207 protein-coding genes, 3 tRNA genes, 1 other RNA gene and 9 pseudogenes (2 of these 220 running past the window's edge) are annotated in these 225292 nt (G+C 68.6%); 123 read left to right on the forward strand and 97 right to left on the reverse strand.

The window, feature by feature from the left end; translation table 11 throughout:
• Positions 1–765: the final stretch of an endopeptidase La gene (lon, locus tag ACWDV4_RS04245; protein WP_449974764.1), read on the forward strand. The gene continues 1587 nt to the left of window position 1, outside the view; 765 of the gene's 2352 nt are visible here — the last part of the coding sequence; the start codon falls outside the window, past its left edge; it ends in the stop codon at positions 763–765.
• Between the two features lie 93 nt (positions 766–858).
• On the opposite strand, the gene ACWDV4_RS04250 is transcribed toward lon, so the two are convergent.
• From ACWDV4_RS04250 to ACWDV4_RS04260, 3 genes are all read right to left on the reverse strand, one after another.
• A complete protein-coding gene (locus ACWDV4_RS04250) occupies positions 859–3132 on the reverse strand; it encodes an ATP-binding cassette domain-containing protein (protein ID WP_449974765.1) in 2274 nt (757 codons plus the stop codon).
• 109 nt (positions 3133–3241) lie between these two features.
• Positions 3242–4069 (reverse strand): ABC transporter permease, encoded by an 828-nt coding sequence (locus ACWDV4_RS04255; RefSeq protein ID WP_449974767.1) that lies wholly within the window; start codon positions 4067–4069, stop codon positions 3242–3244.
• On the reverse strand, positions 4066–5052 hold the full coding sequence (locus ACWDV4_RS04260) for an ATP-binding cassette domain-containing protein (protein ID WP_449974769.1): 987 nt from the start codon (positions 5050–5052) through the stop codon (positions 4066–4068). The genes ACWDV4_RS04255 and ACWDV4_RS04260 overlap by 4 nt, the downstream gene beginning before the upstream one ends.
• A gap of 89 nt (positions 5053–5141) precedes the next feature.
• Between ACWDV4_RS04260 and ACWDV4_RS04265 the strand changes: the two genes are divergently transcribed.
• Both ACWDV4_RS04265 and ACWDV4_RS04270 read left to right on the forward strand, forming a co-directional pair.
• On the forward strand, positions 5142–5906 hold the full coding sequence (locus ACWDV4_RS04265; protein WP_449974771.1) for a TetR/AcrR family transcriptional regulator: 765 nt from the start codon (positions 5142–5144) through the stop codon (positions 5904–5906).
• Positions 5907–6441: 535 nt separating this feature from the next.
• Positions 6442–7722: a hypothetical protein gene (locus ACWDV4_RS04270; protein ID WP_449974772.1), complete on the forward strand. Its 1281-nt coding sequence runs from the start codon at positions 6442–6444 to the stop codon at positions 7720–7722.
• 84 nt (positions 7723–7806) lie between these two features.
• Here the strand turns inward: ACWDV4_RS04270 and ACWDV4_RS04275 are convergent, their stop codons facing one another.
• Entirely contained in the window at positions 7807–8451 is a 645-nt protein-coding gene (locus ACWDV4_RS04275) for a GNAT family N-acetyltransferase (RefSeq protein ID WP_449974774.1), read from the reverse strand.
• 216 nt (positions 8452–8667) lie between these two features.
• Between ACWDV4_RS04275 and ACWDV4_RS04280 the strand changes: the two genes are divergently transcribed.
• Entirely contained in the window at positions 8668–9753 is a 1086-nt protein-coding gene (locus ACWDV4_RS04280) for a helix-turn-helix domain-containing protein (RefSeq protein ID WP_449974776.1), read from the forward strand.
• A 128-nt stretch (positions 9754–9881) separates the two neighbouring features.
• Positions 9882–10088, forward strand: a complete 207-nt coding sequence (locus ACWDV4_RS04285) for a DUF397 domain-containing protein (protein WP_449974777.1) — start codon at positions 9882–9884, stop codon at positions 10086–10088.
• A 179-nt stretch (positions 10089–10267) separates the two neighbouring features.
• Here the strand turns inward: ACWDV4_RS04285 and ACWDV4_RS04290 are convergent, their stop codons facing one another.
• Positions 10268–10711 (reverse strand): Dabb family protein, encoded by a 444-nt coding sequence (locus ACWDV4_RS04290; protein WP_449974779.1) that lies wholly within the window; start codon positions 10709–10711, stop codon positions 10268–10270.
• A gap of 75 nt (positions 10712–10786) precedes the next feature.
• On the opposite strand from ACWDV4_RS04290, the gene ACWDV4_RS04295 reads away from it, so the two are divergent.
• Complete coding sequence (locus ACWDV4_RS04295; RefSeq protein WP_449974781.1) at positions 10787–11422, forward strand: TetR/AcrR family transcriptional regulator; 636 nt, start codon at positions 10787–10789, stop codon at positions 11420–11422.
• 85 nt (positions 11423–11507) lie between these two features.
• Here the strand turns inward: ACWDV4_RS04295 and bla are convergent, their stop codons facing one another.
• The gene (bla, locus tag ACWDV4_RS04300) at positions 11508–12404 is read right to left on the reverse strand and encodes a class A beta-lactamase (RefSeq protein ID WP_449974782.1); all 897 of its coding nucleotides are present in this window, start codon (positions 12402–12404) and stop codon (positions 11508–11510) included.
• Between the two features lie 219 nt (positions 12405–12623).
• Here bla and ACWDV4_RS04305 point away from each other — a divergent pair, with 219 nt between their 5' ends.
• Complete coding sequence (locus ACWDV4_RS04305) at positions 12624–13541, forward strand: LysR family transcriptional regulator (protein ID WP_449974783.1); 918 nt, start codon at positions 12624–12626, stop codon at positions 13539–13541.
• Between the two features lie 2 nt (positions 13542–13543).
• On the forward strand, positions 13544–14446 hold the full coding sequence (locus ACWDV4_RS04310) for a serine hydrolase (protein WP_449974785.1): 903 nt from the start codon (positions 13544–13546) through the stop codon (positions 14444–14446).
• A 31-nt stretch (positions 14447–14477) separates the two neighbouring features.
• Here ACWDV4_RS04310 and ACWDV4_RS04315 read toward each other — a convergent pair whose 3' ends face one another.
• A complete protein-coding gene (locus ACWDV4_RS04315) occupies positions 14478–15698 on the reverse strand; it encodes an FAD-dependent monooxygenase (RefSeq protein ID WP_449974786.1) in 1221 nt (406 codons plus the stop codon).
• 166 nt (positions 15699–15864) lie between these two features.
• Here ACWDV4_RS04315 and ACWDV4_RS04320 point away from each other — a divergent pair, with 166 nt between their 5' ends.
• On the forward strand, positions 15865–16785 hold the full coding sequence (locus tag ACWDV4_RS04320; RefSeq protein WP_449974788.1) for a TetR/AcrR family transcriptional regulator C-terminal domain-containing protein: 921 nt from the start codon (positions 15865–15867) through the stop codon (positions 16783–16785).
• A gap of 148 nt (positions 16786–16933) precedes the next feature.
• Here the strand turns inward: ACWDV4_RS04320 and ACWDV4_RS04325 are convergent, their stop codons facing one another.
• Positions 16934–18343, reverse strand: coding sequence for a cation:dicarboxylate symporter family transporter (locus tag ACWDV4_RS04325; protein WP_449974789.1), 1410 nt, complete (start codon positions 18341–18343; stop codon positions 16934–16936).
• Positions 18344–18489: 146 nt separating this feature from the next.
• Here ACWDV4_RS04325 and ACWDV4_RS04330 point away from each other — a divergent pair, with 146 nt between their 5' ends.
• Positions 18490–20133, forward strand: a complete 1644-nt coding sequence (locus tag ACWDV4_RS04330; RefSeq protein ID WP_449974791.1) for an ATP-binding protein — start codon at positions 18490–18492, stop codon at positions 20131–20133.
• Positions 20134–20151: 18 nt separating this feature from the next.
• Positions 20152–20838 carry a response regulator gene (locus ACWDV4_RS04335; protein WP_449974793.1) on the forward strand — a complete coding sequence of 229 codons (687 nt, stop codon included), beginning with the start codon at positions 20152–20154 and terminating at the stop codon, positions 20836–20838.
• A gap of 34 nt (positions 20839–20872) precedes the next feature.
• On the opposite strand, the gene ACWDV4_RS04340 is transcribed toward ACWDV4_RS04335, so the two are convergent.
• Complete coding sequence (locus ACWDV4_RS04340) at positions 20873–21187, reverse strand: nuclear transport factor 2 family protein (RefSeq protein WP_449974795.1); 315 nt, start codon at positions 21185–21187, stop codon at positions 20873–20875.
• On the opposite strand from ACWDV4_RS04340, the gene ACWDV4_RS04345 reads away from it, so the two are divergent.
• A complete protein-coding gene (locus tag ACWDV4_RS04345) occupies positions 21152–21688 on the forward strand; it encodes a TetR/AcrR family transcriptional regulator (protein ID WP_449974796.1) in 537 nt (178 codons plus the stop codon). The two genes, ACWDV4_RS04340 and ACWDV4_RS04345, sit on opposite strands and share 36 nt — an antisense overlap.
• Positions 21689–21717: 29 nt before the next feature.
• Here the strand turns inward: ACWDV4_RS04345 and ACWDV4_RS04350 are convergent, their stop codons facing one another.
• Genes ACWDV4_RS04350 through ACWDV4_RS04360 form a run of 3 tightly spaced genes read right to left on the reverse strand, consistent with a single transcriptional unit; the run spans position 21718 to position 25261 of the window.
• Positions 21718–22383, reverse strand: coding sequence for a lysophospholipid acyltransferase family protein (locus ACWDV4_RS04350; protein WP_449974797.1), 666 nt, complete (start codon positions 22381–22383; stop codon positions 21718–21720).
• Positions 22377–22985 (reverse strand): TetR/AcrR family transcriptional regulator, encoded by a 609-nt coding sequence (locus tag ACWDV4_RS04355; RefSeq protein WP_449974798.1) that lies wholly within the window; start codon positions 22983–22985, stop codon positions 22377–22379. Before ACWDV4_RS04355 ends, ACWDV4_RS04350 begins: the two co-directional genes overlap by 7 nt.
• A 32-nt stretch (positions 22986–23017) precedes the next feature.
• Entirely contained in the window at positions 23018–25261 is a 2244-nt protein-coding gene (locus ACWDV4_RS04360) for an ATP-binding protein (RefSeq protein ID WP_449974799.1), read from the reverse strand.
• Between the two features lie 183 nt (positions 25262–25444).
• Here ACWDV4_RS04360 and ACWDV4_RS04365 point away from each other — a divergent pair, with 183 nt between their 5' ends.
• Positions 25445–25900, forward strand: a complete 456-nt coding sequence (locus ACWDV4_RS04365; protein WP_449974801.1) for a carboxymuconolactone decarboxylase family protein — start codon at positions 25445–25447, stop codon at positions 25898–25900.
• 56 nt (positions 25901–25956) lie between these two features.
• Positions 25957–26448 carry an iron chaperone gene (locus tag ACWDV4_RS04370; RefSeq protein ID WP_449974802.1) on the forward strand — a complete coding sequence of 164 codons (492 nt, stop codon included), beginning with the start codon at positions 25957–25959 and terminating at the stop codon, positions 26446–26448.
• Positions 26449–26588: 140 nt separating this feature from the next.
• Here the strand turns inward: ACWDV4_RS04370 and ACWDV4_RS04375 are convergent, their stop codons facing one another.
• A complete protein-coding gene (locus tag ACWDV4_RS04375) occupies positions 26589–27314 on the reverse strand; it encodes a TetR/AcrR family transcriptional regulator (RefSeq protein WP_449974804.1) in 726 nt (241 codons plus the stop codon).
• 18 nt (positions 27315–27332) lie between these two features.
• On the opposite strand from ACWDV4_RS04375, the gene ACWDV4_RS04380 reads away from it, so the two are divergent.
• On the forward strand, positions 27333–28484 hold the full coding sequence (locus ACWDV4_RS04380; RefSeq protein WP_449974805.1) for an FAD-dependent oxidoreductase: 1152 nt from the start codon (positions 27333–27335) through the stop codon (positions 28482–28484).
• 206 nt (positions 28485–28690) lie between these two features.
• On the opposite strand, the gene ACWDV4_RS04385 is transcribed toward ACWDV4_RS04380, so the two are convergent.
• Together ACWDV4_RS04385 and ACWDV4_RS04390 are read right to left on the reverse strand one after the other, a co-directional pair.
• On the reverse strand, positions 28691–29164 hold the full coding sequence (locus ACWDV4_RS04385) for a helix-turn-helix domain-containing protein (protein WP_449974807.1): 474 nt from the start codon (positions 29162–29164) through the stop codon (positions 28691–28693).
• 156 nt (positions 29165–29320) lie between these two features.
• Entirely contained in the window at positions 29321–30262 is a 942-nt protein-coding gene (locus ACWDV4_RS04390; RefSeq protein WP_449974808.1) for an aldo/keto reductase, read from the reverse strand.
• Between the two features lie 103 nt (positions 30263–30365).
• Between ACWDV4_RS04390 and ACWDV4_RS04395 the strand changes: the two genes are divergently transcribed.
• On the forward strand, positions 30366–30776 hold the full coding sequence (locus tag ACWDV4_RS04395) for a MerR family transcriptional regulator (RefSeq protein ID WP_449974809.1): 411 nt from the start codon (positions 30366–30368) through the stop codon (positions 30774–30776).
• On the opposite strand, the gene ACWDV4_RS04400 is transcribed toward ACWDV4_RS04395, so the two are convergent.
• On the reverse strand, positions 30768–32039 hold the full coding sequence (locus ACWDV4_RS04400) for a DUF418 domain-containing protein (protein ID WP_449974810.1): 1272 nt from the start codon (positions 32037–32039) through the stop codon (positions 30768–30770). The two genes, ACWDV4_RS04395 and ACWDV4_RS04400, sit on opposite strands and share 9 nt — an antisense overlap.
• Positions 32040–32161: 122 nt before the next feature.
• Between ACWDV4_RS04400 and ACWDV4_RS04405 the strand changes: the two genes are divergently transcribed.
• Positions 32162–32926, forward strand: coding sequence for a TetR/AcrR family transcriptional regulator (locus ACWDV4_RS04405; RefSeq protein WP_449974812.1), 765 nt, complete (start codon positions 32162–32164; stop codon positions 32924–32926).
• On the opposite strand, the gene ACWDV4_RS04410 is transcribed toward ACWDV4_RS04405, so the two are convergent.
• Both ACWDV4_RS04410 and ACWDV4_RS04415 read right to left on the reverse strand, forming a co-directional pair.
• Positions 32916–33671: a hypothetical protein gene (locus tag ACWDV4_RS04410; RefSeq protein ID WP_449974813.1), complete on the reverse strand. Its 756-nt coding sequence runs from the start codon at positions 33669–33671 to the stop codon at positions 32916–32918. The genes ACWDV4_RS04405 and ACWDV4_RS04410 overlap by 11 nt on opposite strands.
• 170 nt (positions 33672–33841) lie before the next feature.
• Positions 33842–35572, reverse strand: coding sequence for a hypothetical protein (locus ACWDV4_RS04415; RefSeq protein ID WP_449974815.1), 1731 nt, complete (start codon positions 35570–35572; stop codon positions 33842–33844).
• 209 nt (positions 35573–35781) lie between these two features.
• On the opposite strand from ACWDV4_RS04415, the gene ACWDV4_RS04420 reads away from it, so the two are divergent.
• Entirely contained in the window at positions 35782–36540 is a 759-nt protein-coding gene (locus tag ACWDV4_RS04420; protein ID WP_449974817.1) for an ABC transporter permease, read from the forward strand.
• Here ACWDV4_RS04420 and ACWDV4_RS04425 read toward each other — a convergent pair.
• The gene (locus ACWDV4_RS04425) at positions 36537–38384 is read right to left on the reverse strand and encodes a VanW family protein (protein WP_449974818.1); all 1848 of its coding nucleotides are present in this window, start codon (positions 38382–38384) and stop codon (positions 36537–36539) included. The two genes, ACWDV4_RS04420 and ACWDV4_RS04425, sit on opposite strands and share 4 nt — an antisense overlap.
• 264 nt (positions 38385–38648) lie before the next feature.
• On the opposite strand from ACWDV4_RS04425, the gene nudC reads away from it, so the two are divergent.
• Positions 38649–39578, forward strand: coding sequence for an NAD(+) diphosphatase (gene nudC / locus ACWDV4_RS04430; RefSeq protein ID WP_449974819.1), 930 nt, complete (start codon positions 38649–38651; stop codon positions 39576–39578).
• A gap of 65 nt (positions 39579–39643) precedes the next feature.
• Here the strand turns inward: nudC and ACWDV4_RS04435 are convergent, their stop codons facing one another.
• On the reverse strand, positions 39644–40903 hold the full coding sequence (locus tag ACWDV4_RS04435; RefSeq protein WP_449974820.1) for a polysaccharide biosynthesis protein: 1260 nt from the start codon (positions 40901–40903) through the stop codon (positions 39644–39646).
• 127 nt (positions 40904–41030) lie between these two features.
• On the opposite strand from ACWDV4_RS04435, the gene ACWDV4_RS04440 reads away from it, so the two are divergent.
• From ACWDV4_RS04440 to ACWDV4_RS04450, 3 genes are read left to right on the forward strand one after another with little or no spacing between them, the layout of a single operon-like run.
• Complete coding sequence (locus ACWDV4_RS04440; protein ID WP_449974821.1) at positions 41031–41786, forward strand: FkbM family methyltransferase; 756 nt, start codon at positions 41031–41033, stop codon at positions 41784–41786.
• A gap of 58 nt (positions 41787–41844) precedes the next feature.
• Positions 41845–42612: a class I SAM-dependent methyltransferase gene (locus ACWDV4_RS04445; RefSeq protein ID WP_449974823.1), complete on the forward strand. Its 768-nt coding sequence runs from the start codon at positions 41845–41847 to the stop codon at positions 42610–42612.
• Positions 42612–44348, forward strand: coding sequence for a hypothetical protein (locus ACWDV4_RS04450; RefSeq protein ID WP_449974824.1), 1737 nt, complete (start codon positions 42612–42614; stop codon positions 44346–44348). The genes ACWDV4_RS04445 and ACWDV4_RS04450 overlap by 1 nt, the downstream gene beginning before the upstream one ends.
• A gap of 241 nt (positions 44349–44589) precedes the next feature.
• Here ACWDV4_RS04450 and ACWDV4_RS04455 read toward each other — a convergent pair.
• Positions 44590–45720, reverse strand: a pseudogene (locus tag ACWDV4_RS04455) (glycosyltransferase family 4 protein); the annotation flags it as partial.
• A 110-nt stretch (positions 45721–45830) separates the two neighbouring features.
• Here ACWDV4_RS04455 and ACWDV4_RS04460 point away from each other — a divergent pair.
• Positions 45831–48344 (forward strand): annotated as a pseudogene (locus ACWDV4_RS04460) (alpha-(1->3)-arabinofuranosyltransferase); the annotation flags it as partial.
• A gap of 1670 nt (positions 48345–50014) precedes the next feature.
• On the opposite strand, the gene ACWDV4_RS04465 reads toward ACWDV4_RS04460, so the two are convergent.
• On the reverse strand, positions 50015–51235 hold the full coding sequence (locus ACWDV4_RS04465; protein WP_449974826.1) for an acyltransferase family protein: 1221 nt from the start codon (positions 51233–51235) through the stop codon (positions 50015–50017).
• Positions 51236–51371: 136 nt separating this feature from the next.
• On the opposite strand from ACWDV4_RS04465, the gene ACWDV4_RS04470 reads away from it, so the two are divergent.
• Positions 51372–52373 carry a DUF3068 domain-containing protein gene (locus ACWDV4_RS04470; RefSeq protein ID WP_449974828.1) on the forward strand — a complete coding sequence of 334 codons (1002 nt, stop codon included), beginning with the start codon at positions 51372–51374 and terminating at the stop codon, positions 52371–52373.
• Between the two features lie 129 nt (positions 52374–52502).
• Here ACWDV4_RS04470 and ACWDV4_RS04475 read toward each other — a convergent pair whose 3' ends face one another.
• Together ACWDV4_RS04475 and ACWDV4_RS04480 are read right to left on the reverse strand one after the other, a co-directional pair.
• Positions 52503–53246 (reverse strand): class I SAM-dependent methyltransferase, encoded by a 744-nt coding sequence (locus tag ACWDV4_RS04475; RefSeq protein ID WP_449974829.1) that lies wholly within the window; start codon positions 53244–53246, stop codon positions 52503–52505.
• Positions 53247–53362: 116 nt separating this feature from the next.
• Complete coding sequence (locus ACWDV4_RS04480; RefSeq protein ID WP_449974830.1) at positions 53363–55033, reverse strand: DUF885 domain-containing protein; 1671 nt, start codon at positions 55031–55033, stop codon at positions 53363–53365.
• 97 nt (positions 55034–55130) lie between these two features.
• Between ACWDV4_RS04480 and ACWDV4_RS04485 the strand changes: the two genes are divergently transcribed.
• Positions 55131–56141, forward strand: a complete 1011-nt coding sequence (locus ACWDV4_RS04485; protein WP_449974832.1) for a DMT family transporter — start codon at positions 55131–55133, stop codon at positions 56139–56141.
• On the opposite strand, the gene ACWDV4_RS04490 is transcribed toward ACWDV4_RS04485, so the two are convergent.
• Both ACWDV4_RS04490 and ACWDV4_RS04495 read right to left on the reverse strand, forming a co-directional pair.
• The gene (locus tag ACWDV4_RS04490) at positions 56138–57211 is read right to left on the reverse strand and encodes a PHP domain-containing protein (RefSeq protein WP_449974834.1); all 1074 of its coding nucleotides are present in this window, start codon (positions 57209–57211) and stop codon (positions 56138–56140) included. The two genes, ACWDV4_RS04485 and ACWDV4_RS04490, sit on opposite strands and share 4 nt — an antisense overlap.
• Positions 57212–57249: 38 nt before the next feature.
• Complete coding sequence (locus tag ACWDV4_RS04495) at positions 57250–57528, reverse strand: hypothetical protein (protein WP_449974835.1); 279 nt, start codon at positions 57526–57528, stop codon at positions 57250–57252.
• 90 nt (positions 57529–57618) lie between these two features.
• Between ACWDV4_RS04495 and ACWDV4_RS04500 the strand changes: the two genes are divergently transcribed.
• Positions 57619–59562 carry a M48 family metallopeptidase gene (locus ACWDV4_RS04500; RefSeq protein WP_449974836.1) on the forward strand — a complete coding sequence of 648 codons (1944 nt, stop codon included), beginning with the start codon at positions 57619–57621 and terminating at the stop codon, positions 59560–59562.
• A 65-nt stretch (positions 59563–59627) separates the two neighbouring features.
• Here ACWDV4_RS04500 and ACWDV4_RS04505 read toward each other — a convergent pair whose 3' ends face one another.
• Positions 59628–60356: a M23 family metallopeptidase gene (locus ACWDV4_RS04505; RefSeq protein ID WP_449975136.1), complete on the reverse strand. Its 729-nt coding sequence runs from the start codon at positions 60354–60356 to the stop codon at positions 59628–59630.
• Between the two features lie 179 nt (positions 60357–60535).
• Here ACWDV4_RS04505 and ACWDV4_RS04510 point away from each other — a divergent pair, with 179 nt between their 5' ends.
• The 4 genes from ACWDV4_RS04510 to ACWDV4_RS04525 all read left to right on the forward strand — a co-directional run bounded on the left by ACWDV4_RS04510 (position 60536) and on the right by ACWDV4_RS04525 (position 62448).
• Positions 60536–60961 (forward strand): hypothetical protein, encoded by a 426-nt coding sequence (locus ACWDV4_RS04510; protein WP_449974837.1) that lies wholly within the window; start codon positions 60536–60538, stop codon positions 60959–60961.
• Between the two features lie 97 nt (positions 60962–61058).
• Entirely contained in the window at positions 61059–61226 is a 168-nt protein-coding gene (locus ACWDV4_RS04515; RefSeq protein WP_449974838.1) for a hypothetical protein, read from the forward strand.
• 137 nt (positions 61227–61363) lie between these two features.
• The gene (locus ACWDV4_RS04520) at positions 61364–61909 is read left to right on the forward strand and encodes a tRNA adenosine deaminase-associated protein (protein WP_449974839.1); all 546 of its coding nucleotides are present in this window, start codon (positions 61364–61366) and stop codon (positions 61907–61909) included.
• Between the two features lie 74 nt (positions 61910–61983).
• Positions 61984–62448, forward strand: coding sequence for a nucleoside deaminase (locus ACWDV4_RS04525; protein WP_449975137.1), 465 nt, complete (start codon positions 61984–61986; stop codon positions 62446–62448).
• Between the two features lie 108 nt (positions 62449–62556).
• Here the strand turns inward: ACWDV4_RS04525 and deoD are convergent, their stop codons facing one another.
• Complete coding sequence (deoD, locus tag ACWDV4_RS04530; RefSeq protein ID WP_449974840.1) at positions 62557–63264, reverse strand: purine-nucleoside phosphorylase; 708 nt, start codon at positions 63262–63264, stop codon at positions 62557–62559.
• Positions 63265–63340: 76 nt separating this feature from the next.
• Here deoD and ACWDV4_RS04535 point away from each other — a divergent pair.
• A tRNA-Ser gene (locus ACWDV4_RS04535) sits at positions 63341–63427 on the forward strand.
• Between the two features lie 113 nt (positions 63428–63540).
• On the opposite strand, the gene ACWDV4_RS04540 is transcribed toward ACWDV4_RS04535, so the two are convergent.
• From ACWDV4_RS04540 to ACWDV4_RS04555, 4 genes are all read right to left on the reverse strand, one after another.
• On the reverse strand, positions 63541–64419 hold the full coding sequence (locus ACWDV4_RS04540) for a DUF4231 domain-containing protein (RefSeq protein WP_246446557.1): 879 nt from the start codon (positions 64417–64419) through the stop codon (positions 63541–63543).
• 157 nt (positions 64420–64576) lie between these two features.
• Positions 64577–65797 (reverse strand): tyrosine-type recombinase/integrase, encoded by a 1221-nt coding sequence (locus tag ACWDV4_RS04545; RefSeq protein WP_449974842.1) that lies wholly within the window; start codon positions 65795–65797, stop codon positions 64577–64579.
• A gap of 17 nt (positions 65798–65814) precedes the next feature.
• On the reverse strand, positions 65815–66024 hold the full coding sequence (locus tag ACWDV4_RS04550; RefSeq protein WP_184535315.1) for a helix-turn-helix domain-containing protein: 210 nt from the start codon (positions 66022–66024) through the stop codon (positions 65815–65817).
• 344 nt (positions 66025–66368) lie between these two features.
• Positions 66369–67805 (reverse strand): hypothetical protein, encoded by a 1437-nt coding sequence (locus ACWDV4_RS04555; protein ID WP_449974843.1) that lies wholly within the window; start codon positions 67803–67805, stop codon positions 66369–66371.
• Here ACWDV4_RS04555 and ACWDV4_RS04560 point away from each other — a divergent pair.
• Positions 67782–67982 (forward strand): annotated as a pseudogene (locus ACWDV4_RS04560) (HAD family hydrolase); the annotation flags it as partial. The gene ACWDV4_RS04555 and the pseudogene ACWDV4_RS04560 overlap by 24 nt on opposite strands.
• Before the next feature lie 53 nt (positions 67983–68035).
• On the opposite strand, the gene ACWDV4_RS04565 reads toward ACWDV4_RS04560, so the two are convergent.
• The 4 genes from ACWDV4_RS04565 to ACWDV4_RS04580 all read right to left on the reverse strand — a co-directional run bounded on the left by ACWDV4_RS04565 (position 68036) and on the right by ACWDV4_RS04580 (position 72782).
• Complete coding sequence (locus ACWDV4_RS04565; protein ID WP_449974845.1) at positions 68036–69532, reverse strand: hypothetical protein; 1497 nt, start codon at positions 69530–69532, stop codon at positions 68036–68038.
• Between the two features lie 328 nt (positions 69533–69860).
• A complete protein-coding gene (locus ACWDV4_RS04570) occupies positions 69861–70628 on the reverse strand; it encodes a hypothetical protein (RefSeq protein WP_449974847.1) in 768 nt (255 codons plus the stop codon).
• Positions 70629–71119: 491 nt separating this feature from the next.
• A complete protein-coding gene (locus ACWDV4_RS04575; protein ID WP_449974848.1) occupies positions 71120–71638 on the reverse strand; it encodes a hypothetical protein in 519 nt (172 codons plus the stop codon).
• A gap of 676 nt (positions 71639–72314) precedes the next feature.
• The gene (locus tag ACWDV4_RS04580) at positions 72315–72782 is read right to left on the reverse strand and encodes a MarR family transcriptional regulator (protein WP_449974849.1); all 468 of its coding nucleotides are present in this window, start codon (positions 72780–72782) and stop codon (positions 72315–72317) included.
• A 181-nt stretch (positions 72783–72963) separates the two neighbouring features.
• On the opposite strand from ACWDV4_RS04580, the gene ACWDV4_RS04585 reads away from it, so the two are divergent.
• Together ACWDV4_RS04585 and ACWDV4_RS04590 are read left to right on the forward strand one after the other, a co-directional pair.
• Positions 72964–73542, forward strand: coding sequence for a hypothetical protein (locus ACWDV4_RS04585; protein WP_449974850.1), 579 nt, complete (start codon positions 72964–72966; stop codon positions 73540–73542).
• Positions 73543–73635: 93 nt separating this feature from the next.
• Positions 73636–74751, forward strand: a complete 1116-nt coding sequence (locus tag ACWDV4_RS04590) for a serine hydrolase domain-containing protein (protein ID WP_449974851.1) — start codon at positions 73636–73638, stop codon at positions 74749–74751.
• Between the two features lie 20 nt (positions 74752–74771).
• Here the strand turns inward: ACWDV4_RS04590 and ACWDV4_RS04595 are convergent, their stop codons facing one another.
• The 3 genes from ACWDV4_RS04595 to ACWDV4_RS04605 form a co-directional block, all read right to left on the reverse strand.
• Positions 74772–75335 (reverse strand): hypothetical protein, encoded by a 564-nt coding sequence (locus ACWDV4_RS04595; RefSeq protein ID WP_449974852.1) that lies wholly within the window; start codon positions 75333–75335, stop codon positions 74772–74774.
• Positions 75336–75510: 175 nt separating this feature from the next.
• Positions 75511–76101 (reverse strand): isochorismatase family protein, encoded by a 591-nt coding sequence (locus tag ACWDV4_RS04600; RefSeq protein ID WP_449974854.1) that lies wholly within the window; start codon positions 76099–76101, stop codon positions 75511–75513.
• Between the two features lie 40 nt (positions 76102–76141).
• Positions 76142–77395 carry an MFS transporter gene (locus ACWDV4_RS04605; protein ID WP_449974856.1) on the reverse strand — a complete coding sequence of 418 codons (1254 nt, stop codon included), beginning with the start codon at positions 77393–77395 and terminating at the stop codon, positions 76142–76144.
• 130 nt (positions 77396–77525) lie between these two features.
• On the opposite strand from ACWDV4_RS04605, the gene ACWDV4_RS04610 reads away from it, so the two are divergent.
• Positions 77526–78476 carry a LysR family transcriptional regulator gene (locus tag ACWDV4_RS04610; protein ID WP_449974857.1) on the forward strand — a complete coding sequence of 317 codons (951 nt, stop codon included), beginning with the start codon at positions 77526–77528 and terminating at the stop codon, positions 78474–78476.
• A gap of 111 nt (positions 78477–78587) precedes the next feature.
• Here the strand turns inward: ACWDV4_RS04610 and ACWDV4_RS04615 are convergent, their stop codons facing one another.
• Entirely contained in the window at positions 78588–79136 is a 549-nt protein-coding gene (locus ACWDV4_RS04615; protein WP_449974858.1) for an ArsR/SmtB family transcription factor, read from the reverse strand.
• 127 nt (positions 79137–79263) lie between these two features.
• Between ACWDV4_RS04615 and ACWDV4_RS04620 the strand changes: the two genes are divergently transcribed.
• On the forward strand, positions 79264–80532 hold the full coding sequence (locus ACWDV4_RS04620) for an MFS transporter (protein ID WP_449974859.1): 1269 nt from the start codon (positions 79264–79266) through the stop codon (positions 80530–80532).
• 103 nt (positions 80533–80635) lie between these two features.
• Here the strand turns inward: ACWDV4_RS04620 and ACWDV4_RS04625 are convergent, their stop codons facing one another.
• Entirely contained in the window at positions 80636–80920 is a 285-nt protein-coding gene (locus ACWDV4_RS04625) for a hypothetical protein (RefSeq protein WP_449974860.1), read from the reverse strand.
• 694 nt (positions 80921–81614) lie between these two features.
• Between ACWDV4_RS04625 and ACWDV4_RS04630 the strand changes: the two genes are divergently transcribed.
• The 3 genes and pseudogenes from ACWDV4_RS04630 to ACWDV4_RS04640 all read left to right on the forward strand — a co-directional run bounded on the left by ACWDV4_RS04630 (position 81615) and on the right by ACWDV4_RS04640 (position 83974).
• On the forward strand, positions 81615–82355 hold the full coding sequence (locus ACWDV4_RS04630; RefSeq protein WP_449974861.1) for a GntR family transcriptional regulator: 741 nt from the start codon (positions 81615–81617) through the stop codon (positions 82353–82355).
• A 144-nt stretch (positions 82356–82499) separates the two neighbouring features.
• Positions 82500–83204, forward strand: a pseudogene (locus tag ACWDV4_RS04635) (ABC transporter ATP-binding protein); the annotation flags it as partial.
• Positions 83205–83230: 26 nt separating this feature from the next.
• A complete protein-coding gene (locus ACWDV4_RS04640; RefSeq protein WP_449974863.1) occupies positions 83231–83974 on the forward strand; it encodes an ABC transporter permease in 744 nt (247 codons plus the stop codon).
• Between the two features lie 117 nt (positions 83975–84091).
• On the opposite strand, the gene ACWDV4_RS04645 is transcribed toward ACWDV4_RS04640, so the two are convergent.
• Positions 84092–85051 (reverse strand): helix-turn-helix transcriptional regulator, encoded by a 960-nt coding sequence (locus tag ACWDV4_RS04645; RefSeq protein WP_449974864.1) that lies wholly within the window; start codon positions 85049–85051, stop codon positions 84092–84094.
• Between the two features lie 98 nt (positions 85052–85149).
• Between ACWDV4_RS04645 and ACWDV4_RS04650 the strand changes: the two genes are divergently transcribed.
• Together ACWDV4_RS04650 and ACWDV4_RS04655 are read left to right on the forward strand one after the other, a co-directional pair.
• Positions 85150–85515 carry a VOC family protein gene (locus ACWDV4_RS04650; protein ID WP_449974866.1) on the forward strand — a complete coding sequence of 122 codons (366 nt, stop codon included), beginning with the start codon at positions 85150–85152 and terminating at the stop codon, positions 85513–85515.
• 231 nt (positions 85516–85746) lie between these two features.
• Complete coding sequence (locus tag ACWDV4_RS04655) at positions 85747–86019, forward strand: hypothetical protein (RefSeq protein ID WP_449974868.1); 273 nt, start codon at positions 85747–85749, stop codon at positions 86017–86019.
• On the opposite strand, the gene ACWDV4_RS04660 is transcribed toward ACWDV4_RS04655, so the two are convergent.
• The 4 genes from ACWDV4_RS04660 to ACWDV4_RS04675 form a co-directional block, all read right to left on the reverse strand.
• Complete coding sequence (locus tag ACWDV4_RS04660; protein WP_449974870.1) at positions 86016–86423, reverse strand: VOC family protein; 408 nt, start codon at positions 86421–86423, stop codon at positions 86016–86018. The two genes, ACWDV4_RS04655 and ACWDV4_RS04660, sit on opposite strands and share 4 nt — an antisense overlap.
• Before the next feature lie 44 nt (positions 86424–86467).
• Positions 86468–86950, reverse strand: a complete 483-nt coding sequence (locus tag ACWDV4_RS04665) for a GNAT family N-acetyltransferase (protein ID WP_449974872.1) — start codon at positions 86948–86950, stop codon at positions 86468–86470.
• Positions 86951–87243: 293 nt separating this feature from the next.
• Positions 87244–87576: a hypothetical protein gene (locus ACWDV4_RS04670; protein WP_449974873.1), complete on the reverse strand. Its 333-nt coding sequence runs from the start codon at positions 87574–87576 to the stop codon at positions 87244–87246.
• 395 nt (positions 87577–87971) lie between these two features.
• Positions 87972–88056: transfer RNA gene (locus ACWDV4_RS04675), tRNA-Ser, on the reverse strand.
• 81 nt (positions 88057–88137) lie between these two features.
• On the opposite strand from ACWDV4_RS04675, the gene ffs reads away from it, so the two are divergent.
• From ffs to ACWDV4_RS04720, 9 genes are all read left to right on the forward strand, one after another.
• An RNA gene (gene ffs, locus ACWDV4_RS04680) (signal recognition particle sRNA small type) lies at positions 88138–88228 on the forward strand.
• A gap of 179 nt (positions 88229–88407) precedes the next feature.
• The gene (locus tag ACWDV4_RS04685) at positions 88408–90804 is read left to right on the forward strand and encodes a DNA polymerase III subunit gamma and tau (protein ID WP_449974875.1); all 2397 of its coding nucleotides are present in this window, start codon (positions 88408–88410) and stop codon (positions 90802–90804) included.
• Positions 90805–90973: 169 nt separating this feature from the next.
• Positions 90974–91282, forward strand: a complete 309-nt coding sequence (locus ACWDV4_RS04690; RefSeq protein ID WP_449975139.1) for a YbaB/EbfC family nucleoid-associated protein — start codon at positions 90974–90976, stop codon at positions 91280–91282.
• A 10-nt stretch (positions 91283–91292) separates the two neighbouring features.
• Positions 91293–91886 (forward strand): recombination mediator RecR, encoded by a 594-nt coding sequence (gene recR / locus ACWDV4_RS04695; RefSeq protein WP_449974876.1) that lies wholly within the window; start codon positions 91293–91295, stop codon positions 91884–91886.
• A gap of 360 nt (positions 91887–92246) precedes the next feature.
• Complete coding sequence (locus ACWDV4_RS04700; protein ID WP_449974877.1) at positions 92247–93923, forward strand: ABC transporter substrate-binding protein; 1677 nt, start codon at positions 92247–92249, stop codon at positions 93921–93923.
• A 95-nt stretch (positions 93924–94018) separates the two neighbouring features.
• Positions 94019–95026, forward strand: a complete 1008-nt coding sequence (locus ACWDV4_RS04705) for an ABC transporter permease (protein ID WP_449974878.1) — start codon at positions 94019–94021, stop codon at positions 95024–95026.
• Positions 95023–96009 (forward strand): ABC transporter permease, encoded by a 987-nt coding sequence (locus tag ACWDV4_RS04710; protein WP_449974879.1) that lies wholly within the window; start codon positions 95023–95025, stop codon positions 96007–96009. Before ACWDV4_RS04705 ends, ACWDV4_RS04710 begins: the two co-directional genes overlap by 4 nt.
• Positions 96010–96066: 57 nt before the next feature.
• Positions 96067–97050, forward strand: a complete 984-nt coding sequence (locus tag ACWDV4_RS04715; protein ID WP_449974880.1) for an ABC transporter ATP-binding protein — start codon at positions 96067–96069, stop codon at positions 97048–97050.
• Positions 97047–98150: an ABC transporter ATP-binding protein gene (locus ACWDV4_RS04720; protein WP_449974882.1), complete on the forward strand. Its 1104-nt coding sequence runs from the start codon at positions 97047–97049 to the stop codon at positions 98148–98150. Before ACWDV4_RS04715 ends, ACWDV4_RS04720 begins: the two co-directional genes overlap by 4 nt.
• Positions 98151–98217: 67 nt before the next feature.
• Here the strand turns inward: ACWDV4_RS04720 and ACWDV4_RS04725 are convergent, their stop codons facing one another.
• Complete coding sequence (locus ACWDV4_RS04725) at positions 98218–98613, reverse strand: hypothetical protein (RefSeq protein WP_449975140.1); 396 nt, start codon at positions 98611–98613, stop codon at positions 98218–98220.
• A complete protein-coding gene (locus ACWDV4_RS04730) occupies positions 98505–99116 on the reverse strand; it encodes an HNH endonuclease family protein (RefSeq protein WP_449974884.1) in 612 nt (203 codons plus the stop codon). The genes ACWDV4_RS04725 and ACWDV4_RS04730 overlap by 109 nt, the downstream gene beginning before the upstream one ends.
• 154 nt (positions 99117–99270) lie before the next feature.
• Between ACWDV4_RS04730 and ACWDV4_RS04735 the strand changes: the two genes are divergently transcribed.
• Positions 99271–100773: an MFS transporter gene (locus ACWDV4_RS04735; protein WP_449974885.1), complete on the forward strand. Its 1503-nt coding sequence runs from the start codon at positions 99271–99273 to the stop codon at positions 100771–100773.
• A 61-nt stretch (positions 100774–100834) separates the two neighbouring features.
• Here the strand turns inward: ACWDV4_RS04735 and leuA are convergent, their stop codons facing one another.
• The gene (leuA, locus tag ACWDV4_RS04740; RefSeq protein ID WP_449974887.1) at positions 100835–102631 is read right to left on the reverse strand and encodes a 2-isopropylmalate synthase; all 1797 of its coding nucleotides are present in this window, start codon (positions 102629–102631) and stop codon (positions 100835–100837) included.
• A gap of 320 nt (positions 102632–102951) precedes the next feature.
• Positions 102952–103806, reverse strand: a complete 855-nt coding sequence (locus tag ACWDV4_RS04745) for a hypothetical protein (RefSeq protein WP_449974888.1) — start codon at positions 103804–103806, stop codon at positions 102952–102954.
• Between the two features lie 209 nt (positions 103807–104015).
• On the opposite strand from ACWDV4_RS04745, the gene ACWDV4_RS04750 reads away from it, so the two are divergent.
• Together ACWDV4_RS04750 and ACWDV4_RS04755 are read left to right on the forward strand one after the other, a co-directional pair.
• Positions 104016–105296: an aspartate kinase gene (locus ACWDV4_RS04750; RefSeq protein WP_449974890.1), complete on the forward strand. Its 1281-nt coding sequence runs from the start codon at positions 104016–104018 to the stop codon at positions 105294–105296.
• 6 nt (positions 105297–105302) lie between these two features.
• Positions 105303–106361 carry an aspartate-semialdehyde dehydrogenase gene (locus tag ACWDV4_RS04755; protein WP_449974891.1) on the forward strand — a complete coding sequence of 353 codons (1059 nt, stop codon included), beginning with the start codon at positions 105303–105305 and terminating at the stop codon, positions 106359–106361.
• 128 nt (positions 106362–106489) lie between these two features.
• Here ACWDV4_RS04755 and ACWDV4_RS04760 read toward each other — a convergent pair whose 3' ends face one another.
• The 3 genes from ACWDV4_RS04760 to ACWDV4_RS04770 all read right to left on the reverse strand — a co-directional run bounded on the left by ACWDV4_RS04760 (position 106490) and on the right by ACWDV4_RS04770 (position 108653).
• Positions 106490–107956 (reverse strand): diguanylate cyclase, encoded by a 1467-nt coding sequence (locus ACWDV4_RS04760; RefSeq protein ID WP_449974892.1) that lies wholly within the window; start codon positions 107954–107956, stop codon positions 106490–106492.
• Positions 107957–108081: 125 nt separating this feature from the next.
• A complete protein-coding gene (locus ACWDV4_RS04765) occupies positions 108082–108384 on the reverse strand; it encodes a TraR/DksA C4-type zinc finger protein (RefSeq protein ID WP_449974893.1) in 303 nt (100 codons plus the stop codon).
• 95 nt (positions 108385–108479) lie between these two features.
• The gene (locus tag ACWDV4_RS04770; RefSeq protein WP_449974894.1) at positions 108480–108653 is read right to left on the reverse strand and encodes a hypothetical protein; all 174 of its coding nucleotides are present in this window, start codon (positions 108651–108653) and stop codon (positions 108480–108482) included.
• Between the two features lie 231 nt (positions 108654–108884).
• Between ACWDV4_RS04770 and ACWDV4_RS04775 the strand changes: the two genes are divergently transcribed.
• A complete protein-coding gene (locus tag ACWDV4_RS04775; protein ID WP_449974896.1) occupies positions 108885–109157 on the forward strand; it encodes a hypothetical protein in 273 nt (90 codons plus the stop codon).
• Between the two features lie 64 nt (positions 109158–109221).
• Positions 109222–109545, forward strand: a complete 324-nt coding sequence (locus ACWDV4_RS04780; RefSeq protein WP_449974897.1) for a TraR/DksA family transcriptional regulator — start codon at positions 109222–109224, stop codon at positions 109543–109545.
• 62 nt (positions 109546–109607) lie between these two features.
• Here ACWDV4_RS04780 and ACWDV4_RS04785 read toward each other — a convergent pair whose 3' ends face one another.
• Entirely contained in the window at positions 109608–110381 is a 774-nt protein-coding gene (locus ACWDV4_RS04785) for a rod shape-determining protein (RefSeq protein ID WP_449974899.1), read from the reverse strand.
• Between the two features lie 316 nt (positions 110382–110697).
• Between ACWDV4_RS04785 and ACWDV4_RS04790 the strand changes: the two genes are divergently transcribed.
• Positions 110698–111546, forward strand: a complete 849-nt coding sequence (locus tag ACWDV4_RS04790; RefSeq protein WP_449974900.1) for a rod shape-determining protein — start codon at positions 110698–110700, stop codon at positions 111544–111546.
• 77 nt (positions 111547–111623) lie between these two features.
• On the forward strand, positions 111624–111944 hold the full coding sequence (locus ACWDV4_RS04795) for a TraR/DksA family transcriptional regulator (RefSeq protein WP_449974901.1): 321 nt from the start codon (positions 111624–111626) through the stop codon (positions 111942–111944).
• A gap of 78 nt (positions 111945–112022) precedes the next feature.
• Here ACWDV4_RS04795 and ACWDV4_RS04800 read toward each other — a convergent pair whose 3' ends face one another.
• Positions 112023–112649 carry a response regulator gene (locus ACWDV4_RS04800; RefSeq protein WP_449974903.1) on the reverse strand — a complete coding sequence of 209 codons (627 nt, stop codon included), beginning with the start codon at positions 112647–112649 and terminating at the stop codon, positions 112023–112025.
• The gene (locus ACWDV4_RS04805; RefSeq protein ID WP_449974904.1) at positions 112646–113866 is read right to left on the reverse strand and encodes a sensor histidine kinase; all 1221 of its coding nucleotides are present in this window, start codon (positions 113864–113866) and stop codon (positions 112646–112648) included. The genes ACWDV4_RS04800 and ACWDV4_RS04805 overlap by 4 nt, the downstream gene beginning before the upstream one ends.
• Before the next feature lie 135 nt (positions 113867–114001).
• Between ACWDV4_RS04805 and ACWDV4_RS04810 the strand changes: the two genes are divergently transcribed.
• Together ACWDV4_RS04810 and ACWDV4_RS04815 are read left to right on the forward strand one after the other, a co-directional pair.
• Positions 114002–115084: an ABC transporter permease gene (locus ACWDV4_RS04810; protein WP_449974906.1), complete on the forward strand. Its 1083-nt coding sequence runs from the start codon at positions 114002–114004 to the stop codon at positions 115082–115084.
• A complete protein-coding gene (locus tag ACWDV4_RS04815) occupies positions 115081–115842 on the forward strand; it encodes an ABC transporter ATP-binding protein (protein WP_449974907.1) in 762 nt (253 codons plus the stop codon). Before ACWDV4_RS04810 ends, ACWDV4_RS04815 begins: the two co-directional genes overlap by 4 nt.
• Positions 115843–116082: 240 nt before the next feature.
• On the opposite strand, the gene ACWDV4_RS04820 is transcribed toward ACWDV4_RS04815, so the two are convergent.
• Positions 116083–116442, reverse strand: coding sequence for a VOC family protein (locus ACWDV4_RS04820; protein WP_449974909.1), 360 nt, complete (start codon positions 116440–116442; stop codon positions 116083–116085).
• Between the two features lie 118 nt (positions 116443–116560).
• Here ACWDV4_RS04820 and ACWDV4_RS04825 point away from each other — a divergent pair, with 118 nt between their 5' ends.
• Positions 116561–116776, forward strand: a complete 216-nt coding sequence (locus ACWDV4_RS04825; protein ID WP_449975141.1) for a tyrosine-type recombinase/integrase — start codon at positions 116561–116563, stop codon at positions 116774–116776.
• An 86-nt stretch (positions 116777–116862) separates the two neighbouring features.
• Here ACWDV4_RS04825 and ACWDV4_RS04830 read toward each other — a convergent pair.
• Positions 116863–116936, reverse strand: a tRNA-Pro gene (locus ACWDV4_RS04830).
• A gap of 69 nt (positions 116937–117005) precedes the next feature.
• Entirely contained in the window at positions 117006–117899 is an 894-nt protein-coding gene (locus ACWDV4_RS04835) for a metallophosphoesterase (protein WP_449974910.1), read from the reverse strand.
• A 25-nt stretch (positions 117900–117924) separates the two neighbouring features.
• Here ACWDV4_RS04835 and ACWDV4_RS04840 point away from each other — a divergent pair, with 25 nt between their 5' ends.
• Entirely contained in the window at positions 117925–118380 is a 456-nt protein-coding gene (locus ACWDV4_RS04840) for a GatB/YqeY domain-containing protein (protein ID WP_449974911.1), read from the forward strand.
• 128 nt (positions 118381–118508) lie between these two features.
• On the opposite strand, the gene ACWDV4_RS04845 is transcribed toward ACWDV4_RS04840, so the two are convergent.
• Entirely contained in the window at positions 118509–120920 is a 2412-nt protein-coding gene (locus ACWDV4_RS04845; RefSeq protein ID WP_449975143.1) for a transglycosylase domain-containing protein, read from the reverse strand.
• Between the two features lie 408 nt (positions 120921–121328).
• Here ACWDV4_RS04845 and ACWDV4_RS04850 point away from each other — a divergent pair, with 408 nt between their 5' ends.
• On the forward strand, positions 121329–121625 hold the full coding sequence (locus ACWDV4_RS04850) for a WhiB family transcriptional regulator (protein WP_184535375.1): 297 nt from the start codon (positions 121329–121331) through the stop codon (positions 121623–121625).
• On the opposite strand, the gene ACWDV4_RS04855 is transcribed toward ACWDV4_RS04850, so the two are convergent.
• Genes ACWDV4_RS04855 through ACWDV4_RS04865 form a run of 3 tightly spaced genes read right to left on the reverse strand, consistent with a single transcriptional unit; the run spans position 121612 to position 124351 of the window.
• A complete protein-coding gene (locus tag ACWDV4_RS04855) occupies positions 121612–122763 on the reverse strand; it encodes an ArsA family ATPase (RefSeq protein WP_449974913.1) in 1152 nt (383 codons plus the stop codon). The genes ACWDV4_RS04850 and ACWDV4_RS04855 overlap by 14 nt on opposite strands.
• A gap of 54 nt (positions 122764–122817) precedes the next feature.
• Positions 122818–123792 (reverse strand): ArsA family ATPase, encoded by a 975-nt coding sequence (locus tag ACWDV4_RS04860; RefSeq protein WP_449974914.1) that lies wholly within the window; start codon positions 123790–123792, stop codon positions 122818–122820.
• 25 nt (positions 123793–123817) lie between these two features.
• A complete protein-coding gene (locus ACWDV4_RS04865; protein ID WP_449974916.1) occupies positions 123818–124351 on the reverse strand; it encodes an Rv0361 family membrane protein in 534 nt (177 codons plus the stop codon).
• Positions 124352–124459: 108 nt separating this feature from the next.
• Here ACWDV4_RS04865 and ACWDV4_RS04870 point away from each other — a divergent pair, with 108 nt between their 5' ends.
• A complete protein-coding gene (locus ACWDV4_RS04870) occupies positions 124460–124870 on the forward strand; it encodes a hypothetical protein (RefSeq protein ID WP_449974917.1) in 411 nt (136 codons plus the stop codon).
• Between the two features lie 47 nt (positions 124871–124917).
• Here ACWDV4_RS04870 and ACWDV4_RS04875 read toward each other — a convergent pair whose 3' ends face one another.
• Positions 124918–125322, reverse strand: a complete 405-nt coding sequence (locus ACWDV4_RS04875; RefSeq protein ID WP_449974919.1) for a GntR family transcriptional regulator — start codon at positions 125320–125322, stop codon at positions 124918–124920.
• A 191-nt stretch (positions 125323–125513) separates the two neighbouring features.
• Here ACWDV4_RS04875 and ACWDV4_RS04880 point away from each other — a divergent pair, with 191 nt between their 5' ends.
• The 7 genes and pseudogenes from ACWDV4_RS04880 (at position 125514) to ACWDV4_RS04910 (ending at position 133746) form a co-directional block, all read left to right on the forward strand.
• Complete coding sequence (locus ACWDV4_RS04880) at positions 125514–126155, forward strand: hypothetical protein (protein WP_449974921.1); 642 nt, start codon at positions 125514–125516, stop codon at positions 126153–126155.
• Positions 126156–126191: 36 nt separating this feature from the next.
• Positions 126192–126347: a hypothetical protein gene (locus ACWDV4_RS04885; RefSeq protein ID WP_449974923.1), complete on the forward strand. Its 156-nt coding sequence runs from the start codon at positions 126192–126194 to the stop codon at positions 126345–126347.
• Positions 126344–126805, forward strand: coding sequence for a RidA family protein (locus ACWDV4_RS04890; RefSeq protein WP_449974924.1), 462 nt, complete (start codon positions 126344–126346; stop codon positions 126803–126805). The genes ACWDV4_RS04885 and ACWDV4_RS04890 overlap by 4 nt, the downstream gene beginning before the upstream one ends.
• Before the next feature lie 138 nt (positions 126806–126943).
• Positions 126944–127810, forward strand: a complete 867-nt coding sequence (locus tag ACWDV4_RS04895) for an MBL fold metallo-hydrolase (RefSeq protein WP_449974925.1) — start codon at positions 126944–126946, stop codon at positions 127808–127810.
• Positions 127807–131433 (forward strand): annotated as a pseudogene (locus ACWDV4_RS04900) (adenylate/guanylate cyclase domain-containing protein); the annotation flags it as partial. The gene ACWDV4_RS04895 and the pseudogene ACWDV4_RS04900, both read left to right, overlap by 4 nt.
• A 242-nt stretch (positions 131434–131675) precedes the next feature.
• Positions 131676–132104 carry a hypothetical protein gene (locus ACWDV4_RS04905; RefSeq protein WP_449974927.1) on the forward strand — a complete coding sequence of 143 codons (429 nt, stop codon included), beginning with the start codon at positions 131676–131678 and terminating at the stop codon, positions 132102–132104.
• Positions 132105–132135: 31 nt separating this feature from the next.
• Complete coding sequence (locus ACWDV4_RS04910) at positions 132136–133746, forward strand: protein kinase domain-containing protein (protein ID WP_449974930.1); 1611 nt, start codon at positions 132136–132138, stop codon at positions 133744–133746.
• Between the two features lie 22 nt (positions 133747–133768).
• Here the strand turns inward: ACWDV4_RS04910 and ACWDV4_RS04915 are convergent, their stop codons facing one another.
• Complete coding sequence (locus ACWDV4_RS04915) at positions 133769–134482, reverse strand: hypothetical protein (protein ID WP_449974931.1); 714 nt, start codon at positions 134480–134482, stop codon at positions 133769–133771.
• A 156-nt stretch (positions 134483–134638) separates the two neighbouring features.
• Positions 134639–135262 carry a hypothetical protein gene (locus ACWDV4_RS04920; protein ID WP_449974932.1) on the reverse strand — a complete coding sequence of 208 codons (624 nt, stop codon included), beginning with the start codon at positions 135260–135262 and terminating at the stop codon, positions 134639–134641.
• 367 nt (positions 135263–135629) lie between these two features.
• On the opposite strand from ACWDV4_RS04920, the gene ACWDV4_RS04925 reads away from it, so the two are divergent.
• Both ACWDV4_RS04925 and ACWDV4_RS04930 read left to right on the forward strand, forming a co-directional pair.
• Complete coding sequence (locus ACWDV4_RS04925) at positions 135630–136193, forward strand: hypothetical protein (protein WP_449974934.1); 564 nt, start codon at positions 135630–135632, stop codon at positions 136191–136193.
• Between the two features lie 68 nt (positions 136194–136261).
• On the forward strand, positions 136262–136840 hold the full coding sequence (locus ACWDV4_RS04930; RefSeq protein WP_449974936.1) for an RICIN domain-containing protein: 579 nt from the start codon (positions 136262–136264) through the stop codon (positions 136838–136840).
• Positions 136841–136906: 66 nt separating this feature from the next.
• Here ACWDV4_RS04930 and ACWDV4_RS04935 read toward each other — a convergent pair whose 3' ends face one another.
• Positions 136907–137584, reverse strand: a complete 678-nt coding sequence (locus tag ACWDV4_RS04935) for a Crp/Fnr family transcriptional regulator (protein WP_089003062.1) — start codon at positions 137582–137584, stop codon at positions 136907–136909.
• Positions 137585–137811: 227 nt separating this feature from the next.
• Here ACWDV4_RS04935 and ACWDV4_RS04940 point away from each other — a divergent pair, with 227 nt between their 5' ends.
• The 6 genes and pseudogenes from ACWDV4_RS04940 (at position 137812) to ACWDV4_RS04965 (ending at position 143555) form a co-directional block, all read left to right on the forward strand.
• Entirely contained in the window at positions 137812–138534 is a 723-nt protein-coding gene (locus tag ACWDV4_RS04940) for an adenosylcobinamide amidohydrolase (protein WP_449974937.1), read from the forward strand.
• A gap of 11 nt (positions 138535–138545) precedes the next feature.
• Positions 138546–139736, forward strand: a complete 1191-nt coding sequence (locus ACWDV4_RS04945) for a CapA family protein (RefSeq protein ID WP_449974938.1) — start codon at positions 138546–138548, stop codon at positions 139734–139736.
• A gap of 149 nt (positions 139737–139885) precedes the next feature.
• Positions 139886–140584: pseudogene (nth, locus tag ACWDV4_RS04950) on the forward strand (endonuclease III); the annotation flags it as partial.
• Positions 140585–140847: 263 nt separating this feature from the next.
• On the forward strand, positions 140848–141471 hold the full coding sequence (locus ACWDV4_RS04955; RefSeq protein WP_449974939.1) for a TlpA family protein disulfide reductase: 624 nt from the start codon (positions 140848–140850) through the stop codon (positions 141469–141471).
• Positions 141468–142160: pseudogene (locus ACWDV4_RS04960) on the forward strand (NUDIX hydrolase); the annotation flags it as partial. The gene ACWDV4_RS04955 and the pseudogene ACWDV4_RS04960, both read left to right, overlap by 4 nt.
• Before the next feature lie 216 nt (positions 142161–142376).
• Positions 142377–143555 carry a MarP family serine protease gene (locus tag ACWDV4_RS04965; RefSeq protein WP_449974940.1) on the forward strand — a complete coding sequence of 393 codons (1179 nt, stop codon included), beginning with the start codon at positions 142377–142379 and terminating at the stop codon, positions 143553–143555.
• A gap of 7 nt (positions 143556–143562) precedes the next feature.
• Here the strand turns inward: ACWDV4_RS04965 and mycP are convergent, their stop codons facing one another.
• The 3 genes and pseudogenes from mycP to eccCa all read right to left on the reverse strand — a co-directional run.
• Positions 143563–144945 carry a type VII secretion-associated serine protease mycosin gene (gene mycP / locus ACWDV4_RS04970; protein ID WP_449974942.1) on the reverse strand — a complete coding sequence of 461 codons (1383 nt, stop codon included), beginning with the start codon at positions 144943–144945 and terminating at the stop codon, positions 143563–143565.
• Between the two features lie 87 nt (positions 144946–145032).
• Positions 145033–146823, reverse strand: a pseudogene (gene eccCb, locus ACWDV4_RS04975) (type VII secretion protein EccCb); the annotation flags it as partial.
• Between the two features lie 71 nt (positions 146824–146894).
• A pseudogene (eccCa, locus tag ACWDV4_RS04980) lies at positions 146895–149064 on the reverse strand (type VII secretion protein EccCa); the annotation flags it as partial.
• Positions 149065–149259: 195 nt separating this feature from the next.
• Here eccCa and eccD point away from each other — a divergent pair.
• Entirely contained in the window at positions 149260–150690 is a 1431-nt protein-coding gene (eccD, locus tag ACWDV4_RS04985; RefSeq protein WP_449974943.1) for a type VII secretion integral membrane protein EccD, read from the forward strand.
• 81 nt (positions 150691–150771) lie between these two features.
• Here eccD and ACWDV4_RS04990 read toward each other — a convergent pair whose 3' ends face one another.
• Positions 150772–151278 (reverse strand): inorganic diphosphatase, encoded by a 507-nt coding sequence (locus tag ACWDV4_RS04990; protein ID WP_449974944.1) that lies wholly within the window; start codon positions 151276–151278, stop codon positions 150772–150774.
• A gap of 851 nt (positions 151279–152129) precedes the next feature.
• Between ACWDV4_RS04990 and dacB the strand changes: the two genes are divergently transcribed.
• The 6 genes from dacB to folE all read left to right on the forward strand — a co-directional run bounded on the left by dacB (position 152130) and on the right by folE (position 159859).
• Positions 152130–153767 carry a D-alanyl-D-alanine carboxypeptidase/D-alanyl-D-alanine endopeptidase gene (gene dacB, locus ACWDV4_RS04995; protein ID WP_449975145.1) on the forward strand — a complete coding sequence of 546 codons (1638 nt, stop codon included), beginning with the start codon at positions 152130–152132 and terminating at the stop codon, positions 153765–153767.
• A gap of 58 nt (positions 153768–153825) precedes the next feature.
• A complete protein-coding gene (locus ACWDV4_RS05000) occupies positions 153826–154896 on the forward strand; it encodes a zinc-dependent metalloprotease (protein ID WP_449974946.1) in 1071 nt (356 codons plus the stop codon).
• 10 nt (positions 154897–154906) lie between these two features.
• Complete coding sequence (tilS, locus tag ACWDV4_RS05005; RefSeq protein WP_449974947.1) at positions 154907–155914, forward strand: tRNA lysidine(34) synthetase TilS; 1008 nt, start codon at positions 154907–154909, stop codon at positions 155912–155914.
• Positions 155915–156097: 183 nt separating this feature from the next.
• Positions 156098–156673 (forward strand): hypoxanthine phosphoribosyltransferase, encoded by a 576-nt coding sequence (gene hpt / locus ACWDV4_RS05010; protein WP_449974948.1) that lies wholly within the window; start codon positions 156098–156100, stop codon positions 156671–156673.
• Positions 156674–157142: 469 nt separating this feature from the next.
• A complete protein-coding gene (gene ftsH / locus ACWDV4_RS05015) occupies positions 157143–159155 on the forward strand; it encodes an ATP-dependent zinc metalloprotease FtsH (RefSeq protein WP_449974950.1) in 2013 nt (670 codons plus the stop codon).
• Between the two features lie 38 nt (positions 159156–159193).
• Positions 159194–159859, forward strand: coding sequence for a GTP cyclohydrolase I FolE (folE, locus tag ACWDV4_RS05020; protein WP_449975146.1), 666 nt, complete (start codon positions 159194–159196; stop codon positions 159857–159859).
• 38 nt (positions 159860–159897) lie between these two features.
• Here folE and ACWDV4_RS05025 read toward each other — a convergent pair whose 3' ends face one another.
• Positions 159898–160644, reverse strand: coding sequence for a hypothetical protein (locus ACWDV4_RS05025; protein WP_449974951.1), 747 nt, complete (start codon positions 160642–160644; stop codon positions 159898–159900).
• Positions 160641–163370 carry an FtsK/SpoIIIE domain-containing protein gene (locus ACWDV4_RS05030; protein ID WP_449974953.1) on the reverse strand — a complete coding sequence of 910 codons (2730 nt, stop codon included), beginning with the start codon at positions 163368–163370 and terminating at the stop codon, positions 160641–160643. Before ACWDV4_RS05030 ends, ACWDV4_RS05025 begins: the two co-directional genes overlap by 4 nt.
• A 256-nt stretch (positions 163371–163626) precedes the next feature.
• Between ACWDV4_RS05030 and ACWDV4_RS05035 the strand changes: the two genes are divergently transcribed.
• Positions 163627–164184, forward strand: coding sequence for a hypothetical protein (locus tag ACWDV4_RS05035; protein WP_449975148.1), 558 nt, complete (start codon positions 163627–163629; stop codon positions 164182–164184).
• 17 nt (positions 164185–164201) lie between these two features.
• Here the strand turns inward: ACWDV4_RS05035 and ACWDV4_RS05040 are convergent, their stop codons facing one another.
• From ACWDV4_RS05040 to ACWDV4_RS05070, 7 genes are all read right to left on the reverse strand, one after another.
• Positions 164202–164816: a hypothetical protein gene (locus ACWDV4_RS05040; protein WP_449974954.1), complete on the reverse strand. Its 615-nt coding sequence runs from the start codon at positions 164814–164816 to the stop codon at positions 164202–164204.
• Positions 164813–165985 (reverse strand): M23 family metallopeptidase, encoded by a 1173-nt coding sequence (locus tag ACWDV4_RS05045; RefSeq protein ID WP_449974956.1) that lies wholly within the window; start codon positions 165983–165985, stop codon positions 164813–164815. The genes ACWDV4_RS05040 and ACWDV4_RS05045 overlap by 4 nt, the downstream gene beginning before the upstream one ends.
• Positions 165982–166527: a hypothetical protein gene (locus ACWDV4_RS05050; RefSeq protein WP_449974957.1), complete on the reverse strand. Its 546-nt coding sequence runs from the start codon at positions 166525–166527 to the stop codon at positions 165982–165984. Before ACWDV4_RS05050 ends, ACWDV4_RS05045 begins: the two co-directional genes overlap by 4 nt.
• 3 nt (positions 166528–166530) lie before the next feature.
• Complete coding sequence (locus ACWDV4_RS05055) at positions 166531–168468, reverse strand: MFS transporter (protein ID WP_449974958.1); 1938 nt, start codon at positions 168466–168468, stop codon at positions 166531–166533.
• Position 168469: 1 nt separating this feature from the next.
• Positions 168470–171904 carry an ATP-binding protein gene (locus ACWDV4_RS05060; protein ID WP_449974959.1) on the reverse strand — a complete coding sequence of 1145 codons (3435 nt, stop codon included), beginning with the start codon at positions 171902–171904 and terminating at the stop codon, positions 168470–168472.
• A 133-nt stretch (positions 171905–172037) separates the two neighbouring features.
• Complete coding sequence (locus tag ACWDV4_RS05065; RefSeq protein WP_449974960.1) at positions 172038–172403, reverse strand: hypothetical protein; 366 nt, start codon at positions 172401–172403, stop codon at positions 172038–172040.
• Between the two features lie 14 nt (positions 172404–172417).
• Positions 172418–172732, reverse strand: coding sequence for a hypothetical protein (locus ACWDV4_RS05070; protein WP_449974961.1), 315 nt, complete (start codon positions 172730–172732; stop codon positions 172418–172420).
• A 367-nt stretch (positions 172733–173099) separates the two neighbouring features.
• Here ACWDV4_RS05070 and folP point away from each other — a divergent pair, with 367 nt between their 5' ends.
• From folP to ACWDV4_RS05105, 7 genes are all read left to right on the forward strand, one after another.
• Positions 173100–173999, forward strand: a complete 900-nt coding sequence (gene folP / locus ACWDV4_RS05075; protein WP_449975150.1) for a dihydropteroate synthase — start codon at positions 173100–173102, stop codon at positions 173997–173999.
• Positions 173996–174355 carry a dihydroneopterin aldolase gene (folB, locus tag ACWDV4_RS05080; protein WP_449974962.1) on the forward strand — a complete coding sequence of 120 codons (360 nt, stop codon included), beginning with the start codon at positions 173996–173998 and terminating at the stop codon, positions 174353–174355. The genes folP and folB overlap by 4 nt, the downstream gene beginning before the upstream one ends.
• Before the next feature lie 4 nt (positions 174356–174359).
• A complete protein-coding gene (folK, locus tag ACWDV4_RS05085) occupies positions 174360–174887 on the forward strand; it encodes a 2-amino-4-hydroxy-6-hydroxymethyldihydropteridine diphosphokinase (protein ID WP_449974963.1) in 528 nt (175 codons plus the stop codon).
• Between the two features lie 47 nt (positions 174888–174934).
• The gene (locus ACWDV4_RS05090) at positions 174935–175402 is read left to right on the forward strand and encodes a DUF3180 domain-containing protein (RefSeq protein ID WP_449975152.1); all 468 of its coding nucleotides are present in this window, start codon (positions 174935–174937) and stop codon (positions 175400–175402) included.
• A gap of 183 nt (positions 175403–175585) precedes the next feature.
• Positions 175586–176833, forward strand: a complete 1248-nt coding sequence (locus ACWDV4_RS05095; RefSeq protein ID WP_449974965.1) for an ABC transporter permease — start codon at positions 175586–175588, stop codon at positions 176831–176833.
• Between the two features lie 139 nt (positions 176834–176972).
• Positions 176973–177281 (forward strand): hypothetical protein, encoded by a 309-nt coding sequence (locus tag ACWDV4_RS05100; RefSeq protein WP_449974966.1) that lies wholly within the window; start codon positions 176973–176975, stop codon positions 177279–177281.
• Between the two features lie 148 nt (positions 177282–177429).
• Complete coding sequence (locus ACWDV4_RS05105) at positions 177430–177921, forward strand: hypothetical protein (protein ID WP_449974968.1); 492 nt, start codon at positions 177430–177432, stop codon at positions 177919–177921.
• Between the two features lie 159 nt (positions 177922–178080).
• On the opposite strand, the gene ACWDV4_RS05110 is transcribed toward ACWDV4_RS05105, so the two are convergent.
• Positions 178081–179109, reverse strand: a complete 1029-nt coding sequence (locus ACWDV4_RS05110) for an ABC transporter ATP-binding protein (RefSeq protein ID WP_449974969.1) — start codon at positions 179107–179109, stop codon at positions 178081–178083.
• 2 nt (positions 179110–179111) lie between these two features.
• On the opposite strand from ACWDV4_RS05110, the gene ACWDV4_RS05115 reads away from it, so the two are divergent.
• The 4 genes from ACWDV4_RS05115 (at position 179112) to ACWDV4_RS05130 (ending at position 183025) form a co-directional block, all read left to right on the forward strand.
• On the forward strand, positions 179112–179804 hold the full coding sequence (locus ACWDV4_RS05115; protein WP_449974970.1) for an ABC transporter permease: 693 nt from the start codon (positions 179112–179114) through the stop codon (positions 179802–179804).
• A 73-nt stretch (positions 179805–179877) separates the two neighbouring features.
• Complete coding sequence (locus tag ACWDV4_RS05120) at positions 179878–180606, forward strand: ABC transporter permease (RefSeq protein WP_449974972.1); 729 nt, start codon at positions 179878–179880, stop codon at positions 180604–180606.
• 269 nt (positions 180607–180875) lie between these two features.
• A complete protein-coding gene (locus tag ACWDV4_RS05125) occupies positions 180876–181880 on the forward strand; it encodes a glycine betaine ABC transporter substrate-binding protein (RefSeq protein WP_449974973.1) in 1005 nt (334 codons plus the stop codon).
• Positions 181881–182002: 122 nt separating this feature from the next.
• Positions 182003–183025, forward strand: a complete 1023-nt coding sequence (locus ACWDV4_RS05130) for a hypothetical protein (protein WP_449974974.1) — start codon at positions 182003–182005, stop codon at positions 183023–183025.
• A 52-nt stretch (positions 183026–183077) separates the two neighbouring features.
• Here ACWDV4_RS05130 and ACWDV4_RS05135 read toward each other — a convergent pair whose 3' ends face one another.
• The gene (locus ACWDV4_RS05135) at positions 183078–184271 is read right to left on the reverse strand and encodes an NADH-quinone oxidoreductase subunit D (protein WP_449974976.1); all 1194 of its coding nucleotides are present in this window, start codon (positions 184269–184271) and stop codon (positions 183078–183080) included.
• Complete coding sequence (locus ACWDV4_RS05140) at positions 184259–185359, reverse strand: SAM-dependent methyltransferase (protein WP_449974978.1); 1101 nt, start codon at positions 185357–185359, stop codon at positions 184259–184261. The genes ACWDV4_RS05135 and ACWDV4_RS05140 overlap by 13 nt, the downstream gene beginning before the upstream one ends.
• 269 nt (positions 185360–185628) lie before the next feature.
• Here ACWDV4_RS05140 and ACWDV4_RS05145 point away from each other — a divergent pair, with 269 nt between their 5' ends.
• The 10 genes from ACWDV4_RS05145 to ACWDV4_RS05190 all read left to right on the forward strand — a co-directional run bounded on the left by ACWDV4_RS05145 (position 185629) and on the right by ACWDV4_RS05190 (position 197581).
• Positions 185629–186495 carry a Rossmann-like and DUF2520 domain-containing protein gene (locus tag ACWDV4_RS05145; protein ID WP_449975153.1) on the forward strand — a complete coding sequence of 289 codons (867 nt, stop codon included), beginning with the start codon at positions 185629–185631 and terminating at the stop codon, positions 186493–186495.
• A gap of 65 nt (positions 186496–186560) precedes the next feature.
• On the forward strand, positions 186561–187427 hold the full coding sequence (panC, locus tag ACWDV4_RS05150) for a pantoate--beta-alanine ligase (protein ID WP_449975155.1): 867 nt from the start codon (positions 186561–186563) through the stop codon (positions 187425–187427).
• 19 nt (positions 187428–187446) lie between these two features.
• On the forward strand, positions 187447–187872 hold the full coding sequence (gene panD, locus ACWDV4_RS05155; RefSeq protein ID WP_449974980.1) for an aspartate 1-decarboxylase: 426 nt from the start codon (positions 187447–187449) through the stop codon (positions 187870–187872).
• 137 nt (positions 187873–188009) lie between these two features.
• Positions 188010–188900 carry a septum formation family protein gene (locus tag ACWDV4_RS05160; RefSeq protein ID WP_449974982.1) on the forward strand — a complete coding sequence of 297 codons (891 nt, stop codon included), beginning with the start codon at positions 188010–188012 and terminating at the stop codon, positions 188898–188900.
• 65 nt (positions 188901–188965) lie between these two features.
• Entirely contained in the window at positions 188966–190666 is a 1701-nt protein-coding gene (locus ACWDV4_RS05165) for an L-aspartate oxidase (protein WP_449974984.1), read from the forward strand.
• 11 nt (positions 190667–190677) lie between these two features.
• On the forward strand, positions 190678–191628 hold the full coding sequence (gene nadC / locus ACWDV4_RS05170; RefSeq protein ID WP_449975157.1) for a carboxylating nicotinate-nucleotide diphosphorylase: 951 nt from the start codon (positions 190678–190680) through the stop codon (positions 191626–191628).
• Positions 191629–191631: 3 nt separating this feature from the next.
• Positions 191632–192393, forward strand: a complete 762-nt coding sequence (locus tag ACWDV4_RS05175) for a type III pantothenate kinase (RefSeq protein ID WP_449974986.1) — start codon at positions 191632–191634, stop codon at positions 192391–192393.
• Between the two features lie 203 nt (positions 192394–192596).
• Positions 192597–194105: a lysine--tRNA ligase gene (lysS, locus tag ACWDV4_RS05180; RefSeq protein ID WP_449974988.1), complete on the forward strand. Its 1509-nt coding sequence runs from the start codon at positions 192597–192599 to the stop codon at positions 194103–194105.
• A 108-nt stretch (positions 194106–194213) separates the two neighbouring features.
• On the forward strand, positions 194214–194564 hold the full coding sequence (locus ACWDV4_RS05185; protein ID WP_449974990.1) for a histone-like nucleoid-structuring protein Lsr2: 351 nt from the start codon (positions 194214–194216) through the stop codon (positions 194562–194564).
• Between the two features lie 491 nt (positions 194565–195055).
• The gene (locus ACWDV4_RS05190; protein ID WP_449974992.1) at positions 195056–197581 is read left to right on the forward strand and encodes an ATP-dependent Clp protease ATP-binding subunit; all 2526 of its coding nucleotides are present in this window, start codon (positions 195056–195058) and stop codon (positions 197579–197581) included.
• A gap of 137 nt (positions 197582–197718) precedes the next feature.
• On the opposite strand, the gene ACWDV4_RS05195 is transcribed toward ACWDV4_RS05190, so the two are convergent.
• A complete protein-coding gene (locus tag ACWDV4_RS05195; RefSeq protein WP_449974993.1) occupies positions 197719–198624 on the reverse strand; it encodes an A/G-specific adenine glycosylase in 906 nt (301 codons plus the stop codon).
• A gap of 109 nt (positions 198625–198733) precedes the next feature.
• Between ACWDV4_RS05195 and ACWDV4_RS05200 the strand changes: the two genes are divergently transcribed.
• The 3 genes from ACWDV4_RS05200 (at position 198734) to ACWDV4_RS05210 (ending at position 200581) form a co-directional block, all read left to right on the forward strand.
• A complete protein-coding gene (locus ACWDV4_RS05200) occupies positions 198734–199246 on the forward strand; it encodes a glycine cleavage system protein R (RefSeq protein ID WP_449974995.1) in 513 nt (170 codons plus the stop codon).
• Positions 199243–199803, forward strand: coding sequence for a peptide deformylase (def, locus tag ACWDV4_RS05205; protein ID WP_449974997.1), 561 nt, complete (start codon positions 199243–199245; stop codon positions 199801–199803). Before ACWDV4_RS05200 ends, def begins: the two co-directional genes overlap by 4 nt.
• A gap of 304 nt (positions 199804–200107) precedes the next feature.
• On the forward strand, positions 200108–200581 hold the full coding sequence (locus ACWDV4_RS05210) for a hypothetical protein (protein ID WP_449974998.1): 474 nt from the start codon (positions 200108–200110) through the stop codon (positions 200579–200581).
• 127 nt (positions 200582–200708) lie between these two features.
• On the opposite strand, the gene disA is transcribed toward ACWDV4_RS05210, so the two are convergent.
• The 4 genes from disA to ACWDV4_RS05230 all read right to left on the reverse strand — a co-directional run bounded on the left by disA (position 200709) and on the right by ACWDV4_RS05230 (position 205282).
• A complete protein-coding gene (gene disA / locus ACWDV4_RS05215; protein WP_449975000.1) occupies positions 200709–201893 on the reverse strand; it encodes a DNA integrity scanning diadenylate cyclase DisA in 1185 nt (394 codons plus the stop codon).
• 150 nt (positions 201894–202043) lie between these two features.
• Positions 202044–203486 (reverse strand): DNA repair protein RadA, encoded by a 1443-nt coding sequence (gene radA, locus ACWDV4_RS05220; RefSeq protein WP_449975001.1) that lies wholly within the window; start codon positions 203484–203486, stop codon positions 202044–202046.
• Positions 203487–203612: 126 nt separating this feature from the next.
• Positions 203613–204308: a hypothetical protein gene (locus ACWDV4_RS05225; RefSeq protein ID WP_449975003.1), complete on the reverse strand. Its 696-nt coding sequence runs from the start codon at positions 204306–204308 to the stop codon at positions 203613–203615.
• Positions 204309–204442: 134 nt separating this feature from the next.
• A complete protein-coding gene (locus tag ACWDV4_RS05230) occupies positions 204443–205282 on the reverse strand; it encodes a UbiA family prenyltransferase (protein WP_449975004.1) in 840 nt (279 codons plus the stop codon).
• Between the two features lie 46 nt (positions 205283–205328).
• Here ACWDV4_RS05230 and ACWDV4_RS05235 point away from each other — a divergent pair, with 46 nt between their 5' ends.
• The 4 genes from ACWDV4_RS05235 (at position 205329) to ACWDV4_RS05250 (ending at position 209367) form a co-directional block, all read left to right on the forward strand.
• On the forward strand, positions 205329–206099 hold the full coding sequence (locus ACWDV4_RS05235; RefSeq protein ID WP_449975005.1) for a methyltransferase domain-containing protein: 771 nt from the start codon (positions 205329–205331) through the stop codon (positions 206097–206099).
• Positions 206100–206132: 33 nt separating this feature from the next.
• Positions 206133–207302 carry an acyl-CoA dehydrogenase family protein gene (locus ACWDV4_RS05240; protein WP_449975007.1) on the forward strand — a complete coding sequence of 390 codons (1170 nt, stop codon included), beginning with the start codon at positions 206133–206135 and terminating at the stop codon, positions 207300–207302.
• Between the two features lie 309 nt (positions 207303–207611).
• A complete protein-coding gene (locus tag ACWDV4_RS05245) occupies positions 207612–208700 on the forward strand; it encodes a type III polyketide synthase (protein ID WP_449975159.1) in 1089 nt (362 codons plus the stop codon).
• A gap of 25 nt (positions 208701–208725) precedes the next feature.
• Positions 208726–209367 carry a DUF6023 family protein gene (locus ACWDV4_RS05250; RefSeq protein WP_449975009.1) on the forward strand — a complete coding sequence of 214 codons (642 nt, stop codon included), beginning with the start codon at positions 208726–208728 and terminating at the stop codon, positions 209365–209367.
• Here the strand turns inward: ACWDV4_RS05250 and ACWDV4_RS05255 are convergent.
• Positions 209364–210131 carry a hypothetical protein gene (locus ACWDV4_RS05255; protein WP_449975010.1) on the reverse strand — a complete coding sequence of 256 codons (768 nt, stop codon included), beginning with the start codon at positions 210129–210131 and terminating at the stop codon, positions 209364–209366. The two genes, ACWDV4_RS05250 and ACWDV4_RS05255, sit on opposite strands and share 4 nt — an antisense overlap.
• A 325-nt stretch (positions 210132–210456) precedes the next feature.
• Between ACWDV4_RS05255 and ACWDV4_RS05260 the strand changes: the two genes are divergently transcribed.
• The 4 genes from ACWDV4_RS05260 (at position 210457) to ACWDV4_RS05275 (ending at position 213260) form a co-directional block, all read left to right on the forward strand.
• On the forward strand, positions 210457–210942 hold the full coding sequence (locus ACWDV4_RS05260) for a CarD family transcriptional regulator (RefSeq protein WP_184535443.1): 486 nt from the start codon (positions 210457–210459) through the stop codon (positions 210940–210942).
• 68 nt (positions 210943–211010) lie between these two features.
• Complete coding sequence (ispD, locus tag ACWDV4_RS05265; protein ID WP_449975011.1) at positions 211011–211721, forward strand: 2-C-methyl-D-erythritol 4-phosphate cytidylyltransferase; 711 nt, start codon at positions 211011–211013, stop codon at positions 211719–211721.
• Between the two features lie 13 nt (positions 211722–211734).
• Entirely contained in the window at positions 211735–212220 is a 486-nt protein-coding gene (gene ispF, locus ACWDV4_RS05270) for a 2-C-methyl-D-erythritol 2,4-cyclodiphosphate synthase (protein ID WP_449975012.1), read from the forward strand.
• Between the two features lie 8 nt (positions 212221–212228).
• Complete coding sequence (locus ACWDV4_RS05275) at positions 212229–213260, forward strand: tetratricopeptide repeat protein (RefSeq protein ID WP_449975014.1); 1032 nt, start codon at positions 212229–212231, stop codon at positions 213258–213260.
• A gap of 65 nt (positions 213261–213325) precedes the next feature.
• On the opposite strand, the gene ACWDV4_RS05280 is transcribed toward ACWDV4_RS05275, so the two are convergent.
• On the reverse strand, positions 213326–214498 hold the full coding sequence (locus ACWDV4_RS05280; RefSeq protein WP_449975161.1) for a homogentisate 1,2-dioxygenase domain-containing protein: 1173 nt from the start codon (positions 214496–214498) through the stop codon (positions 213326–213328).
• A 95-nt stretch (positions 214499–214593) separates the two neighbouring features.
• Here ACWDV4_RS05280 and ACWDV4_RS05285 point away from each other — a divergent pair, with 95 nt between their 5' ends.
• The gene (locus tag ACWDV4_RS05285) at positions 214594–215451 is read left to right on the forward strand and encodes a hypothetical protein (RefSeq protein ID WP_449975015.1); all 858 of its coding nucleotides are present in this window, start codon (positions 214594–214596) and stop codon (positions 215449–215451) included.
• Complete coding sequence (fahA, locus tag ACWDV4_RS05290; protein WP_449975016.1) at positions 215448–216671, forward strand: fumarylacetoacetase; 1224 nt, start codon at positions 215448–215450, stop codon at positions 216669–216671. The genes ACWDV4_RS05285 and fahA overlap by 4 nt, the downstream gene beginning before the upstream one ends.
• Before the next feature lie 44 nt (positions 216672–216715).
• Here the strand turns inward: fahA and ACWDV4_RS05295 are convergent, their stop codons facing one another.
• A complete protein-coding gene (locus ACWDV4_RS05295) occupies positions 216716–217165 on the reverse strand; it encodes a hypothetical protein (protein WP_449975017.1) in 450 nt (149 codons plus the stop codon).
• 446 nt (positions 217166–217611) lie between these two features.
• Between ACWDV4_RS05295 and ACWDV4_RS05300 the strand changes: the two genes are divergently transcribed.
• The gene (locus tag ACWDV4_RS05300) at positions 217612–217812 is read left to right on the forward strand and encodes a DUF397 domain-containing protein (RefSeq protein WP_449975019.1); all 201 of its coding nucleotides are present in this window, start codon (positions 217612–217614) and stop codon (positions 217810–217812) included.
• A 161-nt stretch (positions 217813–217973) separates the two neighbouring features.
• Positions 217974–219245 carry an outer membrane protein assembly factor BamB family protein gene (locus ACWDV4_RS05305; protein ID WP_449975021.1) on the forward strand — a complete coding sequence of 424 codons (1272 nt, stop codon included), beginning with the start codon at positions 217974–217976 and terminating at the stop codon, positions 219243–219245.
• Positions 219246–219306: 61 nt separating this feature from the next.
• On the opposite strand, the gene ACWDV4_RS05310 is transcribed toward ACWDV4_RS05305, so the two are convergent.
• From ACWDV4_RS05310 to hppD, 6 genes are all read right to left on the reverse strand, one after another.
• Positions 219307–220077: a hypothetical protein gene (locus tag ACWDV4_RS05310; protein ID WP_449975022.1), complete on the reverse strand. Its 771-nt coding sequence runs from the start codon at positions 220075–220077 to the stop codon at positions 219307–219309.
• A gap of 294 nt (positions 220078–220371) precedes the next feature.
• The gene (locus ACWDV4_RS05315) at positions 220372–220530 is read right to left on the reverse strand and encodes a hypothetical protein (RefSeq protein WP_449975023.1); all 159 of its coding nucleotides are present in this window, start codon (positions 220528–220530) and stop codon (positions 220372–220374) included.
• 31 nt (positions 220531–220561) lie between these two features.
• On the reverse strand, positions 220562–221659 hold the full coding sequence (gene hisC, locus ACWDV4_RS05320; RefSeq protein ID WP_449975025.1) for a histidinol-phosphate transaminase: 1098 nt from the start codon (positions 221657–221659) through the stop codon (positions 220562–220564).
• Positions 221656–222684 (reverse strand): RDD family protein, encoded by a 1029-nt coding sequence (locus ACWDV4_RS05325; RefSeq protein WP_449975026.1) that lies wholly within the window; start codon positions 222682–222684, stop codon positions 221656–221658. Before ACWDV4_RS05325 ends, hisC begins: the two co-directional genes overlap by 4 nt.
• Before the next feature lie 37 nt (positions 222685–222721).
• Positions 222722–223396, reverse strand: a complete 675-nt coding sequence (locus tag ACWDV4_RS05330; RefSeq protein WP_449975028.1) for an RDD family protein — start codon at positions 223394–223396, stop codon at positions 222722–222724.
• Between the two features lie 10 nt (positions 223397–223406).
• Positions 223407–224612, reverse strand: coding sequence for a 4-hydroxyphenylpyruvate dioxygenase (gene hppD, locus ACWDV4_RS05335; RefSeq protein WP_449975030.1), 1206 nt, complete (start codon positions 224610–224612; stop codon positions 223407–223409).
• Between the two features lie 143 nt (positions 224613–224755).
• Here hppD and ACWDV4_RS05340 point away from each other — a divergent pair, with 143 nt between their 5' ends.
• A protein-coding gene (locus ACWDV4_RS05340; RefSeq protein WP_449975032.1) for an Lrp/AsnC family transcriptional regulator crosses the window boundary here: on the forward strand, positions 224756–225292 show its 5' portion. The gene runs 6 nt beyond the window's last position; only the first 537 of its 543 coding nucleotides appear in the window; the start codon lies at positions 224756–224758; the stop codon falls past the right edge of the window.

The raw sequence follows: 225292 nt of genomic DNA on the forward strand, positions 1-225292 counted from the left end.
GCCGGCGTACGCCAGCTCGAACGCGCCCTGGCCCGGATCCTGCGCAAGGTCGCGGTCGGGCTGGCCACCTCCGACGAGCCGGTACGCGTCGACGTCGACGACCTCGCCGGCTACCTCGGACGGCCCAAGTTCACGCCCGAATCGGCCGAGCGGACCGCCGTACCCGGGGTGGCGACCGGGCTGGCGGTGACCGGTGCCGGTGGCGACGTGCTCTTCATCGAGGCGACCAGCATGGACGGCGAGCCGGGGTTGACCCTGACCGGTCAACTCGGCGACGTCATGAAGGAGTCGGCGCAGATCGCCCTCTCCTACCTGCGCTCGAATGGCCGCAAGCTGGGCTTGGACCCGAACGCGCTGGCCGGACGGCGGATCCACCTGCACGTGCCAGCGGGTGCGGTCCCCAAGGACGGGCCGAGCGCGGGCATCACCATGGTCACCGCGCTCGCCTCGCTGGTCACCGGCCGGGCGGTACGCCCCGAGTTCGGCATGACCGGCGAGGTGACCCTGGCTGGTCGGGTGCTGCCGATCGGTGGGGTGAAGCAGAAGCTGCTCGCCGCACACCGGGCTGGCCTGACCGAGGTCATCATTCCGGCGCGCAACGAGCCGGACCTGGACGACTTGCCGGCCGAGGTACGCGAGGCGTTGACCATCCACACCCTGGCCGACGTGGCCGACGTACTGGCCCTGGCCCTGCGTCCCGCCGAACCTCTCGGCACGGCCGAGCCGGCCAGCCCAGCCGACGCCCCCACCCTCACCGCCGCCTGAGGTGTAAGGCTGAGGTGTAAGGAAGGGCCCCTTCCTATCGTTTTTTGTATAGGAAGGGGCCCTTCCTAACACCGAACCCCGCCCGGCGCTCGGTCAGGCGAGGTGTTCCAGGTCGCGGCGCAGGAACTCGGCGGTGTACGAGCCGGAAGCGGTCAACAGGTCGCGGGGAGTGCCCTGGAAGACGATGTTGCCGCCCTGGCTGCCACCCTCCGGGCCGAGATCGATGATCCAGTCGGCGTTCTTGATGACGTCGAGGTTGTGCTCGATGAGGACGACCGAGTTGCCCTGATCCACCAGCCGCTCAATGATGCCGAGCAGGTGGCCGATGTCGGACATGTGCAGCCCGGTGGTCGGCTCGTCCATGACGTACACGCTGCCGGCCTTGTGCAGCTCGGTGGCGAGCTTGACCCGCTGACACTCTCCGCCGGAGAGGGTGCTCAGCGGCTGGCCGAGCTTCAGATAGCCCAGCCCCACGTCGTTCACCGCCCGGAGTACGTCCCGCAGCTTCTTCTCGGTGAAGAACTCCACCGCCTCGGCGGCCGGCAGGTCCAGCACCTCGCTGATCGACTTGCCCCGGAGTTTGTGCTCCAGCACCTCCGGCTTGAACCGCTGTCCCTGGCACACCTCGCAGGGTGACTTGATCCCCTCCATGAAGGCCAGGTCGGTGTAGATGATGCCGAGCCCCTGGCAGTTGGGGCAGGCCCCGGTGGAGTTGAAGCTGAACAGTCCGGCGTTGACCCCGTTGGCTTTGGCGAAGAGCCGGCGGATGCCGTCCATCATCCCGGTGTAGGTGGCGGTGTTGGACCGGGTCGAGGTGCTCACCGACGACTGGTCGATGACGATCGCGTCCGGGTGCTGGCCGAGGAACACGTCGTTGATCAGGGTGCTCTTGCCCGAGCCCGCCACCCCGGTTACCACGGTTAGTACGCCGGTCGGGATGTCCACCGTGACGTTCTTCAGGTTGTGCAGGTTGGCGTCGACGATCGGCATCGCGCCGGTGGGCGTACGGGACTCGCTCTTCAGGGGCAGTTTGTGCCCCAGGTGACGGCCGGTCAGGGTGTCCACGTCACCGAGCTGCTTCACGCCTCCCTGGTAGACCACCTGCCCGCCGTACACCCCGGCACGGGGGCCGATGTCGACCACGTGGTCGGCGATCTCGATGACGTCGCGGTCGTGTTCGACCACGAGTACGGTGTTGCCCTTGTCGCGCAGCTTGACCAGCAGTTCGTTGAGTCGGTGCACGTCTCGGGCGTGCAGCCCGACGCTCGGCTCGTCGAAGACGTACATCATGTCGATGAGGCTGCTGCTCAGGTGCCGGACCATCTTGATGCGTTGCGACTCGCCACCGGAGAGGGTCGACGTCTCCCGGTTGAGGCTGAGGTAGCCGAGCCCGATGGTGACCAGGTTCTGCAAGCGGTCCCGCAGGCTCTCCAGGACCGGGGCGACGGTCGGGGCGGTGAAGCCGGCCAGCACGTCGACCAGCTTCGACACCTCTAGTGCGGCGAGTTGGGCGATGCCGTATCCGTCGATCTTGCAGCTCAATATGGTCGGGTTGAGCCGGGCACCCTGACATACCGGGCAGGTGGTGGTGGAGACGAAGCGCTGGAAGACCTCACGGTTGCGGTCGGACATCTCGTTGATGTCCTTCTTGAGGTAGAGCCGAGTGAACCGGTCCGCCAGTCCTTCGTACTTGGACGGGATCTGGCCGCCCTGCCACTCCAGGGCCACCTTGATGCCGCCCCCGTCGCCGTGCAGCAGCATCTGCCAGCGGGCCTCGTCATAGTCCGACAGCGGCTGGTCGTTGTTGAAGAGTCCCGAATTGGCATAGATCTTCCAGTACCAGGTGCCGACGGCGAAGTCAGGGTGCTGGATCGCGCCCTCGTTCAACGATTTCGATCGGTCGAGGAACCTGTCCAGGTCGAGGGTGACGGTACGGCCGATTCCGTCGCACTCCGGGCACATACCCTGCGGATCGTTGAAGGAGAAGACGTTGGAATAGCCGACGTACGGCTCACCGATGCGGGAGAAGAGCAGTCGCAGCAGCGGTGAGATGTCGGTGATCGTGCCCACCGTCGAGCGGGAGTTTCCGCCGATCCGCTTCTGGTCGACGATGACCGCGGCGGAGAGGTTGTCGATCGAGTCGACATCGGGCTGCCCGTACCGGGGGAGGCGGCTGCGGGCGAAGGCGGTGAACGTCTCGTTGAGTTGCCGCTGTGCCTCGGCGGCGATGGTGTCGAAGACCAGGGACGACTTGCCGGAGCCGGAGACTCCGGTGAAGACGGTGATCTGCCGTTTCGGGACGCGTAGTGAGACGTCCTTCAGGTTGTTCTCGCGGGCACCGATGATTTCGATGTGGTCGGTCGGCAATAGCGCTCCTCGACTCGAATGACGGCTGAAGTTTCGATCGGTGGGCCGGTCAGCGACGGGTTGTGCCGGTCAGCGGATCGGTGGGCCGGTCAGCGACTGGTTGTGCCGGTCAGCGACTGAGCCGGCGGTAGCGGCGTACGGAGAGCGGGAAGAAGATGGCGGTGAGCAGCGTCGGCCACACCACGGCCATCAGGACCGCGTGTTGGGCGATCCAGGAATCGCCTCCCCAGCCGGGGTTGCCGAAAAGCTCCCGGGCTGCGGAAATGGTGGCGGACAGCGGGTTCCACTCGGTGACGAGGGCCAGCCATCCGGGCATGGTCTCGGGTGCCACGAAGGCGTTGGACAGGAAGCCAAGCGGCCAAACCAGGAACTGTAACACCGCCACGGCCTCGGGGTTGCGGATGACCAGCCCCAGATAGATGCCGATCCAGAGCAGGGCGACTCGAAGCAGTAGCACCAGGCCGAGGGCGAGCAGAGCCCGGCCGATGCCGTCCCGCCACTGCCAACCCACCGCCAGGCCACACAGGAGCATGACTGCCAACCCGAGGAGTGAGTTGAGCATGTCCGCGGCGGTGCGGCCGGCGACGACGGCCGACCCGGCCATGGGCATGGAACGGAATCGGTCGGTGATCCCTCGGGAGGCGTCGGTGGCGATCCCGGCGAAGGTGGTCTCGATGCCGAAGACCATGGTCATCGCGAACATGCCGGGTATCAGAAACTCGCGATATCCACCGCCACCCGGCACGGTCATCCCGCCGCCGAAGAGGTAGGCGAACATCAGCAGCACCATGACCGGAAACACCCATCCGACGGCGATCTGGAGGGGATGGTTGGCCCAGTGCGCCAGCTCACGGCGGGTGATGGTCCAGGTGTCGAAGATCGCCCAGCGCAGCCGGTCGAAAGGCGTTCGGGATCCTTCGGAAACCAGTACGGTCATGCCGTCACCTTCTGTCCGCTCGTCGCTTCGGCGAGCCTGGTGGGTTCACCGGTGAGGTGCAGGAACACCTCGTCGAGGGTCGGGCGGCGCAGTGCGATGTCCTCGACGGTGATCTCCTGGGCATGCAGCTGCCGGACCAGTTCGATCAGCGTGCCGACCCGGTCGCGTGCGGGCACGCTGATGCGGCGGGTGTCGGAATCGATCTCCGGCTCCCGGTCGGCGATTCTGCCGATCAGTCCGGCGGCGGCGGGTAGGTCGATGACCCGGCGCAGGACCACGTCGATCCGGTCTCCGCCGAGTCGTGACTTGAGTTGGTCCGGGCTGCCGGTGGCCACCACCCGTCCGTGGTCGATTACCGAGATCTCGTCGGCCAACTGGTCGGCTTCGTCCAGGTACTGCGTGGTGAGCAGTACGGTCGTGCCCGCCTTCACCAGGGCGCGGACCGCGTCCCACACCTCGGTCCGGCTGCGCGGGTCGAGGCCGGTGGTCGGCTCGTCGAGAAAGAGGACCGGCGGTGCCAGGATCAGGCTGGCAGCAAGGTCGAGCCGGCGGCGCATGCCGCCGGAGTAGCGTCCGACCGGTTTGCGGCCCGTGTCAGCCAGTCCGAACCGGCTCAGTAGCTCGTCGGCGCGCTGGCGTGCGGCTCGGGCACCGAGGTGGTGGAGCCGGCCGAACAGCTCCAGGTTCTGTCGTCCGCTGAGGCTTTCGTCCACCGCCGCGTGTTGGCCCACCAGCCCGATGCGTTGACGTACCTGGTTGGCCTGATCGACCACGTCGAAGCCGGCGACCCGGGCTCGGCCGCCATCGGGACGCAGCAGGGTCGTGAGGATTCGTACGGCAGTGGTCTTGCCGGCTCCGTTCGGTCCGAGTAGTCCGTGCACCGAGCCGGTGGGCACGGTCAGGTTGAAGCCGTCGAGGGCAGGTGCCTTGCCGAAACTTTTCCGTAGCTCCTCGGCGACGACGGCCTGGTCGATCGAATTCATCAGACCCCTAAATTATACGGCGTATAGAGTTGAGGGGTGGAAGAGTAGCATACGATGTACGGAGTTTCGATGCGAGGAGAATGGTCGAGGTGACGACGGAACATACCGGGGGCGGCGACCCGAAACGCAGCATCGAACTGCTCTGGGGGGTTCAGGATCGCCCCCGCCGAGGCCCCAAACCACGTTTCACCGTGGCGCAGATCGCCCAGGCCGCGATCGACCTCGCCGACCGGGAAGGACTTACGGCGCTGTCCATGCGCCGCGTCGCCGACCAGCTCGGCGTCACCGCGATGTCCCTCTACACGTACGTGCCGAGCAAGGCGGAACTGCTCGACCTGATGCTCGACACCGCGTACCGGGGGATGGTTCGCCACGAGCCGGCCGACGACTCGTGGCGGGCACGACTGACCGCCGTCGCCCACGACAACCGGATCCTCTACGAACGCCATCCGTGGCTCGCCGACATCTCCACCGGCCGTCCACCGCTCGGCCCCGGTGTCATGGCCAAGTACGAGCATGAACTCCGGGCACTGGACGGGCTGGGCCTGGACGACGTGGAGATGGACGCCGCGTTGACCTTCCTGCTCGGTTTCGTACAGACCTGCGCCCGCGCGGCGGCCGACGCCCGAGCCGCCGAGCACGAACGCGCGATGAGCGACCAGCAGTGGTGGGAGGCGAACGCGCCACTGCTGGAGAAGGTCTTCGACACCACGAAATATCCGACCGCCGCGCGGGTCGGTGCCGCCGCGGGCGAAGCGCATGGTGCGGCGTACAGCCCAACCCACGCGTACGACTTCGGCCTGCACCGGATCCTGGACAGCCTGGCGGTCCTGATCGAGGCACGTAGCAGCTGAATCTCGTCAGGTGTCACCAGCCGGGGTGACCGTTGACCGCGGCGACCCCCGCACGGCTCGGCGCCCTCGATGGTGCCGAGCCATGGTGGTCCTTATCGGACGGTGCTCAGGTCACGGTCGGCCACGCCGATGCCGATGCCGGGGGCGGGGTCGGCCCGCCGGCCGCCGGTGCTCAATCGACCGCCAGGTACGGCTGGGCAGGCCGGACCGCTTTGCCCGGACGGGACGGCAGCCGAGCCACAGTACGGGTGCTACCGCAGCGGCGAGCGCCAGCAGAAGTAAGCGGGGTTCGCAAAACTTGCCCCGATCGGGCATCCTGTCACTGTCCTCTCACAAAGAGTGATCATGGATGGGCCCCTCACGTCGAACTGAGTTCCAGGTCAGTCGGACGACGCGAAGGACCCTGACCCGCCCGCCGCTCGCGACGGGATGGCTGAAGGAACCTTCGCCGATTACGGATATGTCGGGGAAGGCCCAGACGCACTGTCCCGACAAACACCGTTGTTGTCGGGTCCAATGACCAAGGACAACCAGCATGCCCACGGGCCCAGACCCGACACCGAAGCCACGAAAGCCCCGGCCACATACGCTTGCCGACGACACCGTGCGCAAGCGCTGCGCTACCCCGGAGGCTGCCGCCTACACCCTGTACGTCCGTCAGCTCATCGAGGAGCACTACCAGCTCGATGGTCAGGCCACGCTTCTGCGCGTGGCAAAGGATCGAGGAGTCCTGGTCGTCGGCTTCGACCGGCGGTCACTGTCCGAGCAGATCAGCGGCAAGTACAAACGCGGGCCGAACTGGCCCACCACCGAGATGGTGGTCCGGGCACTGCCGAAAGGATGTGACACCGAGGCTCTGTTGGCGCACGCGGCAGGGCTTTACCAACGGGCCCGCAAGGAAGCTCCGCCCGGCTACAAGGGGGCGATCAGTCGCCTCGACGATGACCCGGTGCTGCCCGAGGTGCCGGAGAGTGGGCCGCCGACTGTCGAAAAACTCCAAGCCACAATCGCCCGGATGCGTCGCCGACACCATGAGGAGACCACAAGGCAGTTGGAGTCGATCCGCATCGCGCAGCGGCAGCGACGGGACGCCGACATGCGGGCAGACCAACTCGAAACGGAGCTTCTGAAGGTACGGGAGCTGTATCTCGGCGCACGGACCGAAGCGGCCCAGTTGGCGACCCTGCGTGAGGAGTGCGCCCGGCTGTCGGTCGAACAGGAACTCCTGGTCACGCCCCAGCTACGGTCCCGGCGCATCCTCGACCTGCCGGAGTTGACCCACGCCCGACAGCGCGTCCGAGTGGGTCATCTGGCCCAGTCGATCGACTCGACCGCACCGCGCTGGCGTCGCGCGTTGGCCAGATACCTCTGCACGTACGCGGAGATGCTGGGAGTCACCATGGCCGAGTTGTCGGTACGGGCCGGGATCAGCCCCGCCGTCGTACAGGACACCCTGACCGGCCGGCGGTCACCTGCCGATTCCGACCTGCGGGACATCGGCGAGGTGCTCCAGGTGCACCTGGGTACCGCGCTGCACCTCGCGACCCTGGCCCGGAAGCCGGAACCGGTGACCTCCTTCGAGGAGATCGCCAACGCTCTTCCAGAACTCGCCCGGTTGTCGACCACACATCCCGACGCTCAGGAGGTTGTCGGAACCGGTCCCGACAACCGCGCACCTGATTCCGACACCGCTCCGACAGCCGAAAAACGTCCTGATCCAGCGAAATTGGACGACGGAACTGCTCCCCACCGCGCCTACTGGTGGCAGCGGTCATCCGTACGTCGGTTTTGGTTTCTGCGGCGGGGCCGCCGCTGAAGGGTTGGATGTTGCGGCGGCCCCGCCGTCTTGGGTGCCCGTCGGGTTGCGTTGCCGCGCAGGTCGACGGGGTCTTCGGGGTGGTCAGGTGTCGGCTTCGGGCGGACGGCCGGGTCGCCACATGGGGTGGATCGTGTGGTGGCGGGTGAGGTGTAGTGGCGGCCGAACCTGGTAGCCGTGGTGGGTGAGCAGGTCACAGTGCTCGGTGCTGAAGGCTTCGGTGTAGGCAGCGGTGCCGTAGCGGTCGAGTCGACTGTGGTGGTGGTTGAGCAACTGGGTGGCGATGCCAGTGCCGCGATGGTCGGGTGCGATGGCGAGTAGAGCGAGGTGTTCGTGGCCTTTCTCGGGGCGCTGGGCGTCGAGGAGTTGGCCGAGGGTGGTGAATCGTTTGGTGTGCTCATTGCAGGCGGCGGCGAGGCGGGCTTCGTACGCGGCCGGTGGCGGGATCTGTCGGTATCGGTGGAACCAGACAGCGGCTCCGATCGGGCCGTCGGCGTCGGTGAGGACGTCGACTTCGCCGAAGAAGAGGGCGTGTTCGATCCAGATGTGGACGGCTTCGGTGAGCACACCGAGGCGCTGGTCATGGTCGGGGACGAGCCATTCGGCCAGGGGCAGATCGTGGGCGGCGTCGGTGGCGAGCGCGGTGTGGTGGCTACCTCGGCATAGCGGGCCCGTCGTACGACGGGTGCGTGGGCGCTGACCATCAGGCATCACCAGCGGTTTCGTCATCGTCTGACGCAGGTGGCTTTTCCTCGTTCGGTTCGGAGTTCGGCGGTGGTGCGGGTTTCGTGGGTGGATTCGGGACCGGCTCATAGTCACCGCTGTACATGACGAACCACCTTTCAAGTGGACGACCAAGGCGAATGCTCTCTCTTAGTAGCGTTACGCTGACAGTGAGAGATCAATAGGGCGCCACGGTTTTCAACCCTTTTCAAAGGTGACTCGATGGACGATCTTGGTAGCCAGCTGAGGCATGCTCGTCTTGAGGCCGGTGTGACGCTGACCTACGTCGCAGCCCGCTCGTGCTACTCGTTGACTCACCTGAGCAACGTCGAGGCCGGACGCCGGACAGCGACGCCTGACATCGTGCTCGCGTATGCGCGGGCACTCGGGGAGGCTGACGTGGATAGACGTCGAATGCTCGGCATCGCGGCTGGCGTTGTCAGCTCCGCGGTAGCTGGCGAACTCATTCAGGCTGGCTTTAATGCGGTACTTGCTGGGCAGCCTGCGGAGGAAGAATGGCGGGAACGGGTGGCCCAGTATGGTCGTGACTACATGGCCATCGGGGCGAATGTCCTGCAAACACGGCTGGCGAGTGATCTCGTTGTCATGCAGCAGCAGCTTGAGACGCCCGCCATGTGGGCGAACGCCGCGCGAACACTCGCGATCTACGGCAAGACGACAGCTGGGCCCGCCGAGGCGATCCGTTGGTACGACCTGGCGGCGACGGCAGCGGACCGGTCCGGCGATCTCGACACCCGAATCTGGGTACGCGGTCGCGCCGCTATCGCCTTGGCCTACGAGGGGGCCGAGTTACCGACGGCTCAGGGCTATGCCGACGCAGCGATTGGGCTGTCCGAGCGGCCATCCATTGGGCGGTTGAACGCCCTGATGGCGCGGGCGCATGTGGCTGCCGGCCGAGGTGACGTTGCCGGGGCAGTTTCTGCTGATCAGGATGCCCGGCGGGTGTTCGATCGGGTGGCTTCACCGGATGCTGAGGTGTCGGATACGGCAGTGCCGCCATGGCGGATGGCGACGTTCCGAAGCATGCTGTACGCGAGGTTGGGCGTTGTGGATGCTGGTGATGAGGCCCAGGCCGAGGCTGATCGGCTCCGACCGGCGTCGCTGGCACGCTTCGCTACGCATATCGAGCTGCATCGCGGCCTCATGTTGACGAAGGCCGGTGACCTGGCTGGTGGAGTCGCCTACGCCAGACAGGCCATGGCCGCCCTGCCAGCCGACCGACGGTCGCAGACCCTCGGACTGCTGCTACGAGAAGTGGAGCGAGCCGGTGGTAGTCGCAAACTATGAGGACTACGCATCGTGCACCTGTTGGCGTCGAATGGCTGCACCTAGCGTCGGGATGGATGGGAGTGCATCGGGAGCCTGGGCGCTGCCTAGCCCTGCGTCACCCGCTCGATCAAGGAGGCGACAGCATCATGGATGACCTGACCGGCGCCACTTGGCGCAAGAGCACCCGCAGCGGCAACAACGGCGGGGCCTGCGTCGAGGTTGCCGACAACCTTCTCGGCGTCGTATTTGTTCGGGACACCAAGGACCGTGACGGCGGCACTCTGACCTTTGGCCCGGCCGCGTGGGCAGGCTTTGTTGCTTCAGCCAAGTCTGGCGCGTTCGAGGTCCGCTAGCCACGACAAACATCGAACCCAGGCTCTCCGTTGGGAGGGCCCAGGTTCGATCTCTCAGCTGTCCAGCTTCGCGGGGCGAGCCAGCGCCGGCAGTGGCGGTCGCAAACTATGGCTGTAGGACTGGCTGGCCGTGGTGCCAGTTATGCCAGATCGCTGCCAGGAGTCACGAACCCCTGGGATTACTGGTCAACGTCCTTGAGGGCGGCTTCGCCCTTGGGCGTGGGTTTCGTCCCGGCAGCGGCGAAGAGCGCCTCCACCTCGCGGCCCCAGGCGGGATCGCTCTCAACTCTCTGCGCGTAGATCGCATAGATCTTTCGTGGCAGCTCAGGGTCCGGATCGTCGGACAGCCGCACGGCGGACTGCTTAACCAATCTCGGCAGGATGTATTCGTCACCCTTCACGTGCACCGGATCATGCATGTACCGCTCGAGCGCGTCCAGGTCGGGGATCGCCGTCACCGAGGCATGAGTGAAACCCTCCGCCGGGTCCCCGAGATCACGGCCGACCACAGAGAAAACGGTCGACTCCACCGACGCGGTGCGCCGCATCGCGGCCAACGCCTCCGCCCTCTCCTCCTCGGTGACGTCCGGCTTGAAGCTGAACCGCAGCAGGCTGATGATCATCGAGTCTCCCTTGTTCAGACTGCACTGGTGAGTGCAATCTAACGCACTGGGTGGTGTGAACGCTATTGTTGCCCCGTGCGTGGAGCGAAGTCGGACAGCAGCACGGGGCGGATCGACAAGCGGCAAGCGATCTTGGACGCCTCGTTCACCATTTTCGCCAGGGACGGGTATCACCTGGCAGGCGTCGACGCGATCGCCGCCGAGGCTAAGGTCGCCAAGCACACGATCTACAACCACTTCGGCGACAAGGAGAATCTCTTCCGAGAAGTGATCGCCGCCCTGTCCGACCAGGCGCTGACGCGCAACCTCGCTGCGGTCGAACTGCTCGGCGGCAGCGGTGATCTCGCTGCGATGCTGACCGAGACCGGGCTGAGGCTTGCCGAGTGCTACTGCGATGAGCAAACCGTGGCACTGCGGCGACTGCTACGCGCAGCGAGCAGGCCGGAACTGCTCGACATCGTCCGAGACAGGGCCACGGACCGCGTCAACGACGCGTTGGCCGCACGTCTGGCCAGACTGGCGCTGGCTGGCCAGCTGTCGCTCGGTGGCGACCCCGCGATCGCTGCCGAGCACTTCGGTGCCCTGCTCACCGGTCCGCTGGAAAACCGCTCTCGTCTGGGAACGAGGAAAATCCCCCAATCCGAGCTGCGTGAAGTCACCGAGAACGCGATCACGACCTTCCTGCGAGCGTTCGGCACGACCGGTAAGTAAGGTCGATCGGCCTCGGGATATGGGTTCCGACCTGGACGTAGTCGGCGTCTAGTAGCCCGGTGTGTACGGCTTCGCTGGGCGCGCTCTACTCCTCTCCCACGAGGCGGGCTACCACGTACGCGGCGGCCTCGGCGAGGAGAGCCTGGTCGTACCTGGCGTCCTTGGTGGCCTTACTAGACATGATCGAGATGACGAGCGGCGCGGAATTCGGCGGCCACACCACAGCTATGTCATTGAGGGTGCCGTAGTCACCTGTCCCGGTCTTGTCCGCCACGGTCCATCCCTGCGGCACGCCGGCTCGGATACGTTGCGCGCCGGCAGCGGTCGCGTTGCGTTCCAACAGGTCGCGGAGGAAAGCACCCTTGTCCGCAGACAGAACATCCCCCAGCAGGATTTTCTGATAGTCGCTACCGATCGCCCGGGGTGAGGTGGTGTCCCGGGGATCTCCCGGAGTGGCCTCGGTGATCGTCGGCTCGATCCGATCCATCCGGGTGACCGTGTCGCCGAGGCTACGCAGATAGGCCGTGAACTGGACCGGACCGCCGAGTTCGCGGAGCAGGAGGTTGCCGGCGGTTCCGTCGCTGTACCGGACTGCGGCATCGCACAACTGTCGGACCGTCATTCCCGCAGCCACATGTCGCCTGGTGATGGCCGCGCTCTTCATCAGGTCGGCCTCCGTGTACTTGATGACCCGGTCCAGGTACGACACCGGATTGCGGTGCAGGACTGCCGCTGCCGCCAACCCCTTGAACGTCGAGCAGAATGCGAACCGTTCGTCCGCCCGGTGGGAGATGGTGGCCCCGGTGCCGGTAGCGAGGGCGTACACCCCCAGGCGTGCGTCGAACTTCCGCTCCAACCCGGCCAGTTGACCGTGGTGACCAGTCGATGCGATGGGGGAAGACGAGGACGCACCAGTGGACGGCTGCGCCGCTGTCCTCCTGCCCTCTTCCGCGCATGCGGTCATCGGCAAGAGCGCCGCCATCCCTAGAAGTGCACGGCGTGTGACAGTCGGATGTTGTGACGTCAATGTCTTCCTCCTCCAGGCGAGCTGTGCCTTTCTCGTAGCTCATTAACGGCAAAAGGGAGCTACCTGACGAGACGGCCCAGGTGAACAGGGGGAGCCTGACATTCGGCGATAGATGCTGTCCAAGACAGAAAAGTGCGGATCAATGTCAATTCGGCATGGCTATAGGCTGCCGTCGTGGACATGGTCAGGGCCTGCAAGGCGTTCGTGGCGGTGAGTCGGTACGGCAGCTTCACCGTCGGTGCCGCTGCGGCAGGCATGCCACAGTCAGTCGCCAGTCGGCGGATCTCCGCTCTGGAGGAGCACCTGGGCGCCAAGCTGTTCGACCGGTCGTCGCGGACCGTCACGCTGACCCAGTTCGGCCGGGACATGCTTCCCTCAGCTCGACGGCTGGTCGAACTCGCCGAGACCATGGAACACGACGCCGAGCGCGCCAAGCGACGCCCGTTCCGGCTGGCCGTACCGGCAGTCGCCGCCCCGCGCCGGCTCGCCGGCCTTGTGGCCGAGGCGCGTCGGCACGACCTGAATCTCGCCCTACACCCAGCCGACCCGGGTGAACGGGCGGAACTCGCCCGGACGCTGGAGGTACGCGCGGCGATCATTTCCGTGCCCGTGGACGGAGCGCTCTGGCGGGTACCGTTGGGGCTGGCCGGCACCGCTGAGCCGGCCGAGCAGATGATCTACGTTGACATGCTGCGCGCGGGGCGGACCGGTCGTACGACCCGTCGGCGGCGCATCTGGATCCAGCCGGAGGACGACGTACCGCACATCAGAGACCAGATGATGCGGCTACGGGACCGACTTGGCCTCCAACCTGCCCAGGTCGTGGTCTCGGCTTCATTTGTCGACGCCGGAGCTGAGGTGCTCGGCTCGGCAGACCTGTTGCTCTGCTCCGCCGCCCAGGCCAGCGAACTGGGCCTGCACTGGCGGCCGATCGGCGAGTTGAAGCTGGTACGCGGCTACGACGTCACGGCCGGGTCGGGCGAGGACGCCCAGCGGATCCGAAACCTCCCGCTCGCGATGATCGGGCTCTGCCTCGGCGCGCCGCACCCCGGCAACCGCAGCGGCGACGTACCGGGTGATGGTGAGGAGTAGCAGTGGGGACAACCAGGGTTCTGCGCGATGCGCGGGAGGCTCTGCACGACGGCGGTCTGCGCGGCTCGTTTCTGGTGCGTGACCTCGACACCGGCGATGAACTCGGGATCGACGCCGAGGTGGATTATCCGATCGCTTCCCTGGTCAAGGTGCCGCTCGCGCTCGCCACGCTGGAACGTGTCGAGCGCGGTGAACTCGACCTGGCCACACCGATCGTGGTGCAGCCCGGCCGCGTCACCGTCCCAGGACCGACCGGCCTGACGAAGTTCCAGCACCCGGCCACGGTCGCGCTCGAGGACCTGATCTATCTCAGTACGTCGATCAGCGACGGCACCGCCGCCGACGCGCTGTTCGCACTCACCCCGCCCGCCGCGGTCACCGCGGAGCTGCGGCGGCTCGGCCACGACGGCATCGTGGTCCGCCACCTCATGGGAGACCTCACCGAGACGCCAGCCGAACGGTTCGCCCCGACGGAGGTGCACCTTGCCCACTCCCTCGCCATCGGCGCGGCGACAGCGGGACAGGGACATCCCGTACCCCAGCTCGACATCAGTCGCGCAAACGTCGGGTCCGCCCGGAACTTCGTCGACCTGCTGGCGGGACTGTGGCGGCCCACGACGATCCAGCCCGCCACTGCGGCACGCGTCCGCGAGCTGATGAAGAACAACATGATCCGGCACCGAATGGCTCCCGACTTCAGCTCCGACGCCTCCCGGTGGTCGTCGAAGACCGGCACGTTGCTCAACCTCCGACACGAGGTCGGGGTCGTCGAGCACGCCGACGGGCAGGCGTTCGCCGTCGCGGCCCTCACCGAATCCCGCGTACCGGCGGTGCTGCAACCAGAGGCGGAGGCACTGATGGCACAGGTCGCCCGGATGCTCCGCGACCAGTTGCGAATGGCCTAGCGTCGGGTCATCGGGTCGAGACATTCATGCGTTACACAACGCGGTCCGGTTGGTGCAATCGGGCGGTGTAGTCCTTGAGCACGATCGCGTCGGACTTCTGAAACTGTTTGGCCAGGATCTGACGCATCGGCCACCGGTTCATCATCCGCATCGACAGAGCACGTAGCGAGATCATCAGCTGGGACTGTGGCGCGTACCCGTTGATTCCGCCGGGTGGCAGCTCCATCGCGGCGGCGACGTAGTCGCGCATCTCGTCCTGGTAGCGGGCAAACGCCGCCTCGTGATCGTCCGGCGAGGACGCCAGCTCCCCGGCGAGGACGTACGCACCGACAAGGGACATGCTGGTGCCGAGCCCGACCAGCGGCGAACCGCAGTAACCGGCGTCGCCCACCAGCGCCACCCGCCCCCGCCACCAGCGGTCGACGCGTACCTGGCAGATGGCGTCGAAGTAGAAGTCCGGTGCGTCCGGCATCGCCGCCAGCAGCTCGGGCACCCGCCAGCCGGCCCCGGCCAGCCGGTCGGCCAGAATCCGCTGCTGGTCGTGGGCGTTTCGCCGGTCGTAGTCGAGCGGTGGCGAGGTGAAACTGAGCGACGCCTTCGCCGTACCGCCGCGCTCGGGGCGGAGCATGGCCACCCGCCCGCCGGGCGCGTTGTACATCAGGAACCAGTTGTCCAGATCGCCGGGATCGGGCACGGTGAAATACGCGGTGTACGCACCGAGGTGGTGTACGTAGTCGGATTCGGGGCCGAAGGCGAGACCGCGTACGCCGGAGTGCACCCCGTCGGCACCCACGACGAGGTCGAACCGGCGAGCCGCCCCACTGGCGAAAACCACATCGACTCCACCGTCGCCCTGGTCGAGCCGCACGATCCGGTCATTAAAGAGGTATTCGACATCGTTTCTGGTCGCGTCATAGAGGATCCGGGACAGGTCGCCCCGCATGATCTCGATGTCCGCGACGATTCCCTCGCCGTCGAACGCCTCCACGGACATCGTCGCGGTGCGCCGGCCGTTCCGGCCGACGAGCGCGGCACCGCGCTCGTCGACACAGTTTTGCCGTACCCGGGGCATGATCCCCATTTGCTCGACCACGTCGCGGGCGACTCCGCGTACGTCGATCGCATGGCCGCCCGGCCGTAGCGCCGGGGACCTCTCCACCACGGTGACGTCGAAGCCGTAGCGGCGCAGCCAGTAGGCCAGCGCAGGGCCGGCAATGCTGGCACCCGAGATGAGTACGGTCCTGTCGTTCATCGCAGCGCTCCCGAAGTTTCTGCGTACGCCGTCAACCCGGCCTGCGTCGGGTCCGCGATGGACGGTAGGTCCATGCTGGAACGTGGGCGAGCTGCGACCTAGTACGCTCGCCCCGACGAGGGCTCCTGGCCTATCTCGTACTAGTACGCTGCACCGGAGGTGGGCCGTGGCCGGTTCGGAGCCGCCGTACCGGCGGATCGCGGCGGAGATCCGCCGCCGGATCACCCTCGGGGAGCTGGGGCCCGGCGACCCGGTGCCCTCGGCCCGACAACTCACCCGCGAGCACGGGGTGGCCATTGCCACCGCCACCAAGGTGCTTGCCCTGCTCCGCGACGAAGGGCTGGTGCTGACCCGGCCCGGGGCGGGAACCGTGGTGGCCGCGCCCCGTCCGGCGGTGCCGCACGCCCGTCGCGGCTCCCTCGGCACGGATCCGGAGCTGAGTCGGGAACTGTTGGTGCGTACTGCGATTGCCTTGGCCGATGCGGGCGGCCTAGCCGCCGTCTCCATGCGGCAGCTCGCCGCCGAGCTGGGCGCCGCCACCATGGCGTTGTATCGGCACGTCCGCAGTCGGGACGACCTGATCCTGGCGATGGTCGACGCGGTGTTGGCTGCCGCGCCGCTGCCTGCCGTGCCACCGGCCGGCTGGCGGGCCCGCCTCGAACTGCTTGCTCGGGCGCAGTGGGCGGTCTACCGGCGGCATCGCTGGCTGCCGCACCTCATCTCGATGCCGCGCCCGCAGCCATTGCCCAACGGTATGGCGCACACGGAGTGGGCGTTACGGGCCACTGCGGGCCTCGGCCTCGACACCCAACTGCGCTGGCACGTGGCGGTGACGCTGATGGCGTACGTCCGGGGCATCGCCACGAACCTGGAGGCGCAGGCGCAGGCGGTGCAGGACACCGGGCTCACCGATGAGCAGTGGGTGGAGACGCATGAGGCGACGTTCCACCAGCTGATAACCGGCCGGTATCCCACGTTGGCGGCCTTGACCGAGACGGTCGACCTGGAGTTGGACACCGTTTTCGAGTTCGGCCTGCATCGGCTGTTGGACGGCTACGCCGCGCTCATCGAGGGCCCGGCGTACTGAGTCCGGGGGCCAGCGCAGTGCTTCCGGCCTGCGTGGTGCTTCGGGCGGGTGCGGTGCTCCTGGCCACCCGGGCCTGCGTGGTGCTTCGGGCCGCCCGGCCCCGCGCCGGACGACGGTCCGGCCCCGGCCCGGGCGGCGGGCGGTTGGGTCAGGCGGACGTGTCAACCAGCGGGGCGGGGCGCGGTGCTGCGACCGGCTCGTTTGTCCCGTCCGGCTCGTCCGGCCCGCCGTGCGCGTCGTCCTCGTCGAGCATGGTGGCCTCGTCGAACGGGCGTTGGCCGGCGAGTACGGCCCGAGCCTGGTCCCGGTCGAACTGTCCGGTCCAGATGCCGACCAGTACGGTGGCGACCGCGTTGCCGGCGAAATTGGTCAGCGCCCGGGCCTCGGACATGAACCGGTCGATGCCGACGATCAGGCCGACGCCGTCGACCAGGTCCGGCCGGTGCGACTGCAACCCGCCGGCCAGGGTGGCCAGGCCCGCGCCGGTCACCCCGGCCGCACCCTTGGACGCAATGATCATGAATACCAGGAGTGAGATCTGCTCTCCAATCGACAGCGGCTTGCCCAGCGCATCGGCGACGAACAGCGAGGCCATGGTCAGGTAGATAGCGGTGCCATCGAGGTTGAAGGAGTATCCAGTGGGCACGGTGATCCCGACGACCGGCTTGCTCACCCCGACGTGCTCCATTTTGGCGATCAGCCGGGGCAGCGCCGACTCCGACGACGAGGTCGACAGGATCAGCAGGAACTCCCGACCCAGGTAGCCGAGCAGCTTGAAGATCGAGATACGGGCGACGAACCAGAGCAGCGCCCCCAGCACCAGGAACACGAAGAGCGCGCAGGTGATGTAGAAGCCGACCATGATCTGCGCCAGGCTCTTCAGCGCGTCCATCCCTGTCGCACCGACCACCGCAGCTATCGCGCCGAACGCTCCGATCGGCGCCACCCACATGATCATCGCCAGGACCTTGAAGATCAGGCGCTGGATCACGCCCACCGCCCGTAGCACTGGCTCGCCCCGCGTGCCGAGGGCCTGCACGCCAAAGCCGACCAACAGTGCGACCAGCAGTGTTTGCAGTACCTCGCCCTCGGTCAACGCGGAGAGCAACGAGGTCGGGATGATGCCCAGCAGAAAGTCGACCGTGTCGCCGCTCTCGCCATTGGCGGCGGCCTTGCCCGCCTCGGCCACCTCAGGGCCGAGGTTCAGGCCGGCACCGGGGTTGACGATGTTGCCGACCACCAGACCGATGGCCAGCGCCACGGTTGACATGAGCAGGAAGTAGCCGAGGGCGAGGCCACCGACCTTGCCGACCTTGGCAGCCTGGCGAACCGATCCGACACCCAGCACGATCGTGCAGAAGATGACCGGGCTGATCATCATTTTGATCAGGTTCACGAAGCCGGTGCCGAGAGGCTTCAACGCCTTGCCAACCTCGGGTGCGGCGAAGCCGACCACGATGCCAGCGACCACGGCGAGGATCACCGCGAGGTAGAGGTACCGGGTCGGATCGCGGCGAGCCGGCCGGGCGGACGCGGGGGTGGTTGTGGAGGTATCCATGCCCACAATGTGAGGCGCATCTCACCACAGGGCATGCTTGCGTTCATTCTGTTCGCCACGGTGATCCGCAGTGAGCTGCGGCGGGAATGGGCCGGCGGCCGGTGCGTCACACCTGCCGGAGGTGTGCAGCATGGAAGGAGGGAGATGTGGCCCGACGACAGTGGAGCATCGCGGGGCAGCTGTTCGCCCTCCAGGCGCTGGTCGTGACGCTGCTGGTGCTGGCCGGTGAGGCGGGCATCGTGTGGCTGGCCCGCAGCGACTCTCGCCATGCCGCCGAGGAGGAGGTCCTGGCGGTGGCGCAGACGGTCGCCCGGTCTCCCGACGTCCGCGCGGCCCTCACTGCCGTCGACCCGGCGGCCCGCCTTCAGCCGTACGCCGAGGCCACCCGACTGGCCACCGGAACGGACTTCGTGGTGGTGATGACCCCGGACCGGACCCGGTACTCCCACCCGAACCCCAGCCTGATCGGGCAGCCGTTCATCGGCGAGATCGATCCTGCCCTGGCTGGTACGCCGTTCACCACAGTCAACGTCGGCACCCTCGGTGAGTCGGTGCGTGCGGTGGTCCCGGTGCTCGGCGAAAGCAATCAGGTCATCGGGCTGGTCTCGGTCGGCATCACCACCGAGGCGATCAACCGCAAGCTGCTCGCCCAGGTGCCCGTGCTGCTCGGCATAGCCCTACCGGCGTTGGCCCTCGCGGCCACCGGATCCTGGCTGCTCAGCCGGCGGCTCCGCAGGCAGACCCACGGCCTTGGCCCCAACCAGATGACCCGGATGTACGAGTACTACGACGCCGTTCTGCACTCCGCACGTGAAGGGCTCGTGCTGTTGACCCGGGACCGCCGAATCGCGCTGATCAACGACGAGGGTCGCCGGCTACTCGGGCTGGCCGAAGACACAGTGGTCACCGACCGGCCGGTGACCGAACTCGACCTGCCACCCGCGGTGGCCGACCTGATTGCCGCCGGGCGGGACGCGAACGACGAGCCGATCCTCGCCGGGGTCCGGGTGTTGGTGGCCAACCAGCGAACCACCCGCTTCGAGGGGACCGTGCTCGGCACGGTGCTGACCCTGCGCGACCAGACCGAGCTGCGTAACCTGGCCCGCGAGTTGGACTCGGTACGCGCGCTCACCGAGGCGTTGCAGGCCCAGACCCACGAGTCGGCCAACCGGCTGCATACCGTGCTGACCCTGGTGGATCTGGGCCGCACCGACGAGGCTGTCCAGCTCGCCACCCGCGATCTGGCGTTGGCCCAGCAGCTCACCGACCGGGTAGTCGGGGCGGTGACCGAGCCGGCGCTGGCCGCCCTGCTGCTCGGCAAGTCGGCTCAGGCCAGTGAGCGTGGTGTGGACCTGGTGATCGAGCCGGACTGCCGGCTCGACGACAGCCCGCTGCCCAGCACCGACCTGCTTACCGTCGTCGGCAACCTGGTCGACAACGCCCTTGAGGCGGTGGCCGGTATGCCGCCGCCGCGCCGGGTCCGGGTATTCGTCGGCAATGACAACGGCGAAATCGTGATCCGGGTCGGGGACAGCGGCCCCGGTCTGGACCCGGACCGCGTGGCGGACGCCTTCCGGCGCGGCTGGTCGACCAAGAGTGCCGGCCGGGGGCTCGGCCTGGCGTTGGTCGGGCAGGTGGTCCGCCAGCACGGCGGCCGGACCGACGTGACCCGTGGTGAGGATGGCGGCACCCTGTTCAGCGTCCGCCTGCCGATTCTGGGCGAGCGCCGTTCGCCTGCCGATTTCAGCGAGCATCGTCCGGGCCAACGACCGCAGGAGGCCCATGAGTGAGCTAAGTGGAGCGGCGGCATGAGCGACATTCGGGTGCTGGTGGTGGAGGACGAGCCGCTGTTGGCCGAGGCGCACAAGGCGTACACCGAGCGGGTGTCCGGCTTCGTGGTGGCCGGGGTGGCGCATACCGCGCGGGAGGCGATGGCGGCACTACGGCCGCAGGGTGGTGCGGGCATAGACCTGGTGTTGCTCGACTTCCGCCTGCCCGACCTGCATGGCCTGGACGTGTGCCGGGCGCTGCGGGCGGCGGGTAGCAGCGTGGACGTGCTGGCGGTGACCTCGGCGCGAGACTTGGCGGTGGTGCGTACCGCTGTTTCCCTGGGGGTGACCCACTACCTGCTCAAGCCGTTCACCTTCGCCGCCTTCCGCGACAAGCTGGAGCGGTACGCAGAGTACCGGCGGCAGGCCCTCGCCGAGGGCGAGGTGGTCGCGCAGCACGAGGTGGACCGGATGCTCGCCATTTTGCGCGGCGCGGCCCGGGACACGTTGCCCAAGGGACTGGACGAGCAGACCCTGCACCGGGTACTGGCGGCGCTCTCCTCGCAGGTGGGGGGCCGGTCAGCGAGCGAGGTGAGCCAGCAGACCGGCATCTCGCGGGTGACCGCCCGCCGCTACCTGGAGTATCTGGTCATGGCCGAGCGTGTGGTGCGCGTGCCCCGCTACGGCACACCCGGCCGCCCGGAGGTCGAATACCGACCGGTGTGATGGTTGGCCGAGCCCGCGTCACTGTGCTCCCGGCCTACTGACCGAGGGCTTGCAGGATGGCCAGCATGTTCTGGTATTCGCGCCACCGGGCCACCTTGCCGTCGCGAACTGTCAACACCCCGATGAATGCCGCAGTGGGTTGCTGGCCTGTCGTGGTCAGAGTGCCGGTCAGTTCGTACTCAACGATGATCGTGTTCGGGTCGGTGGTGTCGTGGACGGCAGTGGTATGGCATTCGTCGAAGTGCACCGGAAGTGCGGCGCGTTGCGGATTGGCGAACGCCAGGAACTCTTGCTTGCCGACGATGCGCGACGGATGCCCGGGGCGGGCGAACGGGATCTCGACGATCACATCGTCGGTCAGTTCGTCACCGGTCAACGCACCCGGTCGGCCGAGGAGGTGGCGCGGCGGGCCGGCGTGGCGATCGGCACGGTGTTCCGGCACTTCCCGACAAAGGCCGACCTGCTGCGGGCGTTGATGAAGCGGCTTCTGCAACAGCTCACCGACGACATCGCGGAGCTCGTCGGGCACGGCGACCCGACAACCGCGCTGTTCGACTTCTTCGAGCGGCTCGTGGAGCGGACGACGGTGAACCGGACCGTCGTGAGCCTGCTCTCCGCCGAAGGGGTCGACGTGCCCGTCGCCAGTCCCCTCGGCACGCTCGCCGATGCCGTGGGTGAGTTGCTGGTACGCGGACAGCAGGCGGGTGCGGTCCGCCGTGAGGTACGCCTCGACGAGGTTATGGCCCTGCTGGAGAGCACCTGCCAGGGTGCCCTGCTGGGCGACTGGGATTCTGACCTGCGTCAACGGACCCTGAACATCGTCTTCGCCGGGCTGAAGCGACGACCGTGAGAGCTAGGTTTCCGGAAAGACCGTGAGGGCTAGGTTCCGGACAGGTCGGCGTGGCCGGGTGCCTGTTCCTGGCCGGAGAGCTGCTGGATCGCCGCCATGATTTCGTCCGTCACCACTCGTCGGGCCCGGTTGGCGTTAGCGTCCGGCGGCTGGGTGAAGTGCATTGGTTGCCCGAAGCGGACCGTGATCCGGCCGAAGCGGGGCAGCCGTGCGCCGACCGGCTGGACCCGATCGGTGCCGAGGACAGCGACGGGCACCACCGGCGCGCCGGTGGCGAGCGCCAGCCAGGCGACGCCGGTACGACCACGGTAGAGCCGCCCGTCGCGGGACCGGCTGCCCTCGGGATGGATGCCGAAGGCGCGGCCGGCGGCGAGGACCTCGCGGGCTGCCTCCAGCGACGCCTGTGCGGCGCGATGGTCGGTGCGGTGCACCGGTATGGCGGCTATTCCGGTGAAGAAGGCCCGGGTCAGTCCACCCATGATCCCGGGTCGACGGAAGTATTCCTCCTTCGCGAGGAAGGCGACCGGTCGCGGTGCCACCAGCGGAATCAGGAAGCTGTCGAGAACGGAGAGGTGATTGGCGGCCAGGATGACCGCCCCGGTTTTGGGAACGTGGTGTCGTCCCTCGACCTTGGGGCGGTAGGTCAGGCGTAGCAGGCCAGTGAGGGCCGGTCGTACGCCAGCTTGGATCAGCATGTTGTCAGCTCAGTGTGGACTGGGGTAGGGAGGTGGGCCTCGACCGCCGTCCGCAGCACGAGGTCGACGTCCTCGGTTTGCGCGGCGAGTTGAAGACTGCCCCACAGGTGTAGTTGGGCGATGCCTTGCAGGTTTGCCCACAGCGCGCCGGCGATCACGGTCGGCGGCCGGTTCGCTGTGGCCGGGGTGACTGCGCGTGCGACGAGCTGGACGAGGACCTCGAAGAGCTGCAGGCTGTCTTCCCGTAGGCCGATCTGGTTGCCGCGCAGCAGGTCGTGCCGGAACATCAGCTCGAACATGCCGCGGTTGGTCCGGGCGAAGGCCAGGTATTCCCGGCCCAACTCGTAGACCTGAGCGCGCGGGTCGGCGTCTTCGTCGAGTAGCGGGTCGATCCGCCGGGCGAGAGCGCGGTAACCCTGCTGCGCGATCGCTGCGAGCAGGCTCTGGTGGGTGGGGAAGTAGCGGCGCGGTGCGCCGTGCGACACCCCGGCGCCGCGCGCGATCTCCCGAAGGGAGAGCGCCTCGACGCCGTTCCGGGCCACCAGGTCGACGCCGACTTCGACGAGACGAGTACGGAGGCCACCTTCCGACTGCGGTTGCATAGACACTGTCTACCAAACGCGATAGACAGTGTCTACTTCCGCCCAAGGAGTTGGGCCGCCGAACAGGCGAGCTTCTCGTCGTATGGTCGGCCCAGCTCACGCGCGAGCGCGATGGTGCGGTCCAGCAGTGTCAGCGCCTCGTCATGGTGTCCCGCCGCACGGCATGTCTCGGCGTAAGCGTGTAGGCAGTCGATCTCCAGCTGCACCTCGGCCAGCGGTTCCAGCAGCTCGAAGGCGCGCCGATGGTGCTCAAGCGCCTTCTCGGGGGAACCCATGACCCGCAGCGCGACACCGAGATAGTTGTGACACCACGCCTGGTTGTGTGGAAGATCGTGCTGCTCGGCCAGCCGCAACGCGTCATGCAGCGTGCGCAGCGACTCCACCGGATCGCGCGATGCCAATGCGACACCGAGGGTGACCAGCCCGGTGATCTGCGCAGGCCCGTCGGCCAGCGCGACGGATGCCCGGGCGAGTTCGACGGCTTCGCTGTGCCGACCGAGGTGCAGCGTCACCCAACCGTCGAAGGCCAGCGCCTGGGACTGCCCGGCGCGGCGACCGATCTTCTCGAACAACTCGCGGGCCTGCCGGAAGCGCGCCTGTGCCGCTTCAAGCTCGCCGAGATCCCGGCGTACGAAACCGATGCGCAGCGCTAGAGCAGCTGCGAGATCGTCGTCCGGCTCGGACTGCTCGGCCAGTTCGTAGGCGGAGAGCGCCTTGGCGAGACGTCCGGCAGCGGCATGGACAAAACCGAGGTCCGCGAGCAGCGAAGCCTGCTGCTGGTCGCGGCCGAGCCGTGCTGCGGCGGCCGCGGCGGCTTCGAGTAGGCGTGCCTGGTCGTCGGTGCCGCGGTGCCGGAAGAACCAGACCCGCATGGCCTGCGAGAGTTCGACCACCACCTCGTCCGCACCGAGTCGTACGGCGGCGTCGAAACAGGAGACCAGGTTGACGTACTCAAGCTCGAACCAGGCCATGGCCTTCGTCGGATCGCCCGGCTCGGGTTCCCGCCGGTACGGCGAGGGCAGCGTCCGATCGTGGACGACCGCCTGCGCCAGGTAGTGCCCCAGGACGCGGCGCAGGGCAGCTTCGGCCTGCGGCTCCTCGTCGTCGGCGAGGTCTGTTGCGTACCGCCGGATCAGGTCGTGCATCCGGTACCGCCCGGGTGAGAGCTCCTGGACCAGGTGGGCGTCGACCAGCTCCTCCAGCACCGCACCGACCCGGCCGGGCGGCAGATCGGCGAGCGCGCCGGCCACCTCCGCGTCGAAGTCGGCGCCTGGCAGCACGCCGAGCAGGCGGAACATGCGGCGCTGGACCGGGTCGAGCTGCTGGAGCGACATGCCGAACACGGAGTCGAATCGGCTGCTGCTGTCGCGCAGCCGCTCGGCCAGCACCGCCACCGTCCAGCCAGGACGGTGGCGCAGCCGTGCGCCCGCCATCCGGAGCGCCAGTGGGAGCCCACCGCACTGTCCCAGCACCTGGCTGACCGCTTCCTCTTCGCCGAGCGTGAGCCCGGCCGCCCGGCCAAACAGGTGCGCCGCGTCGGCGTCGGCCAATGGCTCCAGGGACACCGGTGGCACCCCGTCCAAGGTGACCAGCCGATGCCGACTGGTGATCAGGACCCGGGACTTTCCCGCGCCGGGGAGCAGTGGACGCACCTGCTCCGCGTCGACCGCGTTGTCGAGTACGACGAGTGCCCGTCGGCGAGACAGCTCCGACCGCCAGAGCGCAGCGCGTTCGGCGGCGCCGGGCGGCGGGTGCGTGATGTCCAACGCGCCCAGCAGCCGGCCCAGCGCGGTCTGCGGCTCCAGGGGCTCCTGGCCCGGGGTGAAGCCGTGCAGGTCGAGGTAGAGCCCACCGTCCGGATACGAGGGGGCGAGCCGATGGGCCACGTGCACGGCCAGGCTGGTCTTGCCCACACCTGCCATGCCGTCGATCGCGACCGCGCCAGCGGTGCGCAGCAGCTCTTCGACCAGTGCGGACTCTGCCTCCCGGCCGGTGAAGTCGAACAGGTCGGCCGGCAGGTCGTTGCGGCGCGGGGCGGGCGCGGCGCCGGCCTTGGCAGCCTCGGCCCACACCGCGCGCAGTGGCCGGGGGTCGCGGCCCACGGCCCGGCACAGCGCCACGACGGACTCCCACGGCGGTACGAGCCGACCGGTCAGGTATCGGGACAGCGACGAACTGCTCAGCCCCGCCTGGCTGGCGAGGGCGCGCAGGCTGAGGCCGCTCAGTTCCTTGATTCGGGCGAGCTGAGCCACCAGTCGTTCCTGGGGGCTGGACACGTGCCATACCGTACCCGGCCCGCTGCGCAGGAACGGATCGGCGTTGCGTTTGCGCTGCTCAACTGGGTTCTAGGTGTCCCACGGTGTCCCACGGACCGCGCGGGTGCCGGCGCGCCGATGGTCGGATGACTCCGGTCAGAAACACCCATGACCGTCAGCAACACCCACAACCAAGGAGCAGCGATGTCGACCGAGCGCATGCCGAACCCGGCGGTTCTGATCCCGGAGGCGATGCCGGCCCTGATGGCCGTCAACAAGGCCATCGCGGGTGCGGGGATGGACGGCAAGGTGTTGGCGCTGAGCCATCTGCGGGCCAGTCAGATCAACGGCTGCGGCCCGTGTGTGGCCGGTGGGGCTCATCAGGCCCGCCAGCATGGCGCGACTGCGGACCAGGTGCACGCCGTGGCCGCGTGGCGGGAGACGCCCTGGTTCAGCGACGAGGAACGCGCCGCGCTGGCCCTGACCGAAGCCGTGACCCGGCTCGCCGACCAGCCGGATGCGGTGCCGGACCAGGTGTGGGACCTGGCCGCCAAGCACTTCGACCAGAAGGAGCTGGCCGCACTGCTGCTCAACATCGCGATCACCAACGCCTTCAACCGGCTCAACCTGCCCACCCGCCAGCAGGCGGGCAACTGGTGATCTGTTCCTGATCGAGACCGAAAAGCTAGTTCCCCACCATAGAGAGGAACGCTGCCATGGCGACCACGACGAAGACCACTACCGCGAAGACCACTACCGCGAAGACCACTACCGCTTCCGGCGGCGAGAAGTACGACGGGTTCACCGGCGAGGAGCGCGCGGCGATGAAGGAGCGCGCCAAGGAGTTGAAGACGAGGGCGCGGCGCGGTGCCAAGGCCGACACGGAAAGAGAGGTGCTCGCGAAAATCGCCGAAATGTCGGAGTCCGACCGTGTGATCGCCGAGCGGCTGCACGACGTGATCAAGGCCAACGCACCGGTCCTCACACCCAAGCTCTGGTACGGAATGCCCGCGTACGCCCGTGACGGCAAGGTGGTCTGCTTCTTCCAGAGCGCGGCGAAGTTCAAGACGCGGTACGCGGTGCTCGGCTTCAGCGACGAGGCGAACCTCGACGACGGCACCATGTGGCCAACCTATTTCGCGCTGCCCGAGCTGGCCGCCGACTACGAGGACAGGATCGCCGCGCTCGTGAAGCAGGCGGTGAGCTGAGCTGAGGATCGAGCACTTCTCAGCGGAATGTCGAGGGTGCCTACCCGACATTCCGCTGAGGGCCGTTCGGTCGGTGGCAGATCCGGATGCCTGATCGAGGCGCATCGGTGTCCAGCCGGTACCGGCCTGCGAGCAGTAGGTCAGGTGTGGGGATGGTTGGTGATGCCGTCCAGGACGGTGATCAGGTTGTGGCGGAAGGTTTCCTCGGCGTTGAGGTGAGCGCCGTCGATGACGAGCCGGGCGACGGTGGGGTAGCGGCCGGTTTCGAGCATGCGGGTCAGGTAGGGCCCGAGGGCGGCTTGCCAGGCGGACACGTCAGTGCCGGTTGAACGGGCGGTGCGTCGCTCGGTGATTTCCCTGCGGAGCGCTCCGACGATGAACGCGTTGAGGGCGCCCACAGCCCGCTGGAGATCGTCGAGGCTGTGCACGCCGGGGGCCTGGTTGAGCGCCGCCGCGGTCGCTTCGCCCACGGCGAGCGCGTGCGGTCCCAGGTGCGGCCGTGCGCCGAGTAGATCGGCGAACCACTCATGATCAAGAGCGGCATCGCGGGTCGCGTGGGCGATGGCCAGTGCCGTGGCGCGCCACTCGGAGTGTTGGTCAGCCTCGGCGATCTGGGCGTACACGGCGTCGACCATCAGATCAAGCAGTTCCGATCTGTTGATCACGTAGTCGTAGAGCCGCATCGGACCGACGCCGAGTTCTTTGGCGATCTTGCGTACCGACAGGCCGTCAAGGCCGTGGGCGTCGGCGATCCGGATCGCCGTGGCGGCGATCTTCGCGCGACTCAGTGGCACCGGTGCCGCTCGCGGCTGAGGTTCGGGCCGTTCCCAGATGGGCAACGGTGCGCTACCGTACGGCGTATCCATAAGGTACAGCGTACGGTAATGGAGATGATGATGCGAATTGCGATCGCAGGTGGCGGCCTTGGTGGGCTGACACTGGCCCGGATCCTGCACCGGCACGGCATCGATGCGGTGGTGTACGAGCGCGAGGCAAGCCGATCCGCCCGGCCGCAGGGCGGAATGCTCGACCTGCATCCGGAGTCCGGACAACAGGCCCTGGCCGATGCGGGCCTCACCGGCCGATTCCGGTCCGAGGCGCGGCCGGAGGGCGAGGAACATCGCATCCTCGACCCGGCCGGACGCACCCTCGTGCACCACAAGCCACAACCCGGCTCATTCTCCGGACGCCCCGAGATCGACCGCAGCGTACTGCGTGATCTTCTGCTCGATTCCCTCCCCGGCGCCACGGTCGCGTGGCAGCACCGGCTCGTCGCGGCGGCCCCGCAACCTGGCGGGGGCTGGGAACTGACGTTCTACGGCGGCCACCGGGCCAGCTGCGACATCCTCATCGGCGCGGACGGCGCACGCTCAGTCGTCCGGTCGCTGCTGACCGACGTTCAACTGTCCTATGTGGCCACTTTGGTAGAGCTGAACATCGAAGACGTCGACTTGCACTATCCCGATCTCGCCGAGCTGGTTGGCCCCGGGAACCTGTGGTGCGTCGGCGTAAACCAGATCCTGGCAGCGCAACGCCTCGGCGACGGCAGCCTACGGGTCGGGATCTCGCTGCGCGCAGGCGATCGCCCCATCGACGCATACCGTAGTAAGCGCGCTCTGCTGGACACGTTCGATGGCTGGGACCCCCGCCTCACCGCACTCATCGAGGCCGGCGACAGCGCGCCGACGCCGCGCCAGATCGAGGCGATGCCCATCGGTACACGCTGGGCCCACCAGCCGGGCCTCACCCTCATCGGCGACGCCGCGCACCTCATGCCGCCGGTCGGCGAGGGCGCCAATCAAGCCATGCTCGACGCCGCCGAACTCGCCGCCGAACTCGTCACCAACCCCGTCGAGCCCGACTTGGCGATCCAGGCGTACGAGGAGGCAATGTTCACCAGAATCCACCCGATCGCCGAAATGTCCGCACGAGTCCAGGCAATGATGCTGTCTCCCACCGCAGCCGACGACATCATTCGCTTCTTCGCGCCCCGGCCCACCGAGCCGGCAGCCGAGAAGATCGCTACCGAGTCCTAGCGGCGGCCGGGGTGCTGGCTTCAGCCAGAATGGCCTCGCTCCACCGAAGGTCATAGGCGGTGCGGTGGCTGTCGAGAGCCATCAGCACCAACCAATCACGTAGGCATCGCGAGTATAGGACGTTGGCGTCTACGAACACCGTGAGCGGCACCGGCAGCACGCGTTCAGGCTACCGATGCCGCACACCCAAAGCGACGATGGGAAGATTACTCGTATATCCCTAAATCGTCCTGTTCAGCCATCAAAGCTTCATATGCCTCGCGCTGCTCTTGGATCCGTCGTCGACGGTAGGCGAGGACATCTCGCAGCGCTATTCGCCGATGAGTGCCCACCTTGTGCGACCTGATCGAGCCTTTGTCGAGCAAACTGATCAGCGTCGGTCTCGACACGCCCAGAACTCGCGCGGCCTGACTGGTGGTGAGCTCTCGCGCAACTTCACTTACGACCAAGCCGTCTCCGCGATCCAGAACGGCGCTTACTTGCCTTAAAAGGTCGACCACGAGGGTGGGCAAGGTGGCAGATCCGGCGCTGCCGGCTGCTATGCGTACGTCACTGTGTGGGTCGATTTGAGCGAGGAGGGTGAAGAGGGACTTCAGTGCGTCGTGTTCCGGGTTGTCCTTCCGGTGGGCTGCCTCGGAAAGTTGGAGCGCCGTTGTTTCGAGCGTCGTCGCCGCTGCCATGATCCACTCCTCGCTGCGAGCCTGCTTTGCGGGGCGGGATTCGTGCGCTTAGTTTGCACTCCAATTGCAGTATCTGCAACCAGCTTTGACTTATTTCACCTGACTGTAGCCAGGCTGACAACCAGTGTCCTCGCTGCCCGGTCGGTAGGTTCGGCGTCAGGCTGGCTCGTCCAGGCGGCGGCGCTGCTTGTCGGTCAGCACCAACTCGCGGGCACCCAGCGCCTCATCCAACTGCGCGATGCTGCTCACCCCGACGATCGGCGTCGCGCTGGGATCGCCCCCGGTGAGCCAGCTCAGCACCACCTGGTTCCGGGTGGCCCCGACCTCATCGGCGATCTCACCCAGCACCGCCAGCCGCCGGGTCGTCCCAGGGTGGTCGTACGCCTCAGAAAATGGCCGGTCGGGTCGGGTGTAGCCACCGTGCAGCAGCGGCGTGTACGTCCACAGGATCAACTCCGGCTCGCTGCGTAGGTAGTCCAGCGCCTCCGGGGAGACGAGTTGGTGCCCGGCTTCGGGCAGCACCGCACCCGGCCGGGGCTGCACGTACGAATACCGCAGCTGCACCGCGGTGTAGCCGGCGACGCCCTGCTCGCGGGCGACCTGACGGGCCCGTTCGATCCGCCAGATCGCGTGGTTGGACGCCCCGAGTCGGTCTACGACTCCGGCGTCAACCAGCCGGCCGAACGCTTCGACGGTCTCGGCCAACGGCACCGCGCGATCGTCGGCGTGTGCCCAGTAGAGGTCGATCCGGTCGAGGCCCAGCCGCTTCAGGCTGAGCCGTACGGCGTCCTCGATCGCGGCAGCCGACAACCCCTCGGCCGACTCCGGCCAGTTGCCCGGCACCGTCGGCTGCTGACGTACCTTGGTGCTGATCCGGACCCGTTTGCGCATCCCTGGACGCTGGGCCAGCCAACGCCCAATCACCGTCTCGCTCTGCCCGCCGACGCCGCTCGGATCGGACCAGAACGAGTAACAGTTTGCCGTGTCGATCCAGACGCCGCCGTGCTCGACGTAGTGGTCCAGTAGGGCCATCGAGGTGGTCTCGTCCACCCTGGTGCCGAAGTCCATCGCGCCGAGGACAAAGTCACGCCCGCTCATTTTCGTACTCTCCTCCGTGGTCGGTCGGAGATCCCACCGTGCCTGCTGGAGCGCGCTCCAGGTCAAGTCGTCCGGGCGAAGTGCGGGTGGCAGGCTTGGTGGGATGCGGCACTACTCCCCGGGCGAGACGGTCGAGCGGACCGGCTTCAGCATCGACACTCTGCGCTACTACGAGCGGATCGGGCTGCTCGACGACGTCGCGCGCAACGCCAGTGGGCAGCGGATCTTCACCGAGGACCATCTCGCCTGGCTCGGTATTCTGCGGTGCCTTCGGGACACCGGAATGCCGATCGCCCAGATGATCCAGTACGTGGAGTGTGCCCGGGGCGGGGATGAGTCGTTCGATATCCGTATCGCTCTGCTGGAGGCGCACGATCGGCAGGTCGAGCAGAAGATCGCCGAGATGCGGGAGCAGCAGGAACACATCCGAGGCAAGATCCAGTGGTATCGCCTGGCCCGACAGGGCGCCGGAGAGTCACCAGCCGAGGCGGGCCAGGCAACGCCTCTAGCGTGATTCGGCCCGGTGTTCGGCGACGGTGTTGGGGCTGGCAGCGCTGTCGTGATCGGTGCGGGCCGGGCCGGTGGGCTTGACCGAGGGCTGGTGTCGAGGCGACGCGACGAGCGCCGGACGCTGGGCGTTGGTGAGCCAGCGCAGCGCCCACTCGACGGGACCGTAGCGGAACCAGCGTAGCCACAGCGTGCTTACGGCCAACTGGACCGCGAACACGACCGCGACGAAACCGAAGAGCGCCAGCGGGGAGAACGTGCCCGCGAGGCCGAAGCCGATGCCGGTGAAGGCGATCAGGCCGAGAGCCGACTGGGCCAGGTAGTTGGACAGGGCCATCCGGCCGGCCGGGGCGAGCGCGGACCGTACGAATGCGGTGCGTGGGTTGTGCATGATCCGCAGCAGGGTCGCCACGTAGGCGGCGGCCAGTAGGGGTGCGGTGGCGACGCTGGCCGCAACTGCGAGGGTGTTGCCGTTGCCGCCGCCAGCGGTGTAGGCGATCGATCCGAGCAGTCCGACGGGGAAGCCGATCCACTGGATGCGGCGCAGGGTGGGCTCGTTGCCCGACACCCGTGCCAGCCACTGCCGGCGACCGGCGACCATGCCGAGCAGGAACAGGCCCAGCGCGGTCGGGCCCTGCATGCTGACCGCCTGGAGGACCAGCAGCGGTAGGCCGGCGAGGTGCGCGTCGATGTTCGACCCCCACCCGCCGAGCAGCGCCTGGGTCGCCTGCTCGCCGTTGGCGAGTGCTTCGGCCGGTCCGGGCATGAACGCCGACCGGTCGACGACGAGGGCACCGGCCACCGCACTGAGCAGCACGACGGTGTAGAGACCGGCCGCGATCCGGATCGCGGTGCGGTCGGTCACTTTGCGTAGCAGGAACAGGACGAGGCAGGCCACGGCGTACGTGGTGAGGACGTCACCGCCGTACAGGAAGACGGTGTGCAGGGCACCGATGACGAAGAGGCCGACGATCCGACGGAGCATCCGCGACGAGAAGGCGGCCCCGGCTCTCCTCGCGGAGTCCATCTGCAGGGTGAAGCTGTATCCGAAGAGGAACGAGAAGAGCACGTAGAACTTCATGTCGATGAAGACGGACGACAACGCGCGTACGACGTTGTCCAGTCCCGAGTCGAAATCGGGATCGATTGTCAGGTTTCCGGGATAGCCGGAGGCCATGAACGTGACGTTGACGGCGAAGATCCCGAGAAGTGCGAATCCCCTGACCGCATCGACGTCGAGTACGCGTCGGCCGACTGTCTGCGCAGTCACGTGCGGCTCCAATCACTGCGTATGATGTACACCGTAGTAGATACAGAGTATGGCATACACAATGAGAGGGCGGGAGGGCGCGACTACAGTTGACGCGAACTAGGTGAGATAGGGGGCAATGTATGGCTAACCGGGCGCTTCCCCTGGTGGTGGCCCGGATGTGGGGTCGCGAAACGGCCTCCCGGCACGGTCCCCGGCCGAGCCTCGACCTGCCCAGGATTCTCGAAGCGGCGATCGGGATCGCCGACCGGGAGGGCCTGGAAAGCGTGCGGATGAGTAGCGTCGCCGCCGAGGTCGGCATGGCGACGATGTCCCTCTACCGGTACGTCGGCAGCAAGGACGAGTTGCTGACCCTGATGGCCGACAATGCCGCCCCGGAACCGCCCGCCCACGACGGGCGACCCTGGCGTGACTACCTTGCCGCCTGGACCCGCGCCAACCGGGACTTCCTCCTCGACCGGCCCTGGCTGTTACAGATCTCCCGTAGCGCCCCACCGGTCGGACCGCGAAACCTGCGCTGGCTCGATCGGGCGCTCGCCGCGCTCGCCGAAACCGGGCTCGGCCTCGGCGAGCGGATCAACATCGCGAGTACGCTCACCGGCTACGCCGCCAGCCAAGCCGCCCTCGTCCTGAGCATGGGCACCGGCCGAACCACGGGCGGCGGCGACGATGCGATCAGCGGGATGGCGGGCTACAGCGATCTCCTCGGTCAGGTCCTCGACCCAACGGACTACCCGGAACTCGCTGTCGCCGTACGCTCCGGCGCGTTCGGTGCCGCCGAGGAGTTGATCGACGAGGGCGATTTCACCTTCGGACTCGACCTGCTCCTCGACGGCATCCAGGCTCTGGTGACCCGCCGGGCCGGCGGTCCGCCGACTAGGGGATGACCGCCACGTGCACGTGGTCGTAGTGGCAGGCCGTGGCGGCCGGCCTCTTACCGCCGCAGTTTGACTGGGCGTAGCCCTTCCAGTTGTTCCTGGGAGAGTAGACCTTGCCCCGCCACATCACGTGGTCGATCTTGTACTTCTTGTGGTTCTTGACCAGCCAGGTGCGCATCTGGTTGCCATCGGACAGGTTCGAGCCCGTCGCGGCGGTGCCACCCGGGCCGTACATCAGATCGCACGCCCGGCCACCCGGGTGGTACGGGTAGGCATCGTTAGCCCGGTAGCAGCCGATTCGGTCCCACTTGAAGCCGCCTGCCTTCGCCTTGGGCAGCATGGCCCGATACAGCGTGCACATCTTCTTGGTGATGTTCTTCGGGCAGTTGACCTTCTTGGCGGCAGTCGTCGTCTCGGTGCTCGCCGTCGTCTTCGCCTCGGTCTTCTCGGTGGCTTCGGTCTTTGTCGAGTCGCTCGCATCGACTTTGGTCGTCGCCGAGTCGTCCGTATCGATCACTTCCACGCCGTTCGGCTGGACGGTGCCTCCGATGCCACCGCCGAGGGTGCCCGGAGTGAAGTCCCAGGTGTTCGATCCGTTCCCGGATACCGGCTGGGCATTGGTAGTTGCGATCGACACGGTGGGCTGGCTGGACGACTTGGCGGAGACCAGGCTCGACGTGCCGACGATCGCTGCGGCGATCGCCAGAATCGCGAGCAGGAGAGGCAGGGCCTTTGCCCTGAATGTTGTCACCATGATTGGCTCCCAAAGGAAGGTAGCGGTCCATCAATCGCGCCCGGCCGACAGCGCTTGATGGCCAATCCACCTGTTCCGTTGCCCGCTCACAAGGCGGAGACGGAGTCCCGGACTGATCCGGACGATCGAGGGTACGGGCGTCCTGTGCTGAACAGCCCTACCGTCGCTGCTCAGCGACGTGTGAAGGTGAACACCTCGTGCTTGCCGCCTTCACAGCCGACCTGGATGAGCTGGGTCCCGGAGCCCTGACCCGCAGCGAAAGCCCCGATGCAGATGCCGCTGGTGCTGGCCGCCGAACGGATGCGGAAGCCGACAGCCGGCTTTGTCACCGGTTCGATGACAAACTTCTGATCGGTCCGGCTGCCGTCGCAGTTATCCGGAGCGATAAGAAGCTTTTCGGCCGTTCCGCCATTGTCGACAGTGGCGCAGCCGACGCCGAACTCGGGATGGTTGGTCTTGATCCGGTAGACGTTGCCGCTGACCCGTTCGAGCGTCATTGGCGGTGAGGCGGTGGCACAGGAGTACTGGCCAAAGACGATTTTGCCCGGGTTGCCTGGTTCGGGCCCTTCACCGATGCAGAGACCGCTGTGCGCTAGGCCGATCTGGACCGGTCCGACCGGTGGTCCGGACGGCTTCGGGGCGGCCGGTGTGGTGGTGGCCAGTGTGGGCTTGGGGCTCGGCGTCCTGGTCGGCTGAGCGGAGGCGGTCTCGTCCGGCCCGGGTGTCTCCAGTTCCGGATCGAGGTCCATGGTTGTTTCGGCGGCGACGTCTGGCTCACCGGTCGGGTCGACACCGTCGTCGCGTAGGAACCTCGCCGTCGCCCCGACGGCGATGAGCGTCAGTATGAACACCAACACCCCGGAAAGCACACGGGTTGACCAGCCGGTGCGATACATGATCGGCGGAATCAGCCACCGGAGTCCCACCGGACGGGGCACCTCGATCGCCGGGTCGTATCGGTGCAGGCCCACCCACTGATCGTCCTTCTTGCTGGCCACTGTCGAGGCCAGCTTCCCGTCGGAGAACGCTGGTACGGGCTTGTCCGGTACGGGACTGTCCCGATCGGTGGCTTCGGCAACTGCTTCGGCGACGTCCATCGGTGGTGGCGTTGACGGTGGAGCTGACGGTGGCGCTGCTGCCGTGGGGGGCGGTTCTGCATCGTCCGGGGCAGCTGCCTGGTCGGCGTCGAGCGGGGCAAGCGGCTGAGACGAATCGGTGTTCGGCTGATCTTCTGTCGCTGGGTCGGTTGAGGGCTGATCCCGCTTTGCCGGGTCGATTGAGGGCTGGTCGAAGGTAGGGGTGGCCGCCCCAGGGTCGGTGAGGTCGGCCCAGGAAGCGGTCAGCGGGTCCAGATGGTCGATCCCAGCGAGCGCAGCTGGCTGCTCCGTCAGCCACGATTCAGGCTCTGCGGTCGTGGGCTCTACGGCCGTGGGCTCTACGGACGGAGGCGATGCGCTTGGCGGTGGCGATGCGCTTGGCGTCGCGGGCATTGACGCTGGCACGCCCGGGGCTGCTGGCGCAGGCGCGTCAGTCGCTGATGTGATGGTAGTGATCGGAACTGTCGCCGCTGGCTGGGCGGTGGCAACAGCGATGCGTCTGCGGTCGGCCAGCCAGACTGCGACGGTGGCCTCGTCGCTGCCACAGGCCCGGACGAATGCGGCGACCACGTTCTCCCGGGGGAGGGTGGCCCGGCCCAGAGCGGCAGCGGTGGTGCTGTGGGGCAGTACGTCCCCGGCGGCTTCGGCTCGGCGTTGCAGTTGTCGATAGGTGAACCCCGACCACTGTTTGAGAGCCCGCATCGCCGCGACGAACTCCGGTGGTGAGGTCGCGCCCTGAGGTCCCGGAGCCGCCCCGACCTGCTCGATCGGTTCTGCCTCCTCGCCGTCGTCGTGCCCCGGCACGTCCCGCCTCTCCCTGTCGATACGGTGCGGGGACGAAACATCGTGACTCGACACGACGCTTGACTTCGATGCCGTCCCCCGGGTCGAATCAGGTCAATATTCCATCGCTGCCCGAGTATGTAAAGGGTCTTTGCGGTAGGTGTGCCGGGCCGTCGTGACCTGCGCGACAACGAGGCGTACCGGCTCGTCCCGTCGGTCAATATTCCACGATGGGCAGTGGTACTTCCATCGACGTCAGTCCGACCCTTCTCGTCGTACTGGCCATGCTCGCCGCTGTCGGCGCGATGGTCGTCCGGTGGGCCGGCCTCGGACCCGGTCGGGCGGTACTGACCGCCACGCTCCGGGCCACCCTGCAACTCGCCGCCGTCTCGCTGATCATTGTGGCGGTGCTCCGGGCCTGGTCGACGACGATCGCCTTCGTCCTGGTGATGTACGTCGTCGCGTCGGTCACCTCCGCCCGCCGGATCAGCGACCTGCGCGGCGGTTGGCTCGCGGCCCTGCCCATCGCACTCGGTGTGGCACCCACGCTTGCTCTCCTGCTCGGCACCGGCACCCTTCCCGGTACGCCCCTGGTGGTGCTGCCCACCGCCGGCATCCTGATCGGCGGCGCGATGACGGCGACCAGCCTGGCCGGCCGGCGTGCCCTGGACGAGCTGCGGCAACGCCACGGCGAGTACGAGGCCGGCCTGGCCCTGGGCCTACGCGAGCGCGCTGCCGCGTTGGAGATCTGCCGCCAGGCCGCCGGTCAGGCGCTCGTCCCCGCCTTGGACCAGACCCGGACGGTCGGGCTGGTCACCCTGCCCGGCGCGTTCGTCGGCGTACTCCTCGGCGGGGCCAGCCCGGTGCAGGCCGGTGTGACGCAGCTCGTCATCCTGGTCGCGCTGCTCGCCGTGGAGGCGATCGCCATCGGCGTGGTGGTGGAGCTGGTTGCCCGGGGAGCCGTACGGGGTGCGGACACCCCGACCTAGTTGGGCTTCTTCTCGCAGCGGTAGCGCGGCTCGGCCTCGTACCGCCAGGTGAACTTCTCCCGCCGGAGTTCCTTGCCGTCCTTACGGAAGATGCGCCAGGCGTCCTGGGTGAAGCCGTCGATGCCGCTCGTGGGAATGCAGCTCGGTCCGGGGTCGAGGTAGACCGTTTCCGGATTGGTGATGTTTCGGCGCGGACTCCACTGGGTGGTCACACTGTCGTAGACCTTGGTGCTCCAGATCGACACGGTGATCGAGCTGTTGGTCACCGCCGTGTCGATGATCAGCCCGTGTGGGGTGTCGTTGCGGAACTTGAAGTCCAGGTGCGGGTAGATGATGGTCGACTCGATCACCGACGGGTACGAGCTGAAGTAGTAGGAGTGCGGCTTGTGCTGAACGTCCTCCAGCCCGGCGTAGTAGGTGGCGTTGAACAGCGTGGTGGTGAACTGCGAGATACCGCCACCCACCCCGGGTACGAGCTTGCCGTCGGAGATGACCGCCGCGTCCTTGTAGCCCTCCGCGTAGCCCCGAGGGCCGGTGTGGGTGTTCAGCGAGAAGGTCTCACCCGACTTGACCAGCGCGCCGTCCACCTCCTCGGCCGCCAGGCGGATGTTGTGACTCCGGGGGTGGGAGAGCCCGCCGGTGAAGTAGGTGGTGAAGCTGGAGACCTTCTCCTTGATGCCGAGAGTGGGCAGTTCCTCGTCGGTGACCTTGGGCCCGACCGACTTGAGCGTGCCCTTGACCTCCCGGCCGGTGCTGTTGGGCAGTACGCCCAGCAGGTCCTGGCTGAGCACGGCGGTGTCCAACTGTCGGCCGCTCTTGCTGGCCACCGGGTGCAGCTTGCCGCCCTTGACGGAGTAGGTGGCGTCCTTCGGGTCCACCTCCACCTTGTCGAGCTGTCCGCTGATCGCGGCGCGGAGCTTCTTTTCGTCCACCCGGGGCGTGATTTTTCCGTTCTTGTCCCCGGTGAGTACGAGGCTCTTGGCGATCGCGGCGGGGGAGATGGTGAGCTTGCCCTGGTCGGTGTCGACCGTCACGGGTGCGGCCACCGCCGGGGTGGCGAGCTGAGCGATGAGGCGGTCTACCTCTTCCGTGCTGGTAGTGGGCTGGACGTCGACCACGGGTATGGTCACCGGCTCACCGCTGAGCCAACCGGCCTGCAGCGCCTGCGCTGATTGTTCGGAGTTGAGCCCCTTGCCCGGCTTCGGATAGACAGCCGTTGGCTTGGTGCCGGTGAAGGTGATGCGCGGGATGGTCATCTCCGGGCCGAGCTTCCCAGCGACCTTGCGCAGTTCCGTGTCGAGCCGTTCGGCGTCCACGGTCACCACCGGCTCGACCTCGCGGGAACCGAAGAGGCGGCTGACCGCGTTCGCCTCGGCCGCGACGCTCGCCGCCACGGTGGCGTCCACGTCCACGGTGAGGCCGACATCGGCCGGGTTGATCTGGGCGGTCTTCTCCCCGATCCGTACTGTCACCGGCGCGGTGAGGGTCTGTGCCCGGCGGTCCAGGTCGGCGCGGAGCGCCGCGGCGGCCTCGGCCCGGCTCTTGCCGCCCATGTCGACCCCGAGCACGACGGTGCCCCGGGGCACCTCACCGGAGTACGCGTAGGCGGCGGTTACCCCGACGGTGGCGAGTACGGCGGCGGCGACCCCGCCGGCGATCAGTGCCTGACGGGTACGGCGACGCGGTGTCCGGTCCTCCGGGGCGGTGCCCGCTGGCCCGGCCGGTGTGGCACCGCCGCCACTCGGCCCGGTGGCCGGGACATCAGCAAACGAGATGGCCTTGACCTGGATGGTTGGCGCCTCGGTGGCTGGGACTTGCTTGTCGCCGTACTGACTCACTCGCAACCTCGTTCGGGGCTACGACCGGCGTCCGGATGACCCATCCTTCCGCGCCGGCCCACGACACTGAATGACTACGGTAGCCAAAGATCCGAACGGCACTGAGTACGAGTCCCGGCCCACCGCATTGACCTGGTCACTTGATGAGTCGGCCAGTCGGATTGTCGGGCATTGTCCCGGACAAAGCACGCGTTGTAATCGCCGAGCCGGCAGAAGAATCTCGGCACCCTATTGTTCGGAGCACGGCGACGATGTGCGAGCGTGGCGCACATGATGACGCGGCAGCAGTCCCTCACCTATGGCGGCGGCTGGCTGGACCGGGCGAGCGGGTCGCGTACCGACCCAGCCTGGCTGGCGTCGAAGCTGGCCAGTCCCGGCGCGCGGATCATCCCGATGTGGCGGGACCAGTGCCTGGTGATGGGGGAGCCCCCCGTTCCGGTGCGGCTGTCGGCCACCGCAGCGGCCGAGGTGCTGGCCGTCGCCACCGAAGAACCGGTGTTCTTGGGGCTCGACGGCGTGGATGGCGTGTTCGCGGTGGACCTGTCGGCGCTGGCCGTGACCAGGGCGATCGAGGTGACCGGTGCCGACCAGGTGTTGGACGTACGGGCCCTGGTCGGTGTGCTCAGCCCGAGCGAGGCGGCCAGCCACGCGTACGCCCGGGGCCTGCTCTACTGGCATCGGCAGCAGCGGTTCTGCGGCAGTTGTGGCGTCCGGACCGATAGTCGCAATGGTGGACACCTGCGGGTCTGCCCGAGCGCGGACTGCGCCCGACTGTTCTTCCCCCGCATCGAACCCGCCGTCATCGTCCTGATCGAGGCACCGAACGCGCCGGATCGGTGCCTGTTGGCGCAGCACCGGGGCGCACCCGAGGGGGCGTACTCGCTGTTGGCTGGGTTTCTGGAGATCGGTGAGAGCCTGGCGGACGCGGTCCGACGGGAGGTTGCCGAGGAGGCGGGCGTACGACTGGCCACGGTGACGTACCAGGACTCGCAGGCCTGGCCGTTCCCGGCGGGGCTGATGGTCGGGTTCCGGGCGGTCGCCGCCACCGAGGAGTTCTCGGTCGACGAGGACGAGTTGGTGACGGCCCGCTGGTTCACCCGGGCGGAGCTGCGTGCACGGGTCGCCGCTGGGCACCAGCTCGACCGGCCGGACGCGATCGGCCGGCAGCTGTTGCAGACCTGGCTCGACGCGGGCGACTGAGCGGGGACGCGGGCCAGACAGCAGGGATGCAGGCCACACAACAGGGACGCGGGCGACTGGGCAGGTCAGTTGGTCTCGGCTGCTTCCCGGCCGGAGTTGGCGGGCCGGGAACGTCGTGGCCGATGCACGATCCAGCCCAGCACCAGCGCGGTCACTGCCGCAGTGGCCAACGCGGCGCCCAGGATCCCCGAGAGGCTACGCGGAGCGACCAGCACCGCGACGACAGTCAGCCCGCCCAACGCTACCCACAGTGGACCGGACGGCCAGGGTGCACCGGCCGCTACCTGAGCGTTGACCAGCACGAACACCAGAGCGTAAAGCGCACCGACGGCGGCGAAGAGCGGTGCGTAGTCGGCCAGCCACAGATAGTCGGAGCCGCCGGCCAACCGGATCGCGAACTCCCCGGCGACTGAAGAGGCGGCGACGAGCACCGCCCCGCAGACGGCGGTGACGACCAACGCCACGCTCCGGGTACGCCGGTCGCCCCGGGCCAGCCGGGGCAGGGCGAGCACGGTGACCACCTGCGGGGCCCAGAGCGCACCCTTGGTCAGCACGCTGCCCACCGCGTACCCGCCGGACTCCGCGACCGGCAGCAACTGCCGGGCCAGGAGCAGGTCCGCGTACGACACAGCGAGCATCGCCAGAGTGGCACCGCCGGCGGTGAGCACCGAGCGGCCCCTCAGGACACTGTCCAGGCCTGCCACCGGATCCAGCCCGGCGTCCGCCCGCTGGTCGCGAGCCGCGAGCCACGCCAGGATGGGCAGAGCCAAATAGCTGGTCACCACCCCGACCAGCAGGGACCGGGGCAGCCCGGCACCCGTCGCCAGGCCGACGATCAGCCCGCCGTACCGGCCGGCGGCCAGGGCACCCATGCCGGCGGCGAGCCGCAGAAACCGTTGGTCACCCTGGAGTTCCCCGAGCCACCGGCCGGCGAGTACGACCGGGATGGCCATCGGGGCCAGCAGCACCGCTACCGAAACCGGCAGATGCAGGTACGACGTGAGCAGCGGCGTCGCCGCGAGCAGGGCACCGCCGGTGATGGCGGCGGTGGCCACGGTGACCCGGGTGGTCGGGATCCGGCCGTACCGGGCCCGACGGACCGCGACCGCGATCTGGAGACCGAGGCCGGGAACCCCGGCGAGGCCACCGAGCGCCAACACGGTGGCCAGTGCGCCCAGGTCACCGGCGCTGAGTCGCCGGGCACCGAGCATCGGCACCAGGAACGCCAGCCCGTTGGTCAACATCGCCGCACCCGTGACCGCCGCGCCGGCCAACCCCAGGCGGCTGCTGCCGGCCCCGGTGTCCCGTTCCGTGCCCTGTGTCATGCCGTCCCATGTCCCTTATCGGTCCGGGTGGATTCTCCGGATACGTTCCGGCCTGCGGCCAGCGTAGTGAAACCGGTCACCAACACACCCCCCCGATCCTGTCCGGAAACCGATAACGTCTCGCGTCATGACCCAGTCGAACGGTCTGTTGACGAAGGTGAGTTCCGGACTCGCCGCGATGCTGCCCGAACGGTTCGTCGCCGCAGCGATCCGCGGGGTCTATCCCCGGGTCGAGCCGGAACTCGCCAGGATCGCCGATTTCGTACCCTCCGGCGGCACCGCGATCGACGTCGGCGCCTGGTACGGGCCGTGGACGGCCCGGCTGCGGCGACGCGCGGAGTCGGTGGTGGCGGTGGAACCCAACGCGACCCTCGCGCGCTGCGTCCGGGCAGCCTTCCCACAGGTACGGGTGGTCGAGGCGGTCGCCTCCGACCATGCCGGCGAGGCGCAGCTCTTCCTGCCCCCGGCCGGCCCGGCGGTCGGAACGTCGTCACTTGAGTACGGCGACGGCGAGCCGGTGACCGTACCCCGGGTGACCATCGACGGGCTCGGCCTCACCCAGGTGCGGTTCATCAAGCTGGACGTGGAGGGGCACGAGCTGCCGGCGTTGCGGGGCGCGGCCGAGACGATCCAGCGGGACGGCCCGGTGCTGCTGGTCGAGGTCGAGGAACGGATCCAGCCGATCGAACCGATCGTCGAGCTACTCCAGGGCTGGGGTTATCGCGGCTTCGTCATGCCGGAGCGGGACTGGGTGCCGTTGGACGGCTTCGACCTGGTCGCACACCAACGGGCGACGATCGCCCGGGTACGGCAGAGCTTCGCCCGCCGGGTGCTGGTGCCGAAGCCGCGTTACGTCAACTCGGTGCTGTTCCGTCGGGACTGAGCCGAGACACCGCTCGCCGAGCAGGTATCTTCCGTCGATGGCGCAGGAGTTGCCCGTGATGTCCGCTGGCCCAGTGTCCCCCGATCGCGCACCGGCCGTCGCCCATCGTGCCGACCTCGCCCGGTCGGTACGGCTGTTCCGGGCGTTCCGCAAGGAACAGACCGACCCCGACTTCTTCTACGGGATGCTCGCCGAGGACACCGTGGGTCAGCTCCGGGCGTACACCGATCTGGCGGGGACGACCCTGGTCGACGTCGGTGGCGGGGCCGGCTACTTCGCCGACGCGCTACGTCGGGCGGGTGCCCGGATCGTCTGTGTGGACTGCGACGCCGGGGAGATGTCGGCCCGGGACGGTGTCATGCCGGCCGGCGGCGTGCTGGGCAGCGCACTGGAGTTGCCGGTGCGTACCGGCTCGGTGGACGTCTGCTTCTCCTCCAACGTCCTGGAACACGTGCCGCAGCCGTTCACCATGGCCGAGGAGATGGTGCGGGTGACCAAACCCGGCGGCATCGTCTACCTCTCGTTCACCAACTGGCTCTCCCCGTGGGGCGGGCACGAGACCTCTCCCTGGCACTACCTCGGCGGGCACCGGGCCGCCCGACGCTACGAGCGCAAGTACGGCCGGCGGCCGAAGAACGTCTTCGGCGAGAGCATGTACGCCGTCTCCATCGCCGAGACCCTGCGCTGGGCTCGGCGCCAGCAGGAGGCGGAGATCGTCGAGGTCATGCCGCGTTACCTGCCCTGGTGGGCCAAGTCGATCGTGCGGGTGCCGGGGCTGCGTGAGGTGGTCACCTGGAACCTGGTGCTCGTCCTGCGCAAACGCTGATGACCACCGGCTGCCCGCATGGCACCCGGGGCGAGCGGGCCGTCGACGTGGCCGCCCCGGCGCTGGGCGGTTCCCGACGGGACCGGCTGATCCTGCACGTTACGGCGGCGGTGGTGACCGTCGTCGTACTCGCCCCGCTGCTGCGCCCCGGCTACGTCCTCCAGTACGACATGGTCTTCGTACCCCGGCAGCCGCTGCGCTGGGACCTGATCGTCTCCCTGGACACGCTGCCCCGGGCCGTGCCGCAGGACCTGGTGGTCTCGCTGCTCAGTCAGGTCGTACCCGGGTGGCTGCTGCAGCGGATCGCGCTGGTGGCGGTGGTCTGGCTGGCCACGGTGGGTGCGGGTCGACTGGTGCCGGCGCAGCGTCGGCTGACCCGGATCGTCGCGGCGGTCGGCTACGCGTGGAGCCCGTTCCTGGCGGAACGACTGCTGCTCGGCCAGTGGGGGCTGCTGCTGGCGTACGCTGCCCTGCCCTGGCTGGTCGCGGCGGCGCTCGACCTGCGGGCTGGCCGACGCGGCGCACTGTCGAAGTTGGTGCTCGCCGCCGCTTTGGCGGCGATCACCCCGACCGGCGGGGCGCTGGCGCTGCTGACTACGGCGGTGCTGGTGACGGGCCGGCGTGGCGTGGCCGCGCTCGGGGCGGTGGTCGCCCTGAACGCCCCCTGGTTGACGGCGGCGGCGGTGACCACCGCCGGGGGCCGGTCGGCTGCCGAGGGGGTGGCGGCGTTCGCCGCTCGGGCGGAGAACTGGGCCGGTCCGCTGGTCGCGCTCGCCGGCACCGGGGGCATCTGGAACGCGCAGACCACTCCGGACAGTCGATCCTCGGTGCTGGTGCCCGTGGTCACCGTCGGGCTGCTGGTGCTGGCCGCGATCGGCTTTCCGGTGCTGCGTCGCCGCTGGCCGGCGGGGCTGGCGGTCCGGCTCGGTGCCCTGGCGCTGCTGACCTACGGTCTCGCCGCGCTGGCCACTCTGCCCGGCGGGGCCGCCGTGCTGGGTTGGCTGGTCAGTGAGGTGCCCGGGGCCGGTCTGCTGCGCGACGGGCAGAAACTGCTCATCCCGTACGCGATGTGTTTGTTTCTCTGCGCGGCGCTCGGCGCGGAGCTGCTCGCCGATCGGCTCGCCACTCGCCTGGCCGCCCCCGCCGACCGGCTGGCCCTGGTCGGGCTGGTCCTGCTGCCGGTCGTGGTCCTGCCGGACCTGGCCTTCGGGGCTGGCGGTCGGCTCCGGCCGGCCCGCTATCCGGCTGACTGGACGACGGTGTCCCGGATCGTCGCGGACCAGCCGGGGCCGGTGCTGTCCCTGCCGTTGAGCATGTACCGGGCCTATCCGTGGAACCACGGGACCGTAATGATCGACCCGCTGCCCCGGTATCTGCCGGCCGAGGTGCTCACCGACGACACCCTCTATGTCGGCGACCTGGCGGTGCCGGGGGAGAACCCCCGGATGCGGCGGATCCGGCAGGCGATCGCCGAGGGCGGTTCGGTGGCCGGCACCGACGTCCGCTGGGTGGTGGTGCAGCCCGGATCTGGTGGTCAACTGCCGGAGACCGCGCTGGCCGGCCTCACCCTCGTGCACAGTGGCCCGACCCTGGCCCTGTACGAGAATCCCAGCGCATCGGATGAGGGGTCGCCGCCGAATCAGCGACGGTGGATCGCTCTCGGTGGTGCTGTGCTGGCCCTGACGGTGCTGCTCGCTGCCCTCGTGAACCTTTTGCGGCGAGCTACTGCGTGGTAACGTGCCGCGACGCGCATCGATGAAGGAGCGTGCGAGATGCCAAAGCCGATAACCATGTTGATGGCCGGCGTCATTGGAGCGGTGCTGGCCGTGTTGGGCCTGGCGGCGGTCACCCCGAAGCTGGCGGTGTCGAGCGAAACCGCAGTCGCCAATGAAACCAAGACCGGGCAGGAACAGCCTCAGGTCTACGGGAGCCGATAGCCGGGGCCGTAGCCGTCGCGGCAGCGGGCAGCACGGCCGCGACGACCTCGGCGAACCGCTTTCCTGACGCCGCCCAGGTGAACTGGGCGGCGTGCTTCCGTGCGGCCGTACCCATCGCCCGACGGCGGTCGGAGTCGGCGAGCAGTTCCTCCACCCGGGCGGTGAAGTCCGCCTCGTCGTGGGCGAGCAGTCCGGTTTCGCCGTCGACCACCGACTCGGTCACCCCACCCGCGTCACGGAACGCCACCGTCGGTGTGCCCACCGCGCCGGCCTCCACGATGGTCAGCCCCCAGCCCTCCTTGAGGGAGGGGGTCAGCGCCAGCCACGCCCAGGACAGGAGTTCCTGCTTCTCCTGATGACTGACAAAACCGGCGAACCGCACCCGGTCCGCGATGTTCAACTCGGTGGCCAACTGGCGCAGCTGCGACTCCCACCAGCCCTGGCCCGCGACCACCAGTTGCAACCCGGGAAACCGGCCGACCAGCGCGGCAACGGTGTGCAACGCGATCTCCACCCGCTTGTGTGGCACCAGGCGACCGAGAACCACCAGCGACGGTTCCGGCGAGCGCTCCGCCGACCGGGCCAGCTCCGGCGTGCCGTTGTGGACGACGGTGACCCGTTCCGGGGTGATGCCGAGTTGGGCCAGCTCGTCCCGGGTGGCTGCGGAAACGGTGACATATCGGCAGTTCCGGTAGATCCACACCGACAGGCGCGACTCGATCCACCAGCCGAACCGGGCGCCCCGAGAACCGAGCACCACCGGCCACTGCTCCCGGTGCACGTGGTGGACGAGGGCGATGACCGGCCGTCGGGCGTACCAGGGGGTGAAGAACGGCATGCCGTTGCAGACGTCGACCAGCAGGTCGACCCGGCCGCTGTGCCGGCGGGCCAGCGGGCCGAGCCCCAGCCAGCCAGCGAGGTACGTCAACGCCGCGAACAGGTAGACCGTGCGGCGACCACCACGCCGGACGACCCGTACGCCGGCAGCGGTCACCTCCTCCGCCGGGGCACCCGGGTAGGAGGCGCAGAGCAGCGTGGCGCGGTGACCACGGGCGACCAACTCGCCGGCGATGCGCTCCACGTAGACCTCGGAACCGCCGCCCTCCGGGTTGTCGGAGTCGCGCCAGTTGAGGAAGAGGACGTGACGAACGGGGGTGTCGAGGGTGTCCACGAAAGCTCCTACTGCCGAGTAGTCTTCGCGATCGCGCCACACTATGGGCTCGTTGACGACCTGGCAATGGTTCGAGTGTCGTCACTGCCACCCTCGGTGAAGGGAGCACGATGCAGGTGACGGTCCGCCGCGAGAAAGTCGCGGAGGTCGATAACGGGTCAAAGCTGACCTGGCGGTTGCGCACCGTCGCACTGTGCACTGTGCTCACCGGGCTGGCGTTTTTGCAGGCCCCAGGGCTGACCGTGGCGGATTCCAAGACCGACCTGGTGGTCGATCCGCTGGGTTGGCTCATCCGGGCAGCGCAGGTCTGGTATCCCGAGGGCACCTTCGGCCAGATGCAGAATCAGGCCTACGGATATCTCTGGCCGATCGGCCCGTTCTTCGTTGCCGGAGACTGGTTGGGGCTGCCGCCGTGGGTGGTCCAGCGCCTCTGGTGGGCCCTGCTGATGTGCGTCGCCGCCACCGGGGTGATCGCCCTCGCCGGCCGGCTTCGCATCGGCACCCCGACCAGCCGCCTGATCGCCGGAGCCGCCTTCGCGCTCTCGCCCCGGATCCTCACCGAACTCGGCCCGATCTCCATCGAAGCCTGGCCCAGCGCCGTGGCACCGTGGGTGCTCGTACCGCTGGCCGGGCTGCGCGCCGGGCAGTCGAGACGTACGGCGATCTTCCGGTCCGCCATCGCGGTCGCCTGCGCGGGTGGCGCCAACGCCACTGCCGTACTGGCCGTGGTCCCGCTGGCCCTGCTGCTGCTCGCCAGCACCCAACCGGCCGGACGCCGCTGGTCCACCCTCTGCGCCTGGTGCCTGGCCGTCGGGGCCGCCACCGCGTGGTGGCTGGTGCCGCTGCTGATCCTGGGCCGGTACAGCCCGCCGTTCCTGGACTACATCGAGACCGCCGATGTGACCACCCGGGTCACCGACCTGACCACGGTGCTGCGCGGTGCCTCGCACTGGCTCGGCTACTACAGCGACGTGACCGGACCGGCCTGGCCGGCCGGCTGGCGGATCGCCACCGAACAGCTGCCCGTCGTCGCCACCCTGGTCGTGGTCGCCTTCGGCATCGCCGGGCTGGCCCGACGCGGCATGCCGCACCGCCGCTGGCTGGTCACCGGCCTGCTGGTCGGCCTGGTCCTGGTCTGTCTCGGCCACGTCGGCACGGTGGACGGGCTCGCCGCCGACCTGCAACGACAGTTCCTCGACGGGGCCGGTGCGCCACTGCGCAACGTACACAAATTCGATGTGGTGCTGAGGCTGCCGCTGATCCTGGGCCTGGCCCACCTGCTCGGCACCCTCGGAAGGTCTGCCGTCGCCGCCGGCCCCGGCTGGCACTCGGCGCGCAAACGCGCCACTGTGGTCACCGCCGCCGCGCTCGCCGCAATCATCGGGGTGGCCAGCCCCGCCCTGACCGGCGGGCTGGCCCAGAAGGAGGGCTACACCGAGATCCCCGGCTACTGGCGGGAGGCGGCCGGGTGGCTCGACGAACGGTTGGAGCAGGACCACGTACTGGTGGTGCCGGCCGCCCGCGCCCCCCGCTACCTCTGGGGCACCCCCACCGACGAGATCGCCCAGTCGCTGCTGAGTTCGAGCTGGGGGGTCCGCAACTCCATCCCGCTCACCCCACCGATGACCATCCGGCTGCTCGACACGATCGAGTCGACGCTGGCCAGCGGCGCCGGATCGGCCGGGCTGGCCGACCTGCTGGCCCGCTCGGGAGTCAAGTACCTGCTGGTGCGTTCGGACCTCAACTACGGTGCGTCCGGGGCGGCCCGCCCGATCACGGTGCACCAGGCGCTTGACCGGTCCCCGGGGATCCGTTCGGTGAAGGGCTTCGGGCCGATCGTCGGCAACAACAAGTTGTTCGGCGGCTTCGTCGACGAGGGCTTGGACGTCCCGGTCCGGGCGCTGGAGGTCTTCGAGGTCGAACGCGCGGTCGACCGGATCGTCGCCTACGACGCCAGCGCGGTTACCACCGTCGTCGGCGGACCCGAGTCGCTGCTGCACCTCGCGGCAGCCGACCAGCTCACCTCCGCGCCGACGGTGCTGGCCGGGGACCACCCGACCGGGCTGCCCCTGGGCGAGGTCGCCATCACCGACGGGTTGCGTCGCCGGGAGGTGACCTTCGGACTGCCGTACGACGCGGTGTCGGGCACCCTGACCAAGGACGAGCCGGCCCGACTCGGCATGGCCAGCCGGGACTTTCTGCCCAGCTGGGGCGATGGCAAGACGACTGTGGTGCACTACGAGGGCATCCGGGGGGTGACCGCGGCCAGCTCGTGGGCGCAGGCCAACCCGTTGGCCGGGTCCCGGCCGGCGTACCAGCCGTACGCCGCGCTCGACGGCGACCCGGGCACCTCCTGGCGCTCCGCGCCCGGCAGCATCGCCCAGCAGCAGTGGCTGGAGGTCGAGCTGGCCCGACCGCAGGTCGTCTCGCAGGTACGGCTCCGCTTCGACCTCAGTGCCGACCTGTGGCCCACGCGGATCAGCGTCGTGACCGGCGCGGAGACGGTACGCGCCGATGTGGTGGACGGGGTCGCCGAGGTACGCCTCGGCGGAGTACACGCGACCGGTCGGCTCCGGATCGACATCGACCAGGTGGCTGTCCAGCGGGTCGAGTACGGCCAGGTCGGCATCGCCGAACTGGAGATCCCCGAGGTGGCCGCCGAACGAACCATGGTGGTGCCCGAGCCGCCCGCCACGCACCAGCCAGCGTCGATGGTGTTCGCCGCCGCAACGAGTGTCCCGTCCTGCTTCTTCCTCGCCGACCAGCCGCGCTGCGCCGACGGGGTGGCCCGCGCCTCCGAGGACGGCGACCGCATCGACCGTACGGTGCACCTGCCCACCGGTGGGGCGTACCGGCCCGAGTTGTGGGTACGGGCGAAACCCGGGTCGGCCCTCGATGCGCTCCTCGACCGGGAGGTCGCCCGAGCCGGAGCCGGTGACGACGCCCCCTCGGTCGTCGCCTCCTCCACCCGTCTGCCTGAGCCGGCCACCCGAGCCGGCGCGGTGCTCGACGGCGATCCGGCGACGGCCTGGTCGCCGGCGGTCGGCGACTCCGGACCCTGGCTACGGATGACCTGGCCGTCGCGCCGGACCATCACCGGCCTGAAGGTGACGGCACATCCGGAGGTCGCCGCCTCCCGACCTAGCCGGGTGCAGGTGATCGGCGACCAGGACACCCGCAGCGGCACCATCGGTCCTGACGGGACGGTCACCTTCGACCAGCCGATGGAGTCCCGGGCGATCACCGTCCTGTTCCGGGCGGACGCGGTGGCCAGCTCGTACGACCCGTACACCAACCGGACCGAGTCGCTGCCGATCGCCGTCGGCGAACTCTCCGTACTGCCCGGTCCGGCCAATCCGCTGCCCGAACTGTCGCGACAGGTGACCCTGCCGTGTGGGTCCGGCCCCAAGCTGATGGTCGGTGGGGTGCCGGTCCAGACCGCGCTCACCACCACGGTGCGGGAGTTGCTGGAAACCCGGGATGTGCGGGCCCGGATCTGCGTGTGGGGCGACGGGACCATCCCGGTCGAGGCCGGGCAGAACCGGATCGTGGCGACCGCGAGCGAGGTGGCCACCCCGGTCCGGTTGGCGCTGACCGCCGGCGAGGAATCCGCGCGGCCGACACCCCGTCCGGTACGCGTCGACGACTGGTCGGCCACCGACCGGGTGGTGCGGCTGGAGTCGCTTCCCGTGAACCGGGTGCTGGCGATGCGGGAGAACAACAACCCGGGCTGGCGGGCCACCGCTGGCGGCCAGACGCTCACCCCGATCGTGGTGGACGGTTGGCAGCAGGGCTGGTTGGTCCCGGCCGGGGTGGGCGGCGAGGTGCGGATCTCGATGGAGCCGGCCAAGCCGTACCAGGTGGGGTTGACCGCCGGGGCGGGACTAATGCTGGGTGTGGTGTTGCTGGCCGTGCTGCCGACGCGTCGTCGCAACGACGATGGCGAGTACGACGACGGCAAGTACAACGATGGTGAGTACGACGACGGCACGCGGGACGGCGGCGAGCGGAACGCTGACGACGAGCCGGCCGGCGGACGGGACTGGCTCCTGCCAGCGACGGTCGGTGGGATCGCGCTGCTGCTGGTCGGCGGGGTGGCGGCCGGAGCGTTGGCCCTGGCCGGGATCGGTGCGATCGTTCTGCGGTCGAAGCTGGTCGCCCGGGCACCGGCCATCGAACAGCGTCGGCTGCGCCGGCTCTGGCGGCAGACGGCCTGGCTACTGCCGGTGGCCTGCTTCGGGCTGGCCGGCTGGCAGTCGACCGTCAGCCTCGACCCGCACCGGGCCGCACTGCCTCAGTTGGCGGCACTGGCGGCGGTAGCCGGGCTCTGGGTCTCGGTCGTGGTGGCGGACTTCCGACGCGATGCCCGGGCGAGGAACAGCCGGGGTCGCCAGGCGGCGAGCCGCAACGCCGGACGCTCCAGCGCGTAGTAGCTGATCGTGGCGAGCAGCAGGCCACCGCCGAGGGTCAGGGCGAACGTGCCGAGTAGGTCGCCACTGAACATCGGACGATCGGTGACCCGGTAGACCGTCTGCAACACGAAGGGATGCCAGAGGAAGAGGCCGTAGGAGACCGTACCGAGCCAGCGGGCGGTGGCGGTGCCGAGCACCGCCTTCGTCCGGGTCTGCGGCCCGAACGCGATCGGCAGTACGACCAGCACGGCGACGACCAGGTAGAGCACCAGTCGGGTGGCCATCTGTGCGGTGCTCGGCGTGCTCAGGTCGTGCCGTCCGGCGACCGGGGTGGTGGCGACGGCGAGGACGCCGAGGGCGATCGCCCAACAGGCCAGCGGGCTGCGCCCCAGCGCGTCAAGGAACCGCCAGGCCCGTGGGGCGGTGCCGGTGGCCAGGGCCACGTGTACGGCGGCGAGCGCGATGCCCGCCCCGAACCAGGTGGCGTACGACGGCAGCCACATGCCGTACGGCCAACCGTCGACCAGGCCGGTGGCCATGGCGACCAGCCAGCCGACGGTCACCGGGATGGTCGCTGCGGCTACGGCCACGGCCCGCCATGGTCGCCACCTGCGGCCGGTTGCCGCCATTGCGATCAAGGGCAGGACCAGGTAGAACGCAACCTCCGTTGCCAGGCTCCAGGTCTGTCCGACGCTCTGCCGCAGGGCGCTGTCGTCGTAGATCTGGGTCAACGTCAGGTAGTGCAACCAGTCCGAGGTGGTCAGTGCCGGGCTGCCGGGCAGCAGGAGCAGGCAGACGACGACCGTGAGCCAGTACGCGGGCAGGATGCGCAGCGCCCGGCGCCACAGGTACCGCCGGCTACTCGGAGCGGGTGCCCCGGTGGCCGAGGCGTACGCCCAGGGCCGGAACAGCAGGAACCCGGAGAGTACGAAGAACAGCGCCACGCCGACGTCGAGCACGCCCAGCCAACCACCCCAGGACGCGGTCAGCGTGACCCCGGTGTAGAAGCCGACATGTTGGGCGAGGACCGCGATCGCGCCGATCACCCGTACGGCATCCAGCGCCGGTAGGCGGGTCAGCACATGAGGGGTATCGGTGGACATCAGCCTTCCAGGGGGTCGCGCTCGAAGTGACTGGGGAGTAACCTGCCGCCATGTTAAGGGCGTGTCACCGATACGTCAGCTACACGTTCGGCCCTAGGTCGAGCGGCGCCACTAGCCGTAACATTCGGGAGGATCAGTGAAACGACTTGTCGGCGCCGCCCTGTTCGGGGTGGGCGTCCTATCGGCCATTTTCGCTATTGGTCTGCCAGCGTACGTCGCGCCGGCAGTCACCCAACTGCCGTACGACCTGGAAAAGTCGACTTCGGTGGCCGAAGCATCCGGCGCCCAGTTCCTGCAGATCAAGGCAGGCAAGGCCACTGTGGAGAGCGGGGCCCTGCGGACCACCGTCGAGGTCCTGCCCCGAGCCCGTCAGACCAAGGACAAGATGACGGGCAAGCTGGAGGGCAACGCCGTGGTCTGGGAGGTCTACCAGGCGGTACGGCGTATCGACAACGAAGAGTTGATCAACGCCTACAGCACCGAACTCGCCCTGGATCGACGTAGCGGTGCCGCTGCACCCTGGAACGACGCGTGGCTCAAGGACGGCACGGACCTGGCCCCCGACTACTCCGGTCAGATCTACAAGTTCCCGTTCAACACCGAGAAGAAGACCTACCAGGTCTACGACCGGGATCTGCGCCGCTCCTTGCCGGCGGAGTTCAAGGAAGAGACCACCATCGACGGCGTAAAGGTGTACCGGTTCGAGCAGGTCGTGCCCGAGCAGCAGGTGCATGTGGCCGAGTCGAGCGTCAATCTGCTGCTGAGCCAGTTCGCCCCGGGAGCGACCAGCGGGCAGGTCTTCTACCGCACCACCCGTACCTTCTGGGTCGAGCCGGTCACCGGCTCCTACCTGGACCTACGCGACCAGCCGCACAAGGAGCTGCGGCCGAATGTGGGCTCGCCGACGGTGCTGCTGGACGCCGACTTCCGCTACACCAAGGACACGGTGACCTCAAGCGCCGACCGGGCCGCCGACAACGCCCAGAAGATTTCGCTGGTCACCTTCTGGCTACCGGTCATCCTCGGCGTGTTCGGCCTGATCGCCATCGTCGTCGGAGCGGTGCTGGTGCTGCGTGGCCCTCGCGACGAAGCGGCCCGGCACCGTCAGCCCGAGCCGGATCAGACCCTGGTCGGCTGACCGTTTCCCGTCCCGCTGACCTGACCTGACCCAAAGAAGAGCGAACCAAACCAAACCCTGACCGTACGGCGGGGACCGGCCGGCACCGTCGGTCCCCGCCGTACCTCTTACTTCCCACTGACGTATCCGTCAGCGTTTGACGGCCAGTACGACGAGAATCGAAGCCATCGACGGCCGGTGGCACATCAGCGAATCCAGCCAGGTCATCGCCCGGGGGACGTCGTGGAACCGGGCACCCCGGAGCCGGACCGGCTCGAAGCCTTCTCGGCGTAGCAGGTCGACCAGCGCAGCACGGTGGAACAGCCGCAGGTGCCCGACGGGCAGAGTTTGGTCCTTGAACCGGCACAGTGGGCCGGCACCGACCTCCGTCGAGCGGCTCGAAGTTTCGTAGAAGATCGGCTGGATGCCGAGCGGAAAGAGCACCCGGTTGTACCAGGCGTGCAGGTTCGGCGTGGTGATCACGAGATGGCCGCCCGGCCGCAGCACCCGGGCACACTCCTCCACCAACAGGTCGGGGTCGTAGAGGTGCTCGATGACCTCCGCCGCGTGCACGATGTCCACCGTGGCGTCCGGCAGCGGAATACCCTCGCCCAGGTCACACCGGTGGAATTCGTACGGCAACCGGGCGGCTCGGGCCAGTTGGTGCTCCGAGTAGTCCACACCGATCCAGCGGACCGGGCGGTCGCCCACCTGCCCGGCGAGGTGGTCGAGGTAGCCGCCGTCGCCACAGCCCACGTCCAACACGCTCACCGGAGCGTCGGCTCGCTCTGCGAGCGCGGCCAGGACGATATCGCGCGCGACGACCTGACGGTGATACAGGTCCGGCGCCTGGGTGTCCCAGCCCTGTGCGCCGTAGTAATCGATGATCGGCACGATGGTGAGCTTAGTTCGCGCTGGCCGGCCGCGTGGTCCCGCGTACTGCCTGCTGACGGTCGTCGTCGGCGGGCGATACGCGGGACCGATCCGCGAGTGGCCGTACCCGTGGGTGGTTAGAGCCGGGCGAGGGCGGCGCGCAGTGGGTCGAGACCCAGCGAGCCGAGGTCGAGCGCGGCGCGGTGGAACTCCTTCAGGTTGAAGTCGGCACCCTTGCGCGCCTTCGCATCCTCGCGGGCCTGTAGCCAGATCCGCTCACCCACCTTGTACGACGGTGCCTGCCCCGGCCAGCCCAGGTAGCGGTTCAGCTCGAAACGCAGGTTCTCGTCCGGCACCCGGCAGTGCGCCCGCATGAACTCCCAGCCGAGTTCCGGCGTCCACCGCTCGCCCGGGTGGAAGCCGAACGGGTTGTCCTTGGGGATCTCCAGCTCCAGGTGCATGCCGATGTCGACGATGACCCGGGCGGCCCGCATCGCCTGCCCGTCGAGCATGCCGAGCTTGTCGCCCGGGTCCTGGAGGTAGCCCAGGTCGTCCATCAGCCGCTCCGAGTAGAGCGCCCAACCCTCACCGTGCCCCGAGCACCAGCAGAGCAGTCGCTGCCAGCGGTTGAGCAGTTCGGCGCGGACGGCGGTCTGGGCGACCTGGAGGTGGTGTCCCGGTACGCCCTCGTGGTAGACCGTGGTGACCTCACGCCAGGTGGAGAACTCGGTGATGCCCTGCGGCACCGCCCACCACATCCGCCCCGGGCGGGAGAAGTCCTCGCTCGGGCCGGTGTAGTAGATCGCGCCGTCGCTGGTCGGGGCGAGGCAGCACTCGATCCGGCGTACCTGCTCCGGGATGTCGAAGTGGGTGCCATGCAGTTCGCTGATCGCCTTGTCGGCGAGCGCCTGCATCCAGTCGCGGAACGCCTCCTTGCCGTGGATGCTGCGGGCCGGGTCGGCGTCCAGCGCGGCGACCGCCTCATCGATGCTGGCCCCGGGGCCGACGATCCGGGCGGCCACCGCCCGCATCTCGCCCTCCAGCCGGGCCAGCTCCTCGAACCCCCAGGCGTACGTCTCGTCCAGGTCGACCTTCGCGCCGAGGAAGTACTGCGAGGCGAGTTGGTAACGCTCCCGCCCGGCCGCCTGCTTCTCCCGCCCGAGCGGGGCGAGTTCCTCGCGCAGGAACTGGCCGAACTGGGCCGTCGCGGCGGTGGCGGAGGCGGCACCCCGCCGGAGGTCGGCGGCGAGTGCGCCCTCGGCGGTCAGCCGGTCGACCAGGCCGTGGAAGAAGTTGTCCCCGTTCGGGTCGGTCCAGATGTCGCACTGCTTGGCGACCTCGACCATCTGCACCCGGGAACCGACGTGTCCCTGCTGCGCGGCGGTCCGCAGGGTGGTCCGCAGGTCGTCGAGAGCACCACCGAACTGGTTGAGCCGGGCGGCGATGTTGGTGACCGCCTCTTCGCCCTCGGTAGGCATCAGGTCGAAGACCTGGCGGATGTCGTGCAGACCGCTGGCGATCACGTTGATTTCGCTGGTCGTCTCACCGGCGTCGTAGCGGGCCAGTTCCAGACCCAGCCGCTCCTGCATCGCCTCCTTGGCGGTCCGCTCGGCCTCCGTCTCCGGCTCGGTGACGTCGAGCTTGGCGAGCGTACGCCGGGTCAGGTCGGCCTGCGCCGCGTAGCCGGCCGGTGACAGGTCGCCGAGCTGGTCGTCGTAGCCACTGATGCCCGAGTAGGTGGCACCGGTCGGGTTGAGCGGTGCCCACTCGGCGACGTAGTGGTTCGCGAGGTCATCGATTTGTCCCACGTCACGACCCTACGTGATCCACAAAGCCCGCTGCACCGCCATTACGCTGACCGAAAACCGCGCGCAAGCGAATTGGCCACCGGGCAGGATGTCAGGAGTGACTGTCGGAATCGCCCCTGACAAAGCCGGCCTGCGTAGCTGGTTGCCTGGTTTCCTGTTCCTCGCCGTCATCTGGGGATCGAGCTTCCTGTTCATCAAGATCGGCGTTCGGGAACTTCACCCGCTCTACGTCACCCTCGCCCGGGTCGGCATCGGTTCGCTCACCCTGCTCGTGGTGCTCGCCATTGTCCGGGACCGGTTGCCCCGCGACCCGAGGTTGTGGCTGCACCTGGCCGTGATCGCCGCCATCGGCACCGCCGTGCCGTTCACCCTCTTCGGCTACGGCGAGCAGCGGGTCTCCTCCATGCTCGCCGGGATCTGGAACGCCACCACGCCCCTGGTGGTGCTGCCGATGGCGGTGCTGGTGTTCCGTACCGAGCGGATGAACATGCGCCGGGCGATCGGCATGACACTCGGCTTCATCGGCGTGCTGGTGGTGCTCGGCGTGTGGCAGGGCGTTGGTGGCGCCCAGTTCACTGGGCAGATGATGTGCCTCGGGGCAGCGGTCTGTTACGGCCTTTCCATCCCGTACCAGAAGCGGTTCATCGCCGACCGGACCGAGTCGGGCCTGGCGCTGTCGGCGGGGCAGTTGCTGATGGCGACCGCGCAGCTCGCGGTCGTCACGCCCCTGGTCGCCGGGGCCCCGCCCGCGCCGACCAGCCTGTCGTTCGACGTGGTCGCCGCCATCCTGGCGCTGGGCGCGCTCGGCACCGGGCTGGCCTTCGTCATCAACATGCGGAACATTCGGCTCATCGGGGCGAGCACCGCGTCCACGGTGACCTACCTGATGCCGGTCGTCTCGGTGTTGATCGGTGTGTTCCTGCTCGACGAGCAGCTCGCCTGGTACCAGCCGGTCGGTGCGCTGGTCGTGCTGCTCGGGGTCGCCTACTCCCAGGGTCTGTTCCGCCGTACGGCAAAACCGGACCGGTCGCAAGCTGGCACGATTCAGCCGGACCGGGTGCCAGCCGGCTCGCTTCAACAGGTCGGCTCAGCGGGCAGCAGGCCCTAACCGGCGTGGCTGGCGGTCCACTCCACTAGTTGCTCGGCCGGCCAGGTGTTGACCACATGGTCAGCCGGCACTCCGCACAGCGCCGCCCGCTGACAACCGAACCGCTGCCAGTCGAGCTGGCCCGGGGCGTGCGCGTCGGTGTCGATCGCGAACCGGCAGCCCGCCTCCAGCGCCACCCGGATCAGCCGCTTCGGCGGGTCCTGCCGTTCCGGCCGAGAGTTGATCTCGACAGCCTTGTCGTACTCGACGCAGGCGGCGAAGACCGCCGCCGCGTCGAAGTCGCTCGGCGGCCGGGTACGGGCCCGATGCCCCCGGTCGCCCGGACCGGTCACCCCCGCTGGTCGGGCCGCGACCATCCGGCCGGTGCAGTGTCCCAGGATGTCCAGGTGCGGGTTGGCGATCGCGGTCAGCATCCGTCGCGTCATCCGGGCGCTGTTGTCCCGGAGCCCGCTGTGCACCGAACCGACCACCACGTCCAGCCGGGCGAGCAGTTCGTCGTCCTGGTCGAGCGACCCGTCAGCGAGGATGTCGACCTCGATGCCGGTCAGGATGCGGAAACCCTCCGGCAGCGCGTCGTTGACGGCGGCGATGTGGTCGAGCTGGCGGCGCAGTCGGGCGGCGGTCAGGCCCTTGGCCACCGTCAACCTGGGCGAATGGTCGGTGACGACGAGATATTCGTGGCCGAGTTCGACCGCGGCCAGGGCCATCTCCTCGATCGGCGAACCCCCGTCGGACCAGTCCGAGTGGGTGTGGCAGTCGCCCCGCAGCGCCGTACGCAGGTCCGTGGCGGCGGCGTCCAGGTCGGTGCCCTCGGTGGCCTCCAGCCGCCGCAGGTAGACCGGCTCCTCCCCGTTCAGCGACTCGGTGACCGTCCGTGCGGTGACCTCGCCGACGCCGGAGAGCTCGGTCAGCGTGCCCGCCTTTGCGCGCGCCGCCAACTCGCTCGCCGGCAGGCCGGCCAGCGTCGTCGCCGCCGACCGGAAGGCCCGGACCCGATAGGTCGCCTCGTTGGCCCGTTCCAGCAGAAAGGCGATGCGGCGCAGATCGGCGATCGCATCCCGGGTGGCCATCCCGCCACTTTATGTGATGTCAGGTCCGGGTGGCACGGTCATGTCCTGATGCCGGCGTAGGACCGGTGTTGGCTGAACATGCTTCCCGAGTCACCGAGGTAGGACCAGGGAGACCGGGTCGCGAGATCACCCAGCACCTCGAACGGTTCGGCGGCGACCCACTCGCCAATCCAGTCCTGTACCACGGGGACCTCGGCGACCACCGACAAACAGAACGCGTGGTCGTCGGGATTGGTGATCGACGTCAGCAGGTTCCGGGCGCGGGGCCAGTTTTGTTGCGCCAGCGCGTTGTAGACCAGCCGCGCCGCCGGAATCACCCATCGCGGGATCGATGGGCAGTTCTGCTGGCCTACGCCTAAACAGTCCCATGTAGACACTCTCCTTGATCGATCGAGAGCGTACGGGCAGTGGTCGCTGACCGTAAGGGGGTTGCCGCTCAGAGATCGACGCCGTACGGTCCCCTGCGCCGCCGCCCAGAACGGGTGGCCGTACGAGAAGGGAACGACGTGGTCGCGACCTACCGGGCGTTGGCGTCCGTGGTCATGCTCGCCGGTTTCTATCTGGTGGCGCTCGCGCAATTCGGTGCCGCCGTAGCTTTGGTGTTGTGGCTGAGCACAGTGATCGCTGGTGCGGTCGCGGTGAAACTGGCCCTGCCGCTGTTCATCGCCCTCGGGGGCGCGGTGGTCGCCCTCTGGCGGGCGATCCGTACCAAGTCGGAACCCGCTCACGGTCTGGTCGTCCAGCCCGACCAGGCACCGCAGCTCTGGCAGCTCGTGCACGAGCTGGCCGACCAGGTCGGCACCCGAATGCCGGACGAGATCCGAATCGTGCCCGAGGTCAACGCGGCGGTCAGCGAGGAGTCCAAACTGCTCGGGCTGATCGGTGGCCGGCGCACCCTCTACCTGGGACTACCGCTGGTGCAGGCGTTCAGCGTCGACCAGCTCCGCTCGGTACTCGCCCACGAACTCGGGCACTACTCCGGCCAGCACACCCGGTTCGGCGCCATGGCGTACCGGGGGCGGCTGGCGATCGGCGGCACGATCGACCGGATCGGACCGTGGAACCCGGTGGGCTGGGTCTTCAAGGGGTACGCCCGGCTCTACCTGATGGTCGACAACGCCGCGTCGCAGCGGCAGGAACTGGAGGCCGACCGGGCCTCGGTCCAGGTCGCCGGTCGGGCGTCGGCCGTCTCCGCACTGCGGGAACTGCCCGCGCTCGACGCGGCCTGGGGTTTCTACTTCAGCCGGTACGTCGAGTCGGGCTGGGAAGCCGGGTTCGCCCCCGACGACCTCTTCGGCGGGTTCGCCAAGCTGATCGCCGCCCGGGAGGACGAACTGACCGCACTGCGCGAACAGGAGCCGTCCAGCGAGCGGTCCCGATGGGAGACCCATCCGCCGATCGGTGAGCGGATCGCCACCATGGCCGAGCTGCCCGAGGGCACTGTCACTCCGGACGGACGCCGGGCCACCGAGCTGCTGCCCGACGTCGCGCTGATCAGCCGCCAACTCCAGGAGCTGATGCTCGATGTGGGGCAGCGGACCGTACTGCCCTGGCCGGAGTTCACCGCCGCGACGATCGCCGCTGGTGTGCAGCGGCAGGTGGACACGATCTTCCGGGCGGCGGCTCGGTTGACCGGCGCTACCGACGATGTCGGCCTGCCCACCATCTTCGAGCTGGTACGGGCGAACCGCCTCGGGGAACTCGCCGAGCAGTTCTTTCCCGACGCCACCCGCCGGGAGGCGGCCCAGCGGTTCGTCGGCCCGATGGAGCTGTTGTTGCGTAACGCCGCAGTCTCCTCCGGGGTCGCCCACTGGCAGCACTCGTGGTCCAGCCCGGCCCGCCTGGTCGACAAGACCGGCGAGCCGTTGCCGCTCGACGAGATCGCCAAGCTGGCCGTCGACAACGAGACCCTCGACGAGGCAGAGCAGCGCCTGACCGAGCTGGGCATCGACTCGGCCCAGTCGACGCTGGTCCAGCGCCAGGCCACCGCGACGGGGGCGGACCTGATCGGCGGGCTGGCGAACATCAAGGTGGACGGGGTCGACCATGACCTGCTGATCCTCGACCGGGGGTTCATCTTCATCGGTGACCCGGGCAAGGTCGACAAGGGGGAGAAGCGGCTGCGGGAGCTGGTCGCCGGAATGCCGGTCGCCAAGCTAGCCGAGATTCACCGGTTCCTGCCGTTCGAGGAGGTCGCCTCGGTGACCATCGCCAAGCGGACGCCGGCCAAGGCGGAGCTTCGGCTGCACGACGGAGGCACGATCACCATCCAGGAGACCTGGAGTGGTGAGCTGCTGGAGAAGAAGAGCCGGGAGACGCTGCTGCGGGTGCTCGACTCGTTCGACCAGTGATGTTAGGAAGGGCCCCTTCCTAGCGCTTTTTGCATAGGAAGGGGCCCTTCCTAACATCCCCTCGGTCAGGGGGCGGTGGGGCAGCCCCGGGTGCGCTGCCAGTCGGCAACGGTCTTGGCCGGCGAGGTGTCGGTTTTGCGCCGCCACGCGTCGAGGTACTTCGCCGGCCAGACCACACCCCGCCGGACCCACCAGTCACCGGTACGGGCACACACTGGCGAGATGCCAAAGTGCAGGTGGCAGACGTTGTTGGCGTTGCCGGTCTTGCCGACGGTGCCGACCTTCTGCCCGGCGCGCACCCGTACTCCGGCCTCAACGCCGACCGTGACGTCGGTCAGGTGCGAGCCGTAGTAGCGCACCCCGTCATCGCCGAGCAACGACACTGCCTTGCCGCCGTTCAGCGGCCCCTTCGGGCCCCGCTTGTCGAACTTGTCGACCCGGCTCACCTCAAGGATCACGCCGTCGGTCACCGCCACCACCGGTGCCCCGCAGGCGGCAAAGAGGTCAGCCGCCGGGTAGGCCGAGTGGGTCGAATGGTAGGAGACGTCGGTGGTCTGCACCGGGAAGACGTACTGGGGTCTGGTCGTGGTCGCCGACGGTCCGGCACCGCTCGGCGAACCGGTGGGGGTTGCGTTCGTCGGCGCGGAACCGGCGCTGGCCGGCGTGCCGGAACCCGAGGTGTGGAACGACGGCCGGTCCGCTGCTGGTTGCGCATTGCCGCAGCCGGCGGCGAGCGCCGCGAGCAACACCACCATCGGGTACGCAAGGCCGCGGCGCAACGGTACGACAGGCACCTTTTCTCCCCGTGACATCCGGACATCCTGACAGACGGATTCGTGGGCTTCCTCCCGAACCGTCGGTGTCCGATGGTGACCGTCGCCGAAGCAGGTGGCCCGGTCAGCCTCGGCGGGTACGCTGCGCCGGGAGAGCGGTCGTCGGGAGAGTGGTGGCCGCTGGCGAAGGAGCGACGGTGATGACGCAGCAACCGGCGTTTCCCCCGCGACCGGGGAGCGGTGCCCCGCCCAGCTGGTACTACGGCCCCGGTGGCCGTGCGCCCTCTGGGCTGTTCCCGTCCGGTCCGAGGCTGTTCCCGGTCCGCCCGCAACGACCGACCTACCGGGAGCCACACCCGGTACGCGGTGGCGCGCTGGCCGCCGGCGCTGGTGCCACGGCGGCCTGGCTGCTGTTCTTCGGGCTGCTCGGTAGGGACCTGACCAGCTACGTGTGGTGGACGCTGTTCGCGGGCACAGTGGCCTGGCTGGTCGCCCTGGTGTTGATGCGGATAGGTGATCGGGGTGTCGCCGCCGGGATCGCGATGGTCACGGCGGTCGGCTGGAGCATTGCCACAGTGGTGGTGGCCGTACGGTGGACAGCCGACGGCTACTGGCCGCTGTGGTGATTGGTTCGGGAGACCCGTTCGATACGGTGTGTGGTGAAACCGATGCCGAATTGTCACCAGGCTTGACGAATTCTTCATAACTCGGCACGCTCGCCTCATGGCCTGGACAGAGCAGCGGTCCGATGCTGAGCGCAGCCGCCGTCGGTTGCAGCTCCTTGCCGAGCTGGCCGGGGCTAAAGCGCAACGCGAACGCGAGCGCCCGCTGCGCCACCGTGCCGATCGGCTGCGCGAGTTGATCGACACCCGCCGTCGCCTGGCCGGCTAGCCGGTTCACCGCTCTGGCGAATCCCCGCCCCGTCCTTCGGGGAGTTGTCCGACCTGTCGCCGAGGCGACCAGTTACCGTCACGCGGTAACGACAAGTCAGCGGTGGTGTGCCGCAGGGCAATTGGGGGGACGGGACCGTGCCGTACTTCGCTGGGGCCGCCGTACGTGGTGCGGCCGGCTGGACGGCCGCCGAGATCGACCTGGGCGGTGTCGCCGATCTGGACGAGGTGGCCGACCGGCTGCGTGACGTCGACCTGGATGCGGAGGTCTCGCTGCTCTTCGTCGAGGTCGACGACGTCTATCTGACGATTCTGCGACTGGACGAGGGCGAGAATCTGCGCGTCTTCAGCTGTGACTCGGCGTTCGCCGACGAGTCCCGACTTGGCGCGCTACTGGTCGGCGATCTCCAGGCACCCGTCCTGGACGCCGACGAGCCCGCCGACTCGGACGACGAGGACGAATCGTCAGACTCGGGGAACGCGGATGACGAGGATGAGGAGCCGGCGGCCGACCCGGACGCCGACCCGATCGGCGACGCCGACCTGCTCACCGACTTCGGCATCTCCGCGTCGCGGCTGCTCGCGCTCTGCGCGCACGACGGGATGATGCCCGCCGACGTGACGGCCGAGGTGTGCCAGATCATCGGCTGCGGCGACGAGGTCGAGGAGTTGCGCGAGGCGTGACCGGACCGGCAGACGTGGGTGACTTCGCGGGCGAGCCGGTTTTGGTCGGCCGGCGACAGCGCCACGAAGCCTGGATGCGGCGGGCGCTCGACGTCGCCGCTGCGGAAGAAGGCTTCGTCGACACCGGAGAGGCCACCCGGTCGGCCCCCGTACCGGTCGGTGACGTACCGGTCGGTGCGGTGCTCTACGGTCCCGACGGTGCGGAACTCGCGGCGGGTCGCAACGAGCGGGAGTTGACCGGTGATCCGACCGCCCACGCGGAGATCCTGGCGCTGCGCCGGGCGGCGGCGAAACTCGGGGCCTGGCGACTGGACGGCTGCACCCTGGTGGTGACGCTCGAACCGTGCACCATGTGCGCGGGGGCACTGGTGTTGGCCCGGGTGTCCACCCTGGTGTTCGGCGCATGGGAGCCGAAGACGGGCGCGGTGGGCTCGCTCTGGGACGTCGTACGCGACCGCCGGCTCAACCATCGTCCGGAGGTCTACAGCGGCGTCCTCGAAGCCGAGTGCGCCGCCCTGCTCCGCGCGTTCTTTCGCTGACCGGAGACGGAACTCTTCCGCTGACCGGCGGCGGGGCTCTTTCGCTGACCCGGGGACGGGGCGGTGTGCCGCCGTCCCCGAATCAGCGGGTGGTTCACAGGCGCAGAGTCAGGCGATGGCGGTGTCGAGGGCGATCTCGACCATCTGGCCGAAGGTCTGCTGACGCTCCTCGGCGGTGGTCTTCTCACCGGTCTTGATGTGGTCGCTGACGGTGAGCACGGTCAACGCCCGGGCCCGGAACCGCGCCGCGATGGTGTACAGCGCCGCCGACTCCATCTCCACCGCGAGTACGCCGTAGTCGGCCAGCGTGTCGTACAGGTCCGGGCGGTCGGTGTAGAAGGCGTCCGCGGCCAGGACCGGGCCGACCCGCATGGTGATGCCGCGCCGCTCGGCCACCTCGACCGAGGTACGCAGCAGCCCGAAGTCGGCGACCGGGGCGTAGTCGATCAGCCCGTCGAAGCGGACCCGGTTCATGTTCGAGTCGGTGGCCGACCCGTTCGCCGCGATCACGTCACGCAGTTGCAGGTCGGGGCTGAGTGCCCCGCAGGAGCCGACCCGGATCAGGGTCTTCACGCCGTACTCGTTGATCAGTTCGTGGGCGTAGATCGAGGCGGACGGCATACCCATGCCGGAGCCCTGGACCGACACCTCGACGCCGGACCACCGGCCGGTGAAGCCGTACATGCCCCGGACCGTCGAGTAGCACTTGGCATCCTCGAGGTAGGTCTCCGCGATCCACTTGGCCCGCAGCGGGTCGCCCGGCATCAGGACCCGCTCGGCGATCTCGCCCGGCTTCGCGCCGATGTGCGTACTCATGACATGTGATCCTGCCAGGTTGGCGCAGGCGATACCGCCGCGACGTCCGCCTACGCGATCAGGTACCCTTCTCGGCGGTGGCGTGTCCGAGCGGCCTAAGGAGCACGCCTCGAAAGCGTGTGAGGGTTTACGCCCTCCGAGGGTTCAAATCCCTCCGCCACCGCTCATGAAGTGCGAAAACGCCCGGCCGGTCCTGACGGACCAGCCGGGCGTTCAGCTTTCGGGCTCAGTCGTCGTCAACCACGACGTGCTCGGAGCGGAACCGATGAGTGCCTGTCACTCCTCGCGTTTGACCTCGGCGGGCTGATCAAGTTGCTGCTGCCGCTTGTTCTGCTCGTCGCGCAGCCTCTCGACGCAGTCTGCGAAGAGGGCGTATGCCGCCTCCTCGTCTAGCCCTGCATACTTGCCCACGCGGAGCTCGACAGCTTCGTATTCCCGTTCAATCGCGTCGGCCGTCTGTTGGGAGTTAAAGCTGCGCTCGTGATATTTGAAGTACCCGGTAAAGCCTGCCGATAGTCCCACAGCGGCGCTGGCTGCCACGGTTAGCCACCTTGCTTGACTGAAGGCGACTGACGCTGTAGCAATCGCGGAGGTGGCTACCGAGCCGATAATAATTACGCTTTGGAATCTGTTATGAATCCCCCGGGTTCTCCCGGCATCTTCACGGAACTGTGAGATCAGGTCGGGAACGTCATCCCTGTAGCGCTTTTGTGCGAGCAGTGCCCCGTCGTCTCCACTGCTCATGCTCGTGTCTAGGTCGGCCTGGGTGCGTCGACGGACGACATGGAGCTTCTTAATGATGATGCGGGTTTTCCTCATGCGCTTGTATTGCCAGTATGCCAGCGCTGGTGAGGCAAGCAGTGATACGGCGCATGCAATGTATAGCTGTGTAGAGAAGCGGGTTAGTTGTCCGAAATCGGAGAAAGTGGCGACTGTAGCTATGGCCACGAGGGCGACATTGCCTACGAAGATCCAGGCGATTCCAACCTTGCGCCATAATCCCTGAAGATGGAGCTTTTCTTCGGCGTCGAGGATTAAGCTGCGGACATGGTCGGGGTGCCAGCTCTTGGAGCCATCACTGATGACCTGGTTCCAGTTTTCCTCGTTTGTGGTTCCACTCTTCTTTTTCCAAAGCTGCGACATTTTCGACCACATGGCGTAACGCTATGATTACCCGTCTGGTGAGACAAGGTGAGGCTTAGTCGTCTTATCGACACTTGCCTGTGGACTCCCAGTGTGCTTCAAGGAGCAGCCGGAAGGGGCCGGTTCATCTCGCAGTCCCTTCCGGCTCCTGGGCGGCAGGTAGGCCCGGCTAACTGGTGCTGCCGCTATCTTTTTTCCATAGCAGCCCGTCAACTTTTCGGGCGATATCGCGGCGCACCTGCCCAGTGAGGTGCTGGTAGCGGGTCGCCATAGCCGAGTTCGACCAACCCATGATGCCCATCACCGCACGCTCCGCCACGCCGAGAATTAGTAGCACGGTGGCGGCGGTGTGCCGAGCATCGTGTAGGCGGCCGTCCCGCAGCCCGGCCAGCTTGAGCAGGCGCTTCCACTCGTCGTAGTCGGTGCGAGGGTTGACCGGTTCGCCGGTCGGGGTGGCGAATAGCCAGCCGCCATCGGCCCAGAGTTGTGCGGCGGTTGCGCGTTCCTGTGTCTGTTCCTGATGGTGCTCCCGCAACAGGTTCACCAACTCGGCGGGCAGGCCGATGGTCCGGCGGCCGGCGCGCGACTTCGTCTCTGCTGTCTCGGCGCGTGTCGGTTGCCGGTCGGGGCAGTGCCCGCCGAACTTCCGGCCGCAGGGCTTGTCGCACCCGTGCCGCCACCGCGGGCGTTGCCGGCCGCGCCGGACTACCAGCGTTCCGGCGTCCAGGTCGACATCCGACCAGCGCAGGCCGAGCGCTTCCCCTTGGCGCAGGCCGAGGGCGAGCGCGACCGCCCACCGGGCGCTGTTGCGGCGCCCGCGGGTCGCGGCCATGAGTCGTTGCACCTCCGTGACTGAGTACGGCTCGATCTCGCTCTCCGCCAGGCGTGGGGCCTTGGCGAGAGCGGCAGGGTTCTTTGCCAGGTGCCCCCGGCGTACTGACTCGTTGAGCGCGGTCCGGATCGTGCGGTGAGCCTGGTGGGCGGTTGCCGGGGCACTGCCGTTCTCCTGCATTCGACGGTAGAAGCGCTCCAGGTGCTCGGGTTCCAGGCGCTCAAGCCGGTGCCCGCCGAGCCCGGGGATGAGGTGCCGGTAGACGGCCACCCGGTAGCCGGCGATGGTGTTCTCTCGTACGGCCGGGGCGGCGATGTTCTCCACCCAGTGGATTAGCCAGGTCTTCACCGTCCAGCGCTGGCCAGCCTTACGGACCGTCCCACTGTCCCGTTCCCGTTCAAGGAGCCGTACCTTCTTGATGACTGCTGCTTCCGTCTTTCCCCGGACGTGCCGGCGGTCTGGCGATCCGTCGTCCTTCACACCGACGGTCACCCGTCCATGCCAAGAACCGTCGGCACCGAGGTAGGTGCTCGACGCCCCGTTGGGTCGACGTCCCATCTGTCAGGCTCCTTCCGTCAGGCGACGCGGTTGAGGGGTGCCGGGTTTGTCAGGAGGCTTCGCACGTACTCGTCGATGCAGAAGGTGGGCACGCGGCGGAGACGGCCGATGGTGACGGTGCGAATCTGCCCGGCCTTGATGAGGGCGTACATAGTGGTTCGGCCGATGCCGAGTCGTAGGGCGGCTTCTTCGATGGTCAGGACGACGCGGTTTTCGGCGGTGGGCACGGTTTCTCCCGGTGATTCGTGGCCTGTGAACACTTATGGGGTGGGTTGTTGGGGCGGTTGGCCGAGTGGCTGGCTGTGTTGTTACTTGCGGGGAGGGCTGAAACATCGCCGCATCGCCGCATCTCCGCAAACGTGCCTGTGAGCTGGGCAAATGCTTGCGGATATCTTGAGGAGTTGACCCGGTTCATCTCCGCAAACGCGGTGTCATCTCCGCAGATGTTGCGGAGATGCGGAGATTGATATCTGTCGACTCTGGGATCTCCGTAGGTTCTCCGCAGGGTGTTTGTGCTGGTCACCGTGGCTTTGCTGCGGAGATGCGGAGATGTTTCAGCCGACTTTTGTCCCTACTGGTTGTGGTGGTCGACCCAGAACACGTTCCGGTCTCCTCGGTCGCTCTTGCCGGCGCGTAGGACGTGGTCGCCTCGCCACCGTCCGGCCTGCCCGGTGAGGAGCCTGCCGAGTTGCAGCGGGTTAGGCAGCTTGCCGGACGGGGTGGTGATGAACTGGCCATCCCACGGGTCGTGCACGTCCGAACCGAGGTGTACGGGTTCGGCGTCGCGGCGTAGCTCAGCCGAGGTCATCTGTTTGCCGCCGTGCCGGTCGTGCCAGCAGGCGAGGAATCCGCGCCACCGGGTTTCGTCTTCGTCTACCCCGCGTACCGCTTCGGCGTTGGCCAGGAATCCGGGGATGTTGTGGTGGGCGAGGAACCCACCCAATGCCTGTGCCCAGGGGGTGAACTGCCGCATGGATACCCCGGTGGCTTTGGGTGCCCTGTTGCGGGTCCAGTCGAGCACGAGGACCAGGAGGTGACGCATGACGGTGAGTTGGTTGGCCGGTTGCGTGATCCACTGGTCAAGGTGCGGGATGCCGAACTGGCTTTGGTCGCGCTGTTCGGGTCGGGGCATGTTCGGGTCGAGGTGTACCCGCACGGTCCGGGAGGCCATGTCTCCGCCGACCTGGAGTTTGTTTCCGGTGGCCATCCATAGCCGGTCGTTGACGCTGGCGAGGTTGCGGGATGAACCTAGCTGCCGGTCGGACCAGACTCCGGCGGTGACCAGCAGGGCGAGGTTGGCGGAGTCGATGACGGTGCCTTCTGCGAGGTTGTCCCAGATGACCACGCCGACCTGCTCAGCGAATACGGCAGTGATGGACTTGCGTAGCTCTTCTTCGGTGTAGGCCCAGGGCATGACGCGCTGCCCGTAGAGCATTCCGGGTCCGGCGGTCAGGATCGATTTGCCGGAGGCGGGCATGGTCGCGTCGATCAGCCCGAACGGCGTCAGGGACCGGGTGTAGTTGCGCAGGATCGGCGTAGCCAGAAGTGCGATGTAGTTGGCCCGGTCCGCCGGGGACGACCAGGGGAAGTCGCGTAGGAACCGGTTGAGTAGGAAGTTCCGGGCGTCGCGTACCTGCTCGGCGGTGGGCTGGTCGGGCACCGGGGGCAGGGCGACCTTGGAGGCCAGGTAAAGGCCGGTGGCCGGGTCGTAGCCGGGCCGCTGCAACAACGTGCCGTCACGGCGCAGCACGGGTGCTCCGATGATGCCGCGTAGCGGGGCGGTTTTCGGCCAGGTCTTGCCGGCCAGCACCGACGCGAGGATGTCCCGGGGTGGGGTGACCTCGTCTTCGTACACCTCGGGTTGGCCGTCGTCGCCCTTGCGGGTCTTGAGCCGGTACACGTAGGCGTGCTCAGCCAGCAGTCCAGCGAGCCCGGCCGGGGTGAGGTGGCTGGCCGACACCGGTAGGGGCGAGTCCTCGTCAACCTCGGTGGCCAGCCCACCAGACAAGTTCTCGTCGGCGATTCGCTGTCGGACATCGAGGGAGCGCGGGCCGCAGGGGTACGCGTGATCGGTTATGCAAACCGGCCGCCCAAGGTCAGGACGTTCCGAGCGGCCGGGGCAGACTTAGTGGTCAACAGCATGGGGGCGATAGCCGGGGCATTGATTGACCTAGTGGGTGGTTGAGATCCGTCTTCCTCATGAGCCGCCACCACTGGCCAGCGTTGCGGCCGTCGTTATTAAACCCAAGGAACCGGATCAACTGCACCCGCCCAGCGATTGAGCGACAAGGCGGATTTATGCTGGCCCGTATAGCCCAACATGTTAAGGATGCCGAGCCTGAGAAAGTGACACGCTACCATGCTAGCTTCGGCCCAGGCATATGCATTCCACCTGTCCAGCGTCTTGGTCGGATGAACCATCTTGTTCCGAAGGTAGATAACAGCGCCGAGGGCATCCCGCGCAAGTCCGTGGCTGACTGGCATAGCCGCTGCTGCCGCTTGCAATTCAGTGAGATGTGAAGGGATGGAAGTATCAATTTGGCAGTCGTCCAAGAATTCTCGGATTTCGCCTTCCGTGTTTCTTGCTGCACTTTCAAAGGCGTTAGACGAAGTGTACTTCTTTTTTTCGTTTACCAGACGCTGATGTGCCAGCAGTTGCAGGCCGGAGACGGCTAGACCGATCGCCGGCTCAACATCTACATCTGCATTCGCACTGACGTAATACGAAGCAGCGTATTTAAGCGCGTTCTGATGGTCCGGCTTTGACAAGTAATTCAAGCCGCATTCTAGTAGTTCTGTTACTTGCTTGGACCCGATCGAAGAGTCGAGCCAGGAGGTAGCATTCATCATGCTGTCTACCGGCGGTGCCGTCCACCGCGCCCACACCACGTTGTCTCCCCGCCAGCCAACGGGCAAGACGGGGTTGATGCGGCGGCCCACTGCGACGTTCAGCAAGATGCGGATAGATTCCATGACAGCCGCAGCGTCTTCTGGTGCAAACTCTGCGCCGCCCACCCTGCGCAACTCGCCGATATGGGTGACGGCACGGCCTCCTGTGTTCTTCAAGCCCTTCCGGAAATCCCGGCGGCTGGCCTGCTTTGTCCGGTCAATCGTGACTGACCAATCACCTGCCTGCACCTGCACCCGCGCATTCCAAGAATGCGTAAGGTTATCTGGGCTGCAGACCATGCTGCCGTCATTGGCATCCCAACCATTCGGGATTAGAAACCCGATCTTGTCAACAGGACCAACGCCAATCTCCTGTAGTCCAAGGTTATCTTGATACAGCGAAGATTTCTCCGGCGGATCAGCTAGGGCGCAGTCCATCGATTGAACAAAAAGTTTGGCACCGGGCGGGAATCTTACGGTAGCGAAGTCCTTCCATAAAGTCTCATCTAACGGCTTCAGCCTGTCATGCAGGTCCACGAGTGAGGCATCCCGAGAACCCTGAACAACAATATGCGTGCTCGGATTCCATTTGAAGCGAATGTCACCTTCAAGCAACGTTGGGTTGGAGTCGGCGGCGAAGCCGAAGCTTCCTTGGTATAGGCAAATCTCGGGGTTGATTCCTTCAGCGAAGTATGGATGGATAAGGACGTCTGGGTGCTGGTGCCGTATAACGACAGGACGCCCATCGGTCATCCTAATTCTTTCCTCAACAACTCGATTGCCGGCCGCATCGAGCAAGACTAACACTTGCCGAGAGCCACCGGGCGACTCGTAAGTCACGGTCATGCAGACACCTAGCCATGTCGGGTCGATATTTTTGAATATTCGTCATAAGCTCACTCAGTGCCTAACTGTGCCGCTTTCTTCACGAGGTCCTTAAGTTCCTCGACCGTAAGCCACGGCTGCGAGCGGTGGATCATCGATGGCAATTGGAGCAAATGAGGAGCAACGCTCTTGTCGCGACCGGTGAAGTCATTCGCACGTAGCGGCGGCCCGGTGCTCAGTCCGTGGGCGTGGCCGGCGATTGCCTTTGTTGCGACGCTCCGTTGAGGGGGCGGGCGGTCTCAGTTGTGGTTGCCGGTACTCCCTTTATAGGTGAGACGTGATGTCTCTGCTACGAGAACATGGCAGCGATTCGAGACGCCAGATCGGCAGCCCCAGAGACGGCGGGAACCATCTGCTGAAGACTGGAGAATAGAGCCTTCATCCTTGCTCGACTGGGCTCCTCTGTCCTGGCTTCAGCGAGGAAACCATCGAGTACTTCAACTGCCTCATCGTTATTGGATCCTCTGACTATGTGTTCAAGCTCGCGCAGCGCTTCAACCGTGTCAGTTCCATAGCGACTGCGGTAGGTGCCGACATTGGAATTGACTATCACGCTCTTATTTACCACATTGGAATTGTCGCCCACTGAAAAATACTCGTTGTAAGTCACGACAGGATCACGCTCCCGGAGACGCTTGTCGCCTTCAGCCGTTACGGCAACTTTCGAGAATGAGTTGAAATCGGTGGGCAAGCTCTCGTCATGGGCTGAGGTGACTTCAAGTTGACCCCACTTGACGAGTGGTCGCACTATGCGGATAACGTACCGCTCGTGCTCACTTATTTCGGAAGCGATCTCCCTAATGCTTAGGGCGTGGTCGCGACCCTTGTATATGACATCGAGAACCTGCCGCTCAATGGCGTCGCGTTCTGAATGGCTAAGGCTTTTTGCTCGTGTTTCAGCGTCGCTGATTGCGATGCGCTCACGGTAGTAGCCACGCACGAAGAATGCGGCGATCGCAAGCAGGGCTAACACTCCGAGGACATTATCCAGGAAGCTGGGCTCCTCGGTTTCCGCCGATCCGGCCAGTATGTCGTACACAAGTAGAGGCGGCGTCATGATCCACTTCCGTGTCGGGCGATCCCGAGTATCCCTTAACGAGCGATGGATGGGTCTGTCAGATCAAGGACTCTTGCGCCGGGGGGATGAACCGGCGGTCTCAGTTGTGGTCTCGTTCTTTGCCGTACGGCGGTGCCCGCCGCCGTCCGCCCGGAGAGCGTTGCGCCTGGCTGGAACCCTCGTGGAACGACTGTGGACGGTTGGTCGCAGACCTCGAAAGCGTGTGAGGGTTTACGCCCTCCGAGGGTTCAAATCCCTCCGCCACCGCTCATGAAGTGCGAAAACGCCCGGCAAGTCCGCAAGGACGAACCGGGCCTTTTCGCTTCTGGGTGCAGTTGGGTTCGTCGGCGCCGTCGACCTTGCCCGGCTCTCCGGCTTTCGCTGCCCCGCTGTCAGCCCCTGCCGAGCGGGCTGGCGATCATCGGACCTTGTGCTGCTTCTGCAAACAGTTGCGGAGCCGGGCCGGTTCTGGCCACCTCAGATCGCCCTGGCTAGCGCTTCCCAGAAGGTGCTTCCTTTGTGTCGCTCTCGTAGTTCAAGGTTGCAGAGATGATCCTTGCATCGGCCTTCTTGGAGAAGCGCTTGGAGACCAATTCGTTGCCTGCAACAATTGAGTTGTAGTCAGTTCGAAGATTTCTGACGATCTTTTCTAATTCGCCTTTGTCTCTCCCGTTTGCAGTCTCCCTCTCCAGTCGGATCGTGTGACGGAGGGCGGTGAACCGGTTTCCCGCTTCGCGGAGGGACTTGGATTTCCTTTCGGAGCCGAGGAAAGCTGACGTGGCAGCAATGGCTCCCGCTACTGCCCCGGCTGCTCCCCAGTGCCGGGTCTGCCCGATCACAACCAGTATCGAAGCCGCAGAACTGGCCAAGGCTGGCAGAAAGACTATTGCCCTGCCCCAGAACTCTGCCGACTTGGCGGCTTCGAAATAACTCTGTGCGGAGTACGTGGAGTCTTCGTACATCCGGTCCAGCTCGGCTATGTAGGGGCTAGCTGAATCCTTGGTCACCATGCTTTCCTCCAAAGTGGGGTAGTGGGATTCTTGGCGCTGTCATTAAGTGATCGGTCGTGGGGTAAAGATTTGAGGCGTCTTGGACGCGTTTCCTGAAAAGCATCCGACGCTCTGCCCTGACGGGTAGCGGGCTGCTTATGAGCGCTCGCCGAACCCGCGGGTCATCTTCAGTGCCGGGACAGCCGTGCTTTTGACGGCGCTGGATGGTGGCTTTCCTTCGGCCGGCTGGCTGGTGCGTAGCGCCTTGAGTGGCCGCAGGCGGGGGTGGGTCTGGGTTCTCCAGGTCGGTGGCCCCACCGTAGATGCCAGCCCGGTGTGCCCGATGCACCCAGTACTTTGCGAGTTTCCCCCGGTCTTTTGCAAGTTGAGCCGGTGGGCAGCTCCCGGGATTTCGCGGTAGGTGCGATCGGGAGCCATGGCGGCACGATAGGGCAAGGCGTCGATGTCTACGAGCTCAGGGTCGCAAGGACTGGTCTTGTGGTCTCGTTCGCCGTGGTACGCCGAGACCTGCCGACGTTCGTCCGGCAGTGTCGTGTCTGGTGCGGGCCACTGGCGGCCTGCTGCTGCGGCCATATCCTTCCGCCACCGCTCATGAAGTGCGAAAACGCCCGGCAAGTCCGCAAGGACGAACCGGGCGTTCCACTTTGTGGCCGCCAGTTTTTGATGACAGGGAGACCTAGGCCGGGTTGCTGGTGACGTTGTCGATCATCCGGCGGAGCACCTTGAGCGTGGTGACGTAGTCGGCATCGTCGACGCCCTCGTGGATACGTGCGCGAATGGTTGGGGCGTGGGACTTCAGGTCGACACGCGCATGCTCGCCGGCTTCCGTGATGTACAGCCGGTCCTCGTCGTCGCGGCGGAGCCAACCCCGCTCCAGCAGGACCTGCGCCTCGGCGGCCAAGTCGTCTTCGGGTCGGATGTAGGTCGCCATGGCCGCCTGAAGTTGCGGGATGGTCATGCCCTGGCCGTCCGGGGAGAGGTCGTTGGTCGACAGGTTGCGCAGCAGCCAGAACTGGGGCTGGGTGAAGCCGAACTCGGCCTGTCGTGCGCGGGTAAAGGCGATGAGCGCCTCGTAGGCCAGACCGGTCCAGTAGGCGGCCGGCTGAGCGGCGAGCTCGGCGTCGGAAATTTGGTCGATGGTCATCGTGGCACCCCAGGGTTCGACGATCGTTTGCCAGTCGACCGTAGGACCTGAAGCATGGTTGAGGTCAACGCGAAGCTGGATGGGGTGGGGTAGATGCAGACTGGTCCGACGCTGCTTGACTGGTTGATCACAATGCTGATGGACGCTGACTGACTAGTCGAATCAGTACGGGGGAGATCGAATGAGGCGAGCCGTAGTCCCGATTGCCCTGGCACTGTTGCTGGCCGGGGTCGCGGGATGTGCCGACGGGGGTGGCTCCAACGCCGCACCGGCCGACCCTGCTTCGCCCAGCGTGTCCGCCTCGCAGGTCGATCCGAAGGCCATCACCGAGCACGGCGTCGGACCGATCCGGATCGGGGCGGAGGCGCAGCCGCTGGTGGCCGAGGGCATCCTCAAGAAGGAGGTCGACGGGTTCTGCCCGCTCTCCTGGTCCGGGGTCGGGGAGTGGGAGGGCGTCTGGGTGATGCCCGACGACTCCGGGAGCCGGATCGAGCAGATCTATGTCAGCGCGCCAGCGAAGTTGGCCACCGTTGCGGGAATCCGGGTCGGCAGCCCGCAGGCCAGCCTGACCGAGGCGTACGGCGAAAGCCTCCGGCAGTACACGTCGACCATCTACGCCGAGTCGCAGTTCGACCTCGTCGACCACGGGTCCGTCTCGATCGCGTTCTACGCCGACGCGAGCGGCAACATCAAGCAGATCATGATCGGAAACGCGGGGCTGCTGGAGATGGCGGCGCAGTATGCCGAGCCGACCTGCTGAGGTTTTCCACAGCTCGTTGAGTGCGGTGTGGGCGTACGAGGTTTGCGGTCGACGTCATGTTCCCGGCCCGCGCTGGTTCCTACCGTCATCTGCATGATCAAACGAAGGAAAGTGCTGGCCGGGCTGCTGCTGGTTGCCGCCATGATCGGCATGGCCAGCGGTCCGGCCAGCGCTGGGACAGCGAGTGTGTCGTACTCGGAACTTCAGACCCGGTTGACCGGGATGGTGGCCGCCGAGTCGGCGAGCGCCGTGCTGCTGCGCGTACAGGATGGGCGGGATGGCTGGGCCGGTGCCGCCGGGGTGACCGACCTGGTGTCGGGCCGACCGGCGCGGGCCGACGGTTACTTCCGGATCGGCAGTGCCACGAAGACCTTCGTGGCGACGGTGGTGGTGCAGTTGGTCGACGAGGGGAGACTGTCGCTGGACGACCCGATCGCCCGCCACCTGCCGGGAGTCGTGCCGAACGGCGAGGCGATCACCGTACGGCAGATTCTCCACCACACCAGCGGGCTGTACGACTACGCGCACGAGGCCGGCTATTCGACGAACCGGTGGCGGGGCGCGGAACGATTCCGCACCTACCAGCCGACGGAGCTGCTGGCCGTCGCCTTCGCGCACGAGCCGTACTTCGCCCCCGGTGAGAGTTGGCGCTATTCCAACACCAACTACATCGTCGCCGGGCTGCTCATCGAGCGGCTGACCGGCCGCAGCTACGGCACCGAGATCCAGCGTCGCATCCTGCGCCCGCTCGGTCTGTCGCAGACCAGTGTCCCCGGTACGGAGGCAGGGCTACCCGAACCACACGCCCACGGCTACACCCTGGTCGACGGCGAGTACGTCGACGCGACCCGGATGAACCCGTCCCTCGACTGGGCAGCCGGCGAGATGATCTCGACGACCGCCGACCTGAACCGGTTCTTCGCCGCACTGCTCGGCGGTCGGCTCACCAGCGCGGCCGGACTCGCGGCGATGCGGACCACCGTCGAGACCGGCACGATCTTCCGGTACGGCCTCGGCCTGCAACAGTTCGACCTGCCCTGCGGCATGAGCGTCTTCGGCCATGGTGGTGAACTGCTCGGCTACCTGACCTACGCGATGGCCTCCGATGCTGGCCGCCAGGTCACGCTCTCCTACAACCCGTACGCCACCAAGCCAACGATGGAGACCCTGGTCGGGATCTTCAGCACTGCCTACTGTCCGGTGGGGTAGTAGGCAGTGCGCGTAGCCGGTCAGCAGGTGCCGAAGCCCTCGTCGAACAGTTTGCGGGCGTAGTCGGTGTAGCCGGCCACGGTCTTCCGTACGGTCTGCCCGTCGTGCAGGAAGAGATATGACCGGTCACCCTCGCTGACCAGCAGCCCGTCGAACCGGTACGTCCCCTGTGGAGCGTCCAGCAGCTTCGACGCCGGATAGGTGGCCTGCACCTGACGCACAGGCGTACCGCTGGTGACCCCCTCCGGGGTGTGCATCGACGGATCGGCCCACAGCAGGACGAGGCGGTCGTCGGCGAAGACCGGTCCGACCATCGTCAAGCCGGCCAGGTTCGGCCCGCACGACGCGATCGACGGCGTCAGCAGGCCGCGCCTGGCCAACTCCTGTTCGGTGTCGCCGAACTCGATGTCGCGCAGTCCGTCGAGGTGTACGACGTCCGGCCCGTACACCGACTTCTCCGACTGCTCCGGCTGTTTTTGCGCATGGCCGGATGTTGTCCTGCTCGGCATATGAGTCGGGCCGCTGAGCGACGCGAAGGTCGCGGCCAGCAGCCCCATGATCGGCAGTACTTTGCTCAATTTCATGTTGCTTCCCCCGGCTACCCAACGCTGCTGGCCGCAGAAGGTTGCGGCAGTTTTCCACATCCTGTGGATAGAACATGTGTACGAGCGACGAGGTTACGGCCGACTTCGATCGAAGTTATGGGCGATCTTGATTCGAGCCATGGTCCGACTTCGCTAGTCACGAAGCGCAGGCACGTCACGAGGTGCGGGCCTTGGCGAGCATTTCCACGATCTCGGTGGTGGAGCCGGTCTGCCCGAGGAGCGGGAAGATCCGTTGAATGCTGTTGCGGTGAGCCGCCAGGTCCAGGTCCGCCATGGCATCCGTGGCGAGTGTGACGTGGTAGCCGTGTTCGTAGGCGGCGCGGGCGGTTGACTCCACGCCGATGCTGGTGGTGAGCCCGGCCAACACGATCTGTGTGACCCTGCGGCGGCGCAGCTGGAGGTCGAGATCGGTGCCGTGGAAGGCACCCCAGGTGCGTTTGGTGACGATGATGTCGTCCGGGTGGCCGTCGAGGTCATCGACGATGGCATCCCAACCTTCGGGCGGCAGGAAGCCGGGCTGGGTCGGCATCTCGGTGCGGCCCGGTGCGATATCCGATCCGTCCGCGCGGGCCGTGACCCGGACCAGGACGACCAGGGCACCGTGTGCGTGGAAGGCGCGGGCCAGTTCGACCGCCCGGGCCACTACCTCCGGGCCGGTGTGAGGGACCATGGGGGCACTGACCGTGGCGTTCTGTAGATCGATGATGACCAGCGCGCTGGACGGGTCGAGTGCGGTGACAGTCATGAATCGTGACTTTCTCTATCGGCGGCTTGGCTGCGGTGTTTCATCTGTGGCTCGGGGTCAGTTCGTGTTCACGGTCTGGAGCAACCTCGGGACCCGGGCTGCGGGGTAGCAGTAGCGGGCTGGTGAGGATGAGCAGTCCCGCGACCACGAGGGCGGTGCGGGTGCTGGTGGCGGCGGCGAGTAGTCCGACGAGCGCGGTGAGGATGGCGATGGCGGCGCTGCTGCTGATCGACCAGGCCGACAGGGTGCGCGCGATGCGGTCCTTGGGGGTGTGTTCGAGCCGATAGGTGGCCAGCACCGGGTTGTACAGGCTCATGCTGATGATGATCGCGAGTTCGACCGCTATCACCGTCGCGAGACCGGTGACACCGGGCTGGACGGAGGCGAGGCCGATCAGCCAGACCGCGCGCAGGGTGCCGACGACGCGAAGGATCCGGTGTTGGCCGTACCGGGCCACGACCCGAGGGGCCAGGCGTGAGCCGATGAGTCCGCCGATGCAGGGGGCGGCGAAGGCAAGGGCGTACTGCCAGGGCGGGAATCCGAGTTCCCGGAGCAGGAGTACGGCCATCAGCGGATCGGCAGCCATGATCAGCCCGCTGACGAGTAGCTGATTGAGATAGAGCGCCCGCAGGCCGGGGTGGCTCAGCAGGTGTCGCCAGCCGTCGAGCAGCTCACCGGCCCGGACCCGGCGTTTGCTGGTGCGCTGCGGACGTTCTTCTCGGCCGCGAATCGCCGTGATGCCCAGCGCGGAGAGCAGGTAGCTGAGCGCGTCGGCCACGACGGTGGCGACCGGCCCGAACATGCCGACCGCCGCGCCACCCAGCGGCGGCCCGACGGCAGTGGCGCTCCACGTCGTCGACTCGAACCTTGAATTGGCCACGAGCAGGTCATCCGGTCGGACGAGGGACTTGAGATAGGCGCCGCTGGCCGCGTTGAAGGCAATCTTGGCGGCGGCGATCACGGCCGAGACGACCAGCAGCTGCACGAAACTGAGCCAGCCGAAGGCGTACGCGATGGGGATCGTCAGCATGACCGCGAACCGGGCCAGGTCCGTCGCGATCATCACCGGCCGCTTGCGGTGGAACTCCACCCACGGCCCGAGCGGCAATGCGATCAACGCGCCCACCGCCGGCCCCACTGCGGACAATGCGGACACCTGAGCGGGACTGGCATCCAATGCCAGCACGGCGATCAGCGGCAGGGCACCGAACCCCAGTCCGGAGCCGTAGGCGCTGACCGCGTACGACGCCCACAGCCATCCGAACTGTCGACCCAGGGATGGTCTCGCGGTCAAGCCCCACACCTCCCGCTCTGCACAACCTGCCGTTGAGCGGTGCGATCAAAGCAAGGGCGGAGCGGGCGGATCAAACAACTGCATCGGCGGCGAGCCACAACTCTGCGTTGTACGAATAGGGTCCACTGGCGTGGATCTCGACGCCGTGCGCACCTTCGTCGCCGCTGCGGATGCCGGCCAGTTCCAGGACGCCGCCGGCATGCTGTCGATCACCCAGCAGGCCGTCTCCAAGCGCATCGCCGCGCTGGAAAAAGACCTGGAGGTACGGCTGTTCACCCGCACGGCTCGCGGTGTCCAACTCACGATCGACGGCCAAGCCTTCCTGCCCCACGCCCGGGAACTGCTCCGGGTCGAAGCGCGCGCCGACGCTTCCGTACGCCCCGGTCGGCGGGCCCTCCGCGTCGACGTACACAGCCGCCGTACCGCGCCGGCGGTGCTCTTGCAGGACTTCCACCGTACGTATCCGCGGATCGAGCTGGATGTCGTCACCCTCGACGCCGACTTCCATTCCGCGACCGCCGCCGTCGAGGCGGGAAAGGTCGACGCCACCTTCCACGCCGTCACCGTTTCCGCACGTCAGCTGCCAGATGCGATCAGGACCGCCCGGGCGATCGACGAGCACCACGAGATGCTCGTCGGGCCACGCCATGTGCTCGCCAACGCCCGCGCCGTCACGCCGGCACAACTCGCCGAACACCGCATCTGGATGCCCGGCATGGTCGCCGGCACCGAATGGTCCAGCTACTACGACGACCTCGCCGCCGCGTTCGGCCTCACGATCGACCGGTTCGGGCCGGCCTTCGGAAACGAGGTACTGCTGGCCGAGATCGCCGACTCCTCGGAGCTGGCGACGTTGGCTGGTGAACGTACGCGATATCTGTGGCCGGACAGCTACGACCTGCGGCGCATACCGGTACGTGATCCGGCACCGATCTACCCGATGTCACTGATCTGGCGGGACGACAACCCGCATCCCGCGCTGAGAAAACTTCGCGACCATCTCCGCTCCAGACGAGTGGACGTCCCCGACGAGAAGGTGTGGCTGCCGAAGTGGGCGCAGCATTCAGCCCCACCGTCATGATCCCCTGACCTTGTCCACACCTGCGTCCACAGCCTGTGGATAGAACATGTGTACGAGCGACTCGGCTGCAGTCAGCCACTGGGTTTCTCCACCCCGCGCTGGAGGGAGGGGTCAGCCCATGGGTGGGCTGTCGACGTCCGAGTCGGCCTTTGCTGTCGGCTCGTCGAGCAGGAAGGCCATCAGGGTGGTGCCGACGCGTACCGTGCCGGGTGCGTGTGGCGCCTGGGCGGCGTCGTGCAACTCGGCCATGATCGCCGCCAGCCGCTGCCGGATGTCGTCCCAGATCTCGGGGGCCACCCACAGTTCGGCGTCGGTGGTGACCCCGGCCGTGGCGGGTGCCCGTCGGCCGGCCCGTTCCCGCAGGTTGTGGGCGAGTGATTCGGCCACCAACGGCGTACCGGCCTGCTCGTCGGAGAGCGGGGTGCCGCGTACCGTCGTGCGGTAGCGCCGCTCCCGCCCGCCGCGATGGGCCCGGACCTCGACGAGTTCGACGAAGCCGGCGGCGTGGAGCTTGCGGAGATGCTGGCTGGCCAGGGCGTGGGAGATGTCGAGTTCGCGGGCCAGTTCGGCGGCGGACAGCGGCGCGCTCCACATCAACGAGATCATGCGCAGCCGTACGGGATGGGCCATGGCTCGGAGTCGGGGGTCCGTCGCGGTCACGTCGGTCAGTAAACCCCAGATCGGTGTCAGGATGATAACCCCCAAGCATTGACTAGGGGGTTGATCGGCCGGCAGGATCGGCCGCAGCTGGGAGCGTCGTCGACTGCCGGTCGATCGGGGGAAAATCATGACCTGGGGTACGGTCCGCGTCCTGCGGGACCGCAACAGCGGGCTCTACCTGGGCGGGGTGCTGGTCTCCGGGTTCGGCACCGCCGCCATGCTGCTGGCCGCCGGGGTGTGGGTGAAGTCGTTGACCGGGTCGAGCAGCCTCGCCGCCCTGGTCACCTTCTGCGTCTGGGCACCCACGTTGGTCGGGCCGGCGATCGGCGTACTGGCCGACCGGGTACGCCGCCGGCCGCTGCTGATCGCCACCAACGCCACCCTGGCCGTCATGCTGTTGGTGCTGCTCAGCGTCGACTCCGCCGACCGGGTCTGGATCCTCTTCGCCGTCATGGTCGTCTACGGGGTCGGCATGGTCCTCGCCGACGCGGCCGAGGCGGCCATCGTCACCACCGTCGTGCCGGGCAACCTGCTCGGCGACTTCAACGGGCTACGGATGACCGTCAACGAGGGCATGAAGCTGGTGGCCCCGCTGGCCGGTGCCGGCCTGCTCGCCCAGTTCGGCAGTACACCGGTGGTGCTGCTCAACACCGCCACGTTCGTCCTCGCCGCTCTCACCTTTTCGCTGCTGCGGATGCCGGAGCGGCGGCCGGAGCGGCAGGGCAGCAAATGGACTCGGCAGGTCGCTGAGGGCGTCCGCTTCGTACGGCACCAGCCCGTCGTACGGCATCGGGTGTTCTGTGCCGCCGCCGCGATGCTGTTGGCCGGCCTGAACGGCGCGGCGATCTACGCCGTGGTCGACGAAGGTCTACACCGTTCACCGGCCTTCGTGGGGGTGCTCTACGCGGTGCAGGGCGTCGGCTCCACGATCAGCGGGCTGGCCGCCGGACCGCTGCTCCGCCGGATCCCCGAGCGGATCTTCGCCGCCGCCGGCATCCTGTTGTTCGCCCTCGGGCTCGGCCTGCGTGCCATCCCATCGACCAGCGTCGCCCTCGCCACCAGCTTCGCCATTGGTCTCGGTCTGCCCTGTGTGCTGATCGCCGCCCTGACCGCTGTCCAGAGGGAAACCCCTGGTCAGCTCATCGGTCGGGTGTCGGCCACCGCGAACACGCTCATCTTCGCGCCGAACACGGTGGCGCTCGCGATCGGTGCCGGGCTGATCGCCGTCATCGATCATCGGCCGTTGCTCGTCGCCATGGGCGTCGCTGGTCTCCTGGTGGCCGTTTACTGCCTCCGTCGCAGTGGCCCCGACCAGCCGTCCGAGCCTCCCGCTGGCGCTCCCGAGGATGTTTCGGCTGCGGCCCCGGTCCCGCAAGCCGTGCCGCAGGCGGCGTAAGCAACCCGTCATCCGTCATCCGTCATCCGTCGTCCGTCAGTGGAACACCAGGTACGTCATTCGCTTTGGTTGACGTACGTGGTGTTCCAGTGACGGGGTGGGGTCAGGTCGGTGGTGTCAGGTTGGTGGTGTGGTGGCGGAGGGCTTGGCAGAGTACGCGGAGTTCGATGCAGGGTGGGTGGTATTCGCTGGTGGGCCAGGTGCATTCGGGGGCGTGTCCGGTGATCCACACGGATATGTCGGTGGCGCTGTCGGTGTGGACTTTGGCGACGATGAGTGCGATGTTGCGGTCGATGTCGAAGGTGGCTTCGTCGGGGTGGTACCACTCTTCGCTGTTCAGTTTGAGCAGGGTGCCGGGTGGGATGTGGGGTAGGTCGGGTCTGGCCATCGGTTGTCTCCGGGTGTTGCGTGCTGGTCGCGGCTGCGGGTGCGGGTGGCCGATGGGTGCGGTGGGGGTGTTCCACGCGGGTCGTGGGGGTGGGCCGGGGGCGGGTTCGGGGCGGCGAAAGGTTTCGGGGCGGCGTGGGTCGTTGCGGCGGTGTCGGCCCTGGTAGACGGTCCGTTGGCGGCGGTTCATCGCAGGTCGGGGCAGAGCCGGACCGGGCCGGGGGGTTCGGGCGGGTCTTCGCCGTCCTCACTGGGGATGGGTAGCCAGGGTGTCGGTGGAGTCGACGGCGGGTCTTCAGACGTCTTCTCTTTGTCGTCTTTGTTGAACCACCATTTGGCCATCGGGCACACCTTCCGCTGTGGAAGGGGTGCGGCGGCCGGGTAGTCCCCTTCGCGCCGACCGCCGCACCCCTGTGGGGTGGGCGCGGCGGCGGGAATGGAGGGAGAACCTACGCCGCGCCCGGCCTGGTCAGGGCGCGGCGGCGGCCGGAACGGAGGCTGATGAAGACCGTGTACGCCGCGCCCTGTGGGCCCCGCCACCACTGACATTGGTTGCTGACCGGAGTCAAGTGGTGACAGGGTTAAGCAAAAGCTAGTGCACTAGCTTTGTGGGCGCAAGGGTCGGAGGGGAACTTGGCGCACTAGCTTTCCTGTGATCGACTGGTCGGGCTGACCGGAGGTATCGCATGTTCAAAATGCCCGCTTACCTGAAGATCGCAGCCGACCTACGTGCCCAGATCGTCGCCGGTGACTTTGCGACAGGGGCGAAACTGCCAAGCGAGACGAACTTGATGCGGCAGTATGCCGTGAGTCGGACCGTCGCCAAGTGGGCGATCAGTGTCCTTAAGGGTGAAGGTCTGGTCGAAGGCCGTGCCGGGTCTGGCGTATACGTCCGTGAGTCGCGGCGCCTGGTGCGCTACGCGCCCGGCCGAGAGCAGCGCGGCAGGCTCGGGTCAACATCACCCTTCGCTCGTGACGCCGATCGAGCCGGGCAGCGGCCCACCTGGGAGCACGAAAGTCGGCATGACGTCGCCGATGCCCAGATCGCCGTCCGGCTTGGTTGTGATCCTGGTGCACCGGTTATGCGTACCGAGTATCGCTTCCTCGCCAACGATGAGCCGGTCCAGTTGTCCACGTCGTACGAGCTGCTCTCTCTGACCGCAGGCACGCCAGTCGAGTGGCCGGAGGACGGTGTAGCGGTGGGCGTGGTGGCCCGAATGGACTCGATCGACGTTCGGATCGACGAGTGCGTCGAGCGGGTCACGACCCGGCTGGCGAGTCCGGCTGAGGCGGAATCCCTCAGCCTGCCGATCCGGGCGGCCACCGTGCTGGGAATCGAGCGCACCTACTACGCGGCCGGGCTCCCAGTTGAGACCGCCGACATCGTTCTGCCAGCTGGCCGATACGAGTTGGTCTACCGGATGCCGGTCGACTGACACAACTGCGGGCGCCAAGGTGCTTCCTGCCTGGGCAAGCTCTCTGCCTGGGGCAAGGTGCCGTACGGGGGTGGAGCTGGGTACACCCCTGCCGGGCGGCTGGACACATTCTGTGCGGGTCTCGAAATTTCTACCGTCGTTGGTATGCCAGTCATCGAGGTAACGAACCTGCAGAAGCGCTACGGCGACCACGTGGCCGTAGCAGATGTGTCGTTCAGCGTGGACGAGGGCGAGATCTTCGGGATCGTCGGCCCGAACGGAGCCGGCAAGACGACCACCGTGGAATGCATCGAGGGGATCCGCTCCCCGGACGCGGGATCGGTACGGGTGTTGGGGCTCGACCCGAGCCGGGACCGTGCCGCGCTGCGCCAGAAGCTGGGCATCCAACTTCAGGAGAGCCAACTGCCGGACCAGCTCAAGGTGTGGGAGGCGCTCGACCTGTACAGCTCGTTCTTTCCGAATCCGGCCGACTGGCGGGAACTGATGGATGAGCTGGGCCTGACCCCGAAGCGCAACACGGTGTTCAGGAAGCTCTCCGGCGGCCAGAAGCAGCGGCTGTCGATCGCGTTGGCGCTGGTCGGTAACCCCTCGGTGGCGATCCTGGACGAGTTGACCACAGGGCTCGACCCGCAGGCACGGCGCGACACGTGGGAGCTGATCCAGCAGGTACGGGCGCGCGGCGTCACGGTCGTACTGGTGACCCACTTCATGGACGAGGCGGAGCGCCTGTGTGACCGGTTGGCGGTCATCCGGGCCGGCCAGCTCGTCACCATCGACACCCCCGGCAACCTGATCGCCGAGGCCCGGGTGCCCGGCGTCGAACGCCCCACCCTCGAAGACGCGATTCTCGCCCTCACCTCTCCCCGGAGCCTCTGATGACCGGTCTGACCAAGATGATCCACGTCGAAACGAAGCTGTACCTCCGGGAACCGCTCGCCGCGTTCTTCGGCATCGCGTTTCCGGCCCTGCTGATCCTGGTGCTCGGCCTGGCAATGCCAGGGATGATGGATCCGGTCGAGGGCATGGGCGGCAAGCGCGGCATTGATGTCTACCTGCCGATCACCCTGACGCTGGCCATCGCGACAGTGGCGATGGTGACGCTGCTGGGCGTGCTGGCTACCTACCGGGAGCGGGGAGTGCTCCGTCGACTGTCGACCACACCGGTCTCGCCGATGACGCTGCTCGGTGCGCAGTTGGTCGTGAACGCCGGCGCGCTGCTGGTCGGCAGTGGCCTGGCCTGGCTGGTGGCGGCGATCGCCTTCGACGTCGCGCCACCCGAAAACGTGGTCGGCTTCGTGGTGGCGTTCATCCTCGGGTCCTTTGCCATGTGCGCCCTCGCCCTGCTGGTGGTGGCGGTCACGCCGAGCGCCCGGGCGTCGTCGGGGATCGGTTCGTTGTTCTACTACCCGATGATGTTCTTCGCCGGGGTGTGGACGCCGGGACCGCTGATGCCCGACCTGGTACGGAAGATCGGCGACTTCACCCCGCTGGGCGCTGTCTCGCAGGCCCTGCAGGACGCGTGGGTGGGTTCGTGGCCGACGCCGTTGCACCTGATCGTGATGGTGGCGTACACCGTGGTGCTGGGCGGGCTCGCGGCCCGCTACCTCCGCTGGGAGTGATCACCAGTAACGGACGTACCGATGGGAGCCCGGCCGGGCGATCGACCCGGGCCGGGCTCGACCATGATGTCGAGACCCACCGCAGGGCGGCCAAGTACGTGCTGACGTTGATGCGGCTTACCGGTAGTGGTCGGCTATCTGGACAGCAAGTTCGCGGATATGTTCGCGCGCATCGTCTGGGGCGGTGACGGTGATGGCCGTGCCGAACGGAAGTAGCACGCGCAGACCGTCCAGGTCGCGGAGGAAGATCGTGATCGGGAGCCCGCCCGAATTGGACCGGCCAGCGGCGCGGAAGGTCAGGCGGTGGCCGAGGATTCGCTTGGCGCGTTCGAGCAGTGCAGGATCGAGTTCGGCATCGACCTTCAGGCTGTGACTGCCTTCCCACTGCTCGACGAGTTCGGTGGCGGTGGTGGCGAGGTCCGCTCCTGGTCGCAGGCGTCGAGGGCTACGGGATGCACACCAATCGGTGATCCGATCCAGCCGGTAGAGATGTGGATGACCCCGGTGATCGGCGACCAGGTACCAGGTTCCGGCCTTCACGAGCAGTCCGTAGGGGTCGACGTCGAGCCAACGGGCCTTGGCCTGGGTGTCGGTGGAGCTGGCGTAGCAGATTTTCAGCCGCCGTTCTCGACGCAAGTCATCGATCAGCGCGGCCGGTGTCACTCCGCCGGGCCGTTGGGCGTACCAGGGTTTGCTGTCGGTGATGACCACCGCGCTCAACGGCAACTCGCCCGTAGTCGTGCGTCGTGCACTGGATCGAAGTTTCTGCTGAGCACGTTGGTTTTCGCGGTCTACCCCGAGGTCCTTACGTTGCTTTGCGTCGAGGCCGGAGAGTGCGAGTTGGTCGCGGTCGTCGGGCGTCAATCGTGTGGCGTCGATCGCACTTCCTGGTAGGAGCGTGACCCCGCCCCAGCGGCCGCGCTGCACCACGAGGGGGAAGCCAGCCTCCCGCAACCAGTCGAGGTCGCGCAGGACCGTACGCACTGAGACCCCGAGCTGCTCAGCCAGGTAGACGGTGGTCACCGGCCCGTTCGACTGGAGGATCAGGAGAAGGCTGAAGAAGCGGTCGGGACTCATGGGGAAAGTTTCTCAAGAATCATGACGGTTTCAGTCATGTATGCCCGCCACGATGGTGCCGTTACGGAATGAGTCGACATACCGAGAAAGGACGAACCATGTCCCGATCCATTGTGTTCATCGTCTACGTGAATGACGCCCCGGCCGCTGCACGCTTCTATGGCGATCTGCTCCAGATGAAGCCCGACTTCGAGACGCCCGGTTACATCTCCTTCAAGCTCGGGTCGGGGGCTGATTTGGCGCTGTGGGGCGGCCAGTTCGATGGCCTCACCCCAGCGGTCCCGCGAACGAGTGAAGTGTGGCTCGCACTTCCTGGTGGTTCCGACGAGATAGACCAGACGTACCGAGAGTGGCAAGCCAAGGGCGTCAAGGTGCTGCAAGAGCCGGTCGATGCGGTGTTTGGTCGTACCTTCGTTGTCGCCGATCCCGACGGAAACCGCATCCGCGTCGCTCCCCAGGGCTGACGTCGAGAGCAGCGGGGCATCATTGGTCGTCGCGAAGCCGACGAGTACGGATTAGAGCCCACGCTGCTTGCGTATTTTTCAATGGCGGACCACGACGTTGCGGCGTCCTGGTCCGCCATTGTCCCTACCCGGGCGCTACGAGAATGTGCGGTCAGCCTTTTCCTGCGCCGCCGCGAGCACCTGGAGTTCGGGCTCGCGTGCCAGTAGCCGCGCCACCCGGTGACCCCGCTGATGACCGTCTCCCTCGACGCCCTGCCCCGCAGCCTCTACAGCCACGGCAGCGCGATCATGAACACGTTGCAACAGTTGGCCGGAGCAGCCGGCACCGCGCTGCTCATCGCCGCCATGACCATCGGGGCCAAGGGCGCGGCTGCCGCCGAGGGTACGGCCGAAGCCCAGGCGCTCGGCACGCAGGACGCCTTCGTCTTCGGTGGCATCCTGGGGCTCGTCGCCGTGGTGTGCGCACCGATCGTCCGGCGTTTTAGCGTCGCAGACAGTCGTTAGGCGTCCACGTAGAGGCAGAAGGGGTGTCCGGCCGGGTCGAGTAGCACCCGTACGTTGTCCTGAGGCTGGTGATCAGCTTCCCGCGCGCCGAGTTCGAGCGCGTGGGCGACGGCGGCGGTGAGGTCACTGACCTCGAAGTCGAGGTGCAGCATCATCTGCTGGGCGCCCTGAGCCTGCGGCCACACCGGCGGTACGTAGCCGACTGCCGTCTGGAAGGCGAGATAAGCCACTCCCTCGGCTGGTGCGACGACAGCCCAGTCGTCCTCCTCCTTCACCATCCGCCAGCCGAGCAGGCTGGCGTAGAACCGGGCCAACGCCAACCCATTAGGTGCGTCGAGCACCACGCCCCAGTAGTCGCGCCGAGGCTGCCCCGGCGAATCCGTTCCCTCCACCCGTCCACGCATGGCATCACCCTGCCACCTGGCCTGGCCGACAGCGTTGGCGGGCGCTAGGCGATCTGGCGGACGAAGTGGAGCTCCGGTCGGCCTGCGCTGGTCGTCTCGCCGACAGGCAGGAATCCGGTACGGCGGAGCACCTTGAGCGAGGCCGCGTTGTCAGCGTTCGCCGATGCGCGCAGCTGCGTCAACCCGTAGCTGTCAGCGGCAAGTGTGCAGATTTGGCGGACTGCCGCCGTAGCGAGCCCTTGTCCTGCGGCACGCTCTGCGATGCGGTACCCGAGTTCGGCGGAACCATCAACTACGTCCACCAGGTTGACCCGGCCGACGACAGACCCGTCGTCATCCACAAGCAGGTGGAAGTGACAACTGCCGGCGACTTGCTCGGCCAGCAACGAACGATGCCGGGCGTCGAAGTCACTGAAGTAGGCATCGCCCCGGTCCGGAATCGAGGCGGCGAAAAAGGCACGATTCTCCCGCTCGAAGGCGAGCAGGGCTGGGCCGTGGTCGAGGCGAAGACGTTCCAGTGCCGGCACGGGGCAACGGTAGCGGTGTCCTCGGCGGGCGTACACCGGACGGGATGGCGCTCTGGTAAGAGGCCAAGGATCGGGGGACCAGGTGAGAACAGCGGCCTCCCGGGGCGCTATGCCAAGACGGAGCGCCACGACACGCATCCCATCACGTAGTGATCCACCCACCGGAGTGCCAACCGCGCGCCGGCGCCATTCGGAGTTGACTCGGTACCTCCGAATGGCGCCGGCTTTGTGGGGCCGGTTACCCCTTGCCGCTGGTCGAGCTCGGGTGAACTACCTCCACGCTGTACGGGTGGTTAGCCGTCGACGCTGGTCCAGGAATAGCTCGAGCAGCTCGAATTGATCAGGTTGTCGGGCCCGTCGACCAGGCAGATCTTGAGCCCGATTACCTCGCCCGCCGCAACGTTGCTCGGGAAGATGGCGTACGGGTCGTAGATCACCGTGCTGCCCGCGCCAGCACCGTTGTACTTCGTGCCGAGATACTTCCCATGCAGCCATGCCCAGACCTGCACCCCGTGACCGTCCGCCTGGAGATCGCGGATCTGGAGGTAGTCGTCGTTGTTGCCGCCGCCGGGCGCGCCGGGGCCGTAGTCGATGAAGTCGACCGCACCGCCTAGCCTGGTATCCACCGTGTAGACGGTCCAGCTGTCGTCATGCGCAGCCGCCGCTGGGTTCGTGATGGCCACGACTGCGGTCAGTGCGGTTGCCAGTGGCAGTAATACCCGCCTTGTAAGGGCTCGTCTCATGTCCGCCGTCTCCTCTGCTTCGCCTGCTCTGGTCGCTCGGTGTGGTGCCGAGTGCTTCGAGCCTCGCGGCGCGGGCTTGCTAAGACCTTGGACGAACCTTGAACTACATGGTGATGGCGTTCCACGGGCTTCAGAGCCCTTGGGTGGTTCTCGCGCGCCTCAGAGAGCGATGTCGCAGACGCAGACGGCCCTTGAAACTGAGACGAGGGTGACCGTAGAGACGACTCAGGGCCGGTCCCCGGTGGGGCCGACCCTGTCGTTTGTGCTGCTCAGATGAGCGGAGGATACGAGATTCGAACTCGTGAGGGTGTAAACCCAACACGCTTTCCAAGCGTGCGCCCTAGGCCTCTAGGCGAATCCTCCGTGGGACAGGATACAGGCTTCCCGCCGAGTGCCCAGCCCGCCACCCGTGAAGATCGACAAACCGGCGAGGTACACTTGCGCTACCCCCCGTGCGGCGTGCATCTCGTGAACCTCCCCAGGGCCGGAAGGCAGCAAGGATAAGCGAGCTCTGGCGGGTGCACGGGGGGCCTTTGCGTCTCAGCGCCCATCTCCGTAGACGGTCAACCGCTCCGCAACCAGCCACGCCGGACAGGTGTTAATAAGGGGCCCTTCCTCTACAAAAAGCGCTAATAAGGGGCCCTTCCTTGCGGGGGAGAGTGGTCTTCAGCGGCGGGGCAGCGGAGAATGGCCCGGTCGAGAGGAGGCGGACGAGTGGCACTGGCGCTCTACCGCAAGTATCGCCCGCGTACGTTCGCCGAGATCATCGGCCAGGAACACGTCACCGAGCCGCTGTCGCAGGCGCTCCGGAGCGGACGGCTCAACCACGCCTACCTCTTCTCCGGCCCACGTGGCTGCGGCAAGACCTCCAGCGCCCGCATCCTGGCCCGTTCACTCAACTGCGAGAAGGGCCCGACCCCGGAGCCGTGCGGCGTCTGTGACTCCTGCCGGGCACTGGCCGGCGACGGGGCCGGCTCGATCGACGTACTGGAGATCGACGCAGCCAGCCACGGTGGCGTGGACGACGCCCGCGAACTACGGGAGAAGGCGTTCTTCGCGCCGGCCAGCAGCCGCTACAAGATCTACGTAATCGACGAGGCGCACATGGTCTCGTCGGCCGGCTTCAACGCCCTGCTCAAGCTGGTCGAGGAGCCACCGGAGTACGTCAAGTTCATCTTCGCCACCACCGAGCCGGAGAAGGTGCTCGGCACGATCAAGTCGCGGACGCACCACTATCCGTTCCGGCTGATCCCGCCGAGCGTGCTGCGGCCGTACCTCGAACAGCTCTGCGAATCCGAGGGCGTCAAGGTCGAGCCGGCGGTCTTCCCGCTGGTCGTACGGGCCGGTGGCGGCAGTGCCCGGGACAGCCTGTCGGTGCTCGACCAGTTGATCGCCGGGGCGGGACCGGAGGGCGTCAGCTACGCCCGTGCGGTCGCCCTGCTCGGCGTGACCGATTCGAGTCTGATCGACGAGATGTGCGACGCGCTCGCCGTCGGGGACGGCGCGGCCGCCTACCGTACGGTCGATCGGGTCGCCGACGCCGGCCACGATCCACGTCGGTTCGCCTCGGACCTGCTGGAACGGCTACGTGACCTGATCGTCCTGCAACAGGTGCCGGACGCGGCGACCAAGGGCCTGGTGGACGGCCCGGCCGACCAGATCGAGCGGATGTCCTCCCAGGCGGAACGGCTCGGCCCGGCGACGCTGTCCCGGTGCGCCGACATCGTGCACAACGGTCTGGTCGAGATGCGCGGCACCACCGCGCCGCGACTGTTGCTGGAGCTGATCTGCGCCCGCATGCTGCTGCCCGGGGTGGACGACTCCGCCGGCGGGCTGTTGCAACGACTGGAACGCATGGAGCGCCGGCTGACGGTGTCCGGCGCGGATCTGACCCTCGCCGCCCCCGCCCCGAGTGCGGCTCCGGCTCCGGTCGCGGCACCTGCACCCGTCGCGGCCCCGACCCCGGTACGCCCGACCCCCGCCGCTTCGCCCACAGCCTCGGCTGCCGACTCGCCCGCGCCGGCTGCCGCCGGTGCCGCACCGGCCCCGGTCGCCAGCGAACCGCCATCCGTTCAGCGGGTGGTGCCGCCCGAGGCGGTTATGCCCGACCCGGTAACTCCGGAGCCTCCCCGCCCCGATGCGGTGGCCTCGACCGAGCTGGACGCTGTCACGATCCGTCGATCGTGGGGCGAGGTCGTCGGGGCGGTCAACCGCACCAACCGGCGGATTGCCGCGCTGATGCGGGACGCGGTGGTACGTGACCTCGACGGGGACACCCTGGTGTTGACGGTCAAGTCGCAGGTCCTCGCCACGATGCTGTCCCGCGAGGCTGCGGTGCTCACCGCCGCGCTCTACGAGGAGTGGGGCCAGAAGTGGCAGATCCGCTGCGAGGTGGCCGGCGAGCAGCGGGGCGGTGCCTCGGCCGCCGTACCCCGATCGGCGGCACCGGCGAGCCCGTCTGCGCCCGCGCCGGCCCGTAACGACGTACGCCCGGCAGCTGGGCCGGCCCCGACGGGCCCGGCTGGTGACACGGGGTGGCCGGAGCCGGCGCGTCCGGGCGGTGGGGCCGGTACGGCGGCGGCCGATGCCGGAGGTTGGCCGGAGCCGGCGCGGCCCGGTGGTGCCGGGGCGTCCGCCCCGGCGAGCGGCCGACCGGCGAGCCCGGCTGGACCGACCCCGGCCAGCGGTACGGCGAACGGCGCAGTAACCGGTGGCCCGGCGAATGGCGGCCCGACGGCCACCGGAGGTACGGCGAATGGCGGTGCTCCGGTGGGCAAGGGGCTCGCGGCGGCGCGGGCGGCGGCTGCGGGACGCGGCCAGCGCTCCACGGCGGCAGCCGCAGCAACAGCGGCACCGGCAGCAGGTCCCAAGGTCGCCGACCAGGACTGGGCCGGCGAACCACCCTACGACCCCGAGTACGACGGACCAGCCAAGAAGGGGTCAGCGTCTGGCGGGAGCACCGCCACTGCTGCCGTCGCCTACGACGGGTTCGACCCGGGGGACGAGCCGTTGGACGAGATCATCGACGACCAGGTCGTCCGGCAGACCGGCGAGCAGCAGGCGGTCCAGGTACTCCAGCAGGTGTTCCAGGGCGTGGAGCGGATCGATTGACCGGTCGGTAGCGGATCGATTGACCGGCCGGTAGCGGGCCGGTCGAGATGTCGTACGCCCGCGATGACCGCCCAGCCCCGAGCGGCGACTAGGCTGGGCAACGGCCATTGCCGGCCGAGCAGACGAGTGCGAGAAGGAGCCAGCCGTGCGCCCCGGTGGACAGCCCAATATGCAGCAGATGTTGAAGCAGGCGCAGAAGATGCAGCAGCAGATCGCTGCCGCGCAGGCTGAGCTGGCTGCGGCCGAGCTGACCGGCACCGCCGGTGGCGGCCTGGTCACGGTGACCATCTCCGGCGCCGGCGAGATCAAGGCTGTGAAGATCGACCCGAAGGCGGTCGACCCGGAGGACGTGGAGACCCTGGAAGACCTGGTCGTGGCAGCGGTGCACAACGCCAACGAGGCGGTACGCAACCTGACCGAGGAGAAGATGGGCCCGGTCACCGGCGGCATGGGCGGCCTCGGCCTGCCCGGTTTCTGAGTATCGCCGCATGTACGAGGGTGTCATCCAGGACCTGATCGACGAGTTGGGTCGGCTGCCGGGTGTCGGCCCGAAGAGCGCGCAGCGGATCGCCTTCCACATTCTGTCGGCGGACACCACTGACGTGGCCCGGCTGGCGACCGCACTGCGCAAGGTGAAGGAGCTGGTGCGCTTCTGCACCGTCTGCTTCAACGTCGCCGAGTCCGACCAGTGCCGGATCTGCCGCGACCCGCGTCGTACCGACGAGGTGCTGTGCGTGGTCGAGGAGTCGAAGGACGTCGTCGCGATCGAGCGGACCGGTGAGTTCCGGGGCCGCTATCACGTGCTCGGCGGGGCGATCAATCCGCTGGAGGGGATCGGGCCGGACAACCTCCGGGTACGTGAGCTGATGACCCGGCTCAGCGCTGGGACGGTGAAGGAGTTGATCCTTGCCACCGACCCGAACACCGAGGGTGAGGCGACGGCGACGTACCTCGCGTTGATGGTGAAGCCGATGGGCATCTCGGTGACCCGGTTGGCCAGTGGTCTGCCGGTCGGTGGCGACTTGGAGTACGCCGACGAGATCACTCTCGGTCGCGCCTTCGAGGGTCGTCGAGCGATCTGATCCATCTGACTGTGTCTATTGCAGTCTGTCCCTCTGTCTCACCTGTTGGGCCATGTGACCCATCTGTCAGGCGTTCGGAAGGTGCTAGTCGGTGGCTGTTCTCGCAGCCATCGACAACCCCGGCCCGCTGTGTGACTTGATCAAGGTAAATCCCGCCCCACCTGGGCGTTCTCTCCATCTGCGGTTATGACAGATCGTTGTCGAGTCGATACCGACCCCGTTGCATCTTCGTTGCTAGGTGTCGGCTTGATAGAGATTCGCGAACGACCGTTCCGTTTCGGTGCCTGTGACCACTAGCGTGCCGCTCACGGACCGTGCCAAGAAGCCGGCGTTGGTCAACGCGCATGACAGAGGTGAGAGATGCAGGCAAGAAGGCTCAAAACGGCGGTTGCCGTCGCGGCCGTTGCCGTCCTGGCAGCCGGTGCGGCCGGCTGTGCGGAAAGTGGTCGGGACAACGACAGTGGTGGGGCCAAGGCGGGGGGCACCTTCATCTTCGCGGGTACTGGTGACCCCAAGAACTTTGATCCGATCTTCAATGACGATGGCGAGTCGCTTCGGCCGATCCGGCAGATGTACGAGACGCTCGTGTCGCACAAGGCGGGCACGGCCGACCTCGAAGGTGGCCTGGCGGAGAGCTGGGAGCACGACCCGACCGGCAAGATCTGGACCTTCAAGCTCCGTAAGGGTGTGAAGTTCCACGACGGTACGCCGTTCAACGCCGCCGCGGTCTGCTTCAACTTCGACCGTTGGTACAACATGAAGGGCGCCGCCGCCCAGAGCCAGATGATCTACTACGGCGACGTCTTCGGCGGGTTCGCCAAGAACGAGGTGGAGACCGCCGGCCAGCCGGTCTACAACAAGTGCGAGGCCAAGGACGACGGCACCGCCGTCATCACCATGAACCAGTACAAGGGTGCCTTCCCGGGTGCCTTCGCGCTGACCGCGCTCTCCATCTCCAGCCCCGACGCCCTGAAGAAGCATGACGCCGACAAGGTCGTCCAGAACGGCGACTCGTTCGAGTACAGCGCGTACGCCAACGAGCACCCGGTCGGCACCGGCCCGTTCACCTTCGGCGGCTGGGACAAGGCCAAGAACGAGATCGTCCTGAACCGGAACGCCGACTACTGGGGCGAGAAGGCCAAGGTCGACAAGGTCATCATCAAGATCATCAAGGATGAGAGCACCCGGAAGCAGGAGCTGCGGGCGGGCACCGTCCACGCCATCGACTTCCCGGCGCCGGCCGACCGCAAGGCGCTGGCTGACGAGGGCTACCAGGTCCTCAACCGGCCCTCCTTCAACATTCTCTACCTGGGCATCAACCAGAAGAACCCGAAGCTGAAGGACCTGCGGGTGCGGCAGGCGATCGCCTACGCGCTCAACCGCCAGCAGCTGGTGCAGACCAAGGCCCCGGGCGGCTCCAGCGTGGCCGACCAGTTCATGCCGGACACCGTCCTCGGCTACGCGCCGGACGTGCAGAAGTACGAGCACAACCCCGACAAGGCCAAGCAGTTGCTCAAGGAGGCCGGTGCCGAGGGGCTGACGCTCAACTTCTACTACCCGCCGGACGTCACCCGGCCGTACATGCCGAACCCGCAGGAGATCTTCACCGTCCTCGCCAACGACCTGCAGGCCGTCGGCATCAAGGTCAACGGTGTTCCCCGGCCGTGGAACGGTGGCTTCAAGGACGACGTCCAGCAGTTCGGCAAGCATGACCTGCACATCCTGGGCTGGACCGGCGACTACAACGACCCGGGCAACTTCGTCGGCACGTTCTTCGGCCGCGGCAAGATCGAGTTCGGCGACCAGTCGATGACCGAGATGTTCGACGCCATCGCCAAGGCCGACGCGACCGTCGACGAGGCCGCCAAGAAGGCCGCCTGGGAGCAGGTCAACCGGGACATCGCCGCGAAGTGGCTGCCGGCCGTCCCGGTCTGGCACGCCCCGCCCGCGATCGTGGTCACCAAGGACGTCAAGGGTCTGGTTGCCAGCCCGCTGACCGCCGAGGTGTTCGACACGGTCACCGTTCCGGCGAAGTAACCAGCGGCCAGTCACCGCGAAGGAAGTGGCCCGGGTCGGGTGTGCAACCCGGCCCGGGCCTCCTCTTCGGGCACTCAAGAATCCTGGTGTGAAAGATGTTGCGAGTCATAGTTCGCCGTCTGTTACAGATGGTGGTGACCCTGATCGCGCTATCCGCGCTGATCTTCATTTGGCTTCGGAGTCTTCCGGGCGGCCCCGTCGACGCGCTGCTCGGTGAGCGGGCCACCCCTGAGCGGCGGGCGCTGCTGACCAAGGCGCTCGGCTACGACCAGCCGATCTGGGTCCAGTACGGCCGGTTCATGAAGAGACTGGTCACCGGAGACTTCGGTAACTCGATCCGGACCGGCGAGCCGGTGACGGAGGTCATCGGACGGGCGTTCCCGGCGACCATCGAACTGGCCCTGGCCGCCATGCTCATCGCAGTTGGCCTGGGAATCCCGTTGGGCTATCTCGCCGCCCGGTACCGGGGCCGGCTCCTGGACAACCTGACGATCGCCGGCACGCTGCTCGGTATCTCCATCCCGATCTTCTTCCTGGGCTACCTGCTCAAGGACGTCTTCACCCAGGACATCCACTGGTTCCCGCCGTCCGGCCGGATGACCACCGGCATCGACAACACACAGGTCACCGGCTTCTTCGTACTCGACGGGTTACTAACTCGAGAGTGGGACGCCGCCGCCGACGCGTTGTGGCACCTGATGCTGCCGGCGATTACGCTGGCCACCATTCCGCTGGCGGTCATCGTGCGGATCACCCGGGCCAGCGTGCTCGACGTACTCAACGAGGACTACGTACGCACCGCCGAGGCCAAGGGCCTGCGGCACCGTACGATCCGGGGTCGGCACATCCTGCGTAACGCCCTGCTGCCCGTGGTGACCGCGATCGGTCTCCAGACCGGTGCGCTCCTGGCCGGCGCGGTGCTGACCGAAAAGGTCTACAACTGGGGCGGGCTGGGCACTTTGATCACCGACTCGATCACCGGTAGCCGCGACTACCCGATCCTCCAGGCGATCATCCTGCTCGCGGCGCTGGTCTTCGTGGCGATCAACATGCTGGTCGACCTCTCCTATGCGGTCATCGATCCCCGGGTGCGTGTGCGATGAGCGAACGCAGTGAGCAGGTTGTGAAGCAGAACCGTGGCGGTATCGCCACGCTGGGCGAGGCGAAGAAGGCTCGGCTGGACGCGTTGGCCAAGTCGACCGCCGACGCGGGCGGCGTCAGCCTGTTCCGCGACGCATTTCGTCGACTGCGGCGCAACCCGGTGGCCATTGTCGGGGCGGTGATCGTCGGCCTCTTCATCCTGGTGGCGATCTTCGCGCCGCTGATCGCCCCGCACGACCCGGTCGAGCGGTTTCCCGAGCTGACCAAGGACCTGCGGGTCGACAACATTCCTGGTGCTCAGGAGGGGTTCCCGCTCGGCTCGGACCCGATGGGGCGGGACTTCGCCTCCCGGATGATCCACGGCGCGCAGCAGACCCTCTTCGTCGGTGTGCTGGCCACGCTGATCGGGCTCGGGATCGGCGTACTGCTGGGTGCCCTCGCCGGTGCGCTCGGCGGCTGGGTCGACGTGGTCCTGATGCGACTGACCGACGTCATGCTGGCCCTGCCCGGCCTGCTGCTGGCCATCACCCTGGTCGCCGTGGCCAGCAAGTCCAGCCAGTGGACGGTCATCTTCGCGGTCGCCATCGTCAACGTACCGATCTTCGCCCGGCTGCTGCGCGGCGCGATGCTCGCGCAACGCGAGAGCGATCACGTGCTCGCGGCCCGCGCGCTCGGCGTACGGCAGCGGTCCATCGTGCTGCGGCACATGCTGCCCAACTCGTTGACCGCAGTGATCGTGCAGGCCACCCTCACCTTCGCGGTGGCAATCCTGGAGGCGGCCTCGCTCTCCTTCCTGGGGCTGGGCGACCCGGACATCAACCGGGCCGAGTGGGGCCTGATGCTCGGCGTCGACGGCCAGCGCTACTTCGAGGTACGACCTGAGCTGGCGTACTTCCCGGCGATTGCGATCATCATCGTGGCGCTCGGCTTCACGCTGCTCGGTGAGACCATGCGCGATGCCATCGACCCGAAGAACCGGCGGTGATCGTGCCATGAATGCGAGCATTGCGCGCGACTACGGCAGGTACGAGGGAGTTGTCAGATGAGCCTGCTCGACGTACGGGATCTCAGCGTCGTCTTCACCCGACGCGGAGCATCCTCCTTCACCGCCGTGGACGGTGTCAGTTTCACTGTGGAGCCGGGGCAGACCGTTGGTCTGGTCGGCGAATCGGGCTGCGGCAAGAGCGTCACCAGCCTGGCGATCATGGGCTTGTTGCCCAAGCGAGGCAACAAGATCGGCGGCGAGGTGCTGTTCGACGGAGTCGACCTGCTCAAGCTGCGCCCGGACGCCATGCAGGACCGGCGGGGCCGGGAGATCGGCATGATCTTCCAGGACCCGCTCTCCTCGCTGAACCCGGTCATTCCGATCGGTGTGCAGGTGGCGGAGGTCCTCGAACGGCACCAGGGCCGGGACCGCAAGCAGGCGCTACGGGAGGCCCGGGACCTGCTCGACGCGGTCGGCATCCCGGACCCGACCCGGCGACTGGACGAATATCCCCACCAGATCTCCGGCGGCATGCGCCAGCGGGCGCTCATCGCGATCGCGCTGGCCTGCAAGCCGCGACTGTTGATCGCCGACGAGCCCACCACGGCGCTCGACGTCACCATCCAGGCGCAGATCCTGACGCTGCTCAAGGAACTGGTCGACGAGACCGGCACCGCCCTGATCATGATTACTCACGATCTGGGAGTGGTCGCCGGGCTCTGTGACACGGTCAACGTGCTCTACGGCGGCAAGGTGGTGGAGACGGCACCTCGGCACGAACTGTTCGCCCGGCCTCGGCATCCGTACACCCATGGGTTGTTGAACTCGGTGCCGCGGCTGGACTCGCCCCGGGGCGAGCGGCTGCACACCATCCGTGGATCGGTCGCCGACAACGTCCCCTGGTCGGAGGCGTGTGCGTTCGCGCCCCGCTGCGACCGGGTGGTCGACGCCTGCGTGGGTGGTACGCCAGAGCTGGAGCCGACCGCCCGGGGTGGCCAGTTCCGCTGCAACAACCCGGTCCGCCAGGAGGTGGCAGCATGAGCGAGCCGAGTGGTGACACGCCGCTGATCGAGATTCGCGATCTGAAGGTGCACTTTCCGATCAAGAGCGGTATGCTCTTCGACCGGACTATCGGCTACGTCTACGCGGTCGACGGGGTCTCCCTCTCCATCCGGGCCGGTGAGACGTACGGGCTGGTCGGCGAGTCGGGCTGCGGCAAGTCGACGCTGGGCCGGGGGTTGTTGCGGCTGGTCGAGCCGACCGACGGCGAGATCATCTTCGACGGTACCGATGTGCGCGCGCTCAAGGGCGAGGAGATGCGCCTGGCCCGACGGCGGATGCAGATGATCTTCCAGGATCCGCTGTCCAGCCTCGACCCGCGTCAGTCGGTGCAGTCCCTGCTGGTCGAAGGGCTCAAGGCACACGGGCTCGCCGGGGACAAGGCGGAGACGGCGAAGCGGCTGCGGGAAGCCCTCGACTCGGTGGGGCTTCCGGCCTCGGCGCTGAGTAAGTATCCGCACGAGTTCTCCGGCGGCCAGCGGCAACGAATCGGCATCGCCCGGGCACTGGCCCTCGGGCCGGACCTGATCGTCGCCGACGAACCGGTCTCCGCGCTCGATGTGTCGATCCAGGCCCAGGTGCTCAACCTGATGGAGGACCTTCAGGCAGAGCACGGGCTGACGTACCTGATCATCGCCCACGACCTGGCGGTGGTACGGCACATCGCCGACACGGTCGGGGTGATGTACCTCGGCGGCCTGGTGGAGGAGGCGTCCAGCGACGACCTGTACCGGGCGCCGATGCACCCGTACACGAAGGCGCTGATGTCGGCGGTGCCGGTGCCGGACCCGCTGGTCGAGGACCGTCGGGAACGGATCCTGCTCGCCGGTGACCTGCCCTCGCCGGCCAACCCGCCGTCGGGCTGCCGGTTCCACACCCGCTGCCCATGGGCCCAGCCGACGAGGTGTGCCGATGAACGGCCAGCGTTGCGGGAGTTGGCGACCGGGCACCGGGTGGCCTGCCACTTTGCCGAGGAGATCGCCGCCGGCAAGCTGCGGGCGCACGAGGTGGAACCGGAGCTGGTCCGGCCCAGTGACTCGGCCGCACCAGGTGATCCGGGTGAGCTGATCCCGACGCCGTGACGCCATAGGTGTTAGGAAGGGCCCCTTCTTATGCAAAAAGCGATAAGAAGGGGCCCTTCCTAACACCTCAGCCCTTGGGGCGGTCGAGGAGACCGACGGCGATCGTGTGCACCGCGTCGAGACTGGCCGGGTCGGCCAGCGGGGCCCGACCGCCGGTCACCACGTACCATTCGTCAGCGTCCTTGTACTGGATGTGCAGGGTGACCTGACCTGCTTCGTACTCGGTGCGCAGGGTCAGGTCACCGGTGATCACGCCCACCTCGTCGGTCATCACCCCGCCGGGGCCGGCGGTGATGTCTGCGGTACGGCTGACCGGGGCGTTCTTGTCGCCTCCGGCGGGTGTTGGGGGTTGACTCATCGACATGTCCCCAGCATGTCGGAGAGGGTGGCCTTCTCGTCGGCCGTAACGGAAAGTTTCCAGTGGTGCTTGACCGTGATCCAATTCTCGGCGTATTTGCACCAGTGTTCCCGATTCGCCGGTTTCCACTGGGTCGGGTTCTGGTCACCTTTGGCCCGGTTTGAGGAGGCGGAGACCGCCAGTAGCTGCGGTCGGGTCAGATCGTTGGCGAAGTCGCCCCGCTTCGTGTCATCCCACTCGTCTGCGCCGGAGCGCCAGGCGTTGGCCAGCGGTACGGTGTGATCAATGTCCACATCGGACGGATCGGTGAAGCTGGCGTTGTCGTACACGCTGTTCCACCGGCCGCCGACGACGTTACAGCCGGAGAGCTTGATGTCGGTGCCGTCCCGCTCAAGCACGCTGTCGCGGACGTCGCAGTTCTTACCGGTCTTGCGCCAATGCGGAAACTTCTTCCGGCTGTAGCCGCTCATCGTGCCCTCTTTGGCCACCTTGAGCTGGGCGAGTTGCGCGGTGGCGTCCCCGCCGCCGCTGGACGGGCTGGCAGGTCCGGACGGCTCCTCGTCCGAGACGGCGCAACCGGCGACCCCGCCGAGCGCGACCGCCGTCATGAGCGCGGCCACCGTCGTGCGCCAAGATCTTGATTTGGTACGAGAGAACGGCACCCATCCAGCTTGCGCGGTTTTCGCCCGGAGGCACAGCATCTCCGCGCGGGTTTTGGCAATTCGTGTGATTAGCCACGTCCCGAGGGGCAGATTGGCAGACATGAACCAGCCCGCCGCGCCGCTGCGCCTGCACGGGCCGGCGGGGCGGGGGACGCTGCTCGCCACGATCCTCGCCTCCGGCATGGTCTTCCTGGACAGTACGGTGGTCAACGTCGCGCTCCCGCATCTGGGTGCCGACCTGCACAGTGACACGGCCGGCCTACAGTGGACGGTCAATGGCTTCCTGCTTACCCTGGCCGCCTTCGTTCTACTCGGCGGTGGCCTGGGGGACCGGTTCGGTCGCCGGCGGATCTTCCTGCTCGGCGTACTGGGGTTCACCGGCGCCTCGGTGCTGTGCGGGGTCGCCCCGACCATCGAGTGGCTGATCATCGCCCGGGTTCTTCAGGGTATCGGCGGTGCGCTGCTCACCCCCGGCTCGCTCGCACTGCTCCAGGCGAGCTTCCACCCGGACGACCGGGGCCGGGCGATCGGGGCATGGTCCGGGCTCGCCAGCGTGTCGACCGCCCTCGGCCCGTTCGTTGCGGGCTGGTTGATCGACACCCTTTCCTGGCGCTGGATCTTCCTGATGAACGTGCCGCTCGCGCTGGTCGTGCTGGTCGCGGCACTGCGCTGGATACCGGAGAGCCGCGATCCGGGTGCCGGCCACACAACCGGAGCGGAGGCGGGCGGACACCACCGGCAGGCTCGGCGCGACCGGCAGGATCGACACGAGCGGAGAGACCGGCGGCACCGGTTCGACCTGGCTGGGGCACTGCTCGGCGCGCTGGGCCTGGCCGGGGTGACGTACGCGTTGATCGAGGCCCGGCAGTACGGCGGCGGATCGGTTCCGGTGCTGGCGGCGGCCCTGGTCGGGGTGGTCGCCTCGGTGGCGTTCGTCCTGGTCGAGCGGCGACGGGGCGGTACGGCGATGCTGCCACCCGAGCTGTTCCGCAGTCGGCTCTTCTCCGTACTCAACGGCTACACGGTGGCCGTCTACGCGGCACTGAGCGGCCTGACCTTCTTCCTGGCCCTGCAACTACAGACCGTCTCCGGCTACTCGGCGCTGGCGACCGGGTTGGCGACCCTGCCGATGACGATCCTGCTCCTGGTCGGCTCGCCCCGGGCGGGGGCGCTGGCCACCCGGATCGGTCCGCGTCTGCCGCTGACCGTGGGCCCGCTGGTGGCCGCCGTCGGGTTTCTGCTGCTGCGCGGGATCGACGCACACGCACCGTACTGGACCGAGGTGTTTCCCGGGGTGGCGTTGTTCGGACTCGGGATGACCCTGGTGGTCGCCCCGCTGACCGCGTCGGTGCTGGGCGCGGTGGCGGACCGGTTCGCCGGGGTGGCCAGCGGCACCAACAATGCCGCATCCCGGGCTGGTGGGCTGCTCGCCGTGGCGGCGTTACCGCTGCTGGTCGGCCTCTCCGAGCACGGTTACGGCGTACCCGCCGAGTTCACGGCGGCCTTTCGGGCGGCGATGTACTGGTGTGCCGGCCTGATGCTGGTCGGCGCGGTCCTGGCGGCCTTGCTGGTCCACGGCCCGACCCGCGAGGCGGGGCGATGAGCGTGCGTAGGGACGAACGTGGGCGGTGCCGGCGTCGTGCCGACACCACCCACGGCAGACGTCAGCCGCGTACCCGGTTCACCGCGCTGGTCACCGCACGGATCGAGGCGGTGACGATGTTGGCGTCCAGCCCGACCCCCCAGACGGTACGACCGTCGACCTCACACTCGACGTACGCCGCAGCTCGGGCGTCACCGCCGGAGGACATGGCGTGCTCGGCGTAGTCGAGCACCCGTACCTGGATGCCCAGGGTGTGCAGGGTGTTGACGTACGCGTCGATCGGACCGTTACCGACCGCGGAGAGCGACCGGCGCTCCCCGGCGAAGTCCAGCTCGGCGCTGATCTCGACCTTGTCCTCGACGGTGGCGGTGGTGTAGCCCACCAGCGAGACCTTCGGGTCCGCCTGGTGGTCGACCAGGTACTCGCCAGCGAAGATGTCCCACATCCGACCCGGATCCACCTCGCCGCCGTCGGCGTCGGTGCGCTGCTGCACCACGCCGGAGAACTCGATCTGGAGCCGTCGGGGCAGGTCCAGCTGGTGCTCCGCCTTCATGATGTACGCGACGCCGCCCTTGCCGGACTGCGAGTTGACCCGGATGACCGCCTCGTACGTCCGGCCCAGGTCCTTCGGGTCGATCGGCAGGTACGGCACCTCCCAGGCGTACTCGTCGACCGGCACTCCGGCGGCGGCCGCGTCGGCGGTCAGCGCGTCGAAGCCCTTCTTGATGGCGTCCTGGTGCGAGCCGGAGAAGGCGGTGAAGACCAGGTCACCCGCGTACGGGTGGCGCTCGTGCACCGGCAGTTGGTTGCAGTATTCGACGGTCCGCCGGATCTCGTCGATGCCGGAGAAGTCGATCTGCGGGTCGATCCCGTGCGAGAAGAGGTTCATGCCCAGCGTGACCAGGTCGACGTTGCCGGTGCGTTCACCGTTGCCGAACAGGCAGCCCTCGATCCGGTCGGCACCGGCCAGCAGGCCCAGTTCGGCGGCGGCGACGCCGGTGCCCCGGTCGTTGTGCGGGTGCAGCGACAGGATGATGCTGTCCCGTCGGGGCAACCGCCGGTTCATCCACTCGATCGAGTCGGCGTAGACGTTGGGCATCGCCATCTCGACGGTCGCCGGCAGGTTGATGATCAGTGGGCGGTCCGGGGTCGGGGCGATCACGTCGATCACCGCCGAGCAGACCTCCAGCGCGTAGTCCAGCTCGGTCCCGGTGTACGACTCGGGCGAGTACTCGTAGTAGATGTCGGTGTCCGGGGTGTGGATCTCGGCGTACTTCTGGCACAGCCGGGCACCCTGGGTGGCGATGTCGGTGATGCCGTCCTTCTCCAACCCGAAGACCACTCGACGTTGCAGGGTCGAGGTCGAGTTGTAGAAGTGCACGATCGCCCGCTTGGCACCCCGGAGCGACTCGAACGTCCGCTCGATCAGGTGCTCCCGGCACTGGGTGAGCACCTGGATGGTGACGTCGTCGGGGATCAGGTCCTGCTCGATCAGCTGACGGACGAAGTCGAAGTCGGTCTGACTGGCCGAGGGGAAGCCGACCTCGATCTCCTTGTAGCCCATCCGGACCAGCAGCTGGAACATCCGCCGCTTGCGCTCGGGGGACATCGGGTCGATCAGGGCCTGGTTACCGTCGCGCAGATCGACCGCGCACCAGCGGGGGGCGGCTTCGACCTGCCGGCTCGGCCACTGCCGGTCCGGCAGGTCGACCGGGAACTGCCGGTGGTAGGGCTGGTAGCGCTGGTAGGGCATCTGGCTGGACCGCTGCGTAGCGATGGGATCTGTGCCGGTGGGCGTGGTGGGCTCAGTGCCGGTGGAGGCGGCTGGGTGCGCCATGGGGAGATCTCCCGTGGTCATGTGGGTGAGCGTTGAACGGCGTCGCTGCCGAGAAGGTGCATCTGGTGGTCGTACGGAGGTCGACCGGTGTGTGCTGGACGGCGCGCGTCAACTCCGCGACGAGGTGCCGGCCGGATGGGCCTCGTCGCGGCACAGAAGGAGGAGCGCCTGCCACATGACAATGGTGACCCTAGGTGGTTACGACAAGATCTGGAAAATCCCGTCCAGTAAGTGGGATTGCGCTACAGCGAGTGTGCCGTATCGGGGGAATTGTGAGCGAGTCGGACATGCCAATTGTGGCTAACTGCACTCGTACCGGGACGGAGCTGATGCTGGGGCGGTCAGCCAGCGGGCGTGGGTGACACCTCCGCCGAAGCCGACGGCGTCGGCGGTGCGGTCATCCCCAGCGGTTCCCCGTCGACCACCGGTCCGGGCAGCGTGACCGTTGGCGGGGCCGGGCTCGGCGTACCGGCCAGGACAAGGGTGCCGAACGCCACGCGGACCCCGGTCAGCGTGCCGTCGGCGTCGTAGCAGTAGATGCCGACATCCAGCGGTGCGGCGAGCGACGCGGAGGTCGAGTCGACCGAGAAACAGGTGCCCCGGGTGCCGGGTAGCGGTCGACTGGTCGAAACGGCCAATGGTGCCTGCCGGTCGATCAGCACGCTGCGCCAGTCGGTGAACAGATGCTGCACGCGCGGATCGATCTTGCTGGCGATCCGGCCGTTCGGCGGGGCGACCCGGACACAGGTGGTCGGCTCCGGCCGCTGCGGCGACTGAAGGGCGCACTGGAAGATGCCCGAGGCGGTCTGGACGATCGAGATGTCGGCGGTGCCACCGAGCGCGCCACCCGGAATGTCGACCCGCCAGGTGCGATCCGCAGCGTGGGTGACGACCACCGTACGGTTCGGTCGCTCGGCGACGGTCATCGTGTAGGAGGCCACCAGGTGGCGGTCCGCAGCCGCCGCTGCCAGAGCGGCGAGCTGCGCCCGCGCCTCGTTGGCCGGGGCCGAAGCGGCGTCGCTGGTGGTCGTCGGTGCGGGCGGCGGTTCGTCTGCCGTACAACCGCCCAACAGGACCGGTAGGCCGAGCGCGACAGCGCCGAGGAGGTGCCGGACGCGGCTGGCGAAGTGGGCACGAGGGGCAGCAAACAGCACACCACGGCGAGTGGGGGAGGAAAGGGCGGCACCGGGACGCACCCCGCCATTGTCCGGGTGATCGCGCCTCGCTGTACGGCTACCCACCCTGTCGTGGCTCGGCGTGTCGTTGTTTGGCTCAGGCCGGATGGTGGGATCACAGACTCCGGTGCCGAGACCCGCCCGATACCCTGAGGAGGTCTCATACGGCGCCGCCGGCTACAGACCGGCGGCGTTGGCACGCTCAGAACCGTCGGAGGGAGTGGCCGGTCGTGGCACTGGTGGTGCAGAAGTACGGCGGTTCCTCAGTCGCCGATGCCGAGCGGATCAAACGGGTGGCCGAGCGGATCGTGTCGGCCCGCAAGGGCGGCGACGACGTGGTTGTCGTGGTCTCCGCGATGGGCGACACCACCGACGAACTGCTCGACCTGGCACATCAGGTCAGTCCGTTGCCGGCCGGGCGGGAACTGGACATGCTGCTCACCGCCGGAGAGCGGATCTCGATGGCGCTGCTTGCCATGGCGATCCACAACCTCGGTTACGAGGCGCGGTCCTACACCGGTTCCCAGGCCGGGGTGCTGACCACCTCGGTGCACGGCAGGGCCCGGATCATCGACGTCACTCCCGGCCGGTTGCAGAGCGCCCTCGACGAGGGGGCGGTGGCGATCGTCGCCGGTTTCCAGGGCGTCTCGCAGGACACCAAGGACATCACCACCCTGGGTCGGGGCGGCTCCGACACCACCGCGGTGGCGCTGGCGGCGGCGTTGAACGCCGACGTCTGCGAGATCTACACCGACGTGGACGGGGTCTTCACCGCCGATCCCCGAATCGTCCCCAACGCACGTCACATCAAGCAGATCACGTACGAAGAGATGCTGGAGTTGGCCGCCTGTGGCGCGAAGGTGCTGCACTTGCGCAGCGTCGAGTACGCGCGGCGAGCCGGGTTGCCGATTCACGTGCGCTCGTCATACTCGACCAACACCGGCACCATGGTCACCGGATCGATGGAGGACCTTCCCGTGGAGCAAGCACTGATCACCGGGGTCGCCCACGACCGGAGCGAGGCGAAGATCACTATCGTCGGCGTTCCGGACGAGCCGGGGGCTGCCGCGCGGATCTTCGAGACGGTAGCGGGCGCTGAGATCAACCTCGACATGATCGTGCAGAACGTGTCGACCGGGGTGCCCGCCCCGCAGAGCGCTGGTCGTACCGACATCTCCTTCACGCTGCCTCAGGGCGACGGGCCGACCGCGATGGCGGCGCTGAGCAAGATCCAGAAGGATGTCGGCTTCGTCGGCCTGCTCTTCGACGACCACGTTGGCAAGGTCTCGCTGGTGGGGGCCGGGATGCGGTCCCACCCGGGCGTGGCGGCCAAGTTCTTCGCCGCGCTCGCTGATGCCGGCGTCAACATCGAAATGATCTCCACTTCCGAGATCCGGGTCTCGGTGGTGTGCCGGGACACCGACCTCGACCTGGCAGTCCGGTCCATCCACGAGGCATTCGACCTCGGTGGTGAAGACGAAGCCGTGGTCTACGGCGGAACCGGGAGGTAGCTCCCCATGGCCAAGCCCACCCTCGCCGTTGTCGGAGCGACCGGTGCCGTCGGCACCGTCATGTGCGAACTGCTCTCCGCCCGCAAGAACGTCTGGGGTGAGATCCGGCTACTGGCCTCGGCCCGCTCAGCGGGTCGAAAGGTGCGCTGCCGGGGCGAGGAGCTGACCGTCCAGGAGCTGACCGCAGAGGCGTTCGACGGCGTCGACGTGGCCATGTTCGACGTGCCCGACGAGGTCTCCGCGCAGTGGGCGCCGGTGGCGGTGGCGCGCGGTGCCGTGGTGGTCGACAACTCCGGCGCGTTCCGACTGGACCGGGACGTGCCGCTGGTCGTACCCGAGATCAATCCGGAGCAGGTCCGTAACCGCTCCCGGGGGATCATCGCCAACGCCAACTGCACCACCCTCGCCATGATCGTGGCGGTTGCCCCGCTACACCGCGAGTACGGCCTGCGTGAGCTGGTCCTCGCCTCCTACCAGGCCGTCTCCGGGGCCGGTCAGATCGGCGTCGACACCCTGCACGACCAACTCTCGAAGATTGCCGGCGACCGGGTGCTCGGCTCCCGGCCGGGCAACGTACGGCAGGCCGTCGGTGACGACCTCGGGCCGTTCCCCGCACCGATGGCGCTCAACGTGGTTCCCTGGGCTGGTTCGCTCGCTGACGGCGGCTGGTCGTCGGAGGAGCTGAAACTGCGCAACGAGTCGCGCAAGATCCTCGGTCTGCCGGATCTCAAGGTCTCCGCCACCTGTGTACGGGTGCCGGTGGTCACCGCCCACTCGGTGGCCGTACACGCCGTCTTCGGGGCCGAGGTGGACGCCGAAGGCGCCCGGGAGGCGCTGCGAAACGCCCCCGGCGTGATCCTGGTGGACGACCCAGCGGCCGGTGAGTTTCCGATGCCGATCGACGCGGTGGGCACCGACCCGTCGTGGGTCGGGCGGATCCGGCGGTCGGTCGACGACCCGAGGGCGCTCGACTTCTTCGTCACGGGTGACAACCTGCGCAAGGGGGCGGCCCTGAATACCGCCCAGATCGCCGAACTGCTCGCCGCCGAGTTCTCGGCCCGCTGACCCCGGCGACAGTGCACCCAGCGACGGCGCACCCGGTTGCCGATCAGACTGGGCCGGCTGGCCGCTGGCCGCTGGCCGCTGGCGGCTGGTTGCTGGCCGCTGGCGGCTGGTTGCTTGCCGGTTGCCGGTCAGGCTGGGGCTAGGCGGACGCCGTCGCGGCCCTCCCGCTTGACGCCGTAGAGCGCCTCGTCCGCCCGACGCAGCGTCAGTTCGGGTGGCTCCCCGTCGTGCCGTAGCGCGACCCCGACACTGATCGTCCGGTCTATCCGTCGAGCCGCCTCGGCCAGCCGCTCGGCGATGCCCACCGCCTCCTCCGGGCGGGCCACCTCGATGACGGCGACGAACTCGTCCCCGCCGATCCGGTACAGCTCGTCGCCCTGACGTAGCGCGGCCTCCAACGCTCGGGCGAGATCCACCAGCACCTGGTCGCCGACCTGGTGTCCGTACGTGTCGTTGATGACCTTGAAGTCGTCGACGTCGATGGCGAGCAGCGCGGTACGCCCCGGCGTGGCGGCGGCGATCCGCTCCCCGAACGGCCCATGGTGTCGGAGCCCGGTCAACGGGTCGGAGGTGGCCAGTTCGTGCAGCTTCGCCAAACTGCTCAGCCGATCCAGACAGGCCCAGACCTGGGCAGCGAGTAGTTCGACCAGCCCGAGTGTGCTCGACTCCGGGCTGACCTGCCGCTCGTCTGCCACCAGCAACACCCCGCCGGTCTCCGGCTTCCCGAACGGGACGATGATCAACGTGCCGACTCCGGCCGCGATCAGCGGCGCGTACCCGGCTTCGGCAGCCGGCAGCGGTGGTGCCGCGTAGTCGGCACCAGCTCCCGACGGCGGCGCGTCGCCAATGGTGCACGCGGCACCGTACCGGTGGGCCCAGGAATGGATGCGCTCCAACGCCGGCTGGCCGGCCTCGGCCAGCCCCGCACGGACCCGGGCCTCCAGTACGCCCAGCGGGATGGTCGCCGGACCGACCCACAGCCCCTGGGTACGGGTCAGCACGAGGATCGCTGCGGAGAATCCGGCGATGTCGCGGGCGGCCTCGGTGGTGGCAATCGCCAACTCCCGCTCGGTGACCGCCGTGGTCAGCGCGGTGCTGTGCCGCAGCGTCCGCTCGCTGCGACTCTCCACCGGAGCGCCCCCGAGCTGCTCGATGCGTACGCCGAGGGTGGTGGCGATCCGTTCGACGCTGTCCGGCCACTGATCGAGGTCGACCGGGCTGCTCCACACCAGGTCCAGCACCCCGATCGGGCAACCTGCGGAGTCCCGGATCGGGGCGCACAGTTGTGCCGTGGCGCCGGGTGGCAGCAGAAGATGATCGGAATCATCGGGCTCGGGAAAGACGGTCTCAGTCTTGCCCGAGACGTAGACCCGGCCCACCGCACCGATTCCCGGGGCGACACCGGACGGAACCTGCCACGCGCCGGTGGCGGAGACACACCGGAGCTGGTCGCGCACTAGCAGCAGCACGGAGATCCGGGCAGGCGTACGCTGACCGAGGGCGGCCACCGTTGCCTGGCATGCCGCCAGCACACTCGTCGCCCGGGAAAGACGGGCCACGACATCGCGGATGATTCGTTCGTGATCTAGGCGCACATTGGGCGTTTCGGGGTGAGGGGCAGAGGGGTCGCCCGGCGGGCCGGGCGGAGTTGCCCCAGCTTACTCAGCGTGCTGCGGTTTTGCCGATCGCCTGATGGGCGAGATGCTCCGGACCCACCGATTCACGGTTCGCAGGACGTGCAGAATCGGGCCGTCGGCTGCCGGGCCAGGCGCTCGATCGGGATCTCCATACGACACCGCTCGCAGCAGCCGTAGCCGTCATGATCCAGATAGTGCAGGGCTCGGGCGATGTCGCCCAACGCCTGTCGGGACGCGGCGGTCAACGCGGCAGCGGTGTCGACGTCGCCGCCCTGGCAGCGGCTGTTGCCGGCCTGCCGGCCGAGCAGCTCCAACTGGGTGCTGTGGCGTTCGTACTGCTCCTCCAACACCATCCGCAGCACGCCGAGTTCGCCCTTTCTGGGCACGGTCCGCACAGTGGGTTCCTTCCGAACGACGGTGACAAGACGAAGGGCGGAGTGCTGTCGCACCCCGCCCGCCTGGAAGATCGACCAAACTCGTACTAACGGGCGGGCGGCCCCCGGTCACCGGGGCGTGGCGCGCGCGGTGGGGCGACGAGTGGCGTACCACCCTGGCGACGTCCGGTCCCAGCCGAGGCGCCGACGATCCGCGCCGGAGTCTCGGGGCGGTCGGTGGTGGTGGCGACGACGACCAGCGGCAGGTGGCGAGCGGTCACGGTCCCACACCCGCAGCTGGGCGGGCGTACATCGCAGGACCGACCGTGGGCGACCACGGCGTCACCATAGCCGCTGACCAGGCTTTGACTACTGCGGCCCGGGCCGACACCCGGCCCTGGTCGATCAGCGCGGGGCAGCTTCGGCCCGAGCGGAACGACTGTTTCCGGGGTATCTGAGGTTCCCTGGGCAATGCATTGGTTTCCGGCTGGTTCGGGCCCTATGGTGTCCGGATGGAGCGGGTGGTGCAGTTCGAGCCGACCGGGGTCGCCGCAGCGACACCGGAGCTGGCCGCTGCGCTGACACCGGAATTGGCTGCCGTTCGGGCGCCGGAACTGGCTGCCGTTCTGCCGTCGACCGGGGCTCGCCGGGCGGTTTCCATCCACATTGCCACCACCGGCGACGACACCTACGTCGTACCCGCCGACTCGCCGCGGAGCGCCTCCGCGACCTACGGGCTGCCGAGCCCTATCCCAGCCGGCCGTAGCCCGCCGGTGGTCGCGTGACACGCAGACACGGCCACCAGGGCGGAGCTTATTAGCTCCGGCCTTTTTCTTTTTGGGGGACAACATGAGCACCGACACCCAGAGCGCCGCCGAGCGTGACTGGATCAAGGATCTGCGTGCCTCGCTGACCAGTGAGTTCGAGACGCAAACGGCTCGACTGACCGAGCTCACCTCGGATGCGGGAGATTCCGGTGAGGCACACACCCGGGCGGCGCTGATCGCCACCACCCGGCAGAGCCTCAGCCAGGTCACCGAGGCGCTGCGCCGAATCGCCGAAGGCCGGTACGGCAGCTGCGAGAAATGCGGAAGCGACATTCCCCGGGAGCGGCTGGAGATCCTGCCGCACGCCCGATTCTGTGTGCCATGCCAGCAGAAGCACGGAGCCTGACCATCAACACCCGGCCGGCCGGGCGGGCGCAGTAACGCGCCGGCCGGCCGGCCGTCAGTCAGTCAGGCGGTCATCAACAGACGTAGGCCCCGGATGGTGGCCAGCCGACTGTCCACAGGCATCGTCACGATCCGACCGGTGAGGGCTGCGAGCCGCGAGGCCACATTCGGGCCGGCCGCGCCCCCGCCGGTCAGCAGCAGCAGGCGTCGGTGTCCCAGTCGGGCCGACTCACAGGTCAGCTGCCGTACCGTAGCCGCAATGGCCGGTACCTGGTCGAGCAGATTGCCCGGGCCGACCCGCTCAGCAGCGGTGACCGTGCCCCCGGTGATCCGGACCACCTCGGTACGCCCCTGTCCCAGGTCCACCGCCACCACGTCGTTGCTGGTGTCCAGGCTCGATCGGCAGGAGAGGGCAGCAGCCAGTGGCTCCTCGACGGCCACCACCCGACCCCCGGTCACCCGGCCCACGGCGGCGGTGAGGAGATCCTGCTGCCACAGGGTGGCGGTGGCGGGCACACCGACGAGCACCGGCGACACGTCGCCAGCCGGCCGTGCGCTGGCCGTGATCAGCGCCTGCAACAGGTGTACGCAGGCCCGGAAGTCGTCAATCACGCCGTCCTGGATCGGACGGACCAGCCGTACCCCGCCGGACCTGGCGAGCGTCAGCGCCGCCTGGCCCACCGCACGGGCCACCCCCGCTGAGTCGTAGGCCACCACCGTCGGCTCGTCGATGACCGAGCCGGCCGCCGGCGTCCAGATCCGGACATTCGCCGTACCCAGGTCGATAGCCAGCGGATGCGGGACGCCGGGACGGGCGTACACACCAGGGCCGAGCATCGCAGCGCTCCTTCCACGCAGATCAGCCAGGGACTGCTACCCACAGTCGAGGTTCTTTCGCAGGTCGACGGTGGTCGGGGCGGGGCGTTGCCCGCTCAGCCGTCCATGAGTCCGGCCACCATAGTCGTACGGTCAGGAAATCGCCACGCTGTGCAGGTAATTCCGGGATCGCCGGGGGCACTCTTTGCCGACAGCCGGCAAAGAGCGGGGCCATTGTTCGCCGCAGGCAGCCCGTGTCGCAAACGGTGCCAGGGCGCACGCTGGAACTTCGATGTCCAAATGCAGACGTCGTACCGGAGCCAGCGAGGAGGCGGTGATGACGATCAGTACGGCAAGCCCGGAGCGGGCCGGCTCGACCGTTCGCCGACGCTCGTCCGTCGCAGCACAGCTGTCCGAACCCGACACCGACACCCGTCCGGCCGCGATCACCGCCACCGGTCCGGCCGCGATCGCCGTCGACCTGGGCAGTGGTCAGGCTCGGGTCTGGACCGCCGAGAACGGTGAACGCACCGCCAGCGCCACCAGCGCGGCCCTCGGACGGACCGTGCCGCTGTTGCGTCGGGGCCGGATCGTCGACGATGCCGGCTGCGTCGCCCTCCTCACCCGACTACTCGAAGAACACCACGACCGGCCGGCAGGCCCCCCGGTCGTGGTGGCCTGCCGGCCGGTACTGACCACTGCGGACGATCAGGCCCGGCTCCGCCAGGTGCTGACCGCCGCGTTCGCCCCGGCCCGGATCCTGCTGCTCGACACCGTGCTGGCGGCGGCGATGGGGGCCGGCGCGGCGAGCGGTGTGCTGCTGGTCGTCGACATCGGGGAGCAGTTGACCGAGGTGGCGATGATCGCAAACAACCGGGTGGTTGCCGCACGTCGGGTAGATCTGGGCACCGGAGACCTGGACCTGGGGGTCAGCGCCGACCTGCTCGCCGACATCGTCACCCGGCTGGTCGCGCAGTTGGAGCCGGAACCTGGCGGCCGACGACCGACGACGCCACCGAGCGCCGTGCTGGTGGTGGGGGGCGGTGCCAATACCGCCAGGCTGACCAGGCGTCTGGCGGCCGACCTGCACGTACCCGTACGCCGGGTACCCGAGCCGCTCAGCTCGGCGGTGACCGGCGCCGGACGTGCCGCACTGGCAGCGGTCCGCCACCCCGCTCTCGGCTGACCAGCCGGAATCCCATCGTCTCCGAGTCACGTCGTTGCGGACGTGGACTCCTCCCCTACGTCGGAAGGACCAGGTACGTGACCAGCACCGTGCACAACCCCGCCGAGCTGTTCCGCGACACCCTGGAAGAGCAGTTCAAGGCCCACACTGACCAGTTGACCGAGCTGACGGTGTTCAGCCGGCAGCCCGATCTCGGTGGTTACGACCGGGACACCCTCAACGGGTTGATCGCCTCCGCCCGGCAGGGCGTGGCCGACGCCGCGCAGGCGCTGCGCCGGATGTCCGAAGGGACGTACGGCATCTGTGAGCGCTGCCAGGGGAGCATCCCGACCGGACGGTTGGAGATCCTGCCGCACGCCCGGTTCTGCGTACCGTGCCAGCAGAAGCAGGCCGGCTGAGCCCTGCCCCAGCCGCCCAGGTTCGGGCCGGACCCGTTCGAGCCGGCCAGGCTCGGGTCGGACAGTGACTGGCGGCGGTCAGCGGATGGCGCCCCGGCGGCGGGCCTCCGCTACCGCCGCCGTCCGGTTGTCGACGCCGAGCTTGGTGAAGACCTGCACCAGATGGGACTTGACCGTCGCTTCGGTGATGAAAAGCTGTCGACCGATGGCCTGGTTGCCCAGGCCGTCGGCGACCATCTGCAGGATCTCGGTCTCCCGGCGAGTAAGGGACCGGCCGGGGGAGCGGACCCGGGACACCAGCCGAGTGGCCACCGACGGGGCGAGCACGGTCTCACCTGCGGCGGCGGTACGGATCGCGGCCAGCAGGTCCGTCGGGTCGGCGTCCTTGAGCAGGTAGCCGGTCGCCCCGGCCTCGATCGCGGGCAGGATGTCGGCGTCACTGTCGTACGTGGTCAGGATCAGCACCCGGGGTGGCTGGGACATCGTCCGGATGCGCCGGGTGGCCTCGGCACCGTCGATGCCGGCACCGAGTTGCAGGTCCATCAACACCAGATCGGGGCGTAGCTCGGTGACCTGGTCGAGGGCTGCCTCCCCGGTGGCGGCCTCCCCGACGATGGTGATCCCGGGATCGGCGTCGAGCGCCGCCCGCAAGCCACCCCGGACGATGGGATGGTCGTCGACGAGTAGAACCCGGATGCTGGTCATGGCACCTCATCGGTGAGCGGGACGGTGGCACCGAGCACGGTGCCGTGCCCAGGCGCGGATTCGACGACGAGGGATCCGCCGACCTCGGCCAGTCGGGCCCGCATGGCCGCCAGGCCGAGACCAGTGCCGGCGGTCGGACCGGAGAGCGCCGGAAGTTGGGGATCGAAGCCGCGCCCGTCGTCGGCCACGTCGAGGCTGACCGCGTGCGGCAGATAGGTGAGGGTGACCACCACCCGTCGGGCGGCGGCGTGCGAGCGGACGTTGCCGAGTGCCTCCTGGGCCGCCCGCAGCAGGCTCACCTCGATCCGGGTGGGCAGCGGAGCGGGCTCGCCTTCCACAGTGAATCGGCCGTCCAGGCCGAACTCGCCGGTGCCGTCCACCAAGCGGCGCAGGGCCTCGGGCAGGGACCGGCCGACCAGCTCCGCCGGGGCGAGGGCCCGGACCAAGCGCCGCGTGTCGTCCAGGGCGGAATGCGCCGCAGCGGTGGCCGTGTCCAGCTGGTGTCGGGCGGCGGCGGGCGCGTCGAGGTACGCGTTCCGCGCCGCCCGCAGCAGCAGAATGATGCTGGAGAGGCTCTGGGCGACGGTGTCGTGGATCTCGCGGGCCAGCCGTTCTCGTTCGGCGAGGGTGCCAGCCCGGCGCTCGGTAGCGGCGAGCTGGTCCTGGGCGGCGGTCAGTTCCGCCAGCAGCCGGTCCCGGATGTCCGTCTCCCGGCGTAGGCCCTGATAGACCAGGGTGATCACGATTGCGACCGCAGCCCCGATGACCGGGCCGAGTGCGGCTCCCGGGTCGAGCCGTCCCCGGTGCAGGCCGAACGCGGCGATCACCCCGGCGGTCAGTACGGCGACGGTCGGGAGTGCGCCGGCCAGCGGCAGGAGCTGCGGGTAGAGCAGGAACAGGACGAAGGCCAACCAGACGAAGTCCACCGAGAGGGTCACCAGCCCCGCCCAGCCGGCGGTGAGCACAAGCAGCCAGGCCAGTCCGAGCCAGCCGGCGCGGGTACGCTCCGTCAGCAGCCCCGAGCCACGGTGGGCCACCACGACGCCCACGGTGTACCACGCGCCGAGGAGCAGGGCGCCGGTCAGCACGACCACCGCCGGCCGGCCGTCGAGTACGGCTCGCGCCGCCCCCACCGCGAGCAACCCGATGAACAGGACGTGCTCGGCCCGGCGGAGCAGGACCAGCGCGACCGAACCGGAGAGTGCGACGTCACCCATGACGCTACCGACAGTAGTGGTACCGGTGACGGGTCGACCCCCAACTTTGGTTGGAGATCAGCCTGCCACCTTCGCGGCCCAGCAGCCCGTCCCCGGTCCGATGGCGGCAGCGGCGTGGGCGACGAGGCTGGGTACATGTTCATCGCACTTCGTGACCTGCGGTTCGCCCGGGGCCGGTTCGCGCTCCTCGGCGGCGTCATCGCCCTGATGACGCTGATGGTCGTACTGCTCACCGGGCTGACCGCTGGGCTCGGTGCGGCCAGCATCTCGGCGGTGGCGCGACTGCCGGTCGACGACATCGCCTTCCAGCAGCCGGCGTCCGGGCAGCAGGTCGCCTTCGCTACCAGCGCCCTGCCGGCGGAGACGGTCGGCACGATCGCCGGGCAGCCGGGCGTGACCGGGGCGTACCCGCTCGGGGTCGCCACCACCCGGTTGCAGGCCGGCGAGCGCTCGGCGGCGGTGACGCTGCTGGGGGCCGACCCGGCCCTGTATCCGACCCGCCAGCAGGGGGCGGCCCCGGCCGCCGGCGAGGCGGCGATCACCGCCGACCTGGCCGAGGAGCAGTCGCTGCGGGTCGGCGACCGGGTCCAGCTCGGCGGTCAGGAGGTACGGATCGCGGCGATCGTGGCGACCGTCTCCTTCAACCACCTGCCGGTCGCCTACACCCCGATCGACACCTGGCGGCAGTTGTCCCGCGCGGAGGCGATCACCGCGGTGGCGATCACCCGGGCCGGCGGCGACCCGGCCGCCATCGACCGGGCCGCCATCGACCGGGCCGCCGGCACCGCCACAGTCAGCCGCGAAGAGGCGTACGACGCGGTCGGCGGCTACTCGTCCGAGCAGGGGTCGCTGAACCTCATGCGCGGGCTGCTGCTCGGCGTGTCCGTGCTGGTCGTCGGGGCGTTCTTCACCGTCTGGACGATGCAGCGCGCCGGTGACCTGGCGGTGGTACGGGCCATCGGCGGCAGTCGGGGCTATCTGCTCCGGGACGCCCTGGGCCAAGCCGCCGTGGTACTGCTCGCCGGTGCCTCGGTCGGTGCCGGGATGGCCGCCGCGCTCGGGGCGCTGGCGGGACAGGTGGTGCCGTTCGTTCTGGACGTCGGCACCGTTGGGATTCCGCTGGTGGCGATGGTCGCCGTCGGCGTCCTGGGGGCGGCGGTGTCCGTACGCCGAGTCAGCAAGGTCGATCCTCTTACCGCACTGGGAGCAGCCCGATGACCCTCGACCTGACCGATGTCCGGTTGACGTATCCGGATGGTGATCGCCGGTTGGTGGCGCTGGACGATGTCAGCCTGCACGTTTCCGCTGGGGAACTGGTCGCCGTCACCGGCCCGTCCGGCTCCGGCAAGTCCAGCCTGCTGGCGGTCGCCGGATCCCTGATCACGGCCGAGTCCGGCACGGTCACCGTCGCCGGGGTGGCGGTCGGCCCGCTCGACCAGGCCGGTCGGGACCGGCTGCGCCGGGAGCAGATCGGTTTCGTGTTCCAGCAGGCCAACCTGCTGGGTTCGTTGACCGTGTTGGATCAGTTGCTGCTCGTCGCCCACATCAACCGGACACCGCGCATCTCAGCCCGGAACCGCATCTCAGCCCGGAACCGCGTCACGGCCCGGGACCACACCTCAGCCCGAGACCGGGCCCGGCACTTGCTGGACCGGGTTGGTCTGGCGGCCAAGGCCGGGCGCCGTCCGCACCAACTCTCCGGCGGCGAACGGCAGCGGGTCGGGGTGGCCCGGGCCCTGATGGGGGAGCCCAGCCTGCTGCTGGTCGACGAGCCGACCTCGGCGCTCGACCACGAACGCGGTGAGACCGTCGTACGGCTGCTGCGGGACATCACCCACGAGAACCGGATTGCGACGGTGCTGGTCACCCACGACCTGCAACACCTGCACCTCACCGATCGGGCGGTGACCATGCACGACGGGCGGCTGTCCGGGACACGGCCAGCCATGTCCAATCCTGCTCCGAACGAATGTTGAGCGGACGGTGTCACTCAGCGTCCTGCCACCACATGTTGTACGGGTGCGCGCGGATCGCGGCTACTTGTTAACTGGCGCTACGACCGCAGCCCGGCCAGGCTTGGTCGAGGTGGCCGGGATTGCCGTCCCCTGCCTGTGCAGTGCAGGGTCTGGTCACCGTACCGGCTTGGTGGGGGTCGTGGGGGTCGTGGGGGTCGGCGTCGGGCCCCAGCCGGTCAGGAGAGGGTGGACGCCCGGCCGTCAGACGTCGGATTCGAGGGCGAAGGTGTTGCCGTCCGGATCCTGGAACCACGCGATACGTCCACCGCCGGCCCGAGCGGTGATTCCCTTGGCGTCATGTTCGAACTGGTCGTATCGGATGAACTCGACGCCGGACGAGACGAGCTCGTCAACGACCTGGTCGATGTCGTCGACGTACCAGGTCGCCAGTGTCGCCGGGCTCTTTCCAGCAGTAACCGACTGGTACACGTTCAGTGCCGCCACGCCGCCAGAGCCATAGACGCGGCTGCCATCGGCGATGTTGGCGCTGGGGCCCGACTGCAGCGCCTGTAGGCCCAGTTGGCCTTCGTAGAACGCGACCGCCCGTTGTATGTCGGACACGGCGATCGAAGTTCTGAGGTGATACGTGCTCAACGGCATGAACCACCGTCGCACACGCAGCGCACTGGTGTCAGGGCGAGCAGGGGTGCGAGGGTGTCGATGAAGGTCATATTGCTGGCTGCGCTTTCACGACCTGCGGCACTCGTACGCCACCTGGCTCATCACGGACGGCGTGCCGGTCAACGACGTTGCCCGCGTGATGGGGCACGAGCAGATCTCGACCACGCTCGACCGGTACATGCACGCGTTCGAGGCTGGCGCGGACCGGGTGCGGGAGTCGTTTGCTGACTTTCCGCTGACTTTGGACGAGAGCGACGACCACGACGGCGGGTAGGCAGTGGCGTAGATCGATAAGCTAGATCACGTCGAGCACGGCAAAAGGCCAGGTGAGATGCCTCTCACCTGGCCTTGCCATCTCGGTCGGGGTGGCCGGATTCGAACCGACGACCTCTTCGTCCCGAACGAAGCGCGCTACCAAGCTGCGCCACACCCCGAGGCGTGCGGAGCAATACTAGCCCACCGTTCCGGAGGGGCAAACTCGGTACCCCGGCTGCCGCCCGACCTCAGCGGGGGATCAGGGTCAGCAGCGACGCCTCGGGCGGACAGGCGAACCGGACCGGCGCGGTGGGGTGGGTGCCCAGACCAGCGGAGACATGCAGCCAGGCATCGGAGGCGGGCCACCGGTGCAGCCCCCGGGCCATCGATCGGGGTAGTTCACAGTTGGTCACCAGGGCACCGACGAAGGGCACCCGTACCTGACCGCCGTGGGTGTGCCCGGCGAGCAGCAGGTCGAACCCGTCAGCGGCCATCTCATCCAACAGTTGCGGGTCGGGCGAGTGGGTGAGGGCGATCGACAGGTCCGCGTCGGGGGAGACCAGTCCGGTGACCGAGGCGTAGTCGTCCCGCCCGATGTGCGGGTCGTCGACCCCGACCAACTCCACGGTCCGCCCGCCGGCCTTGATCGACGTACGGGCGTTGTTGAGGTCGGCCCAGCCCGTACCGACCAGCACCTCGCGAAGATCCTCCGTCGGCAGTTCAACCCCCTGGACGTATTCGCGGTCCGGGAGGAAGTAGCTGAAGGGGTTCTTCCAGACCGGTCCCCGGTAGTCGTTGGAGCCGAAGACGAAGGCTCCGGGGTAGTCCAGTAGCGGTTGCAACGCCCGGAGCACGCCCGGGACCGCCTCGGGGTGGGCGAGGTTGTCCCCGGTCACCACGACCAGATCCGGGTCGGTGGCGGCCAGTGAGGCCACCCATTCCTGCTTGCGTCGCTGGCCGGGGGTCATGTGCAGGTCGGAGAGGTGGAGAACCCGCAGCGGCTCCGCGTCGGCCGCCAACACCGGCACGTCGTACCGGCGCAGGGTGAACATGTTTCGCTCGACGAGCGACGCGTACGCCAGGGTGGCGCCCCCGATCGCGGCAGTCCCGGCGGCCAGTCGTAATACGGTGCGCTTTCGCATGGCGCTCAGGGTAGTTTGACCGTCCATGGGCACGCTGAAGGACCTCCTGACTACGGACATGCGCGCGGCGCTGAAGGCGCGCGACGAACTGACCACGTCTACCCTGCGAATGGCGCTGGCGGCCATCGGTAATGCCGAGGTCGCGGGCAAGGTCAAGCGGGAACTCTCCGACGACGAGGTCCTGACGGTGCTGACCAAGGAGGCGAAGAAGCGCCGCGAGGCGGCGACCGCGTTCGCCGACGCCGGGCGGGCCGAGCAGGCGGCGAAGGAGACCGCCGAGGGTGAGGTGCTCGACCGTTATCTGCCCAAGCAGCTCGACGACGCGGAACTGGTTGAGCTGGTCGCGGGGGCGCTGGCCGAGGGCGGGTTCACCGGCAAGGGACAGATGGGTCCGGCCATGAAGGCGGCTCAGGCCGCGGTGTCCGGCCGGGCCGAGGGGGGCCGAGTGGCGGCCGAGGTACGTCGCCAGCTCGGCGTCTGACTGGCCGAGCGTACGGACCCAGTCGACGGTACGAACAACGGCCGGCGGCCCGGAGTCGCAGGATCGGCGAAAAGCGAGCGGGGCAGGCACCTCTTCAGGTGTCTGCCCCGCTCGGTCAGCTGATCCGGTTATCGGCGTGGTCGACCCCCGCCGCCGTTGTTGTTGCCGTTGTTGTTGTCATCGTCATTGTCGTTTTGCTTGCCGTTGCTGACCTCGATGGTCACGGTGCCGTTCTTGACGGTACGACCGTCGGGGCTGGTGCCGGCGACGGTGCCAGCCGGGCAACTCGAATCGACCTGCCGGGTGTCCACCTCGACGTCGAATCCGGCGTCCTTGATCCGGGCCCGCGCGGCGTCCACCGACTGGCACTTGACGTTCGGGATGGACACCTGATCGCCGTTGGCGGTCTTGCTGCCGGGCGGGGTGAACTCGATGCTGGGCTTGCCCTTCATCGCGTCCCGCAGCGTCTGGTAGACGGCCGGGTTGACGATGTTGTGCGACATCGTGTCGGTGGTCTGCGCCCAGTCCGGGTCGGCGAGGATGCCGGCCACCGAGAGCTGCTTGGTGGTGACCACCATCGACGCGGTCTTCTCCGCGTCGGTGGTACCGGTCTTACCGGCTACCGGCTTGCCGACGGCGCCGCGCACGCCGCCAGCGGTCGCACCCCGGCACCTCGAGATGGCCGACCGGTCACCGACCGGGCAGCGGGCTGCGTCGATGGCGGCCCGAGCAACCTCGGGCTTCACTGCCTGGTCGCAGCGGGGGTTCGCGATGTCGAGTTTCTTGCCGTCGTGGTCGCGGATCTCCTGCACCGGGATCGGCTCGCAGTGCTTGCCGTCGGCGGCCAGGGTGGCGTACGAGTTGGCCAGGTCGAGCGGGGTGACTGCCGAGACGCCGAGGGTGAAGGCGCCCCACATGTCAGCGTTGTCCTTGTTGTCGGCGAACTTCGCGTCCTCCGCGGAGAGGAACTTGATGCCGAGCTTTTTTGCCGCCTCGACCACGTTCGCCGCACCGACCTTCTGCTGCAGCGGTACGAAGTAGGTGTTGACCGAGGCGCCCATGGCGCTCCACATGTTGTGGGTGCCGGCCATGCTGGGGCTGGCGTTCTTCGGGCAGTAGTAGCTGGTGCCCGGGCAGGCCGCCTTGCTGCCGAACTCGACCGGGTACTTCGACTTGAACTGCACCGGCGAATTGATCGAGTAGTCGAGCGGGTAGCCCTTTTCCAGTGCCGCCACCAACGTGAACATCTTGAACGTCGAACCGGCCTGGTAGCCGTGGATGTCGCCGCCCCCGGTGATCAGCGGGTTGGTGGTGTTCGGGTAGGTGCCCCGGATCTTCTTCTTTGCCTTGGCCGGGTTGCTGGACATCTTGTTCTGCGGCTTGTTCGGGTCGTCCAGCTTGTAGTTACGGTTGGTGGCCAGCGCGCGTACCCGACCGGTGCCCGGTTCGACTGCGGCGACCATCAGCGCGTTCTTGTTGCCGGTCTTCAGGTTGTTCTCGACGGCCTTCTTCGCCGCATCCTGCGTCTTCACGTCGAGGGTGGTGACGATGCTGTAGCCGCCACTCTTGAGTCGGCGTTCCCGGTCGTAGCGGGTCTCGCCGAACGGCTCCTGGTCCAGCCACCAGCGGTAGAAGTAGTCGCAGAAGAAGCCCCAGTGGTTCTTGTTGGCCGCGACGCAGCCGTTCGGGATCTTCTTGTCCTTGACGACGAGCTTGACTGCCTTGGCGGCATCACCCTCCTGCTGGGTGACCATGCCGAGCTTGACCATGTTGTCGATCACGTAGTCCCGGCGCCCTACCGCGTCGGGGTAGCCGGACTCGGTGGCCGGGTTGAACTTGGTGGGAGCCTTGACCAGGCCGGCGAGCGTGGCTGCCTCGTCGATCGTCAGATCGCGGGGATGCTTGCCGAAGTAGACCTGGCTGGCCGCGAAGATGCCGTACGCGCCGTTGCCGAAGGCGGCGAGGTTGAGGTAACCCTCCAGGATCTGTTCCTTCGTCATGTCCTGGCTGATCTGGATCGCGTAGCGCATCTCCTTCGCCTTGCGGGCGGCGGTGTCCTCGGTCGCGTCCACCACGTCCTGCGGATGCGTCGCCGAGTACGCGACCGAGAGGCGGACGTACTGCATGGTGAGCGTGGACGCTCCCTGGGTGTCACCGCCGCTGTTGTTGGAGAGGAAGGCGCGGCCCACCCCCTTCAGGTCGACGCCATTGTGCTTGTAGAAGTTGTGGTCCTCGGCCGCGACGATCGCCTTCTGCATGTTCGGTGAGATGTCCTTGATCGGGACGTCCCGCCGGTTCTCGTCGAACATGCTGGCGAGCGGCGTCTTACCGTCTGATGCGTAGAGGTAGCTGGCTTGCGGCGACCGTTTGACGGTCAACTCGGTGGGCAGCTTGTCGAAGGTTTCCGCACCTGCCTTGGCTGCCAGACCGGACATCGCCACTGCTGGGAAGGCGGCTGCGGCGACCACCACACCGGCCAGCAGTCCGCAGATCAGTAGCGATGCGGCGTTTGTAAGCACATTGTGGTCACGTTTGCGCATCCAGGTCACTCCGTCAGGGTACGTCAATCGGCAACGAGGGTCCCTCCCGCGTACTTTCCCCATTTCCTGCGGGCGTTGACCTCGTTGTGCTAGACGCACGACTACTGACGTTCGGTTGCGTGTCCCCGCTGTCGAGTGTCCCCCATATCGCGGGTCCTCGGTGGCGTTTTCGCAGATCGTCGTCGGGTAGATAGGCCTGCGCTGTCGGGCGATGAGTCTGGAGTGTCCGGAATATTAGATTTGGCCGACAACGTTGCGTAATCGGATGACTACAGAGCATGATGGTGCTGCGAGGGGATCGCATGTCGTCCGGCGCGCCTGGGGGAAGGCGCGGTGGACGGCCGGGGGGTTTATCGCCGGCTGGCCGGCAGAGGTCGGTAGCGGGACTGCAAGGGGGGACGTAATCAGATGGGCATGATTCCAGACTGGCCCACGTTGGCAGCGTGTCAGAACGGTGATCCTGATGCGCTGTTCGTGCAAGGCGCGGAGCAGAACGTGGCGAAGAGGATCTGCCGTAGCTGCCCGGTGCGCTACGAGTGCCTGGCTGACGCGCTCGACAACCGGATCGAGTTCGGTGTGTGGGGTGGCATGACCGAACGCGAGCGCCGGGCGTTGCTACGCCGACACCCACAGGTGCCGAGCTGGAAGAAGATGTTCGAGGCCGCGATGCGGGACAAGAACAAGTCGTTGGTCACGACTGGCTGATCGCCGCGCCAATCGTGCGCAGCCCGTCGATGTCGTGCACATCGGCGGGCTGCGCCGTGACCGCCACCGTAGGGACGTCGGGGAAGGCCTCGGTGAATCGCGCGGCCACCTGCTGCTCCCGCGTCGCCTGTCGGGCCAGCGTCGCGTGTACCCGCAACGCCGCCACGGTCGCCTCGTGCCCGCCGGCCGCCGCCAGCCGATCGGCGGCAGCCAGACTCTGCTCGGCATCCGGCTCCGCAACGAGTGGACGGTGCACGCGGTTGAGCACCAGGCCGGCCAGTGGCATCTGTTCCTCACCGAGCCGTCCGGCGAAGTACGCCGCCTCCCGGACCGCGTCCGGCTCCGGTGCCGCGACCAGCAGGAATGCCGTCTCCCGGGCCTGAAGGATGCGGTACGTCTGCTCGGCGCGCTGCCGGAACCCGCCGAACATCGAGTCCAGCGCGGCCACGAACCCGGACAGGTCAGTGAGCAACTGGGCACCGAGCACCTTCTGTACGACCTTGGAGAACATCCCGAACGAGGCGGTGACCAGGCTGAACATGCTCCGCCCACCGCTGCGGGCCGGGGCGAGCAGCAGCCGCAGCATCCGGCCGTCGAGGAACCGGGACAGCCGGGCCGGTGCGTCGAGGAAATCCAGCGCTGACCGGGAGGGTGGCGTGTCGACGACGATCAGATCCCACTCGCCCCGGGCGTGCAGCTGCCCCAGCTTCTCCATCGCCATGTACTCCTGCGTACCGGCGAAGGTCGAGCTCATTGCCTGGTAGAAGGGGTTGGCGAAGATCTCCGCCGCCTTCGCCGGCTCGGTGTGCGCGAGCACCACGTCGTCGAAGGTCCGCTTCATGTCCAGCATCATGGCGTGCAGTTCGCCGCCGCTTACCTCGGCTTCGAGCCCTTTGACCTGGCGTGGGGTGTTGTCCAGCTCGGTCAGGCCGAGTGACTGGGCCAGGCGTCGGGCCGGGTCGATGGTGAGCACCACCGTACGACGGCCGTGTTGCTCGGCGGCGCGCAGCGCGAGCGCGGCTGCCGTGGTGGTCTTGCCCACGCCACCCGCGCCACAGCAGACCACGATCCGGACGCCGGGGTCGGCAAGGATCTGGTCGACGTCCAGTTGCGGCGCCGCGTGATCGGAAGGCACCAAACGAGCGTATCGGGATCGGTACGTCGTTCGCCCGGGGCAACGGGCAGGTGTGAGTCAGTCGGCCTGATTCAGTCGCTCGGCTAGTACGTCCAGACCAGCCCGGTCGACCCCTTCGGCCAGTAGCGGCAGTTCGACCAGCGGCCGGCCCAGCTCGACCAGGTCGGCGCGGAGGGAATCTTCCAGGGCCCGGCGGGTCAGGTGATTCCTGACCTCGGCGTGCAGCCCGGTGATGGTGGCCCGGTCAGCGGACAGCCCGGCGGCAGCGAGCCCTCGGCGCAGCTCGGCCTGGGTGACCTTGGCGGCCAGCAGCGGGGGTTGAGTGCCATTGACGATGATCCGCCCGACCGGGATCTTCAGCGCGGCCAACTCGGCCATCGCGTCCACCGTCTCCTGCACCGGCATCTCTTCGAGCAGGGTGACGATGTGCACGGCAGTCATCGATGAGCGCAGCAGGTTGGCCACGCCCTCGCTCTGGGTCTTGATCGGGCCCACCTTGGCCAGCCGAGCGGCCTCCGCAGTCACATTGAGGAAACGCCCGATCCGCCCGGTTGGTGGGGCGTCGAGGACGACGGCGTCGTACACCCGGCGCTGGTTCACGGAACGGTTGGTCGCCTCCTTCACCTTGCCGGTGAGCAGGATGTCCCGTAGCCCGGGGGCGATGGTGGTGGCGAAGTCGATGGCCCCGAACTTGCGCAGCGCCCGGCCGGCGGCACCGAGCTTGTAGAACATGTCCAGGTATTCGAGGAGCGCCTCTTCGGGGTCCACCGCCAGCGCTCGGACCTCGCCGCCGCGCGTGGCGGTGGCGATCTTGCGTTCCTCGTACGGCAGGGGGTCGGTCCCGAAGAGCTGGGCGATGCCCTGCCGGCCCTCGACCTCGACCAGCAGGGTCCGACGTCCGTCGGCGGCCAGCGCGAGCGCCAAGGCGGCGGCCACGCTGGTCTTTCCGGTCCCGCCCTTACCGGTCACCACATGCAGGCGGGCCGGCCAAGCCGTTCGGGCCGGGTTGGCCGGCTGCTCACCTGCTCGCACGTTTCGAGCCTAGCCGCTGGTGCGGTCAGGCCACCTCACACACCCACCAGCCGGTCTTCTGTACCACGGTGAACTTCAATTGCTGTTCGGTCATCTTCTCGTCAGAGGTGATCAGGGTGAGCTTGGTCGAGACGATCGCCCGTTCCTCGTTCTTGTCGTCCACCTTCAGCGCTGTCCACCGGAACTTCGGGTCCTTGGTGGCCTCGATCTGCGTCTTGATCCCGTCGACCTTCTTCTTGATCGCGTCGTCGTCCCGGGCCTCCGAGCAGACCAGCTCTGCCGCCTTCTTGGCGTCGCGTTCGACGTACACGGCTTCGAGGAAGTTCTCGACCGCAGCCTCGGGTGCCTCCGCGCCGGTGCCGGTCTGCGTGTCACGCAGAATCAGGAACGCGGCGACGCCGCCACCACCGCAGAGCACCAACACCACGGCCAGGACGATCGAGACGATCAGCAGCCCACGACGCTTCTTGGGCGGTGCCGGCGGTGGGCCGTACCCCGGCTGACCGGGGGGCAGGTCCGGGAACTGCGGCTGGCCGGGGAAAGCCTGCTGGCCGGGCATCGGCTGGCCCGGGACGGGCTGCGCCGGGTACGGCTGAGGCGGATATGGCTGAGGCGGATATGGCTGGCCCGGCGCGGGCTGCGCCGGATACGGCTGACCGGAAATCGGTTGGCCGGACACTGGCTGACCGGACACCGGTTGGGGTGGGAAGGGTTGCCCGGACACCGGCTGGGCTGCGAAGGGCTGTGTCGGGTACGGCTGGCCCGGGAAGGGTTGCCCCGACACCGGCTGGCCCGGGACGGGCTGCGCCGGGTACGGCTGACCGGGAACTGGCTGACCCGGGATCGGCTGCGTAGGCGGCTCCGGGGCGCCCCCCGGCTGCGCCGCGAACGGGGCGGTCGGGAGCGCAGCGGTGGGCTCGGTCGGGTTGGCCGGTACGGAGGGGCGGGTCGGATCCTCGTACGACGGCTGACCACCCGGTGGTTGGCCCACACCGTCGTTCGGTGGCTGAGTCATCGTTCTCCCCCGTTCACCTCGGTCGCGTGGCCCGTGCGTAGGGTGGTTCTGGTCTGGACGTGACGAGAGAGCATACGTGCCCGCTCGACGGTGAGGGTAGCTCCCACGCGCTAGGGACGCGCGAGGCGTATCCGATCGCCGGGATGGACACTGGTGCTGCCGTTTTGCAGCTGGATCTCCAGCACCGGCACCCCGTCATCCAGGTCGTATTCGAGGCGCTCGGCGTCGGACGGCATCCGGGCGATGGCGAAGCTCCCGGCGGGAAGCTCCAGCGGTGTCCGTTCGACCTGCTTGCGTACCCGGGTCCCATAGCCGCGCGAGGTCGTCACCAGCCCTTCGGCGCGTAACAGCGCGATTGCCTGCCGGACCGCTGGCCGGGCCAGCCCGTGGGTCTGCGCGAGGGTCGTCTCGGAGGGCAGCGGCGAGCCGGGCGTGAGTTCGCCACTGTCGATCTGCTCGCGCAGAAGGTCAGCGAGTTGGCGGTAGAGCGCCCGATCCCTCCGTGGATCGATCATGATCGTGACAGTATGTCACCACAGCAGCGCGTCATGTTGTGATCCTAGGAGCATGTGCTTACTGTCATCGTCAACGGGAACCGGCCGGTCAGGCCCCGTCGCTGCCTCGCCGCCGAGCCGGAACCCGGCCCTGGTGGCCGGTACCACGGTCGGTGCCAGCACCTCAGCCCGCTACGACGCCGGAGGCACGCATGCGTGACCACGCGGACAACTACGCGCGCACACATCTCGAAACGAGAGAGCGATGGCACTCGCTGCGGGTACCGGGTGTGGCATTCGATGGTGGTTCGCTCCGTCGAGGGCGTACGGAGGCCGCCGCCGAGCCGAACAGCGGTGTCGGACCGATCAACGAGCGCCCCTACCGTCGGCCACCGGAGCCGGGGACATCGGGGCCGGTGGCCGCCGGGACACCAGGGCCTGCGGCCGCCGGGACACCAGGGCCTGCGGTCACCGAGGCGCCGGCAACCGTGGCCACCGAGGCGCCGGTACGACCGGCTGCCCAGATCAGCTGTGATCAGCAGGAGGACGAGTCCGGCTTCGTGATCCACCTGCCGATACACGTCAATGACCTGGAGACGGCCGCCCGACTGGCCTATACCGTGGCCGGCTCGCTGGCCTTCCTACCGGAACTCGACTCGGGCGAGACCACGGTCTCCATCGCCGACGACCAGAACAACCGGCACCGGGTCTTCTGTGATCGTCTTCTGCCCGACCGGTCCCGCTGCCCGAGGCGGTTCGCACACAGTGGGCGGTGCGAACTGACGGACTCCGGGCCGGACAGCGGCTCGGTCCCGGACAGCGGCTCGGTCCCCAGACAGTGGGACGGCCGGTAACTCGAACCCGCCGGAGCGATCGTTAGGCTGAGCGACATGACGAAGTGGGAGTACGCGACCGTGCCCTTGCTGGTGCACGCGACCAAGCAGATTCTCGACAACTGGGGTGAGGACGGCTGGGAGTTGGTGGCCGTGGTGCCGGGCCCCAACCCGGACCAGTTGGTCGCGTACTTCAAGCGACCGAAGTCATGACCAACAACCCGCACGCCAAACTCGCCGAGCTGGGGCTGAGCCTGCCAGAGGTGGTGCCGCCGGTAGCCAGCTACGTGCCGGCCGTGCAGTCCGCCAAGCACGTCTACGTCTCCGGCCAACTACCCATCGCCGACGGCAAGCTGCTGGCCACCGGCAAGGTGGGCGCGGGGGTCTCCGCCGAGCAGGCGAAGGACCTGGCCGCACGGTGCGCGCTCAACGCGCTGGCCGCCGTCGACTCACTGGTGGGACTGGAAAACGTCGTCAAGATCGTGAAGGTGACCGGATTCGTCGCCTCGGCCGAGGGATTCACCGGCCAGCCCGGCGTGATCAACGGTGCGTCCGATCTGCTCGGCGCGGTCTTCGGCGAGGCCGGCCGGCACGCACGCAGCGCCGTCGGGGTGGCCGAGCTGCCCCTGGACGCACCGGTCGAGGTCGAGATCATCGTCGAGGTCAGCTGACCCGTACCACCCCGACATCCATCCGGGGTGGCGTCACCCCTGCACTACTTTGGGCCGGGAGGCGTCACTCCGGACAGCGGTGGCCGGCCGAAGCCGCCGTACTGGTCGTACCATCGCAGCCATGACGGGGCAGCAGCCATGACGGGGCACCTGACCACGCCGGCCGCAGCGCTGGCCGACCAGCTACCGGGTTGGGCGACCCTGCTCCGGGCCCCCAACCCAGGGCCGATGACCCTGGACGGCACCAACACCTGGCTGCTGCGGGCCGCAGCCGGGCACCCCGCGGTCGTCGTCGACCCCGGGCCGGACGACGAACGGCACCTGGCCGAGATCGCGGCGTACGGGCCGGTCGGACTGATCCTGATCACCCATGGGCACCCCGACCACGTCGAGGGGGTCCACCGCTGCGCCGAACTGCTCGGTGGCGTCCCGGTACGCGCCGCCGACCCGGCGCTCTGCGTCGGCGGGGAGCCACTGCACCCCGACGCGGACCTGAGCGGATTCGGCCTCGACATCGAACTGTTGTCCACGCCCGGCCACACCGCCGACTCGGTCTGCCTGCTTGTCGGCGGGGACGGCGACCAGGCGGTCCTCACCGGCGACACCATCCTCGGGCGGGGCACGACCGTGGTCGCCTGGCCCGACGGCAACCTGGGCGACTACCTGACCAGCCTGGGTGCGCTCACCGCGTACGAGGGGATTCCGGCGCTGCCGGGGCACGGGCCGGCACTGGCCGACTGTGCGGCGGCGGCGCGCTACTACCTGGCCCACCGGCAGGCCCGCCTCGACCAGGTACGGCAGGCGGTGGCCCAGGGGGCGACCAGCCCGGCCGAGGTGGTGGCGCTGGTCTACGCCGAGGTCGACCGCTCGCTCTGGCCGGCGGCCGAATGGTCGGTCCAGGCCCAGTTGGCCCATCTCGAACGGGAGAGCGAACGGGGCAACCGGGAGAGCGAGTGGGCGGGCCGGGAATCGGATCCAGGGCCCGGTGGGTTGGAAGCACCGTGACCTGTCCGGTGTGTGGAACCGTCGCCGTCCCGGGCGCGCGCTTCTGCCACAACTGTGGTGCCGCGCTGCCCGCCGCAGCGACCCTGCCGAAGGCCGAACGCCGGGTGGTAACGGTGCTCTTCGGCGATCTGTCCGACTTCACCTCCTGGTCGGAGGACCTGGACCCGGAACGTGTCGGTGCGGTCACCGACCGGGTGCTCGCCGCCCTCGCTGGTGCGGTGAAGACCTTCGGCGGGCATGTCGACAAGCTCACCGGCGACGGAATCATGGCGGTCTTCGGGGCCCCGGTCGCCCACGAGGACGACGCCGAGCGGGCGGTCCGGGCCGCACTCTCCATGCAACGCGCCGTACGGCGGGTCCTCGACGACGAGCGTGGCGGAGGCGCGCCACTCGGGCTGCGGGTCGGCCTGAACACCGGTGACGTGGTTGCCGGGATCCAGGCCGCGATCGAATACACCGTCATCGGCGACACGGTCAACACCGCCGCCCGGCTCGCCGACGCCGCCGCGATCGGGGCCGTCTACGCCGGGGCCACCACCGCCGCCGCGACCCGTCGGGTGGCGTCGTGGCGACAACTGCGGCCGTTGCGGCTCAAGGGCAAGCGCGAGCCGGTCGAGGCGTACGAACTGCTGGGTCTGCTCGACGCGCCAGGCACCCGCTCCGGACTGGGCGACGAAGCCCCCTTCGTCGGCCGGGAGGCCGAGATCGGGCGGATCGCCGGACGGCTCGCCGAGGTCATCGACCGCTCCGAGCCACGGGTGGTCCTGATGACCGCTGAGGCCGGTATCGGCAAGTCCCGGTTCGCCGCCGAGGTCGAACGGCTGGCCGCCGGCTACGAGGTGGGGGTCGGCCGGTACGCGACGCACACCGGCGCCCGGGTGCTCTCCGCACGATGTGCCGCCTTCGGTGAGCGCCGCCGGCTGGCACCCCTGGCCGACCTGGTCCGGGCGGCGGTGGGGCTGCCCAACGACTCGGCCACCGCCGTCACCCGACTGGTCGTCGAGGAACGGCTACGCCGCCTCGGCCAGCGGCTGGCCCGGTCCCACCCCGACACGCCACCCATCGCCACCGACCTGCTCCTGGCCCTGCTCGGCTACGGAGACCTGCCGTCGGCCCACGGCGCCCCGGCCGACAGCACGGAGTGGACGGCGAACAACCCGGCCCCCGCCGCCGACGCGCTGCCCACCGCGGTCGCCGAACTGCTCAGCGGGCTCGCCGCCGAGTCGCCGCTGATGGTCATCGTCGACGATCTGCACGATGCCACCCCGGAGACCGTCGACGCCCTGGGCGTGATGCTGTCCCGGCTGGTCGGGCCGGTCCTAGTGCTGCTGCTGGGCCGTCCGGAACTGGTCCGTACAGCCGGGGCCCTGACCCGGGTCTCCGACGCCGAGGTGCACGCCCTGCCGCCACTGCGGGGCGCGGACGTGGCCCGGTTGCTGACCACCTATCTGAGCGGGGGGAAACTGCCCCAGGCCGACACCGACCGGCTGCTCGTCACCGCCCAGGGCAACCCGTTCTACCTCGCCGAACTCGTCACGCTGCTGATGGAGCGCGGAGCCCTGACCACGGTGAGCGAACGCGGCGCGGCCGGCGGTGGCCCGGACCAGGCGGCGGCGAAGTGCTGCTGGCGGCTGGTGCCCGGCTCGCTGGGTAGCCGACTGCTCTCCCGGGACCTCGCCGCGGTGCTCGCCGCCCGAATCGACGCGCTGCCCTCCGAAGCACGATCGGTGCTGCGGGACGCCGCCGTCGTCGGAGACACGATCCCCGCCGGGACGCTCGCCGCGCTGCGGGAGCGCCGGGCCGGGCGGGACGGCCGCCCGGCGGCCGTGGTCACCGTCGAGCTGGAACGCGCCGTCGAAGAACTGATGCAGCGGCGCATGCTGCACCGCAACCGGACCGGGTACGTCTTCGCCACGCCACTGATGCGCGAAGCCGCGTACGCCGGAGTCGGCAAGGCCGATCTCGCCGAGCGGCACGCGGCACTGGCCCGGTGGGCGGCACCGCCCGCCGAAGGGGCCACGGTGCTGCTCACCGGTGGGGTGTCACCCGTGCTCGGCATGTCCGACGCGGACCGGGATGCCTTCGTCGCCGAGCACGTCGAGAGGGCCACCGCGCTTGCCGACGCGGTCGGACTGCGCCCCGACACGATGGCGCGTACGGTCGCCCCGCTGGGCGTCGCCGCACTGGGCCGGTCCGCCCAACGTGCCATTGCTGACGGTGAGCCGGCGGCAGCAGTCGAGTACGCCGAGCGGGCCGCCGCGCTGGGCGGGGAGAACGTGCCCGCCACCGACCGGCTGGTGCACGCCCGGGCCCTGCTTCAGGTCGGTCGGGCCGCCGAGGCACTGGACTATGCCGAGAAGATCGGTGCCAACGCCGGGGACGACACGGGCACCCGGGCCGCCGCGCTGCTGGTGGTCGGGCAGGCGCACCAGACGCTGGGTGACCGGCAGCGCTCGGAAAGCAGTTGGCAGGAGGCGCTGCAGGTCGCCACCGAAGCAGGTCTGCCCCAGTTGCGGGCCTCGGCGATGCGCCGACTCGGCATGGCCGACTTCGTCGGCGGCCGGCTGGCCCAGGCGAGCAGCCGGCTCGCCGCCGCCTACCAGGTCAGCCTGATGGCCGGGGACCAGCGCGGTCAGGCCTGGTCGTTGCAGAACCTCGCCTGGGTGACCACCACCCGGGGCGACTTCGCTGGTACGGATGCGGTGCTCGGCCGGGCGGCCCGGCTCTTCGCCGAACTCGGCGATCCGATCGGCCGGGCCTGGCTACGTGGCACCAGCGCCTTCGCCCGGCTGTTGGCCGGCCGACTCCGGGAGGCCCGCCGGCTGGCCGGGATCTTCCTCCCATTCGGCGAGAAGGTCGGCGAGGCCTGGGCAGTGGGCACGCTACGAGCCGTCGAGGCGTTCGCCGCCGCCGAACTCGGCGACCTGGCCGAGGCGGATCGGGAGGCGCGTCGGGCCTACCGGGAGTTCGCTGCCGCACCCGACGACTGGGGGCAGGGCTTCGCGCTGGTCGTACGGGGGGTGATCGCCCGTGGGCTGGGCGAACCGGAGCACGCCGCTGACCTGCTCACCGACGCGTTGACGTACGGCGAACGCACCGCGCACCCGCTACTGATCGGAATCGCTGGCACCATGCGCGGGTTTGTGGCGCTGGACCAGGGTGATGTGGCCGAGGCCGAACGGGACGCCCGTGCGGTGCTCGCCGCAGTCGAGCCGCACAACGCGTTGGCTCCGGTGCAGGTGGGGCCTCGGGTTCTGCTCGCCACCGCCCGGCTTCAGGCCGGTGACGCCGGCACCGCCGTGGGGCTGCTCGCCCCGGTGGCCACCGCCCGGGCGACCCCGTCGTTGCTCTTTTCCCGCCGGCAGGCGCTGGCCCGCTACGCCTCGGCGCTGCTCGCCGACGGGCGGCACGTCCAGGCACTGGACTGGGCGCGGCGGGCGGTCGACGTGCCCACCGAGGACGTCCGGAGCCAGGTGATCGCCGCTGAGGTGCTCGCCGAGGCGTTGGCTGCGGTGGGACAGCCCGAGGAGGCGTGTGCTGCCGCCGAGGAGGCGGTACGACTGGCGTACTCGACCGAGCAGGCCAGTGAGCGGGCCGCTGCGGATGCCTTGCTGGCCCGGCTGACCGGGAATCTGGCGGCTTCGGCCGGCGACACCGATCCTGCCGCCGGCGCTGCCGGTTCTGGCACTGCCGATTCTGCCGCCAGCGTTGCCGGTTCTGGTGCCAGCGCTACCGGTTCTGAGGATGTGGCACTGCCGTTTCGGCCACTAGCGTAGGTCCGACCGGGAGATCGCTTTGCCGTCCCTCATGGACGTTGTCGGCGGACTGACCGGAGAGTGCCGAATCAGCGTTCCGGAGGAGACAGATGAAGTGGCCACGCTCCGTCCCAGGGTGGACGATCGCGGTCTTCGGCGGACTGGCTCTCCTCCTCGGTGTCGTCGGGCTGGTCTGGCCGGAGACACTGCTCGCCCTGCTCGGCTTCGAAGCGGTCGAGCCCAGCGCCCGGGCGGCCGGCGACCACACCCGTACCTTCATGGCCGCATCGTCAATGGCCGCGGTCAACATGGGCGTCTACTACCTGGTCGCCGCCGCCACCGAGTGGCGACCGTTCTTCCGGTTCACCGTGGCGTTCCGGCTGCTCACCTGTGTCGTCTTCACGCTGCTCGTGCTGATGGAGACCGCACCCGGTGGGTTCGTCGGTGTCGCGTTGTGGGAGGGCCTGGGGGCGGTCGCCACGGGCGCGGCGCTCTGGTTCGAGCACCGTCGGCGGATGGTGGCCGATGCGGGACAGTGATGCGTCAGAGCGCTTCGGTATTTTCGTACCTGTGACCGACACCCCGCCAGGCGCGTTGCCGCTGCCAGAAGTGCCCGGTCTGACGGACTTGAAGGTCTTTGCCCGGGGCGGCTACGCCACCGTCTTCAGTGCTGTGCAGAAATCCGTCGGCCGCGAGGTCGCGGTCAAGGTGGAGAACCGGACACTGGACAGCGAACGCGACCAGGAACGGTTCCTGCGGGAGGCGCGGGCCGCCGGGCGGATGTCCTCGCACCCGCACGTCGTGGACCTCTTCGACGTCGGTGTCACCGTCGACCAGCACCCCTACCTGATCATGGAGTTGTGCGACGGGTCGTACGCGGAACGGATGCGGACCTCGCCGTTGGACGCGGTCGAGACTCGCGACCTCGGTGTCAAGATCGCAGATGCGTTGGCCCACTCGCACGCTGCCGGCGTACTGCACCGCGACGTTAAGCCGGCCAACATCCTGCACTCCAACTTCAACCCCGCGGTGTTGGCCGACTTCGGGCTGGCCGTACTGGGCGAGGTGCGGGACTCATCGGTCAGCCTGGAGGTGCTCACCCCGGCGTACGCCGCACCGGAGGCATTCCGGCACAGCCCGCCATCGCCCGCTGTCGACGTGTACGCGCTCTGCGCCACCCTCTACGCGCTGATGCAGGGCAAGCCGCCACGGTGGCAGAACGACCGCGATCCCAGCCTGTTGATGCTGCTGGAGCTGTTCAACCAACCCATTCCCGAACTGTCGGACGTTCCGTCGGCGTTGACCAGGGTGCTGCGGGCCGGGATGGCCAACGACCCGGGTGCCCGGCCCACCGCCGAGCACCTCCGAGACCTGCTGGCCGCAGTACCGCTCGGGCCGTCTGCCGGCGGGGCGGTGCCGCCGTACTACGGGTGGTCTTCGTCGGGATCGGTTGCGGGTTGGCCCGGCACCGGTGCGCCGGGGGTCGGGCCGGGCGGTGGTGTTGCCCTCTCCGATGCTTACCCGCCGACCGGGTACGCCGGCGCGACGCCGACTGGCCCGGCGTCGGCCGGTACGAGCGGGCCCGTTCCGGCCGCCGGAACCGGTACACCGCCCTCGCGTAGCCGTACCCTGCGCTGGTTCCTCGGCGGGGTCGGAATGGTCGCCCTGGCCAGCGCCGTCGGCGCTGGGGTCTGGGTCGTCGGTGCCCGGACCCGTCCCGACCCGTCACCCACGCAGGCGGTGGAGAGCCCGCTGACGCCGACTCCGGTCATGTCCCACCTGGCCGGTGGGGCACTGCCTGGCTGTCTGGTGCCCCTGCCGAGCGGTAGTCGTTGCTCCGACGAACTGGAGTGTTTCGGCCCGGTCGGGGTACGCGGAACGGGCGCGCGCGCCGAGCGGGTGCCCTGTTCCGGCCGGCACACCTGGGAGAGCTATGCCGAGGGCGATCTGCCCGCCGAGGTCACCGTGACGGACCACAAGGCCGTCAAGGCCGATCCGACGGTACGCCAGGTGTGCACGGTCAGCACCTTCCAGTCGACCACGTTGCGGATGACCGCCGACGGGTGGAACTTCGAGGTGCTACCCCCGGCGGAGGAGTCGCTGCGGGCCGGCGAGCGGACCTTCCGTTGCCTTGCGGGCAAGGGACTGAACCAGCTCACCGGCCCAACGCTGAGCCGCTGATCACGCCGTCAGAGCGGGGATTTCACGGCCGGTCGCAGGCCTTGTCGTCGGCGGCACCGGGGTTCGGACCGGACGGCTCGATGAGACCCGGCTTGGTGGAGATCCCCTTCGGGTCGACGGTGACGATCCGGGGAACGCTGTCCGTGTCGACGCAGTCGTCCGCGTCGTCGGTGGTATCGGTCTCGTCACTGGTGCAGTCATCGTTCGTGCCGTCATCGTTCGACTCGTCATCGTTCGTCTCTGACTCGTCGTCATTTGTCTCTGACTCGTCGGTCTCGGTGTTGTCCGAGTCGTTGGTGTTCGAGTCATCGGTGTTCTCGTCGGTCTGTGTTTTGTCCGAGCCTGTCTCTTCCGTCTCGTCGGATTCCGATTCGGTGGACTTTTCGTCGTCGCCCTCAGATTCTTCCTCGCCTTCAGATTCTTCCTCAGCTTCAGACTCGTCGGTGTCGGTGTCGGTGTCGGTGTCGGTGTCGGTGTCGCTGTCGGTGTCTGTCGCGTCGTCCTCCTTCGCATCGTTCTCTTCCGCGTCGTCGTCCGAGCAGTTGTCCGTGGTGGTCTGATCCTCACCCTTCTCGTCTGAAGTGCTCAACGGATAGGCGATCGAGATTCCCGCCTCTTTTTTCGGCGGAGGTACGGCTTGTGACGACGCACTCGCCATCCCGCTGGCGATGGCGACAGCGCCGGTAATCAGCAGTGACGCGAACAACAGGGGCAAGACCTTCCGTGGGCGACCCATCTGATTTTCCAGCCTTCCTCAAGTGGGGATTACGAAAGCCCGTTCAGCATCAATTGATCAAGCAGGTGGAACGGTTCGTGGTTCTGATGGACAGCGCCGGCAGTGAGATTCTGCCGGCGCTGTCCATCTTGCAGTGGCCTACCGGCCGGGGATGCTTTACTTCCCGTTGACAATCCCGGTCTTCTTGTACTTGAAATTGACCCACTCGGGGTGGCTGCTCCAGGTGCCGTCCACCCGGATGAAGTCCTTGAGTTTGACGTTCGTGCTCTTGCCAGACTTGTTCTTCTGGTGGAAGACGGTGAACTTGATGGCAACGCTCATGGAGCGGATCGAGATAGGTGCGACAGGGACAAGGGGCATGTTGGGCGTCTTCTGCGTCAACTTCGCCACACCCTTGTAGTGCGCCGAAGCGGCGGTCTTGCTGTTTGCTCCGAGCCCTTCGAGTCGGATGTCGAGACCTTGCAACACCCAACCGATGTTGTCACCGGTCGCGGTTGTCGATGCGCCGCCGACGCTTTCGGTCCACGACTTGGGGCTGGCATTGCCGCACGGCCGGACCTTGAAGGGGATCGAAGCCAAGCGGTCACCTTGGCTTTCGATGTAGGCCACCAGAACGAGGTCCTTGCAACCCTTCGCCTTGGACGTGGCGGCGTGGGCAATACCGCCTGCGGTGGCGACGGAAAGGCCGAGGACGGCAGCTGCGACGGCGATCAGTTTGGCCTGGGTGCGACGTGGCTTCTTGGCGCCAGATTCGGTGGACGCCTTGTGCTTGAACAGCATCAGTTGACTCCCTGAAGTGTGATTCCGGGCGGTTACCGGTTGGCACCGCAGTGCCTGGCCGATCTCGGTGGGCTAGTGGAATCAGCAAAGCCTGGATCATCTGTGGGGAGCAACGGTCCCAGGCGTACGGGACAGTCCGGGAACCGGAACTGGCTGGTCAGAAGGTTTGTCCATGGTTGGTCGGTACGGCTGTCGACCTTGTTGTCCGGCCCCTCTGACTTGCCTGCGGGGATGGTCTGCAATTCACCAAGCGGGCGGCATTAGTCGCACCAGGAGCGGTCTGGGTGGGGCGGTGTCTCGAACGGCTTATCTGTTTGCCGCGACGCACTTTCGCCCCTGTTCGGACAGTCTCGTTCCGTCCTGGACAGTGGATTTGCTTGATATCGCGAAAGCAATGCTGCTTGGCTTCCTTACGCCCTGGCCGCAGCAGCGGTCACAGCGATCATTCGTCGAATGGGGGATAGGAGAAGCGATGAAACAGATCTCTCCCAGATCCAGAGGTCTCCTGGCACTCATGGGTGCGGTAATGCTGATTATCGCGGGTCTGCTGAGTAGCGCGGTCGTGGCGAATGCTGCCGCTCCCGCCAAGAAAGGCGTATGGAAGTTCGATCTGCGAACCACCGATTCCGCGCAGGGCGGTCGGGCCGCCGGAAGTATCACCTGGAAGAAGAGTGGACGCTGCTACAAGGGCAAGATAGACGCGTTCGTCTCGGACATGAACGACAGTGACAAGCATGGTGCCATCGCTACGTTCACCTATGTCGACTGCAAGACAAAAAAGGTCAAGACGACCCGGATAAAGACGACCTCGAAAAGTCGGCATGCCGCGGTGACCGTATTCCTGAACAATGCGCGAGACGCCCGCGTGCTGCTCTGTCTCTATCAGGGAACTGACATTCATCGATACTGCAACACGAAGGGTGCAATATGATCCGCCATCATCGCATGTCCCGAGCGTTTTCTTGGCGCGTACCCAGGTCGATCCAGGCGCTGGGCCTGGTGGCGCTCGTCGTGCTCGGTTATGTGCTCGCCGCCAACCTGGTACCGGAGCCCCTGGCGCGGGCAGCAGTCAAGGCCAAGGTGGCGGCGGCGGCGCCGAATTCGGCCGCCGCTGCCGGGCCGGTGACCGGCACCCGTCAGATCCGGGCCGGTAACAGCGGTCTGTGTCTGACGGTGGCGAGCACCAGCAAGAAAAAGGCCAACGGTGCCAAGATTCAGCAGCGGGCCTGCGACCCGAAAAAGAAGACCCAGCGCTTCGAGATCGTGCCGATCCAGGACGAGGGACACCCGTTCACCTACGAGATCCGGCCCAAGTGGGCGGCCGGTTGGTGTTGGGCGACCAACGGTGGCGAGAAGAGTGGCGTCACCATCGTCCAGCGACGTTGCGACTACGGCTATCGCCAGATGTTCGTCATTCTATGCGCCGCCCCGGCGGGGCGGTGCTACATGATGACCCGGTCCGCCCTCAATGGCATGTGCCTGAACATTCCGGGAGCGAGCCGAAAGCAGGGCGTGACGGTGGCGCTGTACGACTGCCGCTACAAGAAGCAGCCCAACATGCAGTTCATCATTTCCTGACGAATACGGGTGTGCCGGTCCGATTGGCGAGAACTCGCCTGGACCGGCACGCCCGTGACGTCGTGATCAAACGCGAGCGCGGCGGGCCAGGCGCTCCGGGTCGAGAATGATGATGCTCTTGCCGTCCAGCCGCAGCCAGCCCCGGGAGGCGAAGTCGGCCAGCGCCTTGTTGACCGTCTCCCGGGAGGCGCCGACGAGCTGGGCGATCTCTTCCTGGGTGAGGTCGTGGGTCACCCGCAGCACGCCACCGTCCCGGGTGCCGAACCGGCCAGCCATCTGGAGCAGGTTCTTCGCCACTCGACCGGGGACGTCGGTGAAGATCAGGTCGGCCAGGGAGTCGTTGGTCCGGCGCAGCCTGCGGGCGAGCACCCGCAGCAGTTGCTCGGCGATCTCCGGCCGGTTGTTGAGCCATGGCCGCAGCGCCTGCTTGCGGAGTCGGACGAGCCGGGTGTCGGTCACCGCGGTCGCGGTCGCCGTACGCGGTCCGGGGTCGAAGAGCGAGAGTTCGCCGACCATGTCAGAAGGGCCCATGACGGCGATCAGGTTCTGGCGGCCGTCGGCGGCGCGTCGGCCCACCTTGATCTTGCCGCTGAGCAGGATGTAGAGACTGTCGCCAGGCTCGCCCTCGTTGAAGACGATCTCGCCCTTGCGGACTTCGAGCGTCTCCATCTCCTTGGCGAGCGCCTCGGCTGCTTCCGGGTCCACGCCCTGGAAGATTCCGCTGCGAGCCAGTACCTCGTCCATTGCGCACCTCCGACCTACGCGTGCCGCCTGTCGGCCGGGTCCGCCAGCCGGTGATCCGTCGCGCGCCGACAAGTCTAGGCCCAGGTCAGCCAGAATCGGAGGCCCACCCCTGGAATCTTGGTTCGACAACGTAACCCGAGCGACCTCGGAGGCGTTTAACATCCCCCCGTTTCCGCCCCGGCTGGCCTTGATGGTCGACGTTTCCGTCTCAACCGTACGCTCGCTGGGTGCTGTCCGACCCCACATTGACCTTCCGCCACGAGGACGGGCGGGACACCCCGCTGCTCGTGTGGCGTGCCGACCAGTCGCTGTACGGGGTCAGTTCCGCCCCGTTGGGTGGCGGTACGGGCGTACGCAACTGGGTGGTCAACGCGACCGTGCCGATGTCGTACTGGCGGGATGATCCGGAGAACCACTTGGCGGAGCTGGCCGACCAGCTCGACCTGCGCGGACCTGGCATCGGGCTGCTTACCGGTGTGGATGTGGCCGAGGTGGTGGCCCGGACGGACGACGGCGTCCAAGTTTGGGCCACCGTCGGCTTGGGCGCCCCGCTCTGGGCGGCTGCGTCACCGACGTCCGAACCCGCAGTAGAACGAGTGGGTACGGTGAATATCGTGGCCTTTGTCCCAGCGCGTCTAAGCGACGCCGCCCTGGTCAACGCGGTCGCCACGATTACCGAAGCCAAGACACAGGCCATCTGGGAACTGGGCCTGGCCGCCACCGGTACGGCTACCGACGCGGTCACCGTCCTCTGCCCGGTCGACGGTCCGGCTGCGCAATATGGTGGTCCCCGCTCCCGCTGGGGCGCACCGCTGGCTCGCGCCAGCCACGCGGCAGTACGCGCCGGTGGCGCGGAGCCCGTCGTCCCCTGGTCGGTACGGCAGGACCGCCGTGATCAGGCCGAGGTATCGGCCGAACGGCGGGCGCTACCCACGGGTAAAGCCGGGTAGGGTTCGCGGCGATGCGCGACCAGAATCCCCCTCACGTTGACGAGCGTCCGCGCCGCCCTGCCCGACGGGGCTGGCTGGCCGCCTTCGCAGTGCTCGTCGTGCTACTCGGGGTTGGGCTGGGCGGCGTCGCGGTAGTCCGGTACGTCGGCGACGACGAGGCCCGCCCGCAATGGCACAGCGGCGGATCCGCTGGCACCACGGGGTCGGCTACGCCCAGCGCGGGGCCGACGTCGAAGGTCATTTCCCTGTCGGCGACCGGCGACATCATCATGGGCAACGCGCCGGACCGGCTGCCCGCCAACGGCGGCAAGGGCTTCTTCGACTCGGTCAAGGCCGCGCTCGCCGCCGACCTGGTGATGGGCAACCTGGAAGAGCCGTTGACCGAGGACACCGGGGCTGGCAAGTGCGGCCCGAACTCCACGCAGTGCTATCAGTTCCGGGCCCCGCCGTCGTACGCGGCGCACCTGCGGGACGCCGGCTTCCAGGTGCTCAACCAGGCCAACAACCACGGGCACGACTTCGGGGCGGCGGGCTACCGCAACACCCGGCAGGCGCTGGAGGAGCACGGCCTCAAGTCCACCGGTGCGCCCGACCAGATCACCGTCGTGGAGGTCCAAGGGGTCAAGGTCGCGATCGCCGGCTTCTCTCCGTACGCCTGGTCCAACAGCCTGATCGACATCGCCAGTGCGAAGAAGGTGGTCGAGAAGGCGGCGACCATGGCGGACCTGGTCGTCGTTCAGGCGCACATGGGCGCCGAGGGATCTGCGATGACCCAGGTCAAGCCGGGTACGGAGCTGTTCCTCGGCGAAAACCGGGGCGATCCGGTCAAGTTCTCCCGAGCCATGATCGACGCCGGGGCGGATTTGATCATTGGGCATGGACCGCACGTGATGCGCGGGATGGAGTTCTACAAGGGGCGGCTCATCGCCTACAGCCTCGGCAACTTCGCGGGCGGCGGCGGCTCGCTCAGCAACAGAGGTCGGCTCGGCCTCGGGGCGATCCTGAAGGTCCAGTTGGCTGCGGACGGCAGCTGGGCTGGCGGCGAGTTCATCTCGACGTACATGAACGGCACCGGTAAGCCGACCATGGATGACGACCACCGTGGCTTGGAACTGGTCCAGGGCCTGACCAAGTCGGACTTTCCGACCACCGGCGCAGAATTCGACACCGCCGGCAAGATCACACCACCAGTGGCGAACTGATCTGGCGGCCAGGCTGACCCGGCGGCCGACGACAGAGCTGACGGCCGGGCTGTTCGACGCCGGGCCGACGTAGGCTGGCCGGCGTGAGTGCGAGGAAGAAGCCCGGCGACGGGGAGACCGAGCTGGGCCGTACGCGTCGAGCCCGCCGGATGGGTCGGACACTTGCGGAGACGCACCCGGACGCGCACTGCGAACTCGACCACGACGGGCCGTTGCAGCTCGCGGTGGCCACGATCCTCTCCGCGCAGTGCACCGACAAGAAGGTCAACGAGGTCACGCCCAAGCTCTTCGCGCGTTATCCCACTGCCGCCGATTACGCCGCCGCCGACCGGGCCGAGCTGGAGGACCTGATCCACCCGACCGGTTTCTACCGGAACAAGGCCACCTCGCTGATCAATCTTGGCCGGCAGCTCGTCGAGCGGTACGACGGACAGGTGCCGGGGCGGCTGGCCGACCTGGTGACCCTGCCCGGCATCGGGCGCAAGACGGCCAACGTCATCCTCGGTAACGCGTTCGGCGTTCCCGGCATCACCGTCGACACCCACTTCCAGCGGCTGGTGCAGCGGTGGGGCTGGACTGCGGAGACCGATCCGGTCAAGATCGAGCACGCCATCGGGGCGATGTTCGAGCGGCGGGACTGGACCATGCTCTCCCATCGAGTGATCTTCCACGGCCGGCGGGTGTGTCACGCCCGTACACCGGCCTGTGGGGCGTGCACACTGGCCCGACTCTGCCCCTCCTACGGACTCGGCCCCACGACGGCACCGGCCGCTGCCCGACTGCTGAAGGGGCCCCGGGCCCGGGACCTGGCGGTACAGGCCGGAATCGACCCCGACCTGGTACCAGCCCCGGCAGCGCCGACTCCCGATCCCGCAGCGCCGACTCCCGATCCCGCAGCGTCGACTCCCGATCCCGCAGCGTCGGCTCCCGATCCCGCAGCGTCGGCTCCCGATCCCGCAGCGTCGGCTCCCGATCCCGCAGCGTCGGCTCCCGATCCCGCAGCGCCGACTCTCGATCCGACAGCAGCGTCGACCCCCGATCCGACACTGGTGGTGCCGGAGCCGGCCGAGACCGCCGTGCTTCCCATACCCGTCGGCGACGTGGAGGTGCGGTGAACCGTCGCCTCAGCGGGCTGCTCTTGCTGCCGGCGCTACTACTCGTTGCCGCGTGCACCAACGCCGCCGACCAGGGAACACCCGAACCGACCGTCGCGGCTGCCCCGTTCGCCGACTGCTCCACGCTGACCACTTCGCCCGTTCGCGCAAGCACGCCGGCGGCGGCCGGGTCCAGCGCGCCGGCTGCGGCGTCGGCGACGGCGCTACCGGACGTACGACTGCCCTGCTTCACCGGTGGGGCAGAGGTTCCGGTGGCCGCGATCCGTGGACCGGCCGTGCTCAACTTCTGGGCGTCCTGGTGCCCGCCGTGCCGCAAGGAACTGCCGGCCTTCCAGCGACTCGCCGACCGGGCCGACGGCCGGGTACACGTGATCGGTGTGAACACCACGGACGACCGCGGCACGGCAGCCTCGCTCGGCAAGGAGCTGAAGCTGACCTTCCCCAACATCTTCGACGAGGAGGGAAAGGTACGGCTGAAACTGGCGCGGGCCGTGCTGCCGATCACCGTCTTCGTGGACGGGCAGGGACAGGTACGGCACGTGGACACCTCCGGTGCCCTGGACGACGCGTCGCTGGCAGAGCTGGTCGAGCGGCACCTTGCCGTGGCGGTGCCACTGTGAGCCAGGAACTGCCGGCCTGGTGCGAGCCGCTGCTGACCCAGGTGAGGTCGGCGCGTACCGAGCACTTCACCCGGCTGCGTACGCCCCGCACCGGTGGCCGACCCAGCGCCGTACTGGTGCTCCTCGGGGAGCAGCCGGAACACGGGCCGGACGTACTGCTCCTACAACGTGCGGCGACCCTGCGTAAGCATGCCGGTGAGCCGGCCTTTCCCGGCGGTGCCACCGACCCGGAGGATGCCGGCCCGGTCGACACCGCCCTACGGGAAGCCCAGGAGGAGGTCGGGCTCGACCCGGAGAGCGTCACCGTGCTCGCCGAACTGCCCCAGCTCTGGATACCGGTCAGCGACTTCGTCGTCACCCCGGTCCTCGGCTGGTGGCACGATCCGCATCCGGTCCATCCGCACGAACTGGCCGAGGTCGCCCACGTCGCCCGGCTCTCCATCGCCGAACTGGTGGACCCCGCCAACCGGGTCCGGGTACGGCACCCCAGCGGCTGGATCGGCCCGGCCTTCCAGGTGCGCGGCATGCTGGTCTGGGGGTTCACCGCCGGCGTACTCACGGCGCTGCTCGACATGGGCGGCTGGGCCCGACCATGGCCCCGGGACCGGGTGGTCGAACTGCCACCAGCGCCGACCGCTCCGCTCACTGGCGCGAACGGTACGGTCAGCGACGTGACGGGTGCAGTTCGCGACGCGAACGGTACGGCCAGCGGCACGGAGGGCACGGTCGGCGGAATCGACCAGGTGGCTGGTCCGCTGCCCTGATCGGGAAGCCGGGGGAGCGCAGCACCGTCGGAGGGATTCTTCCGCTCGGCAGCCCCTCGGATCGACTGCTTCCGGTGGACATGAGCGGGTTGGTTCGGTACGAGCCGAGCCCCGCCGATGGTTCCCCCGTACCCTGGACCCGTGTCAGCGGTGGATGTCGTCCTGCTCCTGCTCATGTTGCTGTTCGCGATCAGCGGCTATCGCCAGGGTTTTGTCATCGGCGTGCTGTCTTTCAGCGGGTTCTTCCTTGGTGCGCTGATTGGTCTGCAACTCGGCCCGCTGATCGCCCAACAGTTCACCGGTCCTTCTGCCCGGGTGGTCGTGGCGCTCATTACGATCTTCGGCTTGGCAGTACTCGGTCAGGCGTTGGCCGGCTGGATCGGCTCGCATCTGCGGCACGCGATCACCAGCCGTACCGGTCGTAAGATCGACGACGTCGGTGGCGCGTTCGTGTCACTGGTCGCGGTGCTACTTGTCGGCTGGCTGGTGGCTGTCCCACTGGGCTCCTCGTCTCTGCCCTGGTTGGCCAGTTCGGTACGCAACAGTGCCCTGCTCACCACGGTAGACCGGGTACTACCCGACCAGGCGCAGGCGCTGTCCGATGCGCTGCGGGACACCGTCGACACCAATGGCTTCCCGAACGTCTTCGAGGGGCTGACACCGACCCGGGCCCGGGAGGTCGCCCCGCCCGATCCGGCGCTGGCGGGTTCGCAGGTGGTGGCCAACGGGCGACGGTCGGTGGTCAAGGTGCTCGGCACCGCGCCGAGCTGTTCGCGTCGGATCGAGGGTTCGGGCTTCGTCTACTCGCAGGACCGGGTCATGACCAACGCGCACGTGGTCGCCGGTACCCGGACCGTCTCCGTCGAACTGGACGGCCAGCGGCACAGCGGCCGGGTGGTCGTCTACGACCCGAACCGCGATCTGGCCGTGATCTACGTCCCGGGTCTGTCGGCACCGGTGATGCGGTTCGCGTCCCGCCCAGCAGCGATCGAGGCAGATGCCATCGTGCTCGGCTTCCCGCTCGACGGTCCCTACAACGCACAGTCCGCGCGGGTTCGGGACGTAGACGAGATCACCGGGCCGGACATCTACGAGTCCGGCAACGTGACCCGGGAGATCTACACGATTCGCGCCTTGGTCCGGAGTGGCAACTCGGGTGGTCCGCTGGTCGCACCCAACGGCGAGGTGCTCGGCGTGATCTTCGCGGCGGCAGCGGACGACCCGAACACCGGCTTCGCGGTGACGGCGGCCGAGGCGAGGTCCGTCGCCGAGGTGGGCACCGAACGCACCGCCGGTACGGGGACCGGCAACTGCACCTGACCTGGGGTCAGCGTCTCGCCGGATTGTCGCGGTTTGTCGAGCGTCGGGACCGGCGGAGTAGCAGGACGCTGCCGACGAGCAGGGCGACGAAGAGCGCGCCGCCGCCCCAGAACCGTTCCGGGGTCTGCCCGGCCGGGGAACCTGCCGGTCGAGCCGCCCAACTGCGATGGTCAGCCGGCCCCGGCATGCCGAGTTGGTCCGACTGACGCTGGGTGGGCTTGAGTGACGTCTCCACGTGTGGGGCTCGACCGAAGCCCGAGACACCGGGGGACAGATTGTTGTCGAGCGGGTTGCGAGTCTGCTTGGCAACCTCGCCGTTCAGCGCGGCGACCGGGTCGACCAGACCGAAGCCGAAGCGGTCGTCGCGGCCGGCGGGCCCCAGGTCGCGGGCGGTCTCGACAAGCCGGCTCACCACACTGCCCGCCGACATGTCGGGCCACTTGGCCCGCAACAGCGCCGCCGACGCGGCCACCAGAGGGGCAGCGAAGCTGGTGCCCTGGACCCGCCAGTAGCCGCCGGGTCGGGCACCGGTCAGTCCGGTCGCCGGTGCGGTCAGTACGGTCTCGGAGCCGGTGATCGAGCCGGACCAGAGCCGGTCGGTGTCGCTCTCCAGCCCGGCGACCGCGATCACTCCTGGCTCGCGGGCCGGATACCACACGGTGCTGGCCGAGGATGTCGTCAAATTTCCGGTGCAGGCGACGACGACCACGTTCCGAGCGAACGCATAGTCGAGGGCGGCAGCCAGCGCCGCGCTGTCCCCGGAGCCGCCCAACGACAGGTTGATCACCTGGGCGCCGTGGTTGACCGCCCAGAGCACCCCCTTGGCGACGATCAGCGCATCGTCGTAACGGTTCTTCTCGTTCAACACCCGTACTGGAAGGATCTTGGCCTTTGGTGCCAGCCCGACGACTCCGCGCTTGTCGTTGTCGCGCCCGGCGATGAGAGCGGCCACGGTCGTACCGTGCCCCACCGGGTCGGACCGGCCGTCACCACCGGCCGGATCCACCAGGTCGATGCCGGGCAGCACCTGGCCTTCCAGATCAGGATGCGAGGCGTCCACACCGGAGTCGATCACGGCGACGGTGACACCCTGACCGGTCGACATCCGCCACGCGGCCTTGGCATCCAGTTTGTCCAGCTGCCACTGCTGTTCGCGGACCGACTCGGTGCGCACCGGCAGGCCCACCGGCTCAGCTGGCGTGAGCCCGAGGGCCGAGACCTGTGTCGGTGCGAGCCCGAGGGCCGAGGTGTGCGCTGGCCCGAATGCGATAGCCGAGGCGTGGCCTGGAGCCGGCCCGGCGAGGGCGGTGGAGACACCGACGACGGCGGCCAGCGTCGCCCCGGCAATCCGTCCGACGACACTCCGCCCCTGGTACGACAGCCCTGTCACAGTTCGGCCATTCACCCCGGTAGACACGTGATGCACGGAGATTACCGCGTCCACCTGTGCCGGACGGAGCGATTGGGGATGACTGAATCAGGATGCCGGCAGATGCGCCAGCTGAATCAGTCGTACTCCTTCCTTGCGGGTCACCAGCCGCCCACGACCCGGCGGCAGCGGAGCCGGGCGTACGTTGCCGACCAGTGCGCCCTCGTCGGCGCTACCGGACATCACCAGGCCGGGGGAGGACAGTTCACGCAACCCCTGGATGATCGGCTCGTAGATGGATCGGGCCGCGCCACCGGCACGCCGGGTCAGCACCAGGTGCAGGCCGATGTCGCGGGCCTGGGGCAGGAACTCCTGAAGTGCCTGGAGTGGGTTGGCTGGCCCCGTGGCGACCAGGTCGTAGTCGTCGACCAGCACGAACAGTTCCGGACCGGTCCACCACGACCGGTCCTTCAACTGTGCTGGCGTGACATCCGGACCGGGCAGCCGGCGCTGCATGTAGCCGGCAGCCGACTCGATGAGGTCGGTGGTTCCGGCGGCCGCCGTACCGTAGCCGATCAGGTGCTCGCTCTGGATCGCGCCGAGCAGGCTGCGCCGGTAGTCGACCACGATCACCCGGGCCTGCTCCGGCGTGAACCGGTTCGTGATCGACGTGGCCAGGGCCCGCAGGAACGACGACTTGCCGCACTCCGCGTCGCCGAAGAGGACGAAGTGTGGTTCGGAGGCAAAGTCGATCGCCACCTGCCGCAGGTCGGCCTCGGCGATGCCGATGGGGATGCGTAGCCCGTCGGTCTCGGTCAGCTCCAACCCGGTGTACGGCAGCACCGGCGGCAGTAGTCGTACCCGGGGGGCGGGTGTCCCGGTCCAGCCGTCCGCGACCGCCTTGATCACTGCCGACGTTTCGCCGCCGAGTGCGGCCAACTCGGGCAGGGCGGTCAGGAAGTGCAGACTCTCGGCGGTGATGCCCCGACCGGGCGTCTTCTCCGGCACGTTCGCCGCCGCCCGGCGGGACACGACCGAATCCGTCGGGTCACCCAGGCGTAGCTCCAGTCGGGAGCCGAACAGGTCGCGGATCGCCGGGCGGAAGTCCATCCACCGGGCGGCGGTGGCGACCACGTGCACCCCGTACGACAGGCCCCGGGTGGCGATGTCGGTGACCAGGGGCTCCAGGTCGTCGTACTCGCCTCGCATGGTCGACCAGCCGTCGATGATCAGGAACACGTCGCCGAACGGGTCGGCCGTACCCGTCGGGTTACCCGTCGCTCGCCGCTTCCGGTACGCCGAGATCGACTCCACGCCCGACTCGGCGAAGCGTCGTTCCCGGTCGGCGAGCAGGGTGCTGATTTCGCCGACCGTACGCCGGACCACCGTGCTGTCCAGTCGGCCGGCCACCCCACCGACGTGCGGCAGGTCGCGGAGTCCGGTCAGCGACCCGCCGCCGAAGTCCAGGCAGTAGACCTGCACCTCGGCCGGGGTGTGGGTGAGGGCGAGACCGCAGATCAGCGTACGGAGCAGCGTGGACTTGCCGCTGAGCGGTGCGCCGACCACGGCGACGTGTCCGGCGGCCCCCTCAAGTTGCAGCCACAACAGGTCGCGGCGCTGCTCGAACGGCTTGTCGACCAGGGCGACCGGCACCTGGAGGGCACCGTGCAGTTCCGGGTTGCCGAAGGTCAGCCCGCGTGCCGGGTCGAGGGCGACCGGGCCGAGTAGCTCATCGAGCGTCGCCGACTGGCCCAGCGGGGGCAGCCAGACCTGGTGGGCCGGTGGCCCCTGCCCGACCAGCCGGGCGACCAGTACGTCGAGCAGGCTTTCGCCGGTTGCCGACTCCGTCGCGTCGTCGTCCGGGTTGACCGGTGCTGCCACCGGTTCGGGGATTGGTACGAAGTGGGTCGAATAGGAGAGCAGTCGAGGGGTGCCCGGTTGTCCGGGACCGCCGGACGCGCCCGCGCCGGTGCGCTGGAATACGCCGGAGACGTACGCGGCCTTGAACCGGACCAGCGGCTCGGTGCCGAACTTCAGGTAGCCGTGGCCGGGAGAGCGGGGCAGTTCGTAGGCGTCGGGCACGCCGAGCACCGTCCGGGACTCCAGCGACGAGAAGGTCCGCAGACCGATCCGGTACGACAGATGGGTGTCCAGCCCGCGCAGCCGCCCCTCCTCCAGGCGCTGCGAGGCGAGCAGCAGATGTACGCCGAGCGACCGACCCAGCCGGCCGATCTGGACGAAGAGGTCGATGAAGTCGGGTTTTGCGGTGAGCAGTTCGGAGAACTCGTCGCAGATGATCAGCAGGGACGGTAGCGGGGCGAGGGTCCCCCCGCTGGCGCGTGCCTTCTCGTAGTCCCGGAGGCTGGCGAAGTTGCCGGCCCGGCGCAGCAGTTCCTGTCGACGGATCAGCTCGCCGTTGATCGCGTCGACCATCCGGTCCACCAGCGGCAACTCGTCGGCGAGGTTGGTGATCACCGCTGCGGTGTGCGGTAGCCGGTCCAGCGAGGCGAACGTCGCGCCGCCCTTGAAGTCGATGAGTACGAAGTTGAGCGTCTCGGAGGAGTGCGTCGCCGCCAGGGCGAGCACCAGGGTACGAAGCAACTCGGACTTGCCGGAGCCGGTGGCCCCGATGAGCAGCCCGTGCGGCCCCATACCGTCCTGGGCGGATTCCTTGAGGTCGAGTTCGATCGCCCCGCCGTCCGAGCCGACCCCGATCGGCACCCGCAGCCGGTCCCGGTTGGCCCGGGGTGCCCAGCCCTGTGCCGGGCTGAAGCTTTCCGGGTCACCGACGCCGAGCAGTTCGGCCAGCCCCATCTCGGTGGCCAGTGGCGCGTCGGAGGACTTCGAGGCGGCGGCCAACCGTAGCGGGGCGAGCCGACGTGCCACCGCCTCGGCCTCGGCGACGCCCAACTGGTCCGGGCTGCCGACCTCCACCGGACCATCCATCGAGAGGGTGCCGAGCCGGCCGCCCCGTACGTCCAACACCAGCGTCGACCGGTCCAGCAGGCGCGGCGGCGGATTGTCCAGATCGATGATGGTGACCGCGTCGATGCCGCCGTCGCTGACCAGGTGGGAGGCGCCGGTCAGGTCCCCACCGTCAAGGACGAACACGACGTGCGGGCCGTCGGTCGCCGGCCCGGCCGGGCTGAACCGGGACCGGCTCCCCAGTACGTCGTCGAGCAGCTTCTCCAGTTCGGCCGCCGCGCTGGTGACCAGGCGTACCGGACCGAGCGCGTCGGTAAGCGTCGGGTGCTGGGCGTGCGGTAGCCACTTGAGCCACTCCCACCGGTCCCGGCGCTCGGGACCGGTGCAGACCGCGATCAGCAACTCGTCCGGAGCGTGGAAGACGGCGAGTTGGGCCAACATCGCTCGGGCCAGTGCCTGTGCGTCGGCGGAGCCGGTGTGTCCGCCGGTGCCGTCGGTCCCCTGCGCCACGCCGATGGCACCGATCAGCGCGCCCGATGCCGGGTTGCGCGTTGCCGAACCGGTGACGAAGACCCGGGCGAAACCCCGAAGGGAGAGCGCCACCGGCAGCGCGGGCACCACCGAGTACGCGTCGAGGAACCGGCGTAGCGCCCCGGCCGTCATCGGTTCGAGCTCCTCCAACGGCCGGGTGACCGGTGGCACCAGAGGGGTGGCGAGGGTCTGTGGTCCGACCCCGATCCGGACCACGCCGAAGTCCGGGTCTCCGGGACGACGTTCCCAGACCCGATGACTGGACACAGTGGACCACAGTTGAGCTGGCTCGGGGTGCCGGTAGAAGAGACCAGCCTTCTGCTTGGCTGCCGTATCCCGGACCCGACGGCGCAGCGTGGCCAGATGGCGCAGGTATTCACGCCGGGCCGCCATCATCTCCGACTTCTTCGGCGTTCCCGCGGCACTGCCCCACGAGGTGGCCAGCATGGCGAGGGAGGAGATGCCGAACATCGCACCCACCACATAGGAGTAGGTGCCACCACCCCGGCCGAACATCATCGCCATCGCGACGGTGCCGCCCAACATCGGCAGGACCATCAACGCCTGCTGCCAGCGGCCGCCCGTGGTGGCGGGAATCTCCGGCGGTGCCTCGACGGCAAGCTCCCCAGTCGGGATATCCGGTGCCGGTCGGCGTGGTGGCCGCTTGATGACAACACTGCTCACGCCAGACCGCTCCTGATCGTGTCCATTGTGTCCTTCCCTGTGGCCGTACCGAGGAAATCATCCACCGGCCGGCTCTGGCCCGTCCGGCGGCTCGCGTCGCCGTACCCTCACGCTCCGGTGAACGGGCCCGGCCCATGGTAGGTAGAGTTCGGTCGTCCGCGCAGCCTCGGTTGCCGACGTAATGGAGGATCGTCAATGAGTACCGGGCTTGCCCGTGTCACGATCAGTGCCCCGGAGCGGCGGTTGGACGTTGCCCTTCCGGAACAGGTATCCCTCGCCGAATTGCTGCCCGAGGTGCTCCGACACGCCGGCGAAGGACTGGCCGACGAGGGCGAACGGCACGGCGGCTGGCTGCTGCGCCGGGCAGACGGTGCGGTGCTGTCGACCGGTCAGGCACTACTACCCCAGGGCGTACGCGACGGCGATGTGCTGCACCTCGTACCCGCTCGAGCACAGTGGCCCGAACTCGAATACGACGACGTGGTGGAAGCGATCGCCGACGGGGCCCGACGGCGGGGCAGCGCCTGGTCCGGCTCGGCGACCCGCTACGCCGCCCTGGTCGGTGCCGGTGTGGCGCTCGCCGCCGGGCTCTTCGCCGTACTGGCCGGCGGGGCGGACTGGCCGGCAGGAGCGTACGCCGCGCTCGGCATCGCCGTACTGCTTACGCTCGCCGGGGTGGTGGCCTCCCGGGCGTACGGGGACGCTCCAGCCGGCACCGCCCTCGGCGGCTACGCGATGCCGTACGCCTTCGCCGGTGGCGCGCTGCTGGTGGCCTCCGGTGATCCGGTCGGGGTGTTCGGGCTGATCCGCTGGCTCGGTGCACCCGAGCTGCTGGCCGGCTCGGTGGCGCTCCTGCTGGTGGCGGTGCTCGGGCTGATCGGGGTGGCCGCCGGACTGCGGGTGTACGCGGCTGGCGTGGCGGTCGGCCTGCTCGGCGCGGCAACCGCGCTGGCCGGACTCTTCCTGTCGGCGGCCGGCGCAGCGGCGATCCTGATCTCCGTGCTGGTGTGCGCCATCGGGACGCTGCCGCTGCTGGCGATCCGGTTCGGCAAACTGCCGATGCCACCGATCACCCTGCCGACCGGCAGCCAGTTGGCAGAGGCTGCCGACGGCGGTACGGCCGACCCGTTGGCCGCCGCCCGGGAGCGCCCGGAGCGGCAACGGGTGTTCGCTGCGGTGGCCCGTACCGAGGAGTTGCTGACCGGGATGTTGATCGGGCACGCCGTGCTCGCGATCGCGGCAGCGGCCGTACTCGCCACCGTGGGTGGCTTCTCCGGCCGGCTCCTCGTGGCGGTCTCCGCCGCCGCGCTACTGCTCCGGTCCCGCCTCTTCGTCACGGTACGTCAGCGGGTGCCGCTGGTGGCCGCCGGACTGGCCAGCCTCGCCGTACTCGGCGTGGTCCTGGCCGCCAAGGTCGAAGCGACCGGCCTGTTGCTGTTGGCGGTGGGCGGGCTGGTGGTGGCCCTGGTGACGGTGGTGACCGCGGCGACGTATTCGCGTCGGCCGCCGACGCCGTACCTGGGCCGGGCCGCCGACATCATCGACACCCTGATGGTGGTCTCGGTGGTACCGGTGGCCTGCGCGGTGCTCGGCCTCTACGCACGCGCCCGGGGTCTGCTCGGCTGAGCGACACCCCGGGCGGGTCGAGATACGCCAACCGGTCGTCGGCTGGATGGCCCTGCCGACGACCGGATCGGGTAGATCAGTTCAGTGTCCGCCGTTGCCCTGCTCGACAGCCTCCTGCTGGCGGCGGATCGACGCCCGGATCTCCGCCTCAGCCTCGGTACGACCCACCCAAGTAGCACCTTCGACCGACTTGCCGGGTTCGAGGTCCTTGTACACCTCGAAGAAGTGCTGGATCTCCAGCCGGTCGAACTCGCCAAGGTGGTGGATGTCCCGCAGGTGCTCCTGCCGAGGATCTTCGAACGGGACGCACAGGACCTTGTCGTCGCCGCCCTTCTCGTCGGTCATCCGGAACATTCCGATGGTGCGGCACCGGATGAGGCAACCTGGGAAGGTGGGTTCGGGCACCAGCACCAGGGCGTCCAGCGGGTCGCCGTCCTCGCCCAGGGTGCCTTCGATGAAGCCGTAGTCCGCCGGGTACTGGGTAGAAGTGAAGAGTGTGCGGTCCAGCCGGATTCGGCCGGTCTCGTGGTCCACCTCGTACTTGTTGCGGTGACCCTTAGGGATCTCAACCGTAACGTCGAAATCCATCTTCACGCTCCCTCGTTTGCCCACGCTGGCTAACGGAATCAACTATCACCAACCGGACAAGTGTTGATCCACTCGTTTGAACCGGTCGCCACATAGTGTTCGGACCAAAGTAGTGTCGCCTAAGCCGATTCTTGCGCGCGGGGGAGGGTGTAGTGGCGAGGGAAGATTCACACTCTGGCCCGGAGGACGAACCTCGGCCGCCGGCTCCCAAATCGCCCCAGGAGGGGGATGACCAGCCGGAGCCGCCAGCATCGGCGGACCTATCGGTGAACGGTAAGTCCAGCGATCCCAGCGCTGGCCCAGCCCCGGACGACCCGGATCCGGCTGCGGATCCGGCCTCGGATCCAGCCGCGGAAGCGCCGAGTCCGGCTGTTGATCAGGTCGGGGCCGATGCGGAGGATGAGGCCACTCGGCCCATTTCACTGGTTGAGTCGTCGCCGCCGGTCGAGCCGCCGTCGGGGGCTGCGGACGGTGACGCCGCCCCGGCGGTACCGCCTGTCGGGCCGTCGTTGGCGGATGCGGACGAGCCGAGTCCGGCTGCCAGCCAGGTTGAGGCGGACGGTGACGTAACTCGGCCCATTTCATTGGTCCAGCCGCCGCCGGCGGATGCGGACGGTGACGCTACGCAGGCGGTACCGCCCGTCGGGCCGCCGTCGTCAGATGCGGGAGATGAGGCCACCCAGGCGGTGCCACCGGTCGAGTCTCCGTCGCCGGCGGAGTCGCCGACTCCGACCGCCAGCCAGGCCGGGGCCGATGCGGACGATGAGGCGACTCGGCCGGTGCTGCTGTTCCGGCCGTCGGCGGATGCGGACGACGAGGCCACTCAGCCAGTGCCGCTGGTCGGGTCTCCGATGCCGCTCGGGGCGTCGGGGGCTGCGGGTGATGATGAGGCCACCCGGCCCATTGCCCGGGTTGAGCCGCCATCGCCAACCGAGCCGGTCGCCGGGCCAACCCCGCCGGTAGCACCACCCCCACCCCCACCCCCGCCTTCGCCGCCGGCCTGGCCACCGGTTCCGTCGGGCGGACCCCCGCTGCCGCCGCCTCAACGTAACCGGACCCGGCTTGTCGCCGTACTCGTTCCGGTGCTCGTTCTGGTCCTGGCAGTGGTCAGCCTGGTGGTCGTCCGACCTGGCCCGATCGCGGGCTGGCTGGGGTCCGACGACCGTTCCCCAGCCACCATCGAACTGGGGGAGCCCGTCCCGCCGCCGGTGCTGGCAAGCGTTGCGGACAACGCGCCGATGCCGACCTCAGCCGGGATTCACGCTGCGATCGATGCTCTGGTCACCGGCTCCGAACTCGGCAGTGAGGTGAACGTCTCGGTGTTCGATGCGCTCACCGGGGAGTCGCTCTACGCCCGGGGCGCTGACGTGCCGACCGTACCCGCCTCCACGACGAAGCTGGCCACCGCCGTTACGGTGCTCGCCACCCGGGGGCCGGCGTACCGGATCACGACTCGCGTGGTGGCCGGAGCGGAGCCGGGGGAAGTCGTGATCATCGGGGCCGGGGACCCCACCCTGGCGGTCAACGGCACCGGTAGCTACCCCGGTGCTGGTCGACTCGACCAACTGGCAGAGCAGGTGAAACAGGCGCTGGGCGGGATCGTGCCGACCAAGGTCACGGTCGATTCCTCGCTGTATTCCGGGCCGACCTACGAACCCGGGTGGGATTCCGACATCCCGACCGGCGGCTACGGTGCGGCGATCACCGCCCTGATGACCGATGGTGCCCGACTCGACCCCAAGAAATCGACCAAGGGGGCCGCGCGTACCCCGGTCCCAGATTTGGCAGCCGGAAAGTCCTTCGCCAAGCTGCTCGGTCTTCCGGCTGACCAGGTCAAGACGGTGAGCCGGGGAGCCGCGCCGGAGTCGAACGGCTCGACCGCCGCGCCGACCGCCGGGAGTGGCCCGATCGAGCCCGGTACGGAGCTGGGGCGGGTGCAGTCGCCACCGATCATCCGGATGGTCGACTTCATGCTCACCGACAGCGACAACGTGGTCGCCGAGGCGTTGGCCCGGCAGGTGGCGCTCAGCCGGGGACAACCCGCCTCCTTCGCGGGCGGGGCAGCGGCGATGGACGCCGTACTCGCCGAGTTGGGATTGCCGGCCGACCAGAGCGACCTGGCCGACGGTAGTGGCCTGTCCCGCAGTAACCGGGTGACCCCGGAACTGCTGTCCCGGCTGCTGGTCATGGTCGCCAACGGGCAGCATCCCGAACTGACCGGCCTGGTCAACGGCCTACCCGTTGGCGGCTGGTCCGGCACGCTCGATGACCGGTTCGGTGTCGCGGCCAGCCGGACGGGAGCCGGGGTGGTCCGGGCCAAGACCGGGACCCTCTCCGGGGTACATGCCTTCTCCGGACTGCTGACCACGGCCGACGGTCGGTTGCTCGCGTTCACCGTGCTGGCCAACAAGGTGCCGGTCGACAACGATCAGGCCCAGGCGATTCTGGACCGGTTGGCCGCGACGCTAGCCGCCTGCGGCTGCCGCTGACCGGCGCGGGCGACAGCGAGCCCGGGTGGGGTTGTGCGGGCGCGGGTACGGTTGGTCCATGGCGCAGTTCGTTGATTGGGATCTGGCCTCCGCCACCGCCGGGGCACTGGCTAAGTCGGGCCCTCGGGTCTCCTATGACGAAGCGACCGACGTCGTGGCCGAGCTGCGTCGACTGACCGACGAGGCGGCCGAGCACGTGGTGGCGTACACCGGCCTACGGTCCCAGGTCGAGCACCCGCCGGTGCGGGTGGTCGATCGACGGGACTGGGCGGCCACCAACGTCGACGGCCTCCGGCAGGTGATCACGCCGTTGGTCGGCCAGCTCACCGGCGACAAGCAGCCAGGCGCGCTCACCGACGCGATCGGTTCCCGACTGACCGGGGTGCAGGCCGGCACCGTGCTGGCCTATCTCTCCGGCCGGGTGCTCGGTCAGTACGAGGTCTTCTCTGCCGATCCCGGCCAACTGCTGCTGGTGGCGCCGAACATTGTCGAAATAGAGCGGAAGCTGGGTGCCGATCCGCACGATTTCCGGCTCTGGGTCTGCCTGCACGAGGTCACCCACCGCACCCAGTTCACCGCCGTACCCTGGCTGCGCGGCCACTTCCTCGGTGAGGTGCAGGCGTTTGTCGACGCGTCACAGGCCGGCGGGGAGAACTTTCTGCACCGACTGCGTCGGGGAGTAGGCACCCTGGCCGAGGCGATCCGCGACCCGGAGAGCCGGACCAGTGTCCTGGACATTGTGCAGACCCCGGGCCAGCGAGCCGTCCTCGATCGGCTCACCGCGCTGATGACGCTGCTGGAGGGGCACGCGGAGTTCGTCATGGATGGCGTGGGCCCGGAGGTGGTGCCCAGCGTCGAGGAGATCCGGGCCAAGTTCAACCATCGCCGGGAGGCGGGCAACCCGCTGGAGAAGGCGATCCGCAAGCTGCTCGGTATGGATGTCAAGATGCGCCAGTACGCCGAAGGTCGAAAGTTCGTCCACGGGGTCGTGGACCGGGTGGGCATGGCCGGGTTCAACAAGATCTTCAGCTCGCCGCTGACCCTGCCCCGGCTGTCCGAGCTGGCCGACCCGGACGCCTGGGTGACCCGGGTGCACGGCCCGGTCACCCCGAAGCCGGACGCCGGCTGAGCCGGACAGCGTGGCCAGGCTCGCGGCATCCGTCGCCGCCATCCGCGTCGCGGTCCGTCGAACACTGACCCGGGTACGCCCCGACGGGCCGGTGCTGGTCGCCTGTTCCGGCGGCGCCGACTCGCTCGCCCTGGCCGCGGCCACGGTGTTCGTGGCCCCCCGGCTGGGACTGTCCGTGGGGCTGGTGACCGTGGACCACGGTTTGCAGGCCGGCTCGGCGCAGCGCGCCGCCACCGTGGCGAAGTGGGCCACGGAGGCGGGCTTCGCCCCGGTCGAGGTCGCCACCGTGACGGTCGACGGTCGGCCCGGGGGACCGGAGGCGGCCGCCCGCGAGGCTCGCTACCAGGCCCTGACCGAGGCTGCCCGACGGCACGGGGCAACCGCCGTACTGCTCGGGCACACCCGGGACGACCAGGCGGAGACGGTGCTGCTCGCGCTGGCCCGGGGTGCCGGTCCCCGAGGGCTGGCCGGCATGCCGGTCCAGCGGGAACTGGACGGCACGATCCTGCTTCGCCCGCTGCTGGGGGTCGGTCGGGAGCAGACCCGTGCGGCCTGCACGGTCCTTGGCCTCACTGCCTGGGATGACCCGCACAACAGCGATCCGGCCTACACCCGGGCCCGGGTACGCGGCGACCTGATGCCGGTGTTGACCCAGGTTCTGGGGGCCGGGGCGGTGGACAATCTGGCCCGTACCGCCCGGCTCGTCGCCGAGGACAACGCCACCCTCGACTCGATTGCCGCCGCCGCGTTCGACACCGTCCGTAGCGAGGGCGGGCTGTCCGTGCCGGGGCTGGTGGGGTTGCTGCCGGCGATCCGTACTCGGGTCCTGCACGCCTGGTGTCGGGAGCTGGGGGCGTCCCCGGCCGCGCTGTCGTCTCGCCACATCGCGGCGCTCGATGCCCTGGTGACCGCCTGGCACGGCCAGGGTCCGGTTGCCCTGCCAGGCGGCGGTCGCGTTGCCCGGCAGGGCGGGGTCCTCGTCACAGGGGCCGAGCCCGATCCGAGTGCATTGGGCTGATTGTTGGTTAGCTCACGGTTGTCGCGGATAGCCTAATTTCATGGCGAATTCGCCCGTAGTTCGGAATCTTGGACCGCCGTTCTGGCCTCGTCCGGTCGAGGAACCGGGCACGCGAGGTTACGACTGGCGACAACATGCCGCCCCGCCGACAACCCGCTACCGGCATACGGCAGGCTAGGCGTCATGGCTGACGGCTCCTGGTACGACGCCGACATCGATCACGTGATCATTTCTGAGGAGCAGATCCGCGAGAAGACCGCGGAACTCGCTAAGCAGGTGTCGGCCGACTACGCATCGGTTGAAGACGGACTGCTGCTGGTGTGCGTGCTCAAGGGTGCGGTCATGTTCATGGCCGACTTCGCCCGGGCCCTGGGCCGGCATGGTCCCCCGGCCGAGTTGGAGTTCATGGCCATCTCCTCGTACGGCCAGGGCACCACCTCCTCCGGAGTGGTGCGAATCCTCAAGGACCTCGATCGGGACATCGCCGGTCGGCACGTCGTGGTGGTCGAGGACATCGTCGACTCCGGGCTGACCCTGTCCTGGCTGCTGCGCTACCTGAAGTCCCGGTCGGCGGCCAGCGTCGAGGTGGTGGCACTGTTCCGTAAGCCGGACGCGGTCAAGGTTCCAGTGCCAGTCAAGTACGTCGGCTTCGACATCCCGACCGAGTTCGTCGTCGGCTACGGCCTGGACTTCGGCGAGCGCTACCGGGAGCTGCCCTTCGTCGGCGTCCTCAAGCCCGAGGTCTACGCCCGGCCCTGAGTGGGTGGTCCGGCCCTGAGCCCGGTCGCTCCTGAGCGCGTCCGGCCCTACGCAGATCGCTCCGGGGCGCGGCGGCTGATCTTCCCAGCGGTGCACTCTCCGGAAATGTGGAGCAGACGTACAGCGCGCTTTCAGGAAGGCCGGCTAACGTGTGTGTGGGTGGCGAGGGTGCCGCCCTCGGTGCCGGATCTTCCGCCCCGTCTGACCGTATGGGGTCGTGGGCCGGTACGAACTGCGTGGCTCAACGGTCTTGCTCACGTTCCGTGGCGGTGGCGGTCCAGGCTAGTCGCCCCGGAGCGCTCGCTCCTCGCATTCACGGTGTACCGTCGAATGACCGTGGCGCGGTGTGTGAGCGTCCGGGGTTGCGGCCGGCTGACAGGGCGGCCACGACCGCCGCTACGCGGCGAATCTGCCAGACGGTCAGGACGTCGATCAGGAGGGTCCGGGCGCTGAGGCGCTCGACAACAGTATGGAACGTACGCGTTTCTTCCGCCGCCCGGTGGTCTGGATCATCCTGGTGATCATCGGTGCGATAGCGCTCAGCTCGTTCTTCACCGGCGGCCCGAGCTACCACAAGGTCGACACCTCTGTCGCCCTCGACCAGCTCAACAAGGGCGGCATCAAGAAGGCGATCTTCCAGGACAAGGAGCAGACGCTCCAGCTGGACCTGGCCGAGAAGGCCAAGTTCGGTGACACCGAGACCGACCGAATCCAGGCGCAGTTCCCCTACGAGGTGGGCGACGAGGTCTGGAACCAGGTGCTGGCTGCCAAGGCGGCCAACCGGATCACCGGCCCGGCCGACACCGAGGTCTCCGGCGACAGCGTCTTCCTGACCCTGCTGGTCAACCTGCTCCCGATCGCCGTGCTGGTGATCCTGCTGCTGCTGTTCATGTCGCAGATGCAGGGCGGCGGGTCCCGGGTGCTCAACTTCGGCAAGTCCAAGGCGAAGGTGATCACCAAGGACACCCCGAAGACCACCTTCGCCGACGTGGCCGGCTCGGAGGAGGCCGTCGAGGAACTGCACGAGATCAAGGACTTCCTGCAGAACCCGGCGAAGTACCAGGCTCTCGGCGCCAAGATTCCCAAGGGCGTGCTGCTCTTCGGCCCTCCCGGTACCGGTAAGACCCTGCTGGCCCGCGCGGTCGCCGGTGAGGCGGGCGTGCCGTTCTACTCCATCTCCGGCTCCGACTTCGTCGAGATGTTCGTCGGTGTCGGTGCGAGCCGGGTCCGGGACCTGTTCGAGCAGGCCAAGGCGAACGCCCCCGCCATCGTCTTCGTCGACGAGATCGACGCGGTCGGCCGGCACCGTGGTGCGGGTATGGGCGGTGGCCACGACGAGCGCGAGCAGACCCTCAACCAGCTCCTCGTCGAGATGGACGGCTTCGACACCAAGGGCGGTGTCATCCTGATCGCCGCGACCAACCGGCCGGACATCCTCGACCCGGCGCTGCTGCGTCCGGGCCGGTTCGACCGGCAGATCGCGGTGGACACCCCGGACATGGAGGGCCGTAAGGCCATCCTGCGGGTGCACGCCAAGGGCAAGCCGTTCGCGCCCGACGTCGACCTGGACGCGGTGGCTCGGCGTACCCCCGGTTTCACCGGTGCCGACCTGGCCAACGTGATCAACGAGGCCGCGCTGCTGACCGCTCGCTCCGACAAGCGGGCGATCTCCAACGACTCGCTCGAAGAGTCGATCGACCGGGTCGTCGCCGGCCCGCAGCGTCGTACCCGCGTGCTGAGCGACCGCGAAAAGAAGATCACCGCGTACCACGAGGGTGGCCACGCGCTGGTCGCCTGGGCGTTGCCGCACTCGGCGCCGGTGCACAAGGTGACCATTCTGTCCCGTAGCCGTTCGCTCGGACACACGCTGGTGCTGCCCACCGAGGACAAGTACACCCAGACCCGGGCCGAGATGGTCGACACTCTGGCCTACGCGCTCGGTGGCCGGGCGGCGGAGGAGCTGATCTTCCACGAGCCCACCACCGGTGCCGGCAACGACATCGAGAAGGCCACCGCGCTGGCCCGGGCGATGATCACCCAGTACGGCATGAGCTCCAAGCTCGGTGCCATCAAGTACGGCACCAGCGGCGACGAGCCGTTCCTGGGCCGCAGCATGGGGCACGAGCGGGACTACTCCGATGTGGTGGCCGCCGAGATCGACGGCGAGGTGCGTGCGCTGATCGAGCTGGCGCACGACGAGGCCTGGGAGATCCTGGTCGAATACCGGGATGTCCTGGACAACATCGTGCTGGAGCTGATGGAAAAGGAAACCATCTCCCAGTCCGACATGGCCCGCATCTGCGCCCGGGTGGTCAAGCGCCCGCCGATGGCCCCGTACAACGGCTTCGGCAAGCGGCAGCCTTCCACCGAGCCGCCCGTGCTGACGCCGGCCGAGAAGGAGGCGCTGAAGGCGCAGGCCGCGGCGGATGGCGCGCAGGCGATCATCGGTGGCCCGAACAGCAACTCGGACGGTACGCACTGACCGGCGACCAGGCGGCCGGGGGTCCGGAAACGGCACCCCTGGCCGCCTCGTCCACGGAGCCGGACGGCGATGATGTCCTGGACTACCTCGCCGCCCGGTTGGTGAACGGGAAGCTCAGCGGCGGGCCGGTCGAACAGTCCGTGGACCTTGACCGGATCGCGAGGGCGGTACGGGAGATCCTGATCGCGGTCGGCGAGGACCCGGACCGCGACGGGCTCGTCCAGACCCCGGCCCGGGTGGCCCGTGCGTACGCCGAACTCTTCGCCGGCCTGCGCGTCGATCCGACCCAGGTCCTCACCACCACCTTCGAGGCCAACCACGAGGAACTGGTGGTCGTCCGGGACATCGATGTGATGAGCCTCTGCGAGCATCATCTGCTGCCGTTCCGGGGCGTCGCGCACATCGGTTACATTCCCGGCCCGAACGGCCGGATCACCGGCCTTTCGAAACTGGCCCGGCTGGTCGAGGTCTACGCCCGCCGCCCCCAGGTGCAGGAACGGCTGACTTCGCAGATCGCCGACCTGCTGATGACTCAGCTCGACCCGCGCGGCGTGATCGTGGTGCTGGAATGCGAGCACATGTGCATGGCCATGCGGGGCATCCAGAAGACCGGAGCGAAGACCATCACCTCGGCGGTTCGAGGCCTGCTGCAACGGGACGCGAAGTCGCGGGCCGAAGCCATGTCGCTGATCATCCACTCCTAGCCGCGGAGCGGTAACCGTCTGCCGCTAGCCGTGGATCTTCACAGCAGCAGGCTCAGTACCCCGGCACCCAGGCAGACGAGCAGGGCCGGTGCCAGGCACACCAGGGCACCGGCCAGCGGCGTACGGTCCACCCGCGAGGCGCTGCCACTGGACTGGAAGAGCACCCCGACCGCGACCCAGCCCGCCCCGAACGCGGCGATCGGCAGGAGTAGCCCAGCCAGGCCGGCGACGATCAGCAACCAACCGCCGCCGGCCAGCACGAACAGCGTTACCTGCCCCACGAGGGCCAGCATGGCGAATGGGGCGTATCCGGCGAGATTGCGGGCCCACGCCGGCCAGTGGGCGGCGATCTGGCCGAGGAAGCCCAGTCCGCCCGCCCCGGTGATCCGTACCTCCGCCGCCCCGGCGGCGGCCCGGGCCCGACGCAGCGCCGCCAGCACCGCCGTCGGGCCGGCCGACACCTCCTGGGTGGTCGCGGCCAACTCCGGCCCCGTCGGCTGCAACTCCACCTCGGGTACGCCCAGACTGCGCAGCCGGGACTGTTGCGGCACCAGCCGCGCCCGTACCTGGGTCAGCTCCTCGCGGGCAGCCTGTACCGACCGGGCCTGCTCGCCCGCTGCGGTGGCCGCCGCCTGCCGGACCGCGTCCAACCGTTGAGCCGCGGCCAGGTAGTCCGCCCAGGCCGCAGCGGTCGAATCCTGCTCAGGGCCGACTGGTCCGGCCGGGTTCGGAGCGCCAACTCGATCCCGAGCCACATCGTCAGACCCGGGGGAGCGCCCGGTCACGACCGGGCTCCGGTTGCCACGTGACCGGGAGAGAGCAGGCCGGCCGGGGTCCGATCGTCGGCGGGATCGCTGAACGGGACGATCACCATCGTCTGGTCGGTCTGGCCGTCCCACAGCAGTGCCCGGTCGGGACGCGGGCGCCAGTCGACCGGGCGGCCCAGCAACAGCTCCACCTCCGATCCCGGTACGTCGAGAAAGAGCATTCCGGCGATCTCCTCCCGGGCTCGGCCGTCGAGTTCGTCGCTGAGCCGCTGCGGTTGTCGCCACCAGGAGAGCAGGTGTACGCCCCGAGCCGGGCCGTCGCGCAACAGGGTGGACAGCAGCCCGGCCGGCAGGGCATTTGGAGAGAGCCCGTCCATGCCGAAAACGACCAGATAGCCGGGCTGGTAGACGGTGAGCGCCTCGGCCAGCCCGGAAGCGTCCACCATCGTGGCTTCCTGACGCTGACGCAGGTCGGCGACGAGAATGCTGGCCGCCTCCGCTGCCTCCGGTGTTGGTGACATGACGACGAACCGGGTGCTGCCTGCCGGATGGTGGGCGGCGACGCTGCGGGCAGCCGCGCCGAGGGTCGCCGCTGCACTGAGATTCGGTCCGAAGATGGCCAGGTGCCGTCCGGCCACCGGTCCGAGTGGGACGGTGGCGGTGGTGACCGACAGGTCGACCGTACGGCCCAGCAGGGCGGCCGGCTCGGTCGGCCGGCTAGCGAAGGCTGACTGCCCCGACGAGGTGTCCAGTGTTTCATCCACTTCGGCCAGCAGCGCCCGGTACGTCGGATCGTCGGCGAGGCGCTGGTGTGCGTACCCAGCGAAGATCGTCGGTGTCGGTGTCGGTGTCGGTGTCGGTGTCGGTGTCGGTGCCGGACTGTCGGCCGGGCGGGCTGCCCACAACCGGTGGCGAAGTTCAGCGAGCGCATCCGGGGCGGCGTGCGGATCGGGGAAGCGGACCACCCGTTCGTGCCCCCGGGTGGCGCCGCGTGGCCCACCCAGGCCGCCGGCCGTGTTCACCACCGCAGCACCCAGTGGCAGGCCCACCGCCGCGTCGTTGGCGGGTTCGAGCACCTCACCACCACCGGGAAGGGCGATCCGGACCGGGAACTGGCCGAAGAGGCCGTCCCGAGGGGAGTACGACGTCGGTCCGTTGAGCGGTGTCCGCCCGGCCAGGATCAAATGGATGCCGTACGCGCGGCCGGTGCGGGCCAGCCGCTCCAACAGGTCGTTCGCCTCGCTGGTGAGCTGGTCGTCGACGCTGGTCAGGATCGGGAACCCGGCGAGCACGCAGAGGATCCGGGAAGCTGGCTCGGCGGTCTCGTGCGGTAGACCGGTGGTGTGGTGTGGCGCTGGACCGGTGGTGAGGTGTGCCGGCGTCGCCGACCGGCGGGTCAGTTCGGCGTCGAGTTCCCGGAGCACGGCGAGGCCGTACGCCGGGTCGGCCTCCACTCCAGCGGCCCGTACGTGCGGCAGCCACGAGTGGTCCCGCTCGTCCGGCAGGAATTCGGTGAAGGACGTGCCCTCGGCGAAGTCGACCAGGTAGATGGCCAGTGCCTCGGGCGGGTACCGGGTGCAGAGCCCGTAGAGCACATTGACGAGGAAGGCGGTCATACCCGAGCCGGGGCGGCCACCGACCAACCAGTGCGGGGTCAGCTCGTTGAAGCGCAGCGTCACCGCCCGATCGCCGGCCAACCCGACCGTGGTGACCAGACCATCGTTCGGGTCACCGGTCCAGATGGTGTCGTCTTCCTCAGGTAGTAGATCGGCCAGCCGGAGGTGCGAGCCGGCATCGAGGCGTACGGCCAGCTCCCGGCAGACCCGGTCGAACAGGTGCGCCGGTGGATCCTCGTCCAAAAAGACCGGAGAGTTGAGTCCAGTGGCCGTCGGCTGCGGGGTAGCTCCACCGAACGAGGCCCCGGGTGGGTTGCCCACCAGGGCGTACGGGTTGCGTAGCGCCACCATCGTGGCGTGTGGCAGCGGCGGCTGAGTGGTCTCCTTGGTCAGCGGTGGAGGTGGCCAACCCGCGACGATCAGGTGCAGGCCGGCAGCTGGACCGTCCTGCGCCAGTGCGGCGATCCGGTCCAGGTCGGACCCTTCGGTCAGCTCAGGTAGTGAGGCGATCACCAAAAGTAGGGTGTGGTCCCGCCGGTGGTGCCGGGTGGTGTTGGGACGGGCTGGGCGGATCCACCCTTCCGCCTCGGCCAGGACGGCCCGCAGGCCGGTTCGGTCGACTGCCGGAGGTGGCATCAGGCCGGCGGCGGTCAGCGGCGTGAACGGAGCGAAGAGCAGTCCTGAGGTGGCGGCGTCCACTCCCCGTACCAGTAACGAGCCGGCGGGTGTGGCGGCGAGTAGCCGGAGCAGCATCGAGCGGACGAGCCCGGCCACGCGAGGATCCCGGGTGTCGGCGTCGATGGTGAGGTGACCGGTGCCGAGCAGCGGCACCACCGCGGGGAACCGGGCATCGTCGAGGGGTTGGGCGGTGCCGATCCGGACGAACGCCGGCAGGCCTGGCCCGCCCAGCGGAGTGTCTTCCGACTGCGCGTCCAGTGGAGCACCCAACCACCCCGGCACCAGTACGGCGGCAGCGGCTCGCAGCTGTTCGGCGAGATCGTGCTGCTCCCGCTGGTCGGCGGGGGCCGGTCGGGTGGCGTCGAGTGCGCTGGCCGCCGCGGTGGCGGCGGCCGCCGCCTGTCGGTGCAGGGTGGCGGCGTGACTCATCCGTGCCCTCAAGCCGGCCATCGCACCCTCCACCTCGCCTCGGCCTGGTCGCTTCCACCGCAGGTCAGCCGGCATACTCTGGCTTAACCAGACGCTGCTGAGACTGTGACGGTAACCCAGCGGGAACGCATCTTCGCGGACGTCCGACACCGGCTGAAAATCGGCCCTGTTGGTTCAACCGTAAATCATATGACTTGCCGGATTTCAGGCTACTTTCCGACCTTCCCGAGGCATTGGGTACGGGAGCGCCAACGGATAGCCTCAGGGAGTGGAATCAGTGCACCCTCCCGCCGGTTCCCAGGTGTCTCGCGTACCCGCCCAGCGGACACCGCCAGGCCAGGTCGTGCCTCCCCCGCTCGCCCCGCCGCCCGCCCCACGTAAGAGTCGGCTGCGGCTGATCCTGGCAGTAGTCAGTGGGGTAGCGGCCCTGCTCTGCCTGAGCGGAATCGCGGTCGGGTACGTCCTTTACGACAACGCTACCGCCCCCGACCGTAGCGCCCCCGACGTCGTGGTGGACAACTACCTGCGCGCCTTCCTCGTCGACCGGAACGACGTACAGGCCGGGCAGTACGCCTGCCCAGACACCTCGGCCCTGACCGAGCTGCGGAATCTGCGAACCGATTTACAGGAGCGTGAGCAACGATTCCAGACGACCTTCAGAGTGTCTTGGGGAAGCCTGGATGTCAGAAGAGATGGCAACTCGGCCGAGGTGCGGGTGGACTTGACCATCTCGACCGTGGTTAACGAGATTTCGCAGAGCGACCGTCAAGCCTGGCGCTTCGTGACTCGTCTTGAAGACGACTGGCGAGTGTGCGAGGCGGGGCGGGCGGCCTGACGACAAGCGATTCCGTGCTACTCCAGCCAGAGCAGGTGCACGGGTACTTCCAGAGTGGTGGGTGGCTGGCCACTCCATGCCCAGCGGTACCACTCCATTTCCCCGGTGACGCGTACGCAGATGTCCCCCTCCGCACCGGTGTAGACCTCGGTCACCGCACGCAGGTCCCGGCGTTCAGTGGCCTCGACGACCTGCACCACCCGACGGCCGGAAACCGAGTCCGCCTCCATTACCGGTAGCGGTGGCCGATACGTCGGCGCGTCGAGCGACACGAGCCGGGACAACAGGTCCGAACGGGGAGCCGCAGCGGCAGCCACGTCATTGTCCCGGCCGAGGGTCTCCACCCATACGCGCTCGGCGGGTACCAGCGGTGCGAAGACCTCGACCTGCTCGGCTTCGGCGCGGTACCACTCGTGCTCGGCGATGACCGGCACGTAAGTCCGGCTGCCCTGTACGACCTTTTCGTCGGCGCGTAGGTCAGCCCGCCAGCCCAGTCCGGGCAGCCCGACGAGGACCCGCTGTCCCCGCAGCTCCACCCGTCCGCTTGCCGGGCTCGGGACGATCGGACGCGGTGGTCGGGGTGCCCAGTCGGGTTGGTCGGCGAACGGATCCGGGATCTGTTCGAAGTTCATCGCCCTGCGTTCCGTCGTGCCCCACCGTTTCTGATGAGCGGCGCGCCTCGTTCCTGCATGAATGGTGCCGGGTTGGTGGCACCATGCTTGCTCCGGTCCCCCCGCATGTGCACCTCGAAGTGCAGGTGCGGGCCGGAGGAGTTACCACTCGATCCAACCTCGCCGATCACCTGTCCCGCCTGCACCATGTCGTTCTTGTCGACCCTCGGCTTCCGGACCATGTGGCAGTACCGCGTGATGATGTTGTTGGCGTGCAGGATGTCGACGAACCAGCCACAGCCGCCCTTGCCGGGATGGCCATCGACGTTGCAGGTCTCCCGTCCGTACTGGTCCGGGTCACACCGAGAGACGATCACGCGGCCGCTGGCGGCGGCGCGAATCAGAGTGCCCTTGGGGGCGGCGATGTCGACACCCTGGTGCGACGGCCGGCTCGCGGTACGGAAGCCAGAGCCGACTCCTCCCGGGATCGGAGCCGTCCACCCCGAGGATGCGATCTTTCCGTTGTCAGCGGCGCAGGCACCGTCGTTGCGGTCGACTGTCACCCGCGCCGCCCCGTTGGCCAGGGCGTTGACGATCTGGGTGGCGATCGGCTCGTGCTTGGCGTAGGCGTCCGGGAAAGCGCTGACCTGCACCCGCTGGGCGGCGTCGGTCAACGAACGCCGCTCCCAGCCGTCGACCTTCTTCAGCTTCTCGTAGAACTTCCGTGACGAATAGGTCGGGTCCTGCAACTGGGCCGGGGTGCCCCAGCCCTGGCTCGGACGTTGTTGGAACAGACCCACCGAATCGTGGTCGTTACGGCTGCCGAGGTGGGGCAGGTTGGATAGTGACGATTCCTGGATGGCGGTGGCTACGGCGATCACCCAGCCACGGGGCGGGATGGACATATCCTTGCCGACCTTGATGATGATCGCTGCATTGCGGATCTTCTCTGGGCCGTAGACGCCGATTCGGGGAAGCTTGCCGTTGACATTGACGATGTTGCCCTCGCCGCAGCCGAGGCTGTTGTTTGTCACCGGGCTGTCGGTTTCGCCGCCCAACTCGGTCAGCAGGAGGGCGCCGGTGCCGCCTGTACAACAGAGCAGCGCCAGTGCGGCGGTCAGCGCGACCGCGAGGACCGCCGGGCGCTTCACTCGGCGGGTACGGGGTTCAGCCCCGGGCAGACCAGTCATGAGCGCTCCCAGTCCACGGCATCGACCAGCCACTGTCCATCCTGGTGCACCAACTCCAGTCGGAGTTGGCCAGTATCCACGGTCATCGTCACCTCGACGAACCTCTCGGTCTGCGGGATGACGACCGGCTCGCCAGTGAGCCGCTGAGCCGGCACCGTGACCGGGTCAACGCCAGTCAACTTTTCGGTCAGGGTGCTGGTCGAGAGTGGCCGAAGCGCGGCATGCCACTGCTCGGCCGAAACCCCCTCGCGGGTCAGCCAGGCGGTGGCGAACCGACGGGCCACGACGTCAGGAGTGGCGGCACCAGGGCTGGTCACCGGTGCGGGCGGGACCGTGGCATTGGCACCGTCGTCACCTTCCGTCGGGTCCACCGTGGTGATCGGCCGAGTCGGGTGGCCGGTCAGGTCCGAGCCGAAGCCGATCGGACCGGCGGCCAGGCGAGCGGCCCCGATGATGCCGAGCACCACCACGACGATCACCAGAGCAATGCCGAGGCGCGAACGCAGGATTCGGGTGGTGAGGAAGGCGATTGCGCGTTTCATGCCTTACCTCGCCTCGCTGCGTACCCGGGGTGGCGACTTCACTTCCGACTTGCCGACTGAGTCGGGCCGGTAGATGACGAAGGAAGGAGTCTCCGCCGGTACGTCCGGTTCGGTCCACTCGGCCGGCCGCCGCCGTCGTGATTGCCCGGCCGGAGTCGAGGCGGGAGACCGAGTCGGCCTTGGCTCGTCGGGCCGGGACTCTTCCCGTTTTGGCTTTCGGCCATCCGGGCGGGACTCTGCGGCGTGGATCGGATCCTCCAGCCGGGCCTCTGGCCGCAGAGTGGTCTGCTCGACCGCCACGGCCCGGCGCTTGCCGCCCCGAGGCTCGGCGGTGCCGCCCGGCTCGGCGACGTTGAGCTTGGCCGCCTCCCGCATGTCCCGGAAGAACCTGCGGTGCCAGGATCCGGCGGAGCTGACCGCCTCGCTGCTGTCCTTACCGCCGAGCTGGGTGATTCGTCGGTAGGGGCGCAGGAGCAACCAACCCACGACCCCGGAGAGCCAGACGAGTACCACCTGCAACCAGCCGGGCAGGGTCGGTGTGCTCATCACCAGATCCACGGCGAGCAGGTAGACGGCGGCTCCGGTGCCGAAGATGGCGATGTTGAAGACGGCGGCGATGACTGCATTGGCCAGCCGCCGCAGACCGGTGCTGGCCGGACGGAGCAGCCCGACGGTGCCGAGGATCGGGGCGGCGACAACCGCCCACCGGAAGATCAGGAAACCGAGCAGGATTAGCAGCGAGGCGGTCAGGTCGAACATGGCGAAGAGGATGGCGGCGAGTACGGCGATGAAGCCGGCACCCACCCGGTCCATGTCCCGGGTGCCCTGGAGGTATTCGTAGGCCTCCGGGTCCTCGGTCTGGATCTGCTGGGCGACCTTCGCCCACTGCACTTGCTTGGCCTTGATCGTGGCGTCCCTGGTAGCCGGGTTGTCGCGGAGCTTCTGGGCCTCCTCCCAGGAGAGGGACTTGGCATCGTAGAGGGCCCGACCGTACTTCTTGGCGGTCTCGGTGTCGGCCGAGCCGAGCGCCCCGCGCAACCAGTTGCGGTAGAGCATGCCCTCGGCCGAGGTGTCGCTCGCCCGCACTGCTGGGGGGCGCTTGTCCTTGCACGCCTCTGGGCTGGGCAGCGCGCAGGCCTCGGGCGGCACGTCCCGGGCACCTGGCCCGACGGCGTCGTGGACCACGCCGAGGGTGGAGATCAGGGCACTGTCCGCGATGTTGGCCGACTTCACCGGCCAGGCGGCCAACGCGGTGACCGCGACCATGACGAAGACGGCCCAACCAGCGGTGGTCATCGCGTTGCTCATGTCGGACTGACGGGACCGCCAGAGCAGATAGAGGCCGACCACGCAGAGCGTGACGATGCCGAAGACGCTGAACACCTTTTCGTAGATTGCCTTGGTGGCCTGCTCAACGAGCGGGTCCGCCCAGCCCCACATGCTGCGGGCGTCCCAGGCCCGCTCACGCAGCGCGTTCGAGGCACCGATGATTGCCGTGGCGAACATGAATTCGCCGTTGGCCACCATGTGGGTGACCTTGTAGTCCGGGTGGACGACGGCAGTGGCGCAGCCCGCGTCAATGGCATACGTCGTGTAGCTGTATCCCGCATAGCCGTACTCGCTGTACAACCCCTTCGGGCCGGGCTCCTTCGACGACTCGGGGCGGGAGGCGAACCAGCCGGCGAGCCCGGAGTCCGGGGTGCTCGGGGTCGGCGACTTCCGACAGGTGACGGTGTCTTCGCTGACCGTCTGGAGACGGTCGACGCAGGATCGGAAGTCGGCCTGCCACTCGGCGGTGGTGCACAGGTCAGCCCGCTCGCGGGTCGGTAGCGGGGCGGCGGACGCGGGTGCCGTGCCGAACATCGGCCAGGCCACCGTCGCCGCCGCGAGCAGGCCGATGGCGAGGATCAGAGCAGTGAACCGACCCCCGGCTCTGGCCATCTCACGCCTCCAGGTCCGCGATGCTGGTCGGCAGGGTGGGCTGGTTGGCTGGCGCGGTGTTCGGTGTGGTGTCGAGATGGTCGAGGAGGCCCTCGACGTACGACACGTCCACCCGTACCTTTTGCACCCGCCCGTCCACGTCACGCATCACGAACTCCCGGAAGCCGAGCCTCGAAGCCGACGACGAATCCACATTGGAAAGCGAGGCGAGTGTTGCCTCGTACCCGTCGTCGACGGGCACCCGGAGCAGCCGGAGCGCCTCAGAGGCGATCTCGCTGTCCTCGGCGATCCGGCCGACGAACACGGTGGAGACCAGGTTCTGCACGTCCAGTCCGAGGATGTCGCGCGGGTTCTGCGAGGCGACCAGGGCGGCGAGGTTCCACTTCCGGGAGTCACGGGCCAGCCGGACCAGGAAGGATCGGCCGGAGCGCCAGCCCTCCATGAAGTGGGCCTCGTCGAGGCCGACCATCTTGCGCGAGCTCATCGACCCGCCATAACACCGACGTACGGCGAGCCGGTGCGCCGTGTGCAGCATGGGCAGCGCCAGTGCCTCCTCCGCCGACCAGTACTCCCGTTCGATCTTCAGGTCGGGTAGGCGGAGGCCGGCCATGGTGATCACGGTGAGCGCGGCGTCAGCGCCGAGCAGCCCTTCCGGGGGTCGGCCGAAGAAGAGCAGGGCCAGCGGCATCTCGGCGGTGTCCAACAGCAGGTTGGCCAGTTCCCGCCCGGCGTCATCGTCCAGTTCGCTGAGGCAGGCCACCACATCATCCAGGGTGGACGTCTCCTCGGCGGGCACCTGACGTACGGCGTGCCGGAACAGGGTGGCCGTGGATGCCTCGCGGGCGACCTGCGGCGGCACCAGCATCATGCAGATGTCCTGCACCAACATCCGCCGCTCGGCGCGGGCATTGGAGACCGCGATCTGGAACTCGCGGTCGCCAGCGGGTCCGGGTGGGAATTCGGTGCGCAGCGGCGTCGGGATCAGCGAGTAGGGCGCCAGGGTGCCCTGTTCCGAGCCGGTCAGGTTGAGCACCCGGGAGTACGGCCGCAGCTCGGGCATTGCGCAGAGCCGGGCCAGCGGGCCGGACGGGTCGAGCAGGGTCACCTGCACTCCCCGGCGAGCGGCCAGGTAGCCCAGCGCACCGAGCAGGGTCGACTTGCCACCGCCCGGCTCGGCGACGAAGACGGCGAGGCCGGAGCGTTCGCGTACCTCCATCGGGAAGTGCAGGTCCAGGAAGACCGGCCGACGGCAGGTGCCGGCGGTTCGGCCGATCAGGTCGCCGCGCCGGTCGCCGACGGTGGAGGCGGCCTGGGGCAGGGCGGCGGCGAGTAGGTTGACCGGCATCCGCCGGATGTATCCGGTGTTGGCGATCGGTTCGCCAGGGATGAACTCCCGGGCGAGCCAGTCCTGGTTCTTCGGGTGTTGCAGCGAGATGCGCAGCTCGCGGGAGTAGAGCTGGATGAGCCGCCGGGCCCGCTCCAGGCATTCCTCCCGGGTACGGCCGCCGACCGCGATCCGGTGCCAGCCGTGGGCCCGGGCGGAGTCCACGGGCAGGCCGGTGGTCATCTCATCGCCGATCACCAGCGCCCGCTTGGCCAGCCGTTCCAGTTCGGGTGGCGCGTCGATGCCGTGCTCGGCGTAGTCGAGCTGTTGGGAGCGGATCATCCGCAGCCGGTGCTCCAGGTTGCGGAACGAGTCGGCGGAGCCCAGGATGTCCACCCTGGTGGAGAGCTCCATCGGCCAGGGCAGACGTTCGTGGAAGTGCATCCACGGTTCGTGCCGTTCCGGGATCTCCAACGGTTCCATCCGGCCGACCGCGAGTACGGCGACATGCCGTTCCTCGCCGCTCATCCGGTTGACGAACTTGAGCGTCGACCCGTACGGGGTGCGGTATCGCTCGATCTGTTCGGTCAGGGCGAGCAGATCACCCCGTTCCCACTTGCCGCCGGTGATCGGGGAGAGGGTGGTGGGTGGGGCCATGCACAGCGCCACGGAGCGGTAGAGCAGCCACTCCATCTCCTGTGTGGTGACCCGTCGGCCACGCATGCCGAACGCGCCGAGCACCTCGTCGAACTGTTCGACGGTGCGACCCAGCTTGCGCCGCTCGCCTTCGGCCACTCCGCGGCCGAAGGTACGCAGTAGCCGCTCACTGAACGAGTTGCCCAGCGATCGGCGGGCGAAGGTGACGCCCAGGTAGGTCTGTCCCTCGGCGTGGTTGACCGAGAGCAGGTGCCGTTGTGCGGCCACCAGGTGATCGGACCAACTGGTCGCACCGGGCACGGTGGCCAGCGGGTGCGGGGTGTGCGCATCGACGGTCCGGGCCCATTCGTCGGCCGGGAACGGCCGGGTGGTCCGGCGTAGGTGTAGGCGGAATCCGGCCAGACCGGCGTACTGCTCGGAGATTGCCGAGAGGAGTGCCTCGCGTTCGGCGTCGGGACGGAACGCCCAGCGCACCTCCGGCAGCCAGTACCAGGCGGTGACGGTGTTCGGGGTGAAGGTGAGGTGTCCGGCGATCTCGGTGATGGCCAGCTCGACTGCGGGATCACGATCGCGGAACTTCACCTTGGGCGGCCGGATTTTGACCGGCTTAACCACCGTGGGCTTCTTTGCCTTCTTACCCGCCGGCTCGTTCGTGCGCGCTGGTTCGGGTGCCTGGGCTGGTGCGGCCGGCTGCTCGGTTCGGCCGGTCAGCCATTCGGTGGGTGGTGCCGGCAGCGGCTCAGCGGTGGTCGGCATGACGGCTGTCTGCCCCGGGGCCGGTCCACCCGCCGGGGAGAGCGGGACACCAGCTGCTGGCTCCGCCCAGCGCGGGTCGGTGCTGGAGGGGGACCCGGTCCACTGCGGCTGCGGCTCGGGTGCGCTGGGTTCGATCCACCGGTCGCGGGTGGGTTGCGCCGGTGCGGTCGCGGCCACAGGGGGCACCGGTCCGGCGGACTTCGGTCGCGCCGCTGCCGGGCTCGGTTGGGCGGGGCGGGCGCTCGGTTCGGCCGGGGGCGTCGACCGTACCGGTGTCGTGGCCAGGCCGCTGGTCGGTTCGGCCGGGTTTTCGCCCCAACCCGCCCGGCGGGGGGCCGGCGGGCTGGCGGCCGGCTGCTGGGTTACCGCACGCGGGGATTGGCGGGGATGCTGCCCGGCGAAGAGATCGAGGAAGGGCGAGTCGATGTCGGGATGCTCGGCCGGTGAGGGCATTCGAGCTTCGGTGACGGCAGGTGCCGGTATCCGGGCATCGGTGCCGGCCGGTGACACGGAGCGAGATCGGGACGGCGGTTGGGGCGCCTGGAACACCGCGACCCCGCCATGGCCAGGGCTGGTGACCAGGGCGGTTTCCTCATCAGGATCTGCGGCGGGGTAGTTGAGCGGTCGCACACCGTAACCATTGCGGTCGGCCGGTCTGCTGGCCGGGCTTGCTGGGCCCGGCGGAGTGGGGCGGGTCATGCCATCGCCTCGCTTAGCAGGGTGATCCGCTCTGCGCCCTGGGACAACATGGCCATTTGCCCGCCTCGCTTCGCTCCGTGCGGCCATATGGACCGCGCCACGCCGAGCCTGACGACTCGCCCACCGGGTTGCCTCATGCCAGCAGCTCCTCCCGGATCCGGATTCCGGTCGCGACCAGTCGAGGGTCGCGTTGCTCCGTGGCCGGCTCGCGGTTGCGTCGCCAGTCGGTCAGTGCGGTACGGATGACCACGCGGGCCGGCCGGTCGGGGTCGACGTGGCGGAAGATGAAGGATGTCGTGACGATCGCCAGCGCGATCTCCCAGGCCGGGAACAGCTCGACGTTGAGCGTGAACAGCCAGTGGATGAACATGTAGAGCGGTACCAACACGATGAACAGCCCGTACTGCGCGTAGGGCAGGTGGACTGGCAGCGTGTATCCGGGCGGGCCGAGGTAGACCAGACGGGCCCGATAGATGTCGTCGTCGGTGCGCAGCCGCATCTCGTGCCCCGCACCTATTCGAAGATCAGGTTGATGAGGTAGTCGCCGACGAAGAACAGCGTGGCGGCGCCGGCGATGAATGCGAGACCGACGATCGCGATCGCTGAGCTGGTCAGCACCTTGGAGATCTCACCGCGGCTGGCCCGGCCGATGAAGATGACGCCGAGGACGGCGAGCAGGATCGGTGCGACCTTGCTGGCGAAGAAGCCGACGATGTTCTCGGTGGCGATGCCCTTGGGGGCTGGCTCCGCTATGGGTACGAGCGCGAGCGTTTGGAGGGCGTGTGTGGCAGTCGTCCATGCCGTGTCCACGAACTCCATGGCGATCATTGCAACCTCCCCAAGGCGCGGCTGGCGTGGCCGCGGCACTGCAGTTGTCTGGCCCCTGACGGAAACACTGGGTCGGAAGCAGTGTCATTTGACCCTGCGTTTCCCGTCCGTCACGAAAGGTGACGCTTTCTGGGCGTTTTCTCCCGCTTCGGCCCATCTCCTCAAGCTTCGCCAACTGGATGTCATGCAAGTGCAAAGCGTACGGCGCGCCCTTGGATCGAACAAGCTACGAAGAGCGTCACTCGGTGGGGCCTTTCGGGTTGGCAATAGTACACCTGTTCTAGTCGATACGGCTGGCGTGCGGCTTAACGCCGGTAGGTAACGTCTAGCCGTGACTGATGTGCTGCGATCGGACTCTCCGGTCGTGATGGGCGTTCTCAACGTCACCCCCGACTCGTTCTCCGACGGCGGGCGGTGGGCCGACCTCGACTCGGCCGTACGGCACGGCGTACACCTGCGCCAGGACGGTGCCGACCTGGTCGATGTGGGCGGCGAATCCACCCGACCCGGGGCGGGTCGGGTGGATTCGGAGACCGAGTGTGCCCGGGTGCTGCCGGTGATCCGGGAGTTGGCGGCGGCGGGGGTGCCGATGAGCATCGACACCACCCGAGCCAGGGTGGCGGCGGCGGCGCTGGCCGCCGGGGCGACCGTCGTCAACGACGTCTCCGGCGGACTGGCCGATCCGGAAATGGCCCGAGTGGTGGCGGATGCGGGCTGCCCGTGGGTGCTTATGCACTGGCGCGGGCATGCCAAACAGATGCGGAGCCTGGCCAACTACTCGGACGTGGTCGCGGACGTACGCGTCGAACTGGCCCAGCGGATCGAGGAGGCGCTCACCGCCGGGGTCGCCGCCGATCGGATCGTCATCGACCCTGGACTCGGCTTCGCCAAACGTCCGGCCGACAACTGGCAGCTCACCGCCCGGCTGCCGGAGCTACTGACGCTCGGATACCCACTGCTCTTCGCGGCCAGTCGCAAGTCCTATCTGGGGGCGCTCCTCGCCGGGCCGGACGGTGCCGCCCGGCCGACCGACGAGCGGGAGGCGGCGACCATCGCCACCAGCGTGCTCGCGGTGGCTGCCGGGGCCTGGGGAGTACGCGTGCACGACGTACGCGCCACCCGGGACGCGCTCGCGGTCTGGCAGGCCAGCGGGCGGCCCCGGCTGGTGGGGGCCGAGAAGGAGACGGTCGAGAAAGGGACGGTCGGCAACGAGATGGTCGGCAACGAGGCAGCGGAGACGATTGTGGCCGAGGAGGTGGCTCGATGACCGACCGGATCGTGCTCACCGGCCTGCGGGCACGGGGTCGGCACGGGGTCTACGACTTCGAACGCGTCGAGGGGCAGGACTTCATCGTCGACGTGACGCTCGAACTGGACCTCGGCCCAGCGGCCCGCTCGGACGACGTGGCCGACACGGTCCACTACGGCGAACTCGCCGAGGAGCTGGTCGCCATCGTGACCGGGGAGCCGGTGAACCTCATCGAGACCCTGGCCGACCGGCTCGCCGCCGCCTGCCTGGCCGACCAGCGGGTGGCTGCGGCGACGGTGACCGTGCACAAACCACAGGCGCCGATTCCGCACGACTTCGCCGACGTGGCAGTGACCATGACCAGGCGGAGGTGAACCGATGACTCGGGCCGTGCTCTCGCTCGGCAGCAATCTTGGCGATCGGATCGCCCACCTACGCGAGGCCGTTACCGCGCTGCAGGACGTACTTCTGGTCTCCTCCGGGGTCTATGAGACGCCGCCGTGGGGGGATGCGGACCAGCCGGCGTACCTGAACGCGGTGTTGTTGGTGGACGATCCGGCCGCCACCGCTCGGGACTGGCTGGACCGGGCCCGGGCGATCGAGGGGACGGCCGGGCGGGTCCGTGACCCGGACCGTCGGTTCGGGCCGCGCAGCCTGGACGTCGACGTGATCGCGGTCTGGGACGCCGCTGGCGAGCCGGTGTTCAGTGACGACCCGGAACTGACCCTGCCGCACCCCCGGGCCCACCTGCGGGCGTTCGTGCTGCGCCCGTGGATCGACATTCAGCCGTACGGGGAACTGCCCGGTCACGGCTGGCTGACCGATCTGCTGAACACCGAGCCGTTGGCGGCGGACGCGCTGGACCTGCGCCCCCGGACGGATCTGCGGTTAGAGTCGACTGGATGAGCGAGCGACCGACCCCACCACGTGGCCCGGCACCGGAGCGTCCCCGGATGGGACCTACCCGTCCGGCCACCCTGGTGGTGTTCGGGCTGGGCGCGGCCGCCCTGGCCTGGTTACTGATCAGCGCCTTCTACCGGTACATCCCCGGACTGCCGTGGCTGCCGGCGGCGACGATCGCCGGGCTCGCCGCCCTGGAGGCGTACGTCGCGGCGAACACCCGCGCCCGGATCCACCGCCGGCCCGGTCGAGACCCGGTCGACCCGCTCGCCGTGGCCCGGTTCGTGGTGCTGGCCAAGGCGTCCTCCCTGGCCGGCGCCATCTTCGCCGGCTTCTACGCCGGTTTCACCGGTTGGTTGGTCGTCGAGCCGACCCGGGCGGCCGCGAACGACGTACCGGCGGCCAGCGCGGGTCTGATCGCGTCCCTGGCCCTGGTTGCGGCGGCGCTCTGGCTGGAACGGTCCTGCCGGGTGCCCGAGCCGCCGGACGAGGAGAAGAAGCCGGAGGACCGGCGCGCATAGCGCGGACGGGAAGCTTCCCCGGCACAAGGGGTTACGCGCAGACATAGACGCGAGTACCGTGCCTGCGACCGGGTCAATCCGAATCACTTCCGGATTGGGCGCCGGGCGAGTTCGGCCGGGTCGGGTCCCGCACCACGCCGCGAGACCTCGTTTGTCGGCCGACCGACCAGGGAGGCGTGCGGGATGGCATACGACGATCCGATCTACCGGCCGCAGGACCCCGACCACGCGGAACGGTTCGGCGCGGCGGCTCGGCACCGGGCATCGGCCCCGGACGCCGTACCCGAAGCGAGCGGGCCTGCGGCGGACACCTGCGAGCCGGCGTCGGCCGCATCGGGCCGGGACCGGATCGCCGTCCACGTGGCCTGGGAGACGGTGTTGCTCGTCGCGGTGGCGGTGGTGGCCTATCTGCTCTACCGCGACCATCCGGCGGCGGTACGCGGTGCCGAGTTGGACTCCCTGTTGGTCTTCGGGGCGGCCCTCGGCCTGCTCGTTCTCGGTGCCGGCCTGAGTTTGCGGGCCAGCGCCCCCAACCTCGCGGTAGGTCCGGTGGCGATCGCGTCGGCGCTGCACCTGGCCGAGAACGGCGACCGGGGTGTGCTGCCGGCGATGCTGCCGGCCGTGGTTGCGGTGGTGGCGACCGGCCTGGTGGTGGCGATCCTGGTGGTGGGTCTGCATGTGCCGGGCTGGGCGGCCAGTCTCGCCGCCGGGATGGGGGCCATCGTCTTCATCCAGCAGCGTTCCGGCCCGGTGGACGTGCAGGGCGACTTCGATCCGACCCAGGCTTCCATCTATCTGTTCGGTGGTTTTGTGGCCCTGGCGGTGCTGGGGGGTGTCTTCGGCAGTATCGGGGCGGTCCGCCGCGTGGTTGGCCGATTTCGGCCGGTCGGCGACCCGGCTCAGCGTGCGGGTGGGCTTGCTGCGTTGTTCACGGGGACGGCGATCGTCGTGTCGATGCTCTTCGCGATGACCGCCGGTGCCCTGCTCGGCACCGGCGGGGACGGTTCGGTGGCTCCGACGCCGGGAATCGAGTGGACCGGTCTGGCCCTGGGTATCGCCCTGTTCGGCGGTACCAGCGCCTTCGGCCGCCGAGGTGGCGTCCTCGGCACGATTCTCGGGGTCGTGCTGGTCACCCTGCTCGGCGCTTATGCCGATGGGCAGGGGTGGGACGTCTCGCCCTACGCGGTAGCGGGGGGCGCGTTGGCTGCCGGTCTCGTGGTGACCCGGCTGGTGGAGTCCTACGGCCGCCCTCGGTCGGCTGTCGTCGTGTCCGCCCCACCGGTGGTCGGAGCTGACGACCGGGACGACCGAGGGTGGGGGACCTATCCCACGGAACGACCGGATTCCTGGTCCGCCGTGTTACCCGCGCAACCGGTCGGGAGCCGGGACGAGTCGTGGCGTACCGACCGATGGGACACGACGGACCGGTGACCGATCGTCCCGGTCACCGCCACTCGGGCACCCACGCCGTCGGTCTGCGTGCGCGATCGTCGGCCCGGGTACGCCGTCGGCCCGTGCGTACCGTCGCGGCCGCCAGCGGATCCCACGAGCATGCCCTAGGCTCAGCATCATGACCGAATCGTCAGCCGATCGTCCGGCCGGTACCAGTTTTGCCGAGCTGGACGCGCTGCCCACTGAGGAGCTTCGGGAGCGGGCCTTCGAGTTGGCCCGGGAGCGTCGTGATGTGGGCTTCTTCTGGGAGCTGCTCCAGCATCTGCCCAACGCGGACGAGGCCGAGGCGTTGGACGGTGCGCCCAATTCGGTCGGGCCGACCATCGACGAGGCCGTGGCGCTCTGGCGCGAACTCACCGGCCACGGGTACGAGGAGAACGAGCCCCTGCTGCGCGCCGCCTTCATCGACTATCTGATGAAGCACTGACGAGTCGCTCCGCGACTCTCTCGACGGACCCGTCGATGGATCCGATCGCCCCGGTGTCGGTGCCGGTGCGGCGGGGCGAATCGGGCATATGCCCGCGTGTCGATCGAACAGGTTTACTGAGCGGAGTCGGCCGGGCAATAGCTCAGGCATGGCTCTCACCAACCGCTATCGAACAGCAACGGGTGCGGGCACCTTGGCCGCCCTCCTCCTAGTGCTGATCTTCGGTAGTCCCTGGTACAACGACTGGGCGCAGCGCAACGCTGACGCCGGCACGGCTGGTGGCTGGTTCCTGCGGCTGCTGGCCTGGCCCGCCTGGCGGTTCGACTCCGACGACTCGGTCCAGAACGTACTGGCCACCGACCTGAAGGCCATTCTGGTCGTCGTACTGACCGCCCTCTTCCTCACCCTGCTTCCCGGCTCGCAACTGGCCCGAGCGAGGGGCACACTCAGCCAGCTCTTCGCCGGCTGGGCCGCGTACGTCTTCGCCGGTGCCTTCGCGGCGCTACTCACCACCCTGATCCAGACCGACCCGTCGCTGCTGGGCGCGTTCCAGGCCGCTGGCGACGGTGCCGGGTACGGCTTGTTCGTCGGCTGGATCGTCGGCATCGCCACGTTGGGCGGCCGACGGGGAACCCACTAGACCTTCCTCCCCCGCCACGCGCGGCCGGATCTGTCCTCCCCGGGTCCGGCCGCGCGTTGGCGTCCGCGCCCAAGCAGGTCGCGTCGCCGACAGTCGGATCCTTGATGCCACCCGTTGGCGCAGTAGCGGTCAGCCGGGTGGCGTTCGCGGGACCGTCGGTCAGCCGTTCTGGTCGGCGGGGTAGTCGATGGTGAGGATGCGGTGCCTGGTCAGCAGTCCCACCGGCCGGTCACCCTCGACGACCCGGGCCTGGTCGGCGTTGGTGACGAGCAACCGGGCGAGCGCGTCGTAGAGCGAGCTGCCCAGGGCCACGGTGGGTAGTTGCGCATCGCCATCGGTTGCCGGGAGCGGATCCAACAGCTCCGTGGTGACCGGAGTGACGGCGAGTCGTCGGATGCCCCGGTCGGCTCCGACGAATTCCCGTACGAACGGCGTCGCAGGTTCGCCGAGCAGGGTGGATGGTGCCGCGTACTGCTCCAACCGGCCGCCCTGGGAGAGCACCGCGATCCGGTCACCGAGGCGTACCGCCTCGTCCAGGTCGTGGGTGACCAGCACGATGGTCTTGCGTACCTCTGCCTGCAAGCGGAGGAACTCCTCCTGGAGCCGGGTACGGGCGATCGGGTCCACCGCCGAGAACGGCTCGTCCATCAGCAGTACGACCGGATCGGCCGCCAGTGCCCGGGCCACGCCGACCCGCTGCCGCTGGCCGCCGGAGAGCTCGTGCGGATAGCGTCCGCCGTACCGGCTGGGGTCCAGACCCACCAGGTCGAGCAGTTCGTCGGAGCGGCTCTTGATCCGGGTCCGGGACCAGCCGAGCAGGCGAGGTACGGTGCCGACGTTCGCGCTGATCGTCTGATGTGGGAAGAGTCCCACGTTCTGGATCACGTAGCCGATGCGTCGGCGTAGCTGGACCGGATCGACCCGGGTGACGTCCTCGCCGTCCAGCAGGATCCGGCCGGCGGTTGGCTCGATGAGCCGGTTGACCATTCGGAGCACGGTGGACTTGCCGCAGCCGGAGGGGCCGATGAGCACCGCCAGTTCACCAGCGGAGATGTCCAGGCTCAGCTCGTCGACTGCCACCGTCCCGTCGGGATACTCCTTGCGTACCCCGGCCAGGCTGATCGCCGCGGCACTGGTCGGCAGCCCGCCGGGTACGGCGGAGGTGTCGTTGCTACGGGTAACGTCCACGTATGTCCTTCCGCCTGGTCTACCGGGAAGACCCGGGAAACCCGTGGTTCTCCTGGCAATACCTGCGGGACAACTCGGAGACCATCATCGACGCGTTGCAGGAGCACATCCTGCTCACCGGACAGGCGGTGGCGATCGCCGCGGTGGTGGCGATCCCGCTGGCCGTGCTGGCGTACTGGTTCCGGCCGCTCACCGGTCCGATTCTCGCACTATCCGGGGTGCTCTACACGATCCCGTCGCTGGCCCTGCTCGCCTTCGTCGCCCCGTACGTGGGCACCACCAATCCCGCATCGGTGCTGATCGCGTTGGTGCTCTACGCGTTGCTACTGGTGATCCGTAACACCCTGGCCGGGCTGAATCAGGTGCCGGCGGAGGCCCGGGACGCGGCGCAGGGAATGGGGTACGGCAGGTTCGGCCAGCTGCTCCGGATCGACCTGCCGCTGGCCCTGCCCGGCATCATCACCGGTATCCGACTCGCCACCGTCTCCACCGTGGCCCTGGTCACGGTCGGTGCGCTTATCGGGTACGGCGGCCTCGGCGACCTGATCCTGACCGGCTTCCGGAACAACTTCTACAAGGCGGAGATCGTCACCGGCACGATCCTCTCCGTGGGGCTGGCCCTGGTGCTCGACCTCGTGCTGGCCGGGGTGGGGCGGCTGTTGACCCCATGGCTCTCCCGCCGGGCCGTCCGATGACCACGGATGTTTGTGTGGGCCGTCCGATGACCGCCATCGCCGAAGCGGCCGTAAGCCCGAGGAGCGAGCAGCGATGAATCCGATCGAGCAGGCGCTGGTGTGGTTCAACGACCCGTTGAACTGGACCAACCCGGGCGGGATTCTCGACCGGCTCGGCGAGCACCTGGTCATCTCGGCGGCGGCGGTGGCGCTCGGCTGCCTGGTGGCCTGGCCGATCGGTCTGTGGTTGGGGCACATTGGCCGGGGCGGTGGCCTGGTCGTGTTGATCTCCAATTTGACCCTGGCCATCCCCACCATCGCGCTGCTGACCATCCTGCCGTTGACCTTCCTCGGGTTCGGTCAGCCACCGGTGATCATCGCGCTGGCGGTGTTCGCGGTGCCCCCGTTACTGGCGAACGCGTACACCGGGGTGCGTCAGGTCGATCCGGAGACCCGGGACGCGGCCCGAGGGATGGGCCTCTCCGGTGGGCAGTTGCTGCGCCGGGTGGAGCTGCCGTTGGCGGTGCCCTACCTTGCCGCCGGGTTCCGTACCGCCGCGGTGCAGGTGGTGGCGACCGCGGCACTGGCCTCCTTCGTCAACGGCGGTGGCCTGGGACAGATCATCAGCGCCGGGTTCGGGCTGGGCATCTCGGTAGGTGGTGGTCAGATCCTGGCCGGCGGGGTGCTGGTTGCCCTGCTAGCGCTCCTGGTCGAGCTGCTTCTGGCGTTCGTCGAGCGAGTGATCACTCCGCGCCCGTTGCGGCGTACCCGGACCACCGCCCGCGCCGACCAGCGGGCGGCAGACGCGGTGACCGGCCGGTAACCGGGCCAACCCCACCTGGTCGGTAACCGGGCCAGCGGCGGCTGGGCTAACTACTCGAACTGGCTGATCCAGCCACTGAGCCTGGTTTCCCCCGATCGGGTCGGTACGGCCGATTTTAGTGACGATCTGGTGACAACCTGGCGCTACGGTGGCGGCCTCGCCCGTGAGGATGTTTCGTGGAAGTCGCGGGCGTTTCTCGCGTTACGGCGCCCGTCGGACACGCGGCCGGCCCAGAGTGGGTCGCGCCGGGACACGGGAGGCGGGCGATCATGCGCGCGAGAACACGTTTGGTGATAGGTGCGGTGGGTGCCCTCGCTGCCGCAGGATTCCTTACCGGCTGTGGGGACGCCGGTTCTTCGGGCACTCAGGCTCCGGACACCGAGGCGGCCGGTGCCGGCTGTGCTCCGGTGGCCGGCAGCCAGCTCGTCGTCCTCGCCGACGACAAGAAGCTCCAGAACGCCGACAACATCATCCCGGCGATCAATGCCAAGGCCGCCACCCCGGCACTGATCGCGGCACTCGACAAGGTCTCCGCCGCGCTCGACACCGAGAAAATGATCAAGCTCAACAAGGCGGTCGACCTTGACCGTAAGACCCCCAAGGTCGCCGCCGAGGAGTTCGCCGCCGCCAACAACCTGACCGCCGGCCTCGCCAAGGGGCCGGGTGGGTCGATCGTCGTCGGGGCGGCCAACTTCAAGGAGAGCCAGATCCTCGGCGACCTGTATCGGATCGTGCTCACCGCCGCTGGCTACCAGGTCGAGGTCCAGCAGATCGGCAACCGCGAGCTGTACGCCCAGGCGCTGGAGAAGGGCGAGGTCCAGGTGGTGCCGGAGTACGCCGCCACGATGGCGGACTTCCTCAACGGCAAGCTCAACGGGGCCAACGCACCGGCGGTCTCCGACCCGGACGTGGACAAGACCGTGACCGGCCTCCGGACTTTGGGTGAGAAGAGCGGCCTCGTCTTCGGTGCCCCGTCCGCAGCACAGACCCAGAACGCCTTCGCGGTGACCCGGGAGTTCGCCGACAAGTACGGCGTACGGACGCTCTCGGAACTGGCTGAGAAGTGCTCGGGCAAGGCCACGGTTCTCGCTGGCCCGCCGGAATGCCCGCAGCGACCCAAGTGCCAGGCCGGGTTGGTCCAGGTCTACAACTTCAAGGCCGGTGAGTTCAGCTCCCTCGATGCGGGCGGCCCGCAGACCCAGTCGGCCCTGAAGACGGGCAAGGCCAGTGTTGGCCTGGTCTTCTCCACGGACGGCACCCTCGCCACGAGCTGAGGATTCGTCGGGTCGGCCGCTGGTGGTCGGCCCAACGAACGCGACCCACACGCGGCCGGCACCACGACATGGTGCCGGCCGCGTTTCGCGTCTTTTAGGAACTGTGGGTAGGCTTCACTGCCATGCCTTCCCCGGAAGCCATCAAGAAGCCGCGTCGGAAACCACTGCTCACCATGCTCTTCTGGGCCGGTGTCGGGCTAGCCCCGATTGCGGCGTTGTTGCTGCTGGTGGGGGATGGCAATGCGGTGTTGCGGATCGCCGCCGTGCTGGCCATCCTCACTGTCGTACTGATCGGTCTGTCGATTGCGTTGCGACCGTCAACAGATGCGTTGCGTGACGAACTTGAGGAACTGGTCTTCGACGAGATCGACGAACTGCGGGAAGGTCTCCGTAAGGACATCGAGACCGCAGCCCGTGCGACGCACAAGGCGTTCGGCGAGAAGCTACAGGTCCTCTACCAGAGCGTCGAAGCGGGACGGGGGGCACCCGACCCGGCCCGACTCGGTCGAGTGGAGCCGGCGACCGGTGCGGTCACCGGACCGTCCCGGACCGGCCGGCGGGCCGCTGCTCCAGACCCGGTGCCGAGGCAGCAGGTGCCCGCTGCGGCGGTCCGACCCGCCGGAAGCGCCCCGGCCGCCGCTCGGCAGACCGCTGCCGGGCCGCCCGAACCCGACACCGGCAATGTTTACGGCAGCAACGTCTATGGCGGCCGGGGGCAGCGTCATGGCGCCGACGAGGACTGGTCCGAATCGCCGTCCCGAGGCCGGCGCCCCGCCGGTCCCGACGAGAGTTCCTGGACCGACCAGCGCGCCGAGGATCGGCAGGGCGCTACCGGACCGGGCCGGTACGGAGCCGACGAGGGCTCTGCCGACGAGGACGGCTACTGGTCCAGCCTGCGCTCCGACGGGCACCGGACAGGTGGCCACCGGGCAGCGGCCGAGCCGAGTGGGCCGGCCGGGCCACGGCCACCGACCTGGGACGGGCCGGATCGGGATCCGCTCCGTTCCCGCCATGCCGGCGGCGACGAAGCGTACGGCTATCCGCCGCTGGACGACGTACCTCGGGCCGGTGGTGCCCGCCGGGCTGAGGGCGGACCCGTCGCCGATCGGAGCCAGGGCTCTCCGGACGACCCCCGTTGGCGCTGACCGGCGCGGTTTGCTGCGCCGGTCAGCCCGGGCGGCTACCTGTCGATGCCGCCTACTTGTCGATGTCGCCGACGACGAAGAACATCGAACCGAGGATGGCGATCAGATCCGGCACCAGGCAGCCCGGCAGCAGCGTGGCGAGCGCCTGCACATTGGCGTACGACGCGGTGCGCAGCTTCAGCCGCCACGGGGTCTTCTCCCCCCGGGAGACCAGGTAGTAGCCGTTGATGCCGAGTGGATTCTCGGTCCACGCGTAGGTGTGCCCCTCCGGGGCCTTCACCACCTTCGGCAGGCGGACGTTCACCGGGCCGGTCAGCTGGTCCACCTGATCGAGGCACTGTTCGGCCAGGTCGAGCGAGACGTACACCTGGTCGAGCAGCACCTCGAACCGGGCGTGGCAGTCGCCGGTCGTCCGGGTCACCAGCGGCACGTCGAGCGACCCGTACGCCAGATAGGGGTCGTCCCGGCGCAGGTCGAGGTCGAGACCGGAGGCGCGACCGACCGGGCCGGAGGCTCCGAACGCGGCGGCCTGCTCGGCGGTGAGCACCCCCACCCCGACGGTACGGGCCAGGAAGATCTCGTTACGCCGGATCACATTGTCCAGGTCCGGCATCCGCCGACGGACCTCGCCGATCGCCTCCCGGGCCCGGCGGGTCCACCCGGCCGGGACCTCCTCCTTGAGCCCACCGATCCGGTTGAACATGTAGTGGATTCGGCCCCCGCTGGCCTCCTCCATCACCGCCTGGAGCGTTTCGCGCTCGCGGAACGCGTAGAACATCGGCGTGATCGCGCCGATCTCCATGGGGTAGGAGCCGAGGAACATCAGGTGGTTGAGCACCCGGTTGAGTTCGGCCAGCGCGGTACGTAGCCAGATCGCCCGCTCCGGCACCTCGATGCCCATCAGCCGCTCGACGGCGAGCACCACGCCCAGCTCGTTGGAGAAGGCGGAGAGCCAGTCGTGCCGGTTGGCCAGCACGATGATCTGCCGGTAGTCGCGTACCTCGAAGAGTTTCTCCGCGCCCCGGTGCATGTAGCCGACGATGGGCTCGCAGGAGACCACCCGTTCGCCGTCCAGCACCAGCTTGAGTCGGAGTACCCCGTGCGTGGACGGGTGCTGCGGCCCGATGTTGAGCACCATGTCGGTGCCGAGCTGCTGCCGGTCGTCGGAGATACCGGCGACCAGGCCCGCTCCGGTGCCGACGGTCAACTCGCGCAGCGCTCCGGTCTCGGTGGTCATGCCCGCCATCGTGCCATGAGCGCCACCGGGTCCACACCGACCGGCTGGAGCAGCCACCAGTGGCCGCCGAGGCCGGTCGGGTCGGTCAGTTCGGCCACCGCCGAGGCGGCGGCCAGCGCCCGGACGTACCCGACCGGGTCGGTGCTGGCCAGCGCCAGCGGGGGGCGTCCGCCGTCCGCCCCGAGCGCCCGCAGCGCCTCCCCCTGGGTGAGCAGCGTGTACGGCAGCCCAGCCGGCACCGAGCCGGCCGCCGCCACCGAGTCGATGGCGACGTGTGCGGTGATGTCCCGGGACCCGTCCGGGATCGGCGGCACCTGACGGCCGGCGAGGAACCCGGTGAGACTCCCGGCCGTCGGCCGATTCCTGGCCAGGTGGCCGTAGTCGACGCAGAGCGCCAGCCCCCGGTCGATCCGGGCCACCGCCCCGGCCCAGGCGATGTCCCGGGACAGGCCCAGCTCGGCTCGCCCGCCCGGCGCCTCCGGCCACCAGGTGGCCAGCCACTCGGCCTCGGCCGGATGATCGATAGCCGGCCCCGGCGACTCGGTACCGGTCATCGGATCGACCATGATCCGTTGCCAGCCGGCGGTCCCGGTCCCGCCTGCTACCGGGCCGGTCTTGCTCACCGCCGGGCCGGTATTGCCTGCTACCGGGCCGGTCGGCGCGGCCGGGTTCGACTCCGGCGGTACGGGTTCGACCACGTCAAGGGGCACGTTGTCCAGCCACTCGGTGGCGAGCAACAGACCGGTCACCCCGTCGGGCGGGACATCGCACCACTCGATCTCCGCCGGCAGCGTCCCCGGTCTGGGGGCGAGTTCCACGGCGGTCAGCCGGAGCCGGCGGCGCAGCCCGGGCGGGGCGTAACCAGCCAGAGCGGTGAGCAGCTCACCCCGACCCGCGCCGACGTCGACCACATCCAGCCGGTCGGGCCGACCAAGCGTCTCGTCCAGCTGGTCGAGCAGCCGGATAACCGCCATCGCGAAGGCGGGGGAGGCGTGCACACTGGTCCGGAAGTGTGCCGCCGGTCCGGCACCGGTAACGAAGAAGCCATCCGGTCCGTACAGTGCGGCGGCCATCGCATTCCGCCAGGTGAGGGGCATCACCAGAGGCTACGGGTTGTCCGTCGACGCCGGGCGGCCTCCAGGCCGGCGGCGGACCCGTACCGGTGGTGAAGGTTTTCACACATCCTTGTCTGGCCTCCGCGCGCGCGGCGCATACTTGCGATCGACCGGTACCCACTCCCGAGGACTGGATCATCGTCATGAACGCACCGCTGCGTCCGCTTTCGGCTGGCCCCAGCGGGGCCGCCGCATCGGCCGGTGCACCCTTGGCCGTCCCGGACCGCCCCGGCCGCTATCTCACCACCGGAGTGATCGGTGCCGGTCGGGTGGGAGCGGTGCTCGCCGCCGCGCTGGGCCGTACCGGCCATCCGATCGTCGCCGCATCGGGACTCTCCACCGCTGCCCGGGCCCGGATCGCCCAACTACTACCCGGGACCGCCAACCTGCCCGTCGACGAGGTGGCCCACGCCGCGACCGACCTGCTGGTGATCGCGGTACCGGACGATTCACTCGCCCCGGTGGTGACCGGACTGGTCGAGGTGGGGGCGCTGCGCCCGGGGCAGGTCGTCCTGCACACCTCCGGTGCCCACGGGCTGACCGTGCTGGAACCGGCGGCGCTGGCCGGGGCCCGGCCGCTGGCCGTACACCCGGCGATGACCTTCACCGGCACCGCCGACGACCTGGACCGGCTGCCCGGCATCTCGTACGGCGTGACCGCCCCCGCCGAGCTGCGTCCGCTCGCCGCGCGCCTGGTCGCCGACCTGGGCGGCGTACCCGAATGGGTGGCGGAACGGGACCGGGCGCTCTACCACGCAGCGCTGGCCCACGGCGCGAACCACCTGGTCACCCTGGTCAACGAGGCGGCGGACCGGCTGCGCGACGCGGGCGTGGCGGATCCGGCGAAGGTGCTCGGCCCGCTGCTGCGCGCCGCCCTGGAGAACGCGTTGCGGCTCGGTGACGCGGCGCTGACCGGGCCGGTCTCCCGGGGCGACGCCGGCACGGTGGCGCGCCATTTGGACCGGCTGGCCAGCACCGCGCCGGAGTCGGTGCCCGGCTACCTGGCGCTGGCCCAGCGCACCGCCGACCGGGCGATCGCCGCCGGGCGACTGCGGCCGGCCGACGCCGAGTCGCTGCTGGAAGTACTGGCCAACCGGCACCGAGAAGCGGTGCCATGAGCGACCTGAACGGGGACCGCGGTGGACGACGTGAGGTACGCGACGACGAGCGGACCGGAGGCGGCATGACCGAGGTTGTACGGACCCGGGCCGAACTGGTCGGCCGGCGGGCCGAGCTGACGGGCACGGTCGCGGTGGTGATGACCATGGGGGCCCTGCACACCGGCCACGAGTCGTTGCTGCGGGCGGCCCGGGAACGCGCCGACCATGTGCTGGCGACGATCTTCGTCAACCCACTCCAGTTCGGGCCGAACGAGGACTTCGACCGGTATCCCCGTACCCTCGACGCCGACCTGGAGGTCTGTCGCCGGGCCGGGGTCGACCTGGTCTTCGCGCCGACGCGGAACGAGATGTACCCGTACGGCGAACCGACCGTCCGGGTCGATCCGGGCGTACCCGGCGGCGACCTGGAGGGGGGTAGCCGGCCCGGCTTCTTCGAGGGCGTCCTGACCGTGGTGCTGAAGCTGTTCCATCTGGTGCGGCCGGATCTGGCGTTCTTCGGTGAGAAGGACTACCAGCAGTTGACACTGATCCGCCGCATGGTCCGGGACCTGGATGTGCCGGTGGAGGTCGTCGGGGTGCCCACGGTCCGGGAGTCGGACGGGCTGGCGCTCTCCAGTCGCAACCGTTACCTCTCGTCCGAGCAGCGGCAGGGGGCGTTGCTGCTCTCTGCGGCGTTGCAGGCTGGTGTGGCGGCGGCCGAGGCCGGCGCGGACGGCGAAGGCGTTCTCGCCGCCGGGCACCGGATCTTCGCCGACGCCCCGGCCGACGTCCGGCTGGACTATCTGGCCTTGACCAACCCAGATCTGGAGCCAGGGCCTGAGAAGGGGCCAGCGCGGTTACTGGTGGCGGCCTGGGTGGGGCACACCCGTTTGATCGACAACCTCGCCGTGCAACTTGATCCGACCTCATTGTCCTCGCTGAATGCCTGATCGACGAGAAGGAATGCTGATGTTCCGCACGATGTTGAAGTCGAAGATCCACCGGGCCACGGTGACCCAGGCGGATCTGCACTACGTCGGCTCGGTCACGGTGGACGCGGATCTACTCGACGCCGCCGACCTGATTCCGGGCGAGCAGGTGGCCATCGTGGACATCACCAACGGTGCCCGGCTGGAGACGTACGTCATTCCGGGCGAGCGGGGTAGCGGGGTGATCGGTATCAACGGTGCCGCCGCCCACCTGGTGCACCCCGGTGACCTGGTCATCCTGATCTCCTACGGGCAGATGGACGACGCGACCGCGCGGTCGTACCAGCCGAGGATCGTGCATGTCGACGCCGACAACCGAATCATCGAGCTGGGTGCCGATCCGTCCGAGGCGGTTCCCGGTATGACCGGTGACCCGGTACGTAGCAACCTCGCCCTCCCGAATTGAGGTTAGGAAGGGCCCCTTCCTATCGTTTTCTGTATAGGAAGGGGCCCTTCCTAACCTCTCAAGGCGTACCGGCCGAGCCTCGCGTGGCTGTCGTAGGCTGCAAGTGGTTTGGACCGTGCCCTTGGGGGAGGAACACCATGCGTCGCTGGTTGACCACTGTGGCTCTGGTCGGTACGGCCGGTCTGCTGTTGACGGCCTGTGGGGCCCCTGGCGGGGCAGACGGTGACCTGGTCGACGACTGGGCCGCGCTGCCCGAGCTGACCTCCTTCACCCCGCCGGCCGAGGTCTGCCACGACGACAGCAGCTTCGACGACACACCGAGCGCCGCCGACTTCGCCCCGGTCGACTGCTCCGGCAAGCATCGCCAGGAGACCATCTACGTCGGCAAGTTCACCGGTGACTCCAGTTCTTCGCCCGAGGATGACTCGGCCGAGTTCCAGGCCGCCTACGCCGAGTGCGATGCCAAGGCGACCGAGTACGTCGGGGCCCAGTGGCGGGACGGCCGGCTCTGGCTCACGGTGGCCAAGCCGACGAGCCAGGCGTGGTCCGGCGGGGCCCGCTGGTTCCGGTGCGACCTGATCGAGGTGGCCGAGGTCGACGGTGACAAGGATCCGGAGAGTCGGACCGGCAGCCTGAAGGGGGCCCTGGCCAGCCCGTCCCCGCTCAACCTTGGCTGCTATCAGAGCAAGACCGTCTCCGGACGCATCGATACGATGACCCCGACCGAGTGCACCCAGGCCCACAACACCGAGTACGTCGGGGCCTGGCAGGCCCCGGAGATGTCGTACCCGACGAAGGACAGTGACTGGAGCCGGTTCTACGACGAGTGCCGCAAGGTGGTGGCCGAGTACGTCGACCTGCCATCGGACGACAACCTGCGGTACCGCACCGGAGTGGTGGCGCTGGCCGGGGGCTCGGCGGGATGGCGGATGGGCAACCGGGGCGTGCGCTGCTTCCTGTGGCTCAGCGAGCGTACGCTGACCAAGTCGCTCAAGGACGCCGGCCCTTCCGCACTGCCGATCAAGTAGCGCGCTGGCCCACTTTCTCCGCCCCCGCCCATCCGGGCACCGGGTGGGCGGGGTTCACTGTGGGGATGCACCTGCCGACCCTCGACCTACCCGCGTTGCCCACCCTGCTGGCGGCACCAGCACCCGGGTGGGTGGAGACCACCGACGTGGTCGTGATCGGATCGGGTATCGCCGGACTCACCGCCGCCCTGAACCTGCGCGAGGCGGGTCTGCACGTCACGGTCGTGACCAAGGTCAACATTGACGAGGGTTCGACGCGTTGGGCCCAGGGTGGCATCGCGGCCGTACTGGATCCACTGGACACCCCGGCTGCGCACGCCCTGGATACGGAAATCGCTGGCGTCGGGCTCTGCGACCCGGCAGCGGTACAGGTGCTGGTGGCCGAAGGACCCACCAGACTGCGCGAGTTGATGCGGGTCGGCGCGGAGTTCGACCGCAACCCGGACGGGTCGCTGATGTTGACTCGGGAGGGCGGGCACCGGGCCAACCGGATCGTGCACGCCGGCGGCGACGCGACCGGTGCCGAGGTCCAACGTGCGCTGCATGCTGCGGTCGGGCGGGATCCCTGGATCCGGCTGTTCGAGCACGCTCTCGTCCTGGACCTGCTGCGCGCCCCTGGTGCCGGTCCGGAGCAGCCTGGTCGGGCCTGCGGCATCACCCTGCACGTGCTCGGCGAGGGCAGTGCGGACGGGGTGGGGGCGATTCTGGCCCGGGCGGTCGTACTGGCCACGGGCGGGATGGGGCAGGTCTTCGCGGCGACCACCAACCCGGCGGTCTCCACCGGTGACGGGGTCGCGCTGGCGATGCGCGCCGGGGCCGCCGTGACCGACGTGGAGTTCGTCCAGTTCCACCCGACGGCCCTGGTCCGGCCGACCACCGCGAGCAGTGCATCCGGTGCGCCGGGGGCGGCTCAGCAGCCGCTGGTGTCGGAGGCACTACGGGGTGAGGGCGCGCATCTGGTCGACGGGGAGGGTAAGCGGTTCATGGTCGGCCAGCACGAGTTGGCCGAGTTGGCTCCCCGGGACATCGTGGCGAAGGGCATCCACCGGGTGATGCTGGCCGACAATGTCGATCACGTCTATCTGGATGCCCGACACCTGGGCGGGGAGTTCCTCGACCAGCGGTTCCCCACGATCGTCGCCTCCTGCCGGGCCATCGGGGTCGACCCGGCCACCGATCTGATCCCGGTCGCGCCGGCCGCGCACTACGCCTCCGGTGGGGTCCGTACCGACCTGGCCGGTCGAACCTCGATCCCCGGGCTGTACGCCTGCGGCGAGGTCGCCTGCACCGGCGTACACGGGGCGAACCGGCTGGCCAGTAACTCGCTGCTGGAAGGGCTGGTGTTCGCTCGTCGGATCGCCCAGGACATCGCCCGGCACCTGCCGTCGCAGGTCGACCCGGCACCCGGCGGCGCCTGGCAGGGTGGCTTGGGCTCGGTGGTGGACCCGGCGATCCGCTCCGGGCTGGCCCGCGCCATGACCCGGGGCGCGGGGGTGCTCCGGTCCGCCGACTCGTTGCGTGCCACCGCGGCCGAGCTGGTCGCACTCGGGCAGCGGCGGGGGCGGCCGGGGACCGCGAGCTGGGAGGCGACCAACCTGCTCACCGTGGCTTCGGCGCTGGTGGCCGCCGCGTACGCCCGACAGGAGACCCGGGGCTGCCACTGGCGGGAGGACTTCCAGGCGGCGGACGACGGGTGGCTTGGTCATCTGGTGGGCTCGATTGGAGCGGATGGCATGTTGGGGCAGAACTGGGAGGCGACGCGGTGAAGAAGTCCACGATGGAGGCGCTGCAGGCCGAGGGGCTCGTCCCGGCGGCTGTCGAGACAATCGTGCGCGGGGCACTGACCGAGGACCTCGGTCCGGACCTGGTCGACGTGACCAGCCTTGCGACGATCCCGGCGGACCAGGTCGACACGGCTGAGGTGGTGGCCCGGGCCGACGGGGTGGTGGCCGGGCTGGCCGTGGTAGCGGCGGTGTTCGAGCTGGCCCACGAGCTGACCTCGGCGGCGGCGTTCGAGTCGGCCCAGGAACTGTCGGCGGTGGCTGACCGTACTGTCGAGCTGCCGGCGGCCGACCGTACCGTCGAGGTGGTGGTCAAGGCCCACGACGGCGCGCGGGTGGCGCGCGGCGACGTGCTGGCCACGGTGACCGGCCCGACCCGGTCGTTGCTGACCGCCGAGCGGACGGCGCTCAACCTGCTCAGCCGGATGTCCGGCGTGGCGACCCACACCCGGGCCTGGGCCGACGAGCTGGCTGGGACCAAGGCGATGGTGCTGGACACCCGGAAGACCACTCCCGGGCTACGGATGCTGGAGAAGTATGCGGTACGGGCCGGCGGCGGCACGAACAAGCGAATGGGCCTCTACGACGTCGCGATGATCAAGGACAACCACAAACTCGCGGCTGGTGGCATCGCACCCGCTTACCATCGGGTGCGTCAGATGTTCCCGGAGGTGCCGGTCCAGGTGGAGGTCACCACGACGGCGGAGGCGGTCGAGGCGGTCGAGGCGGGGGCGAACTTCCTGCTCTGCGACAACATGAACCCGGACCAGCTCCGCGAGGTGGTGGCGGCGGTGGGTGACCGGGCCGAGTTGGAGGCCACCGGCGGATTGACCTTGGACCGGGCGGCCGAGTATGCCGCAACCGGCGTGGACTACCTGTCGGTCGGTGCGTTGACCCATTCGTCGCCTATCTTGGACATCGCTTTGGACCTCAGGCCCCGGGACTGACGCATGCTGCTGTGTATCGATATCGGTAACACCAACACGGTCCTGGCGACCTTCGACGGTGACAAGCTCGTCCATTCCTGGCGGATCAAGACCGACGCCCGGTCGACCGCCGACGAGTTGGGCCTCCAGTTCCGGGGCCTGCTCGCTGGCGACGCAGTGGAGATCACCGGGGTGGCAGCCTGTTCGACTGTCCCGGCGGCGCTGCGCTCGCTGCGCAGCATGCTTGCCCGCTACTACGGCGACCTGCCCAACGTGATCGTCGAGCCGGGGGTGAAGACCGGCGTGCAGTTGGCCATCGACAACCCCAAGGAGGTCGGTGCCGACCGGGTGGTGAACACCCTGGCCGCGCACACTCTCTTCGGCGGTCCGTCGATCGTGGTCGACTTCGGTACGACCACCAACTTCGACGTGATCAGCGCCCGGGGTGAGTTCCTCGGCGGTGCGTTCGCGCCCGGTATCGAGATCTCCTTCGACGCGCTCGCCGCCCGAGCCGCCCAGCTGCGCAAGGTGGAGGCGACCAAGCCTCGGTCGGTGATCGGCAAGAACACGGTGGAGTGTCTCCAGGCCGGGCTGTACTTTGGCTTCGCCGGTCAGGTCGACCGGATCGTGGAGCGGATGACCGAGGAACTCGGCGGTGGCGTACGGGCGGTGATCGCCACCGGCGGTCTGGCTTCGCTGGTGGCCGGCGAGTGCCGCACGATCACCCACCACGAGCCGATGATCACCTTGATCGGGTTACGGATGGTCTACGAGCGCAACATCTGACGGGCCGGTGACCGGTGAGCCAGGCAGCGGCCTATGGCGGATAGGGCGGGCGGAACCGGTCGTAAGCGGCCGCCGCGCCGCCGAAGGACATTGCCGCTGCTTGATCGATCATGGGCGCGAGGTTATCCCGATGACCGCCGCCAAGGCATTTGAGTACGCTCGGACCCTGACCCCACCGAATTCTCCTGCCAAGGAAGCGTGCCGTGACCGAGCGAACCGCCGTGCCAGTCGACCCCGCCGATGATCTCCCTGAGCAGATGCGGATCCGCCGGGAGAAGCGGGACCGCCTGCTCGCTGACGGCGTCGAGGCGTACCCGGTGGGCTATCCGCGTACCGCCACCCTGGCCGAGATCCGGGCCCGGTACGCCGATCTGCCGACCGACACCCCCACCGGCGACGTGGTCTCGCTCACCGGTCGCGTGATCTTCCAGCGGAATACCGGCAAGCTCTGCTTCGCGACCCTGCGGGACGGCGACGGCACGGAACTGCAGGCGATGTTTTCGCTGGACAAGGTCGGTGCTGAGCGGCTGGAGGAGTGGAAGCGTCAGGTGGATCTCGGCGATCACGTCGGGGTCACCGGCGAGGTGATCAGCAGCCGACGCGGCGAGTTGTCCGTGCTTGCCAACTCCTGGGCGATTACCGCGAAGGCGCTGCGGCCATTGCCGGTGGCGCACAAGCCACTCAGTGAGGAGGCTCGGGTCCGGCAGCGGTACGTGGATCTGATCGTTCGTCCGCAGGCACGAGAGATGGTGCGGACCCGGGCGACCACCGTACGGAGCCTTCGTGACTCGCTGCACGCCCGGAGTTTCCTGGAAGTTGAAACCCCGATGCTCCAGCTGGTCCATGGCGGGGCCGCCGCCCGACCATTCGTGACGCACAGCAATGCGCTGGATACGGATCTGTATCTTCGAATCGCCCCCGAACTTTTCCTCAAGCGGGCGGTGGTTGGTGGCATCGACCGGGTCTTCGAGATCAACCGCAACTTCCGGAATGAAGGCGTCGACTCTTCGCACTCTCCCGAGTTCGCCATGCTCGAGGTGTACGAGGCATACGGCGACTACGACACCATGGCTACCTTGACCCGGGAACTCGTGCAGGAAGCCGCCCTTGCGGTTGCCGGGTCGCATGTCGTGACACACGCCGACGGTACGGAACTGGACCTGGGCGGTCAGTGGCGGTCGGTGACCCTCTACGGCGTGCTCTCCGAGGCGCTTGGTGAAGAGGTGACGGTACAGACCGATCGAGCCAGTCTCGTGCAGTACGCCGAAAAGGTGGGGCTTGCGGTCGACCCGAAGTGGGGGCCGGGCAAGCTCGCCGAGGAGCTTTTCGAGGAACTGGTCGTACCGGGGTTGCGGGAGCCCACGTTCGTACGGGACTACCCGGAGGAGACCAGCCCGCTCACCCGCGGCCACCGCGAGCACCCCGGGCTCACTGAGAAATGGGATCTGTACGTCCTTGGATTCGAGTTGGGAACGGCCTACTCGGAGCTTGTCGACCCGGTTGTGCAGCGGCAACGGCTGGTGGCCCAGGCCCAGCTCGCGGCACGTGGCGACGATGAGGCGATGCGCCTGGACGAGGACTTTCTTCGGGCGATGGAGTACGGAATGCCGCCGTCCGGCGGCATGGGAATGGGAATCGACCGACTTCTGATGGCCCTGACCGGGCTCGGAATTCGGGAAACGATCCTCTTCCCGTTGGTCCGCGCGGAGTAGTCACCCCGTTCTTGTTGCGTAGTTTCCGGGTCCTATTGACTTGCTGCGCATCTAAAGCGCTATTGTGCTCTTGTTTGCGGGAGAACCTGCTCGAAAGGAACGTGGCACGTGGCCAAGCAGATCATTCACAAGCTGGTCGATGACCTGGACGGCGGAGACGCGGACGAGACTGTCAAGTTCTCGCTCGACGGCGTTCAGTATGAGATCGACCTCTCGGACAAGAACGCCGAGAAATTGCGGGAGCTATTTGCCCCGTACGTGGGGGCCGGCTCGAAGGTGGGCCGCGGTGGCGTGGTCATCGGCGGCCGGGCTGCCCGGGGTCGCGGCGGGGCCACTGCCGACCGGGAGCAGAACAAGGCGATCCGGGCGTGGGCCAAGAAAGAAGGACGGGATATCTCCGATCGCGGGCGGATTCCGCAGGAGATCGTCGACGAGTACCACGCCAAGGCCGGCCGCTGAGTCGATTACGACCGACCGGGGCTACGCCGGATCCGGGGCGCGGGTGAGCCGCACCGGGTCCGGCGTTTGTTTTTTCCGGCCGTTCTGGCGGGCTGAGGGGCCTGAGGAGGCTCCGGGCCGTTCTGGTGGCCTGAGGGGCCTGAGGAGGCTCCAGGCCGGTCTGGCAGGCCGGGAAGGATCCCGCCCGGTCCGGCGTTATCCACAGCGGTGGAGAGTTCATCCACAGCCTGTGGACGAGGGCCGGCAGCGCCGAGGAGTGTTCGTACCGCGGGTCGAATTTCGCTATGCGCGTACAGCTGGGGGTCGAGGAACACCCGCTGAGCGCGGACAGTTGGCTAAAACATCGTCGTACGAGCCTCGATCGGGCGCGCAGGGCGTCGGACGAGTCGGTCCGCGGCGATAGAGTAAGGAAGCGCGGGCGTCCGTCCTGGATGCCTGGGCACTGGCCCCGCCAAGAACACTGGCGCACGGCACGTGAGGAGCACGAGGGCATGTTCGAGCGGTTCACCGACCGAGCGCGACGGGTTGTCGTCCTGGCCCAGGAAGAGGCCCGGATGCTCAACCACAACTACATCGGTACGGAACACATCCTGTTGGGTCTCATCCACGAGGGTGAGGGCGTGGCGGCCAAGGCTCTGGAGAGCCTGGGCATCTCCCTGGAGGGCGTCCGCCAGCAGGTGGAAGAGATCATCGGCCAGGGCCAGCAGGCGCCGAGTGGGCACATCCCGTTCACGCCCCGGGCCAAGAAGGTGCTGGAGCTGTCGCTGCGTGAGGCGCTGCAGCTCGGCCACAACTACATCGGTACGGAGCACATCCTGCTCGGTCTGATCCGGGAGGGCGAGGGCGTCGCTGCCCAGGTGCTGGTGAAGCTCGGCGCCGACCTGAACCGGGTGCGCCAGCAGGTGATCCAGTTGCTCTCGGGCTACCAGGGCAAGGAGCCCGCAGCCGCCGGTGCGGCGGCGGGTGAGGCCGCGCCGTCGACGTCGCTGGTGCTCGACCAGTTCGGTCGTAACCTGACCCAGGCTGCCCGCGAGGGCAAGCTCGACCCGGTGATCGGGCGGGAGAAGGAGATCGAGCGGGTCATGCAGGTGCTGTCCCGCCGTACCAAGAACAACCCCGTGCTGATCGGTGAGCCCGGCGTGGGTAAGACCGCCGTGGTGGAGGGCCTGTCCCAGAAGATCATCAAGGGTGAGGTGCCGGAGACGCTGAAGGACAAGCAGCTCTACACCCTGGACCTGGGTGCTCTGGTGGCTGGTTCGCGCTACCGGGGTGACTTCGAGGAGCGCCTGAAGAAGGTGCTCAAGGAGATCCGTACCCGGGGCGACATCATCCTCTTCATCGACGAGATCCACACCTTGGTCGGGGCGGGTGCCGCGGAGGGTGCGATCGACGCGGCGAGCATCCTCAAGCCGATGCTGGCCCGGGGTGAGCTGCAGACCATCGGTGCGACGACCCTCGACGAATACCGTAAGCACCTGGAGAAGGACGCCGCGCTGGAGCGCCGGTTCCAGCCGATCCAGGTGGGTGAGCCGTCCCTGGCGCACACCATCGAGATCCTGAAGGGGCTGCGGGACCGCTACGAGGCCCACCACCGGGTCTCCATCACCGACGCCGCCCTGGTGGCGGCGGCGACCCTGGCCGACCGGTACATCTCCGACCGGTTCCTGCCGGACAAGGCGATCGACCTGATCGACGAAGCCGGCGCTCGGATGCGGATCCGCCGGATGACCGCTCCGCCAGACCTGCGGGACTTCGACGAGCGGATCGCCCAGGTGCGCCGCGACAAGGAGTCGGCGATCGACGCGCAGGACTTCGAGCGGGCCGCGCAGCTGCGGGACAAGGAGAAGCAGCTGCTGGGTCAGAAGGCGCAGCGGGAGAAGGAGTGGAAGGCCGGAGACCTGGACGTGGTGTCCGAGGTCGACGACGAGCAGATCGCCGAGGTCCTGGCGAACTGGACCGGCATCCCGGTCTACAAGCTGACCGAGGAGGAGACCGCTCGACTGCTCCGCATGGAGGACGAGCTGCACAAGCGGGTCGTCGGCCAGCTGGACGCGGTGAAGGCAGTCTCGAAGGCGATCCGGCGTACCCGCGCTGGCCTGAAGGACCCGAAGCGTCCGTCCGGCTCGTTCATCTTCGCCGGCCCGTCCGGTGTGGGTAAGACCGAGCTGTCCAAGGCCCTGGCCGAGTTCCTGTTCGGGTCCGAGGACGCGCTGATCCAGCTCGACATGTCCGAGTTCCACGACCGCTACACCGTGTCCCGGCTGGTGGGCGCGCCTCCCGGCTACGTCGGCTACGACGAGGGCGGCCAGCTGACCGAGAAGGTGCGGCGTCGGCCGTTCTCGGTGGTCCTGTTCGACGAGATCGAAAAGGCCCACCCGGACGTGTTCAACACCCTGCTGCAGATCCTGGAGGACGGTCGGCTCACCGACGGTCAGGGTCGCATCGTGGACTTCAAGAACACGGTGATCATCCTGACCACCAACCTGGGCACCCGCGATGTGGCCAAGGCCGTGTCGCTGGGCTTCCAGGCCTCGGAGGACCAGGAGTCCAACTACGAGCGGATGAAGCAGAAGGTCAACGACGAGCTGAAGCAGCACTTCCGGCCGGAGTTCCTCAACCGGATCGACGACACGATCGTGTTCCACCAGCTCAACCAGGACGAGATCCTCTCGATCGTGGACATCATGATCCAGCGGATCGAGACCCAGCTCCGCAACAAGGACATGGGCCTGGAGTTGACCGACAACGCCAAGAAGTACCTGGCGAAGAAGGGCTTCGACCCGGTGCTGGGTGCCCGGCCGCTGCGTCGGACGATCCAGCGGGACATCGAGGACAACCTCTCCGAGCGGATCCTCTTCAACGAGCTGACCCCGGGTCAGATCGTGGTCGTCGACTGCGAGGGAGACCCCGAGGACATCGACAAGTCCAAGCTCGTGTTCCGAGGCGCGGACAAGCCGATCAACGTCCCGGACGCGGTGCCCGCCGACCTCGGCGCCACCGCTGGGGCCGACGAATAGTCAGCAGGCCGATGCCTAGCCAGCAGGCTCACGAGTAGTCCACAGGGCGACGAGTAGCCAGCAGGACAGCATCAGCGAAAGGGTCCCCGTGACCAGGGCTCGCGCACACCGCGCGGGTTCCTGGTCACGGGGACCCTTCACGTTGTGAGGCGCGTCGCCGCCCCGGTCGTCTCCCCGGCCAGGGTGAACCGGTCACCGATCCGCTCCACCAGGCCGTCGTCGACCAGGCTGGCCAGTGCCCGGGCGCGCTGCGTCGCATCCGCCCAGACGAGGTCCAGCCGGTTCCGGGCCACCGGGCCGGTTGTCTCACGCAGCACCGCCAGCAGCAGTCCGCGTACCTGCCGGTCGGTGCCGGCGTACCGCTGGGGGCGTCGGGTCGGCCCGACCGGAGCGGTACGCCCCGACGCCCGCCAGGCACAGCGTTCCACCAGCGGACAATCGACACAGCGAGGGGACTGAGCGGTACAGACCAGCGCGCCCAGTTCCATGAACGCCGCACTGGCCTGGGCCGCCTCGGCCGGTTCGACCGGTAACAGCGCGGCGGTGGCGACCAGATCAGCCGGACGGGTCGCCGGCCCGGCGTCCGGTTCACCGGCCACCGCCCGAGCCACCACCCGACGCACGTTGGTGTCCACGACCGGATGGCGTTGCCCGAAGGCGAACGCCGCCACCGCCCGTGCCGTGTAGGTGCCCACCCCCGGCAGGGCCAACAACTCGTCCAGGTCGGTCGGTACCGCACCACCGTGCCGCTCCACTATCGCCACCGCGCATTCCCGCAGCCGCAGTGCTCGCCGGGGGTAGCCGAGCCGGCCCCACATCCGGATCGCCTCGGCCGAGGTGTCGGCGGCCAACGCGACCGGGGTCGGCCAGCGGTCCAGCCAGGCCCGCCAGGCGGGCAGGACCCGTACCACCGGGGTCTGTTGCAGCATGACCTCGCTGACCAGGATCGCCCAGGCACCCACGTCGGGCGCCCGCCACGGCAGGTCGCGGGCATTCTCCTCGTACCACCGGATGGTTACGGCGGCGAACGTCTCCTCAGGCATCGCGTCGCCGATCATGTCATGTCGCCGGGGCGGGTGCCGCGTCCCGTACCGTGGACTGGTCGGGCAGGTCGCCAGACGGGTGACCTCGTCTATCGGGCAGACTGCCGGGATGAACGAGCTCGCGATCACCGTGATCGGCCAGGACCGGCCCGGCATCGTGGCCGATGTCGCGGAGGTGCTCGCCCGGGTGGGCGCGAACCTCACCGATTCGACCATGACCCGGCTACGGGGCCACTTTGCCATGACCCTCGTGTGTACCGGCCCGACCGCCGTCGAGGCCGAGGCCGCGTTGGCCCCACTCGCCGAGGACGGCCGGCTGTTGACCACGGTACGGGCGGTCGGCGGCGACTCGACCAGCACCACTGGCGGCGAGCCGCACCTGATGGCGGTGCACGGGGCCGACCGGTTGGGCATCGTGGCCGCGGTGACCCGGGTGCTGGCCGAGGCTGGGGGCAACGTGACCGACCTGACCACTCGCCTCACCGGACCGCTCTACGTCCTTGTGGCCGAGGTGGATCTGCCCCCGGGAACAGCTGACGACCTGTCCCGGCGGCTCACCGAGGTTGCCAGTGAACTCGGCGTGGTGGTTACCCTGCGTCGCGCGGATTCGGATCTGCTGTGACCGTCGAGTACGCCGGTCTCGGCGACTGGACGCCGGAGGCGCTGGGCGAGCCGGGGCGGGTACGGCCGGTCGTTACCGCCCCGAACCAGGTGCTGGGGCAGGTCGGCACCGAGGTGGATCCGACCGACCGCGAGGTGGTCCAGCTCGCCGCCGACCTGATCGCCACCATGCGTGTCTCGCCCGGCTGTGTGGGGTTGGCCGCGCCGCAGATCGGGGTCAGCGCACAGGTCTTCGCGGTCGATGTGACCGGGCACCCGAAGGCGGTCACCCTGCACGGCACGTTCGTGTTGTGCAACGCGAAGATCGTCGAAGCCACCCGGACCCGACCCGGCCGGGAGGGGTGCATGTCCGTGCCCGACCTGACCGGTGACGTCAAGCGGGCGAGCCGGCTGGTGGTGACCGGCTTCGTGCCCGGCACCGGGGCTCCGGTACGACTGGTGACGGACGGCTTCGAGGCTCGCGCCTTGCAGCACGAGATCGACCACTGTGCCGGTCTGCTGTTCCTCGACCGGGTCGCCGGAGCGCACGCCGTGTACCAGCGCAAGGTCTATCAGTGAGGGCGGAACGCCAGTCGTACCAACGGATTCCACGCCGGTGGCTGGCCGCTCGGCGCGCCTGCGGGGCCAACCTGGTTCGCCCCGATACGGTGTGGGCATTATGCGTCTGACGGTTGGCCCCCTGCCACCCGCTGTCTATTGGCGGCGTCGAGCCGTCGTGCTTGGAGCGGGGATCCTCTTCCTGATTGTCCTGCTTTACTCGTGCGGGGGCCCGGGTGATTCCGAGCCAGCCGCCAAGGGGAGTCCGTCGGCTGGACCGTCGGTCGAGCCGAAGCCGACGGCGGAGCTTACCCCGGAGGCCGGGGTGCCGCCCGACGCTGACGTGCCGCCGACGTCATCCGGCGATCCGACACCGTCGGGTGGGGTGCCCGGCGCAGGGGCGGTCACTTGCACCGATGCCGAGATTTCGGTGGTGCCGGCAGCCTCGAACGCGACCGTGCAGCGGGGCGTGACGATCGTCTTCAAGATCAAAATTAAGAACGTCTCCAGCCGGAGTTGCACGCTGGACGTCGGCGCCGACATCCAGGAGATCTACCTCAAGCTCGGTGCGGAAACCGTCTGGTCCTCCGACACCTGCGGTACGGCCAAGGGCAACAACGTCAAGTCGTTCCCGGCCGCGCACGAGGAGACCTTCGAGGTGCCGTGGAACGGCAAGGCCAGCAACAAGTGCACCAACGGGTTCGCGGACGGGAAGGTCGTCGACGCGGGTGAGTACCAGCTCTTCGGCCGGCTCGGCACCAAGCACAGCGAGCCCATGAAGCTCGTCGTCACCAACTAGTCCTGTCCTCGGCCGGCGTCCCACCGGCCCGAGGGCGTGGCCTGTCTGTCCCGAGGCGCGTTCGTCCACCCTGAGGACGTGTCCACCCGCGCGGGGCCCGGCTTCCTGAGGGCCGGGTGGAACCCGGTCAGACGTACCGCTCCAGGATGGATGCCTCGGCGAGTCGGGACAGGCCCTCCCGTACCCCGCGGGCCCGGGCGTCGCCGACCCCGTCGACCGCCTGCAGATCCTCGACGGTCGCCCCGAGCAGCCGTTGCAGGCTGCCGAAGTGGCTGACGAGCCGGTCCACCACCGTGGCCGGCAGGCGGGGAACCTTGGCGAGCAACCGGTAGCCACGCGGGCTGACCGCCCCGTCGAGCGCATCCGATGCGCCGGTGTAGCCGATCGCCTTGGCCACGGCGACCAGGTCGATCATCTCGACCGCGCTGAGCAGGTCGAGTTCGACCAGTGCCTCGTCGAGGGTACGGGCCTTGCGCCCGGTGGGCAGGTAGTCGCGGATCACCAACGTGCGGTCGGCGTCGACCCCGGCCATCAGCTCGTCGAGTTGCAGGGCGAGCAGTCGGCCGTCGGTGCCGAGCTCGACCACGTAGCCGGCGATCTCATCGGCGATCCGGCGGACCATCTCCAGTCGCTGGATGACCACGACGGCGTCGCGCACCGTGACCAGGTCCTCGATCTCCAGCGCGGAGAGCGTGCCGGAGACCTCGTCCAGCCGTAGCTTGTACCGCTCCAGCGTGGCGAGGGCCTGATTGGCCCGGGACAGGATCGCGGCCGAGTCGTCGAGCACGTGCCGCTGGCCGTTGACGTAGAGACTGATGATCCGCATCGACTGGCTGACCGAGATGACCGGGTAGCCGGTCTGTCGGGCCACCCGCTCCGCGGTGCGGTGCCGCGTGCCGGATTCCTCGGTCGGAATGGTCGGGTCGGGCATCAGGTGCACTGCGGCACGGACGATCCGGGTGCCGTCGCTGGAGAGCACGACCGCGCCGTCCATCTTGCACAGTTCGCGCACCCGGGTGGCGGAGAACTCGACATCGAGGGGGAAACCACCGGTGCAGAGCGTCTCGACGACCTTGTCGTAGCCGAGCACGATCAACGCACCGGTACGACCCCGGAGAATCCGCTCCAAGCCGTCCCGGAGTGCGGTGCCCGGAGCCATCAGCGCGAGGTTGGCCCGCAGCGGGTCACCGGTTACGCCGGATCCACCCATGGTCATGCCGGCGCTGACCGTGCGGGCTGTCGAGTTGACGGCAACGGCCCGGACATGGGAGCTCCCATCCGTGGCTCGGTGAGCATCGCGGTCGACTGGCACCCGGACAGTCTACGGACTGGCATGCGTTCGGTGCTGCCGTGGTTACTGTGATGTGCCACTGTGTCCGTTCCCTTCATCATCGGGGATCGTCGCCATGGTCGCCAATCAGGGTAGAGAACCGACGCATTCGGTCGACCAGTACACATCCGGTCATTCCGCAGATGCCCGGGCGGCGCACTGGAGGGCCGAACGCACATCGGTGACCTCCATCACCCGCATGCCCTCCGGGGTGACGCCGGTCGACTCCGGTCCGCAGCCCTGCGGCACCAGGGCGGTTCGGAAACCGAGCCGCGCCGCCTCTGCCAACCGGCGGGGAACGGCACCGACCCGGCGTACCTCCCCGGTCAGACCGACCTCACCGATCGCCACCAGGTGCGGTGCGAGGGCGAGGTTGAGACCACCGGAGGCCACAGCGAGGGCCACCGCCAGATCGGCGGCGGGCTCGACCACCCGGATACCACCGACAGTGGCGGCGAACACCTCCCGGTCGTGCAGGGTGAGACGTTCGGTGCGGCGTTGCAGGACCGCGAGCACCATGGCCAGGCGGGCGCCGTCGAGGCCGGATACGGTACGCCGGGGCGACCCGGCGACGGTGGCCCCGATCAGCGCCTGCACCTCGGTGACCAGCGCCCGGCGGCCCTCCATCGAGACGGTGATACAGGTCCCCGGCACCGGCTCGGAGTAGCGGGTGAGGAAGAGCCCGGACGGATCGGCCAGGCTGCTGATGCCCCCCTCGTGCATCTCGAAACAGCCGACCTCGTCGGCGGCACCGAACCGGTTCTTCACCCCCCGCACCATCCGGAGCGAGGAGTGCTTGTCGCCCTCGAAGTGCAGCACCACGTCGACCAGGTGCTCCAGCACCCGAGGCCCGGCGACCTGGCCGTCCTTGGTGACGTGACCGACCAGCACCGTCGCGATGCCCCGTTCCTTGGCGACCGCCACCAGCGCGGCGGTCACCGCCCGGACCTGGGTCACCCCGCCCGGTACGCCCTCGGCGCCGGGCATGGAGATGGTCTGCACCGAGTCGAGCACCAGTAGCCCCGGCTTCACCGCGTCGAGGTGACCGAGGACCGCCCCCAGGTCACTCTCGGAGGCGAGGTAGAGCTGCTCGTGCAGGGTGCCCATCCGCTCCGCGCGCAGTCGTACCTGGCTGACCGACTCCTCGCCGCTGACCACCAGCGACGGGCTGCCGGCCCCGGCTGCCCACTGCTGGGCCACGTCGAGCAGCAGGGTCGACTTCCCCACCCCCGGCTCACCGGCGAGCAACACCACCGCGCCGGGCACCAGGCCACCGCCGAGCACCCGGTCGAGCTCGGAGACCCCGGTTGGCCGGGCCTTGGCCGGGGCGGCGCTGATGGTCGCGATCGGTCGGGCCGGCTCGGCAGGCACCCGGGAACTGACCACCCGGCCGGAGACGGTTGGTCCGGTAACGGTCGACTCGACGACGGAACCCCACTCGCCGCACTCTGGGCAGCGGCCGACCCACTTGGGCGGCTGATGTCCGCAGGCGTCGCATTCGTAGGCGGGCCGGGCTTCACGGGTCGCCGGGCGGGCGCGGGTGGCGGCGCCCCGGGGGGTGGCTCGGGAGGTCACCCTACGGACGCTAGCCAATTCCTACGACGAAACCGGGCCGGCGTGGTCTGCGCCACGCCGGCCCGATGTCGACTGTCCGTTTGTACGGCTGAGTTGTGCGCCCTGTCGGGCGGCGTACGGCTGTGGTCAGCCGTGCCCGTTGCCCTCTTCGTGCTCCAGCGGGGTCGCTGCGGGATTCGGGGTGAGCGGCACCGCCACCGGGGCCACGGTGCGCAGTTCCTTGCCGTCCACGCTGAAGACCAGGTTGATCTGCTGACCCGGGGTGAGCGCCGACTTCAGACCCTTGATTTGCAGGTGGCGACCGGTGGTCCGGTTGAGGACGGCGTAGCTGTTCGCCGCGATCTCGATCGTGGCCGGCTCCTCAGCGGGGGCGGCCGGCGGGGTGGTGGCCTCCGGCGGAGTCGCGCTCGCCGAGCCACTCGGGGTGGCCGACCCGTCCGGGGCGGCGGATCCGGTCGGCGTCGGCTCGACCGGGGTCACCGACGGGCTTGCCGGTGCCGCGCCGTCGGCCAGCACCACGAGGTTGCCGCTGTCAGTGGTGACCTTGACCGTTACCGGCTTCGGGGAGTCGTTGTAGAGCACCACCTGAATCGGGGCGTCGCCGCCGGCCGGGTACCCCTTCGGGTCCAGGTAGCTGACGGTCAGGTTGCGGACCTTGAAGGTGCCATCCGCCGTCTGGGCGTTGATCCCGTCGATGCTGGGCGCCTTGTTGGCGGTCTCGGCGATCTGGCCTGCCCCACAGCCGGACATCAGCAGGGCGGTCGCCGCCGTACCGGCCAGCAGCACCGCGGCCCGCCGGGCCCCCCTGATCGAGCGCGTCACGTCGGTCCTCCTCGTTACGATCCCGGCCGGCCACCCGAGGCGGTGGCCATACCGCGCAGACCGGGCTCCAGGGTAATGGGGGTGATCTGCGCCCGTACGCCGACCCGGGCATTAGTCGCCGAGACGCGAGTCGGTTACACCACCCGACCGCTGACCACGAGCAGAACGACGTCGATGACCGCCACGAGCATCACCGCCCGGAACACCGCCACCGGGCGGTCACCTCGGACGGCCGCCGCGCGGGAGACGTACCAGCCGGCGGGCAGGACCACGGCGGCCACTGCGATCGCCGCGAGCCCGGCCCACGACGGCGGTCCGGGTGGCCCGAGGACCAGCATGGCGGTCGCCGCGAGCAGCAGCCCGGCGGCAGCCACCCGCGAGCCTGCCGCCCCCAGTCGGTGCGGCAACCCACGCACCCCGGTCCGGGCGTCGTCGGCCAGGTCGGGCAACACGTTGGCGAAGTGCGCGCCGGCCCCGAGCAGCGCCCCCGCCGCCACCAGCCAAGCCGGTGGGGTGGGCGCGCCCGGCAAGGCGAGTACGACGAAGGCCGGCAACGCCCCGAACGAGAGCGCGTACGGCAGCACACTGGCCGGAGTGGACTTCAGCGGCCAGTTGTAGAGCAGGGCGGAGACCAGGGCGACGGTGACCCACAGTGCGGCGGTCGGGTTCAACGTCAGTCCCAGCGGTGGTGTGGCCAGGGCAGCCAGCAGGCCGGCGAGCCCGACCGTGTTCCGCCGCGCCGCGCCGCTGGCGACCGGTTTGTCGACTCGACCGACCGCGGCGTCCCGGTCGGCGTCGAGCCAGTCGTTGAGCCAACCGACCGCGAGTTGGCTGGCCAGCACCGCCGCCGCCACCATCGCCACGCCGATCGGGCGATGCCCGACACCCCAGGCAAGTAGCGCCGACACGCCGGTCACCGCCGCCGCGGGTTCCGGATGACTCGCCCGAATCAGCCCTGACACCAATCCCGACATACTGTGAAGTCTGGCCCTGACCGGTGGATCGTGCCAGGCTCAGTCCATGCGAGACGGGCTGCTCAGGACGACTCGGGCCCAGGCCAGGGAGCTGCCACGCAACGATCTCCGGCAGTACGACGACCTGGCCGGCGAGTGGTGGCGGCCCGAGGGGGCCTTCGCGATGCTGCACTGGCTGGCCGAGGCCCGAGCCCGACTGATCCCACCGGCGCGTCGCCCCGGGGCGGTGCTCGCCGACGTCGGTTGTGGAGCGGGACTGCTCACGCCGTACCTGGCCGGCAAGGGCTACCGACACGTCGGAGTGGACCTGGTCCGGTCCGCGTTGGAGCAGGCCGCCGCGCACGGCGTTACCGCAGTCAATGGTGATGCCACGGCGATCCCGCTCGGGGACGGCTGCGCGGACGTGGTCTCCGCCGGTGAGCTGCTGGAACACGTACCGGACTGGCCGGTGGCGGTGGCCGAGGTGTGCCGGGTGCTCCGGCCGGGCGGAACGCTGGTGCTGGACACCCTGAACGACACCCCGCTGAGCCGTCTGCTGGCGGTCCGGGTGGCCGAGCGGCTGGTGGGGGTGCCCCGGGGCATCCACGATCCCGATCTCTTCGTTGACGTACGGGAGCTGACCGCGCAGTGCGCCCGGCACGGCGTACGACTGCGGGTTCGGGGCGTACGCCCAGCGGTGTGGCCGGTGGCCCGGTGGCTGCTCGGGCGGGCGGTGCCCGCGCTCGGCCGGGACGACCTAGTCGACGGTGCCCGCCGGATCGTGCCGACCTGGTCGACAGCGGTGCTCTACCAGGGCGTGGGGGTGAAGGACGGGTAGGGCGGTTCGGTAGGCGACAGAAGGGGGCACGGTATGGCGGTGGAGGCGGTCGAGGCTGCGCGCCGGGTGGCGCCACGGCTGGCGGCGCGGGCGGCCCGATACGACCGGGACGGCACCTTCCCGACCGAGGACTTCGCGGATCTGCGGGAGGCGGGGCTCTTCGGGCTGATGGTTCCGCCGGACCTGGGTGGGGCAGGGGCGCGGTTCGCCGAGTACACGGCGGTCGCCGGTGAGCTGGCCCGGGGCAACGGGGCGACGGCGTTGGTGTTCAACATGCACGCGTCGGTGACCGGTGCCCTCGGTGCGGTGACCGAGGAGTTGGCCGAGGCGCTCGGGGTACCGGACGAGGCGCTGGCGGCCCGGGACCGGCTGCTCGCCGACGCGGCGGCCGGATCCTGGTACGGCGTGGCCATGAGCGAGCGGGGCGCGGGTGCCCGGCTGTCCCAGCTCACCACCGTCTACCACCGGGTGGACGGTGGTTACCACATCAAGGGCGCCAAGACCTTCTGCTCGGGGGCGGGGCACGCGGACGCGTACCTGGTGGCAGCCCGGAGCGCGGCCGACCAGTCGGTGGTGTCGCAGTTCCTGGTGCCGGCCGCGCCGGACGGGCTGCGTGTCGAGCCGACCTGGGACTCGTTGGGTATGCGTGCCACGGCCTCACATGACATACACCTGGACGTCACCGTGCCGACGGATCGGTTGCTTGGTGGGGTGGAGGGGCTCGCCCTCGTGATCGCGCAGCTGATGCCGCACTGGCTGGTGGCCAGCTACGCGGCGGTCTACGTCGGAGTGGCCCGAGCGGCGGTGGATGCCGCCGTTGAGCATCTGACGGCCCGAGGGCTCACCGGCCTGCCGGCGGTACGGGCCCGGATCGGCCGGGCCGACGCGGCGGTCGCCGCCGCCCAGTTGACGGTTGCCGAGGCGGCCCGGCGGGTGGACGAGGCGCCGGGCGACGCCGAGACCAACCAGTGGGTGTGGCGGGCCAAGTTGCTGGCCGGTACGACCGCTGCGGAGGTTGCCGCCTCGATGCTGGAGGCGGCCGGTACGTCCGCCACTCGACGGGGACATCCGTTGGAGCGGCTCTACCGGGACGCCCGCTGCGGATCGCTGCATCCGGCTACCTCGGACGTCTGCGCGGACTGGCTCGGCATCGCCGCGTTGGGTGGCGACCCGGACCGCGACGGATCGACCCCTCGATGGTGAGCGCACTGGTGAGCGCGAGGAGTGAGCGAGCGCAGCGAGTGAGCCCCGCAGTCGCGAACGAAAGGCCAGCACAGTGAGCGCGAGGAGTGAGCGTTCCGGGGCAGCTCGCGTGGGACGCGGCTGCGCCGGAATGCGAGTTGAGCGAGCGCAGCGAGTGAGCCCCGCAGTCGCGAACGAAAGGCCAGCACAGTGAGCGCGAGGAGTGAGCTTGCGAGCCCCGCAGTCGCGAACGAAAGGCCAGCACAGTGAGCGCGAGGAGTGAGCTTGCGAGCCCCGCAGTCGCGAACGAAAGGTTGCCTGATGCGTGCCATGCATGAGCGGAGCGGCTGGCCGGTGATCACCGGCTTGGGCCTCGCACTGCCACCCCGGGCCACCCAGACCGAGCTGTGGGACGGGTTCTTCGCCAAGCACTTCTCCGGCGCCACCCGGGAACTGGCCCAGCGGATCTTCGTCAACTCCGGGGTCACCACCCGCCAGGCAGCGGTCAATCCGCTCTTGGAGGACGTGTCCGACTGGCCAACCGAACGGCGGATGCGTCGCTATCTCGTCGAGGCGTTGCCGTTGGGTAAGGAGGCGGTGGGGCGGGCGTTGACCGAAGCCGGTCTCGCCGCCGACGACATCGGGCTCTTCGCGGTCTGTTCCTGCACCGGCTACGCCACCCCGGGGCTGGACATCCTGCTGGCCCGCGACCTGGGCATGGCCGCCGACACGCAACGGATGTTCGTCGGCCACATGGGCTGTTACGCGGCGCTGCCCGGGCTCGGGGCGGCGAGCGACTTTGTCGCCGCCCGGGGCCGCCCGGCGCTACTGCTCTGCGCCGAACTACCCGGTCTGCACCTACAGCCCTCCTCGGCCCGGGTGGACACGCAGCAGATCGTTGCGCATGCGCTCTTCTCGGACGCTGCCGTCGCCGTCGTGGTCGCTCCAGCCAGCACCACCCCGGGGTACGTGGTCCGTGAGGTTGCTGCGGTGACGGACACCTCGACCGCCGACTACATGACCTGGGACGTGACCGACACCGGGTTTCGAATGGGCCTGTCGCCGAAGGTCCCGCAGGTGCTGGCCTCGCACGTACGCGGGTTGGTCGATTCCCTGCTGGCCCGGCACGACCTGCGAACGGCCGATGTCGACGGCTGGGCGGTGCATCCGGGTGGTCCCCGGATCCTCAACGTGGTGGAACGGGAGTTGGGTCTTTCTCCAGAAGCGCTCGCAGCGTCCCGAGGTGTGCTCGCCGATCACGGCAACTGCTCGTCGCCGACCGTCCTGTTGATTCTGGATCGGCTGATCCAGGGGCCACGTCCTCCGAGCTGGATAGTGATGCTCGCCTTCGGGCCGGGGTTGACGCTCTACGCGACGCTGCTCCAGCGGACACCGAGCGGGGTGAGCACATCGGCATAGATGATTGCGGCAGTAGGATTGCCGGATGCACACGGGACAGGAAGGTCGGCTACGAGGTCTGCTGCTGGCCGGGCTGGCGCTGGGCGCACTGGCGGTGGGCGCCCGATGGTGGGTGGTTTCCGCTCCCGAGCTGACGTCGGCGTCCGCCCCGCAGGTGGCCCCTGCACCCACTTCCGAGCCGTCCTATCGCGCCTCCGCGAGGGTCCTGGTGGGAGTGGACCCTGCGACCGGCAGGGTGACAAGGAAATTCTGGCTGCCCGAGCCGAGTCCTGGCACCGGCGATGGGCCGAATCCGGCCCGAGTGGCCGACGCGTTGGATGTCGAGCTTGTGTTGCCACACCTGCCGGACACGTTGCGTCGCGAGGTGTCGACCCTGTCGGGCGGTGGAAAGCTCAACTGGAGCCTCGGCATCGACGCGGGAAGCTACCGGTTGCAGCATCTCTGTGTCGGCCCCGGGGAGCTGACCATCCAGGTGTGGGTGGGACAGGGCGATCCGCTGGCTTCCACTTCCGTCCGCTGTGACGGCTCGGTGTCGAGCATGATGTTCAATGTCGACCGCAGTCGACAGGTGCGTGTTTCGGCGGTGCGACCCGGGGGCGAGCAGGTCGTGGTCGGGATGCGGCTGGCCCCGGCGGACGACCAGGCTTTGCCCTTCCCACCCCGCTAACGGTCGCCCAGTTGGGCCAACTCGGCGGGATGGCCGGTGAGGTCGCCTACGGCGGGTAGGACCCGTACGACCGTTCCGGACCGGGCGGCGAGCAGCGCCGGTACGGAGTTCGGCGCGGGGGTCAACCGTAGGAACGTACGCAGCCCGGTGCCGGGGTCGGCGAGGTAGCGGATGCCGGCGGCCGGCGGTTCGGGTGGCCGCTTCGGTGCGGTCGACTGGCCGCTGGCCAGTGCCACCACCGTCACTCCGGGCGGCACGCTCCGGGAGGCCAGGCCCAGTTCCGCCGCGCAGACGCAGCCGTCGGTGAAGACGATCAGGGCGGGCAGCAGGCCCCGGAGTGGCACCAGAGAACCGTTCTCGCCGATCAGGTCCAGCGCCGGCAGTCGCTGCCCGGGGGTGCCGCTGTTGTGTTGCCCGGGAGTGCCACCGTCGCTGGCCGGGGCGGCTTCCGAATTCTGCCGGTTCGGCCGGATGGCGGCGATGAAGCTGGTCAACGTGACCAGTACCGCGATCGCAATGATCAGTAGCGCGAGCCGGACCGGTCGGGGGGCGTTCTCCGGCTCTGTGGCCAGTCCGAGCCGCCGCCGCCAGGCGGTACGACGAGCCTGCCCGCGTAGCTCGGCGCGTAGTCGGGCGGTGTCGGTGGCCAACGCGGAGGCATCGTCGGGGACGATGATCGTTCCCCATTCGGGTGGCAGACCGGGCAGTCCCTCGGGCGGGCCGCCGTTGTCCGAGCGTGCGTCACCGTTTCCTGCCGTGCCCATCGTGCCCCCTGCCGGTCGACCTAACAGTGGATCGGGCTCTGCCCTAGGGTCCCGCACCATCGTCCGTCTCGCCAGTGGTGGGCGTACCCCGAGTAGGAGAGTTACGATTGAACGACCGCAACGTCCGACTTCCGATTTACCGGCCTGCCCCGCTGGCCGGTGATCCCTAGTTAACGCACCGTAGCGGAACCATCGGTTTGGCCGGCTGTCAAGCTGAAGAAAGACCTCTCACAAGGCCTCTGAGCTGCGCTAACGGTCAGGAACGCGGTGAGACATCGGTGCCTGAGCGTGTTACCCTAGACACAGCGAAAGGGGTTTCGAACCTATGGTTTTCAGTGTCGGCGAGACCGTTGTTTACCCCCACCACGGGGCCGCACTCATCGAGGCAATCGAGACTCGGGTCGTCAAGGGCGAGGAGAAGCAGTACCTCGTTCTCAGGGTCGCGCAGGGTGACCTGACGGTGCGGGTGCCCGCCGAGAACGCCGAGATCGTCGGTGTACGTGAAGTGGTCGGCGAAGAGGGCCTGGGCAAGGTCTTCGATGTCCTCCGCGCCCCGCACACCGAGGAGCCGACCAACTGGTCGCGGCGTTACAAGGCGAATCTGGAAAAGCTGGCTTCCGGTAACCCTCTCAAGGTGGCGGAGGTCGTTCGTGACCTTTGGCGTCGGGAGCGGGAGCGGGGCCTGTCGGCCGGCGAGAAGCGGATGCTCGCCAAGGCACGGGACATCCTTGTCGGTGAGGTTGCACTCGCCGAAAAGAGCACCAAGGACGAGGCGGAAACCCTTCTCGACAAGGTGCTGACCGAGGCATAGAGAGCGGTTCCGGACGCTCCGCTCGTTTTTCGCCCATTCTCACTGCTAATGAATTCGAGGACCGCGACGTGACCGCGCAGCTCAATCCGCGCGGTGACGTCGCGGTCCTGGTTCCGGCCGCTGGTGCGGGAGTTCGGCTCGGTCCGGGTCGCCCCAAGGCGCTACGCCTACTCGCTGGCGAGTCCCTGCTGACGCACACCGTCCGGCGGGTCGCCACCGCCCCGTCCGTGCACTCGATCGTCGTGGCGGCTCCGGCAGCCGAGGCCGCCGCCGTCGCCGAGCTGCTCGCCCCGATCGCCCCGGTGATCGTCGTCGTCGGCGGGGCCACCAGACAGGAGTCGGTCGCCGCCGCGTTGGCCGCCGTACCAGCCGGGCCCGAGATCATCCTGGTCCACGACGCGGCTCGGGCGCTGACCCCGCCCACTCTGGTCGAGTCGGTCGCCGCCGCTGTCCGGGCCGGTCACGATGCGGTCATCCCGGTGCTGCCCGTCGTCGATACGATCAAGGAAGTCGCCGCCGACGAGCTGGTGTTGGGCACCGTCGACCGGTCGGCGCTGCGGGCCGTACAGACGCCGCAGGGCTTCCGCCGGAGGGTGCTGGCCGCCGCGCACGCTGCCGCCGTCGACCCGCTCACCGACGACGCCGGGCTGGTGGAGAAGCAGGGCGGATCGGTGCGGTGCGTGCCGGGTTCCGAGTACGCCATGAAGATCACCCGGCCGTTCGACCTGGCGTTGGCCGAGCATCTGCTCCTTACCGGGTCGGCGACCGACACTCCGTGATCGGTACGCTTCGTTGATGATCGTTCCCCGGGTCGGCATCGGCACCGACGTACACGCATTCGAGGCCGGGCGGGCCTGCTGGGTGGCGGGTCTGCACTGGCCGGGCGTGGATGGCCTGGCCGGGCACTCCGACGGGGACGTGGCCGCGCACGCGGCCTGTGACGCGTTGCTGTCGGCTGCTGGGCTCGGGGATCTCGGCAGCAACTTCGGGGTGGCCGAACCGGAGTGGGCCGGGGCCGCTGGGGTGGCCCTGTTGGGCGAGACGGCCCGCCGGGTGCGAGCTGCCGGATTCGAGATCGGCAACGTCTCGATCCAGGTCATCGGGGTACGCCCCAAGATCGGTCCCCGTCGTGCCGAGGCGCAGCAGGCCCTCAGCGACGCGATAGGTGCTCCGGTCACGGTCTCCGGCACCACCACCGACGGACTGGGGCTGACCGGCCGGGCCGAAGGGTTGGCCGGCATCGCCACCGCCCTGATCTACCCGGTCTCGACCACCTAGGCCCGGCTGTGTCCAGCGAACCCGGTCTCGGACCAGACGACCACTCTGACGGCTATGTGCAACGGGCGATGCTCCTTGCCGGCCTCGGTCGCTACGACGAGGCCGCCACCGAACTCGGCTACGCGATCGCCCTCAAACCCGGCGACTCGTACGCGCTGACCATGCTTGCCCGCGTACACCTGGCGGCAGAGCGTCCCACCGAGGCACTGGCGGTGGTCGAGTTGGCGGTGGCTGCGGCACCGGAGGCGGTGCCCCCGTTGGTGGTCCGTGGGCTCGCCCTGGCCGACCTGCGGCGGTTCCCCGAGGCGGCCCAGACCGCTGACCAACTCCTCGCCCTTGGGCCGGCCGACGCGTACGCACAGCGCAGCGCGGCGGCGATCCTGGCCGAGTCGCGTAACGGGCAGCCGGCCCTCAACGCGGCCTGGCGGGCGGTCGAGTTGGCCCCCGCCGAGGCGTCGGCGCATCTGGTCCTCGGCTTGGTGGCGGCCCGGTTGGGGCTGTACGACCTGGCTGAGCGGGGCTATCGCGAGGCGCTGCGGCTCGATCCGGCGCTGGTCGAGGCAGACCAGGAGGTCGGGGTGGTCCGGCTGGAGGAGCGCCGCTACAGCGTGGCCCTGGCCCAGGTCACCGAGACGATCGTGCCCGCGCCGACCCGGCCCGGCTCGGCGCCCCGTTCGATCGGCGAGGGGCTGCGCAACCTGGTGTTGTACGGGGCGGGCTACTCGATCGTCGCGGTGGTTCTGGTGGCGGCCTTGGCAGCCAGCAACGAGGCGCTGTCCCGGATCATGGCGGTGGTTTTGGCGCTCGGTGGGGCCGGGGTGATGTGGCTGCTCGCCGCTCGGGTGCCCGGCCTGTTCGGGCGGATCCTGCCCGCCCTGCTCAAGCAGGACCGGGCCCTGGGCATCGCCGGGTACGCCGTACCCGCCGCGCCCTGCCTGATTCTGCTCTACGCCCTGGTCGGTACGCCGTGGCCGCTGGTGCTGGCGATCTGTGCCACGGTGGTCGCCGAGGTCGTGGTGTTCCGCCGCTCGTTCCACTGACCGTGGTGCGGGATTGAGCGGTGGCCCGACGTGGATCGCCACTCAATCCGGGTGACGGTGTCGGGTCAGGGGGTGCCGGGGCGGGACCAGGTCCAGGCGTAGCCGGTGTCCTCGCAGGCCAACGCCGGCTCGCACAGGTCGAGCGGGCGGAAGGTGTCGACCATGACCGCCAACTCGTCGAAGAACTCGGCCCCGATCGAGCGTTCCACCGCGCCGGGCTGCGGACCGTGGGTGAAGCCGGACGGGTGCAGCGAGATGGAGCCCTGCCCGATGCCGGAGCCGCGTCGCGCCTCGTAGTTGCCGCCGGTGTAGAAGAGCATCTCGTCGGAGTCGACGTTGTGGTGGTTGTACGGCACCGGGATGGCCAACGGGTGGTAGTCGACCTTGCGGGGTACGAACGAACAGATCACGAAGTTCGGACCCTGGAAGGTCTGGTGGGCCGGTGGTGGCTGGTGCACCCGGCCGGTGATCGGCTCGAAGTCGTGGATGGAGAAGGCCCACGGGTAGAGGTGCCCGTCCCAGCCGACCACGTCGAACGGGTGGTTGGCGTAGACGTGTCGGGTCCAGCCCTGGCGGTGCCGGACGTACACCTCGACGTCGGTGTCGTCGACGAGCAGCGGCTCGGCCGGTCCGCGTACGTCCCGCTCGCAGTAGGGGGAGTGCTCCAGGAACTGGCCGCGTACGGAGAGGTAGCGCTTGGGCGGCCCGACGTGCCCGTTGGCCTCGATGGCCAGCAGTCGGACCGGGGCGTCGCCGGTCGGCACGATCCGGTGCACCACCGAGGTCGGAATGATCACGTAGTCGCCGGCGACGGCGTCGAGCACTCCGAAGGTCGACTCGATCCGCGCGGTGCCGGCCTCCAGGTAGAGGCATTCGTCGCCGATGGCGTTGCGGTAGAGCACCGACGGCTGGTCGGCGACGACGTACGCGATCCGGACGTCGTCGTTGGCCAGCAGGTACTGCCGGCCGAGGACCGGGTCGGCGGTGCCGCCGTCGAGCTTGTGGGTGCGTAGGTGGCGGGGCTTCAGCGGCAGGTTCGGCACCCGGGACCAGGTCGGCGGGGTGAACTCCTCGGCGGCCACGATCGCGGTCGGCAGGTGGCGGTGGTAGAGCAGTGAGGAGTCCGAGGAGAAGCCCTCCTGGCCCATCAACTCTTCGGCGTAGAGGCTGCCGTCGGGCTGACGGAACTGGGTGTGGCGTTTGCGTGGCACCTCGCCGACGCTGCGGTAGTACGGCATGACCATCTCCCGATTTGTCCCGGTCACCGGCCGATGGCGTCCGATAATCGGACGCGGTTGTCCGTTAGTCGTAGCGTCCCGTAGATTCTGTGTTCGTGTCAACGCAGGTGCCCAGGCTTCTCGCCGGTCTCGTCGACGACGCCGCCGTCTTCCCGCCGGGAAACGCATCGCTGCCCGAGGCGCTAGCCGCCCATCGCGAGCACCGGGCGGCCTGGTACGCCGACCTGGTCGGGCCGCTGCTCGTCCCCGCCTCGGCGCTGCCGGAGCTGACCGAGCTGCTCGGTCCCGATGAGCAGATCGAGGTTGGCGTGATCGGTGATGTCACGCCACTGAGCCGGCTGGCCGATCTTCGGGATGGACTCGACCCCCGGATCACGCTGCGTCAGGTCGAGGCGGCGGTGGCCAAGCGCGGTGAGGACCCGGAGCCGGGCCTTGCCGAGCTGACCGCCCTGCCGGCTCGTCTCGGCGTGGACGTGTACGCCGAGATTCCGCTGACCTGGGGACTGTTGCGGGCACTGGACGTGGTCGCCCAGGCCCGCGCCGCCGGCACCCGGATCGCGGCGAAGTTCCGTACCGGCGGACTGGCGGCGGAACTGTTCCCGACCCCGGTCGAGCTGGCCGCGGTGATCTGCGCCTGCCGGGACCGGGACCTGCCCTTCAAGCTCACCGCCGGGTTGCACCACGCTATCCGGCATACCGACCCGGAGACCGGGTTCACCCACCACGGCTTCGTCAACGTACTCGTCGCAGCGGCAGTGGCAGCCGACGGTGCCGAGGTGTCCGACATCGCCGACCTGCTCGCCACCACCGACCCGCTGCGCCTGGTCGAACCGGCCCGGATCCGCCGGGACCGGGACCGTCCGCTGTGGATCGGCTTCGGCTCGTGCAGCATCGTGGAACCACTGACCGACCTGATCCGGATGAACATGGTGAACGGGGGATTCGAGCTATGACCTGGGTCGACGGCGCGGCGGGCTCGTCGTACGGAGTGCACAACCTGCCGTACGGGGTGTTTCGCCACGGTGACCGGGCACCACGCATCGGCGTACGGGTGGCGGACTTCGTCCTCGACCTCGACGGCGCCGAGGCGGCCGAGTTGATCCTGGCCGGCGGTGCCCTACGTCGCCCGGTGCTCAACGACTTCATGGCCCTCGGTCCCGCCCAGTGGAGCGCGGTCCGGGCCCGGATCGTCGAGTTGCTGGTCGATGAGGCGCACCGGGCCGCCGTCGAGCCGCTGCTGGTGCCGCTGGCCGAGGTCGAACTGCTCCTGCCGTTCGAGGTCGCCGACTACGTCGACTTCTACTCCTCCGAGCACCACGCGTCCAACGTGGGGCAGATCCTCCGCCCGGGGCAGCCGCCGTTGCTGCCGAACTGGAAGCACCTGCCGATCGGCTACCACGGCCGGGCCGGTACGGTCGTCGTCTCCGGCACCCCGGTGGCCCGGCCGTGCGGGCAGCGCCCGACGTCGGACGGCCCGGTCTTCGGCCCGTCCCAGCGGCTGGACATCGAGGCCGAGGTCGGCTTCGTGGTGGGCGTACCGTCGGCGCTGGGCGGTCGGGTGCCGGTCGAGGACTTCGCCAAGTACGTCTTCGGGGTGGTGCTGGTCAACGACTGGTCTGCCCGGGACATCCAAGCGTGGGAATACCAGCCGCTCGGCCCGTTCCTCGGCAAGTCCTTCGCCACCTCGGTCTCGCCCTGGGTGACACCGTTGGCGGCGCTGGCGGACGCCTGGGTGCCGGCACCGGACCAGGACCCGGCGGTGCTGGACTACCTACGTGACGTACCGCATCTCGGGCTGGACCTGCGGCTGGCCGTGGACTGGAACGGTGAGCGGGTCAGCGAGCCGCCATTCGCCGGCATGTACTGGACGCCGGCCCAGCAGCTCGCCCACCTGACGGTCAACGGGGCGTCGCTGCGTACCGGTGATCTCTATGCCTCGGGCACGGTCTCCGGGCCGGAGCGCCGCCAGGTCGGCTCGTTCCTGGAGCTGAGCTGGGGTGGCACCGAGCCGGTGCCGGTGGGGAACGACCCGGGCCGGTCGTTCCTGGCGGACGGGGACACCGTCACCATCTCCGCGACCGCTCCCGGGCCGGATGGCACCACCGTCGCCCTAGGTGAGGTCACCGGCACCATCGTGCCGGCGCGGCCGGTTCCGCCGGTCGCCACCGCCTGACCCTGCCCACCTGAGGCCACAACCTGACGCCACCCCAGACTTCTTCACCGTCCACTGGGTGCATAGGCCAGCCAGTGCAGTTGGGGCTCCTGCTCGACCCCGGCGACCACCCGACCGATCCGCCGACGGATGAGGTCGCGTCGTCGGTCCGGAGAGAGATCCACCCAGGCGGCCCGCAGATGGCGTAGCCAGGGCAGGGTACGCCGGGGCGACCGTCGACGGGTCTCGTCGAGTACGGCGCGGAACACCTTGCCCTCCAGGGTGCTGGCGGGCACCGGTGGTCGTCCACAGCCCGCGTCACAGCGGTAGAAGCGTTCGGTGGTGGTGGTATCGGTGCACCGATCCAGCGGCACCATCGTGGTGCCGCACCGGCACCAGATCAGACCCCACAGTAGGTATGGGGTGGGCCGACCAGGGTTGTCCCACCAGGAGTTTGCTCGGACCTTGACGTCTTGCAGCTGGGCTGGGCCGCTGCTGCCCCCGTGATGTCGCATCCGACGTGCCGCCTTCCCGTTCCGAATGGCCTTTCCGTGAGGTGCACTGGGGCGGGGCCGGGCCTCCCCAGGGAGGATTCCCGCCCGGTTGGATCTGAGTCTGTCTCTTCGCGGTAAGCGACACAACGCTTACAGAAAGATGCGACAGAGATAGGTACGAATAGCCGACGTCGACCATCGGGTGAACGAACCCTGTCGAACGGGCCAACCCGCGTCGGGTGATCGCTGCGCTCGTTCCGTCGTCCGGGCTGCCATCACCGTCCGTCATGGGAGAGCTGGCGGAGGGGCTCTCGCACCCGCTGTGCGATTGCCGCCGTTGGGAGCCATTACCCGATCGGGTGTTAAGGCGTTGATCAGACCGGTGTCCACCGGGTGAACTGGTACAGATACCAACGAAAATTACATACCCGACACAGGGTATAAGTTTTATTTGTAAGGGGTATCTAGTGATTGACCTTTCCCGTGCCCGCTGGCGCAAGAGCAGCCGCTCCAACGACCAGGGTCTGTGCATCGAGGTCGCCGACAACCTGGCCGGCGTCGTCGGACTCCGGGACTCCAAGGACCAGGAAGGGCCGGTGCTGACATTTGCCCCGGCAGGCTGGGCCGCCTTCGTCGACGCGACCAAGGCAGGCACGTTCGGGCACTGACCACGACGTGGTGACATGTCCGCCGGTGGTGGCCGCGACTCCCGATGAGGGGCTGGGCCACCGCCGGCGGTTTCTTCGGTAGCAAGTCGCATCGGCCGTTCGGCTGACCTGCCAGGTCGCTCGCAGGCTCTGCTCGATAGGGTGCCGGCGGAGGTGCGGGTATGAAGACCCCGAGTGGGGCGCGACGCTGGACGACGAAGATGGCCGTGGTGGCGGTGGTACTGGCCGTCGTGGCCGCTGGCGCGATCGCATACCGCGTACTTGCCCCGGCGGAGGAGCTCACCCCGGCTCGGCTCGGCTACCCCTCCCCGATGACCGCCCAGCCGGGAGTGCTTGGCACCCTCGCCACCGCACCGTTGATCGTCGACGATCGGCTCCGGATCCACGCCGCCCCTCGACAGGTCATCGCCGACCAGCCGGTGGACGCGCGGACCCGTCGTACGCCGTACTGGTCCTTCCGGCGCTGGCCGGCCCAACTTACCGGGATCGTGGCGGCCGGTACCACCGTGGTCAGTCAGTGGTCGGACGGTGAGCTGGTCGCGCTGGATGCCCGTACCGGCCGAATCGCCTGGCGGGCCGAAGGGCCACAGACCGATCTGGAGTACGCCGGGCGGCGCACCGGAGCAGCCACTGTGTACGCCCCGCCCGGCCTGCGTGCTGCGACCACTCGGGACGGCCAGATCGTCCTGACCGTCATCGGCCGAGCGGAACTGCGCGGGCTCGACCTGGCGACCGGTCTGGAACTGTGGCGGACCGATCATGATTCGTCCTGTTCGGCGGGTGGCATGACCACCACCGGCGGCCAGTTCGTGAGTGTGGATACCTGTGCCGTTCCCCAGGTTGTCGAGTTCCGTGACGTGTCGACCGGTACCCCGGCTGCCCGCTGGCGGCCGGCAGACGCCGGATCCGAGCTGACCATCACACCGCTCGGCTGTGTGATCGGCCAGTCGTCCTGCGCTGGGATGCGGACCGGCACCGGCGAGGCCGACGGTCGGGGCTGGCTCGTTGCCGATCAGATCGGGGCGACCGGGCCGGCCGCCGCCCCGGCGCTGGACGCCTCGGGAGCCGTACTGGTCGGGACGCTGGCGGTAACGGTCGGGCCGGGTGGGGTGGTGGCCCGGTCAGCCCGGGACGACGTCCAGGTGTGGCGCCGGGACGATCCCGGTACCTCCCGCATTCTTGCCGCCCAGCCCGGTCGGATACACCTGCGCAACGAAGCCGGGGAGCTGGTCAACCTGGATTCGGCGACCGGTCGGGAACTGTCCCGGTTTCCGTTGACCGAGGGGAAGCAGTCCATCGACTGGGAGCCCGGCTACGGGTATGCCGCAGCCGGGTTCCTGGCGGTCGAACGCCTGGCCCGGCCGGTTGATCCGGACGCGGACGACGACCGCTACTACATGAACATCGAAACGGTCCTCTTCGCCGGGACCTGAGACATTCGTCGTCGCGGCGGCCCGGAGGGTAATCCCGGCGGCCCGGAACGGAATCCGGCGGTCACCGTCGATGCTTGGCGACCCTGGAACGATGACGTTGATAGGTGTAACCGCCGAACAACGCGACTGCCAGGACGGCGACCGTGGCGGTGCCCGCGAGCAGCGAGAACGGTCGGAAAGCCGCCTGGCGCACGGTCGGGTCGCCGAAGGTCACGGTGCCGGTGGCGGTGTGTTCGGTCTGCCCGCTGACCAGGGAGAGTCGAGCCGTCCACCGACCATCCGGAATCCGGGGGTCGAGGGGCACCCGCAGGGTCGTCGTGGCCCCGATGCCAAGGGTGTCGAGCTTGACGTCGACCGACCCGGCGGAGAGTCGGTCCGGTCCGTCCGACAGGGACAGGGTGCCGCCCAGGTCGAGCGCGCGGGCTCCGGTGTTGCGGACCCGGGCGGTCACCACCGGCGTACCGTCGGGCGTTCGTTCCCCGGTGAACTGGTCGATCTCGAAGTCCGAGGCCGGCTCGCCACCCGGCCCGATCGAGAGGCAGATCCGGATGCCGACCCGACCGACGTTACGGACGTTGGCGGAGGGGGCTAGCTTCGGCACGTCGATGGCGACCCATGTCCTGGCGTGCCGGCCGGCTTCGAGAGCGAGCGTGTCGTGTTCCAGCCGGATCCAGTCGGTGAGCTCGTTGCGCGTGCGGTCCGGTGCGAAGGTGAAGCCGGCGGGTGCCACGGACGCGGCGGCCGGATAGAGCTCGATGTCCCGATCCGCCGTCGAGGAGTTGGTTACCTCGACCCGACGATCGATGGTCTCGCCTGGCTTTACCTGATCCACGATGTACTGATGGGCGGGATCAGGCTGGTGGGGCGGTGCAGGTGCGGTCGCCCCGGCCAGCCCGGCAGCTGTCATACCGGTCGCGGTCGCCCCGGCCGGGTTAACGGGGATCAGAGCGGTGCCGGCGAGCGCCAGGGCGGCCAGGACGACCGCAAGTCGCCTCTTACGCCATCGAATGGGTCACCGCCCCGCTGTAGAGGCTGCCTACGGCGGTGGCCGGTACGCCAGATAATAAGCATGCCTTACGCATGGAATTAACTGTAAGTCCGACAAGTCCGACTCTGGGTTATTTTGCTAGTTAAGGGGCTGCTTTCCGAGGTAGAGGCCGGCGGTGATGCCGGTCAGTACGGCCACCACCAGGGTCCGGTTCCAGCTCACCCGGTTGTTGCCGCTGCCGGAGGTCTTGCGGAAGGCGGTGCGTTGAGGTGTTAGGAAGGGCCCCTTCCTATGCAAAAAGCGATAAGAAGGGGCCCTTCCTAACCCGTCAGAGAGCCGATTCGGCGACGGCCAGGAAAGCGTCGTTCTCGGCCGGGGTGCCCACCGTGACCCGTACTCCGTCGCCGGCGAAGGGGCGGACGATGACGCCCCGCGCCTCGCACGCCGTGGCGAACTCTGCCGCTTGCTCGCCCAGCGGCAGCCAGACGAAGTTGGCCTGACTCTCCGGCACGTCCGGCACGAGCTTACGCAGCGCCTCGGTGAGTCGGACGCGCTCGGCGACCACCAACCCGCACCGACGGCGTACCTCGTCCTCCTGGGCGAGGGCGGCCAGCGCACCGGCCTGGGCGGCGAGGCTGGCGGAGAACGGGGTCACCACCTTGCGTACCGTGCCGGCCACCTCGGGCTGGCCGACCAGGAAGCCGATCCGCAGCCCGGCCAGCCCCCACGCCTTGGACAGCGTGCGCAGCACCACGACGTTGGGGCGGTCACCGTAGACCGTCAGCCCGTCCGGCACCTCCGGGTCGGTGACGAACTCCCGGTACGCCTCGTCGAGCACCACCAGCACGTCCTCGGGCACCGCGTCGAGGAACCGGTCCAACTCGGCGCGCCGCAGACTCGTACCGGTCGGGTTGTTGGGGTTGCACACCAGGACCAGCCGCGTGCGGTCGGTGATCGCGTCGGCCATCGCCGGCAGGTCGTGGCCGTGCGCAGCGGTGTTCGGCACCCGGATGCTGGTCACGCCGCTGGTCGCCGCGATGATCGGGTACGCCTCGAAGGACCGCCAGGAGTAGACGATCTCGTCGCCGGGCAGGCAGGTGGCCCGGACCAGGTGCTCGCAGAGCGCCACCGAGCCGCAGCCGGTGGCGACCCGGTCGACGGAGACGTCGTACCGCGCGGCGAGCGCCTCCCGCAGGGCCAGCACGCCCATGTCCGGGTAGCGGTGTGATCCGGCGGCGGCTTCTGCGACCGCCTCCACGACCCCGGGCAGCGGACCGTAGGGCACCTCGTTGCTGGCCAGCTTGATCGCCTCGGTGAGGCCCAACTCCCGAGCCAGGTCGGCAGGGCTACGACCCGGCACGTAGTTGGGCAACGCCGCGAGGTCGGCCCGGGTCAACCGGGGGTGACGGGGTTCGTCGCCGGTCATGCAGAACCTCCAGGGGTGTCGGTGCGGTCGTCGGAACGCTCCTCGGCCGGGCCGGCCGGCTGCTTGGGGGCCTGTACGACCACCGTCCCGGCCCGCTTGTCGTGTATGGCCTGGTGCAGGGGCCGGTCGAAGAGGGCGAAGGCGCAGTCGATCAGTTGCATCACGAAGCCGATGCCACAGCAGTACCAGAGCAGGGTCGGCAGGCCCAGCGACATGCCCCATCGACTCATTGAGCGGCCGAAGCCGAGTTGCGGATCCTCGGCCAGCGAGACCACCCTGATCTGCATCAGTCGCTTGCCGACCGTCTGTCCGCCGTTGGCCACTGACGGCACCTCGTAGGCGAACCAGAGCGCGGTGGCGATGAGCAGGATGACGAGCGGGAGGTTGCTGGCCTGCTCGCTCAGTTGTGGCAGTCCCTCGGTCGACGGGTTGTTGGCCAGTGACCGCTGGAAGACCTCGCGGTAGAGCGGGGTCACCTCCTGCACGTAACGCCAGACGAACCAGCCGTTGACCACGACGTTCAGCAGGAACACGATGCCGATGTCGATCAGTCGGGCGACCAGCCGGGCCCCCAGCGACGCCAGCGCGTGGCCGTGTGGGCGGGGCGGTGGGACCTGGAAGTAGTGCGGTGGATGGGGCCAGCCGGGTGGCACAGCGTGGGGTGGATAAGGACCCGGCACGCCGTTGGCGGGCGGCGGCACCGGCCCGGCGGGCGACCCCGGCGGTGGGTATGGCGAGCCTGGCATCCCGGTCGGTGGGTATGGCGAGCCGGGCATTCCGGGCGGTGGGTATCCGGCTCCGGACGTCCCCGGTGATACCGGGCCGACGGGTGAACCAGGTGCTGTGCCTACCGGGCCGGCGGCCGGTGACTGCGGCGCCGGTTCGGGTTCAGGCTCGGCTGGTGGCGGGCCGGGTGGTGGCGTCGCATCGACGGGCAGTGGCGAGCCGATCCAACCCTCGCCGTCCCAGTAACGCTGGGTAGTGGGTTCGGCGGGATCGGCGTACCAACCTGGCTGAACCGTCATGACGCCGACCTTAGTTCGCTTACCTTGGAGCCCTTGTTCACCCTGGAACCTTAACGACCACCGTACGGGCGAACTTGTCGTGGAGGCACTGCTGGTAGGGCTTGTCCCACAGTTGCCAGAGCCCGTCGATGTAGTTCAACCCGGGCACCAGCCCCGAACCCTGCTGCACCAGGAGCCGGCGTACGGCTGCGCCCCGGGTCAGCGTCAGGGCCGGGTCCAGCGGGACGATCTTGATCTTAATGAGCTTCTTGCCGGTGGTCTGCCCGGTACGGAACATCATCTCGACGTAGTAGATGTAGGCAGCTGTCAGGCTGATTGCGAAGACGGCCGCATACATCAACAGCATCGGCAGTAGGAAGTCGCCGAAGAAGTCCGGTGCGATGAGGGTGCCGTCGGCCGTGACCTCGGAGGAGTCTGGAATGATCGCCATGATATAGATGATCATCACGGGGATTGCTGCCACCATCGCGACCCCGCCGAGGATGGCGGAGTCGATCAGGAGCGCCAACAGGCGGTCGCCGAAGCTGGCCAACGGCTGACCGGCCGGGCTGACCGGCGGCGGAGGCGGCATCGGCTGCCCGAAACCGGGGGCTCCGAAGCCCGGCTGGCTGCCGTACCCCGCCGGGGGGTGACCCGGCGGGGGCGGCGGAGCGCTCGGACCGGGGTACGCCCCGGCGGGCGGAACGGCGGGGTACGAGGGGGGCTGCGTCACGCCGACAGTGTTACAGGTTGCCGCGACGTTCCTGTTCCCGCTCGATGGCTTCGAAGAGCGCCTTGAAGTTGCCCTTGCCGAAGCCGAGCGAGCCATGCCGCTCGATCAGCTCGAAGAAGACCGTGGGTCGGTCCTGCACCGGCTTGGTGAAGATCTGGAGCAGGTAGCCGTCCTCGTCCCGGTCGACCAGGATCTTGCGGTCCTTCAGTTCCTCGATCGGCACTCGGACCTGGCCGATGCGTTCCCGCAGCTCGGGGTCGTCGTAGTAGGAGTCCGGGGTGTCCAGGAACTCGACTCCGGCGGCCCGCATCACGTCCACGGTGGCCAGGATGTCGTTGGTGGCCAGAGCGATGTGCTGCGCCCCCGGCCCCTGGTAGAACTCCAGGTACTCGTCGATCTGCGACTTCTTCCGGGCGACCGCCGGCTCGTTGAGCGGGAACTTCACCTTGCGGGTGCCGTTGGCCACCACCTTGCTCATCAGCGCCGAGTAGTCGGTGGCGATGTCGTCGCCGATGAACTCGGCCATGTTGGTGAAGCCCATGACCCGCTTGTAGAACTCCACCCAGTCGTCCATCTTGCCCAGCTCGACGTTGCCGACGATGTGGTCGACAGCCTGGAAGAAGCGCTTCGGCTGGAGGCCGGCGGCGATGGCCGGCTGCCGGTCGACGATCGGCCCACGGGCGACGAAGCCGGGCAGGAACGGGCCGGTGTAGCGGGACCGGTCGATCAGCGTGTGCCGGGTGTCGCCGTACGTGTCGATGGCGGCGAACCGGACCGTGCCGTGCTCGTCGGTGAGTTCGGTGGGTTCCGTCCGCCCGGTGGCCCCCTGGGCGAGGGCGTGCGCGTACGCGGCGTCGACGTCCGGCACCTCCAGCGCGATGTCGACGACCCCGTCGCTGTGCTTGGTCACGTGTGCGGCACCGGGTGCGTCCGGCCGGACCGCGCCGGTGAAGACGAACCGGGCCGAGCCGCTGGTGAGGACGTACTCGGCGTAGTCGCGATAGCCCTGCTCGGGACCGCGGTAGGCGACACAGGTCATCCCGAACGCGGTGGAGTAGTAGTGGGCGGCCTGCTTGGCGTTGCCGACCATGAAGACGACATGGTCGAGGCCCTTCACCGGGAAGGGGTCGCGGGTGATGTCGTGGTCGACCGCGCCGATCAGTCGGTCGACGTCCACCTCGTCGGTGCTGTGGGGTCGGTCAAGCGCGCTGGTCATCGGCCACTCCCTCCATCCACCGCCCGCCAAATGTCTCGGCGTCCGGTATGCCGTCTTGTGGGGAGGATCGCGGGACGGGTGTGAACTGTGCAACTGTCAGGTAAACCAATGGTCAGTTTGTACATTCAGTACGGTAGGTGCCTGTGAATCATGTGCAGGATGTCCAGCTGGATCAGCTTGACGTCGACCTGATCGAGCTGCTCTCGGCGGAACCCCGGATCGGGGTGCTGGAGTGTTCCCGGCGACTGCGGGTGGCCCGGGGGACGGTCCAGGCGCGGCTGGACAAGCTGCTGGCCCGAGGGGTCATCGACGGTTTCGGGCCGGAGATCTCGCCAGCCGCGATCGGCTTCGGGGTGACGTCGTTCGTCACGTTGGAGATCAGTCAGCGGCATGGGCACGAGGCGGTCGCTGCCCACCTGTCGGAGATCCCCGAGGTGCTGGAGGCGCACACCATCACCGGGTCGAGTGACCTGCTCTGCCGGATCGTGGCCCGCTCCAACACCGACCTGCAGCGGGTGATCGACCAGATCCTGTCGTACGAGGGCATCGGCCGGGCCTCGACCATCATCGCGCTGGCGGAGCAGATCCCGTACCGGGTGTTGCCGTTGGCCCGATCCACGCTGGCGGCCGAATCGGCAAATGGCGACAAAGTTCGCAATAGTGACGACACGGGCGGCCAG

The organism is Micromonospora sp. NPDC003197 (assembly GCF_053590565.1).

Coding starts and splice junctions, on each gene's coding strand:
- ACWDV4_RS05240 (WP_449975007.1), top strand. CDS start 206,133: ATGGCGGTGGAGGCGGTCGAGGCTGCGCGCCGGGTGGCGCCACGGCTG.
- ACWDV4_RS04625 (WP_449974860.1), bottom strand. CDS start 80,920: ATGGCCAGACCCGACCTACCCCACATCCCACCCGGCACCCTGCTCAAA.
- deoD (WP_449974840.1), bottom strand. CDS start 63,264: ATGAGTACGCACATCGGCGCGAAGCCGGGCGAGATCGCCGAGCGGGTC.
- ACWDV4_RS05230 (WP_449975004.1), bottom strand. CDS start 205,282: ATGTCGGGATTGGTGTCAGGGCTGATTCGGGCGAGTCATCCGGAACCC.
- nadC (WP_449975157.1), top strand. CDS start 190,678: ATGGAGGCGCTGCAGGCCGAGGGGCTCGTCCCGGCGGCTGTCGAGACA.
- nudC (WP_449974819.1), top strand. CDS start 38,649: ATGATGACGCGGCAGCAGTCCCTCACCTATGGCGGCGGCTGGCTGGAC.
- ACWDV4_RS05060 (WP_449974959.1), bottom strand. CDS start 171,904: ATGACCCGCCCCACTCCGCCGGGCCCAGCAAGCCCGGCCAGCAGACCG.
- ACWDV4_RS04620 (WP_449974859.1), top strand. CDS start 79,264: ATGACCTGGGGTACGGTCCGCGTCCTGCGGGACCGCAACAGCGGGCTC.
- ACWDV4_RS04810 (WP_449974906.1), top strand. CDS start 114,002: ATGTTCATCGCACTTCGTGACCTGCGGTTCGCCCGGGGCCGGTTCGCG.
- ACWDV4_RS04325 (WP_449974789.1), bottom strand. CDS start 18,343: ATGGATACCTCCACAACCACCCCCGCGTCCGCCCGGCCGGCTCGCCGC.
- ACWDV4_RS05105 (WP_449974968.1), top strand. CDS start 177,430: ATGGCTCTCACCAACCGCTATCGAACAGCAACGGGTGCGGGCACCTTG.
- ACWDV4_RS04755 (WP_449974891.1), top strand. CDS start 105,303: ATGGCCAAGCCCACCCTCGCCGTTGTCGGAGCGACCGGTGCCGTCGGC.
- ACWDV4_RS04345 (WP_449974796.1), top strand. CDS start 21,152: ATGCCCGGGGCGGGCGAACGGGATCTCGACGATCACATCGTCGGTCAG.
- ACWDV4_RS05090 (WP_449975152.1), top strand. CDS start 174,935: ATGGGACCTACCCGTCCGGCCACCCTGGTGGTGTTCGGGCTGGGCGCG.
- ACWDV4_RS04405 (WP_449974812.1), top strand. CDS start 32,162: ATGGCTAACCGGGCGCTTCCCCTGGTGGTGGCCCGGATGTGGGGTCGC.
- ACWDV4_RS04290 (WP_449974779.1), bottom strand. CDS start 10,711: ATGATCATCAGCCTGCTGCGGTTCAGCTTCAAGCCGGACGTCACCGAG.
- ACWDV4_RS05120 (WP_449974972.1), top strand. CDS start 179,878: ATGAATCCGATCGAGCAGGCGCTGGTGTGGTTCAACGACCCGTTGAAC.
- ftsH (WP_449974950.1), top strand. CDS start 157,143: ATGGAACGTACGCGTTTCTTCCGCCGCCCGGTGGTCTGGATCATCCTG.
- ACWDV4_RS04575 (WP_449974848.1), bottom strand. CDS start 71,638: ATGGTGACCAAGGATTCAGCTAGCCCCTACATAGCCGAGCTGGACCGG.
- ACWDV4_RS04800 (WP_449974903.1), bottom strand. CDS start 112,649: ATGACCAGCATCCGGGTTCTACTCGTCGACGACCATCCCATCGTCCGG.
- ACWDV4_RS05280 (WP_449975161.1), bottom strand. CDS start 214,498: ATGCCGTACTACCGCAGCGTCGGCGAGGTGCCACGCAAACGCCACACC.
- recR (WP_449974876.1), top strand. CDS start 91,293: ATGTACGAGGGTGTCATCCAGGACCTGATCGACGAGTTGGGTCGGCTG.
- ACWDV4_RS05190 (WP_449974992.1), top strand. CDS start 195,056: ATGTTCGAGCGGTTCACCGACCGAGCGCGACGGGTTGTCGTCCTGGCC.
- ACWDV4_RS05160 (WP_449974982.1), top strand. CDS start 188,010: ATGCGTCGCTGGTTGACCACTGTGGCTCTGGTCGGTACGGCCGGTCTG.
- ACWDV4_RS04655 (WP_449974868.1), top strand. CDS start 85,747: ATGACCGTCTCCCTCGACGCCCTGCCCCGCAGCCTCTACAGCCACGGC.
- ACWDV4_RS05095 (WP_449974965.1), top strand. CDS start 175,586: ATGGCATACGACGATCCGATCTACCGGCCGCAGGACCCCGACCACGCG.
- ACWDV4_RS04705 (WP_449974878.1), top strand. CDS start 94,019: ATGTTGCGAGTCATAGTTCGCCGTCTGTTACAGATGGTGGTGACCCTG.
- ACWDV4_RS04905 (WP_449974927.1), top strand. CDS start 131,676: ATGAAGTGGCCACGCTCCGTCCCAGGGTGGACGATCGCGGTCTTCGGC.
- ACWDV4_RS04875 (WP_449974919.1), bottom strand. CDS start 125,322: ATGATCGATCCACGGAGGGATCGGGCGCTCTACCGCCAACTCGCTGAC.
- ACWDV4_RS04790 (WP_449974900.1), top strand. CDS start 110,698: ATGACGATCAGTACGGCAAGCCCGGAGCGGGCCGGCTCGACCGTTCGC.
- eccD (WP_449974943.1), top strand. CDS start 149,260: ATGAGTACCGGGCTTGCCCGTGTCACGATCAGTGCCCCGGAGCGGCGG.
- ACWDV4_RS05250 (WP_449975009.1), top strand. CDS start 208,726: ATGCACACGGGACAGGAAGGTCGGCTACGAGGTCTGCTGCTGGCCGGG.
- ACWDV4_RS04525 (WP_449975137.1), top strand. CDS start 61,984: ATGCGGCGGGCGCTCGACGTCGCCGCTGCGGAAGAAGGCTTCGTCGAC.
- ACWDV4_RS05100 (WP_449974966.1), top strand. CDS start 176,973: ATGACCGAATCGTCAGCCGATCGTCCGGCCGGTACCAGTTTTGCCGAG.
- ACWDV4_RS05000 (WP_449974946.1), top strand. CDS start 153,826: ATGGCGCAGTTCGTTGATTGGGATCTGGCCTCCGCCACCGCCGGGGCA.
- ACWDV4_RS04880 (WP_449974921.1), top strand. CDS start 125,514: ATGCGTGACCACGCGGACAACTACGCGCGCACACATCTCGAAACGAGA.
- ACWDV4_RS04315 (WP_449974786.1), bottom strand. CDS start 15,698: ATGAACGACAGGACCGTACTCATCTCGGGTGCCAGCATTGCCGGCCCT.
- ACWDV4_RS04715 (WP_449974880.1), top strand. CDS start 96,067: ATGAGCCTGCTCGACGTACGGGATCTCAGCGTCGTCTTCACCCGACGC.
- hppD (WP_449975030.1), bottom strand. CDS start 224,612: ATGACCAGCGCGCTTGACCGACCCCACAGCACCGACGAGGTGGACGTC.
- ACWDV4_RS04370 (WP_449974802.1), top strand. CDS start 25,957: ATGGCGACCACGACGAAGACCACTACCGCGAAGACCACTACCGCGAAG.
- ACWDV4_RS04380 (WP_449974805.1), top strand. CDS start 27,333: ATGGAGATGATGATGCGAATTGCGATCGCAGGTGGCGGCCTTGGTGGG.
- ACWDV4_RS05055 (WP_449974958.1), bottom strand. CDS start 168,468: ATGGCCAGAGCCGGGGGTCGGTTCACTGCTCTGATCCTCGCCATCGGC.
- ACWDV4_RS05295 (WP_449975017.1), bottom strand. CDS start 217,165: ATGCGACATCACGGGGGCAGCAGCGGCCCAGCCCAGCTGCAAGACGTC.
- ACWDV4_RS05140 (WP_449974978.1), bottom strand. CDS start 185,359: ATGCCCCTCACCTGGCGGAATGCGATGGCCGCCGCACTGTACGGACCG.
- ACWDV4_RS04465 (WP_449974826.1), bottom strand. CDS start 51,235: ATGTCCACCGATACCCCTCATGTGCTGACCCGCCTACCGGCGCTGGAT.
- ACWDV4_RS05135 (WP_449974976.1), bottom strand. CDS start 184,271: ATGGCGGGCATGACCACCGAGACCGGAGCGCTGCGCGAGTTGACCGTC.
- ACWDV4_RS04700 (WP_449974877.1), top strand. CDS start 92,247: ATGCAGGCAAGAAGGCTCAAAACGGCGGTTGCCGTCGCGGCCGTTGCC.
- ACWDV4_RS04850 (WP_184535375.1), top strand. CDS start 121,329: ATGGGCATGATTCCAGACTGGCCCACGTTGGCAGCGTGTCAGAACGGT.
- ACWDV4_RS04865 (WP_449974916.1), bottom strand. CDS start 124,351: ATGCCCGGCCAGCAGGCTTTCCCCGGCCAGCCGCAGTTCCCGGACCTG.
- ACWDV4_RS04580 (WP_449974849.1), bottom strand. CDS start 72,782: ATGACCATCGACCAAATTTCCGACGCCGAGCTCGCCGCTCAGCCGGCC.
- ACWDV4_RS04840 (WP_449974911.1), top strand. CDS start 117,925: ATGGGCACGCTGAAGGACCTCCTGACTACGGACATGCGCGCGGCGCTG.
- ACWDV4_RS04515 (WP_449974838.1), top strand. CDS start 61,059: ATGGCCTGGACAGAGCAGCGGTCCGATGCTGAGCGCAGCCGCCGTCGG.
- panD (WP_449974980.1), top strand. CDS start 187,447: ATGTTCCGCACGATGTTGAAGTCGAAGATCCACCGGGCCACGGTGACC.
- ACWDV4_RS04440 (WP_449974821.1), top strand. CDS start 41,031: ATGACCCAGTCGAACGGTCTGTTGACGAAGGTGAGTTCCGGACTCGCC.
- ACWDV4_RS05040 (WP_449974954.1), bottom strand. CDS start 164,816: ATGAACTTCGAACAGATCCCGGATCCGTTCGCCGACCAACCCGACTGG.
- ACWDV4_RS05200 (WP_449974995.1), top strand. CDS start 198,734: ATGAACGAGCTCGCGATCACCGTGATCGGCCAGGACCGGCCCGGCATC.
- ACWDV4_RS04445 (WP_449974823.1), top strand. CDS start 41,845: ATGTCCGCTGGCCCAGTGTCCCCCGATCGCGCACCGGCCGTCGCCCAT.
- ACWDV4_RS05030 (WP_449974953.1), bottom strand. CDS start 163,370: ATGGCCGGCTTGAGGGCACGGATGAGTCACGCCGCCACCCTGCACCGA.
- ACWDV4_RS04285 (WP_449974777.1), top strand. CDS start 9,882: ATGGATGACCTGACCGGCGCCACTTGGCGCAAGAGCACCCGCAGCGGC.
- ACWDV4_RS05125 (WP_449974973.1), top strand. CDS start 180,876: ATGCGCGCGAGAACACGTTTGGTGATAGGTGCGGTGGGTGCCCTCGCT.
- ACWDV4_RS04835 (WP_449974910.1), bottom strand. CDS start 117,899: ATGCGAAAGCGCACCGTATTACGACTGGCCGCCGGGACTGCCGCGATC.
- ACWDV4_RS04630 (WP_449974861.1), top strand. CDS start 81,615: ATGCCCGCTTACCTGAAGATCGCAGCCGACCTACGTGCCCAGATCGTC.
- ACWDV4_RS04420 (WP_449974817.1), top strand. CDS start 35,782: ATGGGCAGTGGTACTTCCATCGACGTCAGTCCGACCCTTCTCGTCGTA.
- ACWDV4_RS04260 (WP_449974769.1), bottom strand. CDS start 5,052: ATGAATTCGATCGACCAGGCCGTCGTCGCCGAGGAGCTACGGAAAAGT.
- ACWDV4_RS05045 (WP_449974956.1), bottom strand. CDS start 165,985: ATGACTGGTCTGCCCGGGGCTGAACCCCGTACCCGCCGAGTGAAGCGC.
- ACWDV4_RS05195 (WP_449974993.1), bottom strand. CDS start 198,624: ATGCCTGAGGAGACGTTCGCCGCCGTAACCATCCGGTGGTACGAGGAG.
- ACWDV4_RS05115 (WP_449974970.1), top strand. CDS start 179,112: ATGTCCTTCCGCCTGGTCTACCGGGAAGACCCGGGAAACCCGTGGTTC.
- ACWDV4_RS05165 (WP_449974984.1), top strand. CDS start 188,966: ATGCACCTGCCGACCCTCGACCTACCCGCGTTGCCCACCCTGCTGGCG.
- ACWDV4_RS04570 (WP_449974847.1), bottom strand. CDS start 70,628: ATGACGCCGCCTCTACTTGTGTACGACATACTGGCCGGATCGGCGGAA.
- fahA (WP_449975016.1), top strand. CDS start 215,448: ATGACCTGGGTCGACGGCGCGGCGGGCTCGTCGTACGGAGTGCACAAC.
- ACWDV4_RS04895 (WP_449974925.1), top strand. CDS start 126,944: ATGACGGGGCACCTGACCACGCCGGCCGCAGCGCTGGCCGACCAGCTA.
- ACWDV4_RS04915 (WP_449974931.1), bottom strand. CDS start 134,482: ATGGGTCGCCCACGGAAGGTCTTGCCCCTGTTGTTCGCGTCACTGCTG.
- ACWDV4_RS05255 (WP_449975010.1), bottom strand. CDS start 210,131: ATGGGCACGGCAGGAAACGGTGACGCACGCTCGGACAACGGCGGCCCG.
- ACWDV4_RS04585 (WP_449974850.1), top strand. CDS start 72,964: ATGAGGCGAGCCGTAGTCCCGATTGCCCTGGCACTGTTGCTGGCCGGG.
- ACWDV4_RS04710 (WP_449974879.1), top strand. CDS start 95,023: ATGAGCGAACGCAGTGAGCAGGTTGTGAAGCAGAACCGTGGCGGTATC.
- ACWDV4_RS05050 (WP_449974957.1), bottom strand. CDS start 166,527: ATGAAACGCGCAATCGCCTTCCTCACCACCCGAATCCTGCGTTCGCGC.
- ACWDV4_RS04395 (WP_449974809.1), top strand. CDS start 30,366: ATGCGGCACTACTCCCCGGGCGAGACGGTCGAGCGGACCGGCTTCAGC.
- ACWDV4_RS04335 (WP_449974793.1), top strand. CDS start 20,152: ATGAGCGACATTCGGGTGCTGGTGGTGGAGGACGAGCCGCTGTTGGCC.
- panC (WP_449975155.1), top strand. CDS start 186,561: ATGACCGAGGTTGTACGGACCCGGGCCGAACTGGTCGGCCGGCGGGCC.
- ACWDV4_RS04410 (WP_449974813.1), bottom strand. CDS start 33,671: ATGGTGACAACATTCAGGGCAAAGGCCCTGCCTCTCCTGCTCGCGATT.
- ACWDV4_RS05070 (WP_449974961.1), bottom strand. CDS start 172,732: ATGATCGCCATGGAGTTCGTGGACACGGCATGGACGACTGCCACACAC.
- ACWDV4_RS04510 (WP_449974837.1), top strand. CDS start 60,536: ATGACGCAGCAACCGGCGTTTCCCCCGCGACCGGGGAGCGGTGCCCCG.
- folB (WP_449974962.1), top strand. CDS start 173,996: ATGACCGACCGGATCGTGCTCACCGGCCTGCGGGCACGGGGTCGGCAC.
- ACWDV4_RS04490 (WP_449974834.1), bottom strand. CDS start 57,211: ATGGCCACCCGGGATGCGATCGCCGATCTGCGCCGCATCGCCTTTCTG.
- ACWDV4_RS04805 (WP_449974904.1), bottom strand. CDS start 113,866: ATGGGTGACGTCGCACTCTCCGGTTCGGTCGCGCTGGTCCTGCTCCGC.
- ACWDV4_RS05175 (WP_449974986.1), top strand. CDS start 191,632: ATGCTGCTGTGTATCGATATCGGTAACACCAACACGGTCCTGGCGACC.
- ACWDV4_RS05235 (WP_449975005.1), top strand. CDS start 205,329: ATGCGAGACGGGCTGCTCAGGACGACTCGGGCCCAGGCCAGGGAGCTG.
- ACWDV4_RS05065 (WP_449974960.1), bottom strand. CDS start 172,403: ATGCGGCTGCGCACCGACGACGACATCTATCGGGCCCGTCTGGTCTAC.
- ACWDV4_RS05130 (WP_449974974.1), top strand. CDS start 182,003: ATGCCTTCCCCGGAAGCCATCAAGAAGCCGCGTCGGAAACCACTGCTC.
- ACWDV4_RS04350 (WP_449974797.1), bottom strand. CDS start 22,383: ATGCTGATCCAAGCTGGCGTACGACCGGCCCTCACTGGCCTGCTACGC.
- ACWDV4_RS05305 (WP_449975021.1), top strand. CDS start 217,974: ATGAAGACCCCGAGTGGGGCGCGACGCTGGACGACGAAGATGGCCGTG.
- dacB (WP_449975145.1), top strand. CDS start 152,130: ATGCCGCTCGGGGCGTCGGGGGCTGCGGGTGATGATGAGGCCACCCGG.
- ACWDV4_RS04785 (WP_449974899.1), bottom strand. CDS start 110,381: ATGCTCGGCCCTGGTGTGTACGCCCGTCCCGGCGTCCCGCATCCGCTG.
- ACWDV4_RS04565 (WP_449974845.1), bottom strand. CDS start 69,532: ATGACCGTGACTTACGAGTCGCCCGGTGGCTCTCGGCAAGTGTTAGTC.
- ACWDV4_RS04660 (WP_449974870.1), bottom strand. CDS start 86,423: ATGCGTGGACGGGTGGAGGGAACGGATTCGCCGGGGCAGCCTCGGCGC.
- ACWDV4_RS04365 (WP_449974801.1), top strand. CDS start 25,445: ATGTCGACCGAGCGCATGCCGAACCCGGCGGTTCTGATCCCGGAGGCG.
- ACWDV4_RS04935 (WP_089003062.1), bottom strand. CDS start 137,584: ATGGACGAGGTACTGGCTCGCAGCGGAATCTTCCAGGGCGTGGACCCG.
- ACWDV4_RS04690 (WP_449975139.1), top strand. CDS start 90,974: ATGCAGCAGATGTTGAAGCAGGCGCAGAAGATGCAGCAGCAGATCGCT.
- folK (WP_449974963.1), top strand. CDS start 174,360: ATGACTCGGGCCGTGCTCTCGCTCGGCAGCAATCTTGGCGATCGGATC.
- ACWDV4_RS04545 (WP_449974842.1), bottom strand. CDS start 65,797: ATGGGACGTCGACCCAACGGGGCGTCGAGCACCTACCTCGGTGCCGAC.
- ACWDV4_RS04640 (WP_449974863.1), top strand. CDS start 83,231: ATGACCGGTCTGACCAAGATGATCCACGTCGAAACGAAGCTGTACCTC.
- folP (WP_449975150.1), top strand. CDS start 173,100: ATGGGCGTTCTCAACGTCACCCCCGACTCGTTCTCCGACGGCGGGCGG.
- ACWDV4_RS04375 (WP_449974804.1), bottom strand. CDS start 27,314: ATGGATACGCCGTACGGTAGCGCACCGTTGCCCATCTGGGAACGGCCC.
- ACWDV4_RS04590 (WP_449974851.1), top strand. CDS start 73,636: ATGATCAAACGAAGGAAAGTGCTGGCCGGGCTGCTGCTGGTTGCCGCC.
- ACWDV4_RS05325 (WP_449975026.1), bottom strand. CDS start 222,684: ATGACGGTTCAGCCAGGTTGGTACGCCGATCCCGCCGAACCCACTACC.
- leuA (WP_449974887.1), bottom strand. CDS start 102,631: ATGACCACGGGAGATCTCCCCATGGCGCACCCAGCCGCCTCCACCGGC.
- ACWDV4_RS04435 (WP_449974820.1), bottom strand. CDS start 40,903: ATGACACAGGGCACGGAACGGGACACCGGGGCCGGCAGCAGCCGCCTG.
- ACWDV4_RS04730 (WP_449974884.1), bottom strand. CDS start 99,116: ATGACGGCGGTCGCGCTCGGCGGGGTCGCCGGTTGCGCCGTCTCGGAC.
- ACWDV4_RS04275 (WP_449974774.1), bottom strand. CDS start 8,451: ATGACGAAACCGCTGGTGATGCCTGATGGTCAGCGCCCACGCACCCGT.
- ACWDV4_RS04845 (WP_449975143.1), bottom strand. CDS start 120,920: ATGCGCAAACGTGACCACAATGTGCTTACAAACGCCGCATCGCTACTG.
- ACWDV4_RS04720 (WP_449974882.1), top strand. CDS start 97,047: ATGAGCGAGCCGAGTGGTGACACGCCGCTGATCGAGATTCGCGATCTG.
- ACWDV4_RS04450 (WP_449974824.1), top strand. CDS start 42,612: ATGACCACCGGCTGCCCGCATGGCACCCGGGGCGAGCGGGCCGTCGAC.
- ACWDV4_RS04390 (WP_449974808.1), bottom strand. CDS start 30,262: ATGAGCGGGCGTGACTTTGTCCTCGGCGCGATGGACTTCGGCACCAGG.
- ACWDV4_RS05245 (WP_449975159.1), top strand. CDS start 207,612: ATGCATGAGCGGAGCGGCTGGCCGGTGATCACCGGCTTGGGCCTCGCA.
- ACWDV4_RS04885 (WP_449974923.1), top strand. CDS start 126,192: ATGACGAAGTGGGAGTACGCGACCGTGCCCTTGCTGGTGCACGCGACC.
- hisC (WP_449975025.1), bottom strand. CDS start 221,659: ATGACCGGCGACGAACCCCGTCACCCCCGGTTGACCCGGGCCGACCTC.
- bla (WP_449974782.1), bottom strand. CDS start 12,404: ATGGCGGCGCTCTTGCCGATGACCGCATGCGCGGAAGAGGGCAGGAGG.
- ACWDV4_RS05260 (WP_184535443.1), top strand. CDS start 210,457: ATGGTTTTCAGTGTCGGCGAGACCGTTGTTTACCCCCACCACGGGGCC.
- ACWDV4_RS04255 (WP_449974767.1), bottom strand. CDS start 4,069: ATGACCGTACTGGTTTCCGAAGGATCCCGAACGCCTTTCGACCGGCTG.
- ACWDV4_RS04270 (WP_449974772.1), top strand. CDS start 6,442: ATGCCCACGGGCCCAGACCCGACACCGAAGCCACGAAAGCCCCGGCCA.
- ACWDV4_RS04780 (WP_449974897.1), top strand. CDS start 109,222: ATGAGCACCGACACCCAGAGCGCCGCCGAGCGTGACTGGATCAAGGAT.
- ACWDV4_RS04600 (WP_449974854.1), bottom strand. CDS start 76,101: ATGACTGTCACCGCACTCGACCCGTCCAGCGCGCTGGTCATCATCGAT.
- ACWDV4_RS04815 (WP_449974907.1), top strand. CDS start 115,081: ATGACCCTCGACCTGACCGATGTCCGGTTGACGTATCCGGATGGTGAT.
- ACWDV4_RS04280 (WP_449974776.1), top strand. CDS start 8,668: ATGGACGATCTTGGTAGCCAGCTGAGGCATGCTCGTCTTGAGGCCGGT.
- ACWDV4_RS04650 (WP_449974866.1), top strand. CDS start 85,150: ATGTCCCGATCCATTGTGTTCATCGTCTACGTGAATGACGCCCCGGCC.
- ACWDV4_RS04355 (WP_449974798.1), bottom strand. CDS start 22,985: ATGCAACCGCAGTCGGAAGGTGGCCTCCGTACTCGTCTCGTCGAAGTC.
- ACWDV4_RS04920 (WP_449974932.1), bottom strand. CDS start 135,262: ATGCTGTTCAAGCACAAGGCGTCCACCGAATCTGGCGCCAAGAAGCCA.
- ACWDV4_RS04945 (WP_449974938.1), top strand. CDS start 138,546: ATGCGCGACCAGAATCCCCCTCACGTTGACGAGCGTCCGCGCCGCCCT.
- ACWDV4_RS04775 (WP_449974896.1), top strand. CDS start 108,885: ATGGAGCGGGTGGTGCAGTTCGAGCCGACCGGGGTCGCCGCAGCGACA.
- ACWDV4_RS04645 (WP_449974864.1), bottom strand. CDS start 85,051: ATGAGTCCCGACCGCTTCTTCAGCCTTCTCCTGATCCTCCAGTCGAAC.
- ACWDV4_RS04595 (WP_449974852.1), bottom strand. CDS start 75,335: ATGAAATTGAGCAAAGTACTGCCGATCATGGGGCTGCTGGCCGCGACC.
- ACWDV4_RS04990 (WP_449974944.1), bottom strand. CDS start 151,278: ATGGATTTCGACGTTACGGTTGAGATCCCTAAGGGTCACCGCAACAAG.
- hpt (WP_449974948.1), top strand. CDS start 156,098: ATGGCTGACGGCTCCTGGTACGACGCCGACATCGATCACGTGATCATT.
- ACWDV4_RS04540 (WP_246446557.1), bottom strand. CDS start 64,419: ATGTGGTCGAAAATGTCGCAGCTTTGGAAAAAGAAGAGTGGAACCACA.
- ACWDV4_RS04735 (WP_449974885.1), top strand. CDS start 99,271: ATGAACCAGCCCGCCGCGCCGCTGCGCCTGCACGGGCCGGCGGGGCGG.
- ACWDV4_RS04385 (WP_449974807.1), bottom strand. CDS start 29,164: ATGGCAGCGGCGACGACGCTCGAAACAACGGCGCTCCAACTTTCCGAG.
- ACWDV4_RS04890 (WP_449974924.1), top strand. CDS start 126,344: ATGACCAACAACCCGCACGCCAAACTCGCCGAGCTGGGGCTGAGCCTG.